General features: G+C 53.5%; 226 protein-coding genes and 6 pseudogenes. 129 read left to right on the top strand and 103 right to left on the bottom strand.

From position 1 onward, the window contains the following. Positions 1-19: 19 nt before the first annotated feature. A complete protein-coding gene (locus METLU_RS27975) occupies positions 20-238 on the bottom strand; it encodes a hypothetical protein (RefSeq protein WP_155920564.1) in 219 nt (72 codons plus the stop codon). A gap of 202 nt (positions 239-440) precedes the next feature. Here METLU_RS27975 and METLU_RS0114200 point away from each other — a divergent pair, with 202 nt between their 5' ends. Next, positions 441-1,568 carry a hypothetical protein gene (locus tag METLU_RS0114200; protein WP_027158796.1) on the top strand — a complete coding sequence of 376 codons (1,128 nt, stop codon included), beginning with the start codon at positions 441-443 and terminating at the stop codon, positions 1,566-1,568. A 72-nt stretch (positions 1,569-1,640) separates the two neighbouring features. Here the strand turns inward: METLU_RS0114200 and METLU_RS0114195 are convergent, their stop codons facing one another. Continuing rightward, positions 1,641-1,844: a hypothetical protein gene (locus METLU_RS0114195; RefSeq protein WP_027158795.1), complete on the bottom strand. Its 204-nt coding sequence runs from the start codon at positions 1,842-1,844 to the stop codon at positions 1,641-1,643. Positions 1,845-1,962: 118 nt separating this feature from the next. On the opposite strand from METLU_RS0114195, the gene METLU_RS0114190 reads away from it, so the two are divergent. Continuing rightward, positions 1,963-5,031 (top strand): TonB-dependent receptor, encoded by a 3,069-nt coding sequence (locus tag METLU_RS0114190; protein WP_027158794.1) that lies wholly within the window; start codon positions 1,963-1,965, stop codon positions 5,029-5,031. Positions 5,032-5,362: 331 nt separating this feature from the next. Here the strand turns inward: METLU_RS0114190 and METLU_RS25400 are convergent, their stop codons facing one another. The 3 genes from METLU_RS25400 to METLU_RS25390 form a co-directional block, all read right to left on the bottom strand. After that, on the bottom strand, positions 5,363-6,187 hold the full coding sequence (locus tag METLU_RS25400; RefSeq protein WP_036243136.1) for a hypothetical protein: 825 nt from the start codon (positions 6,185-6,187) through the stop codon (positions 5,363-5,365). 107 nt (positions 6,188-6,294) lie between these two features. Then, positions 6,295-7,461 carry a pentapeptide repeat-containing protein gene (locus tag METLU_RS26785; protein ID WP_051299916.1) on the bottom strand — a complete coding sequence of 389 codons (1,167 nt, stop codon included), beginning with the start codon at positions 7,459-7,461 and terminating at the stop codon, positions 6,295-6,297. A gap of 174 nt (positions 7,462-7,635) precedes the next feature. Beyond that, a complete protein-coding gene (locus tag METLU_RS25390; RefSeq protein WP_155920562.1) occupies positions 7,636-9,066 on the bottom strand; it encodes a hypothetical protein in 1,431 nt (476 codons plus the stop codon). A 63-nt stretch (positions 9,067-9,129) separates the two neighbouring features. Here METLU_RS25390 and METLU_RS27970 point away from each other — a divergent pair, with 63 nt between their 5' ends. Beyond that, positions 9,130-9,300, top strand: a complete 171-nt coding sequence (locus tag METLU_RS27970) for a hypothetical protein (RefSeq protein ID WP_155920560.1) — start codon at positions 9,130-9,132, stop codon at positions 9,298-9,300. A gap of 230 nt (positions 9,301-9,530) precedes the next feature. Here METLU_RS27970 and METLU_RS0114170 read toward each other — a convergent pair whose 3' ends face one another. Next, complete coding sequence (locus METLU_RS0114170) at positions 9,531-9,983, bottom strand: SRPBCC domain-containing protein (RefSeq protein ID WP_027158793.1); 453 nt, start codon at positions 9,981-9,983, stop codon at positions 9,531-9,533. Between the two features lie 353 nt (positions 9,984-10,336). On the opposite strand from METLU_RS0114170, the gene METLU_RS0114165 reads away from it, so the two are divergent. Further along, on the top strand, positions 10,337-12,493 hold the full coding sequence (locus METLU_RS0114165) for an amylo-alpha-1,6-glucosidase (RefSeq protein WP_081679105.1): 2,157 nt from the start codon (positions 10,337-10,339) through the stop codon (positions 12,491-12,493). A gap of 59 nt (positions 12,494-12,552) precedes the next feature. Here the strand turns inward: METLU_RS0114165 and METLU_RS0114160 are convergent, their stop codons facing one another. After that, positions 12,553-13,524 (bottom strand): DUF5996 family protein, encoded by a 972-nt coding sequence (locus METLU_RS0114160; RefSeq protein ID WP_027158791.1) that lies wholly within the window; start codon positions 13,522-13,524, stop codon positions 12,553-12,555. 220 nt (positions 13,525-13,744) lie between these two features. Next, the gene (locus METLU_RS0114155; protein WP_027158790.1) at positions 13,745-14,443 is read right to left on the bottom strand and encodes a pirin family protein; all 699 of its coding nucleotides are present in this window, start codon (positions 14,441-14,443) and stop codon (positions 13,745-13,747) included. A 750-nt stretch (positions 14,444-15,193) separates the two neighbouring features. On the opposite strand from METLU_RS0114155, the gene METLU_RS0114150 reads away from it, so the two are divergent. After that, entirely contained in the window at positions 15,194-15,751 is a 558-nt protein-coding gene (locus tag METLU_RS0114150; RefSeq protein ID WP_027158789.1) for a lipid-binding SYLF domain-containing protein, read from the top strand. Positions 15,752-15,867: 116 nt separating this feature from the next. On the opposite strand, the pseudogene METLU_RS27395 reads toward METLU_RS0114150, so the two are convergent. The 10 genes and pseudogenes from METLU_RS27395 to METLU_RS0114100 form a co-directional block, all read right to left on the bottom strand. Beyond that, a pseudogene (locus METLU_RS27395) lies at positions 15,868-16,065 on the bottom strand (DDE-type integrase/transposase/recombinase); the annotation flags it as partial. A gap of 336 nt (positions 16,066-16,401) precedes the next feature. Further along, entirely contained in the window at positions 16,402-16,791 is a 390-nt protein-coding gene (locus tag METLU_RS0114140) for a tautomerase family protein (RefSeq protein ID WP_027158788.1), read from the bottom strand. A 13-nt stretch (positions 16,792-16,804) separates the two neighbouring features. Then, a complete protein-coding gene (locus METLU_RS0114135; RefSeq protein ID WP_027158787.1) occupies positions 16,805-17,539 on the bottom strand; it encodes a class I SAM-dependent methyltransferase in 735 nt (244 codons plus the stop codon). Between the two features lie 222 nt (positions 17,540-17,761). After that, the gene (locus METLU_RS0114130) at positions 17,762-18,682 is read right to left on the bottom strand and encodes a LysR substrate-binding domain-containing protein (protein WP_027158786.1); all 921 of its coding nucleotides are present in this window, start codon (positions 18,680-18,682) and stop codon (positions 17,762-17,764) included. Between the two features lie 115 nt (positions 18,683-18,797). After that, positions 18,798-19,814 (bottom strand): sulfate/molybdate ABC transporter ATP-binding protein, encoded by a 1,017-nt coding sequence (locus METLU_RS0114125; RefSeq protein ID WP_027158785.1) that lies wholly within the window; start codon positions 19,812-19,814, stop codon positions 18,798-18,800. 113 nt (positions 19,815-19,927) lie between these two features. Next, on the bottom strand, positions 19,928-20,791 hold the full coding sequence (gene cysW, locus METLU_RS0114120) for a sulfate ABC transporter permease subunit CysW (protein WP_027158784.1): 864 nt from the start codon (positions 20,789-20,791) through the stop codon (positions 19,928-19,930). Between the two features lie 10 nt (positions 20,792-20,801). Then, complete coding sequence (gene cysT, locus METLU_RS0114115) at positions 20,802-21,629, bottom strand: sulfate ABC transporter permease subunit CysT (protein ID WP_027158783.1); 828 nt, start codon at positions 21,627-21,629, stop codon at positions 20,802-20,804. Positions 21,630-21,832: 203 nt separating this feature from the next. Next, the gene (locus METLU_RS0114110; RefSeq protein ID WP_027158782.1) at positions 21,833-22,837 is read right to left on the bottom strand and encodes a sulfate ABC transporter substrate-binding protein; all 1,005 of its coding nucleotides are present in this window, start codon (positions 22,835-22,837) and stop codon (positions 21,833-21,835) included. A gap of 197 nt (positions 22,838-23,034) precedes the next feature. After that, entirely contained in the window at positions 23,035-24,570 is a 1,536-nt protein-coding gene (locus METLU_RS25380; RefSeq protein ID WP_051299914.1) for an OprO/OprP family phosphate-selective porin, read from the bottom strand. A gap of 247 nt (positions 24,571-24,817) precedes the next feature. Further along, on the bottom strand, positions 24,818-24,997 hold the full coding sequence (locus tag METLU_RS0114100; protein WP_027158781.1) for a YezD family protein: 180 nt from the start codon (positions 24,995-24,997) through the stop codon (positions 24,818-24,820). A 200-nt stretch (positions 24,998-25,197) separates the two neighbouring features. On the opposite strand from METLU_RS0114100, the gene METLU_RS0114095 reads away from it, so the two are divergent. From METLU_RS0114095 to METLU_RS0114085, 3 genes are all read left to right on the top strand, one after another. Continuing rightward, positions 25,198-25,851, top strand: a complete 654-nt coding sequence (locus tag METLU_RS0114095; protein WP_027158780.1) for a potassium channel family protein — start codon at positions 25,198-25,200, stop codon at positions 25,849-25,851. A gap of 4 nt (positions 25,852-25,855) precedes the next feature. Then, entirely contained in the window at positions 25,856-27,223 is a 1,368-nt protein-coding gene (locus METLU_RS0114090; RefSeq protein WP_027158779.1) for a TrkH family potassium uptake protein, read from the top strand. A gap of 75 nt (positions 27,224-27,298) precedes the next feature. Next, positions 27,299-28,522: an HD-GYP domain-containing protein gene (locus METLU_RS0114085; protein WP_027158778.1), complete on the top strand. Its 1,224-nt coding sequence runs from the start codon at positions 27,299-27,301 to the stop codon at positions 28,520-28,522. A 4-nt stretch (positions 28,523-28,526) separates the two neighbouring features. Here METLU_RS0114085 and METLU_RS0114080 read toward each other — a convergent pair whose 3' ends face one another. After that, complete coding sequence (locus METLU_RS0114080) at positions 28,527-29,135, bottom strand: DUF938 domain-containing protein (protein ID WP_027158777.1); 609 nt, start codon at positions 29,133-29,135, stop codon at positions 28,527-28,529. A gap of 150 nt (positions 29,136-29,285) precedes the next feature. Here METLU_RS0114080 and corA point away from each other — a divergent pair, with 150 nt between their 5' ends. The 18 genes from corA to METLU_RS0113985 all read left to right on the top strand — a co-directional run bounded on the left by corA (position 29,286) and on the right by METLU_RS0113985 (position 46,869). Next, the gene (gene corA / locus METLU_RS0114075; protein WP_036243786.1) at positions 29,286-30,251 is read left to right on the top strand and encodes a magnesium/cobalt transporter CorA; all 966 of its coding nucleotides are present in this window, start codon (positions 29,286-29,288) and stop codon (positions 30,249-30,251) included. Between the two features lie 99 nt (positions 30,252-30,350). Continuing rightward, positions 30,351-31,484: a GNAT family N-acetyltransferase gene (locus METLU_RS0114070; RefSeq protein ID WP_027158775.1), complete on the top strand. Its 1,134-nt coding sequence runs from the start codon at positions 30,351-30,353 to the stop codon at positions 31,482-31,484. A gap of 67 nt (positions 31,485-31,551) precedes the next feature. Beyond that, positions 31,552-31,722, top strand: a complete 171-nt coding sequence (locus tag METLU_RS0114065; protein ID WP_027158774.1) for a rubredoxin — start codon at positions 31,552-31,554, stop codon at positions 31,720-31,722. A 14-nt stretch (positions 31,723-31,736) separates the two neighbouring features. Beyond that, positions 31,737-32,750: an NAD(P)/FAD-dependent oxidoreductase gene (locus tag METLU_RS0114060; RefSeq protein WP_027158773.1), complete on the top strand. Its 1,014-nt coding sequence runs from the start codon at positions 31,737-31,739 to the stop codon at positions 32,748-32,750. 306 nt (positions 32,751-33,056) lie between these two features. Further along, positions 33,057-33,710 (top strand): 5,6-dimethylbenzimidazole synthase, encoded by a 654-nt coding sequence (bluB, locus tag METLU_RS0114055; RefSeq protein WP_027158772.1) that lies wholly within the window; start codon positions 33,057-33,059, stop codon positions 33,708-33,710. Then, entirely contained in the window at positions 33,701-34,735 is a 1,035-nt protein-coding gene (cobT, locus tag METLU_RS0114050) for a nicotinate-nucleotide--dimethylbenzimidazole phosphoribosyltransferase (RefSeq protein WP_027158771.1), read from the top strand. The genes bluB and cobT overlap by 10 nt, the downstream gene beginning before the upstream one ends. A gap of 19 nt (positions 34,736-34,754) precedes the next feature. Then, on the top strand, positions 34,755-35,501 hold the full coding sequence (cobS, locus tag METLU_RS0114045) for an adenosylcobinamide-GDP ribazoletransferase (protein WP_027158770.1): 747 nt from the start codon (positions 34,755-34,757) through the stop codon (positions 35,499-35,501). Further along, positions 35,486-36,049, top strand: coding sequence for an alpha-ribazole phosphatase (gene cobC, locus METLU_RS0114040; RefSeq protein ID WP_027158769.1), 564 nt, complete (start codon positions 35,486-35,488; stop codon positions 36,047-36,049). The genes cobS and cobC overlap by 16 nt, the downstream gene beginning before the upstream one ends. A 147-nt stretch (positions 36,050-36,196) precedes the next feature. Then, the gene (locus METLU_RS0114035; RefSeq protein WP_036243130.1) at positions 36,197-37,222 is read left to right on the top strand and encodes an aminotransferase class I/II-fold pyridoxal phosphate-dependent enzyme; all 1,026 of its coding nucleotides are present in this window, start codon (positions 36,197-36,199) and stop codon (positions 37,220-37,222) included. A 121-nt stretch (positions 37,223-37,343) separates the two neighbouring features. Beyond that, positions 37,344-38,741, top strand: a complete 1,398-nt coding sequence (locus METLU_RS0114030; RefSeq protein ID WP_027158767.1) for a cobyric acid synthase — start codon at positions 37,344-37,346, stop codon at positions 38,739-38,741. Between the two features lie 77 nt (positions 38,742-38,818). After that, positions 38,819-39,757, top strand: a complete 939-nt coding sequence (cbiB, locus tag METLU_RS0114025) for an adenosylcobinamide-phosphate synthase CbiB (protein ID WP_231383612.1) — start codon at positions 38,819-38,821, stop codon at positions 39,755-39,757. Continuing rightward, positions 39,754-40,251 carry a bifunctional adenosylcobinamide kinase/adenosylcobinamide-phosphate guanylyltransferase gene (locus METLU_RS0114020; RefSeq protein ID WP_027158765.1) on the top strand — a complete coding sequence of 166 codons (498 nt, stop codon included), beginning with the start codon at positions 39,754-39,756 and terminating at the stop codon, positions 40,249-40,251. The genes cbiB and METLU_RS0114020 overlap by 4 nt, the downstream gene beginning before the upstream one ends. 141 nt (positions 40,252-40,392) lie before the next feature. Continuing rightward, positions 40,393-41,493 carry a lytic murein transglycosylase gene (locus tag METLU_RS0114015; protein ID WP_027158764.1) on the top strand — a complete coding sequence of 367 codons (1,101 nt, stop codon included), beginning with the start codon at positions 40,393-40,395 and terminating at the stop codon, positions 41,491-41,493. 196 nt (positions 41,494-41,689) lie between these two features. After that, a complete protein-coding gene (locus METLU_RS0114010) occupies positions 41,690-41,962 on the top strand; it encodes a hypothetical protein (protein ID WP_027158763.1) in 273 nt (90 codons plus the stop codon). A gap of 81 nt (positions 41,963-42,043) precedes the next feature. After that, positions 42,044-43,249, top strand: coding sequence for an ABC transporter permease (locus METLU_RS0114005; protein ID WP_027158762.1), 1,206 nt, complete (start codon positions 42,044-42,046; stop codon positions 43,247-43,249). A 2-nt stretch (positions 43,250-43,251) separates the two neighbouring features. Continuing rightward, positions 43,252-44,451 (top strand): ABC transporter permease, encoded by a 1,200-nt coding sequence (locus tag METLU_RS0114000; RefSeq protein WP_027158761.1) that lies wholly within the window; start codon positions 43,252-43,254, stop codon positions 44,449-44,451. 541 nt (positions 44,452-44,992) lie between these two features. Then, on the top strand, positions 44,993-46,513 hold the full coding sequence (gene adh / locus METLU_RS0113990) for an aldehyde dehydrogenase (protein WP_027158760.1): 1,521 nt from the start codon (positions 44,993-44,995) through the stop codon (positions 46,511-46,513). 2 nt (positions 46,514-46,515) lie between these two features. Continuing rightward, positions 46,516-46,869, top strand: a complete 354-nt coding sequence (locus tag METLU_RS0113985; RefSeq protein WP_036243127.1) for a DUF779 domain-containing protein — start codon at positions 46,516-46,518, stop codon at positions 46,867-46,869. 276 nt (positions 46,870-47,145) lie between these two features. On the opposite strand, the gene METLU_RS0113980 is transcribed toward METLU_RS0113985, so the two are convergent. Then, positions 47,146-48,348, bottom strand: a complete 1,203-nt coding sequence (locus METLU_RS0113980) for an NAD-dependent formate dehydrogenase (protein ID WP_027158758.1) — start codon at positions 48,346-48,348, stop codon at positions 47,146-47,148. 517 nt (positions 48,349-48,865) lie between these two features. Here METLU_RS0113980 and METLU_RS0113975 point away from each other — a divergent pair. Then, complete coding sequence (locus METLU_RS0113975; protein WP_027157521.1) at positions 48,866-50,137, top strand: IS110 family RNA-guided transposase; 1,272 nt, start codon at positions 48,866-48,868, stop codon at positions 50,135-50,137. Positions 50,138-50,212: 75 nt separating this feature from the next. Here METLU_RS0113975 and METLU_RS0113970 read toward each other — a convergent pair whose 3' ends face one another. Both METLU_RS0113970 and METLU_RS0113965 read right to left on the bottom strand, forming a co-directional pair. Beyond that, positions 50,213-50,590 (bottom strand): rhodanese-like domain-containing protein, encoded by a 378-nt coding sequence (locus METLU_RS0113970; RefSeq protein WP_036243124.1) that lies wholly within the window; start codon positions 50,588-50,590, stop codon positions 50,213-50,215. 295 nt (positions 50,591-50,885) lie between these two features. Beyond that, positions 50,886-51,275 (bottom strand): hypothetical protein, encoded by a 390-nt coding sequence (locus tag METLU_RS0113965; protein WP_027158756.1) that lies wholly within the window; start codon positions 51,273-51,275, stop codon positions 50,886-50,888. A gap of 349 nt (positions 51,276-51,624) precedes the next feature. Between METLU_RS0113965 and METLU_RS25375 the strand changes: the two genes are divergently transcribed. The 6 genes from METLU_RS25375 (at position 51,625) to METLU_RS27960 (ending at position 54,354) form a co-directional block, all read left to right on the top strand. Then, complete coding sequence (locus METLU_RS25375) at positions 51,625-52,146, top strand: MarR family winged helix-turn-helix transcriptional regulator (RefSeq protein ID WP_231383611.1); 522 nt, start codon at positions 51,625-51,627, stop codon at positions 52,144-52,146. A 5-nt stretch (positions 52,147-52,151) separates the two neighbouring features. Next, on the top strand, positions 52,152-52,619 hold the full coding sequence (locus METLU_RS28410) for an IS1/IS1595 family N-terminal zinc-binding domain-containing protein (protein WP_231383518.1): 468 nt from the start codon (positions 52,152-52,154) through the stop codon (positions 52,617-52,619). A gap of 31 nt (positions 52,620-52,650) precedes the next feature. Next, on the top strand, positions 52,651-53,079 hold the full coding sequence (locus tag METLU_RS28405) for an IS1595 family transposase (protein WP_231383524.1): 429 nt from the start codon (positions 52,651-52,653) through the stop codon (positions 53,077-53,079). A 16-nt stretch (positions 53,080-53,095) separates the two neighbouring features. Then, a complete protein-coding gene (locus METLU_RS28990; RefSeq protein ID WP_269209261.1) occupies positions 53,096-53,224 on the top strand; it encodes a hypothetical protein in 129 nt (42 codons plus the stop codon). A gap of 329 nt (positions 53,225-53,553) precedes the next feature. Continuing rightward, positions 53,554-54,189 carry a transcriptional repressor LexA gene (gene lexA, locus METLU_RS0113935; RefSeq protein ID WP_027158755.1) on the top strand — a complete coding sequence of 212 codons (636 nt, stop codon included), beginning with the start codon at positions 53,554-53,556 and terminating at the stop codon, positions 54,187-54,189. Positions 54,190-54,204: 15 nt separating this feature from the next. After that, positions 54,205-54,354: a hypothetical protein gene (locus METLU_RS27960; RefSeq protein WP_155920558.1), complete on the top strand. Its 150-nt coding sequence runs from the start codon at positions 54,205-54,207 to the stop codon at positions 54,352-54,354. Positions 54,355-54,800: 446 nt separating this feature from the next. On the opposite strand, the gene mmoC is transcribed toward METLU_RS27960, so the two are convergent. Both mmoC and hcp read right to left on the bottom strand, forming a co-directional pair. Further along, complete coding sequence (gene mmoC / locus METLU_RS0113925; RefSeq protein WP_027158754.1) at positions 54,801-55,832, bottom strand: aromatic/alkene monooxygenase hydroxylase FAD-binding subunit MmoC; 1,032 nt, start codon at positions 55,830-55,832, stop codon at positions 54,801-54,803. A gap of 67 nt (positions 55,833-55,899) precedes the next feature. Continuing rightward, complete coding sequence (gene hcp, locus METLU_RS0113920) at positions 55,900-57,570, bottom strand: hydroxylamine reductase (RefSeq protein WP_027158753.1); 1,671 nt, start codon at positions 57,568-57,570, stop codon at positions 55,900-55,902. Between the two features lie 187 nt (positions 57,571-57,757). Between hcp and norR the strand changes: the two genes are divergently transcribed. After that, a complete protein-coding gene (gene norR, locus METLU_RS0113915; protein ID WP_027158752.1) occupies positions 57,758-59,293 on the top strand; it encodes a nitric oxide reductase transcriptional regulator NorR in 1,536 nt (511 codons plus the stop codon). A gap of 37 nt (positions 59,294-59,330) precedes the next feature. On the opposite strand, the gene METLU_RS0113910 is transcribed toward norR, so the two are convergent. After that, a complete protein-coding gene (locus METLU_RS0113910) occupies positions 59,331-59,843 on the bottom strand; it encodes a hypothetical protein (protein WP_027158751.1) in 513 nt (170 codons plus the stop codon). Between the two features lie 399 nt (positions 59,844-60,242). Beyond that, positions 60,243-60,506: a hypothetical protein gene (locus METLU_RS0113905; protein WP_027158750.1), complete on the bottom strand. Its 264-nt coding sequence runs from the start codon at positions 60,504-60,506 to the stop codon at positions 60,243-60,245. 346 nt (positions 60,507-60,852) lie between these two features. Between METLU_RS0113905 and METLU_RS28985 the strand changes: the two genes are divergently transcribed. Beyond that, a complete protein-coding gene (locus METLU_RS28985; RefSeq protein WP_269209259.1) occupies positions 60,853-60,975 on the top strand; it encodes a hypothetical protein in 123 nt (40 codons plus the stop codon). A 237-nt stretch (positions 60,976-61,212) separates the two neighbouring features. Continuing rightward, positions 61,213-62,745, top strand: coding sequence for a hypothetical protein (locus METLU_RS0113890; RefSeq protein WP_027158749.1), 1,533 nt, complete (start codon positions 61,213-61,215; stop codon positions 62,743-62,745). A gap of 162 nt (positions 62,746-62,907) precedes the next feature. Here the strand turns inward: METLU_RS0113890 and METLU_RS0113885 are convergent, their stop codons facing one another. The 3 genes from METLU_RS0113885 to METLU_RS0113875 all read right to left on the bottom strand — a co-directional run bounded on the left by METLU_RS0113885 (position 62,908) and on the right by METLU_RS0113875 (position 65,976). After that, positions 62,908-63,771 carry a dioxygenase family protein gene (locus tag METLU_RS0113885; protein WP_027158748.1) on the bottom strand — a complete coding sequence of 288 codons (864 nt, stop codon included), beginning with the start codon at positions 63,769-63,771 and terminating at the stop codon, positions 62,908-62,910. Between the two features lie 133 nt (positions 63,772-63,904). Next, positions 63,905-64,492: a class I SAM-dependent methyltransferase gene (locus METLU_RS0113880; protein ID WP_027158747.1), complete on the bottom strand. Its 588-nt coding sequence runs from the start codon at positions 64,490-64,492 to the stop codon at positions 63,905-63,907. A gap of 518 nt (positions 64,493-65,010) precedes the next feature. Further along, complete coding sequence (locus tag METLU_RS0113875; protein WP_027158746.1) at positions 65,011-65,976, bottom strand: Tim44 domain-containing protein; 966 nt, start codon at positions 65,974-65,976, stop codon at positions 65,011-65,013. 105 nt (positions 65,977-66,081) lie between these two features. Here METLU_RS0113875 and METLU_RS0113870 point away from each other — a divergent pair, with 105 nt between their 5' ends. From METLU_RS0113870 to METLU_RS0113850, 5 genes are all read left to right on the top strand, one after another. Then, positions 66,082-66,492 carry a hypothetical protein gene (locus METLU_RS0113870; protein ID WP_231383610.1) on the top strand — a complete coding sequence of 137 codons (411 nt, stop codon included), beginning with the start codon at positions 66,082-66,084 and terminating at the stop codon, positions 66,490-66,492. A 92-nt stretch (positions 66,493-66,584) separates the two neighbouring features. After that, positions 66,585-67,835 carry a TolC family protein gene (locus METLU_RS0113865; protein ID WP_027158744.1) on the top strand — a complete coding sequence of 417 codons (1,251 nt, stop codon included), beginning with the start codon at positions 66,585-66,587 and terminating at the stop codon, positions 67,833-67,835. Next, positions 67,832-68,923, top strand: a complete 1,092-nt coding sequence (locus tag METLU_RS0113860) for an efflux RND transporter periplasmic adaptor subunit (RefSeq protein WP_027158743.1) — start codon at positions 67,832-67,834, stop codon at positions 68,921-68,923. The genes METLU_RS0113865 and METLU_RS0113860 overlap by 4 nt, the downstream gene beginning before the upstream one ends. Then, entirely contained in the window at positions 68,923-72,018 is a 3,096-nt protein-coding gene (locus METLU_RS0113855; RefSeq protein ID WP_027158742.1) for an efflux RND transporter permease subunit, read from the top strand. Before METLU_RS0113860 ends, METLU_RS0113855 begins: the two co-directional genes overlap by 1 nt. Further along, positions 72,015-72,320 (top strand): DUF3240 family protein, encoded by a 306-nt coding sequence (locus tag METLU_RS0113850; RefSeq protein WP_027158741.1) that lies wholly within the window; start codon positions 72,015-72,017, stop codon positions 72,318-72,320. The genes METLU_RS0113855 and METLU_RS0113850 overlap by 4 nt, the downstream gene beginning before the upstream one ends. Positions 72,321-72,452: 132 nt before the next feature. Here METLU_RS0113850 and gmk read toward each other — a convergent pair whose 3' ends face one another. Both gmk and METLU_RS0113840 read right to left on the bottom strand, forming a co-directional pair. After that, positions 72,453-73,070 (bottom strand): guanylate kinase, encoded by a 618-nt coding sequence (gmk, locus tag METLU_RS0113845; protein WP_027158740.1) that lies wholly within the window; start codon positions 73,068-73,070, stop codon positions 72,453-72,455. A gap of 60 nt (positions 73,071-73,130) precedes the next feature. Beyond that, the gene (locus tag METLU_RS0113840; protein ID WP_027158739.1) at positions 73,131-73,997 is read right to left on the bottom strand and encodes a YicC/YloC family endoribonuclease; all 867 of its coding nucleotides are present in this window, start codon (positions 73,995-73,997) and stop codon (positions 73,131-73,133) included. A 45-nt stretch (positions 73,998-74,042) separates the two neighbouring features. Here METLU_RS0113840 and METLU_RS0113835 point away from each other — a divergent pair, with 45 nt between their 5' ends. From METLU_RS0113835 to METLU_RS0113815, 5 genes are all read left to right on the top strand, one after another. Then, positions 74,043-74,945 carry a serine/threonine protein kinase gene (locus tag METLU_RS0113835; RefSeq protein WP_027158738.1) on the top strand — a complete coding sequence of 301 codons (903 nt, stop codon included), beginning with the start codon at positions 74,043-74,045 and terminating at the stop codon, positions 74,943-74,945. A gap of 82 nt (positions 74,946-75,027) precedes the next feature. Then, the gene (rph, locus tag METLU_RS0113830; protein WP_027158737.1) at positions 75,028-75,750 is read left to right on the top strand and encodes a ribonuclease PH; all 723 of its coding nucleotides are present in this window, start codon (positions 75,028-75,030) and stop codon (positions 75,748-75,750) included. After that, positions 75,747-76,364 (top strand): RdgB/HAM1 family non-canonical purine NTP pyrophosphatase, encoded by a 618-nt coding sequence (gene rdgB, locus METLU_RS0113825; RefSeq protein ID WP_027158736.1) that lies wholly within the window; start codon positions 75,747-75,749, stop codon positions 76,362-76,364. The genes rph and rdgB overlap by 4 nt, the downstream gene beginning before the upstream one ends. A 252-nt stretch (positions 76,365-76,616) precedes the next feature. Next, a complete protein-coding gene (locus METLU_RS0113820) occupies positions 76,617-77,693 on the top strand; it encodes a phosphotransferase enzyme family protein (RefSeq protein WP_027158735.1) in 1,077 nt (358 codons plus the stop codon). After that, entirely contained in the window at positions 77,693-78,607 is a 915-nt protein-coding gene (locus METLU_RS0113815; protein ID WP_027158734.1) for a DMT family transporter, read from the top strand. Before METLU_RS0113820 ends, METLU_RS0113815 begins: the two co-directional genes overlap by 1 nt. A 1-nt stretch (position 78,608) precedes the next feature. Here the strand turns inward: METLU_RS0113815 and amrA are convergent, their stop codons facing one another. Both amrA and amrB read right to left on the bottom strand, forming a co-directional pair. Next, positions 78,609-79,166: an AmmeMemoRadiSam system protein A gene (gene amrA, locus METLU_RS0113810; protein ID WP_027158733.1), complete on the bottom strand. Its 558-nt coding sequence runs from the start codon at positions 79,164-79,166 to the stop codon at positions 78,609-78,611. Continuing rightward, positions 79,153-79,932: an AmmeMemoRadiSam system protein B gene (amrB, locus tag METLU_RS0113805; RefSeq protein WP_027158732.1), complete on the bottom strand. Its 780-nt coding sequence runs from the start codon at positions 79,930-79,932 to the stop codon at positions 79,153-79,155. Before amrB ends, amrA begins: the two co-directional genes overlap by 14 nt. A 166-nt stretch (positions 79,933-80,098) precedes the next feature. On the opposite strand from amrB, the gene amrS reads away from it, so the two are divergent. From amrS to METLU_RS0113760, 9 genes are all read left to right on the top strand, one after another. After that, on the top strand, positions 80,099-81,202 hold the full coding sequence (gene amrS / locus METLU_RS0113800; RefSeq protein WP_027158731.1) for an AmmeMemoRadiSam system radical SAM enzyme: 1,104 nt from the start codon (positions 80,099-80,101) through the stop codon (positions 81,200-81,202). A 466-nt stretch (positions 81,203-81,668) separates the two neighbouring features. Then, a complete protein-coding gene (locus tag METLU_RS0113795; RefSeq protein WP_027158730.1) occupies positions 81,669-81,944 on the top strand; it encodes a hypothetical protein in 276 nt (91 codons plus the stop codon). 13 nt (positions 81,945-81,957) lie between these two features. Continuing rightward, positions 81,958-82,152 carry a hemin uptake protein HemP gene (gene hemP, locus METLU_RS0113790; protein ID WP_027158729.1) on the top strand — a complete coding sequence of 65 codons (195 nt, stop codon included), beginning with the start codon at positions 81,958-81,960 and terminating at the stop codon, positions 82,150-82,152. 91 nt (positions 82,153-82,243) lie between these two features. Next, positions 82,244-83,089 carry an energy transducer TonB gene (locus tag METLU_RS25365; protein ID WP_051299913.1) on the top strand — a complete coding sequence of 282 codons (846 nt, stop codon included), beginning with the start codon at positions 82,244-82,246 and terminating at the stop codon, positions 83,087-83,089. 4 nt (positions 83,090-83,093) lie between these two features. Next, a complete protein-coding gene (locus METLU_RS0113780; protein ID WP_027158728.1) occupies positions 83,094-83,825 on the top strand; it encodes a MotA/TolQ/ExbB proton channel family protein in 732 nt (243 codons plus the stop codon). After that, entirely contained in the window at positions 83,825-84,256 is a 432-nt protein-coding gene (locus tag METLU_RS0113775) for an ExbD/TolR family protein (RefSeq protein WP_027158727.1), read from the top strand. Before METLU_RS0113780 ends, METLU_RS0113775 begins: the two co-directional genes overlap by 1 nt. 69 nt (positions 84,257-84,325) lie before the next feature. Next, positions 84,326-86,506 (top strand): TonB-dependent receptor, encoded by a 2,181-nt coding sequence (locus METLU_RS0113770; protein WP_027158726.1) that lies wholly within the window; start codon positions 84,326-84,328, stop codon positions 86,504-86,506. 136 nt (positions 86,507-86,642) lie between these two features. Further along, the gene (locus tag METLU_RS0113765) at positions 86,643-87,347 is read left to right on the top strand and encodes a PepSY-associated TM helix domain-containing protein (protein ID WP_027158725.1); all 705 of its coding nucleotides are present in this window, start codon (positions 86,643-86,645) and stop codon (positions 87,345-87,347) included. A gap of 139 nt (positions 87,348-87,486) precedes the next feature. Then, entirely contained in the window at positions 87,487-88,170 is a 684-nt protein-coding gene (locus METLU_RS0113760; protein WP_027158724.1) for a Fe2+-dependent dioxygenase, read from the top strand. A 183-nt stretch (positions 88,171-88,353) separates the two neighbouring features. Here METLU_RS0113760 and glmS read toward each other — a convergent pair whose 3' ends face one another. From glmS to mnmG, 16 genes are all read right to left on the bottom strand, one after another. Continuing rightward, entirely contained in the window at positions 88,354-90,183 is a 1,830-nt protein-coding gene (glmS, locus tag METLU_RS0113755) for a glutamine--fructose-6-phosphate transaminase (isomerizing) (protein WP_027158723.1), read from the bottom strand. Between the two features lies 1 nt (position 90,184). Continuing rightward, positions 90,185-91,651 (bottom strand): bifunctional UDP-N-acetylglucosamine diphosphorylase/glucosamine-1-phosphate N-acetyltransferase GlmU, encoded by a 1,467-nt coding sequence (gene glmU / locus METLU_RS0113750; RefSeq protein ID WP_027158722.1) that lies wholly within the window; start codon positions 91,649-91,651, stop codon positions 90,185-90,187. Between the two features lie 255 nt (positions 91,652-91,906). Further along, positions 91,907-92,329 (bottom strand): F0F1 ATP synthase subunit epsilon, encoded by a 423-nt coding sequence (locus METLU_RS0113745; RefSeq protein ID WP_027158721.1) that lies wholly within the window; start codon positions 92,327-92,329, stop codon positions 91,907-91,909. 67 nt (positions 92,330-92,396) lie between these two features. Continuing rightward, positions 92,397-93,776, bottom strand: a complete 1,380-nt coding sequence (gene atpD / locus METLU_RS0113740; RefSeq protein ID WP_027158720.1) for a F0F1 ATP synthase subunit beta — start codon at positions 93,774-93,776, stop codon at positions 92,397-92,399. A 48-nt stretch (positions 93,777-93,824) separates the two neighbouring features. Beyond that, positions 93,825-94,688, bottom strand: a complete 864-nt coding sequence (gene atpG, locus METLU_RS0113735) for a F0F1 ATP synthase subunit gamma (protein ID WP_027158719.1) — start codon at positions 94,686-94,688, stop codon at positions 93,825-93,827. A gap of 12 nt (positions 94,689-94,700) precedes the next feature. Continuing rightward, positions 94,701-96,242: a F0F1 ATP synthase subunit alpha gene (gene atpA / locus METLU_RS0113730; RefSeq protein ID WP_027158718.1), complete on the bottom strand. Its 1,542-nt coding sequence runs from the start codon at positions 96,240-96,242 to the stop codon at positions 94,701-94,703. 21 nt (positions 96,243-96,263) lie between these two features. Next, positions 96,264-96,794, bottom strand: coding sequence for a F0F1 ATP synthase subunit delta (locus METLU_RS0113725; protein ID WP_027158717.1), 531 nt, complete (start codon positions 96,792-96,794; stop codon positions 96,264-96,266). A 5-nt stretch (positions 96,795-96,799) separates the two neighbouring features. Beyond that, entirely contained in the window at positions 96,800-97,273 is a 474-nt protein-coding gene (locus METLU_RS0113720) for a F0F1 ATP synthase subunit B (protein ID WP_027158716.1), read from the bottom strand. A gap of 41 nt (positions 97,274-97,314) precedes the next feature. Continuing rightward, positions 97,315-97,602 (bottom strand): F0F1 ATP synthase subunit C, encoded by a 288-nt coding sequence (gene atpE, locus METLU_RS0113715; protein ID WP_020158728.1) that lies wholly within the window; start codon positions 97,600-97,602, stop codon positions 97,315-97,317. Positions 97,603-97,644: 42 nt separating this feature from the next. Beyond that, entirely contained in the window at positions 97,645-98,421 is a 777-nt protein-coding gene (gene atpB / locus METLU_RS0113710) for a F0F1 ATP synthase subunit A (RefSeq protein WP_027158715.1), read from the bottom strand. A 30-nt stretch (positions 98,422-98,451) separates the two neighbouring features. Next, positions 98,452-98,811: an ATP synthase subunit I gene (locus METLU_RS0113705; RefSeq protein ID WP_027158714.1), complete on the bottom strand. Its 360-nt coding sequence runs from the start codon at positions 98,809-98,811 to the stop codon at positions 98,452-98,454. Between the two features lie 120 nt (positions 98,812-98,931). Further along, on the bottom strand, positions 98,932-99,777 hold the full coding sequence (locus METLU_RS0113700; RefSeq protein WP_027158713.1) for a ParB/RepB/Spo0J family partition protein: 846 nt from the start codon (positions 99,775-99,777) through the stop codon (positions 98,932-98,934). Between the two features lie 119 nt (positions 99,778-99,896). Beyond that, on the bottom strand, positions 99,897-100,331 hold the full coding sequence (locus METLU_RS0113695; protein WP_027158712.1) for a hypothetical protein: 435 nt from the start codon (positions 100,329-100,331) through the stop codon (positions 99,897-99,899). Further along, on the bottom strand, positions 100,328-101,101 hold the full coding sequence (locus METLU_RS0113690; protein ID WP_027158711.1) for a ParA family protein: 774 nt from the start codon (positions 101,099-101,101) through the stop codon (positions 100,328-100,330). The genes METLU_RS0113695 and METLU_RS0113690 overlap by 4 nt, the downstream gene beginning before the upstream one ends. A 17-nt stretch (positions 101,102-101,118) precedes the next feature. Further along, positions 101,119-101,739 carry a 16S rRNA (guanine(527)-N(7))-methyltransferase RsmG gene (rsmG, locus tag METLU_RS0113685; RefSeq protein WP_027158710.1) on the bottom strand — a complete coding sequence of 207 codons (621 nt, stop codon included), beginning with the start codon at positions 101,737-101,739 and terminating at the stop codon, positions 101,119-101,121. Then, positions 101,739-103,610 carry a tRNA uridine-5-carboxymethylaminomethyl(34) synthesis enzyme MnmG gene (gene mnmG, locus METLU_RS0113680; RefSeq protein WP_027158709.1) on the bottom strand — a complete coding sequence of 624 codons (1,872 nt, stop codon included), beginning with the start codon at positions 103,608-103,610 and terminating at the stop codon, positions 101,739-101,741. Before mnmG ends, rsmG begins: the two co-directional genes overlap by 1 nt. A gap of 82 nt (positions 103,611-103,692) precedes the next feature. Here mnmG and METLU_RS27390 point away from each other — a divergent pair, with 82 nt between their 5' ends. Next, positions 103,693-103,914 carry a DUF7230 family protein gene (locus tag METLU_RS27390; RefSeq protein WP_027158708.1) on the top strand — a complete coding sequence of 74 codons (222 nt, stop codon included), beginning with the start codon at positions 103,693-103,695 and terminating at the stop codon, positions 103,912-103,914. Here METLU_RS27390 and METLU_RS0113670 read toward each other — a convergent pair. Beyond that, positions 103,901-104,254, bottom strand: coding sequence for a TraR/DksA family transcriptional regulator (locus METLU_RS0113670; RefSeq protein WP_027158707.1), 354 nt, complete (start codon positions 104,252-104,254; stop codon positions 103,901-103,903). The genes METLU_RS27390 and METLU_RS0113670 overlap by 14 nt on opposite strands. Before the next feature lie 124 nt (positions 104,255-104,378). Here METLU_RS0113670 and METLU_RS0113665 point away from each other — a divergent pair, with 124 nt between their 5' ends. The 3 genes from METLU_RS0113665 to METLU_RS0113655 are packed head-to-tail and all read left to right on the top strand — an operon-like array spanning position 104,379 to position 108,201. Continuing rightward, positions 104,379-105,284, top strand: coding sequence for an AAA family ATPase (locus METLU_RS0113665; protein WP_027158706.1), 906 nt, complete (start codon positions 104,379-104,381; stop codon positions 105,282-105,284). Next, complete coding sequence (locus METLU_RS0113660; RefSeq protein WP_027158705.1) at positions 105,281-106,225, top strand: DUF58 domain-containing protein; 945 nt, start codon at positions 105,281-105,283, stop codon at positions 106,223-106,225. The genes METLU_RS0113665 and METLU_RS0113660 overlap by 4 nt, the downstream gene beginning before the upstream one ends. After that, on the top strand, positions 106,198-108,201 hold the full coding sequence (locus METLU_RS0113655) for a transglutaminase TgpA family protein (RefSeq protein ID WP_231383609.1): 2,004 nt from the start codon (positions 106,198-106,200) through the stop codon (positions 108,199-108,201). Before METLU_RS0113660 ends, METLU_RS0113655 begins: the two co-directional genes overlap by 28 nt. Before the next feature lie 22 nt (positions 108,202-108,223). On the opposite strand, the gene METLU_RS0113650 is transcribed toward METLU_RS0113655, so the two are convergent. Next, a complete protein-coding gene (locus tag METLU_RS0113650) occupies positions 108,224-108,667 on the bottom strand; it encodes an NfeD family protein (RefSeq protein WP_027158703.1) in 444 nt (147 codons plus the stop codon). 10 nt (positions 108,668-108,677) lie between these two features. After that, entirely contained in the window at positions 108,678-109,598 is a 921-nt protein-coding gene (locus tag METLU_RS0113645) for an SPFH domain-containing protein (RefSeq protein WP_027158702.1), read from the bottom strand. Positions 109,599-109,857: 259 nt separating this feature from the next. Between METLU_RS0113645 and METLU_RS0113640 the strand changes: the two genes are divergently transcribed. After that, a complete protein-coding gene (locus METLU_RS0113640; protein WP_231383608.1) occupies positions 109,858-110,130 on the top strand; it encodes a hypothetical protein in 273 nt (90 codons plus the stop codon). A 100-nt stretch (positions 110,131-110,230) separates the two neighbouring features. Here METLU_RS0113640 and METLU_RS0113635 read toward each other — a convergent pair whose 3' ends face one another. Both METLU_RS0113635 and METLU_RS0113630 read right to left on the bottom strand, forming a co-directional pair. Beyond that, positions 110,231-110,671, bottom strand: a complete 441-nt coding sequence (locus METLU_RS0113635) for a GlcG/HbpS family heme-binding protein (protein ID WP_407939093.1) — start codon at positions 110,669-110,671, stop codon at positions 110,231-110,233. Between the two features lie 195 nt (positions 110,672-110,866). Then, complete coding sequence (locus tag METLU_RS0113630) at positions 110,867-111,418, bottom strand: arylesterase (RefSeq protein WP_081679224.1); 552 nt, start codon at positions 111,416-111,418, stop codon at positions 110,867-110,869. A 52-nt stretch (positions 111,419-111,470) separates the two neighbouring features. On the opposite strand from METLU_RS0113630, the gene METLU_RS0113625 reads away from it, so the two are divergent. From METLU_RS0113625 to METLU_RS0113615, 3 genes are all read left to right on the top strand, one after another. Continuing rightward, the gene (locus METLU_RS0113625) at positions 111,471-112,160 is read left to right on the top strand and encodes an ABC transporter ATP-binding protein (RefSeq protein ID WP_027158698.1); all 690 of its coding nucleotides are present in this window, start codon (positions 111,471-111,473) and stop codon (positions 112,158-112,160) included. Next, positions 112,157-114,640 carry an ABC transporter permease gene (locus METLU_RS0113620; RefSeq protein ID WP_027158697.1) on the top strand — a complete coding sequence of 828 codons (2,484 nt, stop codon included), beginning with the start codon at positions 112,157-112,159 and terminating at the stop codon, positions 114,638-114,640. The genes METLU_RS0113625 and METLU_RS0113620 overlap by 4 nt, the downstream gene beginning before the upstream one ends. 96 nt (positions 114,641-114,736) lie before the next feature. Continuing rightward, positions 114,737-115,159 (top strand): glycine zipper family protein, encoded by a 423-nt coding sequence (locus METLU_RS0113615; protein ID WP_027158696.1) that lies wholly within the window; start codon positions 114,737-114,739, stop codon positions 115,157-115,159. 52 nt (positions 115,160-115,211) lie between these two features. Here METLU_RS0113615 and METLU_RS0113610 read toward each other — a convergent pair whose 3' ends face one another. From METLU_RS0113610 to METLU_RS28980, 6 genes are all read right to left on the bottom strand, one after another. Then, the gene (locus METLU_RS0113610) at positions 115,212-115,928 is read right to left on the bottom strand and encodes a tRNA1(Val) (adenine(37)-N6)-methyltransferase (RefSeq protein ID WP_027158695.1); all 717 of its coding nucleotides are present in this window, start codon (positions 115,926-115,928) and stop codon (positions 115,212-115,214) included. Between the two features lie 113 nt (positions 115,929-116,041). Next, positions 116,042-116,470, bottom strand: coding sequence for an IS1595 family transposase (locus METLU_RS28400; protein ID WP_231383524.1), 429 nt, complete (start codon positions 116,468-116,470; stop codon positions 116,042-116,044). A 31-nt stretch (positions 116,471-116,501) separates the two neighbouring features. Next, a complete protein-coding gene (locus METLU_RS28395; protein WP_231383518.1) occupies positions 116,502-116,969 on the bottom strand; it encodes an IS1/IS1595 family N-terminal zinc-binding domain-containing protein in 468 nt (155 codons plus the stop codon). A gap of 209 nt (positions 116,970-117,178) precedes the next feature. Continuing rightward, on the bottom strand, positions 117,179-121,192 hold the full coding sequence (locus tag METLU_RS0113595; RefSeq protein ID WP_036243116.1) for an oligosaccharide repeat unit polymerase: 4,014 nt from the start codon (positions 121,190-121,192) through the stop codon (positions 117,179-117,181). Positions 121,193-121,269: 77 nt separating this feature from the next. Next, a complete protein-coding gene (gene mpl / locus METLU_RS0113590) occupies positions 121,270-122,622 on the bottom strand; it encodes a UDP-N-acetylmuramate:L-alanyl-gamma-D-glutamyl-meso-diaminopimelate ligase (protein ID WP_027158693.1) in 1,353 nt (450 codons plus the stop codon). A gap of 20 nt (positions 122,623-122,642) precedes the next feature. Continuing rightward, entirely contained in the window at positions 122,643-122,777 is a 135-nt protein-coding gene (locus tag METLU_RS28980) for a hypothetical protein (protein WP_269209252.1), read from the bottom strand. Between the two features lie 195 nt (positions 122,778-122,972). On the opposite strand from METLU_RS28980, the gene apaG reads away from it, so the two are divergent. Next, complete coding sequence (apaG, locus tag METLU_RS0113575; protein ID WP_027158692.1) at positions 122,973-123,350, top strand: Co2+/Mg2+ efflux protein ApaG; 378 nt, start codon at positions 122,973-122,975, stop codon at positions 123,348-123,350. 4 nt (positions 123,351-123,354) lie between these two features. After that, on the top strand, positions 123,355-124,194 hold the full coding sequence (locus tag METLU_RS0113570; protein ID WP_027158691.1) for a symmetrical bis(5'-nucleosyl)-tetraphosphatase: 840 nt from the start codon (positions 123,355-123,357) through the stop codon (positions 124,192-124,194). A gap of 30 nt (positions 124,195-124,224) precedes the next feature. Here the strand turns inward: METLU_RS0113570 and METLU_RS0113565 are convergent, their stop codons facing one another. Further along, on the bottom strand, positions 124,225-125,955 hold the full coding sequence (locus tag METLU_RS0113565; RefSeq protein ID WP_027158690.1) for a multicopper oxidase family protein: 1,731 nt from the start codon (positions 125,953-125,955) through the stop codon (positions 124,225-124,227). Between the two features lie 94 nt (positions 125,956-126,049). Then, positions 126,050-126,541 (bottom strand): dihydrofolate reductase, encoded by a 492-nt coding sequence (locus tag METLU_RS0113560; protein WP_027158689.1) that lies wholly within the window; start codon positions 126,539-126,541, stop codon positions 126,050-126,052. Positions 126,542-126,603: 62 nt separating this feature from the next. Between METLU_RS0113560 and METLU_RS0113555 the strand changes: the two genes are divergently transcribed. After that, positions 126,604-127,620: an asparaginase gene (locus METLU_RS0113555; RefSeq protein ID WP_027158688.1), complete on the top strand. Its 1,017-nt coding sequence runs from the start codon at positions 126,604-126,606 to the stop codon at positions 127,618-127,620. 65 nt (positions 127,621-127,685) lie between these two features. Here METLU_RS0113555 and thyA read toward each other — a convergent pair whose 3' ends face one another. The 6 genes from thyA to dnaA all read right to left on the bottom strand — a co-directional run bounded on the left by thyA (position 127,686) and on the right by dnaA (position 135,496). Further along, a complete protein-coding gene (thyA, locus tag METLU_RS0113550) occupies positions 127,686-128,519 on the bottom strand; it encodes a thymidylate synthase (protein WP_027158687.1) in 834 nt (277 codons plus the stop codon). Then, entirely contained in the window at positions 128,503-129,297 is a 795-nt protein-coding gene (gene lgt, locus METLU_RS0113545; RefSeq protein ID WP_027158686.1) for a prolipoprotein diacylglyceryl transferase, read from the bottom strand. The genes thyA and lgt overlap by 17 nt, the downstream gene beginning before the upstream one ends. Before the next feature lie 2 nt (positions 129,298-129,299). Then, positions 129,300-131,714, bottom strand: a complete 2,415-nt coding sequence (gene gyrB, locus METLU_RS0113540) for a DNA topoisomerase (ATP-hydrolyzing) subunit B (protein ID WP_027158685.1) — start codon at positions 131,712-131,714, stop codon at positions 129,300-129,302. Between the two features lie 46 nt (positions 131,715-131,760). Further along, on the bottom strand, positions 131,761-132,837 hold the full coding sequence (gene recF, locus METLU_RS0113535) for a DNA replication/repair protein RecF (protein WP_027158684.1): 1,077 nt from the start codon (positions 132,835-132,837) through the stop codon (positions 131,761-131,763). An 8-nt stretch (positions 132,838-132,845) separates the two neighbouring features. Then, positions 132,846-133,997: a DNA polymerase III subunit beta gene (gene dnaN, locus METLU_RS0113530; protein WP_027158683.1), complete on the bottom strand. Its 1,152-nt coding sequence runs from the start codon at positions 133,995-133,997 to the stop codon at positions 132,846-132,848. A 182-nt stretch (positions 133,998-134,179) separates the two neighbouring features. Then, positions 134,180-135,496 carry a chromosomal replication initiator protein DnaA gene (gene dnaA, locus METLU_RS0113525; protein WP_027158682.1) on the bottom strand — a complete coding sequence of 439 codons (1,317 nt, stop codon included), beginning with the start codon at positions 135,494-135,496 and terminating at the stop codon, positions 134,180-134,182. Between the two features lie 170 nt (positions 135,497-135,666). Here dnaA and rpmH point away from each other — a divergent pair, with 170 nt between their 5' ends. From rpmH to mnmE, 5 genes are read left to right on the top strand one after another with little or no spacing between them, the layout of a single operon-like run. Next, entirely contained in the window at positions 135,667-135,801 is a 135-nt protein-coding gene (gene rpmH / locus METLU_RS27385) for a 50S ribosomal protein L34 (RefSeq protein WP_081679103.1), read from the top strand. An 11-nt stretch (positions 135,802-135,812) separates the two neighbouring features. Then, entirely contained in the window at positions 135,813-136,181 is a 369-nt protein-coding gene (gene rnpA, locus METLU_RS0113520) for a ribonuclease P protein component (protein ID WP_027158681.1), read from the top strand. Further along, the gene (yidD, locus tag METLU_RS27380; RefSeq protein ID WP_081679102.1) at positions 136,163-136,399 is read left to right on the top strand and encodes a membrane protein insertion efficiency factor YidD; all 237 of its coding nucleotides are present in this window, start codon (positions 136,163-136,165) and stop codon (positions 136,397-136,399) included. Before rnpA ends, yidD begins: the two co-directional genes overlap by 19 nt. Beyond that, positions 136,392-138,095, top strand: a complete 1,704-nt coding sequence (yidC, locus tag METLU_RS0113515; protein ID WP_027158680.1) for a membrane protein insertase YidC — start codon at positions 136,392-136,394, stop codon at positions 138,093-138,095. Before yidD ends, yidC begins: the two co-directional genes overlap by 8 nt. Positions 138,096-138,104: 9 nt before the next feature. Then, positions 138,105-139,454 carry a tRNA uridine-5-carboxymethylaminomethyl(34) synthesis GTPase MnmE gene (gene mnmE, locus METLU_RS0113510; RefSeq protein ID WP_027158679.1) on the top strand — a complete coding sequence of 450 codons (1,350 nt, stop codon included), beginning with the start codon at positions 138,105-138,107 and terminating at the stop codon, positions 139,452-139,454. 421 nt (positions 139,455-139,875) lie between these two features. Here mnmE and METLU_RS0113505 read toward each other — a convergent pair whose 3' ends face one another. Then, positions 139,876-141,018 carry an ExeA family protein gene (locus METLU_RS0113505; protein ID WP_231383607.1) on the bottom strand — a complete coding sequence of 381 codons (1,143 nt, stop codon included), beginning with the start codon at positions 141,016-141,018 and terminating at the stop codon, positions 139,876-139,878. 163 nt (positions 141,019-141,181) lie between these two features. Then, on the bottom strand, positions 141,182-141,982 hold the full coding sequence (locus METLU_RS26775) for an OmpA family protein (protein WP_027158677.1): 801 nt from the start codon (positions 141,980-141,982) through the stop codon (positions 141,182-141,184). A 319-nt stretch (positions 141,983-142,301) separates the two neighbouring features. On the opposite strand from METLU_RS26775, the gene METLU_RS27950 reads away from it, so the two are divergent. Then, positions 142,302-142,766, top strand: a complete 465-nt coding sequence (locus METLU_RS27950; protein WP_155920556.1) for a hypothetical protein — start codon at positions 142,302-142,304, stop codon at positions 142,764-142,766. A 420-nt stretch (positions 142,767-143,186) separates the two neighbouring features. On the opposite strand, the gene METLU_RS0113485 is transcribed toward METLU_RS27950, so the two are convergent. The 6 genes from METLU_RS0113485 to METLU_RS0113460 all read right to left on the bottom strand — a co-directional run bounded on the left by METLU_RS0113485 (position 143,187) and on the right by METLU_RS0113460 (position 147,361). Further along, entirely contained in the window at positions 143,187-143,573 is a 387-nt protein-coding gene (locus METLU_RS0113485; RefSeq protein ID WP_027158675.1) for a hypothetical protein, read from the bottom strand. Positions 143,574-143,816: 243 nt separating this feature from the next. Then, positions 143,817-144,200 (bottom strand): hypothetical protein, encoded by a 384-nt coding sequence (locus tag METLU_RS0113480; protein WP_027158674.1) that lies wholly within the window; start codon positions 144,198-144,200, stop codon positions 143,817-143,819. A gap of 156 nt (positions 144,201-144,356) precedes the next feature. After that, positions 144,357-144,548, bottom strand: coding sequence for a CPXCG motif-containing cysteine-rich protein (locus METLU_RS0113475; protein ID WP_027158673.1), 192 nt, complete (start codon positions 144,546-144,548; stop codon positions 144,357-144,359). A gap of 3 nt (positions 144,549-144,551) precedes the next feature. Continuing rightward, a complete protein-coding gene (locus tag METLU_RS0113470; RefSeq protein ID WP_027158672.1) occupies positions 144,552-145,382 on the bottom strand; it encodes an SDR family oxidoreductase in 831 nt (276 codons plus the stop codon). 7 nt (positions 145,383-145,389) lie between these two features. Then, positions 145,390-146,037 carry a DUF4124 domain-containing protein gene (locus METLU_RS0113465; RefSeq protein WP_331271271.1) on the bottom strand — a complete coding sequence of 216 codons (648 nt, stop codon included), beginning with the start codon at positions 146,035-146,037 and terminating at the stop codon, positions 145,390-145,392. Further along, a complete protein-coding gene (locus tag METLU_RS0113460) occupies positions 146,021-147,361 on the bottom strand; it encodes a POT family MFS transporter (RefSeq protein WP_027158670.1) in 1,341 nt (446 codons plus the stop codon). Before METLU_RS0113460 ends, METLU_RS0113465 begins: the two co-directional genes overlap by 17 nt. Positions 147,362-147,763: 402 nt before the next feature. Here METLU_RS0113460 and METLU_RS0113455 point away from each other — a divergent pair, with 402 nt between their 5' ends. The 6 genes from METLU_RS0113455 to METLU_RS0113430 are packed head-to-tail and all read left to right on the top strand — an operon-like array spanning position 147,764 to position 154,718. Further along, the gene (locus METLU_RS0113455; protein WP_027158669.1) at positions 147,764-148,756 is read left to right on the top strand and encodes an AAA family ATPase; all 993 of its coding nucleotides are present in this window, start codon (positions 147,764-147,766) and stop codon (positions 148,754-148,756) included. Then, positions 148,756-149,709, top strand: a complete 954-nt coding sequence (locus METLU_RS0113450) for a DUF58 domain-containing protein (RefSeq protein ID WP_027158668.1) — start codon at positions 148,756-148,758, stop codon at positions 149,707-149,709. Before METLU_RS0113455 ends, METLU_RS0113450 begins: the two co-directional genes overlap by 1 nt. Beyond that, the gene (locus tag METLU_RS0113445; RefSeq protein WP_027158667.1) at positions 149,710-150,180 is read left to right on the top strand and encodes a DUF4381 domain-containing protein; all 471 of its coding nucleotides are present in this window, start codon (positions 149,710-149,712) and stop codon (positions 150,178-150,180) included. Continuing rightward, on the top strand, positions 150,177-151,157 hold the full coding sequence (locus METLU_RS0113440) for a vWA domain-containing protein (protein ID WP_027158666.1): 981 nt from the start codon (positions 150,177-150,179) through the stop codon (positions 151,155-151,157). Before METLU_RS0113445 ends, METLU_RS0113440 begins: the two co-directional genes overlap by 4 nt. Continuing rightward, a complete protein-coding gene (locus tag METLU_RS0113435; RefSeq protein ID WP_027158665.1) occupies positions 151,154-152,959 on the top strand; it encodes a vWA domain-containing protein in 1,806 nt (601 codons plus the stop codon). Before METLU_RS0113440 ends, METLU_RS0113435 begins: the two co-directional genes overlap by 4 nt. A 55-nt stretch (positions 152,960-153,014) precedes the next feature. Beyond that, a complete protein-coding gene (locus tag METLU_RS0113430) occupies positions 153,015-154,718 on the top strand; it encodes a BatD family protein (RefSeq protein WP_051300275.1) in 1,704 nt (567 codons plus the stop codon). Here METLU_RS0113430 and nudE read toward each other — a convergent pair whose 3' ends face one another. Next, positions 154,719-155,267, bottom strand: a complete 549-nt coding sequence (gene nudE / locus METLU_RS0113425; protein ID WP_027158663.1) for an ADP compounds hydrolase NudE — start codon at positions 155,265-155,267, stop codon at positions 154,719-154,721. It abuts the gene before it with no gap. Between the two features lie 47 nt (positions 155,268-155,314). On the opposite strand from nudE, the gene yrfG reads away from it, so the two are divergent. Continuing rightward, positions 155,315-155,971: a GMP/IMP nucleotidase gene (gene yrfG / locus METLU_RS0113420; protein WP_027158662.1), complete on the top strand. Its 657-nt coding sequence runs from the start codon at positions 155,315-155,317 to the stop codon at positions 155,969-155,971. On the opposite strand, the gene rhlB is transcribed toward yrfG, so the two are convergent. Then, positions 155,934-157,217 carry an ATP-dependent RNA helicase RhlB gene (gene rhlB / locus METLU_RS0113415; RefSeq protein WP_027158661.1) on the bottom strand — a complete coding sequence of 428 codons (1,284 nt, stop codon included), beginning with the start codon at positions 157,215-157,217 and terminating at the stop codon, positions 155,934-155,936. The two genes, yrfG and rhlB, sit on opposite strands and share 38 nt — an antisense overlap. A 100-nt stretch (positions 157,218-157,317) precedes the next feature. Here rhlB and trxA point away from each other — a divergent pair, with 100 nt between their 5' ends. Further along, positions 157,318-157,644: a thioredoxin TrxA gene (gene trxA, locus METLU_RS0113410; protein ID WP_027158660.1), complete on the top strand. Its 327-nt coding sequence runs from the start codon at positions 157,318-157,320 to the stop codon at positions 157,642-157,644. Between the two features lie 179 nt (positions 157,645-157,823). Further along, positions 157,824-159,080: a transcription termination factor Rho gene (gene rho, locus METLU_RS0113405; protein WP_027158659.1), complete on the top strand. Its 1,257-nt coding sequence runs from the start codon at positions 157,824-157,826 to the stop codon at positions 159,078-159,080. Positions 159,081-159,146: 66 nt separating this feature from the next. On the opposite strand, the gene METLU_RS0113400 is transcribed toward rho, so the two are convergent. From METLU_RS0113400 to METLU_RS0113390, 3 genes are read right to left on the bottom strand one after another with little or no spacing between them, the layout of a single operon-like run. Beyond that, entirely contained in the window at positions 159,147-159,419 is a 273-nt protein-coding gene (locus METLU_RS0113400) for an oxidative damage protection protein (RefSeq protein ID WP_027158658.1), read from the bottom strand. Next, positions 159,412-160,470, bottom strand: a complete 1,059-nt coding sequence (mutY, locus tag METLU_RS0113395; protein WP_027158657.1) for an A/G-specific adenine glycosylase — start codon at positions 160,468-160,470, stop codon at positions 159,412-159,414. Before mutY ends, METLU_RS0113400 begins: the two co-directional genes overlap by 8 nt. A 1-nt stretch (position 160,471) precedes the next feature. Continuing rightward, the gene (locus METLU_RS0113390) at positions 160,472-162,583 is read right to left on the bottom strand and encodes an AsmA family protein (protein WP_027158656.1); all 2,112 of its coding nucleotides are present in this window, start codon (positions 162,581-162,583) and stop codon (positions 160,472-160,474) included. Between the two features lie 138 nt (positions 162,584-162,721). Here METLU_RS0113390 and METLU_RS0113385 point away from each other — a divergent pair, with 138 nt between their 5' ends. Then, positions 162,722-163,009: a hypothetical protein gene (locus tag METLU_RS0113385; protein WP_027158655.1), complete on the top strand. Its 288-nt coding sequence runs from the start codon at positions 162,722-162,724 to the stop codon at positions 163,007-163,009. Between the two features lie 62 nt (positions 163,010-163,071). On the opposite strand, the gene METLU_RS0113380 is transcribed toward METLU_RS0113385, so the two are convergent. After that, on the bottom strand, positions 163,072-163,674 hold the full coding sequence (locus METLU_RS0113380) for a peroxiredoxin (protein ID WP_027158654.1): 603 nt from the start codon (positions 163,672-163,674) through the stop codon (positions 163,072-163,074). A 272-nt stretch (positions 163,675-163,946) separates the two neighbouring features. Here METLU_RS0113380 and METLU_RS0113375 point away from each other — a divergent pair, with 272 nt between their 5' ends. Further along, entirely contained in the window at positions 163,947-164,459 is a 513-nt protein-coding gene (locus METLU_RS0113375) for a hypothetical protein (RefSeq protein ID WP_027158653.1), read from the top strand. Between the two features lie 120 nt (positions 164,460-164,579). Here METLU_RS0113375 and METLU_RS0113370 read toward each other — a convergent pair whose 3' ends face one another. Next, positions 164,580-164,798, bottom strand: coding sequence for a hypothetical protein (locus tag METLU_RS0113370; protein ID WP_027158652.1), 219 nt, complete (start codon positions 164,796-164,798; stop codon positions 164,580-164,582). Between the two features lie 105 nt (positions 164,799-164,903). On the opposite strand from METLU_RS0113370, the gene aroG reads away from it, so the two are divergent. The 3 genes from aroG to trmB are packed head-to-tail and all read left to right on the top strand — an operon-like array spanning position 164,904 to position 167,708. Continuing rightward, complete coding sequence (gene aroG, locus METLU_RS0113365; protein WP_027158651.1) at positions 164,904-165,974, top strand: 3-deoxy-7-phosphoheptulonate synthase AroG; 1,071 nt, start codon at positions 164,904-164,906, stop codon at positions 165,972-165,974. 14 nt (positions 165,975-165,988) lie between these two features. After that, entirely contained in the window at positions 165,989-166,966 is a 978-nt protein-coding gene (gene thiS, locus METLU_RS0113360; RefSeq protein WP_027158650.1) for a sulfur carrier protein ThiS, read from the top strand. Between the two features lie 52 nt (positions 166,967-167,018). Continuing rightward, positions 167,019-167,708, top strand: a complete 690-nt coding sequence (trmB, locus tag METLU_RS0113355; RefSeq protein WP_027158649.1) for a tRNA (guanosine(46)-N7)-methyltransferase TrmB — start codon at positions 167,019-167,021, stop codon at positions 167,706-167,708. A gap of 70 nt (positions 167,709-167,778) precedes the next feature. On the opposite strand, the gene METLU_RS0113350 is transcribed toward trmB, so the two are convergent. The 3 genes from METLU_RS0113350 to hemW all read right to left on the bottom strand — a co-directional run bounded on the left by METLU_RS0113350 (position 167,779) and on the right by hemW (position 171,893). After that, positions 167,779-169,725: a dynamin family protein gene (locus tag METLU_RS0113350; RefSeq protein WP_027158648.1), complete on the bottom strand. Its 1,947-nt coding sequence runs from the start codon at positions 169,723-169,725 to the stop codon at positions 167,779-167,781. Positions 169,726-169,859: 134 nt separating this feature from the next. Further along, positions 169,860-170,495, bottom strand: a complete 636-nt coding sequence (pyrE, locus tag METLU_RS0113345; RefSeq protein WP_027158647.1) for an orotate phosphoribosyltransferase — start codon at positions 170,493-170,495, stop codon at positions 169,860-169,862. Positions 170,496-170,750: 255 nt separating this feature from the next. Further along, positions 170,751-171,893, bottom strand: a complete 1,143-nt coding sequence (gene hemW, locus METLU_RS0113340) for a radical SAM family heme chaperone HemW (RefSeq protein ID WP_081679101.1) — start codon at positions 171,891-171,893, stop codon at positions 170,751-170,753. 351 nt (positions 171,894-172,244) lie between these two features. Here hemW and METLU_RS0113335 point away from each other — a divergent pair, with 351 nt between their 5' ends. After that, on the top strand, positions 172,245-172,910 hold the full coding sequence (locus METLU_RS0113335) for a response regulator (protein ID WP_027158645.1): 666 nt from the start codon (positions 172,245-172,247) through the stop codon (positions 172,908-172,910). Then, the gene (locus METLU_RS0113330; RefSeq protein WP_027158644.1) at positions 172,910-174,349 is read left to right on the top strand and encodes an ATP-binding protein; all 1,440 of its coding nucleotides are present in this window, start codon (positions 172,910-172,912) and stop codon (positions 174,347-174,349) included. The genes METLU_RS0113335 and METLU_RS0113330 overlap by 1 nt, the downstream gene beginning before the upstream one ends. Positions 174,350-174,385: 36 nt before the next feature. Here METLU_RS0113330 and METLU_RS0113325 read toward each other — a convergent pair whose 3' ends face one another. After that, positions 174,386-175,258: a fumarylacetoacetate hydrolase family protein gene (locus tag METLU_RS0113325; RefSeq protein WP_027158643.1), complete on the bottom strand. Its 873-nt coding sequence runs from the start codon at positions 175,256-175,258 to the stop codon at positions 174,386-174,388. A gap of 148 nt (positions 175,259-175,406) precedes the next feature. Between METLU_RS0113325 and METLU_RS0113320 the strand changes: the two genes are divergently transcribed. The 16 genes from METLU_RS0113320 (at position 175,407) to METLU_RS0113245 (ending at position 188,193) form a co-directional block, all read left to right on the top strand. Beyond that, positions 175,407-176,093 carry a phosphoglycolate phosphatase gene (locus METLU_RS0113320; RefSeq protein ID WP_027158642.1) on the top strand — a complete coding sequence of 229 codons (687 nt, stop codon included), beginning with the start codon at positions 175,407-175,409 and terminating at the stop codon, positions 176,091-176,093. An 11-nt stretch (positions 176,094-176,104) separates the two neighbouring features. Further along, on the top strand, positions 176,105-177,592 hold the full coding sequence (gene trpE / locus METLU_RS0113315) for an anthranilate synthase component I (RefSeq protein WP_027158641.1): 1,488 nt from the start codon (positions 176,105-176,107) through the stop codon (positions 177,590-177,592). After that, positions 177,589-178,179, top strand: coding sequence for an anthranilate synthase component II (locus METLU_RS0113310; RefSeq protein WP_027158640.1), 591 nt, complete (start codon positions 177,589-177,591; stop codon positions 178,177-178,179). Before trpE ends, METLU_RS0113310 begins: the two co-directional genes overlap by 4 nt. Before the next feature lie 100 nt (positions 178,180-178,279). Then, positions 178,280-178,519 (top strand): DUF4160 domain-containing protein, encoded by a 240-nt coding sequence (locus tag METLU_RS0113305; RefSeq protein ID WP_027158639.1) that lies wholly within the window; start codon positions 178,280-178,282, stop codon positions 178,517-178,519. After that, positions 178,479-178,781, top strand: coding sequence for a DUF2442 domain-containing protein (locus METLU_RS25350; RefSeq protein ID WP_027158638.1), 303 nt, complete (start codon positions 178,479-178,481; stop codon positions 178,779-178,781). Before METLU_RS0113305 ends, METLU_RS25350 begins: the two co-directional genes overlap by 41 nt. Continuing rightward, positions 178,744-179,766, top strand: coding sequence for an anthranilate phosphoribosyltransferase (gene trpD, locus METLU_RS0113295; RefSeq protein WP_027158637.1), 1,023 nt, complete (start codon positions 178,744-178,746; stop codon positions 179,764-179,766). The genes METLU_RS25350 and trpD overlap by 38 nt, the downstream gene beginning before the upstream one ends. Before the next feature lie 5 nt (positions 179,767-179,771). After that, positions 179,772-180,572 (top strand): indole-3-glycerol phosphate synthase TrpC, encoded by an 801-nt coding sequence (trpC, locus tag METLU_RS0113290; RefSeq protein ID WP_027158636.1) that lies wholly within the window; start codon positions 179,772-179,774, stop codon positions 180,570-180,572. Positions 180,573-180,696: 124 nt separating this feature from the next. After that, positions 180,697-181,428 (top strand): beta-ketoacyl synthase chain length factor, encoded by a 732-nt coding sequence (locus tag METLU_RS0113285; RefSeq protein ID WP_027158635.1) that lies wholly within the window; start codon positions 180,697-180,699, stop codon positions 181,426-181,428. After that, positions 181,425-182,207: a lysophospholipid acyltransferase family protein gene (locus METLU_RS0113280; RefSeq protein WP_027158634.1), complete on the top strand. Its 783-nt coding sequence runs from the start codon at positions 181,425-181,427 to the stop codon at positions 182,205-182,207. The genes METLU_RS0113285 and METLU_RS0113280 overlap by 4 nt, the downstream gene beginning before the upstream one ends. Next, a complete protein-coding gene (locus METLU_RS0113275; protein WP_027158633.1) occupies positions 182,197-182,445 on the top strand; it encodes a phosphopantetheine-binding protein in 249 nt (82 codons plus the stop codon). The genes METLU_RS0113280 and METLU_RS0113275 overlap by 11 nt, the downstream gene beginning before the upstream one ends. 7 nt (positions 182,446-182,452) lie before the next feature. Further along, entirely contained in the window at positions 182,453-182,701 is a 249-nt protein-coding gene (locus METLU_RS0113270; protein WP_027158632.1) for an acyl carrier protein, read from the top strand. Continuing rightward, positions 182,701-183,249, top strand: a complete 549-nt coding sequence (locus tag METLU_RS0113265; RefSeq protein WP_027158631.1) for a COG4648 family protein — start codon at positions 182,701-182,703, stop codon at positions 183,247-183,249. The genes METLU_RS0113270 and METLU_RS0113265 overlap by 1 nt, the downstream gene beginning before the upstream one ends. After that, positions 183,239-184,930 (top strand): AMP-binding protein, encoded by a 1,692-nt coding sequence (locus METLU_RS0113260; RefSeq protein WP_027158630.1) that lies wholly within the window; start codon positions 183,239-183,241, stop codon positions 184,928-184,930. The genes METLU_RS0113265 and METLU_RS0113260 overlap by 11 nt, the downstream gene beginning before the upstream one ends. Next, on the top strand, positions 184,927-185,661 hold the full coding sequence (locus tag METLU_RS0113255) for a glycosyltransferase family 2 protein (protein ID WP_027158629.1): 735 nt from the start codon (positions 184,927-184,929) through the stop codon (positions 185,659-185,661). Before METLU_RS0113260 ends, METLU_RS0113255 begins: the two co-directional genes overlap by 4 nt. Then, positions 185,658-186,569: an LpxL/LpxP family acyltransferase gene (locus METLU_RS0113250; RefSeq protein WP_027158628.1), complete on the top strand. Its 912-nt coding sequence runs from the start codon at positions 185,658-185,660 to the stop codon at positions 186,567-186,569. Before METLU_RS0113255 ends, METLU_RS0113250 begins: the two co-directional genes overlap by 4 nt. A gap of 79 nt (positions 186,570-186,648) precedes the next feature. After that, complete coding sequence (locus METLU_RS0113245; RefSeq protein ID WP_027158627.1) at positions 186,649-188,193, top strand: HAL/PAL/TAL family ammonia-lyase; 1,545 nt, start codon at positions 186,649-186,651, stop codon at positions 188,191-188,193. A gap of 5 nt (positions 188,194-188,198) precedes the next feature. Here the strand turns inward: METLU_RS0113245 and ilvE are convergent, their stop codons facing one another. Genes ilvE through METLU_RS28975 form a run of 3 tightly spaced genes read right to left on the bottom strand, consistent with a single transcriptional unit; the run spans position 188,199 to position 190,103 of the window. Next, positions 188,199-189,071, bottom strand: coding sequence for a branched-chain-amino-acid transaminase (gene ilvE / locus METLU_RS0113240; RefSeq protein WP_027158626.1), 873 nt, complete (start codon positions 189,069-189,071; stop codon positions 188,199-188,201). 11 nt (positions 189,072-189,082) lie between these two features. Continuing rightward, positions 189,083-189,985: a DMT family transporter gene (locus METLU_RS0113235; RefSeq protein WP_027158625.1), complete on the bottom strand. Its 903-nt coding sequence runs from the start codon at positions 189,983-189,985 to the stop codon at positions 189,083-189,085. Then, positions 189,978-190,103, bottom strand: coding sequence for a hypothetical protein (locus METLU_RS28975; RefSeq protein WP_269209247.1), 126 nt, complete (start codon positions 190,101-190,103; stop codon positions 189,978-189,980). The genes METLU_RS0113235 and METLU_RS28975 overlap by 8 nt, the downstream gene beginning before the upstream one ends. A 146-nt stretch (positions 190,104-190,249) precedes the next feature. Here METLU_RS28975 and METLU_RS0113225 point away from each other — a divergent pair, with 146 nt between their 5' ends. Continuing rightward, a complete protein-coding gene (locus tag METLU_RS0113225) occupies positions 190,250-191,656 on the top strand; it encodes an aminotransferase-like domain-containing protein (RefSeq protein ID WP_027158624.1) in 1,407 nt (468 codons plus the stop codon). Positions 191,657-191,697: 41 nt separating this feature from the next. Here the strand turns inward: METLU_RS0113225 and METLU_RS0113220 are convergent, their stop codons facing one another. From METLU_RS0113220 to METLU_RS0113205, 3 genes are all read right to left on the bottom strand, one after another. Then, positions 191,698-192,210: a hypothetical protein gene (locus METLU_RS0113220; protein ID WP_027158623.1), complete on the bottom strand. Its 513-nt coding sequence runs from the start codon at positions 192,208-192,210 to the stop codon at positions 191,698-191,700. 266 nt (positions 192,211-192,476) lie between these two features. After that, positions 192,477-193,250 (bottom strand): hypothetical protein, encoded by a 774-nt coding sequence (locus METLU_RS0113210; protein WP_027158621.1) that lies wholly within the window; start codon positions 193,248-193,250, stop codon positions 192,477-192,479. Positions 193,251-193,599: 349 nt separating this feature from the next. Continuing rightward, positions 193,600-196,119 carry a sigma-54-dependent Fis family transcriptional regulator gene (locus METLU_RS0113205; protein ID WP_036243107.1) on the bottom strand — a complete coding sequence of 840 codons (2,520 nt, stop codon included), beginning with the start codon at positions 196,117-196,119 and terminating at the stop codon, positions 193,600-193,602. A gap of 237 nt (positions 196,120-196,356) precedes the next feature. On the opposite strand from METLU_RS0113205, the gene METLU_RS0113200 reads away from it, so the two are divergent. After that, positions 196,357-196,632: a hypothetical protein gene (locus METLU_RS0113200; protein WP_027158619.1), complete on the top strand. Its 276-nt coding sequence runs from the start codon at positions 196,357-196,359 to the stop codon at positions 196,630-196,632. A gap of 74 nt (positions 196,633-196,706) precedes the next feature. Here the strand turns inward: METLU_RS0113200 and METLU_RS0113195 are convergent, their stop codons facing one another. Together METLU_RS0113195 and METLU_RS0113190 are read right to left on the bottom strand one after the other, a co-directional pair. After that, entirely contained in the window at positions 196,707-197,066 is a 360-nt protein-coding gene (locus tag METLU_RS0113195) for a hypothetical protein (protein ID WP_027158618.1), read from the bottom strand. 600 nt (positions 197,067-197,666) lie between these two features. Beyond that, complete coding sequence (locus METLU_RS0113190) at positions 197,667-198,197, bottom strand: REP-associated tyrosine transposase (RefSeq protein WP_027158617.1); 531 nt, start codon at positions 198,195-198,197, stop codon at positions 197,667-197,669. Positions 198,198-198,283: 86 nt separating this feature from the next. Here METLU_RS0113190 and METLU_RS25345 point away from each other — a divergent pair, with 86 nt between their 5' ends. From METLU_RS25345 to METLU_RS0113165, 5 genes are all read left to right on the top strand, one after another. Continuing rightward, positions 198,284-199,030 carry a DUF1294 domain-containing protein gene (locus METLU_RS25345; protein WP_051299911.1) on the top strand — a complete coding sequence of 249 codons (747 nt, stop codon included), beginning with the start codon at positions 198,284-198,286 and terminating at the stop codon, positions 199,028-199,030. 121 nt (positions 199,031-199,151) lie between these two features. Next, positions 199,152-199,574 (top strand): acyl-CoA thioesterase, encoded by a 423-nt coding sequence (locus tag METLU_RS0113180; RefSeq protein WP_027158616.1) that lies wholly within the window; start codon positions 199,152-199,154, stop codon positions 199,572-199,574. After that, positions 199,571-200,155 (top strand): outer membrane lipoprotein carrier protein LolA, encoded by a 585-nt coding sequence (locus METLU_RS0113175; protein ID WP_027158615.1) that lies wholly within the window; start codon positions 199,571-199,573, stop codon positions 200,153-200,155. The genes METLU_RS0113180 and METLU_RS0113175 overlap by 4 nt, the downstream gene beginning before the upstream one ends. After that, positions 200,136-202,463, top strand: coding sequence for an MMPL family transporter (locus METLU_RS0113170; RefSeq protein ID WP_036243105.1), 2,328 nt, complete (start codon positions 200,136-200,138; stop codon positions 202,461-202,463). The genes METLU_RS0113175 and METLU_RS0113170 overlap by 20 nt, the downstream gene beginning before the upstream one ends. 108 nt (positions 202,464-202,571) lie before the next feature. Beyond that, the gene (locus tag METLU_RS0113165) at positions 202,572-205,274 is read left to right on the top strand and encodes a cation-translocating P-type ATPase (protein ID WP_027158613.1); all 2,703 of its coding nucleotides are present in this window, start codon (positions 202,572-202,574) and stop codon (positions 205,272-205,274) included. Between the two features lie 474 nt (positions 205,275-205,748). Here the strand turns inward: METLU_RS0113165 and METLU_RS0113160 are convergent, their stop codons facing one another. Both METLU_RS0113160 and METLU_RS27945 read right to left on the bottom strand, forming a co-directional pair. Further along, positions 205,749-206,540 (bottom strand): sulfite exporter TauE/SafE family protein, encoded by a 792-nt coding sequence (locus tag METLU_RS0113160; RefSeq protein ID WP_027158612.1) that lies wholly within the window; start codon positions 206,538-206,540, stop codon positions 205,749-205,751. A gap of 92 nt (positions 206,541-206,632) precedes the next feature. Further along, positions 206,633-206,806 carry a hypothetical protein gene (locus METLU_RS27945; protein WP_155920555.1) on the bottom strand — a complete coding sequence of 58 codons (174 nt, stop codon included), beginning with the start codon at positions 206,804-206,806 and terminating at the stop codon, positions 206,633-206,635. 41 nt (positions 206,807-206,847) lie between these two features. Here METLU_RS27945 and METLU_RS0113150 point away from each other — a divergent pair, with 41 nt between their 5' ends. The 7 genes from METLU_RS0113150 to METLU_RS0113120 all read left to right on the top strand — a co-directional run bounded on the left by METLU_RS0113150 (position 206,848) and on the right by METLU_RS0113120 (position 212,851). After that, positions 206,848-208,128, top strand: coding sequence for an NAD(P)/FAD-dependent oxidoreductase (locus tag METLU_RS0113150; RefSeq protein ID WP_051299910.1), 1,281 nt, complete (start codon positions 206,848-206,850; stop codon positions 208,126-208,128). Beyond that, complete coding sequence (locus tag METLU_RS0113145) at positions 208,125-208,718, top strand: DUF3261 domain-containing protein (protein WP_027158610.1); 594 nt, start codon at positions 208,125-208,127, stop codon at positions 208,716-208,718. The genes METLU_RS0113150 and METLU_RS0113145 overlap by 4 nt, the downstream gene beginning before the upstream one ends. Continuing rightward, positions 208,699-209,877 (top strand): beta-ketoacyl-[acyl-carrier-protein] synthase family protein, encoded by a 1,179-nt coding sequence (locus METLU_RS0113140; protein ID WP_027158609.1) that lies wholly within the window; start codon positions 208,699-208,701, stop codon positions 209,875-209,877. The genes METLU_RS0113145 and METLU_RS0113140 overlap by 20 nt, the downstream gene beginning before the upstream one ends. 220 nt (positions 209,878-210,097) lie before the next feature. Next, on the top strand, positions 210,098-210,529 hold the full coding sequence (locus METLU_RS0113135) for an ApeP family dehydratase (RefSeq protein WP_027158608.1): 432 nt from the start codon (positions 210,098-210,100) through the stop codon (positions 210,527-210,529). After that, positions 210,526-211,251, top strand: a complete 726-nt coding sequence (gene fabG, locus METLU_RS0113130; protein WP_027158607.1) for a 3-oxoacyl-ACP reductase FabG — start codon at positions 210,526-210,528, stop codon at positions 211,249-211,251. Before METLU_RS0113135 ends, fabG begins: the two co-directional genes overlap by 4 nt. Beyond that, positions 211,251-212,483, top strand: coding sequence for a beta-ketoacyl-ACP synthase (locus METLU_RS0113125; protein ID WP_027158606.1), 1,233 nt, complete (start codon positions 211,251-211,253; stop codon positions 212,481-212,483). The genes fabG and METLU_RS0113125 overlap by 1 nt, the downstream gene beginning before the upstream one ends. Before the next feature lie 5 nt (positions 212,484-212,488). Further along, positions 212,489-212,851, top strand: a complete 363-nt coding sequence (locus tag METLU_RS0113120) for a hypothetical protein (RefSeq protein ID WP_027158605.1) — start codon at positions 212,489-212,491, stop codon at positions 212,849-212,851. Positions 212,852-212,878: 27 nt separating this feature from the next. On the opposite strand, the gene METLU_RS0113115 is transcribed toward METLU_RS0113120, so the two are convergent. Next, entirely contained in the window at positions 212,879-213,574 is a 696-nt protein-coding gene (locus tag METLU_RS0113115; protein WP_027158604.1) for a class I SAM-dependent methyltransferase, read from the bottom strand. A 199-nt stretch (positions 213,575-213,773) separates the two neighbouring features. Here METLU_RS0113115 and METLU_RS0113105 point away from each other — a divergent pair, with 199 nt between their 5' ends. The 3 genes from METLU_RS0113105 to METLU_RS0113095 all read left to right on the top strand — a co-directional run bounded on the left by METLU_RS0113105 (position 213,774) and on the right by METLU_RS0113095 (position 216,940). Continuing rightward, positions 213,774-214,943 carry an acyl-CoA dehydrogenase family protein gene (locus METLU_RS0113105; RefSeq protein ID WP_027158603.1) on the top strand — a complete coding sequence of 390 codons (1,170 nt, stop codon included), beginning with the start codon at positions 213,774-213,776 and terminating at the stop codon, positions 214,941-214,943. 111 nt (positions 214,944-215,054) lie between these two features. Beyond that, complete coding sequence (locus METLU_RS0113100) at positions 215,055-215,873, top strand: class I SAM-dependent methyltransferase (protein WP_027158602.1); 819 nt, start codon at positions 215,055-215,057, stop codon at positions 215,871-215,873. A 407-nt stretch (positions 215,874-216,280) separates the two neighbouring features. Beyond that, on the top strand, positions 216,281-216,940 hold the full coding sequence (locus tag METLU_RS0113095) for a hypothetical protein (RefSeq protein ID WP_231383606.1): 660 nt from the start codon (positions 216,281-216,283) through the stop codon (positions 216,938-216,940). Positions 216,941-217,509: 569 nt separating this feature from the next. Here the strand turns inward: METLU_RS0113095 and METLU_RS0113090 are convergent. Then, a complete protein-coding gene (locus tag METLU_RS0113090) occupies positions 217,510-217,767 on the bottom strand; it encodes a hypothetical protein (RefSeq protein ID WP_027158600.1) in 258 nt (85 codons plus the stop codon). Between the two features lie 243 nt (positions 217,768-218,010). Between METLU_RS0113090 and METLU_RS27375 the strand changes: the two are divergent. Both METLU_RS27375 and METLU_RS0113080 read left to right on the top strand, forming a co-directional pair. Beyond that, positions 218,011-218,195, top strand: a pseudogene (locus tag METLU_RS27375) (transposase); the annotation flags it as partial. Positions 218,196-218,639: 444 nt separating this feature from the next. Further along, positions 218,640-219,266 carry a hypothetical protein gene (locus METLU_RS0113080; RefSeq protein ID WP_027158599.1) on the top strand — a complete coding sequence of 209 codons (627 nt, stop codon included), beginning with the start codon at positions 218,640-218,642 and terminating at the stop codon, positions 219,264-219,266. Between the two features lie 482 nt (positions 219,267-219,748). On the opposite strand, the pseudogene METLU_RS27940 reads toward METLU_RS0113080, so the two are convergent. Then, a pseudogene (locus METLU_RS27940) lies at positions 219,749-219,904 on the bottom strand (IS5/IS1182 family transposase); the annotation flags it as partial. Between the two features lie 214 nt (positions 219,905-220,118). Here METLU_RS27940 and METLU_RS0113065 point away from each other — a divergent pair. From METLU_RS0113065 to METLU_RS0113045, 3 genes are all read left to right on the top strand, one after another. Further along, on the top strand, positions 220,119-220,562 hold the full coding sequence (locus METLU_RS0113065) for a toll/interleukin-1 receptor domain-containing protein (protein WP_196806542.1): 444 nt from the start codon (positions 220,119-220,121) through the stop codon (positions 220,560-220,562). 299 nt (positions 220,563-220,861) lie between these two features. Continuing rightward, positions 220,862-221,227 carry a hypothetical protein gene (locus tag METLU_RS0113055; protein ID WP_027158597.1) on the top strand — a complete coding sequence of 122 codons (366 nt, stop codon included), beginning with the start codon at positions 220,862-220,864 and terminating at the stop codon, positions 221,225-221,227. A 477-nt stretch (positions 221,228-221,704) separates the two neighbouring features. Beyond that, on the top strand, positions 221,705-222,076 hold the full coding sequence (locus METLU_RS0113045; protein WP_027158596.1) for a DUF1493 family protein: 372 nt from the start codon (positions 221,705-221,707) through the stop codon (positions 222,074-222,076). Between the two features lie 420 nt (positions 222,077-222,496). Here the strand turns inward: METLU_RS0113045 and METLU_RS0113035 are convergent, their stop codons facing one another. The 3 genes and pseudogenes from METLU_RS0113035 to METLU_RS25320 form a co-directional block, all read right to left on the bottom strand. Continuing rightward, on the bottom strand, positions 222,497-222,721 hold the full coding sequence (locus METLU_RS0113035) for a hypothetical protein (protein WP_027158595.1): 225 nt from the start codon (positions 222,719-222,721) through the stop codon (positions 222,497-222,499). A gap of 636 nt (positions 222,722-223,357) precedes the next feature. Continuing rightward, positions 223,358-223,741: pseudogene (locus METLU_RS27365) on the bottom strand (transposase); the annotation flags it as partial. 21 nt (positions 223,742-223,762) lie between these two features. Then, positions 223,763-225,889: an AAA family ATPase gene (locus tag METLU_RS25320; RefSeq protein ID WP_051299908.1), complete on the bottom strand. Its 2,127-nt coding sequence runs from the start codon at positions 225,887-225,889 to the stop codon at positions 223,763-223,765. A gap of 225 nt (positions 225,890-226,114) precedes the next feature. On the opposite strand from METLU_RS25320, the pseudogene METLU_RS27360 reads away from it, so the two are divergent. The 3 genes and pseudogenes from METLU_RS27360 to METLU_RS28680 form a co-directional block, all read left to right on the top strand. Further along, a pseudogene (locus tag METLU_RS27360) lies at positions 226,115-226,538 on the top strand (IS6 family transposase); the annotation flags it as partial. Positions 226,539-227,339: 801 nt separating this feature from the next. Further along, on the top strand, positions 227,340-227,651 hold the full coding sequence (locus tag METLU_RS0113015; protein WP_027158593.1) for a hypothetical protein: 312 nt from the start codon (positions 227,340-227,342) through the stop codon (positions 227,649-227,651). A gap of 252 nt (positions 227,652-227,903) precedes the next feature. Beyond that, a pseudogene (locus METLU_RS28680) lies at positions 227,904-228,102 on the top strand (IS982 family transposase); the annotation flags it as partial.

Below are 228,102 nucleotides of genomic sequence, written 5' to 3'. Positions count from 1 at the left end.
AGTAACTGATATTGCACAGTCAATCGGCACATTGATCAAATTGTGCGTCAGGACCGGATGCGCCAGGCGTACACAGGCCGTAGGGGCGAACCTGTGTGTTCGCCCTTGCCAATGGCCCGACCATGCCCATCGATTCATCCATAACCCGTCGTGCACCGGTAACAGGGCGGACACGCAGGTCCGCCGGGAACCCTGGAATGGAAACATGCCGCCTCACAAGCCTGCGTAAATCCTGCAAGGAATTTTTCCTATATTTGTATTTTCGACCGGATAAGGGAATTTTTCCCGTATTCGCGTTCTTGCCGGCCACATAAAATGCCCCGTTCGTTTATCGACGACAACCCAACAACTATTTCCACTGACAGTCATTAGCTATGACATTTGAATCCGATCGTGCGCAAATTTCAAAACCGCATGGCTAATCTACCAGGATATTAAGAATGAAAAGAATGAGAATAAAAAAGCTGGCGGTGCTTTTGCCCGCCCTGTTCGCAACGGCTATGGGTCAGGCGGCAAACACCACTTATGATTCCACGGCCGGCACGGCCACTATTCCGGAGGTGGTGGTTAACGGCATGGTTGCGTATGTCAATGTCAAATTGAAAGCCAATCCGGACGGCACGTTCAGCGTCCTGTCCACGGAAGCGCCTGTGATTTCCGCCAGTGCCGCCATTTATGACCCGGCGGCTGGCTCAGTCACCATTCCGGCGGTGGGGGTTAACGATAATGTTGAGTTTTTAAATGTCAGACTGGAATTCATTTCAGGAGACACGCTTCGCGTTCTTTCTTTTGATGAGCCTGCGGCACTTCAAACGCCCACTGCGGCAGACACCGCTTATGATCCGGCTACCGGCACGGCCACTATTCCGGAGGTAGTGATTGGCGGCAAGGTTGCGTTTGTCAATGTCAAATTGAAAGCCAATCAGGACGGCACATTCAGTGTTCTGTCCGCCGAGCAGCCTGAAATTTCCGCCGATGCCGCCACTTATGATCCTGCGACCGGCACAGTGACCATTCCAGCGGTGGAGGCTGACGGCAAGATTGCGTTTACCAATGTCAGGCTGGGATTGGATCAGGATCAGGCACTGCTGAGTGTAATTTCTTCCGAAGTGCCTGAAGAACCGACTACGCCTCCCGAGGAACCTACTACGCCGCCTGAGGAACCTACTACGCCTCCTGTGGTTTACCATAGTCAAAATTGCTCCGATTTTGTTGAAGCCACTTATACACAAGACAATGGCGAGACGGTTACAGGCATGTACTGCGTTCAGGGAGACAAGGAGCATGCCGGAGAGCAGTTTCCTGCCACCTGCACCCCTGACGATGCCGTAATGGCCACGATCCAGGTAGGAATGGACTATGATCAGGTGGTCGAGCTGGCAGGCTGTCATCCAATGCTGGGATCTGATCCCGGAAAACGGGTTAATTATTTCTGGGGTACTAAATGGGATCCGGAGTCATGGGAACCAACTCATACTGTGGGTTTTGTCGATGGCAAGATTGCTTCGCTTGAGCATGTCCTCTGTGAACTAACCGCTACGGCATGCTACAGAGCAGTACAACCATAAAAGGCTCATAAGCGTCGGCAGGGAGGCAACAGTGCAGTAACCGGAAAATCCGGCTACTGCGCTGTTGCCCTTTTAACTGTTGTCCGAAAATCCGGATCGTTTGGCTAATACGCTCAAACGATCCGGCCAGCGCTGAAAAACAGAAAGCCGTCGTTCAGGCGGTTTTTTAACAGCGCCGCGCAATCGGCCTGTTAATTCGGCGCCACCTGGTTCAGCGATCCGCGATGCGGTTTTACTGACTTGATCAACGCGACAGGGAATTTTTCCCGTATTCATGTCCTTTATCCAATAAGGGAATTTTTCCCATATTCATGTCCTTACCCGCCTAATTAAAATGCCCGGCTCGTTTACCGACGCCAATCTAATCGGGCTATTTCCATTTACAACCAGTCATATGTCCTTGAAATCCACACCCGGCTCATTCAGACCGGGCAAAAAATCGCGTTTGCTCCTGCTCGCAGCGACCTTGTCGGCAAGTCCGGGGCCGTGTCTGGCGGAGGACGCTTCTGCCGATGCCGTCGAACTCGACACCATCACTGTCAACGGCAAGCCGTCCGCCAAGCTCGGCCCCCTGGAAGGCCTGCAGCTCGAGAGGGAGCAGATTCCCGGCAACATCCAGTCCGTGACCAGCGAAGACATCCGGGAATCCATGGCGACCAGCCTCGGCGATCTGATGAACAGCCGCCTGCAGTCGGTCAACGTCAACGACTATCAAGGCAACCCGTTCCAGATGGATATCACCTATCGCGGCTTTTCCGCCTCGCCGCAGATCGGCACGCCGCAGGGCCTTTCGGTGTTTTTCGACGGCGTGCGCGTCAACGAGCCGTTCGGCGATGTCGTGAACTGGGATTTGATCCCGATGAATGCCCTGACGAGCATGGACGTTTTTCCCGGCTCCAATCCGCTGTTCGGCCTGAATACGCTGGGCGGCGCCCTGTCGCTGCGCACGAAAAACGGCTTTGACGATCCCGGCGGCGAACTGAGCTTTCAGGGCGGCTCCTGGGACCGCAAGAAAGGCGAACTGTCCGCGGGCTGGAACAACGGCACCCTGGGCAGTTTCATCGCGTTTACCGGCTTCGATGAAGAAGGCTGGCGCGTCAACTCGCCATCCCGGGTCATCCAGGGATTTGCCCGCTTCGATCTGCGCGGCGACGACTACGCGCTCCGTTTCAGCAGCCTGCTGGTCAGCAATAAGCTGCTGGGCAACGGCCTGATCCCGACCGATCTTTACCGGCAGAATCCGGCGTCGGTGTTCACCTCGCCGGACAGCACCGAGAACGAACTGCAGCAGTACACATTGGGCGGAGAATTCTTTTTTAACGACGAATGGAGCCTGACCGGCCAGATTTATCGCCGCGACAGCAGCCGCGAAGCCCTCGCCGGCGACATTTACGAGGATTTCTCGGAAATAGAGATCAGCGACCAGAGCAAGCCCATGGAGCCCAGGGACAACCCGGCCGGCACCCCTGTCTGCCGCTACCCGGACGCGAACCGGGACGGCATCCAGGACTATGGCCTGGACCGGGATGGCGATTTCCTCATCGATCCGGGCACCCTGAACCAGGAAAATCTAGCCTTTGAAGACGACAACTACCTGATACCGGCGCCGCCGATGGAAGAGCCCTGCACCAAGCTCAGATATAGATCAATCGCCGGACCCCGCAACGGCGCCGCCGGAGACAACACCCCGCCGATATCGACAGACCCGGAAGATTCCCCGGCCGGCTACATCGACGGCACGCCGATCGGCGTACTCAGCAAGACATCGATCGGGCAACTGACCGACGGCGGGTCTGTGCAGCTCAACTGGAACAACGATGTGCATAAATTCATGTTGGGCGGCTCCGTCGATTACGCGCGCACCGACTTTGACACGCGCCAGCGCCTGGGCCTGATCGACGCCTCGCATCGGGTATACAGCGATCCGGCCCATATCGATCCCATTTTTACCGCCGCGCGCGAAGATATCCGGAACAACTCGTTTGCCGGCAAATCCACGACCTTCAGCGGCTATTTCAGCGAAACCTTTTCGCCTCTCGACAATCTGCATCTGAGCGTTTCCGGCCGCTACAACTATACCCGCGTGAAAAACCGCATGCAGGCCCGCACCCGCGCCGGCGCCGCAAGCCTAGGCGACATTCAGGACCGCAATCATGCCCGGCCGAACACGATTCTCTGCAATGGCGCCGATCCGACCTCCTGTCCGGCCGAGCCCAACTATTCCGACAGAGACTTTCTCCAGACTGTCTACCTGTCCCAGGACCCTTATTTCGGCCTGGGCAAACACAGAGACACGCCAACCTCGGACGCCTTCGATTACACGGCGTTCAATCCCTCCGCCGGCATCAGTTACCTGCCGTTCAAGAACCAGGATGTGGCCTATGAAGACCTGAAACACCTGAACCTGTTCTTCAACTGGAGCCGGGGCACCCGCGTGCCCTCCAGCGTGGAGCTGGGCTGCGCCTATGACGGCACCCTGGTTCGCCAAAATCCCGGAAATCCGAACGACGATACGCTGGTGCCCAAAAGCCTGGCAACCATCGGCGGCTCCTGCACGCTGCCGACCAGTCTGTCCGGGGACCCGTATCTGCCGCAGATTTTTGCCAGTTCCTACGAGTTCGGGATGCGCGGCAAGCTGTTCGGCGACTGGGACTGGAATGCCGGCCTATACCGGACCGACCTCAAGGACGACATCTATCTGGTCGGCATTACCGCCGACCGAAGCTTCTTCGACACCATCGGCGATACCCGGCGGCAGGGCATCGAGTTCGGCTTTTCCGGCAAAGTCGGCATCGTCGACCTTCAGGTCAATTACGGTTATACCGATGCGACGTTCCAATCGCACCTGTTCATGGTGAGCCCGCACAACAGCAGCGCTGCCGTACTATCGCCGAACGATGCCAGACAGATTCCCTACGATTCGACCGGCCGGCCGCTGGAAGCCGCGCAGGACATGATCGAGATCAACCCGGGCGACCGCATGCCGGGCGTGCCGCTGCACAACATCAACACCAGCCTGAACGTCCATCTCACCCCGAAATGGATGCTGGGCGTGACCATGATTGCCCACTCGTCATCCTATGTGCGCGGCAACGAAAACAACGAGCATACGCAAGGCGACTACGACTATTTTTATGCCTGGAACAGCAGCAAAACCAGGCAGGTATTGACCCGAGGGCGCCAGTACAAGGACTCGGGCAGCATTGCCGGCTATGCGGTCTTCAATCTGAAAACCCGTTACGAAGTCGCCAAGGGCATCTCGTTTTTCGGCATGATCAACAACCTGTTCGACCGCGAGTACGCCACCGCCGGGCGGCTGGGCATCAATCCTTTTTCACCGTCCGAAAGAGGCGCCATAGGCCCCAGCGGCTGGAACTACAATTCCAATGACTGGCTGAACAGCACGTTCATCGGCCCCAGCGCGCCCCGGGCCTATTGGGTGGGACTGGAAGTAAGGTATTGAAAACGACTTTCACTTTTAAAACCTGAATGGGCGACTTTAGTCGCTCCCGCATACCTGCGCCTGCATAAATCCTGACTGATCCATTCCGGCTATTCCGTATAGAGCACTAACTGTATTCCTGGGGGAAAGGGCAGTATGAGTAGAGTCAAAAGAAGCATTTCATCTCATCACACATGCCCTTTGGCAACTGCGCTTGGCATCATCTCATCTGCCGGACATGTCCGGCAGATGAGATGATGCCAACCCAACCGGTATTCAGATTAACAAGTGATTGTTTTATCTAGCTATCAGGTTGGGTTGATGTTACTAATTGAACCGCCTTATTCAGAGGCTACAACGCATCAGCCCCAGCCGGCGCATAACCGGGAAGTGAAATTACGCGCACGGCCTGGCCTTCCTGACCCATTTCGCGGACTTTCAGGGCGCCGCTGAGTGCTGTCGGAGTAGCTGACGTGCAGCCGCTTTTGACGTAGAACCATGATGAATCGCGCATGGAGGAGCCGTCCGGATCGTTGTAGTTCACGTCTGACGTAAAATCCACCCAGTTGGTGTCGATTGACGCTACCGAGGTAAGCGGCTGGTCGTCGTCGCCCGGTTCATGCACCACCGCAGTTTTGGTAAGCCCGGCCCGGAACAGCACTTCGTCGGACTGGCCGGCGCCACGCGTCACGAAATTGTAGGCAATGGAAACCGGTCCCCGGTTTCTGAAGCCGGCGCGCTGGACATCATTGACTTCAAAATATTGTGTACCCGCGGTATTAGGGTCGGAATCGACGTTGTTCATGCGGATTTTGGCGCCGTAAACGCAGCTTGTACCGGCTGAGTTACGCCAGACCTGGTCGGTCAGCGTACCGACTGTGATGCCGCCAGTATTGAGGTTGCGTGTAGTCTCCGCCACTTTGGTATAACCGGTTAAAGGCGGGTTATTGCTGGATACGGCACAGGTATTGTTGGCGCCGCCATTGGGGGAGAATGTCGGCGGGACGGATTCATCCGATCCGAAGTCCCCGGTCGTGTTGCAGAGCGTATAGGCTGAAGTGCCGCCGGATACCGAAAAGCCCGTGGTCGGCAAGGTCACAAACCCCGTTGCCATTGCCGAAGTGGAGGCGATGGTCAAAGCGCCGAACATGGCGCTGAGGAGCGATGTTTTTTTCATGGTTTTTCCTTTTCCTAACTTTGTCAGTAAAATAACCGTCTGTCCCCGATCCGGAAAGTCCCGGGGACAGACATCAAGCGTTCTTCCTTGAAACTCGGACAATGGCGTCAGAAGCCATGTCCGACGCAGGTCGTAACCTGGGTCCCGTCCACACTGACGCCATCGGGGCAGATGGCGTCAGTGAAATCCGTTGCGCTGTCGATGATGGCGTTGTCGGCATTTTTGGCCGCCGTCAGGTTGGCGCCGCGCAGATCGGCGCCGGAAAGATCGGTTCCCGCCAGTTCTGTGCCCGCCAGATTCGCCTGTTGCAGATTGGCTCGCGAGAAATCGGCATCCGCCAGATTCGCGTCGGTCAGATCGGCTTCGCTCAGCGCCGCATCGGCCAATACGCCGGCTGACAGATTGGCAAAGGTCAAATTGGCCTTGCTCAGGGCGACGCCTTCAAGACGCGTTTCAGCCAGCTCCGCGCCGGTCAGGGTGGCGCCGGTCAGATCGGCGCCTGCCAGATCCGCGCCTGTCATTTTGGCGCCATAGAGGTTGGCTTCGGAAAAATTGGTGTTGCTCAGATTGGCCGATTCGGCTATCAGCGGATTGTTGCCATCGGATTGCAGTTTCGACAGGTCGGCGTGCTCGAGCCGGGTATCCGGACTGATCACCAGCGACCCGATCACGGCGGCGCCGCTCAAATTGGCGCCGCTTAGATCGGCACTGCCCAGTTCTCCGCCCAGTCGCGCTTCACTCAGAACCGCTCCATTCAGATTTCTGTCCTTCAGGCTGATTTCTTCGGTAAAGTCGCATTTGGTCAGATCGACGCCCTGTCCCGGCGTCAGGCAGGCTTCCGGATCGCTTTCCTTGAAGTTTTTCACCTTGCGCCAGAATGCCGGGCTAATGGAAGGCGGCTGATTCTGATTGCCATTCTCCAGACTTAAATAAGCGGCCTCTTCATAGTTGACCCGGTCATGGCGAGCGTAGATGAGCGTTTCGCCCCAGTCGCCACGGAATACCCCGGGCAATTCCCCGGAGCCGGGCCGAACCGGTTCGGCGACTTCGATATCCCAGTCCTCGGACGCGGGCATTTCGACTGATTCGTCGCCTGAAGGCTGAAATTTCGCGGCAGGTTTTGGCATCGACGGTTTTTTGAGACTTGTGGTCGTTTGCATTCTTTGAGCAACGAACGGCTGGGTGCTGTCTCCGCCGACAAAACCCATCCCCGCGCCGAAAGCCATCATGCCAGCCAATATGCTTAAGATAAAAAACGACTTCTGGATTTTCATGAACTGTCTCGACTGATCCGGTCTGATGCTACGGTGCCCGCGAAGCGCAAGGGCTAAAGCGATGCGAAATCTTACCGATTGTCGATCTGAGCGTATATGGGAAAAATTCCTCAAATATTGCCGAGGCTGAAGCCGTGCTCCTGCCCTTCTGAAAACCCGGCTGCGGATTGAGCGCTAATGCGTGCCGGTCTGCTTCAGGTAATTCTGTGCCTCCTGTATCTCCGGCAGACCTTGATCGGCCTGTTGCCATTGATGCAGGAACCTGGAATAGGCGGTCATGGCGATCTCGCGATTTCCCTGTCGCGCGGCGGCGCGCGCAGCGCCCAGTAATGAACGCGCCCGGCTCGTTTGCCGGAGCAGCGCGCGCTCAAACTGCTTTTCGGCTTCCGCCGGACGGCCTGCCTGTAAGAGCAATTCGCCGAGCAATTCGTGCGTGGGCTTGATCAATGGAGGCGGTCCCGGCAGTGGCGGCACTGAACCCTCTATGGCGGCGGCTCTCGCCATGCCCTTGACAGCCTCGTCCAGTTGGCCTTTTGACGCGCTGGCCACGGCGGCGATCTCCAGCCTTTGGATCTTCACTACCTTCGACAAAGGCAATCCGATGCCGGGCAGATCTTCGGTACCGGCTTGCCGCGCCATGGCCTGTAGCTCGTCAATGCGCTTTTGGGCATCAGGCGAATTTTTCTGTGCGGCCGCCATGCCTCGCGTGAATATCCATAGCGACCGGACATACTTGGCCAGCCCCTGGTACGGGCCGGGGCTGCTCTCGACAGCCTCAATGAATTGCCCGGCATCCTTCTGCAGCGGATCAAGCCACTGCGCCGCCCGATCCCAGTGCCCGGTTTCAACCACGAAGGCGGCGGCCATGCTGGTGTTGATAAAAGTGACGTAGCCCAGGAAAGCGGCGTCATCTTTAGGGAACGTTGCAAGGCTTTTCGGCATCAGCGTCAGCAAGGCCTGCGCCTCGCGGTAGCGGCCCTGCTGCAAGTAGGCATAAAGCAGCCAGTAAAGGTTGTGGTAGTCGCGCTCGCCAACGGGACTATTTTTCTGCTGTTCCCATAACGCTTCCTGCGTCGAAGCAGCTTCCGGCCACATCCCCAGTTGCAGGAAAATATGAGCAGGCATGTGCAGCGCATGGGGCGCCTCGGGAGCGATTTCGGCATAACGCCGCGCGGCAGGCAGGGCCAGAATGGCGTGGTCAGGATCATCAAACGCGTGAAGAATGTAATGCGTCGCGCCGGGGTGATCGGGGTCTTTTCGGGCCACCTCCAGCGCAATGGCGCCCGCCTGCATCCGGGTCCGCAGACCGGCCGGATCGCCCGAACGGACGCTCCCCAGCAGGGCCAGCGCATAAAAGGCCGCAGCCTCCAGGTCATCCGGGTAGTCGCGGCAGATCTTTTCCATAGCGATCGCATAGGTCTTATCGCGCGCGGCCTCATCGCCTTCGCCATACAACCGCTTCACCGCCTGCAAGTAAGCCCGCTCCCTTGGCGTCAGTCTCGGGCCGTCCTTGATATGCGCGAGCGCTTTGCGCGCGGCTTCGGTGTCCTGTTTTCCCCAGAGCGTCTGATTGTCAGCCATCGCCTCGCCCCAATAGCCCATCATGAAATCCGGTTCGATTTCCGTGGCTTTGCGGAACTCGTCGAGCGCCAGATCATACGAGAAGGAATGCAGCGCGATGACGCCGCGCTGGAAGCGGGCTTGCGCCTCTTCCGACCGGGCGGAGGTCGGGAAGCGAATGTCGCCGAGCCGGGCGCTCGCTGCAGCGCCGGCTCCGGATTGCGCCTGATGCGCGCGGACGCCGGCGGCGAGCAGCGTGGCCGTGAAAACGATCAATAAAAATGACGTTCTGTATGGAGAGCGGGTAAATGGCATAACTTCCCCCTCGGCGGAGAATGACCTGTGGGTATTTCCTGCTAGAACTAATCAAGCTACATCAGCAGGCAGGAAATTTATGTACGCCAGTGCACGCAAGCAGAGATTTAACTGATGTTACGCAGTTAACCGGATTTCGATCAATTAATGTAGGTGCTCGATAGCTGGCGGCAATAGGCGTTGGGTTTTGTTCCTCAGCCAGCCTGCGGCTTTGATTCGGCGCGCGCCTTCAGCGCCCGATTCATCTCTTCGAAGCCTCGCTTCGTATCCCGCTCAAGGCTGCCCTTAAATATCGGCACGAGCATGCCGCTGAATCGCTCGCTCTGCCGGAACAGCACCTTTCCGGAGGCAAGAGGCTCGATCACAAAACGGTGCTCGCCATCAAACACACCGGGGAGCAGAAAGCTGCCGAGCCAGCGAAGCTCCCGGCCGGCATCGGCCGCCAGAACCGCAGGCCGGAAAGTCATTCCCTTGGCGCCGCCGGGCTGAATACGCACTTCAAGCCGGTCGCCTTGCCGTGGAATTCCATGAATGTATTTGATGAAGGGATTCCACGCCGGATAGGCTGCAAAATCGGTAAGAATTGCCCAGATTTGGGCCGGTGTTGCATCAATTTCAATTTCGGTTTGTAGCAGATAACTGCTCATTGGCTTCCTTTAAATTTGAGAGAGTTAACTTTATTTTCGGATACACCGGGTCTAATGACAAGAGCACTCGTGTAAGGCTCCGCCGAGGTGAGGCTCATCATTTGCGATTGATGGGCCTGGTAACACCAATTCTGCTTTTTTGCTTTCACCCATAGTTGATTATTAGTCGTTCCTGAATTTATACACGTTTTAGAGATCCGACAACTCGATTGATTCATGAGCATCGAATAACCTGGCAATCACAACAAGTTCATAACACACTCTAGTAAAGAAAATTTCCAGGCGGGTGACATGAACCTGCCTGAATCCGCCAGGTCCAACAGACTGTTTTCCTCTCTGTGGAGGCAGTTTGCATGGCTCTGGATGTCACGGTCGGTCCTCCCGTCATTACCATCAATTATGGAAACACCTTCCTGGTCTCCGAATTCGACGGATCCATCACGAATGCTTCCGATCAGGGTTTCTATTCCCGGGATACTCGATACATCAGCCGCTATCAACTCTACATCGATGGTCAGCCCTGGACCCTCCTGAATTCCGCGGCAATTACCTATTACGCGTCGCGGACCTACCTGGCAAACCCCAGAGTCATCACGGAGCATGGCGAAATCGCGCCGGCAATCCTGGGACTCGTGTTGAGCCGTGTAGTCGCCGAAGGGCTGCATGAGGACATTGATCTCCGGAACTACAGTTGCCAGCCTTTGCACTTCAATCTTGAGATCCTGATTCGCTCCGATTTTGCCGATATCTTTGAAGTCAGGGCCAAAGAGTTTACGCGCAGAGGGCATATCGAAACCGAATGGGAGAGCGACTCCCAGCAGTTGATCACCAGCTATTCCCACGACGATTTTAGGAGATCTTTCATCGTGAGGATGGAGCGCTGTACCTCAAAGGCCATATACGGCAACGGCCGCCTCAATTTCGTGGTGGATCTCCCGCCCGGCGGCGACTGGCATACCTGCTGCAAATACGAGATCCTTGAAGACGACTTCCTCCATGGAGCGCCAAAGGAATGCGCCCATGCGCTTTATCGGTCCCAAACCGCCCACAGTCTCTCGCGCTGGAAGCAGGTCACCACTCAGATCACCACTTCGAACGAAGATTTTTATCGGCTGTATCGGCAATCCGTCGAAGACATGGCGGCGCTGCGCCTGCCCCGTGGTGGCGAGCATCGGCACGAGATACTGGCGGCGGCCGGAGTGCCCTGGTTTGTCAGCGTTTTCGGCCGTGACAGCCTGATCGTGAGCCTACAGAACCTGATCGTCTATCCGGATTTCGCTCGCGGTACATTGCGGCGCCTGGCGGATCTTCAAGCGACCGAAATCGACGATTACCGGGATGCCGAGCCCGGCAAGATGCCCCACGAGCTTCGCTCCGGCGAGTTGGCGCATTTCAGGCGCATTCCGCATACGCCCTATTACGGCACGGCCGACGCGACCATCCTGTATCTGATTGCGCTGCATGAAGCCTGGAAATGGCTGGGCGATGACCTGCTTTTCCCCCATTACGAGGACGTGGTATGGCGGTGCCTGGAGTGGATCGATCATTACGGCGATCGTGACGGTGACGGATTCCAGGAGTATCAGACCCGTTCCACGCGCGGCTACGAAAACATGGGCTGGAAGGACGCCGGCGATGCCGTGGTCTATCCGGACGGCTCGCTGGTCAAAGGGCCGAAAGCCTTGTGCGAGCTTCAAGGGTATGTCTTCGATGCCAAGCTTCGGATCGCGGATGGGGCCGAATACTTCGGCCATCCCGAGCGGGCTGCACGGCTGCGAAAAGAAGCCGCCGAGCTGCAGAGTCGCTTTGAGGAGCAGTTCTGGTGCGAGGATCTCGGCTACTACGCCTACGCCCTGGATGGCGACAAGCGACAGGTCAAGACGATCGCGTCCAATGCCGGCCATCTGCTCTGGAGCGGCATCGTGAGCCCGGACCGTGCCGAGCAGGTGGTCCGGCGGCTGCTCAAACCCGATCTGTGGAGCGGCTGGGGCATCCGCACGCTCTCCGAGAGAAACCCGGCATACAACCCGTTCTCCTATCAGAATGGTTCGGTGTGGCCGCACGACAACGGGATCATCGCCATGGGCTTCAAGCGCTACGGTTTTGCGAAAGAAGCGGGGATGATTGCCCGCGATATCAGCGAAGCCGCCAGTTACTTCAGGTTCCACCGCCTGCCGGAGCTGTATGCGGGCATCCGGCGGAGGTCCGGGACTTTCCCGGTCCAGTACCTCGGCGCGAATGTGCCCCAGGCCTGGGCCGCGGGCAGCGTGTTTCATCTGATTCGCGCCATCCTGGGGCTCGACGCCGACGCCCACAAGAAGACGCTCTACATCGATCCGGCGCTGCCCCGCTGGCTGCCGGACATCACCCTTCACCAGCTGCGGGTGGGCCAGGCAACCGTCGATATCCGCTTTTGGCGCGAGGGGGAAGCGACCCGGCATGAGGTGCTCGCCGTTACGGGTGAACTGAAGGTGGAAGCGCGTGAAACGCCCGGCGTGAGAGAAGTCTGAACACGCGCCAGGATCAATCGCCTTTCCTCTTGGCCGCCCGGATCAGCCGTCGGCAACTTTTAAGTTTTGGGAAAGGTAGGCTCTCGGCCTGCGATGTTGCGTTCCAGCGACGGCCGATCCCAATGCCCCAGATCGGCGGCTGCCTCATAGGTGCTTTGCAGAAACTCCAGCAGCAGCCGGTCGGGCGAATCCGCCTGCCGCACTGCATCGTAAGGCAGGATGAACTCCTTCAGATCAGGACTGTAGAAAGCCTGTTCGGGACGCACGGCGGCGTCCGGAAAACCGGGCGGTTCCGGATAGGCATAGGCGTAAAAGGCCGGAAACGGTATGGCCTCGTTGCCAGGCCAGAAGCCGCAACTGCTCACTTCGTGGGAATAAGCCTCCCGGACCACCCCGTCGGGAAGATTGGGCACGCCCCCGGGGTGCTCGGGCGCCCGCCGGCCGGAGAAGCGCGTGACGGCCAGATCGAAGCTGCCCCAGAAAAAATGCACCGGACTGCATTTGCCGATAAAGCCCGCGCGGAATGCCTTGAACACACGGTCCGCCTGAGCCAGCGCCTGCCAGCAGCGATGCGCGTACTCGGCATCGTAGGCGATGTGTTCCCGATCCCGGTCGAAGGGGATCGGATGGGCCACTTCGTTGGGTTTTTTGCAGATGGCGACCTCAATATCCAGCGCCCGAAGCGCGGCAAACACGTCCCGGTAAAAATCGGCCACTGTGCAAGGCTGAAGCGGGATCGTTTGCGCCGCGCCATCGCTGGTCCGGATCACGAGCCGATGCTCGATAAAATCGAAATCGATCTGGAAAGTCCGGTCTTGATAGGGAATCGGCGAGGTCGTCAGCCCAGAGGTCGTCAGATAGAGCACGACATGCCAGGAGTGGTTGACCCAGGGTGTCAGGGCCAGCCGGATTTTGCCAACGATCTGAGTCCACAGGTGCAAGGTCGCGTAAGTGTCTTGCCACGCCTTCAACGGCAGATCCGGCCAGGCCAAATGGCCGCCGGGTTCACCCGGAGCGTTTTGATTTGCCATGATAGCCTCCACATCGAATATGGGAATTTCGGCTTTACCGCTATCGATATCGGATTCTCGCTAAGAGGACGACGCCCTGCGCGCGGCCCCGAGGATAGCGAGCAGGTCTTCCGTGGCGGCGTCCCGGCCTGCGAAACCGTAAGGGCTCCACCTTTTCGTCAGTAATGCTTCGATCGGGTAGCCGGGATGGGCCTCTTTGACATGAGTCATCATCGTCGCCCTATCCAAGATCGAATACCAGCAGCTCGGCCGCACCGTCAGCCACTATTTCCGCCCGGGGCTCATCGCTGAGGGCGGCGCCATCCCCTTCCTGCAGGGAGAGGCCGTTCAGGCGAACGCGGCCTCGGGCTACCTGCACCCAGGCGTGGCGACCCTCGGCAAGCTCATGGATCACGGAATGACCATGCTCGAGTATGGTGGCGTACAACTCCGCGTCCTGATGCAGCCGCAAGGAGTCGTCCCGACCGTTTCGGGAGGCGACCCGCCGCAGGACGTTCCGTCGCGCATCGAGCGGGAAGTGGCGCTGCTCGTAGGCCGGCGCCAGCCCCTGCTCGTCGGGAAGAATCCAGATCTGGAGGAAATGGACGAAGTCTTCACTCGAGGGGTTGTACTCACTGTGCATGACCCCAGTGCCCGCGCGCATGAGCTGAACGTCCCCGGGGCGGATCACTGATCCGTTGTCCAGACTATCCCGATGCTCCAGTGCGCCATCCAGCACGTAGCTGATGATCTCCATGTCCCGGTGCGAGTGGGTGCCGAATCCCTGTCCCGGTTGGACCCGGTCCTCGTTGATGACCCGAAGCGTTCGAAAGCCCGGGTGCTGTGGGTCGTAATACGTGCCGAAAGAGAACGTGTGATAGCTTTCCAGCCATCTAAGTCGGGTGCGCCCTCGCTCGTCAGCCTTTCGGATTCGAATCATCGCTAACTCTCCGCCTGGTAACCTGTTAACTAATAGACTCCGGACGCGCAAAAATTATCCGTCGTGTATTTGGAGGCCGCTGTAGATAGTTACGGGCAAATAACGTTGGACCTCGAACGTTCGCTTTCTGAAAGGCGATCGAGCAATTTCGAAATACGGACACTTGGGCACGAAGCACTCGCTCCATTATTCATTATTAAGCAAGCGGTCGTTCGCAAATGGCTGGCAGGCATAAGCGAAAGACTAGTTTGGCCGAAACCTGCCGATCACCGTTAAATTATCGACAGACTGCTTTTGGCACAACTACGTCAGTCAATCGACAGGCAAAAAGCGACCCTTTTCGGAAGTTCGGATTCTCATTCTCTTGTGTCTGCTATTAGGTATGAAGCAGGCGTTCGATAGTACAAACTCCAATCTCAGCCTGCTGTTTGTACTCTACGCCCCTCGTATCACTATTGTCGAGTTCAAATGATCCGGTTCGTCCCCTACTGCATCCTACGGTACAAGCTTGGTAGTCATACCAATTGCCAAGTTAACGAAATTCAGTTCATGATTGTTTAACAATTCAAATGTAAGAAGGACAAGGTCATGACCACCAAAGAGAAAAAACAAAATAGTCCCAATACATATAATCCTTCCTCTAATCCTTCCTCATCAAAAAAATAAATTTATTAACGAAATACTGGAAATTAAAGCCGGACTATCGAATCGATAATATTTATGAAATTTTTTGCACGAAGGAGAAACAATATGAAATTTATTATAAAAGGCACGATACTGGCAGTGAGCATGCTGTTGACAGGACAGGCGCTGGCAGCTTTTACAGCCGCGGATGCAAAAAAACTGGAAACGGATGCATCAGCGGCTGTAGCACGGTTCCAGAGTGAGACCAAAGGAGCAGAGACGTTGTTTAATCACGCTAAGGGTATTCTCGTCTGCCCAGAGATTACCAAGGGCGGCTTCATTATAGGCGTTGAGGGCGGAAAATGCGTGATGCAGGTCGGGGGAAAGCCAGTTGAATATTACACCAACCGTGCCGGGAAGTTCGGTTTCCTAGCCGGTATACAGTGGTATTCACTGATTCTGGTCTTCAACGACCAAGCGACTCTTGACCTTTTCCGGACCGGCAAACGTGACTTTGAGATCGGCGCCGATGTTTCCGTAGCGGTGGGTAAAGTAGGAGCTGGCGGTTCACTGGATACCACCAATCTTCAAAGTCCTATTGTTTCATTCACCTTCGGTGAGAAGGGTCTGATGGGGGATGCATCGATAGAAGGGGCGTCCTTCAAGAAACTTGAGGTTGAATAAGAACCTATTAGCTATACATGGCCTCTCACTAAAAGGGGTTTGAAGTCCAGCGGTACGAAAACCGGTTCTGTTGCGTTAATTTTCTTCGAGCACAGTTCTGCTAGTTTCGCAGGGCTTTAGGCTACCAATGAATAGAATTGTCCTGCCGCAGACAGTTTCATCCCATTGCCATCGAGCATCTGGCCCTTCTTGATCATATGCATCAGCTCGATGCCACGTAAGGTGCAGCAGGCCGAGTCGAAGGTTTTGAAGCCGAGCATCGGCCTGACGATCCGTTTGATGGCCCGGTGGTCTTGTTCGATGAGACTGTTTAGCCCGGTAGGGTACGCACCGCGTACCTTTTCGGATTTAATTCAACGGAAAAATTTGAAAAGGTACGCGATGCGTACCCTACAAACAACGTAATAAAGCCGCGCAGCGCCGGTTAGCTCTACGTTGAGCGAACAATTTATGACTTATAGCCGCCATTCGAAAATGCTTATCGACAGGCTGGAAATGGCACTTATGCAAAGCTTTGCATAAGTGCCATTATGTGAAGCCCGTAGGCTGGGTTGATAAACCCAGCATTTCAAAGCCACCAAAGCTGGGTTTCCGCAAAGCTCCAACCCAGCCTACGAGCTGATGTCGGCAGGAGCACCGCGTTATGTGATTCACACATTGATCTTATAGTTGAGTTTGACTTCATCGCCGTGCATGCCCCTGAAGCCCCAATTGTGCGCCGGGCTCTCCTGAATGCACACCTCAATATCCTGATGCGCGATGCCGACTTCATCCCTGATTTTGTCGAAAAGCAGGCGGACGAGCATCTTCTTCGCTTCAATACTACGACCTTCAATTATTGCGATTTCAATGATGGTGTAGGCATCGGTGCGCCCTGATGGATAAAGCATATCCTCCTTCTCCATCATGAAAAAACGATGCGCTCGTTTGTCGGCCGGGAACTGCAAGGCTTCCATGACACACTGGTGGATGGTCTCTGACAAACGCTCGCGCACTGGAGCCAGTTTTTCCCGAATGCCATAAATTTTTACTTGAGCCATCAAATATGCCTTTTTATTGTGTAATGTTTTGGGCAACAAGGCGCACCATGCCTCTAACTCCGGCTTCACGACGGACGTTGAATCCGTTTGACTGGAGGCTGGTGATCAGATGTTGAGGTGACAACCGTAGCTTTCGATAGTGGCTGACCCGAGTTTGCCAGCCACCCGGTGCGCGTTCGTGAATAATGTCGTGTACGAGGACAGCCTCTGGTTCGTATTCCAAGAAGCAAGTGAGGATGCGGTTCTCGTCGCTCCTTACGGAGATAAAGCGCTGTTCCCCGATGAGAGGCTCAGAATAATCCCGGAATGAGATGATGAACATACCGCCGGGCGGCAATTCGGCGGAAACCCTTTCAATGAGAATCTCGACGGCGCCGAACTCGGGCAAGTGAGTGATCGTGTCGCCCATGCAGAGAATTGCAGACGGCGCTTCTGTAATGTGGTTTTGAAAGGCCAGCAAGTCATCGTTCACGGCCTGAATGGGCAGATCGCCGCGAAGTTCGGCGAGCGTTCGCAGTAGTTCGACCGATGAGTCGATTGCAGTCACTCGTGCGCCTCGGCGTGCGAGTGGAACGGCATGCATTCCGAAGCCAGCCCCCAGATCAAGGATGACGTCTCCCTGGGTGACAGGCAAATTCAACGCATCAATCTCAGCGCTTCCGGATTGCAGCGCGGCGTCGGCACCTCCAGCCATCCAAACGTAGATCGGGCCGAGGTGGTGCTCGTAGTGTTCTGCTGTGGTTGTCATGTGGCGGATATAGAAGTGTCTAAGAAGGGATTATAAAGCTTTTGCGTATCTTCCCTTTTTTGGACAGCCAAGGCAACAAAGTTGTGATGTTAGAACGGATAGGATGGGTTGACGAAGGAAGCCCATCCTATCGTGCTATCATCAATTAATGTCAGAATTAAACACGCTGAATTCAGTGGCGTAAATCGGATTAGCATCGCGTAGCCCAACTATCTCTGTTAGCTAAACATAAGCCAGCTGATCATTGCTAGGGCGAAGACGGGCCGCACTCAGCAGTTCCTCGATGAAATGCTGGCTGTACAGCGGCAGGTAGTTATGCCTCAGGTAAGCGATCTTGGTCGTCGAATGCGGAATCAGGTGCGACAGGTCGCGCGCCACGAGATCCTTGTCCGCCAGCGCGTCATAGGCCATGCCGGCGATCAGGCCGACGCCCAGCCCTAAGCGCACGTAGGTCTTGATCACATCCGTATCGGCCGCGGCCAGGATGATGTCGAGTTCTAGTCCCTCGCTCCTGAAGGCGTGTTCGATGTTCGACCGCCCCGTAAAACCGAAGCTGTAAGTCAGGATCGGAAAGGATGCCAGCCGCTCCAGCGTGATCTCGCCCGCGCTCAGCGGATGATCCTGCGGCATGACGGCCGCATGGTGCCATTCGTAACATTTCTTGAGCACCAGTTCGGCGTCTTCATCGACTTTCTCGGTACAGATCGCGACATCGGCCTTGTGCGCGTGCAACTGGTCGATCAACTGTTCGGGCGAGGCCTGGATCATGTAGATCCTGACGCCGGGGAATTTTTCGCGGAACCGCCGGATCGGCGTCGGCAGAAAATACTTGGCCTGGGTATGCGTGGTCGCGATATGCAGCGTGCCCTGATGGCTGTCCAGGTAATCGGCCGCGATGGTCTGGATGTTCTTTTTAGCCATGTTGATCGTCGACACTTCGTCCATGATGCGAAACCCCAGAGGCGTCAGTCCGGTCAGCTTTTTGCCTTTTCTTTCGAACAGAGGCGAGCCCAGCTCGCTTTCGAAAAGCTGCAGCTGCCGGCTGACGGCCGATTGCACGATGTGCATCCGGTCTGCCGCCTTGGACAGGTTTAAATCGGTTTCCTGCAGCACACGCAGGAGTTCCAGTTGGCTCAAGTTCACGGTTATAGTCCTTTATGTTGATTACGGTATTTGACAACATGTGTAGGCTGGGTTGGAGCTTTAGCGGAAACCCGGCATGGACGGCCTCAAATGCTGGGTTTATCAACCCAGCCTACTAGAACCAGTGTGCCTGGCGGATGCGCATGGATACCTTATCGCCTTTGCCAAGTTGCAGGCGCTTGAAGTGCTCATTAGGCATTTCGGCATAAAACCTGTCGTTTGAACCATTTTTGACCAGCTCGATGCGAATCAGCGCGCCCAGATGCTGCCAGTCTTTCAACGTGACCTGCGCATCCTGATCGGATGTCTTCTCGATATCGATGTCATGGGGCCGCACGTGCGCGGTTTTCCCAGGCTGTATCTCGTACGTGGACAGCCAGATGTCATCCTGCTGGTCCGGCGCGAACACATTGGTCTGGCCGATGAAGCGCGAGACGAAGGCATTGGCCGGATGGTCGTAAATGTCGCTGGGCGAGCCCTGCTGCTCGATGCGGCCCTGGTTGAGCACGACGACGCGGCTGGCGACTTCCATGGCTTCTTCCTGGTCATGCGTCACGAAAATGCTGGTGACGTTCAACTCGTGGTGGAGATTACGCAGCCACTGGCGCAAATCCTTGCGCACGCTGGCGTCGAGCGCGCCGAACGGCTCGTCCAGCAACAGCACCGACGGCTCCACGGCCAGGGCGCGCGCCAGGGCGATACGCTGGCGCTGGCCGCCGGACAGCTGATCCGGGTAACGGTCGTGCAGCCAGTCCAGTTGCACCAGCTCCAGCAAGGCATGGACTTTCCTGATGATCTCGTTTTCATGAGGCCGCTGGCTGCGCGGTTTGACCCGCAGGCCGAAAGCCACGTTGTCGAATACGGTCATGTGCCGGAACAGCGCGTAGTGCTGAAAGACGAAGCCGATGCCGCGATGGCTGACGTGTTGCTCGGTTTTGTCTTCGCCGTTCAAGAGCACGCGCCCCTGATCGGCCTGTTCTAGCCCTGCGATGATGCGCAGCAGCGTGGTCTTGCCGCAGCCCGATGGCCCGAGCAACGCAACCAGCTCGCCTTCGGGAATTTCCAGGTTGATATTGTTCAGCGCCGAAAACTGGCCAAATTTTTTACTGATGTTGGAAAGCAGAATACTCATAAGTCGTCTCAAAAATTTATTGAAGCTGTTGTAGGCTGGGTTGATAAACCCAGCATCGGCGGCACGGATTGCTGGGTTTATCAACCCAGCCTACCAGCCTACCAACGTCGGATTTATCGCCGGCCCTGTTGCCATTCCAGCACGCTCTTCAATACCAGCGTCACGATGGCGAGCCCCGCCAGTATCGAGGCGCTGGCGAAGGCGCCGACAAAGTCATATTCGTTATAGCTGACTTCGACATGCAGCGGCAGCGTATTGGTCAGACCGCGGATGTGGCCCGACACGACCGACACGGCGCCGAATTCGCCCATCGCGCGGGCATTGCACAGCAGCACGCCGTACAGCAGCGCCCATTTGATGTTCGGCAGCGTCACCAGGAAGAAGGTTTGCCAGCCGCTCGCGCCCAGCGACAGCGCCGCCTCTTCCTCTTCGCTGCCCATTTCCTGCATCAGGGGAATCAGCTCACGCGCCACGAACGGGAAGGTAATGAACAACGTGGCCAGCATGATGCCCGGCACCGCGAACATGACTTTCACGTCATGCGCCGACAGCCACTCGCCGAACCAGCCTTGTGCGCCGAACAACAGTACGAAAATCAAACCGGAAATGACGGGCGACACCGAAAACGGCAGGTCGATCAACGTCGTCAGCAGGCTTTTGCCGCGAAATTCAAAGCGTGTGATCGCCCAGGCCGCGGCCACGCCGAACACCGTGTTGAGCGGCACGGTCACCAGGGCCGTCAACAGCGTCAGTTGCATGGCCGATTGGGCGTCGGGCTGCGTCAGCGCCGACCAGTAGGTCTGCCAGCCTTTCGAGAAGGCTTCGACCATGACCAGACCTAAAGGCAGACATAAAAACAGACCGATAAAGCCGATGGCAATAGCGGTCAGACTCCATCTGACCCAGTCGGGATCGCGCAGCGCATGCGGTCGCTCAACGGCTTTGGCTTCATTGACAGGGAAAGCAATAGCACTCATGTCGGTTCTCCTAGAGTTGTCCGGAGCGCTTGCGCACCCACAATTGCAGCAGGTTGATCACCAGCAGCAGCAGAAATGAGATGACCAGCATGGTCAGTGCGATCGCCGTGGCGCCGGCGTATTCGTACTGCTCCAGCTTGGTGATGATCATCAGCGGCACGATTTCGGAGACATAGGGCAAATTGCCGGCGATAAAAATAACCGAGCCGTATTCGCCGACGCTGCGCGCGAAAGCCAGCGCGAAACCGGTCATTGAAGCGGGCAACAGATTGGGCAGGATAATGCGGACAAACACCTGTTGCCGGGTAGCGCCGAGGCTCGATGCCGCCTCTTCCATGGTCGAGTCGAACTCCTGCAGCACCGGTTCGACCGTGCGCACGACGAACGGCAGGCTGATGAAAATCAGGGCCACGACGATGCCCAGCGGTTTGTAGGCGACTTGCAGGCCGAAGACCTCGGTCAGCCATTGGCCGATAGTGCCGTTAGGCTGGTAAATCGTCGCCAGCACGATGCCCGCAACCGCCGTCGGCAGGGCGAACGGCAAATCGATCAGGGCATCGAACAGGCGCTTGCCCGGAAACGGGTAGCGTACGAGCACCCAGGCAATGATGAAACCGAACAGGCTGGCAACGGCAGCCGCCGCCAGCGAGGTCACGAAGCTGACGCGGAAAGAGGCGACCACGCGGTCATTGGTGATGACGGACAGATAATCATCCCAGCTCAACTGGAAACTTTTGAATACCAGCGTGCTTAAGGGGATCAGCACGACCAGCCCCAGATAAAACAGGGTGAAACCGAGAGTCGGGCGAAAGCCCGGCATGATATTACTTTGACTCATAGATTTTTACGCTTTTAGTGGTGGTGAGCATAAATTTTTACAGGTATCGCCCCAAAGGCCCGCCAATGGCAGGGTGGGCACAACCTATTCATGCCCACCGGCAACAGAATGATATAAGGGCCGCCTTGCAGGGTACGTACCGCGTACCTTCCAATCTTTTTATGAGCCCGAAAGGTACGCAATGCGTACCCTACAATATGCTTTTAAGGCGCATAAATCTGATCGAATATGGCTTTGTCATCGAAATGATCCTTTTGCACGTTGGCCCAGCCGCCGAAGGCCTGATCCACGGTCACGCGCTCCAGTTGCGGGAAGTTGGCGAGGTCTACCGCATCGACGACTTTGGTATCGGTCGGGCGGTAGAAATTTTTGGCCGCCAGTTTCTGGCCGGCCGGCGAATACAGATAGTTCAGATAGGCTTCCGCCAGATCGCGCGTGCCATGCTTATCGACGACCGTGTCGACGACAGCCACCGGCGTCTCGGCCAGGATGCTGAAAGGCGGGACAATGATTTCAACTTCGCCTTTGCCCAGTTCCTTGATGGCCAGGTAGGCTTCGTTTTCCCAGGTCAGCAGCACATCGCCGATGCCGCGCTGCAGGAAGGTCGTGGTGGAGCCACGGGCGCCAGAATCCAGCACCGGCACGTTCTTGTACAGTTTCTTCACGAAATCCTTGGCGGCCTCTTTGCTGCCGTAGGTTTTTTCGGCAAAAGCCCAGGCCGCCAGGTAGTTGTAGCGCGCGCCGCCGGAAGTTTTGGGGTTCGGCGTGACGACCGATACGCCTTCCTTCACCAGGTCATCCCAGTTCTTGATGCCTTTCGGGTTGCCTTTGCGCACCAGAAAAACCATGGTCGACGTGTACGGAACGCTGTTGTTGGGCAGGCGCTTTTGCCAGTCCGTAGGCAGCAGCTTGGCGTTCGCGGCGATTTTGTCGATATCGTAACTGATGGCCAGCGTCAGCACGTCGGCATCGAGGCCGTCGATAACAGCCCGTGCCTGTTTGCCCGCGCCGCCGTGCGATTGCTGGATCGTGACGGTCTCGCCGGTTTTTTCTTTCCAGTATTTGACGAATTCCTGATTGAATTGCTGATACAGTTCCCGGGTCGGATCGTAGGAGACATTCAGCAGGGTTCTGTCAGCGAATGCGGCGCCGCTGATCAGAAGACTCGCCGCCAGCAAACCGGTTTTCAGCCCTATTTTTGTTTTCATGGTATGTCCTGTCTTGCAAAGGTATAAGTAAGGTTTTTAAAGCGGCTTTCTGAGTGTTTGCCTTTATTGTTGAGGCAAATAGTACGGAAACCGGATTGATAATAGAAACGATATAATTAGAACCAATTATCGAATTATTCGATAAGAGTCGGCTTGTGGGGGCGACTTCAGTCGCCCCCACATCCTGCTGCACCGCGTTAAAAGACCAGCTGCAACCGCGTCGAGAACACATTTTCAGCCGGGCGATCTCCGCCATTTCTCGCGCCGCCGGTAAAATGCGTATTCTCATAATCCGCCATCAAACGCGTGTTCTGGTTCAGGAACCAGTTGGCGCCAAGCGCCCAGGAACTGGCTTCCCTGATCGAATTGGACGGATTCAGCAGCTGTACGCCGTTGACCGGTTTAAACGTGTCCTCATCGATGGACAATTCAGTCCAGCGCGCCGCCAGCTGCAGGGCGCCCCAGTGGCCGTTGAACGGATCGAACGCCGAGCGCGGCTTGACGCTCTGGAAGGTGTTGTTTTCGCCGGTCACGACATAGGACGCCTGGATTTGCCAGGCCGTATTGTCCTGCTGGATGTGGGTATTGCCGCCATCGCCGGTCAATTGCTGCGACGACAGCACATATTCGCCCAGTAAGCCATAAGGGCCGTAATACCAGTAGGCTTGCGGGTAAATGCGGTAGTGCTCGCCGTCGGCGGCCACTTCCGTTGCGCCTGTACCGACCTTGGTATAGTCAACCAACGTGTTCTGGCCCAGCGCGCTTTTCAGGTTTTTGACGCTGGTCTTATTGTTGTTGGGCACTTCCCAGCTGCCGGCGACGCCGACGCCGAGGCCGTCCAGCACCTTGTTGCCGGAATTCTGGAACGGATGCGCCCACAGACGGGCCGCCACTTCCTTGTTGTCCTCGTTTTCCTTGTCGGAGTCGGACGCACCGTTATCGCCGCCGCCGTTGAATACGCCCACTTCATAGGTGAAGAAGTTTTTGAAATCGATGGGGCCCGCGTACTGAACCTTGTCTCCGGGCCGGGCGAAACTGCCGTGCAGCTTGACGCCCACGTCACGGTTGCTGGCCAGGTAAGTCGGATAGGCACGCTCCATGAAAGTACCGTCGGAGTCGCCCTGGAGGCGCTCCAGACTGATCGGCGTTTTCTGCTTGCCGATATTCAGGCTGGCGTAAGGAAAATAATGCACATCGACATAGGCATCGGCCAGTATGGTCTGGTTGGAGCCGAAATCGGGCATGAGCTTATAGTCGAAATATTTCCAGAACCGCCCTTCCAGCCAGATACGCGCCTGCTTGAGCTCGAACCTGTCCTTCACCTTCGATTCATTGTCGACAAAGAAGCGGCCATCGGCTTGTATGGAACTGCGCAGACGCACCGAGTTGTTGCCGTCGGCCGACGAAAAGCTCACGCCTTTCGGGCCGGCTTCAAATACGGGTGCCGTTTTAGCGTTTTCTATGGCGATTTCCTTGTCGACTTCGTTTTTCCGTTCCAGAATTTTCACTTTCTGGTCTAGCGCTTGCAGTTTATCGTCAGGAGCCGGAGCCGGAGCTTTAACACTACGCTCGGCGGCTTCCAGACGCTGTTCCAGCAAAAGCAGGCGGCGTTCCAGTAATTCAATTTTTTCATCTTTCTCTTTGGCAGTAGCGGCGGTTGCCGGCTGAATACTGCTGACAGCTAGCAAGCCGTTAATGGCGGCCGTTAACAGTAAAACGTTGTTGGTCCTCATGCGTCCCCCTGGGGACAGCCCTTTCCGGTTGTCCGGCACCTGCTGTCTTCTTTAACTTTTTTAATTTAATCTCCGGCTTATCCGGTAGATTATTTATGGTTCCCATTTGCGTGGGAATTGTCCTCGGGATACTCCGGTGTCCCGTCCCGCACAGCTGGAGCGCTACGGAATGCGTTCCCGCGCGGAGCGTGGGAAGGATAGGTTGCGTAACTTTTGAATCCCCGGTTATCCGGTGGATCTTGCCAGTCTAATTACTGAACACTTCCGGCCTGAGCTTCTCGCGGCGCTCGATCTGCACCACCTTGCCGTCGTGAATGACAATTTCAATCGAACCAAAGCGGATATCCTCAAGCATCTGGCCAATCCGGCTAGCAATTTCAGCCGCACGCTGTTTTTTCAGGTTAATATTTTCAACGTTAGCCGCCATGTCTATGCCTCTTGTATTGTTTCGTAATTTGAATGAACGATTGAACGGTGTGTCTGAATAAATAGTAATGGACGCTGTTGTTTCTTAAAAACGATAAAATCAGATGTGTATATCTGTTTTTTAGAAGTAAAAATAACAGGCCGAACCCTTCGGCCACTTTTCGCCGATAAAGCGGATTTTGATAATTGATAGGGTTGTTTATGGCTCAGTATGCAGTGGTAGGACTGGGGCGTTTCGGCGCTACCCTGGCGCTTCAGTTGATGAGGATGGGACATGACGTCGTCGGCATCGACAGCGACAGGCATGTGATCGAGACGCTGGCCGATACGCTGACCTACACGGCCATTGCCGACGTGACGGATGAACGTGCGCTGAGAGAGCTCAACCCGACGGCTTTCGATGCCGTGATCATAGCGATCGGCGAAAACCTGCAGGCGAGCCTGCTCTGCGTGGTGCATCTGAAAAACATGGGCATCGACAACATCTGGGTCAAGGCCACGACGCAGGCGCATCACCTGATTTTAAGCCGGCTGGGCGTCAGCCGCATCATTCATCCCGAAGAGGAAATGGGCGCGCGCACTGCCCAGGCGCTGGCTTATCCGATGATGCGCGAATACATGGCGCTGGGCGGCAGGCAGTATATCGTCGAGATCCAGGTCACAGAGCAGATGACCGGCATTACCCTGGCCGAGCTGTTGTCGAGCGCCAAAGGCGAGGTGTTCGGCATTCTGGTGAAACGGCGCGAACAACTGTTTCCGTGCCCCTCCGGGCAGTTCCTGATCGAGCCGGATGACACCGTGGTTCTGGCCGGGGCCAGAAAGTCACTGATGACACTTGCCGCCAGGTTCATGTAAGGCGATGATGGAACCTCTCGTCAACCGCTTCGAAGGCGGTCAATCCTCATTAAAAAACAGGGTTTTAAAAGCCAGCCCGCCGGCCGTTCTGACGTCCGGCTATCTGGTGCTGATCATTTTCGGCGCATCCATTCTTAAACTGCCGCTGTCCACGACTCAATCAATCACTTGGCTGGAAGCGCTGTTCACATCCACCTCGGCCGTCACGGTGACCGGCCTGGTCGTGGTCGATACCGGTACGCGCTACACGGTGTTCGGACAAACCGTGATCGCCTTGCTGATTCAGGCCGGCGGCCTGGGATTCATGACTTTTTCGGTGCTGACCATCCTGAGCATGGGCAAAAGAATCGGCGTCAGGCATCAGATTCTGGCGCTGGAGGCGTTCAACCAGACCAGCCTGGACAAAGTTCGCCTGGTGGCGCGCGCCGTGGTTTATTTTGCGCTCGCGATCGAAAGCATCGCCTTCGTGCTGTTGACTTTGATCTGGAGCGGCGAAATGGATTGGCATCATGCCGCTTTCCATGCCTTTTTCTATTCGCTTTCGGCCTTCAATAATGCCGGGTTTGGACTGTCCGCAGACAATTTATCGCCCTACGTCGGGCATGTGCCGGTCAATCTGATCATCAGTTCCCTGTTCATCATCGGCGGGCTCGGGTTCGCCGTGCTGCTGGACCTGTGGCAGACGCGCCGCCGCTGGAGGCGATTGCAGCCGTACACGAAGCTGATGCTTGGCGCGACCGTCATTATCAACCTGGGCGCCTGGCTGCTGATCTGGCTGTTTGAACACCATAATGCCGCAACGATTGCGAACCTGCCGCTGGCCGGGCAATTGACGGCATCCTGGTTTCAGGCCGTCACACCGCGCACGGCCGGTTTCAACACGCTGCCTATCGAATCCCTGACCGACCCGACGGCGCTATTGATGATCGTGCTGATGTTCATCGGCGGCGGTTCGATGAGCACGGCCGGCGGCATCAAACTGGGCACTTTTGTCGTCATGTTCATGACCACTTATGCCTTTCTCAGCCGAAGCGACGACGTCACGATGATGCGCCGGTCGGTGCAGCGCAATGTAGTCATGAAGGCATTCTCGGTCAGCGTCATCTACATGATGCTGGTGATTGTCGGCACGATGGCCTTGTCGGCGCTGGAAGGCGCGCCGCTGCTCGACATCCTGTTTGAAGTCGTGTCGGCGCTCAGCACGGTCGGCCTGTCCAGAGCCCTGACTACAGAGCTTTCGATAGCCGGCCAATGGCTGATCATGATACTGATGTTTGTCGGGCGTTTGGGACCATTGACGGCGGCCTATGTGATCGCCACGCCCCAAAAACGCCGGGTCCGTTATCCGAGCGTGGATATTCAGGTGGGATGACGGCCCGTTCATGAATGATTTCCGCTTTCAGCTGTCAAAAAATTGTTTACCACACCGACCCTAGCGAGTATCGCCATGGAATATCTGAAAATCGATCTACACAGCGTAGTGACGGCTTTAAGCAGCTCGCTGGACCTGGTCGGCATCGACGAAGTCAAGCACGGCAAACGCGTTGCGATCATGGCCAAGAACGTGGCCCGGGAACTGGGCTGGAGCAGGACCGATTGCCTGACCCTGATGCATGCCGGCATGCTGCACGATTGCGGCGTCTCCAGGGTGCAGGAGCATCGCAATTTATCCGAAACCCTGGAGTGGGACGGCGCGGAGGCGCATTGCATCCGCGGCGAAGCCTACCTGCGTGCCTGCGCGCCGCTGGCCCATCTGGCAACCGATATCCGCTACCACCATACGCTTTGGGAAACGCTGGTGGACCTGCCTCTGGAGGCATCCACGCGACTGCGCGCGAACCTGATTTATCTTGCCGACCGCGTCGATACGTTGCAATTGCCTTTTATCGGCACCGAACAGATCCTGCTGGAATACCCGGCCATCCTCGACTATGCCAGAAAACAGGCCGGCCGCATGTTTGCTCCCGAACTGGTCGAAGCCTTCGCCCAGGCCGCCGACGAGGAAGCCTTCTGGCTGTCCATGGACCCGGAATATCTGGACGAGGAACTGGGCGAGTTCAGCAGTCATCAGACTCAGGTTACGCTGAATCTGAATGATCTGCGCGCGTTGGCGCTACTGTTCTCCCGTGTCGTCGATGCCAAAAGCCACTATACCGAAGAGCACTCGCAGCGCGTCGCCAAAATCGCGCGCTACCTGGCCGGGCATCTGGGCAAGACAGGGCCGGAGCTGGACCTGATCGAGATCGCGGGCCTGCTGCACGATATCGGCAAGCTGCGCGTCGACGAAGCCATCATTGAAAAGCCGGACAAACTGACCGAGCGGGAATACGCCTGCATCCGCCGGCACAGCTACGACACCTACCGGATACTGCGGCGCGTGTTCGGTCACACGCCGATACCGGTCTGGGCCGGTTATCATCATGAAAATCTGCTCGGCCTGGGCTATCCTTTCAAACGCGCACCCAAAGAGATCGGTCTTGAAGCACGCATCATCTGCGTCGCCGATGTCTTTCAGGCTTTGGCGCAGAATCGCTCGTACCGCGGCAGAATGCCACAGGATGAAATCATCAAGCACCTGAAGGAGCGCGTGGAGCAAGGCACTCTCGATGGACATGTCGTTTCGGTGCTTATCGATCAGGCCGACGAATGCTACCGGCTGGCGACGGCATAGACGTTCAGCCGGGAGTCGGCCGCTTGCTCAGCACCAGCAGGCGGTTGTTGGCCGGCATCGCGACATCGTCCACCAGCGCAATGCCCATCGAGGCCGCCAGGGCCGTGACCGCTTCGAAATCCCTGATGCCGCTGAGCGGATTTCTGTCTTTCAGCCATTGGTCGAAACGGGCATTGCTGTCGCTGGTGTAACGGCCATCATAGTTGAAAGGCCCGTAAATGCAGACCGGCGCATCCGGGATCAGGTACTGGCCCAAGCGGTCAAAGAAAACCTGAACCTGCCGCCAGCTCATGATGTGCAGCGTATTGGCCGTGAACAACGCCTCGATGCGGGTGCACGGCCATAGGGCATCAGTCACGTCGATAGCTAACGGCGGCCTCAAATTCGCCAGCCCTGCCTCCTGCCGCCACAGGCTGATGCCGGCGATATGTTCGGGCCGGTCGGTCGGCTGCCAGTCGAGATGTGGCAGTTGCCCGGCAAAATAGCAGGCATGCTGCCCCGTGCCGCTGCCGATCTCCCAGACCGTGGCCGGCCGGCTGAAAACAGTGCCGATAACCTGCAGAATGGGGTCTTTATTGTTCTCGCAGGCCTGCGAGAAAGGCTTGTTGGTCATTACGGTTTAAAAGTGTTGTTTATCAGCCAATGATAAGCTTTTTTGACGGCATGCCGAAATCAGGATAATAACCGGCAATTATCAGAGCATGCGCCGGTCATCATTGAATAATCAAGGAGACGTTTTTTGACAGATACCATCAACAACAGCATGATCGTAAACTGCGCGGCCTATCAAAATGGCGTCAGTATCGGCGAGGTGACGATCGAAAACATCAGCGAAGTGCTGAAGCTGGAAAATACATTTGTCTGGCTGGGCTTGCGTGAAGCGAACAGCGAACTGCTGGCCAAAATCCAGCAGGAATTCGGTCTGCATGAATTGACTATCGAAGACGCCTGTACAGCGCATCAGCGTCCGAAAATCGAGGATTACGGCGACTCGCTGTTCATGGTGCTGCATACCGCCCTGCTTGTGGATAATGAGCTCGAGTTCGGGGAAACTCATTTTTTCCTGGGGCCGCGCTTTCTGGTCACGGTCAGGCACGGCGCTTCGCAGAGCCTCATTAAGGTCAGAGAGCGTTGCGAAGCCATGCCGCAGCAATTGGCTAAAGGGCCCGGATTCGCGTTGTATTCGATCATGGATTTTATCGTCGATAACTATATGCCCGTCATTGACGGCTTGCAGGCGCGGTTCGATGTGCTGGAGTCGGCGATTTTTCAATACCGGCCCAACCGGCAGACCATGGAAGGACTTTACGAGCTGAAGCGCGAATTGTTGCTGCTGGAAGGCGCCATTACGCCGGGCATCGATATCTGCAACGAGCTGATACACTTTCATAACGAAGTTATTCCCAAGGACGTAAGCATTTATTTCCGCGATGTTGCCGACCACATCAAGCGCATCGACCGGGCGATTCACAGCATGCGCGAAATGTTGATCGCGGCGATGCAGGTCCATCTGAACTTTGAAACGGTGCGGCAGAACGAAGTCGTCAAACGGCTGGCCGGCTGGGGGGCGATCCTGGCGATACCCACCATGGTATTCAGCTGGTACGGCATGAATTTCAGGCACATGCCGGAGCTGGATTGGCAATACAGCTATCCGATAGTGATCGGCGGCGTGGCCCTGGTCAGCCTGCTGCTGTATCTGCGCCTGAAAAGGATAGGCTGGCTGTAGCCAGACCGGCATCGAACGTGAAAAATCACCTGGATACTTGATGCCGGCGTTCCTGTCTTCATTTATATTCAGACAAAAACATAAATCGACCGCCATCACATGAAAGTAAAACCGATCACGAGTATCACGCAAATCGATGCCGGCGCCTGGAACCGTCTGGTCAAGGACAGTTACCCTTTCCTGCGCCACGAGTTTCTGCTGGCGCTGGAGCAAAGCGGCTGCGCTTCGGCACAGGCAGGCTGGTCGCCGCATCATTTGCTCGTCGCACAGGACCATGAATTGCTGGCCTTCATGCCGCTGTACCTGAAAGCGCACTCGCGCGGCGAATATGTGTTCGACCAGCAATGGGCGCAAGCCTATCAGCAGTACGGTTTCCATTATTACCCGAAATGGCTGACCGCGATCCCGTTCACGCCCTGCCAGGGGCCGCGCATTGCCGTCGATGAATCCGCCGATGCGCCGGCGGTCATGCGCCTGCTGCTCGATTTTATCAAGGAGCAGGCAGAACAGAACGATATCTCCTCCTGGCACTGCCTGTTTCCCGATTCCGGGCAGGCGGAATGGCTGCGTAATCTGGGATTGGGCCTGCGCGAAAGCGTGCAGTTTCACTGGTTCAACAAAGGCTACCGCGACTTCGACGATTTTCTGCAAACTTTCAGCGCCGGCAAACGCAAGATGATCAAGCGCGAGCGCCGGCGCGTCAGCGAACAGGACATCGAATTGCGGCGGCTGAACGGCCGGGAAGTCAGTCCGGCGCAGTGGCAGGCGTTTTTTCAGTTCTACACGGTGACCTATCTGAAAAACGGCATGTCGCCTTACCTGAACCCGGCCTTTTTCGAGCAGCTGGCGGCCACGATGGGCGAGCGGTTGCTGCTGGTGCTGGCGACCAAAGGCGGCAAATACGTCGGCGCGGCGCTGAGCGTGATCGGCAGTGACACGCTCTACGGCCGCTACTGGGGCTGTTATGAGGAATTCAGCGGCCTGCATTTTGAAGCCTGCTACTATCAGGGGCTGGAGTATTGCATTGAGCACGGCCTCAAGCGCTTTGATTCCGGCGCGCAGGGCGAGCATAAGATTGCGCGCGGTTTCGAGCCGGTCACGACCTGGTCGGCGCACTGGCTTCAGGACGCCGCCTTTGCCGAGGCCGTGGAACACTTTCTGGCCGAAGAGCGGGAATCCATGGCGCTTTACAAACAGGATGCGGCGATGTATCTGCCGTTTAAAAAAAGCTAAACTAAAAAACATCTGTTACAGTCAGAGCTGTGACAGATCTTTTTCAACAGGTGAATGAGGAGTAGCTATGTCTGACTTTAAAAAATACCAGTGCAGCGTTTGCGGCCATATTTATGATGAAGCCGAGGGCGATCCCGACACGGGCGTTCAGCCGGGCACGCGCTTCGAGGATATTCCCGACGACTGGCGCTGCCCTGAATGCGGCGCCGAGAAAAGCGCTTACAATTTAATGGTTTAATTAAGGGGATCGGCATGCGTATCGTGATCATCGGCTCCGGCGTGGGCGGCGTCAGCTTCGCCGAAAAATACCGGTCCTTACAGGCCGAAGCGCGGATCACGCTGATCACGCGCGAAGACGACGGCTATTATTCGCGGCCGCTGCTGTCGCGGGGCTTCAGCACCGATAATATCGAACAGAGCATCATCCTGAAGCCCTTCGACAAGCTGCGCGCCGAGAACATCGAGATTATCAGCGCCGCCGAGGTCACGGGCATCAACCGGGCCGACCGGACCGTCTCTGTCAGCGGACCGGACCGGCAACACGTACTGCCGTACGAAAAACTGATACTGGCGCAGGGTTCGGAGGCCTTCATCCCGCCGCCTTTCAGGCCATACAGTGACTTGTTTTTCCGCTTGAACAATCTGGTCGATCTGAAAAAACTGCGCCGGTTCCGGCAGGGCTTCCTGGACCGGAACCGGCGGCCTGCCTGGGCCATCATCGGCGGCGGCCTGATCGGCTGCGAAGTGGCTTCCGATCTGGCCGTCTCGGGCGATCCCGTGACGCTGTACCATGCCGCGGACCGGCTCATGGAACGCCAGCTGGTTGCGGAAGATTCGGTCACGCTGCTGGATGTCATGCAGGGCTCGGGCGTGGAGGTGCTGCTCAATCAGGCCGTGCAGGGCTTTTCAAGGCAAGGCGACAAGGTCTGCGTCGAAACCGGCGTATCGGCCGCATTCGACGCCGTGCTCGTGGCCACCGGCTTCAAGCCGCGCACAGAACTGGCCGAGAAGGCGGGCCTGGAAACGGGTCGCGGCATCAAGGTCAACCAACGGCTGCAAACCTCGGACGATCATATCCACGCGCTCGGCGATGTCGCCGAATTGCCGAACGGCAAGCTGTACGCGTTCATTCTGCCGATCCGCAACCAGGCCCTGTGGCTGGCCGGATTCCTGGCCGGCCAGGAAAACAAGGACTGGCAGCCGCCGGCTTTCAATCCGAAAGCCAAAGTGCACGGTTTCGAAGCGGCTCATCCTTATCTTTTTTAGCGTGTGTAGGCTGGGTTGATAAACCCGGCATGGGCGGCCAAAATGCTGGGTTTATCAACCCAGCCTACCGCCGCTAAAAACTCCGGTGCTCGGCGCTTTAAACGGGAAATAAAGCATTGTAGGGTCGAATTCATTCGACCCGGAACGCTTTTCACTGCCATTTAGTGCGAATGAATTCGCACCTACGCTGGCATATCTATTAGTTATTTAGACTCATCTTTGCGTTCTAAGCGATAATAGCTGACCAAGACCGCCTACGCATGCGCGGGGCGCGTCTTAAGATGTGCTCAATAGTTAATCAATATAATGACCCGACACCGTTACACCGACGACGAAATCGCCGCCGTCTATCGCGCCATTTATGAGCGCCGCGATATGCGCCACTTTCTGCCCGACCCGGTCGATCCCGAAGTCCTGAAGCGCCTGCTGCAGGCCGCGCACCATGCGCCCAGCGTCGGTTTCATGCAGCCGTGGCGGTTTGTCCGCATCAGCAGCCCCGATCTGCGTAAGGCGCTCCATGCGCTGGTCGAGCAGGAACGCATCCATACGGCCCGGGCTTTGGGCGAGCGCGAAGACGAGTTCATGAAACTGAAGGTGGAAGGCATACGCGAATGCGCGGTCCTGTTGGTGGCCGCCTTGTGCGAGCGGCGCGAGCAATACGTCTTCGGCCGGCGCACGCTGCCGGACATGGATCTGGCATCACTGGCCTGCGCAATACAAAACCTGTGGCTGGCGGCCAGGACGGAAGGACTGGGGCTGGGCTGGGTGTCCATGTTCGAGCCCGAGCCTGTCAAAGACCTGCTGAAGATGCCCGAAGACAGTCAGCCCGTGGCGATCCTGTGCCTGGGGCACGTCGCCGAATTTTACGACAAGCCGATGCTGGAACAGGCGCGATGGGCCGACCGCAAAGACCTTGACACCTTATTGTTTGAAAATACCTGGAATACACCGTGCCGCTAGATTTCTCCATTGCCCCGCTCTCGTCAGCGCTTCGTTCCGCCCTGCAGCATAAAATCGATCAGAAGACCAAGCCGCTGGGCGCACTGGGCCAGCTCGAAGCGCTGGCGCTGCAGATCGGCCTAATCCAGAACAGCCTCACGCCCAGCCTGGACAAACCCTGCCTCATCGTTTTCGCGGGCGATCACGGCATCGCCGAAGCCGGCGTCAGCGCCTATCCGCAAGCCGTGACCGCGCAGATGGTGGCCAACTTCCTGGCCGGCGGCGCCGCGATCAGCGTGTTTGCGCGCCAGCACGGCATGGAACTGCGGGTCGTCGATGCCGGCGTCAATGCCGATCTGGACAGTCATCCGTCGCTGGTCGGCGCCAAGATCGCCAGAGGCACGCGCAACTTTCTGATAGAGCCCGCCATGACCGACAGGCAATGCCTGCAAGCGCTGCAAACGGGCGCCGAAATGGTGTCAAGGCAGCACAAACTCGGCTGCAACTGCATCGGCTTCGGTGAAATGGGCATCGGCAACACCTCGTCCGCCGCCTTGCTCATGCACGCATTGACGGCCCTGCCGTTGGAGCAATGCGTAGGCCGCGGCACCGGCCTGAACGATGACCAATTGCGCAATAAGGCCGCCGTGCTGCAGCAGGCGCTGAATCGGCACCCAAACACCATCGAACCGTTAGCCGTGCTGGCGACATTCGGCGGTTTTGAAATCGCCATGATGACAGGCGCCTACCTGAAAGCGGCCGAACTGGGCATGGTGATCCCGGTCGACGGTTTTATCGCCAGCAGCGCCCTGCTCGTAGCCAACCGGCTGCATCCGCCCGTGCTCGACTATTGCGTGTTCAGCCATGTCTCGCGCGAGCAGGGGCACCAGGCGCTGCTGAAGCACTTCAATGCCCGAGCCCTTATCAATCTGGACCTGCGCCTCGGCGAAGGCTCCGGCATTGCCCTGGCCTATCCCCTGCTGCAATCGGCCGTGCTAATGCTGAATGAGATGGCGTCGTTTGATGAGGCCGGGGTTGATCATTAAGCGCCGTTAAAAAACACCCATGCCCCATCCAAGACTCTTCCTGCTGGCCCTCGGTTTCTACACGCGCCTGCCCGTACCTCAGGCTCCGGATTACAGGCAATTGCCCGAAGCCGCGGTTTATCTGCCGCTGGTCGGCTGGCTGGTCGGCGGCCTGTCCGCACTGAGTTTTTACCTGGCTGATGGGCTATGGCCACAGCCTACGGCTGTCATCGTAGCGCTTGTTGCGGGCATTCTTGTCACAGGCGCCTTCCATGAAGACGGCTTCGCTGATGTCTGTGACGGTTTCGGCGCGGGCTTCGACAAGCAGCGCATCCTGGAGATCATGAAAGACCCGAGGACCGGCACCTATGGCGTGCTCGGCCTGTTGCTGCTCCTGTCGCTGAAGATCAGCGTGCTCGGCGCGCTGCCAGCGGCCGCCGTGCCTTTGTTATTGCTGTCCGGGCACAGTTTCAGCCGGTTGCCGCCCTTGCTGATCATGCGCCGTTATGATTACGCGCGCATCGACCACAGCAAAGCCGGAGCCGCCGTTTTCAGGCCCGGCGGCACCGATCTTTTATTCGCAGCGAGCCTGGCTTTATTGCCTCTGCTGTTGCTGCCGGCCCTCTGCTGGCTGGCGATCCTGCCCGTGCTGGCCGTCAACTGGCTGTCGGGCCGCTATTTTTTCCGCCGTATCGGCGGCTACACGGGCGATTGCCTCGGCGCCAGCCAGCAGATCGCCGAAACTATTTTTTATCTGAGTGTGAGTACCTTATGGACATTTATCTGATTCGCCATACCAACACAGCCGCGGACCCGGGGCTTTGCTACGGGCACAGCGATGTGGGACTGGCCGACAGTTTTGCCGACGAAGCCCAGGATCTGCATGACAAACTGCCCGAGTTCGATGCCGATTGCAAAGTATTCAGCAGCCCACTGACGCGCTGCCTGGAACTGGCCAGGACTTTTTCGGAAACGGTGACCACCGATGCGCGCCTGAAGGAGCTGCATTTCGGCGACTGGGAAGGGCTGCGCTTCGACGATATCGATGCCGATGCCGTTCAGCGCTGGACCAGCGATTTTGTGAAGGCCGCGCCGCCGAACGGCGAGAATTTCGAGGACCTGTACCTGCGCGCAGGCAGCTTCTGGCAGGATCTGTCAACTGTTAAGGCAGAGCAGGTGCTTGTCATCACGCACGCGGGCGTGATTCGTGCTCTGCTGGCGCGCGCCTTGAACCTGCCCCTGGCCAATTCGTTTCAATTGCGCATCGATGCCGGTTCCGTGCACAAACTGCGGCACAGCGTTGACTACATCTATGTTGACTATATCAACTTATAGACAGGCTATGACGCCATGAAGCTTGTAGGGTACGCATCGCGTACCATTTTTGATGAACTACCCCCCCAAAAGGTACGCGATGCGTACCCTACGCTTCGTGACCTTCATGGTAAAACTTTTTAACCCTTGCATGACATCAGTTTATTCATGAAACACGGCGGCAATATTTACCGGTTTGCCCAAAGTCTGGGCTGTCTGCCCGGGCAGGTGCTGGATTTCTCGGCCAATATCAACCCGCGGCAGGCAGTAGATTTGAACTGTCTGCAACAGGTTCAGCTCGGCCCTTACGCCGACCCGCATTACGGCCTGCTGAAACAGGCGCTGCAGGAACGCTACCCCGGCCCGCCCGGCGCCGATATTGAAGTCTTCAACGGCGCCAGCGCGGCCATTTTCGCCCTGCTGCGCTTTCTGCAGCCCGACGACCTGGTGTTGTACGCGCCGCTGTATGGCGAATATGCGCACATCGCCGGCGAACTCGGCTGCCGGCTGCATATTGTTGATCGATTTAACGAACTGGCGGCCGATATCCCCAGGCGCAGCACGATCATTTTCGTGAATCCTTCCACGCCGGATGGCCGGCTTTATGACCTGAAGGACTGGCTGGCCAAATGGCAGTCGGCCGACTGCACGATCATCATCGACGAGTCGTTTCTGGACTTTTGCCAAACTGAATCGATCGCCGACGACATCGCGCGTTACGACAAGCTCTACCTGATCAAATCGCTGAGCAAGTTCTACGGCTGCGCGGGCATCCGCATCGGCTTTGTCATGGCGGCAAGCCCGGCGATCAAAGCGCTGAAACGCCTGGAGCCGGCCTGGAAACTGTCCAGCTTCGATATGGCTTACATGCAGCAGGCGCTGGCCAACACAGCCTTTATCGAACAGACCCGTCGGCAGACGCACGACCTGCGTGGGCAGTTGCACCAAGCCCTGTCAAGTTGCGGTCTGTTCAGGCGGATTTATGCGGGACAGGCCAATTTCCTGCTGGCGGAACTGGCCGGCATGGACGGCTATCAGTTGCAGGAAAAGCTCGCGCCGTCGCGCATTCTGATCCGCGTCTGCGATAATTTTGCCGGACTGACCCGCCGTCATGTGCGCTTCGCCGTCAAGGACGAACGGGCGATTGCCGAGCTTGCTCGCTGCTTGAACGCTTTGTCTTGCCCAACCGGCTAAAACACGTGTAGGCTGGGTTGGAGCTTTAGCGGAAACCCGGCTGGGCGGCCCCCGAAATGCTGGGTTTATCAACCCAGCCTACCGCTGTTGCGTTGAACTTTAATATTAGGCGATTATTGACATGAAACCCTTAGCTGTTTTCGGCACCAGTTCGGATGCCGGCAAAACCACGCTGGTCACGGCCCTGTGCCGTATTTTTGCCGACCGCGGCCTGCGCGTCGCACCGTTCAAGGCGCAGAATGTCTCGAACAATTCGGCCGTCACGCACGAAGGAGGCGAGATTTCGCGCGCGCAATGCCTGCAAGCCGAGGCCGCGCGCGTCGAGCCCAGCGTGCTGTTCAATCCGGTGCTGCTCAAATCGCACGGCAACGGCTCCGTGCAGGTCATCGTCAACGGCAAGATTTACAAAAACCAGTCGATCGCCGCTTATTACGATGAGATCGGCAATCTGAAACAGCAGGTTCGGCAAGCGTTTTCAACATTGCAGCAGTCCTATGATCTGATCATCGCCGAAGGCGCGGGCTCGCCCGTGGAGCTGAATCTGCTGCACAAGGATCTCTCGAATACCTTCATCGCTCAGACCTTCAATACCCAAAACATCCTGGTTGCGGACATCGAGCGCGGCGGCGTTTTCGCGTCGATTTACGGCACGCTGGAGTTGATGGACCCGGTCATGCGCGCCAACCTGATCGGCGTCGTCGTCAACAAATTCCGCGGCGACCGGCGCTTTTTCGACGAGGGCGAGAAGATCATCCGCGAGCGTTTCGGCGTGCCCGTGCTCGGCGTTCTGCCGTATCGGCCGCTGAATATCGACATGGAAGACTCGCAGTCCCTGCAGAATTACCGGCAGCGCCTGAACGATGTCAAAATCCGCGTCGCCGTGATCGCCTACCCGGGCCTCGCTAATTACAACGATCTCGATGCGCTGATGGCCGATGCCGAGCTGCATGTGGAGCTGATCCAGTCCTACCGTCCGCTGACTGAATTCGACATGGTGCTGCTGCCGGGCAGCAAAACCGTGATCCGCGATCTGCAATGGCTGAAAACCCAGGGTCTGTTCGATGAGGTCCAGCGGCTTGAAAAGCCCGTATTCGGCATCTGCGGCGGCTATCAGATGTTCTGCACGGCGTTGCACGATCCAGACGCGCTCGAACATGAAACCGCCGGCAGCGAGCCAGGTCTGGGGCTGATTGACGATACGGTAGTCTATCAGACGCCGAAAATCCTCAAGCGCGGGCAGTACGAGCTGTTCTCGTGCCCGGCCATCAAAGGCTACGAGATTCATTGCGGCCGCATGGCCAATTATCCCTTATCTCATCAGCACGAACACGTCGCCGGCACGCATGTGCACGGCATTTTCGATAATGACGGCTTTCGCACTGCTTATTTCAAGGCCATCAATCCCGCCTACCGGGGCTACGACTATGGGGCCTACCGCGAGGCCGAAATACAGGGCTTTGCCGACATGGTCGCGCAGCAGCTGGATATCGCGGCGATTCTGAAAGCGTTACAGGAGTGATATGGATATAAACATCCGCTGTGTAGGGTACGCATTTATGCCCTATAGGGTATCGCGTACCTTTTGGGACTTTAAAAATGGTACGCAATGCGTACCCTACGTTTATGCAGGGCTGGCCGATGTATTTTGAACTGGCATTGCTGGCCTATCTGCTCGACTTGATCATCGGCGAGTTGCCCGGCAAGCATCCGGTGATGTGGATGGGCGATTTCATTTCGGCCTTCGAGCGGCGGTTTTACCGCGACCGCATCTTAACCGGCGCGCTGCTCGTCATCAGCCTGCTGGCGCTGACGCTGCTGATAGCCGTCACGCTGGCTTATCTGGCCGGCTGGCTGCCGGCCTGGCTGTCTTTGCCGGTGCTGGCCGTGCTGGCCTCGACCGGGCTGGCCATGCACATGCTGCACGCCAGCGTTGCCGGACTGCTGACGGCCGAAAACCCCAGGCAGGCACTGAGCTATCTGGTCAGCCGCGATACGCAGGCCATGACCGAAACCGACGTCCATAAAGCCGCGCTGGAAACCTGGGCCGAGAACCTCAGCGACGGTGTCATCGCGCCGCTGTTTTATCTGGTCCTGTTCGGACTGCCCGGCATCGCCGTCTATAAGGCTGTCAATACCATGGATTCGATGATCGGCTACAAGATCGAGCGCTATTTTTATTTCGGCAAGGTTGCAGCCAGGCTGGACGATATCGCCAATTACCTGCCGGCCCGGCTGACGGCGCTGCTGATCATTGCGCTGGCCGATGACAGACGACGGGCCTGGCAGTGCTGCCGGCGCGACGGCGGCAAGCTCGAAAGCCCCAATGCCGGTTTCCCGATCGCGGCCATGGCCGGCGCGTTAGGCGTGGCGCTAGGGGGAGATGCCAGCTACCACGGCCGCATCAAGCGCAAGCCGGTATTGGGCCTGGCTGTCAATGCGGTCAATTCAACCATACTGAAACAGGCATTAAACATGAAAACGGGCATTAATCTTATCGTGCTGGGCATTCTGGCAATCGGAGCTTTGCTGACATGAAAACACTGTTCATAGGCGGGATCAAAAGCGGCAAGTCGCGCCTGGCCGAAACCTATATATTGGCACAGACCAAGGGCCTCAAGCCCTACTATCTGGCCACGACCGAGTTTTTCGACTACGAGATGCAGGCGCGCATCGCCGCTCACAAACAGCGACGCCAGGATTTTTTTGACACATTGGAAGAACCCGTGAAGCTGTTCGAGGCATTAAAGGATTGCCACAAGTCCGTGCTGATCGAATGCGTGTCAATGTGGCTTAACAACATGCTGTATCACGGCCATTCCGAAACCGTTATCCTGGACGAACTGCAAGCAGTGCTGAAACTGCCATGCGATATGGTGCTGGTTCACAATGAAGTCGGGCTCGGCATCATTCCCGACAATCCCTTGGCGCGGCGGTTTGCGGACCTGTCCGGCAAGGCCTCGCAATTAATCGGACAGCATTGCGATCGGGTGTTTTTTTGCAGCGCGGGCTTAACAATACCGATGAAATAACCAATAATAGCCAAAGGGATCAAGCTGCGTTAGCGCAGACCTATCTCTGTTAATTGGAGCGCGGGACGGGTTTTTCCGTACCGTATGGATGTAATGGTGCTCTTTTAATGGGGACCGCTAATCAATAAGAAGACAAGAAGCATGTTAATAATCAATGTAGTTTATAAACGGGCAGCCAAACTGGCCTTAGTCCTGCTGCTTGCCGGCTGTGCCAGTGATACGGAGAACCGCCATTCCGATACCATGGCCGCCGTGAAGCCGCAGAATCAGGTTTCATCCTTGCCGAAAACGACCGGCAAAAACACACTCCCGCCACCTCAGTCATACCGCAAGCTCGCGCCAGTCTATTCGACCGGCCTGTTGACCGGCATTTACGCCAATTCGCCCCGCGTGCATAACTTTATCCGGCACATGGTGCAAAAACACGGTTTCTCGGAAAGTTACCTGAACGGCCTGTTCTCACAGGCTACGCGCCTGGATTCCGTGATCCGCCTCGAAACCGCGCAGGGAGCCCCCAGTTCCGGCCCCAGCATCCCGAGACCGGGCAGCTGGACGCGCTACCGCAGCAAGTTCCTGACCGATGAACATATCAGCCATGGCGCCGAGTTCTGGGCCGAGAATGCCGACGTGATCCAGAGAGCCAGCGCCACCTATGGCGTCGATCCCGAGTATATCGTCGCCATCATCGGCGTCGAGACTTACTTCGGCCGCAACATCGGCAAAACCGGCACGTTCAATGCCCTGGCGACCCTGGCGTTCGATACCGAAAGGCGCGCCACCTTTTTTACCTCGGAACTGGAAAACTTCCTGCTCATGACGCGCGAGGAAGGCTTCGAGCCTTTAGAACCAGTCGGCTCCTGGGCCGGCGCCATGGGCCTGGGGCAGTTCATGCCAAGCAGTTTCCGCCGCCTGGCCGTCGATTTCGACCACAACGGCGTGCGCGATCTGTGGGATCAGCGCGATGCGATCGGCAGCGTCGCGCATTATTTCTCGCGCAGCGGGTGGCAGCGCAGCAGACCCGTCGCGCACCATGCCAATGGCCGCAACGGCTCCTCGACCATTTCCCTGAGCACCTATAACGGCAATGAATTCTGGCAGGTTTACCCCAATTTCAAGGTGATCAAGCGCTACAACAACAGCGACAAATACGCCATGGCCGTGCACCAGCTGGCGCAGGCCATCAAGCAGCGCTACGCAGCCACCCGGGGGCCGGCGCTGGTCATGGGACGCGACCGCATGTAATCCCTGCCCTGTTTTTGCAGGGACATCCATGGGATCAACTGAGGCATATGCCACACTAAAACTGTGGCATATGCCTTATTTTTTCAGAGCAAGGTTATACTCAATCTCTAGAGCACTGTTTTTATTAATATAACGGCTCAGGCATATTTATTGCCCTATTTGTAATTTTATAATTACAAAAAAAGGAAGGATAAGAATGCTGAAAAAGCTCGGTTTAACTGTTTTATTGTTGCTCGGGCACAGCGCGGCCGATGCAGCCGTGCGTGATTTTACGCTGCATATCGATGACGGCGATCTGACCATTACCGGCGCAGGCGGCACGACCCTGTCGGTATGGGGTTACGGCGAAACGGCCGGCCTGCTGTTTACGCTGCCTTCGACGTCAGGCACGTGGTATCCGCAGGTGGTCTATAAAAAGCTGCGCGACAACGCGCCTTACGCGACCGTTTACGGCAAAATCACTTTTTAAACGCGCGCGGTTCGGTTAGGCTAGCTTCCGATTGGCCGTTCATGCTGGTGCGTGAACGGCTAAGGCCACTGGAGCTAGCCCATGTTTTTCAAAGATACCTTAACTCAAGCTTTCGGCGCGATCAGGGCCCAGCGCCTGCGCGCCCTGCTGATCATTCTGGCCATGAGCATCGGCGTGGCTTCCGTGACCGTGCTGACGGCCCTGGGCGAAAGCGCCCGCCTCTATATCATCAATGAGTTTGAATCGCTGGGCACGCATCTGGTCATCGTCCTGCCGGGACGTACCGAAACGACGGGCGGCGCGCCGCCGATGTTCGGCGAGACGCCCCGGGACCTGACGCTGGACGATGCTTATGCCTTGCTTAGAAGCCCCCATGTGGCCGCCATCGCGCCGGTAACGGTCGGTTCCGCGCCGGTTTCGGCGGAAGGCCTGGAGCGCGAAACCAATATCCTCGGTTCGACGCATGCCCTGATACGCGTGCGCCATCTGACCATGGCGCAGGGGCGCTTTCTGCCGGAAGCGGAACCCGACAAGGCCATACCGGTCTGCGTAATCGGCCAGACCATACGCGAACAGCTGTTCCCCAACAGACCGGCGGTCGGCGAGTGGCTGCGCATCAATGACCGGCGTTTCCGCGTGATCGGCGTGCTGGAGTCGGAAGGCCAGTCCGTCGGCACGGATTTCGACGAAATCGTCATCATTCCTGTCGCTTCCGCGCAGGCGCTGTTCGATACCAACTCGCTGTTTCGGATTCTGATCGAGACCAAATCCAAAGAGGCCATGATTCAGGCCGTCGAGGATGTCAAAAACATCGTCAAGGCCCGGCACGAAGGCGAGGACGATATCACGGTGATCACGCAGGACAGCGTCGTCAACACGTTCGACAAGATATTGACCGCGCTGACCCTGACCGTGGCCAGCATCGCCGGCATCAGCCTGGCCGTGGCCGGTGTGCTGGTCATGAACGTCATGCTGGTCAGCGTTACGCAGCGCACGGCCGAAATCGGCCTGCTGAAAGCCCTGGGCGCGACCAGGCGCCAGCTGCACGCGCTGTTTCTGACCGAAGCGGCGCTGTTGTCGCTGGCCGGCGCGGTGCTGGGCGTCGTGCTGGGGCAAGTCACGCTGTGGGGGCTGCAAGCGCTGTATCCGAACTTCCCGTTCATCCTGCCGGTCTGGGCGCTGCTGGCGGCGCTGGCCGTTTCCCTGTTCACGGGGCTCGTGTTCGGCGTATTGCCGGCCAGAAAAGCCGCGCGCCTCGACCCCGTGTCCGCCCTGGCCAGGAGGTAACGATGCGCGCCGCCGACCTGATCGCCTTGTCATACCGGACCGTCATCAGCCATAAGCTGCGCTCGGGCCTGACTGCGCTGGGACTCATCATCGGCATCGCCGCGGTCGTGATACTGACCTCGATCGGCCGCGGCATTCATGCCTTTGTGCTGAGCGAGTTTACGCAGTTCGGCACCAACCTGATCGCGGTCTTCCCCGGCAAGACCACGACCTTCGGCATGTCCGGCGCCACGATCAGCACCGTGCGCCCCTTGTCGCTGGCCGATGCCGACAGCCTGAGCCGGCTGGACAATGTGATTGCCGCTTCGCCGCTCGTGCAGGGCAATGCCCGCGTTGAAGCCGGCAACAAGCAGCGGCGCACGAACGTGCTGGGCGTCGGCTCGGCCGTGCCGGAGATCTGGAAAATCAAGGTCGTCTCGGGCAGCTTCCTGCCGGCCGGCGAGCAGGACAATCCGCGCGCGCTGGCCGTCCTGGGCCATAAGCTGGCGCGCGAGCTGTTCGGCACGGGCAGTCCGCTGGGCCAGCGCATCCGCATCGGCACCGACCGCTATCTCGTGGTCGGCGTCATGGAAAGCAAGGGCCAGATGCTGGGCTTTGACATGGACGACACGCTTTACATCCCGGCCGCCAAGGCGCTGGCGCTATTCGACCGTGAAAGCCTCATGGAGATCGATATTCTTTATGAAAGCAATGCGCCGGTCGCGCGTCTGGAAAAAGCCATCAAAAGGCGCCTGATCGCGCGGCACGGCATGGAGGATTTCACGATCGTGACGCAGAACCAGATGCTGGAAAAGATGGATTCGATCCTGAATATCCTGACGTTGGCCGTGGCGGCGCTGGGCAGCATCTCGCTGCTGGTCGGCTCGGTCGGCATCCTGACCATCATGACCATCGCGGTGTCGGAACGGATCTCGGAGATCGGCCTGTTGCGGGCTATCGGCGCGGAACGGCGCACGATCTTCCGGCTGTTTCTGGCCGAGGCGCTGGCTTTGAGCGCGACGGGCGGCCTGGTCGGCGTGCTGACCGGCATCGTCGCGGTACGGCTTATCGCGGCCGCCCTGCCCGCGCTGCCGGTGCAGCTGGCCTGGACCTATATCGCGGCGGCTTTTCTGGTCTCATTGCTGATCGGCATCGCCACCGGCGTGGCCCCGGCCATGAAAGCGGCCCGGCTGGAGCCGCTGGAGGCGCTGCGGACCGAGTGATCAAAGAAACTGAAACCTCCACGGCTGTTTGATTTGTTCCGCGCCCTGGGTGATGCGGCGGCCCGCCGGTAAATTGTTTTTGACCACTATTTCATGGTAATTCAAAGGTTGATGATGGTAGATAACAGCATTGTTCAACAACTGCCTGGCTGGACACAGATTTTTTCTAATAGCCTGTGTAGGCTGGGTTGAAGCGTTGCGGAAACCCAGCTTGGGCGGCTTCGAATGCTGGGTTTATCAACCCAGCCTACGCGCTGCAAATGCGGCGCTATGCCTTGGGTGATGCGGCGCCCGGCGCGGCAAACGGGATAAGCCCTCCCTGCGCAACATCAGATAATCAGTTGATGTTTTGCTAAATAAATATGAAGAACAGGCAAAATTGAATAATTAAACCTTCGGTGATATGGTAAGAGTGCAGTTTTTAATTCCCTTCACAATGACATCCGAATTACCAGATTCGTCTTATTCATGGTGATGACGGCTGCGGTTTATCAACGGCATTGTAGATGGGACACTCATCTATCTACTTTCGGAGACCCGCATGCGTTACCTTGATCCCAACCAAACCGGCAGCAAAGTCCAGTTCAAATCCCGCTACGATAACTACATCGGCGGCGCCTGGGTAGCGCCCGTCAAGGGGCTTTATTTCGAGAATCCGAGCCCGATCAATGGCAAGCCCTTCTGCGAAATTGCCCGTTCATCGGCGGAAGATATCGAAAAGGCGCTGGATGCCGCCCATGCCGCCAAAGACGCCTGGGCCCGCACGGCGCCGGCGGAGCGCTCGAACATTCTGCTGAAAATCGCCGACCGCATGGAAGCCAGCCTGGAAATGCTGGCGGTGGCGGAGACCTGGGACAACGGCAAGCCGGTCCGTGAAACCCTGGCCGCCGATATACCGCTAGCCGTCGACCATTTTCGCTATTTCGCCGCCTGCATCCGCGCCCAGGAAGGCGGGTTGAGCGAAATAGACCCTGACACCGTCGCCTACCATTTCCACGAGCCTTTGGGCGTGGTCGGTCAGATCATCCCGTGGAACTTCCCGATCCTGATGGCCGCCTGGAAACTCGCGCCGGCCCTGGCCGCAGGCAATTGCATCGTGCTGAAGCCGGCTGAGCAGACCCCCGCCAGCATCATGGTACTGATGGAACTGATCGGCGATCTGCTGCCGCCCGGCGTGCTGAACGTGGTGAACGGCTTCGGCGTGGAAGCCGGCAAGCCTTTGGCCAAAAACAGGCGCATCGCCAAGATCGCCTTCACCGGCGAGACCACCACGGGCCGCCTGATCATGCAATATGCCTCGGAAAACCTCATTCCGGTGACGCTGGAACTGGGCGGCAAATCGCCCAACATCTTCTTCGAGGACGTGCTGTCCCATGACGACGATTTCGCCGACAAGGCGCTGGAAGGCTTCGCGATGTTCGCGCTCAATCAAGGCGAGGTTTGCACCTGTCCGTCCCGCGCACTGGTACAGGCATCGATCTACGACGACTTCATGGCGCGGGCCGTCGCGCGCTTGCAGCACATCCGGCGCGGCCATCCTTTGGACACCGATACCATGATCGGCGCACAGGCATCCAACGACCAGCTGGAGAAAATCCTCGCCTACATCGACATCGGCCGGCAGGAAGGCGCCAAACTGCTCGCCGGCGGCAAGCGCTGCGAGCTGGAAGGCGAGCTGGCCGGCGGCTATTATGTGGAGCCGACTGTCTTCGCCGGCAACAACCGGATGCGGATTTTCCAGGAGGAAATCTTTGGCCCGGTTGTCTCGGTGACCTCGTTCAAGGACCAGGCCGACGCGCTGGCCATCGCCAACGAAACCCTGTACGGCCTCGGCGCGGGCGTCTGGAGCCGCGACATTAATACCGCCTATCACATGGGGCGCGGCATTCAGGCGGGACGGGTGTGGACCAATTGTTATCACCTCTATCCGGCCCACGCCACTTTCGGCGGTTACAAGCAATCGGGCATCGGTCGGGAAAACCACAGAATGATGCTCGACCATTATCAGCAGACCAAGAACCTGCTGGTGAGCTATAGCCCGAAGGCGCTGGGATTTTTCTGAGCATGACACGCGTTTCCTGCACCCCGGCCGCCGCGGAGCTGATCGCCAGGCTCAAGCAATTGCACGGCTGCGAACTGCTGTTCCATCAATCGGGCGGCTGCTGCGACGGCAGCGCGCCCATGTGCTACCCGCTGGGCGAATTCCGGGTCGGCGAGTCCGACGTAAAGCTGGGTGAAATCGAGGGCTGCCCTTTCTATATGGGCGCCGACCAGTTCGAGTATTGGCGGCATACCTATCTCATCATCGACGTGGTGCCCGGCAGGGGCGGCGGTTTCTCGCTGGAAGCGCCCGAAGGCGTGCGGTTTATCACCCGTTCAAGGCTGTTGACCGGGGAGGAGGAAGCGGATCTTGGTTAAAAACTGATGTTATGCACGGGCAGCTTTTTATGCCGTTTGCCGCTCCCGAGCACTACAGTGGTGTAGGTGCGAATTCATTCGCACTCAATGACTAACAAGGCGTCCCAGGTCGAATACCCATGGGGCACAAGTGAATTCGACCCTACAGGTGCTTGGCGTAGGGGCAAATTGTCTGCGTAACATCAGTTAAAAATATTCGCGGTTTCCCTGCCCGACATTGAGACCGGAAGGCATCGCTTTTCGATGCCTTCCTTTGTCGATTGAGGCCTGAATCATTCAGCCCTTTTTGAACTTGGCGGCTTCTTCCGAACCGCCCGTGGCGTCGCCCTCGCTGTAAGAGTGGGCGCCGACCCCGGCCAAATGGCCGCCTTGAACCACCAGATACTCATTACGGATGGGACGGCCCTCGAACCAGCATTCCAGCACTTCGCGCACGCCGGCGGCATAACGCGCCTGGGCCGAGAGGCTGGTGCCGGAGATATGCGGTGTCATGCCATGGTGCGGCATGGTGCGCCAGGGATGGTCCTGCGGCGCGGGCTGGGGGAACCAGACGTCGCCCGCATAGCCCGCCAATTGACCGCTTTCCAGGGCTCGGGCGATGGCATCGCGATCGCACAGCTTGCCGCGCGCCGTGTTGATCAGGTAAGCGCCGCGCTTGAAGTTCTTCAGCGTCTGCTCATTGATCATGTGCTCGGTTTCCGGGTGCAGCGGACAGTTGAGGGTCATCACGTCGCAAACACGGACCAGCGATTCAACGTCGGGATGCCAGGTAAGATTCAACTCTTTCTCGACTTCCGACGCCAGGCGATGGCGGTCGGTGTAATGCAGTTTGACATCGAACGGTTTTAGCCGGCGCAGTACCGCCAGGCCGATGCGGCCTGCGGCAACGGTGCCCACCTCCATGCCCTCCAGATCGTAAGAGCGGGCCACGCAATCGGCGATGTTCCAGCCGCCTTTCACCACCCATTGATAGGATGGGATGTAATTGCGCACCAGACTCAGGATCATCATCACGACATGTTCCGCCACGCTGATGCTGTTGCAGTAGGTGATTTCCGCCACCGTGATGTTTCTCTCGATGGCGGCTTGCAGGTCGACGTGGTCGGAGCCGATGCCCGCCGTCAGCGCCAGTTTCAGTTTCGGCGCCTTGGCGATGCGTTCGGCCGTCAGATAAGCCGGCCAGAAAGGCTGTGAGATGACGATTTCGGCATCGGGCAATTCCTGGTCCAGCCGGGAGTTTTCGCCATCCTTGTCGGAAGTGACCACCAGTGTATGCCCCAGACCTTCCAAATAGCTGCGCAGGCCCAGTTCGCCCGATACGCTGCCCAGCATCTGGCCAGGGATGAAGTCGATCGCCTTCGGGGTCGGTGTGGTCTGGCCATCGGGGTAAACCTTGATCTCGGGTATCGAGTCGCGGGCGTAGGATTTCGGATGACCGTCGATGGGATCATCGTAAAGAACACAAACAATTTTTGCCATGTTGCCACCTCCATGATGAATAAAATGTTGAGGAGCGGTCCTAATCTTCGACCGATTAGCCTCCGGTTTTATCCTGGCCGGGGAAAGATTTGCTTGTCGGGCGTATTCCGCCACTCAGTTTCGATGGGATGAGGTTCGCCAATGGACCCTCAGCGCAGGGGGGCGAATTCACTTGTGCCCGTCAGGGTATTTGCACTGACAACCCTATAGCCTTTTGCAAAGCAGCGTGTTTCGGGTCGAATGAATTCGACCCTATATAGTCCTTCCGTCCTGTTTTAGGTGATACTCAGCACAGCTGGCAGGTAGCTGCCAGTAAAGCAGGACATGCACCTGCGGGCTACGAATAATTCGACCCCAACATTTAGATGTTCACCGGTTTGGTTTCGAGCCCACGGGTGCGCTTGGGATCACTAACGAATACTCAGGGCTTGCCGCGGCATCGGCTCACCTATATTGCTTTCGCAGATCTCAGGCAGGCATGTTTCTCTTGGTTAATCGACCCCGCCGGAGATCAGGTATGAATAGCCTTAACAAGCCATCGTTTACAGCTTTTGTCGGTATTGACTGGGCCGACAGAAAGCATGACGTTTGCCTTCAAGCGGCAGACAGCCCGAAGCGGGAGTTTTCAGTGATTCCCCATCAAGTTGAATCGATCAACGATTGGGCGCAAGCCTTAATTCAACGGTTTGGCTCACCTATTGCGGTCGCCGTGGAACTGTCGAAAGGTCCGATTGTATATGCACTGCAGAAATTTGATAGCTTTGTCATTTATCCGATCAATCCTGGAACGCTGGCCAAGTATCGGGAAGCCTTTACGCCGAGCAGGGCAAAGGATGATCCGACGGATGCGGAATTCGCTGTGGATCTACTGTTACGTCATCCCGAGCGTTTTAAACCCCTTCAGCCTCAAAGCCTGGAAATGCGAGCCTTGTCATCCCTGGTTGAGCAAAGAAGGAGTTTGGTTAACGATAAAATCCGTCTCACCAACCGTCTGCGTTCGGCCTTAAAGCAGTATTATCCGCAAGTCCTGGACTGGTTTGATCATATTGATACCCCGTTATTCTGTGCTTTCATTCGCCAATGGCCAACGCTGGCCCAAGTCAAACGGGCCCGAAAAAATACGCTGGCCACCTTTTTTCATCAACATAACATGCGTTTTCCTCAGGTGTTGGAAGAGCGGCTGGCAGCGATCAAAACTGCAACGCCGTTAACTTTAGATGAGGCTATTATCATTCCCTATCGCCTACAGGCACAGGTATTGATCGAACAGTTAAGCGTTACTCTGGAAGGGATTAAACAATTTGACCAGGCCATTGAGCAAATCGCCTGTCAGCATCCTGATTATGCCTTGTTTAGCGCATTGCCAGGCGCAGGTTCATCGCTCGCGCCGAGGCTATTGGTGGCGTTTGGCGAGCAGCGAGATCGATACCCGAGTGCGGCAGATTTACAAAAATATGCGGGCGTTGCGCCAGTAACGGAGCGCAGTGGTAAGAAACATTGGGTGCATTGGCGGTGGGAGTGCCCGACCTTTCTTCGACAAACCTTCACCGAGTGGGCGGCACAGACCATTAATAAATCATTCTGGGCGGGCCAATATTACCGACAGCAGCGCGCAAAGGGCTCAACCTATCAAGCCGCTGTGCGTTCCCTGGCGTTTAAATGGATACGTATCCTCTACCGGTGCTGGCAGACCGGTAAGCCCTATGATGAATCCACTTACCTCAAAGCGCTGGAACAACGGGGCTCCTCGTTGCTAAAACCAGGCGGCGAAATCAGTGAAAAAGCTTGACGGACTAACTCAGGGCGTGAACAGGCTGTGGCGTCAGTGTCGCAAACGGGAAAAGACAGCCATCCGTAACATCAGTTATTCAAACTCAAAACCAGCCTTTTTCCAGGCCTTTGCGCCGCCTTCAAGATTGCTTAAGTTACGGTAACCCAAATCATGAAGCGACCTTGCCGCCGCATTGCCCATAGGGCCGCCCTCGCAATAGAGATAGATAGCTGAATTTTTGTCCTTGGGCAGTTTGTCTTTGTATCTCTCGATTTCGTTGTAAGGAATAAACAGGTCAGTGCCTTTTATATGCCGCTGTTCGGGCGTGTGAACGTCGACAAGGAAAATATCCTCTTGCTGCATGATCCGGTTTAATTCAGGCGCGGTTATAACGTTCAGATAATCCGGCTTTTGAAACGAACAGCCAGTCACAAGGAAAATAAAAGCGATGACGGGGTAAAGTTTTTTCATAGGAATAGTTTTGCAGTTCATAAAGACAGGCAACTCATTCATGCCGGGCAACCGGTGATTCGGCTATTGATTTAATAACGAAAATCACAGGAAATTGAAGAAATAATCATGGCTATATGGAGTCAGTATATTGGCTTTAACAAGGGCTAACAACTTTATCTAAACTGAACAGAGATTCTCATTTTGGTCAGTGATCTCAATAGTGGGCACAAAAAAACCCTTGCCCGGCAATGCCGGACAAGGGTTTTGCTTCTGGTTGCGCATGCGGCCGGACTGCCGTCGCAGCGGCTTCAGCTTAGTGCGTGGAGGCGTAGAGCTGCTGGATTTCCTTGTAGCGGTTGGCCGCATCGGTCAATGTTTCCTTGGCCGATGCCAATTCGTTATTCTTGAGTTCGGTACGCGCTTTTTTCAAAACATTGCTGGCCTGGTTGCGTTTTACGTCCAGCACATTATTGGCGATGTCTTTCTGCAATTGACGGGCATCGCTGACCATATCGACCAGCTTCTCGTTGTCCGTGCCATTGTCTAGTGCCGTAATCGTCTCTTCGACTTTCGCCAGCGTGTTCTCGATCGCCGCTTTAACATCTTCATATGAAGGATTCGCAATGGCGGATGCGGTGAATGATGTGGCAGCCATTGATGCGGCCATAACAGAAGAAACCAGAAATTTGTTGAATGCGTTCATGGGGTAAGCCTCATAGTGGATAAACAATTTATTTTCACCTGGCGATGAACAGAAGGCTTAGGGCAAGGCCGATTCATGTTGATCTTCAGGCATGGTGAGATTCTAGCAGGTTTTGTTCTAATTAGAACTATTTTCGTTCTAATGCGGACTATTTTTTTGAATGCCATGCTTTTTACGCCCTGGCTTTTCTTGATAATTAATTTAATGAGACTTAATTATCAATAGCTTATATGATTTTCAAAGGTCCGGTTTCAGGCGTTTGCTGGGCTGCGGAAGTCGTTCGATTTGGCCGTCCGACCGGCAAGTCTTGCCGAAAAACGGCCGGATTTCCTTATCAAAAGATAGATTAATGCCAAATTACATTAAAAAACTTGAGGTTATTACCGATCAGGATTACCATTTAGTTCTAATTGCAACTATTAATTTTGAAGTTATGAATTCGCCATCGACATTTCCGAGCGTGCTGCGCGAGCTGACGCGGACACATCAAGTTTTTTTAGCCTATGCGGCCTGTCATGTGCACACGCTGGATCTGACGCTGCCCCAATTCGATATTATCCTGACCCTGGGCAATACGGCCGGCATGACCTTCAAGCAGCTGGGCGAGAAAACCATCATTACCAAAGGCACTTTGACGGGCGTCATCAACCGCCTGGAAGATAAAGGGCTGGTTCAGCGCATGGCTTCGAAGACCGACGGCCGCAGTCAGATCGTGCGGCTGACGGCGGCGGGCGCAGCCCTGTTCAAACGCGCTTATCCCGAGCATCTGGAATTCATCTATCGGATATTTAATGATGGCTCTTATTGGATTCCAGGGAGATACCCAACCATTGCTGAAAGCTTGAATTTGAGGTTCAGTATCCCCAGATAGGACGGATGATTACCTTACCTCAACTATTAGACAATGCCAAATGCTTTGAAACGATTCGCGTCCTGCGCTGGCCGGATAAAGTCTCTTGTCCCCATTGCGGCTCAGAAGCCATAATCAAGCAGGGCAAGGATGATACCCAGTCTGAAAGGCAGCGTTACAGCTGCAAGGCCTGTCAGCGCAAATTCGACGATTTAACCGGTACGATTTTCGCGGGTCACCATCAACCCTTGAAGATCTGGGTGCTGTGCTTGTATTTTATGGGCTTGAACTTATCGAACGCGCAGATTGCCCGTGAGCTGGATTTAAATGAAACGGACGTTCAGCCAATGACCCAGCAGTTGCGGTCAGGGATCGTCAGCAAAAGACCAGTGGTGGTGCTGGAAGGCGAAGTCGAATGCGACGAAGTTTATGTGGTAGCCGGGCATAAAGGCCAACCGGAAGCCGTAAAAAAAAGGCCGAAAAGGTCGGCGTAACCGCTTAAAAGGTGCGCGTGGACGCGGTACGCTGGCCAAGGAAAAGCCGCCGATATTGGGCATGATTCAACGCGGCGGACCAGTGGTCATTCAGATGCTGGACAATGTTCAGCAAACGACCATCCAGCCTGTGATTCAAAGCACCATAGCGCCGGGTACGCTCATTTACACCGATGAATATGCGATTTATGACCGCCTGGAGTCATGGGGATACGCGCGAAAAAGCGTTTGCCATGGTGCCGGGGAATATGCGCGCGATGAGGACGGTGATGGGTTTTATGAAGTGCATGTGAACACAATGGAAGGGTTTTGGTCGCTGCTGCGTTCCTGGTTACGCCCGCATCGCGGGATTTCTCAAGCGCATCTGCCCATTTATTTAGGCTTTTTCGAGTTTGTCCATAACGCCAGAAAACGCGGTAAAGCGTTATTAAGTTCTCTGTTGGAGCTGATTATCAGCTAACTCCCTGGAATCCATTATGAGCCTTAATGATTATTCACCGGAAGATATTGAGACACTTGAATCGGCTCTGCGGCGGCTGCGCGAAGCTGTCACCGCAGCGCGCGGCGACATGCATGAAGAACCGGCTGTTGAAGCCGGCGAATAGAAGGCTGCGCTTCCTGTCCAGCCTGTTTTTTAACAGCAGCACACATTCATCAAAATGGGTCCGTCGGTTATCGGCTCGGACTCTCTTCAATATTTACAGCTAATCGCCTCTCTTGAATTACGCCGGGGTTTGATCAAAACCGGCGGCAAGAACACATGGCACTGCGTGCGGGCCAAATGCCATCGAGCCGTCGGCAGCATACCGATAAGTGTTTGATCCATAATGCACTCAAAGAAAGACCGCTCATTTTGTTCTCTTTTTGTTCTCTTTCTCTGGCATTTCAGGCCGTTTTTGATAAGCTGACAAAAAATACAAAAACAGGAGCGACGATGAATCAATTAACCCGACGACAGCGGCAAATCCTTGATTTCCTGCGCGACACCCCCGACAAATTCCCGTATCCGCCGACACTGGACGAACTCTGCGCAGCGCTCGGCATGGCCTCTCGGGGCTCCCTGCACAAGCACATATCGGCCTTGATCGAGGCGGGACTGGTGGAGCCGTTCGCGGGCCAAAAGCAGGGCGGCATCCGCCTGACCGCCCTGGCGCAGCGCGATGAGGCCGATCGCGAACAAGGTTTGCCGTTTGTCGGCAGGATCGCCGCCGGCAGGCCGATCGAGGCCGTCGAAACTGTCCGCTACATGGTCGTGCCCGAAGTCCTGAAAAGCGACAAGCCCTGTTACGTGCTGCAGGTCAAAGGCGACTCGATGATCGAGGCCGGCATTTTCGACGGCGACTGGGTAGTCATCGAGCAGCGCAGCTACGCGCACAATGGCGAGATCGTCGTGGCGCTGGTCGAAAAGACCGAAGCGACCTTGAAATACATCGAGCAGGAACCGGACAAGGTGCTGCTGATCCCGGCCAACGCCAGCCTGGCGGCGATGGCCTATCGACCTGAGCAGGTCGAGATCCAGGGCGTGCTGGTCGGGCAAATGCGCAGTTATCGTTCATCACTGACTAAATAATGGGGGAGAACCATCATGACAAGAAGAATTCACATGCAGGACCAGGTCGGAGCCAACAAAATCGAGGAAATCATGCACCATGACTACGGCCAGTGCTCGATCGAACAATGGACCGTGAAGTTTGCGGTAGTCGGAGCGTTTCTGTTGCTGGGGGTATATTGGTAATTCCGGGTTTGGCTTATCCGGCGTTTCCTACAGGGCCGGGTAAGGATTTGGTCAAAAATAGTTTCCCGGTGTGCGGATGACATTAACACTTGTGTAAGGGCGAATTTACTTGTGCCCCAGAGGGCATTCGCCCAAGGCGACTTAAGTCGCCCCCGCAAAGGTATTTATTGGTCAAATGCGCCACTTGACCCAGACGCCGCGAAAACGTTAAGGACGGAGCTGCAAACACCGTCCCGCCGGAAAAAGCCATGCCCTGTGCGCCCCACTTATAACAGCCTGTGTAGGCCGGGTTGAAGCTTTAGCGGAAACCCGGCCTGGGCGGCTTTGAAAATGCCGGGTTTATCAATCCGGCCTGCCGCCGTTGCAAGCCTCGGCGCACGGCGCGGCAAACGGGGCAAAAACCGTCTGTGCGTAACATCAGTTACGTTAAGGCAGATGTCAGAGCATCAGGCCGGCAGGAATCTTTCACTGAACACCTGTTCGACCGGCACGCCTTGAGAGCGGGCAGCCGCTTCGGCGGCGTCAATCAGAGCGGGCGGTCCGCAGAGGTAAATGTCGGGCCGGGCATTCAGGTCGTCCAGGTCCTGAGCCAGCGCATCCGCCGGCGTGCCGCAGAAGCCCTGCCAGTCCTGGTTCGGCTTCCACACGCACAAAATCACCTGGAGCTGGGGCAGTTCCGCCTTTAACGCTTCCAGCTCCGTCAGGCAGAACAACTCTTCGACCCGGTTGACGCCGAAATAGAGCCGGACCGGGTGCGGTTCCTGAAACTCGGCCATACGTCTGAGCATGGACAGCATGGGCGCCAGTCCCGTGCCGCCGGCCACGAACCAGCGCGGCCTCAGGCCGTTTTCGCTCAGGCCGAAGGCGCCTTGAGGGCCGTGCACGATCAGCGTCTGACCGGCATGGGCCTGTTCCCGCAGCCAGGTGGAGAAAAGCCCGCCGGGCTGGAGGCGGATCAGGAATTCCAGCCGTCCTTCCCAGTTGCCCGTGTTGGCGAGCGAGTAAGCGCGCCTGATGGCCTGCCCCGGCACTTCCAGTTCCACAAACTGGCCGGGCTCGAATTCCGCCACGCTTCCGCCGTCGTCCGGCGCGAGGTGCAACGTCAGGCGCACGGTGTTTTCGCCGACCGGCTCGATGGCGGCGATATCGGCATTTCGGCGCCGGATTTCGCCCAGCAGGATGCGGTCATGGTCGAAAGGCAGGGAAACGCTCAGATCGCTGAGGGGAAAGGTGCGGCAGAGCAGGATGCCGCCCTTCTCTGCCGCGCCGGCCGGCAATGCGGCGGGATTGTGCTCGCCCAGGATATAGTCGCCGCGTGTGGCGTCGGCGTAGCAGGCGCCGCAGCTGCCCTGACGGCATTGGGAAGGCAGCACGATGTGCGCGTCGGCGGCGGCCTCCAGCAGGCTCTGGTCGGCGTCGCAATCGAAACGGAGCAGCTCTCCGTCGCGGGTAGTGAGTTCAATGGTATGAGTGCTCATGTTTTCTTAGGCTCCAAATAGGGATGATGCGGCCGGGAACGCGCAAGCTTCCCGGCCGCATAGGCAATCAGGCGGCTTTGGGCGCCAGCGCGGCATCGATGTCGGCCTGGGCCGTGGTGATGGGCTGGAGTCCATACCTGTCCACCAGCGCCTGCACGAGGTTCGGCGTCAGGAAAGCGGGCAGCGTGGGGCCGAGGCGAATGTTGCGGATGCCCAGTGCCAGCAGGGTCAGCAGCACGGCGGCGGCTTTCTGCTCGAACCAGGACACCACCAGCGACAAAGGCAGGTCATTCACGTCGCAGTCGAAGGCTTCGGCCAGCGCGACGGCAACCTTGATGGCGGAGTAAGTATCGTTGCACTGCCCCATGTCGAGCAGGCGCGGAATGCCGCCGATGTCGCCGAAGTCGTGCTGGTTGAAACGGTATTTGTTGCAGCCCAGGGTCAGCACGACGGTGTCCATCGGCGCCTTCTCGGCGAACTCGGTGTAGTAGTTCCGTCCGGGCGCGGCGCCGTCGCAGCCGCCGATCAGGAAGAAGTGCCGGATGGCACCGGACTTCACCGCGTCGATGACCTGGTCCGCGACGCCGAGCACGGCATCGCGTCCGAAACCGATGGTGATGGTTTTTTCAGTCTCGGCTGTTTCCTTGAAGCCGGGCAATGCTCGCGCGGCCTGGATCAAGGGCGCGAAATTCTTGTCGCTGATATGGCGCACGCCGGGCCAGCCTACCGGGCCGGCGGTAAAGATGCGCTGACGGTACTGGGGCTGCGGCTCGATGATGCAGTTGGAGGTCATCAGGATGGGGCCGGGGAAGTCGGCAAAGTCCTTCTGCTGATCCTGCCAGGCGCCGCCGTAATTGCCCGCCAGATGCGGATAGGCCTTGAGTTTGGGATAGGCATGGGCGGGCAGCATCTCTCCGTGCGTGTAGATATTGATGCCGGTATCCCTGGTTTGCTCCAGCAGCGCCGCCAGGTCGCCCAGATCGTGGCCGGATACCAGGATGGCCTTGCCCGGAATCGGGGTCACGCGCACCTGGGTCGGCTGTTGCGCGCCGAAGGTGCCGGTATTGGCCGCATCCAGCAATTCCATCACGGACAGGTTCAGAAAGCCCAGGGCCAGGGACTGGTTGAGCAGGGCATCCGCGTCTGTGGGCTCCGAGCTCAGGAAATCCAGCGCATCTTCGATCCCGGCGTAAACGGCCTCGCTTTCTTTGCCCAGCACATGGGCATGATGCGCATAGGCGCAGACGCCCTTCAGGCCATAGAGCACCAGCGAACGCAGGCCGATGATGTCGGGGCCCACCTGCTCGAGTCCGGCATTGATACCCACCTCGGCGGCTTGCCCGAGCAGGCCCTCCATGTCCGCGGCTGGCTGCCAGGCAGCAGGGCCGGTGAGGCTTTCAGGCACTTTGCCCGCTGCCAGCGCGGCGGCTTCATAACGCGCCTTGACCCGATCCCGTATCGAGGCGGTTTGCTGCAACAGCACGGTAAAGCGGGTGGCATTGAAGTTGACGTTGGTCAGCGTGGTGAACAGCGCATACAGTATGAAGCCGCCGGCTTCGTTATCGGGGGCATTCAGGGCTCGGGCGCGCTTGGCGTACTGGGCAATGCCCTTGGCGCCGTGGATCAGCAAGTCCTGCAAGTCGGAAGTGGTGGCATCCTTGCCGCACATGCCTTTGGTGGACGCGCAGCCGCTGGCGGTTTCGGAGCGGTAGGTCTGTTCGCATTGGTAACAAAACATCGGATGTTCTCCTTGGGTTGGTTGTTTGGATGAAAACAATGTTCACGTCAGCTTTTGCACTAACTATGCCAAGAAAAAAATACCCATGCCGGGCTTACAAAACCTTACACTTTATGCCTGATTTCAATGTATAGTTGTCTTATTAACATCACCGAAAAGTTGTTTGTTTAACAACCGGGTTATCACTATGACGACGAATACCTTTTTCACCTCGCTGATTTCAGTGGTCGCGGACCTTTCCATGCACATGCCGCCGGAACAGCGTTATCAGCGTCTGTTGCAGCATTTGCGCCAGACTTTCCCGTGCGATGCATCGGCGTTGCTGAAACTGGAAGGTCGTCATCTGGTCCCGCTGGCGGTTAATGGATTGTCGGAAGATACGCTGGGTCGGCGCTTTATCGTTGCCGAGCATCCGCGGTTGGCGCGGATTGTGGCATCCGATCAAGCCGTGCGCTTTGCTGCCGATTCCGATTTGCCCGATCCCTACGACGGGCTGATCGAGGCTGAAGACACCCGGCTGCTGGTCCATGACTGCATGGGAGTTACGCTGTTTATCGATGGCGAACCTTGGGGCGTTTTAACGCTGGATGCGCTGAGCTCGGGCACTTTTGACGACATCGACCCGGTGCAATTCAATGCCTTCATCAGCCTGACCGCCGCATCGGTCAAAGCCGCCAGGCTGATTTCGTCCCTGGAACAGCGAGTCAGTTATGCCACCCGCACCCTGATCAAGAAGAATGCCGATCACGGCCTGATCGGTGAAAGCGAGTGCATGCGAACGCTGCGCAATGAAATCTCCATCGTGGCGCCCTCGGAACTGGCGGTCTTGATTTTGGGCGAAACGGGCGTTGGCAAGGAACTGGTGGCCCAGCGCATTCATCTGGAATCGAAGCGCGCCGACCAGGTCATGGTGTACGTCAATTGCGCGGCGCTGCCGGAAAGTATTGCCGAGAGCGAGCTGTTCGGCCACAGCAAGGGCGCGTTTTCCGGCGCCATCAGCGAGCGCGCGGGTAAATTCGAATTGGCCGACGGCGGTACGATTTTTCTGGATGAGATCGGCGAGCTGCCGCTTTCAATCCAGGCGAAACTGCTGCGGACTTTGCAAAACGGCGATATACAGCGCGTCGGCAGCGACCGGCAAATCAAGGTCAATGTCCGCGTCATTGCCGCAACCAACCGCAACTTGCAAGAGGAAGTCGCCAATGGCCTGTTCCGTTCCGATCTTTATCACCGCCTGGCGGTTTATCCCATGCACGTTCCGCCCTTGCGGTGCAGGGAAAAAGACGTGTTGTTGCTCGCCGGCGCCTTCCTGGAAAAAAATCAGCAACACTTGGGCCTTAAGAAACTGCGTCTGGACACGGGCGCTAAAAAAGCCCTGCTGGACTATCACTGGCCCGGCAACGTTCGCGAACTGGAGCATTTGCTGAGCCGTGCCGCGCTTAAAGCATCGACCCAGGCAAACCGTCAGTCGGGCATTATCACCATATCCCCCGCATATCTGGACATCACCCCGGCTTCACAGGACGGGACAAGCGGCACGGTAACAGATGTATCGACAATCCCGTCCATACCGATGGATTTTAAAGACGCCGTGGACGAATTTCAGCGCCAGCTTGTCCAGCAGCAAATCGCCCTGCATCAGGGCAATCGGGCGGCGGCCGCACGTGCGCTTGGGCTGGATCGAGGCAATTTTCATCGCCTGCTGAAGCGCTTGGCCATTTAATGATTGGGCGATAGTCAAGCGCGGCTTACAGGACGGCTTATATATCCATGAACAGCATCGGTAGGCCGTAAGTCAGAACAAAATAGCTGAACGCAGTAACGATGCTGCTGCTCATTTTGAACGAAAGCATCTGCCGAAAAATGTAACTGACAATGGCGATATACCATACGACCAGAAACACCGCCAAACCGATGGAGACCTCTTCTCGGTTTTCGTAGTGTTCCATTACCATCACTAAATCCAGCGCTTCGGCGCCGATCGCCAGCGTCATGATAAAGTTTTCGCAGATGAAAATAGCGGTGAATAACTGGCCAAAATAGTCCCATTTTCTCATGATCAGCAATAATGTGATGATGGTCGAAAAGGCCATGACGGTTCGCAGCAATACTTCCAGCGTGCCATCGGCGGGGTCGGCGATCAGGCTTTCGACGATAATGCCCGACACCAGGTAGAAAGCCACGGCTTTCCACATGAACGATTTGGAAGGATGTAAATCAGCGGGGTTGTTTGTGAACCAGCAAAGCGAAAGATATTGAAGTAACAAATTCATGGTAAAAGAGCTGTTTGGATAGACCTGCAATGCACAACGGTAAATTCAAAGAGGTATTCTTGACGCATTGCGGGGTAACAAAATACAAAATAGGGTAATGGTTGAATCACAACCACCTTAATTATAAGCGGGGCTCATGATAACAGAAACTCATAGGCGTTGTAGGATTGCTCTGCTCGTGGAAATGGTAAAACTGTCAGGACTTGCGTGTTTTGCTCTTCTCCCGCCGTGAAAAAGTGGGAATGAGGCGATCAAAAAGCGTTCAGGCTCGCCATGGGAACAAGCCAGACACATCAAGGAAATGGATCGTGCGCTTGAGAGACACGGGCGGGAAATGTTGCGCGGGTACTGAAACAAAAACCGACCGCATGCCTGATCGATAACCGCAGCTCTATTCTATCAGGCCGGTTCGACGCCGGTAATGTCCCCCTGGTCATTCAATAACAGCCGCAAACGGCCATAACAGGATTTCTGATCGCCCTGGCAGCCGGAGCCTTCCATGATGCTTTCGAGAAAAGTCACATAGATCAATAGGCTCCCGGGCTGGCGTTCGATGATTTCATAGTGGATCGACTCGTTGATGATCCAGCCGTTTTGGCTGCAAAAGGCGCTCAATTCCTTACAATTTTGCAGTAGATGGGTAATCGCTAGAGCTTCAGACATGGATTTGCACCTCTCTTTTATATCTTACTAGGTCAGGATTGCGGATTTTTCGAATGGCTGAAACGCTGGCTTTAAGAGCGGCCGGCCAAAGAGGAACTTTACCCTGTCAAGACGGCCGTGAATAGAAAAACAAGCGCCTTGAGCGATTGCAAAGGCATTGCCTTTTTTACAGTCATCCACAGGCATGAAGGGCAGCTTCCCCTTTTCCCTGTTCCTGCCGCCGCTTATGCAGACAAATTTAGCCACTCTAAAATTTCAACGTTTTTTGAGTAAAACGGGGTAGTTGACTGCATCGGATTTTTGCTATTTTATTTGCCTGAGCCACCATTTGATTAAGGAGCGGGTGATGAAACAATCAGCACTAATGCTTTTCATACTGGCAATACTTTGGGGCTGTGAAAATACCAAAGGGCAAAATCGACATGACCCTAATCATCATGAAAATATCATGCAGAATAATCGCGAATAAATCAGAAGGGGCATGGGTATCCTGCCGGTTTAAACGGGTTTCCGGTGAAAAACAGCACAGCCTGAATATCAAATGTAAGAACTGACCCCGTTATGCTGCATCATGACACTCCAGATATTGTAGAACTGGCGTAAAATACGACCGGGATTGTTTAATAAGCGCGTCTGTTATCGGGCGAGACTTAACATTTTTCCTAAACTCGATACCTTATAAAAAGTATGAAGGAACAGACGCACGATGACTGTCGAACTCTTGATTAACCTTGCAGTGCAGCTTCTTGGAACCGGGGCCGTATTATTTCTCGCTTATCGGTCCTTCCAAAAACGCCGGATTCAGTTAGGCGCTGAACCGACGCTCCCTCAATATTTTATCCGCAGAAGCACCTACTGGCTGGGGATCGCATCGTACTGCACGTTGATGGCAGCGCTTTACTGGTTGCTTACCTGGCAGTGGCTGCCCCTGGAACCGCTTGTGACGCTGGTCGTGAAGAGTCTCCGCTCCGGGGAACTGGTGAATCTTCTGAATGGCCTGGACGGAAACACGATCATGCCTTTGATCGCCGCCGGGCTTTTTCTTTTTCTTATCGCCTGGGAAAGCAAGTTCAATCCCTTGCTTATTTTGAGGGACAGCATCCATGACGCTTTCACAATTCCGACAAAGGCGGTAGAAGTCTATAACGCTCTGATTACGTCGAGATTGTCGGCGGTCGACGATAGCCTTAAAGCACAAATTGCCAATCGCCTGCTGGTGTCGAGCATCGACCCCGGCGATTTTGAAAAATCCAGCGCCACGGTCGAGTATAAATGGGCTCATAATTGCCTGCTTTTTGACCAGATACAGGATTACGCCAATCAATCGTCTTTTCGTCGTTTGTTCACCGAACCGTCTCTGAAATGGGGGGAAATCTGTATCTCCTATAACGCGATGTCGGAAAAAGTGGCCGTCTGGAAGAAAGCGGAACCACACTATACCAAGACGATCAATCTGATAAAGGAACTGGACCACCTCACCGGCCTGCTCTGCCGCTTACTCGCCTCGCTGGTCGTGTTCGGGAGCGCAAGCGAGAATGATATATGGGCAACCGTGAAGCAGCTCGGCGGCAACGTCCACGAGGCCCGCCTGAAACATACCTATAAATATGTTCTGCTTTTCATGGCCGCCACCGCTATCGGGGTCATGTTGGGCCGGGAGATTTCGGTCCTGCTGCATAATGTTTTCCTGTTTCCGAATAAACCCCTGCCGCACTTTAGCTACACTACGCTCCGGTGGATCGCCTATGCCATTGCGATGTATGTCCTTCCGATAGCACTCGTCTTTATTTCACGGTCACTCACCTTCAGGCGCCAACGGGAGCAGTCCGATCGATACGGGTTCTATATGGCAATGATGATAACAGGGTTCATTGTCAGCACTATCGTATCGGTACTTGTTCTCGAACTGACCTTCTACCGCCGGGATCACTTCAGTTTTCTGGAAAGCTTCCTGGACCATATGCGCTGGGGAATTCTGCCGGCGCTCATGTGCGGTTTTGTGGCTTATCGATTGGACACGCCGGTAAGCGATTCGGAAACGCTGGGTAAGCTGATTATAGCCGCTGCGTTGCGTTTTCTTGGGTGGGGCTCGGTTGCCGTCATTATCATGCTTTATGCTACCGACGATTTGACCATCCAGGAGTCGAATCTGCGTTTTACCCTTGTGGGCACGGCTTTCTTCGTGGTCGGCCTCCTGGGGGCGACCGCCCGTTTCAAGACGGCGGGGCCGGAAGATTAGCTGCTCTATCCGGTGTAATTAACCGGAGTTTGGGATAAGAAAAGAGAATAGGTTTTTTGTTGTAGGGTCGAATTCATTCGACCCGAAGCGCCCGAACGCGAGATCTCGAATGATGCGGTTCGTGCCTCACCGCATCCTACCGCGCTGATCCCCAAGGTGACGCTAAGCGGGAATCGGTGCTTTCGGCATGGTCGAAATGCCTCGCTTAAGCGAAAAATCATAGGTGAGACGAAAGACACCCCCTTCCTGCTTGAAATCGCCGACCATGTTCTGGCTCGCCGTAAAAACGACATCGTCTTCAATGTCCGGATCCCCTTTGACGAAGATTTGCGTGACGAGCGTTTCATAGCCAGGCGCCGACACGATAACATGGATGTGCGCCGGCCTGACGGGTGGCCGTTTGGCGATCTTCAAGAATTCGCCTACCGGGCCATCGTCCGGGATGTGATAGGCGGTCGGCATCAGCGCGATCAGCTCGAAAGTCCCGTTTTTATCCGTTCTGAAACGGCCGCGCAGATGGTAGTCCGGCTGTTGCTCATCCTGGTTCTCATACAGGCCATTGGCCGCGGCTTGCCAGATATCGAGGATCGCCCCTTCGATGGGAGCGTTATTCTCAAATTCGAATACCCGCCCTGAGATTCTGGCGCGAGCGCCCGGCGTATCATCGCTGGCAATGGAAGCGCCTCGTTCGCGGAAAGGGGCGTCAGCACGAAAAAAAGGCCCCAGCAGCGCAACCCCCACTGGTTGTTCCTGTTCCCCATGATTGAGTATTTCAATCAACTGACTCAGGCCCATGACGTCGGCAAAAAAGAGGAATTCATTTCCGAGAGGGCTGGTTTTCTCGGCCATTCTTTTCATGAAGTCCCAGGCAAATTCCCATTCCTTGTCGGTCACCTTCATCTCTTTAACACAGGCGTGCAGGTGTTTGATCAGGATCGAGATGACGGATTTGAGCCTTGGGTTGTCGATATCCGAGTAAGCCTTCAGCACTTTCTCAGTGAATTCTTGATTAGGCGAGGTGCTCATGATTCACTCCCTCTACAGCTAATGCAGTTTTGATTTCAGACAGGGAAGTGACGATATAATTCCTTATATCCAGGGCCATAGGATATGCCGAGGCACAAAGCGCATCCTATGGTCATTTATATAAATCAATCAATTATCTTTTTTCGTGTACAGAGGCCGATGAGTGAATAGAAATCCAACTAAAATCATTCGGTATTGTTTCTACAAAACCTTGTTCTATTAACTGCGATTCGCTCCATAAAGACCTATGATTTTCAAAAGGATTGGCTTCAACTTCCTGATGTATAAATGTTTTCGGCGTACTAATTAATATTTTATTTTTCGAAACACGTTTTATTTGATTTAAAAAAATAATACCCTGTTCCGTTGTAAAGTGTTCTAGAACATCAATGGCTAAAACTAATTCGTATTCATTATCGTTTATTTTAGGCAGAGCATCTAAAGCATCATCCCAATAAATATGATCATACGCGTAATCATGTATTGGGGTACGGTATGTCTTGAAAGCTTCAATTCCGTCAATCCGTATCTTCCATTCACCTTTAGGACGCTGGATAGCATTCGCACCATTGACTATAAAAAGATGTTCGTTTTCAAGATTCGTGCGTGCGAGAAATCCATATTGCCCCATACCAACACCTATATCTAAGATAGAGGTCGGTTGTAACATTTCTAAAAAACCTACAATTGATGAAAGCTGCGAACTTTGACTAAATGGCATAAAAAATCTTTTTTAAAAAAAGTTGAAATATTTCTTAATTTTTGAATTAAGGGTAATTTGATCCTACTATAATATTAAGCCAGCGACAGACCTGCTTAATGGGCTTGAGGCATTGACACGGACAACCAAATTAAGCGCTCATGACGGAACGGCCAAGCGAGTGAAAGCCATTGTTATTGCGTGTGTTGCTCTCAAATGCGTCCCCAGCCTGAAACTATCGGCCCTTAGTCTGGGCCGGTATCAAGCTGAGCTTAAGTTTCACTTGAGCTTGGAATGTTAGATACGTATAACAACTTACTCAATACGTTATATTACGTAAGAGAATACTTACCTGTAATAGCCAGAGCGCGGCAGGATGCGGTGAGGTACGAACCGCATCTTATACTTGGATAATTGGTAAGACGCGGCATAGAACCAGGCAAGAGCCGCTAAAGAAAGGGAATAGCAACAAGAAGGGATAATATAAAACCGCTCCAGCAGAACGCTGGAGCGACAGGATTTACTGGCTATGCCGGCAATCAATCTTCCAATTGCTGAATGCCGTCCAGATACCAGGTGGGCTGGATGCTGTTTTTGGGCTTGACGAAATGCCAGACTTCGCGGACCTGATCGGGCTGCACATTGCTGTCTTCGCGCATGATCACGTCGAACAGGACTGTCGCTTGCAGTTCCGAGCCGATTTCGCGCACTTCCAGCAGTTCCGCTTCCAGTTTCAGGACATCGGTGCGGTTTTGTTCACCGGAGGCTTTAAGCTGATCCTGAATCTCGGCGAATACCTTGTCGGTCGTCAGCCCTCTGATTTCGGCCAGGTCGCGGTCATCCCAGGCTTTTTGCAGCGTCTTGAAGGCGGTTTTGGCGCCGGACAGAAACGCCGGCGTGTCGAAACCGGCCGGCACGGCGACGTCCTGGCCGAAGTCGGCGTCCTGCTGAAAATTCTGCACAGCCGGTTCAGCGCCTGGCTTGTCTTTGTTAAACAGGATATCGGTATCGAATCCGGCCGGGTTCGATGAACCGGATTGCGGCGTATGGGCCGACTCGCTGTTGTCATAGTGACCGGCAGTCCGGTTGTAAACGGGTTGTTGTTCACGCGCTTTTTTAGCCGCGAAGAACTTATACAGCAGGAATGCCAGAGCGCCCAGCACCAGGATATCGAGGAAGTTGATGCCCTGGAAAGCGCCGCCGGCCAGCAATGAGCCTAGCAAACCGCCCAGCGCCAGACCGCCCAGCATGCCCATCAGTCCGCTGCGGTTAGCCATGCCCGGTCTGGCCGTCTGGTTTTGTTGGGTGGCTTGCTGCTGTTGCTGTTGTTGACTGGCCGAACGGGCCGGTGCGTCGGCGGAACGCTTGTAAGGCTGGCTGAAGGAGGATCGGCCGCCGAAAGAACTGCCGCCGCCGAAGCGTTTGGCCTCGGCGTCTGAAATACTGCCCAGCGACAACGACAGGCCGATTAATAAAGTGGCTATTATGCCGGTATATCTGTTCATGATTTTTTAGAAGGTATGTTAAATAACATCGAATTGAGGTGTAATCGATATAAGGATGAATTAACAAATTACAAGTTGTTAATTCTTTTTTATTAGCATAGCATTATGGACATGTTTTCAGCCCTACGCGTCTATCTTGTTTTCTTTCTGGCCCTGCTGCAATTGATTGCACCGCTGGTGCATGCGCATGCCGGTGAAAACCTGTCGAATAAGGGTCTGCATGTCCCCGGTCTTGAGATGTATACTGCGGAACAGCATGCATTTCTGTCTCAGCCGACAAACCATATCTCAGGTTCCGAAGCGGCCATCATCGGCGTCGATGCCGGCATCAAGCACAACCAGATACACGCCGATGCCGATACGACTGCCGATCACAGCTATTATTTGCATCAGGAGATAGGCATCTCCAACGCGCCTGTCTCGGCATTCGATATCAACTTTTCTCCGCAACCGTCGCCGTTTGTCTGCCGGTTATTTATTCCCTCGCTCTCGCCACGCGCGCCTCCCGTCTCCTGATTCCCTCTGTTTTTTAAGTTCTGCTGCAGAACTTTTCCTTATATTTACTAAAAATCTATAAGCGGTATTAAGCCGCTACCGGAGCTTTTACTATGTTTGCCCTTAATCTTATTAGAGGGTGCTTGTCTGTGTATGTGCTGGCCACTTCGCTGGGCTTGGCGGATACACTGCCCATTGTGGCCCATCGCGATCCGATTGAAATCGACGCCGGCATGAGCCTGGCTCAAGCCATTGATTTAACACTGGAAAAACATCCTGACAACGCCTGGCTCAAAGCGCTGGAAGAAGAATCCGCTGCGCTCGATCAACGCAGTAAGAGCTGGCTGGCCGGTGCACCCAGTCTCGGACTGTTCTTTCAGGAGGCCACCAGCGGCACGCTGCATTATGGCGACGCCAGCGTTAAAGCGCCGCTGTGGAACTTCGGCCAGCGCGATGCTGAACAGGCCGTCGCGAGACAGGCCGAAAGCAGCGCGCAGTCGCAATCGGCCGCCGTTAAATTACGCGTGGCGGGACTGGTCAGGGCGGCCTTGTGGGACATGGAACTGCAGCAAATCCGCTATGACCAGGCACAAAACGAAGTCGGCGTGTTTGAACAATTGCTGGCCAAGGTTGAGCGCCGCGTCGAGCTGGGCGATCTGCCGCGCGCCGACTTGTTGCTGGCGAAGACCGAGCTGCTGCAGAAGCGCGCCGTACTGACGCAGGCCGAGGCCGAAGTCATGCATGCGCGCAAGCGCTATGCCAGCATCACGCAGATGACGAAAGTGCCCGGCAACTACCGTGAGACCTTGGCCGACATAGCCGAAATCCAGCAGAATCACCCGGCCCTGGTCGCCATTAATAACCAAATCACGCGCAAGCAGGCCGAAGTCGAGGCCATCAGGGCGGTAGGCTCGGGTCAGCCCGATGTCGCGGTCGGCATCAACACCGATCATGGACCTGACGAACGCAGTAACAAGACCGAAAGCTTTAATATCGCCGTGTCCGTGCCATTCGGCGGCAGCGCGCACCTGGCGCCCAGGGTGGCCGCCGCCAATGTCGAACTGAACAGGCTGGTTGCCGATCGAGGGCAGCTCAGCAGGGATCTCGAGCAGGCCCACCACGAAGCCGAGCATAACCTGGAAGTCAACCGGGCCGAACTGGTCATTGCCGAGCAGTTAAAGCAGGCGGCCGAAGAGCATCTGAAAATGACGGAGCTGAGTTTTTCGCTGGGCGAAATCAACCTGCTTGATCTGCTGAGGATCCAGTCCAGAGCTCAGCAGGCCATCCTTAATGCCAAAGAACGTTCAGTCATACTGGAGCGCGATAAAGCGCTGTACAACCAAGCCGTCGGAGTTACCCCATGAACATTATTTTATTATTACTGCTGAGTCTGGCCGGCGCCGGCGTTCAGGCGGCTGACAATGTCATTCAGATAGCCCAGGAACATATCGACAATCTGGGCGTGAAACTGGGCAAGCCCGAGCCCGCCAGCCAGGTGCCGGTCCTGTATGCGCCGGCCAGAATCGCGATCCCGCCCGCGCGCGAGCATATCGTCAGCACCGCACAGGCAGGCCTGATCACGAAACTGTATGTAGCCGTCGGCGATAAAGTCGAGAAAGGCCAGGCGCTGGCCGAGATCAACAGCCCGGACCTCCTGGCCCTGCAGCAGCAATATCTTAAAGCCGTCAATGAACTGGAACTGGGCCGCGCGGTTTATAACCGCGATAAAAAACTGCTGGAAGAAGGCGTGATTTCCGGCCGGCGCTCTCAGGAAACGCGCAGCCAGTACCAGCTTTATCAGACCGAAGCGCACGAAGCTCGGCAATTGCTGGAAATGGCCGGCATGTCGGTCGGGGAAATCAATCGTTTGGCTAAAACCCAGCGTTTGACCAGCCTGCTGACGCTGCGCGCGCCCATGTCGGGCGTCGTGCTCGAGCGCATGGCCGCCGCCGGCCAGCGCATAGACAATCTGGCGCCGCTGTACCGCATCGCCGACCTGAGCGAACTCTGGCTGGAAATCAATATCCCGCAGGAGCGCATCGGCGATATTCATATTGGCGATCAGGTGCTGATCGACAATACCGAGGTCACGGCGCGCATCAGCCTGCTCGGCCAGAGCGTCAATCCGGAAAACCAGACACTGCTGGCCCGAGCCGTCATCAAGGAAACACCGGCAGCCGTGCGCGCCGGGCAAAAAGTCAACACGCGGATCATTCAGGGCAGTGATAAGGTCGCTTTCAAAGTGCCGAACGCGGCCATCGCCCAGAACGAAGGCCGGGCCTATATCTTTATCCGCACGGACCAGGGCTTTCGGGTCCAACCGGTCACTGTCATCGGCAGGCAGGATACTGATTCGATCATTACCGGCGAATTGACCGGCGCCGAAGACATCGCGGTCACGGGTTCGGTTGCGCTGAAAGCCAACTGGCTGGGGCTCGGGGGCGATGAATAATGGGTGGTCTGATTCGTTTTGCGCTGAGCCAGCGCATATTGATGCTGCTTGTAGTAGCGCTGCTCGCGGGCGGCGGCTATTACGCGTTTAAAAATATCCCGATCGATGCGTTTCCGGAAGTCTCGCCGACCCAGGTCAAAGTCATCGTGAAAGCGGCCGGCATGACGCCGGAAGAGGTCGAAGCGCGCATTACCGCGCCGATAGAAGTCGAACTGCTGGGCATTCCGCATCAGACCATGCTGCGCTCGATTGCCAAATACGCGTTGACCGATATCACGGTTGATTTCGAGGAAGGCACCGATATCTATTGGGCGCGCCAGCAGATCGCTGAACGCCTGAACACCCTGTGGAGCGATCTGCCCGAGGGCGTCGAGGGCGGCATCGCGCCGATGACGACGCCGCTCGGCGAAATGTTCATGTTCTCGATCGAGGGCGGCGATCTGAGCCTGATGGAACGGCGCACCCTGCTGGACTGGGTCATCCGCCCTGCCCTGCGCACCGTGCCCGGCGTGGCCGACGTCAACTCGCTGGGCGGGCTGGTCAGAAGCTTCGAGGTGGTGCCGGACAATATGCGCATGGCCGCGCGCGGTATTAATATCGCCGAACTGGTGGAGGCGCTGCAAAGCAATAACCGCAATGATGGCGCGGGCCGCCTCACCGAAGGTGAAGAAGCGCTGATCGTGCGTGCCGAGGGCCGCATCAAAACCCAGGACGATGTCGCAGCCATCGTTGTCGATAATAAGAACGGCGCGCCGATCAAGGTCAGCGATGTCGCCGATATCAGAATCGGTTCATTGACCCGCTACGGTGCGGTCAGCAAAAACGGCAAGGGCGAATCGGTTACCGGCCTGGTGCTGAGTTTGCGCGGCGCCAATGCGCGTCAGACCATCGAAGGCATACAGGCAAAAATGGACGAGCTTAAAGCCGGCTTCCCGCCCGGCGTCAAAGCGACCGTGTTCTATAACCGCGGCAATCTGGTCGACAAGGCCGTCGACACGGTTCAGCATGCCTTGCTGGAAGCGATCGTGCTGGTCGTGATTTTGCTGATTCTGTTCCTCGGCAACCTGCGCGCCGCGCTGACCGTTGCCCTGGCCTTGCCGCTGGCGGCTCTCGTGACGTTCATCCTGATGCAGCAGATGGGCATGTCGGCCAACCTGATGAGCCTGGGCGGATTGGCCATCGCGATCGGCATGCTCGTCGATGCGGCCGTGGTCGTGGTCGAAAACATCATCACGCACATGGCGCACACTGAAAAAGCCCAACGCCTGCCGCGCCTGCACGTGATCTACCGCGCCACGCGCGAAGTGGCCGTGCCCGTGACGTCGGGCATCCTGATCATCATCATCGTATTCCTGCCGCTGCTGACCCTGCAGGGCCTGGAAGGCAAACTGTTCACGCCGGTGGCGTTGACGATCGTGTTCGCGCTCAGCGGTTCGCTGCTGTTGTCCCTGTCGGTGATTCCGGTGCTGTCTTCGTATCTGCTGAAAGAAGTGTCCCACGAGGAGCCCTGGCTGCCCCGGCAGTTGCTGAAGCTGTACCAGCCGGCCTTGTTGTGGTGCATCGCCAACAGCAAGAAAGTCTTTATCGGCGCCGGCGTCTTGCTAGTCGCCACGGCGGCGGCCTTCACGCAGATCGGCAGCACGTTCATGCCGACCATGGATGAAGGCGACATCATCGTGCAGCTGGAAAAACTGCCGTCGATCACGCTGGCGGACTCGGTGGCTCTGGACGTGCAGGTGCAGAAAAACCTGCTCAAAAGCATTCCTGAAATAACCGATGTGGTCGCGAGGGTCGGCACCGATGAGCTGGGCCTGGACCCGATGAGCCTGAACGACACGGATACCTTCCTGATCCTGAAGCCTAAGGAGGAATGGCGCATGGGCAGCAAGGAAGAACTGATCGAGGAAATCCGGACCGTCATGGGCACCACGCCGGGCATCGCCTTTAAATTCACGCAGCCAATCGAGATGCGTGTGTCGGAGATGCTGACCGGCACGCGCGGCGATGTTGCGGTCAAGCTGTTCGGCCCGGACCTGAACGTGTTGAATGAGAAAGCGGCGCGGATCGCCGAAGTCCTGAGAGCCATCAAAGGGTCCAGCGATGTGTTCACGAAGCAGAACGAAGGCATGCAGTTTCTGCAGCTGACGATCGACAAAACGGCGGCCGGACGCCTGGGTCTGGACAGCGACAGCATCGAGACAATGCTGCGCGCGCAGATCGAAGGACTGAAACTGGGCATCGTGCAGGAAGGCATCAAGCGCACGCCATTGCTCCTTCGTGGCGCCAGCAACACGGCCAGCTTTGAAAATCTGCAAGTGACCCTGCCCGATGGCGGCCATGTGCCGATCACGACCGTCGCTCGCCTGGAAAAAGTCGAAGGCGTGGTGTCGGTAGAGCGCGAGCGCGGCCAGCGTTTTGTCGTGATCAGCAGCAACGTGCAGGACCGCGACCTGGTCGGTTTTGTCGATGAAGCGCGTCAGGCCGTCAGGGACAAGGTGGATCTGCCGACCGGTTATTTCGTCGAATTCGGCGGCCAGTTCGAGAATCAGCAGCGCGCGGCCGCGACGCTCTCGCTCGTGATCCCGGTATCGCTGGGCCTGATCTTTCTGCTGCTGTTCTCGACATTCGGCTCGGTGCGTCAGGCCACACTGGTCTTGTCGAACATTCCGCTGGCCATGGTCGGCGGCGTCTTCGCCTTGTGGCTGTCGGGCGAATACCTGTCGGTGCCGGCCTCGGTCGGCTTTATCGCCCTGCTCGGCATCGCGGTGCTGAACGGCGTGGTCATGGTCAGCTATTTCAACCAGTTGCGCGCGGCCGGCATGGCCACGGCGCAGGTCGTGGTCGTCGGCTCCATGCGGCGCTTGCGGCCCGTGCTGATGACAGCCAGCATCGCGGCTTTCGGCCTGATTCCGCTGCTGTTTGCGACCGGTCCGGGCTCCGAGATTCAGCGTCCGCTGGCTATCGTCGTGATCGGCGGCCTGGTTTCGTCCACGTTCCTGACGCTGTTTCTGTTGCCTATTTTGTTTAAATTATTCGGTCAATCGCCTGCGCTGCAAGCAGAGATGAACTCGATGACTGATGGAGTCAAATCATGAACGGTAAAGAATACCTGGTTACCCTGAACGTCCCGCCCGGCCTTGAAGAAGCGGTCGTCGATAATTTGCTGATTCTGGAATCGGAGCACGGTTTCAGCAGTTTCCTGGTCAATTCGCATGACCATAAAAACGAGGGCTTGTCGCTGCTTGAGCAGGTCACGGGCCGGCAGAAAAAAGTCCGCTTTCAAATGTATGTGCCGGAGCAGGGATTGCCGGTGTTATTGGCGCAGTTAAGGCAGGAGTTTTCCGGCGCGGGCATCCATTACTGGGTCATGCCGGTCATTGAAAACGGCTTTATCTAAAAAGCCGGCGTATCATTAAGTTTTGTAGGCTGGGTTGGAGCTTCGCGGAAACCCAGCTTTGGCGGCTTCGAAATGCCGGGTTTACCAACCCAGCCTACCTGCTGATTGAGCCTTATCCTAGGCTTGCGGCCTTTATTGGGAAAGGAGGGCTTTCAACAACAGATCCAGATTATGCTGTTGCCGTTGTCTCGTTAACCGATTGGCGATCAGGATGCTTTTTAACTCGGTCAGCGCCTGTTCAAATACGTCATTGACGATCAGATAATCGAATTCGTCATAATGGCTTATTTCGGTGACGGCATCGCGCATACGGCGGGCAATGATCTGCTCGTCGTCCTGGCCGCGATTTCGGAGGCGCTGCTGCAAAATGGCGGTCGAAGGCGGCAGAATGAAAATGGACAGGCTGTCCGGCAGTAGTTTTTTTATTTGCTGGGCGCCCTGCCAGTCGATTTCCAGAATCACATCCAGGCCCTTGCTCAGGTTTTCCTCCACGGTCTGCTGCGCGGTGCCGTAGAAATTATCGAACACCTGGGCATGCTCAAGAAATGCCTGCCGCTCCAGCATGGCCTGAAAATCCGCCACCGGGACAAAGTAATAATCCCGGCCATGTACCTCGCCGGGGCGCATCGGACGAGTCGTATGAGAGACCGATACGGTCAGGCTGTCGAGATCGGCGACCAGTTGTCTGACCAAACTGGTTTTACCGGCTCCGGACGGGGCGGAAATAATGTAAAGTTTGCCGTGGTTCATAGAGTTCTGTATCAGTAGGGGCATTTGGCTGGGGTGCTAGAATCAGGTGCGGTCAGCGCCTTACTCAACATTCTGTATCTGTTCGCGCATCTGCTCAATCAGCACTTTCAGCTCAATGGAGATCTGCGTCATTTCCTTATCGGCCGATTTCGAGCCCAGGGTGTTGGCCTCGCGGTTTAATTCCTGCATTAAAAAATCCAGCCGCCTGCCGACCGGATCTTTTTGCTTGAGCACCCTTAACACTTCGGTAATATGAGTTTCCAGCCGGTCCAGTTCCTCGGAGATATCCAGTTTTTGAGCCAGAAAAACCAGTTCCTGCTCCAGGCGGTCGAAGTCGGGCTCGGCGACCAGTTCGGTGATTCTGTCTTTCAATTTGCTGCGAAGCTGAAGCAGGACTTCCGGCATGCGCTTGCCGGCCGAGGTCACGAATTCCTGCATTTTCAGGCAGCGCTCCGCGATCAGTTCGCCGAGCTGGGCGCCTTCCCGTTCCCTGACTTCCAGCAACTGGCCCAGCGTTTGACCGACCAGTGCCGATACACCGGACTTAAGCTGTTCCCTGTCATTATCGGATTCCTGCTGTATGCCAGGAAAAGCCAGCACCTCCAGTGCCGAAAATGACAGCGGGGCCAGCATCTGCTGTTCGATTTCATTGGCCGCTGCCAGTAATGCCGCGACGGCATCATGGTTAACGACAAGACTTTGCCCATCGTTAGCCTGTTTCTTGCTGTTTATAATGCATTCCACTTTGCCGCGTTTAATTTTGGCCGCGATAAGGGCGCGCAGATCAGACTCCATAAAACGCAAGCGATCCGGCAATTTGAATGAGATATCGCAGTAGCGGTGGTTGACCGTGCGCAATTCACAGCTGAGGGTCAGGTTGCCGATTTCTGCTTCATTACCGGCAAAAGCGGTCATACTTCTTATCATTTTTCACCTATACTTGTAGAGTCTTAGTCCGACAGAATTTTTGCAATGGCCGAATACTACGACCCCGACACCTATCCGAAGCAGTGGAACTATCTTCAAACCGGCACTATTATAGACCAGTATATAATCGAGCGGGAATTGGCGCACGGCGGATTCAGCTCAGTCTATCTCGCCCGGCAAATGAGCGATCAGGTTCAGGTTGCGATTAAGGAATATTTGCCGCGCAAGCTGGCCCATAGAACCTGGAACAACATGGTCGTCGCCAACAGCGATGAAACCCAGCCCCTGTTTCGACGCGGCAGAGCCTTGTTTTTTGAGGAGGCCAAGGTTCTGGCGAAGCTGAAACACCCCAATATCGTCGAGGTTATCAATTTTTTTGAAGCCAACGCGACGGTTTATATGGTCATGACTTATGACTATGGCGTGACGCTCAATAAACTTCTGAAAAACAAAGCCCTGCCTGTCACCGAAGAATTTCTGCTGGCCGTATTCAATTCGCTGCTGAACGGCATCAGCCATATGCATGAACATCATTTTCTTCACCTGGACGTCAAACCCGCCAATATTCTTGTACGCCCCGGCAATGACGCGTTATTGCTCGATTTCGGCGCCATCCAGCGTTTTCCGCACGGACGGTTGACCAAGCAAGGCAAGATACTGACTAAAGGCTTCTCTCCCATAGAGCAGCATGACTTCAGAACGCCGTTAGGCCCCTGGACGGATATTTATGCCGTTGGCGCCAGCATGCGCGCCTGTATCGAATATAAACCGCTGATTCCCGCGCCGGACAGGGTGCAGCAGGATACCCTCGTGCCCGCCGTTAAAGCCTTTAGAAACAGATTTCCGGAATTCTTGTTGAAAGCCATAGACTGGGCCATGGAACTGCGGCCGGAAAAGCGCCCGCAATCGGTCGCCCAGTTGCAGCAGGCGCTTGCCGCCAGAAAATAAACACTTGCCTCATGCCTTTAAATTGAGCCTGTACACCCCGCAATCAGGTATACTGTGCCGTTTTATTTTGGCGGAACAGATAATGAGACCTAGCGGACGTAACCCGGATCAACTGCGAGACATAAAATTTACCTGCGGCTTTACAAAACATGCGGAAGGATCTGTTCTGGTTGAATTTGGCGACACGCGCGTGCTGTGCACGGCCAGTGTCGAGAACCATGTGCCGCGTTTTCTGAAAGGCAAGGGCGAAGGCTGGATTACCGCGGAATACGGTATGCTGCCGCGCTCGACGCACAGCCGCATAGGACGGGAAGCCAGCAGCGGCAGACAGGGCGGCCGCACACTGGAAATTCAGCGCCTGATCGGCCGATCGTTGCGTGCCGCAGTGGATTTGAAAGCCTTGGGCGAAAACACCATCACGATAGACTGCGATGTGCTGCAGGCGGACGGCGGCACGCGCACGGCGTCGATCACGGGCGGCTTCGTCGCCTTGTCGCTGGCCGTGCAAAAAATGCTCAAACGCAGACAAATCAGAACCAACCCGCTGCACGGGCAGGTCGCCTCCGTGTCCGTCGGTATATACAACGGCGTGCCGGTGCTGGATCTGGACTATGCCGAGGACAGCAATGCCGAAACCGATATGAATGTGGTCATGAATGACGCAGCCGCTTTCATCGAGGTCCAGGGCACGGCCGAAGGCCATGCATTCAGAAAGGAAGAACTGGACGCGATGCTGGAACTGGCCGGTTGCGGCATCAAGCAGCTGCTGAGAAAACAGCGCGAAGCGATGGAAAACTTTAAATGAGTTTGAGCCAGTCGCAACAAATCGTGCTGGCCAGCGGCAATGCCGGCAAGATCAGGGAAATCCAGGCCCTGCTTGCCGGTCACACGATTGTTCCGCAGTCCGCGTTCAATGTCGCCGAATGCGAGGAAACAGGCATCACGTTTGTAGAAAATGCGATCCTGAAAGCCAGAAATGCGGCGCGCCAGTGCAAACTGCCGTCTATTGCCGACGATTCCGGTCTGGTCGTCGACGCTCTGGACGGCGCGCCCGGCGTATTCTCGGCCAGATATGCAGGCGTCGGCGTCGGCGCCAGCGATCAGGACAACATCGAAAAACTGCTGCGCGAATTGCAAGGCGTGCCCGATCAGCAGCGCAGCGCGCGCTTTATTTGCGTCATGGTGTTCATGGCGCATGCCGGCGATCCCTGCCCGGTGATCGCCCAGGGCGTCTGGGAAGGCCGCATTCTGGCTCAGGCCGCTGGTGAAAACGGCTTCGGCTATGATCCGGTGTTCTGGGTGCCGGAGCATAACTGCGCCTCAGCCGAACTGACGCCGGCCGTTAAAAATTCGCTGAGCCACAGAGGCAAGGCATTAAGGGATTTAGTAACCTTGATCCGGGCCAAGGGAAGCTTTTAGGCCTCCGGCATCGGAACGCGCGTTTGCTGCGCCAAACTGCGGCGCGCGTAGGTGCGAATTCATTCGCACAATAAGGGGTCGGGCCGAATACCCTGTAGAGCATAACTGAATTCGACGCTACAGCTGTGCCACATCAGCTTGGCAAGAACAGTTATCCGTGTTTGGGAAAAATGTCCATAATAAAAATTTAAACTCGTGGCAGACTTGATAAAAAACCGGCCATGAGCCGCTACACCGGATTCAAAAAACGCCATGCCAGCCTTTGATTCATTATTTCCCATCGCCCGCCAATTCACCCAAAGCCAAGCCGTCATCGACATACAACCGCTGGGCAATGGCCTGATCAATGATACGTTTCTGGTCCTGACGAACTCATCGCCGTTTGTCCTGCAACGCATCAACACGACGGTTTTCCCACAGCCGGCCCTGATCATGGAGAATCTGCTCACGTTAAACCGGCATCTCCGACAGAAAAACGCCGACTCGGTTAAATTGCGGGTCCCGGACATTTTATCGACGGCTGAAAGCAACAGTTATTATGAAAAAGAGGGCAATTACTGGCGGGCACTGAGCTTTATCGACAACACCGAAAGCCTGGAAGTCATCGGCAACGCGCATGAGGCGGCGCAGGCAGGATTCGCGCTGGGCCATTTCCATCGCCTGCTCAGCGACCTTGATCCCGCCACCCTGCACGATACCCTGCCCGGTTTTCATATCACGCCGAACTACCTGAGCCGTTATGATCAGGTTTCAGCAGGCACCCGGATTTCATCACCTGAAAGCCGCTATTGCGCCGACTTCATCGATCGGCTCCGGCGCATCGCCGATGACCTGGAAACGGCAAAACAGCAGGGCCTGCTGACCCTGCGCGTCATGCACGGCGATCCCAAGCTCAATAACTTCCTGTTCGACAGGCACAGTAAAACCGTTGCCGGCATTGTTGACCTGGATACCGTCAAGCCGGGACTGGTGCATTATGACATCGGCGATTGCCTGCGCTCCTGCTGCCAGACGACAGATCCTGTCGGGTTCGATACGGATCGCTGCGCCGTTATCCTGGAAAGCTATCTGGCCGAGACCAGCGCGTTTTTTTCCGCATCCGATTACGATTATCTGTACCCGGCCATACGGTTGATTCCTTTTGAACTGGGCCTCCGGTTTTTTACCGATCATCTGGATGGCGATCGCTATTTCAAAGTGACGGAGCCAGGGCAAAACCTGCGGCGCGCGGTCGAGCAATTCCGGCTCTGCGACAGCATCATACGGCAGGAATCGGCCATCAGGCGATTGATAGCGCGCCTGAAAAAGCAGACGATGGGAACGCGATAGTGAGCGCCGCTTCATCCGAGCAGCGCAATCTGCTCATCGGCTGCGGCCTGGTGCTGCTCGGCGCCCTGGGTTTTTCGGCCAAGGCCATCTTCATCAAGCTGGCTTACGCGGTCGAAGGGCAAATAGACGCGATCAGCCTGATGGCTTTGCGCATGTTTTTTTCGCTGCCGTTTTTTCTGGTGGTCGCGCTCTGGCATAACAGGAAATCGCCGGCCGAGGCACTAACTAAAAGGCAGTGGGGCGGGGTTGCCGTCCTGGGCCTGATGGGCTATTACATAGCCAGCTATCTGGATTTTATCGGCCTGCTGTACATTTCGGCCGGGCTGGAGCGGATCATCCTGTTTTTGTATCCGACCTTCGTCGTGCTGTTTTCGGCGCTGGCTCACAAACGGGGCATTTCATTGCGTGAAATGGTCGCGCTGGCTTTGAGTTACGCCGGCATGATACTGGTTTTTATCGAACAGCTGTCCATGGAATCATCGGGCATCTGGCTGGGATCGTCACTGGTGCTGGCCGGCGCCGTGGTCTTTGCCTTTTTCACCATGGGCAGCGGCGTCATGGGCCGGCGCATAGGCTCCGCGCGTTTCACGGCTTACACGATGACCATTGCCAGTATCGCCACCCTCATGCATTTTGCCGTCAATCATGGCGTGGCGCTGACCGGTTTCCCTGCCGAAGTTTATAAACAGGCCTTGTTGATGGCGGTCTTTTCCACCGTATTGCCGTCGTTTTTCATGAATGCGGGCATCAGAAGAATCGGCGCCGGCCCGGCTTCCATTATCAGCATGATCGGCCCGATCGCGACACTGGCGCTGGCTTTCTTATTTCTAGGCGAAGCCGTCACGATCATACAGTTGTCCGGCACGGTTTTTGTACTGGCCGGCGTTTATGTGGTCAGCCGCGCCAAATCCTGACTCAGGCCACCATTTCGGCGCGGTAGCGGTAAACCTTGAGCGTATCGGACCAGTAGTCGGGCGCGAGCCCTGCCTTCTGTTTCAGATGCCGCAGAAACTGCTCGGGCTCCGGCAGTGATTCCCATACCGAGGGCAGAAATGTGCCGCGCCGGCCCCCCTCCATCAGAATCAAGCCATCGATACCTGCCTGCAACTGCTTCAGCAAATCCTGTTCCGAGGTAAACGCGATCGGCTCGGCCGGTGTCAGAATGGAGAGATGGATGTCCAGATCACTCAGTTCATGGGCTTGCAGTGGCGGAAACCGCGGGTCCCTGAAAGCCGCTGAAAAGGCGTTTTCGGCGATATCCACGGCCAGCGGCCTGACGGCGTCCAGCGTGCCGATACAGCCGCGCAGCTGATGCTGCTTTTGCAGCGTCACAAAAGTGGCGCGCTGTTCCGCCAGTTCGGCCGGGCATTCGGCCAGATCGATGATCAACGGCTTGCCTGTTTGCAGGCCATGCCGAATGGAACTGCTTGCCAGCTCCGTCAGCCAGCGGTGGTGTTCTTTATTCAATGACATAAGCTCCGTAACCTACAACTCTGTCTTTTTCTCCCGCGGTATCGCCGGAGTTGCGTAAATCAATGGTTTTAATCGAGAGCGAGTTTTCCCGCGCCAGCTTCAGCAGTCCGCTGACCGGCACTTTGCCGCAGGCGGACTCGTAGACGAGCTGCTCATACTGCAAATGTTCTATCGCTTCGCTGGTTGATCTGTCCAACTGTTGAGCGGTCGTATAATCATGGTAATGACTCAGGTCGGAGCTGACCACGATCAGCGTTTCGCTCCCCCCCCATAACATCTGTATAACCTGGCTGACCTGTTCCGGTGTGGCGTCGCCTGCTACGATGGGGATCAGTTTGAAGTCGTCGAGCATCTCCTGCAGAAAGGGCAGGTGCACTTCCAGACTATGTTCATAAGTGTGTGCCTGTTCAATGTATTCGACAAAAGGCAGCTTGACCAAGGCCTTCACGGCTTCCTCATCGATAGAGATATCACCCAGCGGCGTGGAAAAAGTTTGTGCACGACTCACGGCCAGCCCTCTGAAAGCCACACGGTGAGACGGGCCGATCAACACCACTCTGCTGATCTGATGACGCGCGTTTTTTAAACGTGCATAAGCGGTCGCCGCGACAGGTCCTGAATAAATATAGCCGGCATGCGGCGCAATGATGGCTTTAGGAACTTTCGCATCGGATTTGGCCTCATTTAAATACCGATCCAGCATTTGATGGAGTTGTTGCGGATTGGCCGGGTAAAACGTACCGGCCACAGCGGGTTGTCTATTCATGAGATGTCCTGTTATTTTCCGGGAGAAGATTTAGTTAGCGCGAAAACCTTTGAAATTTATAGTTATTGTGCTGGAAATTAATCAACCCAACTAGCCTAAATGTTAGAAACCAATTATTACCCAAATGTGACCATGCGATTTATTACATGGTTCCAGGAGACTATTCATGACTGTTTTTGTTACGCCTGATACGGTGAAAACGCGACATTGGCATCGCCTGGACGATGGCCGTGTCCAATGCGATATCTGCCCGCGATTTTGCAAGCTGCATGCGGGGCAGCGCGGCCTCTGCTTTATCAGACAAAATCTGAACGATGAAATTGTCATGACCAGTTACGGCCGCTCCAGCGGTTTTGCGATCGATCCGATTGAAAAAAAACCGCTGAATCACTTCCTGCCCGGCACGCCGGTCCTGTCGTTCGGCACGGCCGGCTGCAATCTGGCCTGCAAGTTCTGCCAGAACTGGGATATCAGCAAATCGCGCGAACTGGATACGCTGATGAGTCAGGCCTCGCCGGATGCGATCGCGCAGGCGGCGCTCGAACATGGCTGTACCAGCGTCGCATACACCTACAATGATCCGGTGATCTTCCACGAGTACGCGATAGATACCGCCCAGGCTTGCCGAAATCTGGGCATAAAATCGGTGGCGGTGTCGGCCGGCTATGTCTGCGCGGAGCCCCGCGCCGAGTTTTATCAATGGATGGATGCCGCCAACATCGACCTGAAAGCGTTTACGGAACATTTTTACCATCAGATTACCGGCGGCCATCTGGAGCCGGTACTGGAAACGCTCAAATACATCAAGCATGAAACATCGGTCTGGCTGGAACTGACGACATTGGTCATCCCTGATGAGAATGATTCGGAAGCCGAACTGGAAAAGATGACGCAATGGGTCGTCGAAAACCTGGGACCGGATGTGCCGATGCATTTCTCGGCCTTCCATCCTGACTGGAAGATGCGTGACAAACCCCATACGCCGGTAGCATCGCTGTTGCTGGCGCGGAACATAGCGCTAAAGAACGGCGTGCGTTATGCCTATGTCGGCAATGTGCACGATAAACAAGCCAGCAGCACCTATTGCCACAATTGCGGATCATTATTGATAGGCCGCGACTGGTATGACCTGGACGAATGGAATCTGGACCCATCGGGCAGTTGCCGTTTCTGCGGCGAACGCTGCGCCGGCGTCTTCAATGAAAAACCCGGCGGCTGGGGCGGCAAGCGCAGGGCTGTCGCCATGCCCCATGCGGAGCAAGGCTTATAACGAACCGGCTCGGAAGCCATGCCTGCGGGGGCGGATAAATCTGTCCCCGCACTGAATGCACCACCATTTTTTCAATAACCGATGTTATGCATGGAGCGTTTTTATCCTGTTTGCTGTGCTAGCGACGGTTGATAAACCGGTCTTCATTCAATCTCATCACCCGAATAGTCACGCACGCGCAGGTGCGAATTCATTCGCACTAAATAACTTGGATTCAAATAGCCTTCGCGCCAGCCATATTTTGTTAAAGCAGTCGCAATTCAACTGATGCGCAACATCAGTCAATAATTGCTTTAGCAAAGACGCTAACTCACCAAGCAACAAAATAGCTTGCTATGCCAAATGATAATCATTATCATTTAGACAAGGCGATGATTTGACCTCTCGCTGCTTTCGTTTAACGCGCCTGTTACACAATAGGGCGCGTTAAACACTTTTTTCAATCGACTACAAACCGAGGAGTTTTATGCCTGAGCAACAATCTACTCCCGCACGCACCGAAATATCGCAATTGCACGCGACCACTTGTCTGTCGATGACGCAGTTCATCAATGGCCGCCACTGCCCGAAACTGGCTCACTCGATCGTGCACCAGCTGGGCCTTTTGCTGGCGCATCCGGATCTGGCGCCTGTCTCGGCCAGCCGCGAGCTGTATCAGCAATTGCTGGAACATTGGCAAAAAGTCACCGCGCACTTGCTGGAGCAAAGCACCAAGCGCGAGCCGCGGCCGGTTTATCATTAATAACCGCATTTTTATGAAAAACAAAAATTATAACCGGAACTTCCACCGTCAAAGCGTCGTGATCGTGGAACAGGAATCAGTTCCTGAACGCCGCCGGGTCAACAGCAGCGAACTGTTCGGCGCGCAAAACGAAATCGTCATCGATCACCACGACGACGAATACCGCCTGCGCATCACCAGCAACGGCAAGCTGATTTTGACGAAATAACTTTACCCGCTCCAAGCAGCGGCATAGCCAGCCACCCAGCCCCGCCGGGCCAGGAAGCCAGCCAGCCTTTTTACGAAACGCGAGGCACGCTATGTCAGCACACGCTACAAAAATTATCAATTTCCCGGAATCCGCGGCCAGGGCTGAGGTATCGGTTTGCGCCAAGGCATCGCATTACGATTCATTACGCGTCGGCAATAATCCTATGCCGCTAAATAATCCATTCAAGCAACGCCTGCCGGAATTACCGGCATGTGGAAGGGGCGAAGCCGTGATCGGCCTGGGCGCTGCATTCGCGTTTCATCTGTTCTGGCTCGCCGTAGCGCCACTTTCCGAGCAACAAGCACCTGTTACGCTGCCCATGCCTATTCAGGTTGCATGGATTTCATCGCCGCAGCCTCGCGCCGAGCCGCCGAAACCCGCACCGCCAAAACCACAAAAAAAGCCAAAACCAATCGTCAAGCCCAAGGCCAAACCGCGCAAGCCGACGCCGGCTAAGCCGAAACCGCTGATTTCCTCATCGAACAGCGCATCGGAAATAACCGTTGCGGAAAAGGCGGAAACACCTAAAACACCGATTGCGGCCAGTCCGTCACCGGCTCCCGCCGTGGCATCGACGCCCGCCAAGAGCGCACCGGCGGAAGCGGCGCCGTTAATCCAGCCGCACCTCAACGCCGATTACCTCGACAATCCCCCTCCTGCCTATCCCCGGATCTCGCGCCGACTGGGTGAACAGGGCAAAGTGCTGTTGCGCGCCATGATCAACACCGACGGCACCGTGGCCCAACTGGTCGTTCGTAAAACCAGCGGTTTCAGCCGCCTGGACCAGGCCGCGCTGGAAACGGTCAAGGACTGGCGCTTCGTGCCCGCGCGTCGCGGCGACCAGATTGTGCCGGCCTGGGTCGTGGTTCCTGTTTCATTTTCTCTTGAAGGATAAACTCATGGATTTCAAAGACAATCTCACTCATTTCCTGTCCCAAAGCGACGGCGTCGGACAATCGCTTCTTGGCTTGCTGATCGCAATGTCGATTGCCAGCTGGTATTTTATTGTCGTCAAAACCTGGCAGGGCGCCATGATGCGCCGGCGCTCGGCGCGATTTCTGAAAACATTCTGGGACGCCGCCTCGCTCGACGAGGTCGCCCGTTATCTGAGTCAGCATGCGCCGAGCGAGTCGTTCGCCTATTTGACCTGGCATGCCATCACCGCGGCACGACATCACGCCACTCATGGCGCGCATCGCCTGCATGAGGCCGGCTCCGCCACGGAGTTTCTGACGCGCTCGATGCGCCGGGCGATCGACGAGGAAACCGCGCGCCTGGAATGGGGCCTGACGGCGCTGGCCTCGATCGCCAGCACCGCGCCATTCGTCGGCCTGTTCGGCACGGTCTGGGGCGTCTACCATGCCCTGCTCGGCATCGGGCAAGGCGGGGCCGCCACGCTCGACCAGATTGCAGGCCCCGTGGGCGAAGCGCTGATCATGACCGGCCTGGGCCTGGCTGTGGCGATTCCGGCCGTACTGGCCTACAACGCTTGCGCGCGCTCCAACCGCCTGGTGCTGGCCCGACTCGATGCCTACGCGCATGACCTGTTCGCTTTCCTGGCCACCGGCGCACCCATCGCCGGGCAGTCAGCCGCCAACCCAACAGCGGCAATCGTTTTAGGAGGTGTGTAATGGCCTTCGGCAGCTTCGACCAAAACAAGGGCGGACAGCATCCGGTTTCGGAAATCAACATGGTGCCGTTGATCGACGTGATGCTGGTATTGCTGATTATTTTCATGATTACCGCGCCGTTGATGACCCACGCGGTCAAGATCGACTTGCCGAAAGCCAGCAGCGAACCGCAGGTGACGGAAACGGAACATATCGCGCTGTCCATCAACGGCGACGGGCAGTTATTTTGGGATGAAACGACCGTCTCGCGCGAACAGTTCAACGAACGACTGGCGCAGATCGCGCAGCAGTCGCCGCAGCCGGAACTGCATGTGCGCGCCGACCAGGCCGTGCCGTACCGCTTTGTCGCCGAAGCCCTGGCCGACGCGGCCAAGGCCGGCGTCACGCGCATCGGTTTCGTGTCCGAGCCCGATCCATCCAGTACACACTAATGAACCAGCCACCCAGCTTTCCCCGCCAGGCAGCCATACTCTATTTAAAAAGCTATAACGGGGGGAAATATGACCTTAAAGAAAGCAACGCCCGGCGCCAAATGGCGACTAGGTGCACTACTGCCGCTGGGGGCGGCGCTGAATGGCATGGCGGTGGCCGCCGAGCCGGCCGTTGAAGCGCGCGCTGGCGCGGATAAGGAAGTCACGCTGCCGGCCGTCAAAGTCAAGGCGGCCCGCGATCGGCAATCCGACGGCTACAAGGCCGACACGTCGACCACGGGCAGCAAGACCGAGATGGCGCTGCGCGACATCCCGCAATCGGTCAGCGTGGTCAAGAAGGAACTGATCGAATCTCAGAACGCCTTCAACCTGCGCGATGCGCTCAAGAACGTCAGCGGCCTGACCATCGCCGCCGGCGAAGGCGGCCGCACCGGCGACTCGATCACCCTGCGCGGCTTCTCGGCCAGTTCCGACACCTACCTCGACGGAGTCAAGGAAAACGGCCAGTATGCGCGCGACACGTTTTTCATCGACAGGGCCGAAGTGCTGAAGGGCGCGTCCTCCATCCTGTTCGGGCGCGGCGCCACCGGCGGCGTGATCAACCAGGTGACCAAGAAGCCGACCGGAGGCACGCATGCCACGGGCGATTTCACGTACGGCCTGTACGACTTCAAGCGGTCCACGATCGATGCCGAAACGTCCTATAAAAACCTTTCGGCCCGGCTCAACGTGCTTTACCAGGATGCAGGCTCCTTCCGTGATTACAACTACACCGACCGCTGGGGCATAGCGCCGTCATTCATGGCCAAACTCACGCCGGATACCGATCTGTCCCTGAATCTGCTGCATCAGGAAGAAGACGGCGTTTTTGACTATGGTGTGCCGATTTACCGGGGCAAACCGGCCGACATGCCTATCGAGACGTTCTACGGTTTCACGAACGACCGCTTGCAGAAAACCGATGTCAACGTCAGCACGGTCGCGCTGACGCACCGCTTCACCCCGGATTTCTCGGTGAAAAACAGCGTCCGCTACGGCGACTACGAGCGCAAGTACCGGACGCATCTGTTTGGAGCGGTCACCGACAATGGTCTGGATTCCACGGTCGCGCGTACCCAGGCGCTGCGCCAGAACACGCAGGAAAACATCTACAACCAGACCGACTTCGTCTACAAAAAGCCGCTGTTCGGCTTCAATAACACGTTGATGTTCGGCGCCGAATTCGGCTGGGAGGATTATGACTTCAAATCGAAAAACTCGAGCGAGGTGGCATCCGTTTCGGTCTTCAACCCGGTGCTGACCTCGACGGTAGGCTCGGGGCGTGCCGATGACTTCAGCGGTACGCTCGCCACCAACCGCTTGACTCAAACCCAGACTTACGCGGGCTATGTGCTGGACCAGTTTGAATTGTCGCCGCAATGGAAATTGCTGGCCGGCGCGCGCTACGACGTGTTCGAGGCGGAACAGGACGACCTCCTCAATGACGACAATGACCTCAGCCGCACCGACCGCCAATGGAGTCCGCGCGGCGGCATCGTCTGGCAACCGACCGAATCCCAGTCTTATTACTTCAGCTATGGCACGTCCTTCAACCCGTCGGCGGAAAGCTACAGCCTCAGCGCCGCGACGGCCAACCTGCCGCCCGAGAAGAACCGCAATTTCGAGATCGGCGGCAAGTTCGACCTGTTCGATGGCCGCCTGTCCGCGACGGCCGCGCTGTTTCGGCTGGAAAAGACCAACGCGCGCACGGCCGACGCCAATGATCCCAATCTGACCGTGCTGGCCGGCGAGCAGCGCACCGACGGCTTCGAGCTGGGCCTGGCCGGCGAAATCCTGCCGCGCTGGGATGTGTCGCTGACTTACGCGTATCTGGATGCCGAGATGGCGAAATCCAACAGCACCGCCGTCGGCTCCGTCAGCGGTCAGCGAAAATCACTTGAGGGCATGACGCCGGTCAATGTCCCCAAGCATAGCGGCGTCGCCTGGACCAGCTACCACCTGACCGATAACTGGGAGATCGGCGGCGGCGTGTTTTACGCCACGAAACGCTTCACCGACAGCGTCAATGAAGTCGAACTGCCCGGCTACGCGCGGCTCGATGCCGTGCTGGCCTATCATCAAAAGCATTACGACGTGCAGCTGAACGTGTTCAACCTGACCGACAAGGTGTACTACGAATCCGGCCAGGCGCGTTCGGCCTTGCCCGGCGTGCCGGTTTCGGGGCAATTGTCGGTGCGTTTTAAATATTAATCCTTAAAAGTCGGTTGTAGGGGCGATTTCAATCGCCCTGGGCGAATCAATTCGCCCCTACATAAACGCTGATTTCGTGAGCAAATCGAGAAGCTATTTTTTAACCAACTCCTAGAGAATTCAGAGGTGAAAAAACATGCATGCCCCATCCGATGCCCTGCCGCCGTTGACCGCTGGCAGAAACCGCAAACCCAATGGCGGCTATCTTTTTTTGCCGCGACGGCTGTCGCGCGGCGCCTTCCTCAAATGGCTGCGCCGCGCGCATGCCTGGATCGGTCTGTGGGGCGCGGCGCTCGGGCTCTTGTTCGGGGTAACGGGCATTCTGCTCAATCACCGCACCGTCATGAAAATTCCAGCCGCTAAACTCGAGCAGCAGCAGATCCAGCTGACCTTGCCCGATCCGCGGCCGGCCACCCCGGAAGCACTGGCCGAATGGCTAGGACAGCAACTCCGGTTCGAGCCTCAATCGGCGCGAATCATGCGCGAACCCGGCAATAGTGTTATCTGGAACGGTAACGAAGTGCGGCAACCGCCGCGCTGGCAAATTTCGGTACGCAGCCCGCAACGTTTCCTGCAGGCTGAATACTGGCAAGGCAATGCTTTCGTCACGGTAAAACGCGGCGAAGGCAATCTGTTCTCCGTGCTCATCAACCTGCACAAAGGCGCCGGCATGGGCGTCGGCTGGGTCTTGCTCACCGACACCCTGGCCGGCGGACTCATCGTCCTGTGCCTGACCGGCACGCTGCTGTGGACCCGGCTGCATGGCCGCCGTCTTGCCGCCGCCGGATTGGCATTAGGCTCCTTGAGCCTGGCCATGGGATTTGCCTGGCAGGCGCTTTAGGACTGGTTTAAAAGATTTGCAAATGAAAAACAACGCTTATGCGGAGGGCGGCCTTAGTCTCCCTATGAATGCCATTGCCAAAATTTAGGAAAGTGATTTTTCACCGTATTGTTAATTAGGACTTCTTGGGAGATTCCTCATGCTAATCCACATCCCCGACGTACTGACTGCCGAAGCATTGGCGGACTGCCGCGCGATCCTGAACACCGCGCCCTGGGCCGATGGCCGCATCACGGCCGGCACACAATCAGCCAAGGTGAAAAACAACCTGCAATTGCCGGAAAACGCGCCCGCGAGCGAGGCGCTCCGCGTCATTGTACTGGAGCATTTGAACAAGAACGCGCTGTTCCTGTCGGCGGCGCTGCCCAGGCGCATTTTTCCGCCGTTATTCAACCGCTACGAAGACGCGGCCAACACCTTCGGCAATCATATCGACAATGCCGTACGCACCTGCGCTGCGACCGGCGAGCGCGTGCGCACCGATCTATCGGCGACATTGTTTCTAAGCGATCCGGACGATTACGACGGCGGCGAACTGGTCATCGAGGACACTTACGGCACGCATGCCGTGAAACTGCCCGCCGGCGACATGGTACTTTACCCCGGCTCCAGCCTGCACCGCGTCGAACCGGTCACGCGCGGCGCGCGAGTGGCCTCGTTCTTCTGGATGGAAAGCATGGTGCGCGAAACGGAACGTCGGCGACTGCTGTTTGAAATGGACATGGCTATACTCGAACTACGCGAAACGCAAGGCGATAGCACGCCGACAGTCAATTTAACCGGTTGCTACCATAATCTGCTGCGCATGTGGGCCGAGGTTTAGGCTGTCGAAGCGTCCTGCCCACAGAAATACATGGATGGATTTGTCATCCATTGAAGGAATTCGTCTCCCCCGTAACAGCTACAGGGAAGACGCTTGGGATATAAATGAAGTCAAATGAACAGGCAGCTGTAAGCGGGCACTTTATTGTTCGCCCACACCACACGATTCTAGCTGCCCAAACACCTATTCCACAGTCACCGATTTTGCCAGATTTCTGGGCTGATCGACATCGGTGCCTTTCAAAACAGCGACATGATAGGCCAGTAACTGTAGCGGTATGGCGTAGACAATAGGCGCCGTTTCATTTTCGACTTGCGGCACTTTTATGATCTGTACACTCTCGCTGCCTTCAGATGCCAATGTTTCGTCCATGAAAACGATCAGTTGGCCTCCCCGCGCGCTGACTTCCTGCATATTGGATTTCAGTTTTTCCAGCAGGCTGTTGTTCGGCGCTACGGTAATGACCGGCATGTCCGCGTCTATCAATGCCAGCGGTCCGTGTTTCAGTTCGCCTGCCGGATAAGCCTCGGCATGGATATAGGAAATCTCCTTGAGTTTTAGTGAACCCTCCATCGCTATCGGATAATGCGTGCCTCTGCCGAGAAATAGCGCGTGCTGTTTTTCGGCGAATTGTTCCGATAAGGTCTTGATTTCCTCATTCAGCTGCAAGACCTGTTCAATTTTTTCTGGCAGGCTGAATAATTCCGACGTTATTTTCTGCTCCAGTTTCTCCGTCAGCCCAAATCGTCTGCCGATAGCGATGACCAGCAGCATCAGTGTCACTAATTGTGTTGTGAAGGCTTTTGTCGATGCCACGCCAATTTCAGCGCCGGCCCGTGTCATTAACACCAGGTCGGACTCTCTGATCAACGAGCTTTCCGGCACATTGCAAACAGCCAAGGAATATTTCGCGCCCAGTTTTTTCGTCTCCTGCAACGCAGCCAGCGTATCGGCTGTCTCGCCCGATTGCGAGATCGTGACAACCAGGGTGTCCTCCGATAATACAGGATGCCTGTAGCGGAATTCGCTGGCGACCTCGATATTGCAAGGCACGCGTGCCAGTTTCTCAAACCAGTAGCGCGCCACTAATCCCGCATGGTAACTGGTTCCGCAGGCCAGAATTTGCACGGATTTTACCTTGTCGAAAATAGCCGCGGCATTATGCCCGATTGAACTCTCCTGTAGCCGATTGTTTACGAACCGGCCTTCCAGCGTTTCTGAAACGGCCCAGGGCTGCTCATAAATCTCTTTCAGCATGTAATGGCGATATTCGCCCTTATCGACAGAGTCTATTTTCAGCTGGCTGGTTTTTACAGGGCGAGTGACGATATTTTCATTGGCATCGTAAATAACGACCTCATCTATCGTTATCGCCGCTATGTCGCCGTCTTCCAGAAAAATAAACCGTTGCGTGACCGGCAACAAGGCAGCAACATCCGACGCGATGAAATACTCGCCGATACCGACTCCAATCACCAAAGGACTGCCTTTTCTGCAAGCGATCAGCGTATCGGGATAATCGACACTCATGATGCCTAAAGCATAAGCGCCCTCGAACTTTTTCACGGTCTTTTGAACGGCGTTCAATAATCCAGTCGAAGTCTCCATGGCATGATAAATTTCATGCACGACGACTTCGGTATCGGTTTCCGACGTAAACTTATAGCCGTTCTCCAACTGAATCCCGCGTAATTGCTCATGGTTTTCAATAATGCCGTTATGAACCACGGCCACTTTATTCTTACAGATATGCGGATGCGCATTAGCCGTGCTCGGTTTGCCATGAGTTGCCCATCGGGTATGGGCTATGCCGAGATTGCCGGCGATAGGATCGGCCTGAAGCAAAGCTTCCAGGCCTTTTACCTTGCCCAGTTCCCGTTTTCGGTATATTTCCCGCCCGTTTATGACCGCCAGCCCTGCCGAGTCGTAACCGCGGTATTCCAACCGTTTCAGCCCCTCCAATAAGATGGGGACTACGTTTCGCTGCGCTATACCACCTACAATTCCACACATATTATTTTTCCTCGACAATTGTTCCTGACATTGTTCTAACTCCTGCATCCATGCAGTCGTCGGCTGACGTTCCCGACACTGCTCTACCTCCTGCATCCATGCAGTCGTGTTTAATGGGGCGTTGCCATCCGTCTATAGTCGTTTGTTTCGCCCTGCTCAAGGTTAATTGATCCTCAGGGGTGTCTCTAGTGATCGTGGAACCGGCACCTATAGTGGCGTTCTTGCCAACCGTTACCGGAGCAATCAGCTGGGTATCGGAGCCGATAAAAGCGCCATCTTCAATGATCGTTCTGAACTTATTCACACCATCATAATTGCAGGTAATGGTCCCGGCACCGATATTTACCTTGCTGCCTACGGTCGTATCGCCGATATAGCTTAAATGGTTGATTTTGCTGCCTGCTGCCACCGATGATTTTTTGATTTCCACGAAATTACCGATATGTACATCTTCGGCCAGGACACTTTCCGGCCTCAATCTGGCGTAGGGGCCGATTCTGCTGCCATTGCCTATGACGGCATTTTCTATGACGCATAAATCAAGAATCTCAACATTATCGCCGATTATGGAGTTCTTTATATGCGTATTGGCACCTATTTTCACGTTACTGCCGATGCTGTTGCTACCTTCCAGAATCACGTTGACATCAATTTCGATATCCTGGCCCAGCATTTCTATCGAGCCCCGAAGATCGAACCGGGCCGGGTCTCTTAAAGTAACGCCTTGTTCCATGAGTTTACTGGCTTGCTCCTGTTGATAGACACGTTCCAAATGACTGAGCTGTATGCGGTTATTGACGCCCAGAACTTCATCGACTGTTTCCGGCTGACTCGTGACGATAGTGACGCCATCAGTGACTGCCATTTCAATGATATCCGTTAAATAGTATTCGCCTTGCGCATTGCTGTTGTTCAATTGGCTCAGCCATTTTTTCAGCTTATTGCCTGGCATGGCCATAATGCCGGTATTGACTTCATTGATCAGTTTTTCGAGATCGTTGGCATCTTTTTCTTCGACAATTCTTATAACTTGGCCCATTTCATTTCTGACTATTCTGCCGTAACCAGTTGAATTTTCAAGATTGACGGTCAACAAGGCGAGCGCTTGATCATTGACATTTGAGATCAGCTGTTTGACTGATGACAATTTCAGTAAAGGCACATCACCATAAAGAATCAGCACATCATCCGTGTCTGATATCAGATCACTGACTTGCTGCACAGCATGCCCTGTGCCCAATTGCTCTTTTTGTTCTATCCAGACGACGTCTAAATCGCTTAATGTTTCTCTTACCAGTTCAGCGCCATGGCCATAGACAATTTTGATGCTGTTGTCTTCCAACTGCCTGCTCATGTCGTAAACATGTTTTAATAAAGGCTTATTGGCGATTTTATGCAATATTTTAGGCAACTCTGAGCGCATACGCGTCCCTTTTCCCGCTGCCAGAATGATAGTCTTAATTTTCATGTTTATATTCCTTTGAATAAAAAACCGAACAACGGTCTCGTTACAGGGCTTTTCAGACAGGTAGAACCCTTGTTAATCTATCCGCCGCGCTTTCTAAGCCTATCCCAATATTCTTAATTTCATCATAACTTCAGGCGATTGCGCCTGAAACTGTGGCTTGCAGAATTATAATCGTAAAAAATTTTTAAAATAAAAAAAAACCCGATAACGTGAACACGTTAACGGGTTTTTTATTAGGCCTAAGCCAATATGTTTTTATCCGCCGCGCTTTCTAAGCCTATCCAGTGTTCTTAATTGCATCATAGCTTCAAGCAATTGCGCCTGGGCTGTCGCATAATCAATCTTGCTGGACTTGTCCGCCAGTGCTTCTTCAGCTCTGTGTTTGGCTTCCAGGGCGGCCGCTTCATCAATATCTTTCGCTCTAATAGCCGTATCAGCCAGAATGGTAACCACATGAGGCTGCACTTCCAGAATGCCGCCTGATACATAGAACGGATAACTTTCCTTATCGTTCACTTTTACCCGCACTTCACCGGGCTTCAGTCTTGATATTAATGGAGCATGACGTGGAGAAATACCTACTTCGCCAAGTTCAGCCGGAGCAAATACCATTTCCGCTAAGCCGGAAAATATCTCCTTTTCTGCACTTACGATGTCTACATGTATGGTCATGGTCATTGTCGGTTACCTGTTTCAATCTTCTCCCGGCAGTTTAGCCGGGAGACACACCTAAAAGTATGGCGGCTTACTTCATGCCTTTTGCTTTTTCAAGCGCTTCGTCAATGGTGCCGACCATGTAGAAAGCTTGTTCAGGAACATTGTCGTATTCACCGTCAATAATGCCTTTAAAGCCCGCGATAGTATCTTTCAGTGAAACATACTTGCCTGGTGAGCCGGTAAATACCTCGGCAACGAAGAAAGGCTGAGACAGGAACCGCTGAATCTTACGCGCTCTAGCCACAGTCAGCTTGTCTTCTTCTGACAGCTCATCCATACCCAGGATCGCGATAATATCTCTTAACTCTTTATAGCGTTGCAGAGTACCCTGAACTTTACGCGCCACGTCATAATGTTCTTGGCCGATAACCAGCGGATCAAGCTGACGGCTGGTTGAATCCAGAGGATCGATCGCAGGATAAATACCCAGCTCAGCAATTTGACGAGACAATACAACGGTCGCATCCAAGTGCGCGAAAGTAGTTGCAGGTGATGGATCAGTCAAATCATCCGCAGGTACATAAACGGCCTGGATAGAGGTAATAGAGCCGGTTTTTGTTGAGGTAATACGCTCCTGCAACACACCCATCTCTTCCGCCAGAGTCGGCTGATAACCTACCGCGGAAGGCATACGGCCTAACAATGCCGATACCTCAGTACCCGCCAGGGTGTAACGGTAAATATTGTCGACGAAGAACAGAACATCACGGCCTTCATCACGGAAATACTCGGCCATGGTCAAACCAGTCAACGCCACGCGCAATCTGTTGCCGGGCGGCTCGTTCATCTGGCCGTAAACCAGCGATACTTTGTCGATAACGTTTGAATCGGTCATTTCGTGATAGAAGTCGTTTCCTTCACGAGTACGCTCACCTACACCAGCAAACACGGAGTAACCACTGTGCTCGATCGCGATGTTACGGATCAATTCCATCATGTTAACGGTCTTGCCTACACCGGCACCGCCGAACAATCCGACTTTACCACCTTTGCTGAATGGGCAGACCAGGTCGATAACCTTGATGCCGGTCTCCAGTAATTCGTTGGCAGCCGCCTGTTGATCGTAAGAAGGCGCGCTACGGTGGATACCCCATTTTTGTTTTTCACCGATAGGGCCTTTTTCATCGATAGGCTGACCCAGAACGTTCATAATACGACCTAGGGTTTCCTGTCCGACCGGCACTGAAATAGGCGCACTAGTGTTATTAACGGTCAAGCCTCTGCTTAAGCCATCGGTGCTACCCATTGCAATCGATCTGACTACACCGTCACCCAATTGCTGTTGCACTTCCAATACAAGGTCTTTTCCTTCTACATTTAATGCATCATATACTTTGGGCAGCTTTTCACGTGGAAATTCCACGTCAACAACCGCACCAATAATCTGAACGATTTTACCCGAACTCATTGAGTTGTCCTCTTATAATTTGTGTCGTTTTTGCTTGGGCTTAAAGGCTTAAACAGCTGCGGCACCGGCAACAATTTCTGAAATTTCCTGAGTGATAGCGGCCTGCCTGGCTTTGTTGTAGACCAATTGCAACTCACCGATAAGATTTCCGGCATTATCCGAAGCGCTTTTCATGGCAACCATTCTGGCGGCCTGTTCACAGGCATTGTTTTCAACCAGACCTTGGTAGACGATAGACTCGATATAACGGGTCAGCAGGTGATCCAGAACTTCCTTGGCATCGGGTTCATAAATATAATCCCAATGACCACCCAGGCTTTCTTCGATCTCTTCCGCTACTACAGGAATCAACTTTTCAACAGTAGGTCTTTGAGTCATGGTATTCACGAATTCGTTGTATACGACATACAACTCATCGATAGTACCCTGCTCATAAGCATCCAACATAATTTTAATGATGCCGACGATATCCTGCAGGTGCGGAGTGTCACCCAATTTGGAAACTTGGCCAACCATGTTCGTTTTCAGAGTACCAAAAAAACCGCCGGCCTTTGAGCCAATCGTACAAACGTCTACATCAATATTTGCTTTGTCCCATTGCGATAGCTGCGTCAGCGTTTTTCTGAACAAGTTTGAATTCAGACCGCCGCACAAGCCCCTGTCAGAGCTTATTACAATGATTCCTACCCGTTTAACCTCACGTTTAATGAGAAAAGGGTGTTTATATTCCGGATTGGCATGGGCCAGATGTTTAATAATCCGGCCAATTTTTTGGGAATATGGACGTGTTGCCTGCATTCTGTCTTTTGTTTTACGCATTTTACTCGCCGCAACCATCTCCATTGCTCGAGTGATCTTTTGAGTATTCTTGATACTCGAGATCTTTGTGCGTATTTCTTTACCAACAGCCATTTGAAGACCCTTTTACCAACTATGAGTTTTGATGAAAGTTTGAATAGCAGTCAGCATACCCTGCCTGATTTCATCGTTAAAATCGCCAGTTGCATTAATGTTGTTCATTAATTCAGCATGTTCTGACTTCATGTACGACTGCAAAGCGGCTTCAAAATCAAGGACTTTGTTAACTTCTACGTTATCAAGGAAACCTTCATTGGCAGCAAACAGCGAAACCGCCATTTGTGCGACTGACATTGGTGAATATTGATTTTGCTTCATCAATTCAGTCACTCGTTGACCACGTTCAATCTGCTTACGTGTACTTTCATCCAGATCCGATGCGAACTGAGCAAAAGCCGCCAACTCACGGTATTGAGCCAAGTCAAGACGCGTACCGCCGCCTAATTTCTTGATGATCTTGGTTTGTGCCGCACCGCCTACACGTGATACCGATAAACCGGCGTTTACCGCAGGACGGATACCTGAGTTAAACAAATCAGTTTCGAGGAAGATCTGGCCGTCCGTAATAGAGATTACGTTGGTTGGTACGAAAGCCGATACGTCACCGCCTTGCGTTTCAATAATAGGCAACGCCGTTAATGAACCGGTTTTACCTTTTACTTTGCCGCCAGTCAGTTTCTCAACTTCATCTGCATTGATACGAGCCGCTCTTTCCAGCAAACGGGAGTGCAAGTAGAACACGTCGCCAGGATACGCTTCGCGTCCGGGTGGACGACGCAGCAACAAAGATACCTGACGATAAGCCCATGCTTGTTTGGTCAAGTCGTCATAAATAATCAGTGCATCTTCGCCGCGGTCTCTGAAGTATTCCCCCATTGAACAGCCGGTGTAAGGCGCAATGAACTGTAACGCTGCCGATTCAGAAGCAGATGCCGCAACAATAATGGTGTGTTCCATCGCGCCATGCTCTTCCAATTTGCGCACAACGTTAGCGATGGATGAACGTTTTTGGCCAATAGCGACATAGATACATTTAATGCCGGTGCCTTTTTGATTGATGATCGCATCAATCGCGATGGCGGTTTTACCTGTTTGTCTGTCGCCGATGATCAGCTCCCGCTGTCCTCGGCCGACGGGAATCATCGCATCGATCGACTTCAAGCCTAATTGAACGGGTTGATCGACAGATTGGCGAGCAATAACGCCAGGGGCGATTTTTTCAATAGGAGATGCTTCAGTCGTTTCAATGGCGCCTTTGCCGTCGATAGGATTGCCGAGCGCATCAACAACGCGGCCCAGCAGAGCTTCACCAACCGGCACTTCCAGAATTTTGCCGGTACATTTTACGGTGTCGCCTTCAGAGATGTGCTGGTATGAACCTAATACCACCGCACCGACTGAATCTCTTTCAAGGTTAAGCGCCATCCCGAAGGTATTGCCCGGGAACTCCAGCATCTCGCCCTGCATAGCTTCGGAAAGACCATGTACTCTTACAATACCGTCAGTCACGCTGACTACAGTACCTTCTGTATGAGCTTCGGCGCTCAGGTCGAAGTTTTCGATCTTCTTTTTAATCAGATCACTTATTTCAGATGGGTTTAATTGCATGTTCTTTTACTCACTCTAGACTTAGAGCCTTTTTGCTAATTGTTGAAGCTGGCCTTTGATGGATCCGTCAATTACTCTGTCGCCTGCTCGCACCAGAACGCCGCCGATCAAGGATTTATCCACGGTTGCGTTCATATGAACTTTCTTGCTCAGTGTCTTTTCCAGTTTTGAAGCAAACTTCTGCTTTTCTTCTTTGGAGAATGCATAAGCAGTCACTACTTCAACATCGATATAACCTTCATCGTCCGCTTTATATGCTTCAAAAATTTCTGCAATGTAAGGCAGTAAAGTCAATCGGTTGTTTTGAACAAGCAACTTCAGAAAATTCGCATTTTCTTCATCAACTTGTCCCTGGCAGATATCAAGCATCAGCGCTGATAACCTTTCTTTAGTCACTTTGGGGTTATCTACTACAACAGAAATTTCTTTATCACTCAGGACAGCCGACATAAATGCCAAACTTTGCGACCATTTAGCCGTCGTATCGGTTTCTTTGGCTCTTTTAAATACTGCCGCTGCGTAAGGCCTTGCCAATGTTGCCAGTTCGCTCATTATGCTTAACCTAGTTGATTAGAGACTTTGCTTATGATGTCTTGGTGTTTGGCTTTATCGATTTCCGCATTCAGAATCTGTTCTGCTACGCTCACAGCCAAAGCAGCCACTTCTTGACGCAAACCTTCTTTAGCCTGCTGCATTTCTTGCTCAATTTGCGCCTTAGCTGCTTGAATCATACGTTCGCCTTCTTTTTTAGCGATGTCTTTTGATTCTTCGACAATTTCATTGGCGCGTTTCTGAGCGAGATTAACAATCTCTGAGGATTGTTCTTTAGCTTCTTTCAAAACGCTCTTGGCTTTTTTCTCAGCCAGTTGCATTTCTTCGTGACCTTTTTCGGCTGCAGCCAAACCGTCAGCGATTTTCTTTTTACGTTCTTCTAAAGAGTCAAATAAAGGTGGCCATATGTACTTCATGGTAAACCATACCAGAAGTGCAAATGTAATCATTTGCCCAATCAGAGTAGCATTGATACTCACGATGCGTTCCTCTTGTTGCGATTAAATTTAGACAGCTTTAATTAACCAGCTGCGGCAGCTTGTACAGCAGACAGGAATGGGTTAGCGAATGTGAAGAACAACGCCAAACCAACACCGATCATTGTTACCGCGTCTAACAGACCCGCAACGATGAACATTTTAACTTGCAGCATAGGAACCATTTCCGGTTGACGAGCTGCGCCTTCCAGGAATTTTCCACCCAACAGACCGAAACCGATAGCAGTTCCCAAAGCACCCAGACCTAGAACCAGACCAACTGCAACAGCAGTCATACCTTGTACATCAGCAATTAAAGATGCAATTTCCATGATACCTCCAAACGTAGTATTGATATAAAAAAGTTGTAAAAATTAGTGGTCTTCGTGCGCCATGCTCAGGTAAACGATTGTCAATACCATGAATATGAATGCTTGAAGCGTAATAATCAGAATATGAAACACCGCCCATGGGAAACTCAACACTGGCTGAATAAACCAAGGCAACAATGCAATCAAAATAAAAATCAATTCACCGGCATATAAGTTACCGAACAAACGAAGTGCCAGAGAGATGGGTTTTGCTATTTCTTCGACTACTTTCAATAGCAGGTTAAACGGCAGCATCCATGGCCCAAAAGGTTGAAACATCAATTCCTTGGCAAAGCCCCACGGGCCTTTTATTTTGATACTGTAGAAAATAATTAAACAGAAAACTGATATTGACATGGCAAATGTCGCATTCAGATCCGTACTAGGAACAACACGCAGATATTCAATGCCCATCAATGAACCGATCAACGGCAGAATATCAACCGGGAATAAATCCATGAAGTTCCATAGAAATACCCAGCAAAATATCGTTAATGCCAGTGGCGCGATCAATTTGCTATGCCCGTGAAAGCTATCTTTAACCTGGCTGTCTACAAATTCAATCAGCAGTTCTGCAAAATTTTGCATCAGGCCTGGCACGCCGGCTGTCGCTTTTTCGGCGGCCATCTTGAAAAACCAGACGAACAAACCACCCAATACTGCAGAGAAAAATAAGGTATCAAGATGCAATGTCCAAAAACCCTCGCCTACTTTTAGCGGAGTCAAATGGTGAATAATATATCCGGTTGCACCTTCAGCGGCATGAGCTTCGGTAGCCATCGTTCCTCTCTAAATTAAAAAAATGATTGTTCAGCGCATGATGAGCGCAAACCAAAAAGCTGATAAAGCTGATACATAGCCAGCTAGCAGCGGTAATATTTCTATGTTTGGGATTTGAAAAATCATGATGAACAGCGCAGCTGTTAACAATAACTTTCCCGATTCTCCAGCATAAAAAGACCTTACGATCTTTTTAGGCTCCTGCCCTGCGGCTCTTCGAATCCGCAATGCAAAATAAAGGTTAGGAATAAAAGCTGCCACTCCGCCCAAGGCAGGCGATAAGGCTTTTTGCCATCCCCCAAAAATTGCAAACCCGGCTGTTATTATTATTATTATCAGTATTTGATAACTTAAGATTTTACCGACAGTCTCTTCATTTGTAGCTGTCATGCTTAAGCTCCAGATACAATAGCGGCATGATTATAGCTATCGACCCTCATTAAAGCAAGGAAGATTGAAATACCCACCAAAAATAATGGTTATCTATTTTTCGCATTTTTACTTGTCGAGTTATCTGATCTGCTCGAGAATCCCATCAAGCTCTTCAAGGCTGGAATAAGTAATGACCAGTTTACCGGTGCCGTTTTCTTTATGATTAATCAATACTTTCGCACCCAGTTTCGCCGTCAGGTCTTCCTGTAAGCGCAGTGTATCTTTATCGATAACTTTGACTTTCTGTATTTTCGGTTCAGCTTGAGCGTCTTTAACCAGTCGCTCCGTCGCTCTCACAGTCAGGCCTTCATTGACAATTTTATGGGCCGCAGCGACTTGCTTGATACCATCCAATGACAACAGCGCTCTTGCATGACCCATTTCCAGTTGTCCATTGATTAATAGCTTTTTTACTTCGGGATGCAGTTCCATCAATCTCAACAGATTGGTGATAGTAGTCCGCGACTTGCCGACCGCATCGGCAATTTGCTGATGCGTCATGGCAAATTCATCCAGCAGTCTTTTTAAAGCGTCCGCCTCTTCCAGAGGATTCAGGTCTTCTCTTTGAATATTTTCAATCAGCGCAATCGCCATGGCGGCACGATCATCTATTTCCTTGACAACCACAGGCACCTGCTGCAAGCCTGCCAGCTGCGCAGCACGCCAGCGACGCTCGCCGGCAATGATTTCGTATTTTTCCAGCGCAATTTTTCGCACAACAACAGGCTGTATTATGCCTTGCGCCTTGATAGAATCGGCCAATTCCTGTAGCTTTTCAGGATTGATATCTTTTCTCGGTTGATATTTGCCCCGCTGCATATATTCTATCGGCAGTGTCTGAATCTGATGTTTTTCCTCTTTAGCGGAAACATCGCCTAATAAGGCATCAAGCCCCCGACCTAATCCACGTTTTTTTAAAGTCATGCCTTCTTCTTTTCTAATTTTTGGTCGCTGGCTCAATGCCTGGCCCAGCCACTCGCAATATTTGATCTTTAAACCAGCTGACTGAAACAATCTTGGCCAGATGCTCTTTTTATCCTTGCTCAGTCTATTTCGAAACGACGGACCATTAATTCAAACTCATCTAGCAAGCTTATTAAAGACTCAGCCTCTTCCAAAAGATGACTACTTTCCCGTTGAATATTTTTAATCAATGCTGCTGCCATGACCGCCTGACCGTCCATTTCTTCAATAGTTACCGGCATCTGCTGTTTTTCAGCGGCAATGGATGTTTGTTTTGCTCTTGGCAACCGCTCCTTGCGTTGCTCTACCTCCTGCATCCTTGTAGTCGTCGGCAACTGCTCCCTGCGTTGCTCTATCGCCTGCGTTCTTGCAGTCGTCGACAACTGCGTATTGAGCCGTTCCACCTCCTGCATCCTTGTGACAGCATCAGCTACATCCTCACGATCGTCTTTAGCAGGAACATCAACCAGCAAGGCTTCCAACCCTCTACCTAGTCCACGTTTTTTTGAAGTCATGATTTATTTTTTTCTTTTTTAATCATTTCGCTTGCCAATGCCATATAGGCCTTGGCGCCCCGTGATGTCTTATCATAAGTTAAGACCGGCACGCCGTGGCTCGGCGCTTCGGCCAAGCGAATATTCCTTGGTATACAGGTCCTGAATACCTGATCGCCAAAATATCGGATCAGTTGCTCTGAAACATCCTTAGTCAGGCGGTTTCTATCATCAAACATCGTGCGCACTATGCCTTCCAGATGCAATTCCGGATTAACGGTTTCCTGAATGTTTTTCAACGTGCTCATCAATGCAGACAAGCCTTCCAGAGCATAATATTCGCACTGCATCGGAATCAACAGACTGTTTGCTGCGACCATTGCATTTAACGTCAGCATATTCAACGACGGCGGACAATCGACCAAAATATAATCGTATTGCCCTTTAATTTGCATTAACGCATCGGCAAGACGCAATTCCTTGCGTTCCGCCTTCATCAACTGCACTTCGGCGGCAGTCAGGTCGGCATTTCCGGGAATAATCGAAAAACCGATAGACGGCATCTCAATAATCGTTTCCGCTACCGGCACGTCTTCCATCAATAAATCGTAGCTGGAATAATTAACTTCCTGCTTGTCAACGCCGCAGCCCATGGCTGCATTACCCTGGGGATCAAGATCAACCAATAACACGCGCCGCTTATAGGCTGCTAATGACGCAGCCAGATTGACGCTACTGGTTGTTTTACCCACGCCGCCTTTTTGATTGGTTACGGCTATTATTTTTGCCACTACTTCTTTACCTCAGTCTATTCAAGAGATTCTATTCGAACCAGACATCTTTCGGCTTCTATTCCCGGAACTTGTATAGGTATCACCGTTATTTTTTGCGGCATGTGCTCCAGTTCAGCATCCGGGCTTTGGCCTTTCATTGCCAGCACGATACCGCCCTTGCCGAGCAAATGTTCCGTTAGTTCGACAATGGTTGGCAAGCTGGCAAACGCTCGTGTGATCACGGTATTGAATGCGTTATCGGGATAATACTGTTCCACGCGGCTGTGACAGACGGTTACGTTTTTTAGCTTTAATTCCAAAATCGCCTGCTGCACGAACCTGGTTTTTTTTGCATTGCTGTCAAGCAAGACAAACTCGGTTTCAGGCAGGCAGATTGCCAGCGGGATACCTGGCAGTCCCGCCCCGGTTCCTATGTCGATAACGCGTCGACCTTTAATAAAGCCAAGAACAGCCAGGCTGTCAAGCAAATGCAGCCGAACCATCTCTTCCCTGTCACGAATCGCGGTCAGATTATAGGCTTTATTCCATTTTTCAATCAGTTTTATAAAGCCAATCAGACGCTCGACCTGGTCTTCATCAACAGACAGACGCAGGGACTCCACCCCGGCAATCAGGATTTTACGGCAGGCATCCATCAGGCGCTTTTCTTCTTCAGATAAACCAGCAGCAGCGAGATGGCAGCCGGCGTGATACCGGGAATGCGCGATGCCTGACCTAAGGTCTCGGGCCGCTGAGTCTTGAGTTTTTCACTAACTTCATTGGAAAGGCCCGGCACGCCTTTATAGTCGATCGTCTCGGGAAGCCGCAGGTGATCATAGCGTAGCGCTTTGTCTATCTCCGTTTGCTGCCTGTCTATATAACCCGCATATTTGGCCTGGATTTCTACCTGTTCGGTAACCTGTTCCGGAATGGGCTCATCAGTGCCTAAAAAGGACAACAGCCGGTTGATGTCGACTTCCGGCCGACGCAATAAGTCCATCAAATTGCTTTCGCGCCCTAAAAGTTTGCCCCAGTATTCGGCAACCTGATCAGCTTCCTCTGTTTCAACCCTGACCCATTTCTTTTTCAGATCGCCCTGCAACCTGGCAATGGCTTCACGCTTGCTCTCGAAAGCCAGCCAGCGTTCATCATCGACCAGACCCAATTCGCGACCTTTTTCAGTCAAGCGCAGATCGGCATTGTCTTCCCGTAACAATAACCGGTATTCGGCCCGACTGGTGAACATGCGGTACGGCTCTTGCGTGCCGCGCGTAATCAAGTCGTCGATCATAACGCCGATATAAGCCTCATCGCGGCCAGGGCACCAGCTTTCCAGCCCCTGCACCAGACGCGCCGCATTCAGGCCGGCAATCAGACCTTGCGCGGCCGCTTCTTCGTAACCGGTCGTGCCGTTGATCTGCCCCGCGAAGAACAATGCCTGCATATGCTTGGTTTCCAGTGAGAATTTCAGATCCCTGGGATCAAAAAAGTCATATTCGATAGCATAGCCGGGACGCACGATTTCGGCATTCTCAAAGCCCAGCATCGAACGCACGAATTCATACTGGACATCGAAAGGCAGACTGGTGGAGATGCCGTTCGGATAGATTTCATGCGTGTCCAACCCTTCAGGCTCGACGAAAATCTGATGCGAATCCCTATCGGCAAAACGCACAATTTTATCTTCAATGGACGGACAATAACGCGGACCGATGCCCTCTATGATGCCCGAATACAGCGGCGATCTATCCAGACCGGAGCGGATGATATCGTGAGTTTTACCGTTAGTACGTGTTATGTGACATGGTATTTGCCGCGGATGCTGTTCGCGCTTGCCGAGAAAGGAAAAAACCGGCACCGGGTCGTCGCCGTGCTGCACGTCCAGTTTACTGAAATCAATCGTGCGGCCATCGATACGCGGCGGCGTGCCGGTTTTCAAGCGATCGATACGGAAAGGCAGTTCGCGCAAGCGCTCGGCCAAAGCAATCGAGGCCGCATCGCCGGCACGGCCGCCGCTATAATTTTCCAGGCCGATATGGATTTTACCGCCCAGGAAAGTGCCGGTCGTTAATACCACGGCTCTGGCTATAAAGCTCAAACCCATTTGGGTTTTAACGCCGACCACTCTGTCAGCTTCAACCATCAGGTCCGATACGGTTTGCTGAAATATGGACAGGTTGGGCTGATTTTCAAGCGCACTTCTAACCGCCTGCTTATACAATTTACGATCAGCCTGAGCGCGTGTGGCTCTAACCGCCGGGCCTTTACTGGCGTTCAGGGTGCGAAACTGAATGCCGCCGTGATCAATGGCGCGCGCCATAATCCCGCCTAACGCGTCCACTTCTTTAACCAGATGACCTTTACCAATGCCGCCGATGGCAGGGTTGCAGCTCATTTGCCCCAGGGTGTCGATATTTTGCGTCAACAACAGTGTTTTTGCGCCACATCGGGCCGCCGCCAACGCAGCTTCTGTACCCGCATGACCACCGCCGACAACAATGACATCAAAATCTTTTTTAAATTTCACAAGCGTTAAGTACTCTAAAAAATGCTATATTAATGCGTTGTATAGTGTTATACAAACTCTGCTCTATTATAAGGGGAAAATCATGAAAAATCGTAAAAATCAGCGCGAACTTGTAACGGTCCCGTTGCAGAATCCTGTCGCGAAGTACGCTCATCAGTTTAACAAAGCGCAAACCTTTCGTGATAAAAGCAAATACAGCCGTAAAGCAAAGCATGCAAGACAGGAGGTTTTTCCGATACCACTGCTCGGTGGTATCGGAAAAACCTCCTGTTTCAATTCATCAGCCGCATCTAACGTCTTCTAGATTGATCCGCTTTCTGACTGGCGCATTTGATACACATATTCGAATAAGGCAGAGCCTTCAGCCGCTCCTTGTTGATCGGTTCCCCGCAGACAACGCATGTACCGTATTCACCACTGTCTATTCTGGCAATGGCCTGCTTTACCTTTTCTATTTCCGCCCGGGTCGCGTTGCCCAGATAATCCAACACTTCATCATTTTCCTTCTGTGTCACCTGTTCGGCAAAATCCTTTTCCAAAGGTTCATCCGTATGTTTGACATGGTCGGTAATTTTAGCCAGACGCTCATCCAGATCTTCCAGCATTTCTATCAGACTGCTGCGTATTTCTTCATATTCTTTCATATAAATCCTTGCTTCTTAGCCTTGAATCCTGCTTAAATCAGAAGCTTGCTCTATACTGCAAAACAGGCTTTACCGTACTTGAGTTATATAAGACCTCATTCAACCTAGCATGCTATCACCCCTTATGCAAAATGCAATTAATCAGCTACTGGACTCGGCCAATCAGATTATTCTCGGCAAACAGCATCAAATTCGTCTTGCATTGTGTTGTCTGCTATCACGCGGCCATTTGTTGATAGAAGACATGCCCGGCGTCGGCAAGACCACGCTGGCGCATACACTGGCGACACTGCTCGGGTTGAACTATCAACGCATACAATTTACCAGTGATATATTACCGGCCGATATTCTCGGCAGCTCAGTCTTTGATACCCAAAACCACGCGTTTAAGTTTCATGCCGGCCCGATTTTTAATCGGATGATACTGGCCGATGAAATTAATCGCTCCACGCCAAAAGCGCAAAGCGCGCTGTTGGAGGCGATGGAGGAGCGCCAGGTTACGATTGAAGGCAAGACCTATGAATTACCGCAACCTTTCTTCGTTATTGCCACACAAAACCCGTCGCATCAAATAGGCACCTTTCCGCTGCCTGAATCGCAATTGGACCGATTTCTGATGCGACTAGAGCTCGGCTATCCCGATCCTGATGCCGAAAGGGCCTTACTGACCGGTCAAAGCCGGCATAGCCTGATTGAATCGCTCGAGGTTCGATTGCCTCCCGAACAACTGCTGCGAATGCAACAGGCTGTCACACAAGTTTATGCATCTCCTGCCTTGCTGGATTATTTACAGGCCATCATCGCCTACACGCGCGAATCACCGGATTATCACTGCGGGCTATCCCCTCGTGCCGGGCTAGCGCTGCTTACCGCAGCTAAAGCCTGGGCTTTTATGGACAGCCGTGATGCGGTTATTCCGGAAGATATCCAAGCCGTGCTGGCCGCCGTAGCCGGACATCGTTTGAGATCCGGCCATAGCCATTCGGAAGCCATCGTCGCGCCTTTATTAGAAAAAGTGGCAATCCATTGAGTTCAATAACATTGAATGAACGCTGGCGCCGCAGCCGGTTTATCGCCGGTGAAAAAGCCACTGATAAACCTGTGGTGCTGAGTCACCGGCGCATCTTTATTCTACCAACAAAGCGCGGTCTGGGTTTTCTCGTACTGAATTTGTTGTTATTGCTTGTCGCCTTTATCTATAACAACAACCTGGCCTATTTGCTGACTTTTTTACTGTCCAGTGTCTTTTTTATCGCTATCTTGCACAGCTTTAATTCACTGTCCGGCCTGACTCTTTATAAAGGCCACGGCAAATCCGTGTTTGCGGAGGAAGCGGCAGGGTTTGAAATTCACATCAATAACCCGACCCCGATCGAGCGCTATAATCTACAACTGACGCTGCAAAAAACCGAAAACCTGACGCTGGCGGCAGACAGCAGGCGCTTGATTACTCTATATTCAACGACACAAAAAAGAGGCTGGCATGAAGCCGGCACCGTCACGATCTCAAGCACCTATCCTCTGGGCTTGTTTCGTGCATGGTCTCCGGTTCAGTTAAATCTCAAGGTGTTGGTTTATCCAAAGCCCGCCAGCGCCGATGCCCCCTTGCCGGAATCATCATCAGTACAATCCGGGCAAGGATACAACAAAAAAGGGATGGACGATTTTTACGGCATACACGAATATCAGGCCGGCGACCCGATCAAACAGATACACTGGAAAGCTTTCGCCAAAGGACAAGGCCTGTTCAGCAAGCAATACGGCGGAGAAGAACCGACCGAAATCTGGCTCGATTATGATGCAACTGCGGGCCATCATGTCGAAGAGCGCTTAAGCCAGTTATGCCGCTGGATAATCGATGCCGACAAAGCCGGCATCGATTATGGCTTATCGCTGCCCGGTCATAAGGTGGCACCCGGCCACGGTCCCACTCAAGCTCAAAAATGCCTGGAAGCATTGGCCCTGTTTTGAACATCATGCGCGGCGAATTTAACAGATTTAATAAAAACGTCCTGATCTTTTTACTGTCGTCCATAGGACTGATCGTTTTTCCGCATGTTTATCATCTGCCGGCTGCTGTTCTGGGTTTTTTCTTCCTGCTTTTGGGCTGGCGCTTTATCGGCATCTGGAAGCCAGACTGGCTGCCCGCTAGCTGGTTTGTTCTGTTACTGACGGTCCTCGGTGTAGGGCTGCTGTACAGCCAGCATCAAAGCCTGTTCGGGCGTGATCCGGGAACCAGCCTGTTCGTTATCGGTTTGGCGCTCAAATTACTGGAGATCAAGACGGAACGCGATATCTATTTGATCACTTACCTGGCATTCATTGTCGCCGCCTCGCAGTTCTTATATGAACAAAACATCCTCGTGGGCGTTTACATCCTTGCCGTCTGCTGCACACTGTTTGCGACGCTGGTCTGTATTAACAGTCTGCAGCCGCGGACACTGCCGGCATTAAAAACGGCGGCCGTTATCATTGCTCAAGCCATGCCCATTGCTGGCGTGCTATTCATTCTGTTCCCCCGCGTTGAAGCGCCGCGTTTAATGCTGCTTAGCGAAAATCATCAGGCCAAAACAGGCTTGAGCGACAGTATGGAACCGGGTTCCATCAGCAACCTCGGCTTATCGGACGAACTGGTTTTCCGGGTTAAATTCAAAGGCGCCATCCCGCCGTCAGATCAACGTTACTGGCGCGGGCCGGTCTTGACGCATACGGATGGCCGACTCTGGACGCAGTCAGTACACAAGGATTTTAATAGATTTCTCGATACGCCTAAATTTACCGGCGCACCCTATCGGTACACCTTGTTAATGGAGCCGCAAGATAACCCTTGGGTTTTTGCACTGGATATGCCGGCCGAATACCAGCCGCCATTAAGACTGAACGCTAACAATCAGCTCATCAGCACGGAATTGCCTGGTAAACGCGCCGAATATAAAGTGACGTCGTATCCGCGATACAACACCGGCTATATCACGAAAACTGAATATCAGGACGCAACGCAGCTGCCAGGCAAACCGTCCGATAAAATCAGCCAGTTGGTCCGGCAACTGCACGGCTTTGACAGCCCGCCCGAAACCTATATTCAGCAGTTGCTGACGCATTTCAGAAACGAGAACTTTTATTACACGTTAACGCCGCCGTTAATGGAGGAAAATCCGATTGAAACGTTTTTATTTGAAACGCGCTACGGATTTTGCAGCCATTATGCAGCGGCATTCGTCTATTTAATGCGTGTCGCCGACATTCCATCGCGCATTGTGTCCGGTTATCAAGGCGGCGAACTGAACAAGATCGGCAATTTTCTGGAAATAAGACAAGCCCACGCCCATGCCTGGGCCGAAGTCTGGCTGCAGGACAAAGGCTGGGTTCGGGTTGATCCGACGGCAGCCGTTGCGCCGGAAAGAATCGAGCAGGATGTCAATGTCGATCAGCAAATCGCCAGCGGCATCGTCACATTCGTCAGCCCCACCCCCCAAACCCTGGTCGCCTTCGATTGGCTGAAACAGACCCGCCAGCTTTGGAACAGTGCCGATTACAACTGGCAGCGCTGGGTTATCAACTATAATAGCATGAGTCAATTGCAGCTTTTGTCTTCATGGGGCATACAAAACATCAAGACCATGCTTTACAGCATGATCGGCCTGATCGGCTTGATAATAGCGGTACTGAGCTGGTTTCTGTTATATCGGAAACAAAAATCGACCGACCGGACTTTGCGCCTCTATAACCGTTTCTGCAAAAAGCTTGCTCGCAAAGGAGTCGTAAGAAGCGAAAGCGAAGGCGCAAAGGATTTTGCCGAACGCGTGAAAGTAAGGCTGCCCGAACAGTCAGCGCAGATTGATCAGATCACGGATGTGTTCATCAGGCTGCGCTACGGCCAGAGTTCAGGCCAGAAAGACCTGAAACAGCTGCATAAACTGGTCACGCGGTTTAAAACCGAAGATTAGCTTCGTGACCGGGCTTTAAGAGCTATTCGACTTTTTCGACATCGAAGACAATACCGCGAATAGCCGTGATTCTTACCTTGGTATGGATATCGCAGTCTTCCCCATGCACCTTCCAGATCGAGTCATCGACTTTTATCTTGCCCTGCCCATTCACAATCGGCTCATACAGGCTGAATACCCTGCCGATATACTGAGCGCCTCTCCTGTTCAACAAGGGCTGATCCGATACTATAGGGTGTTTTTTTGCATAATATTGCCCGGCGACGATGGCCAATACCGACAATACCGAGAATACACCCAGCTGAATGTCCAGGCTGATGGACGGCATCAACAACAGCAGACAGCCCGTTATAAATCCCGCAGCCGCCATCCATAGGAAAAAAAAGCCGGGCGCCAATACTTCTATGATCAGCAACATCAGCGCCGCTATCCACCAATACCAAAAAACAATTTCCAGTTCCGCCATGCTGCAACCTCTAGGCCGGAGGATTGGCTTTCGCCATCGCTTCTTTCGCCAGCTCCGAAATGCCGCCGATAGCACCGATCACGCTCGATGACTCCAGCGGCATGAAAATCAGTTTGCTGTTATCGGCCGCGGCGATACGCTGTAAGGATTCGATGTATTTTTGCGCGATGAAATAATTAACAGCCTGGATATCGCCCTTGCTGATCGCTTCCGACACCATCAAGGTCGCTTTCGCTTCCGCCTGAGCCAGACGCTCCCTGGCCTCGGCATCGCGGTACGAGGCTTCCTTGCGGCCTTCGGCTTCCAGAATGGCGGCCTGCTTCTCGCCTTCGGCTCGCAGAATTTCTGATTGCCGCGCGCCTTCCGCCTCAAGGATGGATGCGCGTTTCAAGCGCTCGGCTTTCATCTGCCGGCCCATCGCCTCAACCAGATCCTTGGGCGGCGCGATATCCTTGATTTCAATGCGCGTGACCTTGATGCCCCAAGGGGTCGTGGCATCGTCAACCACGGCCAATAATCGCGCATTGATATCATCGCGACGCGACAGCAATTCATCCAGGTCCATCGATCCCATGACCGTACGGATATTGGTCATAACCAGATTCAAGACAGCCCAGTCCAGCTTGCTGACTTCATAAGCGGCTTTCGCGGCATCCATGACCTGAAAAAAAACCACGCCGTCGACCGTGACCATGGCGTTATCCTTGGTGATGACTTCCTGCGAAGGCACGTCCATGACCTGTTCCATCATGATCATCTTATTGCCGATACGATCTATGACCGGCATGATGATATTCAACCCCGGCGTCAGCGTGCTGGTGTATCTGCCGAAGCGCTCGACCGTATATTCCATGCCCTGAGGCACGGATTTAACGCTCATGAACACCAGCACCACGGCAAAAACCAGTAACGCTAGAAAAAAACCACTCATACACCCCCCTTATTTTTATTTGCGAAAAACCTTTCCCGGCGCTCTATTTGACATCTCTGTGTCATTTCATGAACACTTGACCACCTTGATGGCATGGTCTGATACCGGATTTTGAAATACGGCATCTTTTTGAATGAGACCACAGTAAATTTTCGGAATCAAATCAATGAAACCTTTAAAATAGCCCGCTGTGGTGAAATAACCGCTTGATTAATAATAATGCAACTTCATCCAAATGTAAGTTAATGGGTAAATACCAATGATGATATACGCCGCTTTTAACATCGGAATCCTGACTGTACTCTTTTTCGTTGTCGGCATGATTAAGCCGCAATGGCCTTTATTCTTTATGAAGAAACCGGATCGTTTCTGGATTCTCATAATCTCGACCATTTTATTTATGGTAGCCATGACTCTTTATGGCGAAGGCAACCGACGGGCACAATTGGAACAGCCTTCTAAGCACTCCCTGTCTCAAGACGCCGCGCCGGTTCCAGTACCCGAACCAGCACCCGCCAAACCGGCCAAATAAAACTAAAATAAATCCAGCCAGTTTTTAAGAACACAGAGTTTTACTCTGTGTTCTTTGTAAACAAACACATTCTCTTAAGACAGCTCAACGTCTGGACAGCCTAAACGCCGGCAATAAATCCTGCCGCCTCTATTCCGGCAATCGCACAACGCTCATCCTGATCTGAAACGTCGCCGCTGATGCCGACGGCGCCTATCAGGTTATTGCCCTCATCGCGGATCAGAACGCCGCCCGGAACCGGCATTATTTTGCCATCGGTCATGCCGACCAGAGCACTCATAAACTCCGGCCGCTGTTCCGCCACAGCTTCCAGGCTTCGCGATGAAATACCCATATTGACCGCACCCCAGGCTTTTGCCGTTGCAATCTGCTGCCTGATCACGGTAGCACCGTCTTCTCTTTGCATGGCCTTTAAATGGCCGGCTTTATCCAAAACGACCACGGTCAGCGGCGCAAGCTTCAATTGCCGGGCCTTACGAGTAGCTCCTTGTATGATTTGGTTGGCTTTTTCCAGCGTCAGTTTCATGGGCGAATCTCTCATTGAATACCTGTTATAGTGATACGTAACCACCTTGCCGTCGGCTCGGCTCTACATGAGCCATTGGCAAGCCGGATAATCAGTAATATAGCGCGATTATTTCGTCTCAGCCAATGATTGGGATCAGCGTTGCCCGGGGCTTGATAAGGGCATCGCTATTAATATTGGTAAAGACAGCGACTTGCGCTTTATCCTGGGCTACTTCAATAACGGCTGCAAGTTTACCCAGACTTTGTCCGCAATCATCGGCTGCGCCTTGGCGTTGGGATGCAAGCCATCCGGCTGCATCAGTTCCTTTACCAGCGCAACGTCCTCGAGAATGAAAGGCATATACGGTACGCCCAACTCCTTCAACAATTGCGGGTAGACATCATAAAACATTTCCGTATAGCGCTTGCCGTAATTCGGCGGGATTCTCATGCTCAATAGCAGGACTTTTGCACCGGCTTTTTGGGCGCGCCGCGTAATTTCGGCCAGATTATCTTTCACCAGCCTGGGCAGCAGGCCGCGCAAGCCGTCATTGGCGCCCAGCTCCACGAGCACAACATCGGGTTTATGCGTGTCCAGGAGTTTGTCAATGCGCGCCAGACCACCGGCCGTCGTATCGCCGCTGATACTGGCGTTAATGATCACATAATGGCTGTTTGCCTGAGCCAGTTTTTCCTGCAACAAAGCCACCCAGCCTTGTTTGACTTCAATTCCGTAGCCGGCACTGATACTATCTCCGAGTACGACAATCGATTTGGCCATGGCCGTTATGGGCATTAGCGAAACTATCAAGGCAAATAAAAACCTAATCATCATGTATCCTCAAGCTGACAAAACATCCACGCATCTTATAGTAACGAAAAAGCTCGGTAAATCGGTTCCGACTTCCGGCGGCACGCTACAGATCCTGTCCTCGATCGATTTGACCATCAACGCCGGCGAAAGCATCGCCATTATCGGCGAATCCGGTTCAGGCAAATCCACATTGATCAGCCTGCTGGCCGGATTGGATACACCCAGCGAAGGCTCTATTACACTGAACGGCAAGATCATCACAATCATGAACGAAGACGGCAGGGCGGCCATACGCAACGAGTTGATCGGCTTTGTCTTCCAGTCGTTTCAATTGCTGCCCGGCTTGACCGCGCTCGAAAACGTCATGCTGCCGCTGGAACTCAGCGGCGACAAAAACGCCAAAGTCTCGGCTACGGCCTTGCTGGGCAGAGTCGGCCTGTCGCATCGGTTGTCGCACACGCCCAAGCAACTGTCGGGCGGCGAGCAGCAGCGCGTGGCCCTGGCCCGGGCGTTCGTGACCGAGCCGGCCATTCTGTTCGCCGACGAGCCGACCGGCAATCTGGACAGCAAAACCGGTGAGCACATCATTGATTTGCTGTTCGAGCTGAACCAGGAAAACCGGACCACGTTGATCCTGGTCACGCATGACCCGGCACTGGCTGTGCGCTGCCAGCGCAGCATCAAACTGGAAGCGGGACGTATCGTATGACCCGGTTTAATTTGGCACTGCGATTGTTATGGCGGGACAGCCGGTCTGGCGAACTGACCATACTGGTGCTGGCCCTGATCATTGCGGTCACGAGTTCAACAGCCATTTCGCTGTTCGCCGACCGCCTGCAACGCACCATGACCACGCAAGCGGCCGAGTTTCTGGCGGCCGATCTGGTCATTTCAAGCACGGCCCCGATTCCTGAACTCTGGCTCGCCAAGGCCAGCCAGCTCAAACTGGACCAGGCTCAAACGGTCGAGTTCTCGAGCGTATTGATGGAAAAAGACGAACTGCTGCTGGCCGGCATCAAGTCCGTCAGCGCCTTGTACCCGCTGCGCGGCTATCTGAAGACCACGACCTCGGATTATTCGGCCGAAACGAGCGTCGATAAAGGCCCGGAGCCCGGCACGGCCTGGGTGGACAAACGCATTCTGTCTGCGCTCAAACTGAACCTGGGCGATGCCCTGACCGTCGGCGAGAAAAAACTGACCGTCAGCCGCATCATTACCTATGAGCCCGACAAGCGCGGCGATTTTTACAGCTTCTCGCCGCGCGTCATGATCAATCAGCAGGACCTCGAAGCCACCGGAGTCATACAGCCCGGCAGTCATGTGCATTATTTCTTTCAGTTCAGCGGCGACAGCAAGTCCCTATCCGCATTTAACCGCTGGGTCAAACCGCAGCTGAATCCGTCGCAACGGCTGATGGACATTCATGAAGACCGTCCGGAGCTGGGCTCGGCATTGAGCCGCGCCGAACGTTATCTGGGCCTGTCGAGCATCGTCGTGATTCTGATCGCGGGCGTCGCCATCGCCATGGCGACGCGCCGTTATACGGAACGGCACTTCAATACGACGGCCATACTGCGCTGCCTGGGCTGCAAACAGCGCGAAATCCTCTGGCTGTATAGTTGCCAGTTTGTCGTCCTGGGCCTATTGGCCAGCGCCGCCGGCTGTCTATTGGGCTGGTTTGCCCAGGAAGCACTGTTCCATCTGTTAAGAAACCTGCTGCCTGCGCAAGTCGCCAATCCCGGCCTGCTGGCGATTTTTTTCGGCTTCATTACCGGCATGGTCATTTTGCTGGGCTTCGCGCTGCCGCCCATCCTGCGTCTGAAACAAGTTTCGGCGCTGCGCGTGCTGCGCCGCGATCTGGAGCCTTTGCCGAGCAGCGCATGGCTGATCTACGGGCTGGCCATCGGCCTGGTGTCGGTGTTGATCTGGCGCTATACCGACGACATCAAAATGACCGCGACGATTATCGGCGTCGGCTTGCTGGCGCTACTGCTCTTGGGACTTATGGTTTATGGCGTGCTGACAGTGTCCCGCCGGTTGCTGCCGCATATGAGTCTGATCTGGCGCTTCGGCCTGCAGGGCCTGTTCAGGAACAGCCGGGCCAGCGTCAGCCAGATACTGGCTTTCAGCATGACGCTGGTGGCCATGGTGCTCAGTTTCACCGTGCGCACCGACTTGCTCGACAACTGGCACAAGCAACTGCCCGAACACGCGCCCAATCATTTCGCGCTGAACATTTTTCCGGACCAGCAACAGGCGTTTCAGCAAGAGCTCGATCAGTGGCAAGTCACCGGCAGCCGTTTTTATCCTGTCGTCAGGGGGCGTCTGGTCGAGATCAACCATACGCCGGTCCAGCAAGTCGTCAGCAAGGATACGCAGGGCGAAAACGCCACGCACAGGGAATTAAGCCTGACCTGGTCGAAAGAGCTGCCCGAGGACAATAAGATCACGGCCGGCCGCTGGTGGCAATCGGATAAAACCGGGCTGGTTTCCGTCGAGCAAAAGCTGGCCAAGAGCCTGAAAATCAAGTTGGGAGACCAGCTGACCTTTACTGTCGGCAGCGAGCAGTTTGAGGCGACCGTATCCAGCCTGCGCGATCTGCAGTGGGACACGATGAAACCCAACTTTTACATGATTTTCTCGCCCGGCACGTTGGAAAGCTATCCGAGCACTTTCATCACCAGTTTTTACCTGCCTGAAGCCCAAAAAAACTTTTTAAACGATCTGGTCAAAAAATTTCCCAGCACCACCCTGCTGGAAGTCGATTTGATTCTGCAGCAGTTCAAAACCATTCTGACCCAGCTGACGGCGGCCATCAATTACCTGCTGTACTTCGCCTTGCTGGCCGGTTTCACGGTTCTGTTCGCGGCCGTTTATACGACGCTGGATGACCGGGTTTACGACGGCGCTTTAATGCGCACGCTGGGCGCAAACCGTGCATTCCTGAGAAAAACCCACCTGATTGAATTTACCTTGCTGGGTTTGATATCCGGCTTGCTCGCCGTGTTGATTTCGGAAATTATCCTCTATACTTTATATACACAGGTCATGCATATGGAATATGTGCCCAATATCTACTTGTGGGTTATTATGCCGTTGATAGGCGCGCTATTCGTGGGCTTGGCCGGATACTGGGGCGTGCGGGATGTGGTTAATAAATCACCGCTTCTGGTTTTAAGGGAACTCTAATAACTTTAGTTTAAATTACGGCGCCTGCATTCATGCGCTATTCAGAAATAATTAACTAAACTTCAAGCGAACAATCACTCAATACAAGGTACTACAATGAAAAAATTAAATACCGTCGGCATCGTTTTCATGGCCAGCACGCTCATTACTGCTTGCGCCGGTCAAGGCGGCATGATGAACAGCCTCGGCGGTGGATGGACACCGACTGTCGACACGTATAATGATCCTAACGCTTACCGGCTCAATCAAGACATGGCGGAATGTGGTCAAATCGCGGACCAAAGCGCCGGCGGCACATTGACTGAAGGTGCTAAAGGGGCCGCAGTAGGTGGCCTGATCGGCGGCGCCGGCGGCGCGGCTTTAGGCGCGATCACGGGCGATCCCGGCAAAGGCGCGGCTATCGGCGCGGCGGCGCTGGGCCTCAGCGGCGGCGCATATCAAGGCTACCAAGCAAGAGAAGCTTACAAAAGAGCCTATTCCAGCTGTCTGAGACAACGTGGACACCGCGTCATCAACTAATCCCATTTCCGCCATCAATCAGATACACAGGGATGTGTGTTCTGTCGCTATCCTACCGATCCTTTGAAAATCGCAGCAGAAACGGCGACAAGTACTGTTCGCTGGTCCGCGTATAAACACCTGTCGATTCATAGATAGTCAGCCTCTCCTTCACAAAATCAGCGTCCATCCGGCTGAAAATCAGCGCGGCAACTTTGGCCCCGTTATGTGCATAGCCATGGTAATCAGTCTGCCTGACCAGATAGAAACCAGATGCCAGTGCGATAGCGGCAAGCTTTGCTACGGCATGAACGGGCATCAGCAGACACAACAAACCCTGCGGCGAAACCAGACGATCAGCAATCTCGATCAAATCGGCATAGCAAAGCCGGTCGTTGTGCCGGGCGATGTTTCTGAACGGATCGCCCGACCTGAAATGATTTTCGAAAAACGGCGGATTGCTGATAACCAGATCGTATGATTGTCCAGCCTTCAGGTGAAAGCTTTGAATATCCTGATGCACCGCCTCGAGGCGATCTGCCCACGGGCTTGCTCCAAAATTGATGCCGCATTCCCGATAAGCCTCTTCAGCCAGTTCCACGGCCGTCACGCTTGCGGCGCCCAGTTGCGCGGCCATCAGTGACAGCAGCCCCGTGCCCGCGCCGATATCGAGTACCCGATCGCCTTCGTTAACAGGCGCCATGGCGCCGAATAAAACGCTGTCGGTGCAGACTTTCATGGCCGATTGCTGTTGCTGAACCGAGAACTGCTGGAAGTTAAAAACCGACATGCCTAATTACTCATCGTCTTGAATAACCGTTATTAAGCCGATACATAAAACCACGAAGGGCACTAAGAACACGAAGATTGTATTGTTTTTGGCTCATAATGGATTCCAGGGAGTTAGCTGATAATCAGCTCCAACAGAGAACTTAATAACGCTTTACCGCGTTTTCTGGCGTTATGGACAAACTCGAAAAAGCCTAAATAAATGGGCAGATGCGCTTGAGAAATCCCGCGATGCGGGCGTAACCAGGAACGCAGCAGCGACCAAAACCCTTCCATTGTGTTCACATGCACTTCATAAAACCCATCACCGTCCTCATCGCGCGCATATTCCCCGGCACCATGGCAAACGCTTTTTCGCGCGTATCCCCATGACTCCAGGCGGTCATAAATCGCATATTCATCGGTGTAAATGAGCGTACCCGGCGCTATGGTGCTTTGAATCACAGGCTGGATGGTCGTTTGCTGAACATTGTCCAGCATCTGAATGACCACTGGTCCGCCGCGTTGAATCATGCCCAATATCGGCGGCTTTTCCTTGGCCAGCGTACCGCGTCCACGCGCACCTTTTAAGCGGTTACGCCGACCTTTTCGGCCTTTTTTTTACGGCTTCCGGTTGGCCTTTATGCCCGGCTACCACATAAACTTCGTCGCATTCGACTTCGCCTTCCAGCACCACCACTGGTCTTTTGCTGACGATCCCTGACCGCAACTGCTGGGTCATTGGCTGAACGTCCGTTTCATTTAAATCCAGCTCACGGGCAATCTGCGCGTTCGATAAGTTCAAGCCCATAAAATACAAGCACAGCACCCAGATCTTCAAGGGTTGATGGTGACCCGCGAAAATCGTACCGGTTAAATCGTCGAATTTGCGCTGACAGGCCTTGCAGCTGTAACGCTGCCTTTCAGACTGGGTATCATCCTTGCCCTGCTTGATTATGGCTTCTGAGCCGCAATGGGGACAAGAGACTTTATCCGGCCAGCGCAGGACGCGAATCGTTTCAAAGCATTTGGCATTGTCTAATAGTTGAGGTAAGGTAATCATCCGTCCTATCTGGGGATACTGAACCTCAAATTCAAGCTTTCAGCAATGGTTGGGTATCTCCCTGGAATCCAATAAGAGCCTTGTTTTTTTGTCTTCGTGAACTTCGTGTTCTTCGTGGTAAATAATTCATAGCATCCTGGAAATTACTTCTCCGGCTCAAAATCACGGCCTCTTCTTGCTTAGCAGTAGGGTATGCGTACCCTACAAAGCTATTTCTCCGGCTCAACCACTTCCTCTTCCTGCCTGGCCGGTTTTTTCTTCCAGAGACCGCCGCGCGAGTAACATCCCCAGCCCCATTTGAGCCAGTTCAGCAGCGACACGGCCAACCATAACGACCAGGCGAGCATGAGCAACCGGTATACGATCAGCGGCACCGAAACCAGCGTCGCGGTCGGCAGGGTCGACGGGCTTCTATCCTGGTACCAGTTCAGATTGAAAGCCGAGGACTGATTGCCGGTAATCTGCATATCGGGCGATCCCAGCAGACCCTGTTCGACGGCCGCGAACAGCAGGCCCAGCGATACCAGTGTCATTAAGCCGATAGCAACCTGCAGTATATTGAAATAATCGGCTTGAGCGATCGGTCTGCTTGACCGCCAGCCCAGGATGATTAACCAGGCAACCACGACCACGGCTGATACAATCGGTATCTGGCTGAGCCCGACCAGCAATAAAAACCAGTGCCAGCTTCTTAACGGCGTCAAGCGGATTTTGCCCAGGCCCAGCGATATAATCACGATCACGATCAGAACGCCCCAGAACAAAACGGCCGGCCCGAATTTGGGCCCCATGGTAAACAACACCCAGCGGTCCTGGCCCAGGCCCATATTCAGGCTGGCATTGACACTGTCCTGGCCCAGATCCACTTGTGGCGTAGTAATGACGGTCGCCATTTCGAGCGCCTGCTGCCAGTTCAGCGTGATATCCTGCCTGCCGGGATGAATCGGCACGGTCAACGTGCGGCCTTTTTGCCGCAGGGGCTGAATCGCGCCGTCGATAATGACCGATTGCAACACGGCATTTTCGGGCAGGGTCAGCGTATGCTGCGCGCCTTGGGAACTGCGCAAACTGATTTTCAGTTCGGCTTCCTGAAGGCGCTTGCTGGGTTTAATGCTGAGCCGGCTGTTATCAATCGTCAGGGTTTGGCCTTCCACTGGCTGCGGCCGCGTGATTTTCAGTGTTACCTTCTCGCCAGGCCACGGACGCCATATTGGCGACCAGCCTCCATCATGGTTTTGATGGATCATGGCAATGCCCGAGGCTTCGATATGCCAGATCGGGCTGACATCGGCTGTCCAGATTTCCTGCCAGCGGTCCGTTGGCGCTGCCGTCAAATCGATTTGTGCGGATTTTTTCAGTACCGATTGCCATTCCATGAAGGTCTGCTGCGGCGGCATATTGACCTCGACCTTGCCGTCCTTAACGCGCACGCCCGCCGTCGTGACCGATTCGCCCGGCAGCAGCGGCACGGCGATGACCACGGCCGAATCGGCCGGTGAAATCCGATTGATCTGTGTGATGACGCGCCAGTCCAAACCCAACTGCAAGGTGCGCTTGATGCTGACAAACGGCGGCAGAACGCCGGGTTCCAGCGTAGTCTTGCTGGCTGCCTGCGCCTGGCTGATGCGGGTGAATTGCAGCTGATCGTCGACACGGCCGTCTTCCTGCGTGCCGCTGACCTGCCAGCCGGCCGCTTCGATAGTGACGTGATGAGGCTTCAGAGGCAGCGGCAGCGTGAACCGGTTCAGCACCGGCTCAGCGCTCAGCACCACCTGATGCTCGCCTTCACTCAGATTGATCCATAAACCGTTGCCGCTGCGGTAAAGCCCCTGGGCGGCTTCGCCGTCAACCGAGACCTGGCTTGGAAACCATTGCTCGTATTCGGCAGGCAACGGCACGGCCACGGATTGCCGGACATGAATTTTTAACGTCAGCGTCAAGGCCTTGTCCGTGATGGCCAGGTGCATCTGCGGAATCTGCGCGCAGCCCGGCAAACAATCGGGCGCTTCCAGCAATCTGCCCCGCAGTTCATCGAGCATGGCCTGATCGGGGAAATCGGCATAGGCCGGTTGTGGCGACAGCATCGGCAGCAGTAAAAATCCCAGCAGCATCGGCGTCGCCGTTTTCAGGTTGAATTTGAATTTTTCGGCGACACCGAACATCAGCAGGGCCAAAACGGTGATCAACGCTACACGCAGAAAATTGAGCAGCATGGTCATGACCGGGGACAGATACCATAAATGCAGTTCCTGCCCACTATCCACGGCGCCATTCCAGGACAGATGAATCTTGGTCCACTGCCATTGCGGCAGGCCCGGACCGGTCTGGATTTTGGCGTTGGGATCGATGCGCTCGAAGCTGACCGCCTCGTCTTTATCAACGGCGGCACCCGATGCGGTCTGCTCCGGCATCGATTTCCTCATCATCTGTTCCTGCATGATCATCGCTTCCGGCTGCGGGGCCATCGCGGCCGTGGCCGGATATTCCTGGGGCATGATCGTTTGCCAGGGCCTTTCCAGTTGCGGATAAAGCCCCGTGCGTACCTGATCAACCATGAAAGGGATCGCGATCACGATCAAAGCCAGCCAGGCAGCGGCGCGGTACCAGTTCATAAAGTTAAGGAACTTACCCGGCGGCAGGACCTTGATCAGCGCCGTCGCAGCCAGAATATTAAGCCAGACGAAATGGGGCGCGCCGGGCTCATGCCAGATGAGCGCCAGCGTCAGCAGGGCAAACAGTCCCCAGATCGGATTCCACAGGCGCCCTGTCGCCAGCGCCGCGATCAGCACCAGGAACAAATCCAGCAATGTCCAGCGCGCCATCCAGCTGTCCGGCACATTGTCGACGCCGCCGGCCGCCAGCAGGCGCCAGCCCGGCGGCAGGTTCAGTTCGGCGCTGACGTTATGAAAGTCCTGCGCCCAGCCGACCGCACTGAAAGTGCTAATGCCGCCTGAGATGCGGCTGTCGGCTTCCAGTGTCAGGCGCCCCCGTCTGACTTCCACGCCTTGCCTGTCGCCATCGCGGGTGATGAGCTGGCTTTGGCCGTCCAGCATGACCTGGCCCAGCTGCGTCCGAGGCAAGGCATTGAGCCGCCAGCCGCGGGTCATGCGGCCGGTGATCAGATCATTGACCGTATAGCCTGCGCCGTCAAAATCCAGCCACAGCTTCCGCGTCAAGTTGAGCTGGTTCGGCTCGGGTTCCGGATCGCCCCGGCGTATCAGCTTGAAATGCATGGCTTGTCCCTGATTGATGCGATAAGCGGGCAGGCTTCTCCAATCCTCGGGCAGATTGGTCTGGCTCGGGTCGACCGCGCTTAAGTTTTCAATTTCAACCACGCGCAGTTGCGGAACCGCATTGAAAACCCAAACTTCCTCTTTCGGCCAGTCTTTCTGTGCCGTTAACGGTATCGCGTTCAGCTCGCCCGTGCTTCTTGCCAGCAGTTCGATCTGCCAGCGGCCGGGCCTCACCTGGACCAGTAATTGCCCGTCAGGCTCCAGACGGGCCGGCAGCTGGCTTTGCAACTGTAGCGGGATAAAGCCTTCCAGCAGCGGCAGCGCCAGTTTGATTTCGCGTTGCGTGCCGGAGACTTCCAGATCCATGCGCGTCAGAATCCGTAACGGCACGTCATCAATGATTTTACGGAACACCTGCAGATCGAGGCTGTTCTGCTGGTCTTCGGGCTTTTTCCGGCCACTGTCGCTGTCCTTCAGCCACAGCTGTCCGTTTTTAACGATGGGCGTCTGTATGGCGTTGCCGTTGATATGCAGGCTGATCAGCCCGGTGTCTTCGGGGATCGTCAGATTGTCCGGCAGCGACTCCCATAGAAACTGACCCTTGATCTCGTAAGCGCCGGTTTCCAGTTTGATCGACGGCCTGCCGTCTTTGTCCATAATCAGCGCAGGCTTGTTATTAGCCGTTACGTTAAGCGGCCAATAGTCATGATTGCCCGGCAGGCTGATCCAGCTTTCCTGATAGACTTTCCAGCTGATCGTGAAAACGCCTTTTTCCGGCATGATGTCGAGGCTTAGCTGAGTCGGCCAGCTGCAGCGCTTTTGCTCGTAGCTGTTGTAAAGGAAAGGACAGGTACGGTCCCGATCATGCTGCAGCACCCAGTTGACCCAGGGTTTGAGAGGCTCCGGCACCTGTTCCGGCGTTAACGGCTTTGCCGGCGCGGTCGGGGAAAAAAACAACATAATTAGTAACAGCCAGATGATACGACTCATGATGCGCTCCCGGGTTAATCCATTTATTTTTTTTATTCACCGCGAAGATCATAAATAAAGCTCCGCGGTATTTATAGCTAACTCAATTCATTTTGCAGGCGCTGATAGATGCCGCCGAAGCTGCCATTGCTCATCAGCACGAAATGGCCCCCATAGCGCGCCTCGAATTTAAGTTTAGTGATGATTTCATCCAGCGAGTGGCAAATTTCAATATTATCGGCGTATTTCTTCAGCTCGCTCAAATCCCAGCCCATGCCGGGCGGTTGGTAGATCAGGGCCTGATCGGCGCCGTTCAGGGATTGCGCCAGCGTTTGCGTATGCACGCCCATGCGCATGGTGTTGGAGCGGGGCTCCACGATGGCGATGATGCGCTCGTGCCCGACCTGTTTGCGCAGGCCGTCCAGCGTCGTCGCTATCGCGGTAGGGTGATGGGCAAAGTCATCATAGAGCGTGATATTGTTGATGCGGGCGATGACTTCCATGCGCCGCTTGACGTTCTGGAACTGCGCCAGCGCCGTTATGGCATCGGCGGCCAGGATGCCGACATGCCGGGCCGCCGCGATCGCAGACAGGGCATTGTAGACGTTATGACGGCCGGTCAGGGTCCATTCGACCGTACCTTGCTCCTTGCCGTCCAGCAACACCTTGAACTGGCTGCCATCGGCTTTGATCAACCGGGCATTCCACGGCGCATCGGCATCGATCGAGGTGTGGGTGACCGGCGTCCAGCAACCCATGGCCAGAACGTCATTGATATTGGCTTCGCTCTTGGGGCTGATGATCAGGCCTTCGCCCGGCACGGTCCGCACCAGATGGTGAAACTGGCGCTTGATAGCATCAAGATCGGGGAAGATATCGGCATGGTCGTATTCCAGGTTGTTCAGTATGGCCGTGCGCGGACGGTAGTGCACGAACTTGGAGCGCTTGTCGAAAAAGGCGCTGTCGTATTCATCGGCCTCGATGACGAAAAACGAGGAGTCGCCGAGCCTGGCCGAAATACCGAAATTCAGCGGGATGCCGCCGATCAGAAAGCCGGGCTTGAAGCCCTGATGCTCGAGTATCCAGCTCAGCATACTGGTCGTGGTGGTCTTGCCGTGCGTGCCGGCCACGCCCAGCACCCATTTGTCCTGCAATACATGCTCCGACAGCCACTGCGGGCCGGATACGTATTTAAGGCCCCGGTTCAGTACCGCTTCGACTTCCGGATTACCGCGCGACAGGGAGTTGCCGATAATGACCAGATCGGGCTTGCCATCGAGGTTTTCGGCGCGATAACCTTCCATCAATTGTATGCCTTGTTGTTCGAGCTGGGTGCTCATGGGCGGATACACATTCTGGTCCGACCCGCTGACCTGATAGCCCAGCTGCCTTGCAATCAGCGCAAGGCCGCCCATGAATGTTCCGCAAATGCCTAAGATGTGAATATGCAATGTCTTATCCTGATCGGTGTTTATAACGAATTATTTTTTCTGTTGCGGCTTCCCGGCATTTTGGACAGGATGTCCTCAATCGGCGGATTGCCCTCTTCCCTGGCGCCGGCTTTTTCGAGAAGCTTGATGATGGTTGTGCGAGTGTTTTTGATCATGATCGAGGTATTTGCTTACAGCCGCATTAATACCGCCGACACGGACAGATCTTTGCTATCTTCCGCGTAAGACATGCCTGACAATGCAAATAACAAAATAAAAAAGCCGGCTTTGTGTTTCATGCGGAATAGGTGCTTGCGTTTGCTGGTAAGTTACGATCAAATAACCACATTATCAATCTATATCATCTAATAATGAGCGAAAAAAACAAAATATTAGTTGAAGCCAAGCCGCAATTCGTAGAAGCGCAATCTTCTCCTGATGAGAACCGCTATGTTTTCGCCTATACGATTACGATTACCAATGCCGGCGAAGTCCCGGCCAAGCTGCTGACGCGCCACTGGCTGATCACCGACGCCAACGGCAAGGTCCAGGAAGTCAGCGGCGACGGCGTGGTCGGCGAGCAGCCTTATATCAAACCCGGCGAAACTTACAGCTACACCAGCGGAGCCATGATAGCGACACCGGTCGGCACGATGCAGGGCAATTACACGATGCATTCCGATGATGGCGATGATTTCAATGCGTTTATCCCACGATTCACGCTGTCAATCCCCAGAATCCTGCATTAGTTAAATGTCTATCTATGCCATTGGCGATCTTCAGGGCTGCTATGATGAGTTGCTACGACTGCTGGATGCCATCGCCTTCAATGAAAGCACGGATCAGCTTTGGTTCGCGGGCGACCTGGTCAATCGTGGGCCGAAGTCGCTGGAAACTCTACGTTTTGTCAAAGCCCTCGGCGATGCCGCCGTGACCGTGCTCGGCAACCACGATCTGCATTTGCTGGCCGCCTCCTGTTCGCCAAGATTGGCTAATAAGCACGGTACGCTGACTCAGGTGCTGGAGGCGCCGGATCGCGATGAATTACTCGATTGGCTCAGGCACCGCCCGCTGTTTCATTATAACGACGCGTTCTGCCTGCTGCATGCCGGTCTGCCGCCGCAATGGGATTTCAACAAGACCCGTAAAATGGCCTTATTTGCCGAGAGAGCGCTAAGAAGCCCCGATTATCAGCGGTTGTTAACGCACATGTACGGCAACAAACCCGATATCTGGTCGCCTACGCTGACAGGCATGGCCAAATTACGGTTTATCATCAATTGCTTCACGCGCATGCGTTATTGCGATGCTTACGGCCGGCTCGATTTCATCAATAGCGGGCCTCTAGGCTCACAACCTGAAAAACTGATGCCCTGGTTCCAGACACCCAAACGCAAAAGCGCCAACATGCGCATCATCTTCGGCCACTGGTCCTCGTTGGGCTATTACGAAGGCGATAACTGCTACGCCATCGATACCGGCTGTCTTTGGGGCGGCCAGCTGACCGCATTGAAGCTGGGCGAAAACGTGCAGCGTTTCAGTATTGACTGCCCTGGCGCCAGAAAACCCGATAAGATTTCCTCGGCCTGTTAAAAGCGGAGACTTGAGTCTCCGCTACGGCTGTCAGTACACGTAAAAGTTCCTCATCATGCCCAGGTCTTCATGTTCCAGATTATGGCAATGATATAGGAACAGGCCTTTAAAGTCCTGGAACGGCTTGATGATTTCGACTTCTTCCCCGGGCATGACAAGCACCGTGTCTTTCCTGCCAACGTCGATAAAGCCGTGTCTGACGGTCTCGTAATCTTCCCGGTTGACATGCCCCTCCTTGCGCGACAACACTTGGAACTGCTGGCCATGCAGATGGATTGGGTGCGCCATGGCCATCATCATGCCTCCCATCATGCCGCCGCCCATCTCATCCATCATGCCCATGCCGCTACCTCTGCCGCCCATGCTGTCGTGGCCCATGCCCTCCATGTCATGGTTGTTTGATTGCGAAGACATTTCATGCTGCTGATGCTCTGCATGAGAATGATAAATCTTGATTTTCTTGATCGAACCCAGCTTGACCTTCTCGATCTCCATAACTTCATCCAGTGAGAAGGGTCTGCCATTCACCAGCGGCCGCATGTGTCTTTCGGTAATCGCAATCGGCAACGGGCTATCGGCGTTGTCGACATCTTTTTCAGTCAGCCGTTTCAGACGTGCCAATTGCACCGGTAGTTTTGGAGAGTCACTGACTTTCTCGGTAACATTGAATGTCGCGATCGGGAATTTATCGCCTTGCCCCAGATCACTGGTCATCATGTCCATCCTGCCCATCATGCCCATACCGCCCTGTCTGCCTCTTCCTCTGTGCATGCGCTCAAACATGGGCGGCATGGCGCCACTAAAAGGCAAACTGTACAAGACCAGCTTCGAACCGACTGGACGGCCGCTGAAATCCAGCCATAAATCGAACCGTTCGCTCGGTCCTAGCATAATATAGGGCTTGGTCTCGGGCTTTTCCAACAAACTGAGAGCGGACCCAATCGCTGTCAGCGGCGTACCGTCATCCCAGCCCAGCTTATAGATGCGCGATGACGAGCCATTCAATACCCGAAACCGGTATGCGCGCGATTTAACGGAGAATTCGGCATTGGGTTTGCCATTGACCAGAATCGTATCACCCAGAAAGCCCATCATACGGTCATGCATGCCATGCACATACTGCAGCTGGCTGTGACTATTGAAGCGCTTATCCTGAATGACCAGCGGCAGATCATATTCACCGGTGGGTAGGCCCAGCGCTTTTTCTTCCTCGTCAGTGACTTTCAACAAACCAGCCAGTCCGAAATAAACTTGCGAGCCTGTCAATTCGTGCGCATGTGAGTGGTAAAAACTGGTGCCGGCATTGTTCAGGACTTCATACTCATACACAAAACGCTCGCCGGGCTCAATTGAGTACATCGGATGACCATCGCTTTTTTGCGGCACATGCATACCATGCCAGTGCATGATCGAATGTTCAGATAGATTATTGTCAAAGTAAATTCTGACTTTTTGGCCTTTAGCAAGTGTGAGGGTCGGGCCCAAATAATTGTCTTCTATTGACTGTACAGTATTTTCAGGGCCTTTCAGTAATTTGGCGAAGTATTTCTGTACTTTGGTTTTAGAGCCATTGTTCAAAATAGGCACGAATACCTCGCGCGCCGAAAATTCAATTTCCACATCGGGCTTAAAACTCGGCGTCGGACTGCTTCTTGCCGACTTCGGATTGGCCAGCAGTAGTTCAGGAAAAAGCGCGGCCGCTGCACCGAAAGCGGAATATTGTAAAAACTGACGTCTGCCGTAATTGAGTGAGTGAGTCATTCTTACCCTTCCTTATGCTTGATAGTATTGGTTAACAGACCGGCCTATGCCCTTCAATCCCGCGTTACAGTCAAAATTTACATAACATATTGTTTTAATTAGTTTTTTCGTACTTTATAAAACTATAACTGAATCCGGCGTCAGGATCGTTGTCAACATCCTCGCGCGCCACCTCGGCCCAATGCTGGGTATCAATTTCCGGGAAAAAAGCATCGCCTGAAAATTCTTTATTGATTAAGGTCACATAAAGCGTATCGGCTCTCGGCAGCATCGATTTATAAAGCTCCGAGCCGCCAATCACAAAAACCTCCTGGAACTTTTGACAGCAACTTTCTATCGCTGTTTCAATATCATTAAAAACCAGGCAGCCTTCCTGTTTGTAGGCCGGGTCCCTGCTGATAATCACGTTCGTGCGGCCGGGCAAGGGCCTGCCTATCGACTCATAGGTTTTTCTGCCCATTAGAATAGGCGAACCCATGGTGATTTGCCTGAAGCGTTTAAGATCGGCCGATAAATGCCACGGTAATTGATTATTGATGCCGATAGCCCGATTGCTCGCCATCGCGACGATAAGTGATATTTTCATTTTAATGCGCAAATTGCTTTGATATTCTTTAAGGTATTATTAATAAAACACTGCATCATACTATGAAAAATATTCTGGTTGTATTCACAGGCGGAACCATCGGCTCTACAGCGATCGGAGGCACAATCAACACGTCCGAGGCGGCGCCGTACAAATTGATTCAGTTGTTTCAGCAGCACCATGCCAGCCATGAGCAGATCAGCTTTCACAGCGTACAGCCCATTCAGATCCTGAGCGAGAATCTCGCGCCGGTCGTCTGGGAAAAGCTGATTGCCGTCATTGAGGATCAGGATCTTGGTCTTTATGACGGCATCATCGTCACACACGGTACCGATACGCTGGCTTTCACCGCGTCGGCGCTCGGTTTGTACTTTAATGCGCTGGATATTCCGATTCTGCTCGTTTCCAGCGATAGTCCACTGGATGATCCCGACGCCAACGGCCTGCCCAATTTTATCTGCGCCGTTGAGTTTATCCTGCAGCGACGTGAAGCCGGTGTCTTTGTCCCCTACACCAACCGCAACCAGACCACGCAACTGCACCGGGGCACGCGCCTGGCGTCATCGCTGCAACTGGGTGGCGATTTCATGAGCGTGCAGGGCAAAAGCCATTGCCGGTTCGTCAATGGCGCCTTTACTCGGAACGGCTTTATAGACACGCAGAAATTACGCCAGCCCATACCGTTGAAGGCCGATTTCTCCAAACGCGTTCTGCTGATCAAGCCGTATCCGGGGCTGGATTATAGTTATATTAATCTGGATGCGGTCGATGCGGTGCTGCACGATTTATATCATTCCGGCACGGCCTGTTCCTCGACGCAATGGGGCGATCAGTTTTCACTGCTGGTCTTTATCAAGCAATGCCGGGAACGCGGCATCAAAGTCTATCTGGCTCCGTCCATCAAATCCGATAACGCTTACGAAAGCACGCGCGAATTACTGCAAGAAGGCGCGAAAATGCTCTGGAACATGTCGCTGGAGGCGGCTTATGTGAAGCTGTTGCTGGCTTATGGCAATTTCAGCGACGAGCGGCAAATTATGGACTTCATCAATCGGGATATTGCTTGCGAGCATGTGTAGGCCGGGTTGGACCTTTAGTAAACCCGGCATAGGCGGCTTCGAAATGCCGGGTTTATCAACCCAGCCTACACGGAAATAGGCGCTCTGATAGATTCGTGCGCCTGATAATCGATAATCTCGAAATCGTCATACTGATAATCGAATATCGATGCCGGCCTGCGCTTTATTTTTAGCCTCGGCAGCGCATAGGGCTGACGCGTCAATTGCAGCCTGGCCTGTTCCTGATGGTTCAGATACAAATGCACATCACCGCCGGTCCAGATAAAATCGCCGACTGCCAAATCGCTCTGCTGAGCCACCATATGCGTCAATAACGCATAACTGGCGATATTGAACGGCCCCCCCAGAAACGTGTCGCAGCTGCGCTGGTAGAGCTGGCAGGATAGCTTGCCGCCGGCCACATAGAACTGAAAAAACGCATGGCAGGGCGCCAGGGCCATTTTGCCCTGCGCAACATTCTGCTGCGGGCTGACGCCTTCATCAGGCAAATCGGCCACGTTCCAGGCCGAAACGATAATGCGCCGGCTGTTCGGCGTCGATTTGAGCTGTTCTATAACCTGCAGGATCTGGTCTATATGCCTGTCATCGGGCGCAGGCCATGAGCGCCACTGCCGCCCGTACACAGGCCCCAAATCACCCTGTTCATCGGCCCATTCGTCCCAGATACTCACCTGATGCTGATGCAGATAAGCCAGATTCGTATCGCCTTTCAGAAACCACAACAATTCGTGGATGATCGATTTCAGATGGACTTTTTTGGTCGTGACCAGCGGAAAACCCTGATCCAGGGCAAAGCGCATCTGATGGCCAAAAATCGACAACGTGCCACTGCCGGTTCTGTCGCCTTTCAGGTTTCCTTCCTTAAAAATTTTATCAAGCAGATCAAGATACTGTTGCATGTACTTTTTTATGGGCAAAATAAAATATCAGGGCGCCAATGATAATCATGGGCGTAGACAGTATCTGCCCCATCGTGACCCAATCCAGCGCCAGATAACCCAGATGCGCATCGGGCATTCTGAAGAACTCGACAAAAAACCGGAAACAGCCGTACAGCATGACCGCCAGGCCCGTCGCGGCCATGGTCGGCCGGGGTTTGCTGGTATAAATCCAGAGAATCGCGAATAACACGACGCCTTCCAGAAACGCTTCATACAGTTGCGAAGGATGCCGTGGCAGCGGTCCGCCATTCGGAAACACCATGGCCCAGGGCACATCGGTCGTCCGACCCCATAGTTCCGAATTGATGAAATTGCCGATACGGCCGGCGCCCAGGCCGATAGGCGCCAGCGGCGCAATGATATCGGTCAGCTGCAGCATCGTGCACCGCTGTTTCTTCGCGAACAGCCACATCGCGATAAATACGCCCAGCATGCCGCCGTGAAATGACATGCCGCCCTGCCATATCTTGAACAGGACAAGCGGATTGTTCAGGAACTCGCCAAAGTTGTAAAACAGAATATAGCCGATCCTGCCGCCCAGAATGACGCCCAAGGCACCGTAGGTCACCAGATCTTCTATCGCTTCGGGTTTAACAGGCGACCACGGCTGTTCGGCTCTTTTTTTGCCAAGCACCCATACGGCGGCAAAGCCTATCAGATACATCAGGCCATACCAGTGGACTTTCAGCGGTCCCAGGCTGATGGCAATCGGATCAATATTCGGATAAGTCAGCATGATTACACGTCCAGGTTAGTGACATCCAGAGCATTTTTAACGATGAAGTCTCTGCGTGGCTCCACCACATCGCCCATCAATGTCGTGAAAATCTCATCAGCGGCAATTACATCCTCGATTCTGACCTGCAGCAATCTGCGGTTATTGGCATCGAGCGTGGTTTCCCAGAGTTGTTCCGGATTCATTTCGCCCAAGCCTTTGTAACGCTGAATATGCTGACCTTTTTTGACTTCCCGCATCATCCACTCAAACGCTTCCTTGAAGCTGTCGACATGCTGCTGACGTTCGCCCATCTGAATAAAGGAGTTCTCGCTGAACATTCCGGTCGTGTCCTGCGCATATTGCGCGATTTGCTTGTAATCCTTGCCGGCAAAAAACACCGCCTGCACAATAAAGGTTTTCGTGATGCCATGCTGGCGCTTGTTGATGACTACGGAGAAATCATTACCGGTTTTGTAGTCGAGTTCTATCGAGAACACCGCTTCGCCAGCATTTTGATTCAGTCTGTTTTCCATGTTCGCAAACCAGGCCGCAAGCTTTTCGCGGTCCTGTTTGATCTCATCATCCAGCACACCCATAACGGATAGCTGTTCCAGGAAGTTTTCATCATAGCGTCTGAATAAACGATTAATGGTAGCAACGACGCCGGTATACTCTCTGGCCAGTTTCTCCAGGCCCTGGCCTTGAATCGGCGGCGCCGAGGCATCGGTGAACAGTTGCGCCTTATCGAGCGCCAGCTGAATCAGGTATTCGTTTAATTGCGCATCGTCTTTAACGTAATGTTCCTGCTTGCCTTTTTTGACTTTATATAACGGCGGCTGGGCGATATAGATATAGCCTTTCTCGACGATTTCAGGCAGTTGCCGGTAAAAAAACGTCAATAGCAGGGTGCGGATGTGCGAACCGTCGACATCGGCATCGGTCATGATGATAATGCGGTGGTAACGCAGCTTGTCCAGATTGTACTCGTCCTTGCCTATGCCGCAGCCTAGAGCCGTGATTAGCGTGCCGACCTCCTCGGACGAAATCATTTTATCGAAACGCGCTTTCTCGACATTCAAAATCTTGCCTTTCAGCGGCAAAATGGCCTGCGTTCTACGATCCCTGCCCTGCTTGGCCGAACCGCCGGCCGAGTCCCCTTCCACGATGAACAGTTCAGATAGGGCTGGGTCTTTTTCCTGGCAGTCGGCCAGTTTGCCCGGCAAACCGGCGATGTCCAGCGTGGTTTTGCGCCGTGTCATTTCACGCGCCTTGCGGGCGGCTTCCCTGGCTCGGGCTGCATCGACGATTTTGCCGGCGATGGCTTTGGCGATTTGCGGTCGTTCCAGCAAAAATTCCTGCAATTTCTCATTCATGGTCGATTCGACCAGCGGTTTGACTTCCGATGAAACCAGCTTGTCCTTGGTTTGCGAGGAAAACTTCGGATCCGGCACCTTGACCGACAGCACGGCCGTCAAGCCCTCCCTGGCGTCGTCGCCGGTAGTCGCAACTTTCTCTTTTTTCGCCAGGCCGCTGGATTCGATGTATTGATTGATCGTACGCGTCAACGCGCCTCTGAAACCGGCCAGATGCGTGCCGCCGTCGCGTTGCGGGATGTTGTTGGTATAGCAGAACACGTTTTCCTGATAGGAATCATTCCACTGCATCGCCACCTCAACGGTAACGCCTTCTTTTTCGGCGACAAAATGAAACACTTCCGGAAACAGCGGCGTCTTGTTCTTGTTCAGATGCTCGACAAAGGCGCTGATGCCGCCTTCAAACTCGAAAACATCACTCTTGTCGGTACGTTCGTCCTCCAGACTGATACGCACGCCTGAATTCAGGAATGACAGTTCTCTGAGCCTTTTCGCCAGAATATCGTAGTGAAACTCCACATCGCTGAACGTCTGGGTGCTGGGCTTGAAGTTGATCAAGGTACCGGTGCCTTCGGCGGGACCTATGACCTCCAGAGGAGCCGCCGGTTCGCCCATGATGTACTTTTGTTTGTGCAGCAGCCCGTTTTTGCGTATTTCCAGATTCAGCTCTTCCGACAAGGCATTCACAACCGAAACACCGACGCCGTGCAAGCCGCCCGATACCTTGTAAGCATTGTCATCGAATTTACCGCCGGCATGCAGCACGGTCATGATCACTTCCGCTGCGGATCTTCCCTCTTCCTCGTGGATATCGACCGGAATGCCGCGGCCGTCGTCAGCCACCGAAACCGAACCGTTATTATGAATAATCACTCTGACTTCCTTGCAGTAACCGGCCAAGGCTTCATCGATGGAATTGTCGACCACCTCAAAAACCATGTGATGCAAACCGGAGCCGTCATCGGTGTCGCCAATATACATGCCCGGCCGCTTTCTTACTGCATCCAGCCCTTTCAGAACTTGAATATTAGTACTGTCGTATTGATCGTTATGATTACTCATGTAGTTGTCCGCTTTCTATTGTTGCCGTAATGTTCCACGTGAAACATTACATTGATTTTATATGTCCATGTTCCACGTGGAACATTTTATATTCTTTTAACTGGTTCAAATCCCCAAGATCAGCCTGTTCGGTTGCTGTGATAAATACCTGGCATTGTAATTCAGCCAGATAAGCCAGCAGTTTGGCACGGTTAGCCACATCCAGCTCGGCGGCAAAGTCATCAATCAAAATGCAGCCGATATTGCCGCGCTCATCAGCCAGCAACTGAACCTGCGCAAGCTTCAGGCTCAATACCAATAACTTCAACTGACCACGTGAAACAAAATCCTTAGCCAACCTGTCATTAACCATCAGTTGAAAATCAGCACGATGCGGCCCGCTGTGAGTAAATCCATAACGCAGATCTTTATCCATATCCTCGGTTAGAATCTGCTGAAATGCCTTTGCGCAATCCCAGCCCGATAAAAGCTTGATGTCTATATGACCAATGTCGAGAAATCGACTGAGAATTTCAATAAAGACAGGCTTGAACTTCTGCAGGTACTGTTGGCGGCAGTTATTGACTATTGTACCGTAATAAACCAATTCTTTATCCCAAACATTGATTTGTTCGAGATGCTTCGTTTTTAACAAGGAATTGCGTTGCGCCAGTGCTTTCTTGAATTTGCGCCAGGCCGGTAAAAAATTTTTTTGATCGTTGAAAACACCCCAGTCTATGAATTCGCGTCTGACTTGAGGGCCGGCATCGAGTAATTCATAACTCTTTGGATGAATCAATTGCAGTGGCAGAGCATAGGCTAAGTCAGACCTTTTTTGCGTGGACTGCTGATTGATCCGAACTTCAAAATCTTTCCCGTCCAGCCGAATGCCCAAATGGCGATGACTGCCATCTGATTGTAAAGTTTGTGCTGAAACTATTAAATACTGATGATCAAAGCTGATAACGGACTTAATTGATACGGAACGAAAAGACCTGGCCCGGCCTAGAATGAAAATAGCCTCTATCAGCGAGCTTTTGCCACTGGCATTTTCTCCAACAATAAAGTTGATTGTTGGAGAAGGCCTGATAGATTCCTGTTGGATATTTCTGATATGGTAAATATCCAGTTTCAGCAAGCTCATCCTTAATATTAGAGCCTCATCGGCATGACAATAAATTTGTACGAAACATCATTGGGTTCATCGATGAAGCACGTGCTCGCATTGCTGGCAATGGTCAGTACGGCCAATTCGGAATCCAGATTTGAAACGGCGTCCAGTAAATATTGCGCATTGAAGGCGATTGATAAAGGCTCGCCGATGTATTCGATAAAAAGTTCTTCCTCGGCCTCATCATGCTCAGGATTGTGTGTGCTGATTCTTAAACTGTCCGGCGCAATATCGAGCGTAACGCCTTTAAATTTTTCATTCGACAGGATCGCAACCCGGGTCAAGGCTTCTTTCAGCAGCTGCTTCTGGATATGGATCTGATTAAAAAACGTCTGCTGGAAAACCTTGCTGAAATCGGGATACTTTGAATCGACCAGTTTGGCCGAAAACACCAGATTCTTGATAAAAATTCTGATGTTGTTGCTGGAAAATTCAACTCTGAGTTCAGCATCAGGATCATCGAGCAACCGGCTCAGCTCCAAAACGCCTTTTCTGGGCAGAATGATCCTCGCTTCATAGCCTGTTGCCTGATCCAACTGATCTTCATAAATGGATAAGCGATGGCCGTCAGAAGCCACCAGTTTTAATTTGCTGTTGGAAATATGGAGTAACAAACCATTCAAGTAATAACGGACATCCTGATTAGCCATGCAGAAGATGGTTTTTTCCAGCGCTCTTTTAAATTTGCCGGCATTGATAAAGAATTGATGCTCGAAATCCGATTCGGAAAATTCGGGATAATTATCCGCGGGCAGACAGCTTAAGGAAAAGCGGCTGCGGTTGGATAAAATTTTGACTTTCTCCGCGCCCGTTCCCGACGGGCTTGCGGCATACGCACCATCCCTGGCGGTATCATCATCCTGCTCGAACTTGATTTCAGCTCCGCTCGGCAGCAATCGGCAGATATCCAGGAATTTTCTGGCCGGAACCGTGATGGCTCCGGAGGTCGCCGTGCCGATCTCGATTTTAGCCACGATCTGAATTTCAAGATCGGTACCGGTTAATATCAGCCGATTATCTTCAATCACCAGCAAGACATTCGAAAGAATCGGCATGGTTTGCCTTTTTTCTATAACGCTGACTATTTGCTGCAGGGGCGTTAAAAGTTCTTCTCTATTAATAATAAAGTTCATATAAAGAATTTTTTTGTTATTACTAGCTGGCATAAAACTGTTGAAAACTCGATTTTTACCTTAATAATCAATAAGCTAGCTTGTTAAAAATAATGTGGTTAAAGTTGTAACTGCATGTGTCTTGACTGTAGCTAAACCTGGGCTGTTAATAACAGGCGTTTTTATCCACAGCTTTCTCACGGTTAATGCGATAGCGTTCTCAACAGATTGGAATAGTCTTCGGCAACCTTGCTATCGGCTTCCTTGAGCTCACTAATGCGTTTGCAAGCATTCATGACGGTCGTGTGATCTCGGCCACCGAAAGCTTCGCCGATTTCGGGGAAACTGTGCGAGGTCAATTCCCGAGCCAGGCACATGGCCATTTGCCGCGGCCGGGTAATGGACTGCCGTCTGTTTTTGGACGACAAATCGGCTACGCGGATTTTGAAGTACTCTGCGACAGTCTTTTGAATGTTGTCTATATTGACCAATTTATCCTGCAGGGAGATCAGATCATGCAACGCCTCCTTGGTGAATTCGGTCGTGATCTCGCGGCCCGTGAACTGCGCATTGGCAATCACGCGTCTTAATGCGCCTTCCAGATCACGCACATTGGACGGAATTCTTTTCGCGATAAAAAATGCGACTTCCTGAGGCAGATCCACATTCGCCAGATGCGCTTTCTTCATCAAAATAGCGGCCCGCGTTTCCATGTCCGGCGGTTCAATTGAAACAGGAAGTCCCCAGCCGAACCGCGATTTCAAACGGTCTTCAAGCCCGATAATCTCTTTCGGATATTTATCGCAGGTCAACACGACCTGGTGTTTCTTTTCCAGCAAGGTATTGAAGGTATGAAAAAACTCTTCCTGCGAGCGTTCCTTGCCGGCGAAAAATTGAATGTCGTCGATCAGCAGTACGTCAACGCCGCGATAATATTCCTTAAAGGTATTGATGGAATTTTGTTGCAGTGCCTTGACCATATCCTGTACGAATTTTTCCGAATGCAGATAAACAATCGTGGCCGATGGATTCTTTTGTAAAACGGCATTGCCTATCGCATGCATCATATGGGTCTTACCCAACCCGGAACTGCCGTAAATCAGCAGCGGGTTATAAGCCTTGCCGATGTTTTCGGAAACCTGGATCGATGCTGCCTTGGCCAATTGATTGGATTTGCCTTCGACAAAATTATCAAAAGTAAATGCTTTATTAAGAAAGTTGGGGCTGGCCTTTTTGGTTTCGGCCGGTTTGGCAATCGTTGCGGCGACAGGCGCGGTCGATTTTTTAGAACCGATTTCAAGAATCAGGTTTAACGTGCCATTGGAAAACTCATGGATGGTTTCTTCAATTTTGGCAAAATGATGTTGCTTGACCCAATCCAACACAAATCGATTAGGCGCCAGCAGTTTAATGTGTCCGTCGCTTTCTATGGCCTGAAGCGGCCGTATCCAAGTACTGAAATCGGAACTGGAGATTTCATTTTCAAGCTTAGAAAGGCAGTTATTCCAGATTGAGCTCATCGAAGTATATTAAGATATTGATTTTTAAATGTAAGGAATTTTGCTTGGTTGCCACTATACAACAATAAAACAATGCACTACAGAATTGACAGGGCTATATTCTTTATTTTATCATCCAACGTCTTTTTTATCCGTTTTTGTTAACACTTATCTGATCAGGTCTTAAGTCAATGAAAAGAACATACCAACCTAGTAAAATCAAACGCGTCAGAACTCACGGTTTCCGTGCAAGAATGGCGACACGCGGTGGTCGTAAAGTTTTGAACGCACGTAGAGCGAAAGGTCGCGCCAAATTAGCGGTTTAATTGACCGGTGCGTGACTGAGAAAGTTTTCAGTTTTCCCCCGCAGTTACGGTTAAAGAAACCGGCTGAATATAAAAAGGTTTTTGCTAAGCCTGTAAAATCAAGCGACCAATATTTCACGCTGTTAGCCATCAGGAATGATTTCGATCATCCAAGGCTAGGCTTGGCAATTGCCAAAAAAAATATAAAAAAGGCAGTACAACGGAATGTAATTAAACGTATTGTCCGGGAAAGCTATCGATTAAAGCAACAAGACCTAGGGAATATAGACATTGTTGTTTTGGCTCGCAGGGATGCTGCAGATGCTCCGCCGGACTTGTTAAGAAAGTCTTTGGAAAGGCATTGGCTTAAGTTGGTAACCCGATGCGATTCATACTCATAACACTCATAAAGTTTTACAAGTACTTTATTAGCCCCTTGCTTGGCAATAACTGTCGCTTCTACCCCAGCTGTTCCGCCTATGCCTTGGAAGCGCTTCAGCTCCATGGCGCCATAATCGGCTCCTATCTCACGCTCAGAAGATTATCAAAATGCCACCCTTTTCATGAAGGTGGCATTGATCCCGTTCCAGAAAAAATTGGTAATAATAAGAATGGATAATATTAGATTTATATTGATCGTTGTTTTTGCAATGCTCGTTTTTATGCTGTGGCAGGCGTGGCAAGTGGATTATGGTCCCAAACCACCCGTAGCTACAGTGACAGATCCCAATACCACAAACGCTAAGGAAGATCTGCCTTCCGCAACCGGCACCCCTGCACCAACAGAAACCGCCAAGCAGGAGACCTCGGCCGTACCGTCCGTAGCCCTGCCTTCAGCAAAAATCATTAAAGTAAAAACCGATGTACTGGCCTTGGAAATAGATACCCAGGGCGGCACTGTGCGTAACTTGGATCTGCTGACTTATCCGGTAGAAAAAGAAAATACAGTCGTTATTCGTTTGCGCGACATGCTTGGCTTGCCGGCTTCGGAAAAAAATCTTGCACCGACTCGCTTGTTCGATAGCAACCCGGACAAATTATTTGTGGCGCAAAGCGGTTTGATAACCGAAGGCGGTTCAACAGGCGCGGCTTCGCACCATACCATTTTCACCAATGAAAAAGACAGCTACGTGCTGGAACCCGGCCAGGAGTCATTGACGGTGCCGTTGACCTGGACCGACAGCAGTGGTCTGGTCGTGACCAAATTATTTACGTTTAAACGCGGCAGTTACCAAATCGGCCTGGAACAGAAAGTACAGAATAATTCCGCGCAACCTTGGACCGGCAGACAGTACAGCCAGTTGATGCGTGTGCCTTATCAGGATGACAAAGGCAATACCTTTATCAGAACCTACTCTGGCGGCGTGCTTTATACCGAGGAAGAAAAATATCAGAAAGTAGACTTTGATGATATGGCCGAGGAGAATCTGAACGTCACGACTAAAGGTGGCTGGACGGCCATGATTCAGCATTATTTCGCTGCCGCATGGATTCCGCCTGCCGATCAGGAAAACCATTTCTATACTAAAGAGCTACAGAATGAGCATTATGTGATTGGCGCCTATTCCGCACCCGTCACCGTGCCCAGCAATTCCAATGTCCAGTTTGCCACGCAGTTATTTGCCGGCCCTAAAATTCAACCGATGATGGAAAACATCGCCAATGGTCTGGAACTGACCGTTGATTATGGCTGGCTAACTATTATCGGCAAGCCTATTTACTGGTTACTGAATCAAATATACAACGTGGTTGGTAACTGGGGATGGGCGATTATTGGCGTAACTTTATGTATTAAGCTGCTGTTCTTCCCGCTGTCACAAGCCAGTTACCGATCAATGGCGAAGATGCGTAAGATTCAGCCGCGCCTTAAAGAAATGCAGGAACGCTTCGCCGATGACAGACCGCGTTTCAATAAAGAAATGATGGATTTGTACAAACGTGAAAAGGTCAATCCTTTAGGCGGCTGTCTACCGATTCTGATTCAGATCCCGGTTTTCATTTCCTTATACTGGGTACTGGTTGAAACGGTTGAAATCCGTCAGGCGCCCTTCCTGTTGTGGATACAGGATTTATCGGCCATGGATCCTTTTTATGTGTTACCCGTGTTGATGGGTATTACCATGAAAATCCAGCAAAGTCTGAATCCGGCGCCGATTGACCCGATTCAGGCCAAGATAATGAAAATGTTCCCTATCGTGTTCACCATTTTCTTCCTGTTCTTCCCGGCTGGTCTGGTTCTGTACTGGGTAGTCAATAATACCTTGTCTATCATTCAACAGTGGTATATTACTAAACAGATCAACGAAGCAAAATAACGTGTATTAGTGGACATCGAAAACTTTGATACCATTGCAGCGATTGCAACACCGCCAGGGAATGGTGGTGTCGGTATTATCCGCATTTCAGGCTCTAGCGTTCCGGCTATAGCCAAACAGCTTCTTACCAAACCTCTGCAACCCAGGCTAGCGCTGTTTTCCTCTTTTCTCGACGAGAACGGCTCGGCGATTGATTCCGGCATTGCGCTCTATTTTCCTGCGCCCGCCTCTTACACCGGTGAAGACGTGCTTGAACTTCAAGGGCACGGCGGCTCTGTGGTAATGGATATGTTGTTGCGGCGCGTCCTGTCGCTGGGCGTTCGATTGGCCAATCCCGGCGAATTTACCGAGCGCGCTTTCCTGAATAACAAACTCGACTTGGCGCAGGCCGAAGCCGTTGCGGATTTGATAGAAAGCAGCACTGAACAGTCCGTGCGCTCCGCCCAGAAATCCATGCAGGGTCTTTTTTCGGAACAGGTCAACGCGCTGGTTGCCGAGCTGACTGAACTTCGCACCTATGTCGAAGCCGCTATTGACTTCGTCGATGAAGAAATCGACTTTCTAAGCGACGGGGTCGTAGAAAACCGTATCACCAGCTTGCTGGAGCGAATCGAACAGATTCAAGCAACCGCCCAGCAAGGCCGCCTGTTACGCGACGGCATGACAGTCGTGCTGGCAGGCAAGCCCAATGCCGGCAAATCCAGTCTGCTCAATGCCCTGGCCGGACATGACGCTGCCATTGTCACCGATATCGCCGGCACCACGCGTGATGTTTTAAGAGAACGTATTCAACTCGATGGCATGCCTTTGCATGTGATCGACACGGCCGGTTTGAGAGAAAGCGAAAACGCTGTAGAAAAAGAAGGCATACGCCGAGCCCAGGAAGAAATAAAACAGGCTGACAGAATCTTATTGCTGCTGGACAGTCGCGAAAACGAAGATGAGCAACAACTGCTGCCTTATTTGCCGGACAACGTCAGCATCACTAAAATTTATAACAAAATAGACTTAGTCGATAGGGAACCTGAAATTCGGCAGATGGCGGCAAGCTGTGAAATTCACCTGTCCGTTAAAACAGGCGCCGGCATGGAATTGCTCAGGCAGCATCTGAAGCAATGCATGGGCTACCATGAGCAAACCGATAATGTGTTTATCGCCCGAAGGCGCCATATCGAAGCCTTGAGAAAAGGCCATGAATTTGTCCTGAGCGCATTACACCAACTCCAGGATAGCCAAGCCGGAGAACTGGTGGCAGAAGATTTAAGACAAGCCCAGAACAGTCTGGGGGAAATTACCGGCAAATTTACGCCGGACGATTTGTTGGGTAAGATATTTTCTAGTTTCTGTATCGGAAAGTGATCGTTGTGTCACGCCATTCCAACTCGTTTCATAATCCATTAAATTACAATTGCAATAATTTGCAATCTAATTGTCGCAATTTAATTCAAAGATTTAGTCAACCTGTCAATGACAGTAAAATAATGTTTTTCAAGTCAATATAGAGTTAGTTGGCGCTGCTTTTATCCATTACGACTCATTCAAGCAGCCCATTTACACTACAATTGTTTGAAAAAGGCTTGTAGCCGCTACATTTATATTATTCGATGCTCGGAGTGCATAAAATCAATAGTGGCATCGAATTATCAACGACACGATAGTAATCCCTCTATTCATTCGTTAGCTGAACGTCCCTGATAGCGAGAGCTAGGTTTGGGACTCCACGCAATGAGCGAACTACAACTGCCACAAGATTTCAGAAGTTAAAATGTCGAGTTTCCGCTCACGTGTGTACTATGTAAAACCAAAGACTCGCCGCAAACAATACAATAGAGCCACACAGCAGCAATATCGGAATCGTCCACGAGGAATTATCCTGATGTGTACGTGCTGCTGACCGGGGTTTGTCAACAGGAGCTGTTTCTCTTCTTCTTGGATTGGATGCAGCCGCGTTGGATTTGTCCTTTAAGGATGGAGCTTGCGGTGCACCATTTTGCGCCGTTTTCTCTCCCCGACGGTTCGTCAGCCATAAATAAACTTCGCTCCCCAACCCTATTTCATCGGCCGCCCGTCTCACACTATCCAGATCAACTATAGTTTTGTTGGATTCATAGCTGACACGAAGGGCTCTATCGCAAAACGTATTAACTAAGCGAGGAGTGCCTCGAGCAGCGCCTACGACAGTTTCAATAGCATCATCAGTAAAAATTTTTGACTGACTCCCCGCTACTTTCAATCGATGCTTAATATATTCATGTGTTTGCAAAGGAGTCATTCTGCCAATAGCCTCTAGCCAGGCAATGCGCTGTTTAAACGACTCCAGATCAGGCCGGGACAGTTTATCGAGGAATTCCTCCTGCCCAATCAGGAGCATTTGGATAAGTTTAATACTACCATATTCAAGATTATTCAAGAGCCGGATGCACTCCAGTACATCATCTGAAATCTTATGCACCTCATCTATAATCAACAGGCAGCGATTGCCCTCGTTATTGAGTTTGAGCAAATACTCCTTAATATCTCTTAAAACAAAAATTCTGCCGGACGATTCAGGGGTGATGTGCAATTCCTGTGTGAGAAAAAGCAACAACTCTTCACTGGTATCCGGCGGCTCACCCAACCAAATGATTCTGGTTTTCTCAGGGATAGACACTATGAGTTTTTGGCTCAAGGTGGTTTTTCCTGTGCCAATTGGCCCCACCACCACCATTAAGCCTCTTCCCGCCCATAAGCTATCGATGATGCGGCTGAGCACACGGCTATAATCGCCTTGTTCGAAAAAACATGCTGGATCAGAAACGTTTTCAAACGGCAGGCTTTGTAATGAAAAATGATTTGTATACATACTACCTTGTTCCATATTATTCAAAAGATGGATACGCTTCAGTACAGCGTCTGAAATCTTATGCACTTCATCTATAATCAACAGGCAACGACTGCCCTTGTTGAGAAAATACTTCTTAATATCCCTTTAAACAAAAATTCTGCCGGACGATTCAGAGGTGATGTGCAATTCTGTGTGAGAAAAAGCAAAAGCCCATCACTGGCATCCAGCGGCTCACTGACCAGACTATCCTGGTTTTTAAATATTACTCTCGAGTAGGAGTGAGTATTATCTCTACTCGACGATTCTTCGACCGCCCTTCTCTAGTAAGGTTGGAAGCAAGCGGAACAGTATCGCCAAGGCCCTTAATAATGATTCTGTCGCTGGCGACTCCTTTTTGCTTCAGCACTAGGGCGATTGCCTTTGCACGCTGCATTGAGATGATTTTATTCCATTTAAAAGCTTGAATAGGGCTAAAGCCATCCGGTATCGATTTGTCGGCATGTCCCTCAACGATGACCTTATCCAAGGACCGCCCTTTGATAAGTGGAATAATTCCATCGATTGCTTTTTGTGCGTTTGCATCAGGTTTTATCTGCCCCGGAGAAAACGAGCCTCCGCCGAGAACGAGTAGGCGCATCGGTTTGTGCTGAGAAGAGCGTTTTTCCTCTGTGTCCATTGGATTTACCGGTTCTGGCGATTTCTCACGGATTCGTGAAATAGTTGTTTCAGGAGAGGTTTGTAGTGATTGTATAGCACTCAAATCCTTCCGGTTATTATCAACTTCGTTATTATTTGACGTAGCAGACGATGGAAGACCGACAACGCCCTTAAACTGTTTTATGGATGATTCTGTTTTATTAGTGACAGCGGGGCTCTGCGTTTGTTCCAGTTTCGGTTTTTCGATAGTTTTCTTAAGGGAGCTGGACGATTTATAGACATCTGTTTTGCTATTCTCCCTCTGTGGAGCCGATTCTCTCAGTATAGGAATTAATAGCGCTGAAATAAAAATCAGTACTGATGCTCCAGACAACGTAAATGAAATCGCGGTAATGGCTCTGCGCATTATGAAATACTCCAGTTGTTCCGTAGAATTCACTTCGGCTAGCGTAAATCCTCTTTTCCTCGACTTGGACCCGAGCCGAGAGAGAAATCTCAATATCGGTCACGGTTTCATGCGAAGTATATAAGCTATACTGATATAAAATGATTTTTAGATTTTGCCACTTCAAGCTCTAAAAAACATTATTTTATTCTTGATCCTGTTGCACCTTATTTAAACCATGCCTGGAATTATGATTGTATATTTACTATCTTGCGGTGTGTTAACTGGAGCCTTGCATCTCGCTAACAGATATAAGAGGCCATTTAGAATCCGGCAATGCTTGACAATATCAGCTTTGGCCCTGGTAAGTCTGCAATGCCATCCCCTTATTGCCTCAGGAGAAGAATATGGTAGATACTCTTATAGAGACTACGCTAGTACACCAGCGTTCGATGAACCTCACACTTTAGCTGGCACAAGTGAGTTTGAAAAGGAACTTGTGCAATCAATTTATGCGAGTTGTTATCACAGTCAACGAGTTTCCATCCAAAATTACGGTGTGCCAGAAAATTTAATCATGGCCTACTGTAGCTGTGCCAGTAAGCATATGTACGGCCGTCTGAGTTATGAAGATTTTAAGCTGCTTCAGAAAGTTCAAAGCACGGGCACACTTCCACCCCATGAGATTCAACAAAAAATGGAGTTTGTCGCCAAGATGTGCAGGAAGAGTTCAATTGATAAAACGTCACCGACTGATTTAGAAGCAATGGATCAGATTTCTAATCAAAACACAGAAGAAAGATAGATTTTCTATCCACATAAACTGTTCAGGATAGCATGGGGTTATCCAGTAACCTGCCTAAGCTATGACATGGACATGGCATGCCTATTAACTGATGCTTCGAGGCATTCGGCTGTATCCGTTCAAAAATAAATGGCTGAAGTCTGATTTGGTTAAGCAGCAACTTGAATTTAGCAACCGCTATCAGACGAAATCACTACAGCTGCAATTGGCCGGTTATTAATGGTGATAAAATTTGTTTTTGAAAATGAAATAGAGGCTTTTACACCATTTTTACATTTTCAATAACTTAATTTATTGATGTGGTTGATATTTTTACTTTCCCTAACGCGGGGAAAATAATCAGAAATTAAGGAAGTATGTCGGGGAAAAGGAGCAGCTATATCAGGACTCTGAAAGTTGTCCTGATATAGCTTGATGTTCTTACAGCAATCCTTTCAGATCGTTGAAAGCTTTTTCAGCATTTTGCAATTCTTGCTCTGCTTCTTGCAAAGAATTGTTTTTAGCATGATTGCGTGCACTTTTCAGCTTGTTGTTCGCTTTTGAGCGTGCTACGTCTACTTTATCATTAGCATTGATTTCTTTGCTTGTATCTGATGCTTCTTTAATCAATTCAGCAACAGCCGCGCCTTCTGAGCCGTTTTTGATTGCATCAATTGCAGCTTTGATTTTATCCAGAGTCATATTAATCGCGTCAGCAGGCGCGTACACGATTCTGCCTTTATCTCCTTCCGCAACAGCTGAAGTTGAAACAGCTCCCATTGAGGCTGCAATCAATAAAGACAGTAAGACTTTTTTTAAGATTTTCATATTGCACTAATCCCACAAGTTGTAGTTATTTCGAGTTATATCGGCAGTATAACTAGCGATTTGCATGGTTAAGAGTTATCTACCGGCGATAATTCTAACACATTTTGGAGATTTTCAATCGTTAAGGCGACCGAAAAAGATTAGATTAGGTGGGGAAATTTAGAGCCTTAAAAAAATAAAGCTGCTGCTAATTATAGAAAGGCCAGATTCAATTATAAATAATCAAATCCGACCTGATAGGCATTAGTGAGTTTTAGCGTATATTTCCTTTATTTCTTGAAAGCCGGCTAAAGCTTCTTTCAACAACTGTTCAGAGGCCTGCATTTCATTTTTGCTGGCTTCAATACGTGCTGCTTTTAATTTGGAACTGGCTTTATTGCGTTTTAAATCCAGTTCATTGTTGGAAATATTTTTTTGCAGTTGGCGCGCGTCATTAATCAATGACATAACGGCTTCGTTGTCGGCGCCTTTTTCGATGGCGGCAATAGATTCTTCTACTTTAGCAACAGTGTCATCGATAGCCACTTTCACTTCTTCGCCTGTAGGATTTTTAGCAAAAGCTGTGGAAGCTGAAGCCAGGGAAATGGCTACAAATAAAGAAACCGCGATTTTTTTTAATGCTTTCATTTGGCTAGTAAACCTCAGATATTGTTATTTATAGTGTTCAGACATAACGATTAAAATGAGAGTTTATGCGGGAAAGCAAGAATTCAAATTAATAATGGCTACGCAGAGCGCGGCATTTTAGCACAGAAAAAATTTAAAACTGAATGAGAATGAATATTACTCATCATCCCTTTTAAGATCGAGATAGATTTCTCCGGTTTCATCGACAGACAATAAAAATAAAATAGGCGCGCAACAAACTGGGCAATCCTCGTAATATTCCTGTGCGTCCAAAGTAGTATCCACAATAATATCAATGGATTGACCGCAATAAGGACAGATCACGTCGACTTCTTTCAAGCCGTGCATATTTCACGCCTTTCGCAGCAGCCCATCCATCCATGACACGGGCAGCATGCGTTTAAGAAAACCGAACAAATAAGTCGGGAAAGTGACGTAATAACGCAGTTTAGGCCGCTTGGCTTCCAGCGCATGAACGACTTTTTCGGCGACGGCCTCAGGGGGCAAAGTAAATGGCGCGGCAGCGCCCTCTTTCTGCAGGCGTACTTCCATACTTTTGTAGATTTCCTTATGGACACTGCGAGTCGGATCAATATTTTTCTTGTATAGCTCGAATGCGTTTTTTCTGAAATCGCTCAAGATCGGACCGGGCTCAATCAGCGAAATATGAATATTGCTGCCATGGAGTTCGAGCCGTAATGTATCGGCCAGGCCTTCCAGCGCGAATTTGCTGGCGTTGTAAGCGCCGCGGTAAGTCATTGCGACGAATCCCAACACTGAGCTATTGTAAATAATGCGGCCATGGCCCTGCTGGCGCATAACGGGAATCAGCAGACTAGTCAGCTCATGGGTGCCGAACAGATTGGTTTCAAACTGGAAGCGCAGCACATCGCGGCTTAAATCCTCAACAGCGCCGGGCTGTCCGAATGCCCCGTTATTAAACAGCGCATCAATGTTTCCATCCGTTAATGCAACCACTTGTCGAACCGCCTGGCGGATGCTGTCGCTGTCGGCCAGATCCAGCTGTACGGCGGTAAATCCTTCCCTGCTTAATCTGGCGACATCTTCAGGCTTTCTTGCCGAAGCTATGACGTTATGACCGCGCTTTCTTAATTCGATGGCCGTGACATAACCGATGCCGCTAGAGCAGCCCGTGATCAATATGGTTTTTGATGGATTCATAGGGCAGTTATCTGGTTAATTCCTGTTCGGTAAAATAAAAACTTTTGCCGCTGCTGCAATTGATCAAAAAGACCAGCGCATCCTGGGTGCTTCTTGCATTGAGTTCCGATGCTTCAACGCGGCTGCACGTCCCGGTCGCTAGAGCCTGCTCTGCCGCCTGCCTTCTGAAACGCTCAATATCCGGCAAACGATTCTGGTGATTTTTAACCACATCAGGCAGTTGATCAAGCTGATAAGGGGGAATTGCATAAGCTGAAAACTTCTTTGGATTATTCTTGATTAGAAACTGATTTTTGGCACTTTCATTGGCGGCTGCCAGTTTTAACTGCGCCTGTCTTTGTTTCAACCTCTCTTGTTCAAGCTTGTCTTGATCAAGTTTTTTCTGCTGTTCCAGCTGTTGTTTTTGTTGTTCATCCAAATCAGTTGAGCCGCCGGTTTTAACATTCAGCTCGATATTACGTTGTCCTTCTACACATGGCTTTGATTGATAAGCCGTTTTACCATCGGCACCCGTACATTTATAAACGCCGGCAGACGCATGGGCGGAAAAAAGGATTCCCAGAAAAACCAGTGTAAATCGCATCGCACTCCCCAATATGTTTATGTATAAAAGTAAGATTGAAAGATTATAGGTGATATCAGGAACTTTGCTCATCCTGCCAATAGGACTGCTCAGTGTAGTAACGGCTCGAAAACAAAAACAGCACAGCAGTAACCAACATTAAGCCGGCAAAAAACCAGAAATAATCCGCACCGGCCAGTTTGCTGGAACCATCGGCATTTTGGATCAAAAAATTGACGGCGCTGGTCAACAGATTGCCGGCAGCTACCGACAGAAAATAAAACGCCATGATAAATGACTTCATAGTCTTGGGCGCTTGAGTGTAAGAGAACTCAAGACAGGTCACCGAAACCATGACTTCGGCTGACGTCAGCAGCAAATATGCCGGCAGTTGCCAGATAATAGACGGAGCCAAACCATTATCGATATCAATTTGTATGAAACCGGCAATGGCGAAAGCCAGCGCGGTCAGGAACAAACCGATCACCATTTTTCTCAGTGCCGTCAATTCAATAAACCGGTTTATAAACGGGTAAATCCCATACGAAAACAACGGCGTCAGCACCATGATCAGTAGCGGATTGGCTGCCTGAATTTGCGATGGCAACAGTTCAACTCCAAAAACTATCAGGTCCATTTTTTGCGCCTGCAATATCCAGGATGAGCCGATCTGTTCGAATAAAGCCCAGAATATAGCAATAAAAGCGTAAACAGACGCCAACTTTTTTAGCGTCGTCAAGCCGACAGTGCTGAACATCTCTCTGATAAATGCCATGCCGGCCGGCGGCACATGCACATAGCGGTAACGGCCCGACCAGAACGTAAGCGTGGCCAGCAGCATTAAAAAACCGGGAGCGGCAAAGGCCACCGAGGAACCATAATGATGCAGCAGCCATGGAATAACCAGCATAGCAGCGAACGCGCCCAGGTTGATGGAAAAATAAAACCAGCTGAAGACCTTACCGACTAAATGCCGGTTATTCACACCAAACTGATCGCCGACATTTGCGGAAACACAAGGTTTTATGCCCCCTGCACCAATAGCGATCAGCCCCTGCCCGATCAGCAAACCGATGCGTGTATCGTCAACCGCCAGGGCAAAATGCCCCAGGCAATAAATCAGCGATAAATAAATAATCGTGCGGTATTTGCCTAGCAAGCTGTCAGCCAGTAAAGCTCCGAACAGCGGCATTAAATACACAGCCGAGACAAATAAATGGAAATAGCCCTGGGCTTCATTTTCAGACATGACATCGGGCCGACCCGCTGAGTCCACCAGATACTGAGTCATAAAAATTACCAGAATGGCCCGCATCCCATAATAGCTGAAGCGTTCGGCCGCTTCATTGCCGACGATGTAAGGGATGCCGGTTGGCAGCGTATCAGATGAACCCGGTTTGGTTTTATAGATATCCATGACGATGACCGTTTATTTTCTCGACTGTAATCATAACAAAATAAAATATTTAAAAACCTATTGTTACTATTACGCCGACAAGACCTGTTGATAAGTGTTATTTATTATTTAATATCAACAGCTTGAAGTAGATACTAATTTGCGGTTAATGTTATCCACATTCTGTGCGCAGCTTGTGGATAACTTGGCTGTTGAGATTGTGCACACCGTAATCCACAGGTAACTCATCGTTATATACAGAAGTTACTCTATGCCGCCAGTCGAAATATCTGTATAAAATAATAAGGAACTTTTTCACAAAAAGATTGTTTATAAGGGGATAACCTTCAGCTTCGGTTATTAATTTTTGTTGGCGCGGCTTAATGCCCTCCAAGCCATGGATCTAAAACATACAATTGGACTATGTCGGAACAAAACAGCAATAAAAGTACCAGTCAATCGTCGTTATTAAGACTGAAAACCTATATTAATCAAGAAATTATCGGCCAGAATGTGCTTGTTGAAAGAATGCTGATCGGCTTGTTGGCTGATGGCCATATTCTGGTTGAAGGAGCGCCGGGCCTTGCCAAAACGAGAGCAATCAATATCTTGAGCAAAGGCATTCAAGGTGACTTTCATCGCGTGCAGTTCACACCGGACCTGCTGCCGGCCGACTTAACCGGTACCGAAATCTATCGTCCCCAGCAGGGCAGTTTCGAGTTTCAAAAAGGGCCTTTATTTCATAACCTGATCCTGGCCGATGAAATCAACCGTTCGCCGGCCAAAGTGCAGGCTGCGCTACTGGAAGCCATGGCCGAGCGCCAGATAACAGTCGGCCAAGCGACTTATCCCCTGCCGCAACTGTTCATGGTCATGGCAACGCAAAATCCTATCGAACAGGAAGGCACTTATCCGTTGCCCGAAGCGCAACTGGATCGTTTTTTACTGCATGTCAAAATCGATTATCCGAAACCGGAGCACGAAAAAAGCATCCTGCAGCTGGCCCGAACCGAAGCAAGGCTGACTTCAGTAAAAGACGGCGCCAAATTTGAACCTGTCGACCAAAAGACCTTATTCGATGCCCGCAACGAAGTGCTGGATCTCTATATGGCTGACAGCCTTGAAGACTATTTGCTGCAAATCGTGCTGGCGACGCGCAATCCCGGCGCTTACGGCAAGGATCTGGCCGGATGGCTGCAATACGGCGCGAGCCCCAGAGCCAGCATTGCGCTGGACCGTTGTGCCAGGGCCAAAGCCTGGCTGGTGCAGCGCGACTTTGTCAGCCCCGAAGACATTCAGGACATGGCATTCGATGTCCTGCGCCATCGCCTGATACTGTCTTACGAAGCCGAGGCCGAAGGCATCACGACCGATCATTTCATCAGAGAGCTCATTGCCAGAATTGCCGTACCTTGATGTTTTTCAGTAAACGGGCAAACAATGCCCGACAATCATCCGACGAGCTGGTTTCAGTATCGCTCAAAACCTTGATCGATCTTGCCAAACCCGCGGCCAGCTTGAACCTGCAACATGCCGCGATACGCTCGGCACAGAGCGGCGGCTATGTCTCGCGCTTCAAGGGCCGGGGCATGGAATTTGACGAAGCGAGGCTTTACCAGCCCGGCGACGATATTCGCAGCATCGACTGGCGCGTGACGGCCCGCACCGGCAAGCCCCATACCAAGCTGTTCCGCGAGGAACGCGAGCGGCCGATATTCATTTCCGTCGATAACCGGGCCGCCATGCATTTCGCGACGCGCGGCGTCTTCAAGTCGGTCCTGGCAGCCAAGCTGGCAGGCCTGCTGGCCTGGACGGCGCAGCATCAAGGCGACCGGATCGGTGGCCAGATATTTTCCGATACGGCCTGCCGCGAATTGAAGCCGCAAAACGGCAAGCATGCGGTTTTGCGGTTTCTCAATGCCATCGTCTGCGGGGGCGACTTCAGTCGCCCAGTCAATGAGGCGGATACTGTCGCCTCTACCAGTACGCTGGAACACGTGCTGGCGCGCTTGACGCAACATGCCCGTCCCGGCAGTCGCGTTTACATCATCAGCGATTTTCGCGGGTTGAATGACAAAGCCGAAACGCACCTGTTAAAACTGTCGCAACACTGCGACGTGGTCCTGGTCATGGTCCATGACCCGCTGGAAAGCGCGCTGCCCGCCAAAGGCCGCTACCGGTTTACCGATGATGTGCGCGATGTAATCGTGGACGCCGATTCCAGCGCGGCTTTGCAGTATCAGCAACGCTTCGCCCTGCGCCAGCAGCGCCTGGCTCAGCTGGCCCGAAGCAGAAGGCTGGCTTTCATGCAATGCAGTACCGATGATGATCCGGTGCATCGTTTAAGATATTTGTTGGGGCATAGATAAATGGAACCGGCTCAACTTCCCTTAAAAGACATCCATATGCCGGAAGCCATCGGCTGGTGGCCCCCGGCTATCGGCTGGTGGCTCATAGCCATATCGGCGCCCTTACTGATCGTTTTGCTTGTCTGGCTATACAAGCGTCTGACTCGCAAGACCGCCATCAAAACCGCGAAAAAAATACTGGCGCAAATCAAACAGGACAAGAGGCTCGACAACCACGGAAAAGTGACCGAGCTTTCCGTACTGATCCGGCGCGTCGCGATCAGCGTATCGCCCAGAACGCAAGCGGCCGGCCTGACAGGCCAGGCATGGCTGGCTTATCTGGACTGCTCGGTCACAGGTTCGCCTTTCAGCGAAGGGATTGGCCGGCATTTGAGCGATGCGCCTTACCGAAAAACGCAGCTGGCCGATGAGGAAATTCCACCATTAATCAGTCTGTGCGAAGACTGGCTTAAAGCCCAGGCAAAAAAATGATTCACTTCGAATGGCCCTGGCTGCTCAGCCTTTTACCATTGCCTTTACTGATCCGCTGGCTGCTGCCTGCGCATAAACCCGTCGAACAGGCCGCTTTAAAAGTCCCTTTTCTGGACGATTTTTCCGAGGGCGATACGCACATTGTTTCCCAAACCAGGCGATGGCCGTTCCTGGCGGCGGCCATCGCTTGGATTTTACTGATCGCAGCCTGCACCCGGCCGCAATGGCTGGGCGATCCGATCGAGCAGGCTGTCAGCGGCCGTGATCTGATGCTGGCCGTGGATTTATCGGGCAGCATGGAAGTCGAGGATTTTGTCATCAACAAGCAGGCCGTGGACCGGTTGACGGCGACCAAATGGGTGGCCGGCGATTTCATCAACCGGCGCGTGGGCGACCGGCTGGGATTGATTCTGTTCGGCACGCAGGCCTATCTGCAGACGCCCTTGACTTTCGACAGAAAAACGGTCATGACCTTGCTGGATGAGTCGGCGATCGGCCTGGCCGGCGACAATACCGCGATCGGCGATGCAATCGGTCTGGCTGTCAAACGCCTCAAGAATCAAGAGGTCAACAGCCGGGTTCTGATCCTGATGACGGACGGCGCGAACACCGCCGGCGAAGTATCGCCGCTGAAAGCGGCCGAACTGGCTGCCGAAAACCAGTTAAAAATCTACACGATCGGCATCGGCGCCGATGAAATGCTCGTGCGCAGCTTTTTCGGCGCCCAGAAAGTCAATCCGTCCCAGGATCTCGATGAGAAAACCCTGACGGCCATCGCTGAAAAAACCGGTGGCGTTTATTTTCGGGCCAGAAATACCGATGAGCTCAACAACATCTATCAGTTGCTGGATCAACTGGAGCCGGCGGAAAAAGACAAACAATACTTCAGGCCCAGAAGCGAACTGTACTATTGGCCGCTGGCGGGCGCGCTGTTGCTGGCGGCCGTGATTGCACTGTCCCGCGTGAGGTTGTCATGAATCTAGCTGAATTTCACTTCATCAGACCCTATTGGCTGCTGGCCTTGATACCGTATGGCGTGCTGCTGGTTTTAATGCTGAGGAGCAAACTCAGGCAAGGCAACTGGTCGGCAGTCTGCGACGCGGCCCTTTTGCCTTATCTCCTACAGGAAAAGGCAGTCGGGCAAAGCCGCTGGCCGCTGACGGCAGGTGCCGTTGCCGCTTTTCTGGCGATCATCGCGCTGACAGGCCCGACCTGGGAACGACAACCGGCGCCGGTCTTTCGTAATGACTCGGCACTGGTCATCGCTCTGGACCTTTCCTTGTCCATGGATGCGGCCGATATCAAACCGAGCCGCCTGACGCGCGCGCGCTATAAAATTGCCGATATTCTGAAACAGCGAAAAGACGGCCAGACTGCGTTGCTGGTTTATGCCGGCGATGCCTTTACGGTAACGCCGCTGACCGATGATACCGAAACCATAGCCAGCCAACTCGAAGCGTTAAACACCAACATCATGCCCAGCCAGGGCAGCAATACGGCCGTGGTTCTGGAAAAAGCACTGGAGCTGTTCAAACAGGCCGGTCTTCAGAAAGGCCAGTTATTGCTCGTGACCGATGGCGTCGATGTCGATGAAACCCTGCCGACGGTAAAATCACTGGGCAGTTATCAACTGTCGATATTGGGCGTCGGAACCGCCGAGGGGGCGCCGATCGCGCTGCCGGACGGCGGCTTTTTAAAAGACGAACAGGATGATATCGTGGTCACCAAACTAAATGCCGATGAATTGACAAAACTGGCGCAGACAGGGCACGGCATATTCCAATCGATAACCGCCGACGACAGCGACATTGATGCCTTGCTGGCGGCTTTGGACAAGCCCGTACGGCAACAGGGAGCCGAGAAAAAGGATGGCTTACTGAATCAGTGGCAGGACACAGGCCCCTGGATTTTATTGCTGGTTTTGCCGCTGGCGGCGCTGACGTTCAGAAAAGGTTTGCTATGCGCGGCCTTGTTGCTGTTATTGCCGCTGCCGAAAAACAGCTATGCTCTGGATTGGCAGGATTTATGGCGCACAAAAGACCAGCGGGCGCAGCAGGCGTTTCAACAAGGCGACTATGGAAAAGCCGCGCAACTGTTTGAAAATCAGGACTGGAAAGCGGCGGCTCACTATAAGGCCGGTCAGTATAACGAAGCGCTGGCGAGCCTGGACAATACCGGCACGGCCGACAGTTTTTACAATCAGGGCAACGCACTAGCGAAGGCAGGGAAGTTGGCAGAGGCTTTAAAAGCTTACGATCAGGCGTTGAAAATCAATCCCAACGATAAAGACGCTCAATATAACAAGGAGATCGTCGAAAAAGCTCTGGAAAAACAGAAACAGGATCAACAGCAGCAAAAAGACGATAATCAGCAGCAGTCCAAGGATAATTCGCAGCAGCAAAAAGATGGCGATCAATCGGATCAATCCGGCGATCAGCAAAAACAGAATAATGAATCCGATCAACAACCGTCGGACAAACAGCAGCAGCCGAAAGATCAGCAACAACAAAGCAAGTCCGAGCAAGAAAAACAGGACGCCGAAAAGAGCCAGCAGCCAGGTCAACAGCACAAGGATGATGCGCAGCAACAAGCCGCTCAACAGGCAGAGCAGCCTCCGGCTGAAACCAAGGACGAAACGACACAGGCCAATGAACAATGGCTCAATCGGATTCCTGACGACCCGGCAGGACTTTTGAAACGCAAATTTTTGTACCAATACGGCCAGAGGGAACAGCAATCAGACAGCAAGGCCCGGTCGGGTTCGGATGCCGCCTGGTAAACAGCATGACCGGAGCAATTGTACCGCCACACCCTTCAAATACGTGATAATGAACATGAGATTACTGAAATTGTTAACAGCCACTTCATGCCAAGCGACGCTGCTTTTTCTATTGCTCTTGAATGCGCCGTGGCTTTCGGCGGCAGAAATCAATGTTGCGGTAGACCGCAGTTCGGTCAATCTTAATGAATCCTTTCAGATCACGTATACGGCCACCGACTCGCCGGATGATGATCCTGATTTCACGCCGCTCGAACAGGATTTCGAGATATTGGGACAGAGTCAGAGCACCCACTCGTCATGGATCAACGGCACATCCAGCAAAACCATTCAGTGGGTGCTGCAAGTCATGGCCAAACATGCCGGTAATCTGACCGTGCCGGCCGTACAATTTGGCGATGATGTGAGTCAGACAGCAACTGTGCAGGTAACCGAAGTCGCGGCCAATAAGGATCTGCCTGTCGATAGCGACTTATTTATGGAAGTTGAGGCGTCTCCTGAAGACCCTTATGTGCAATCCCAGGTTCTCTATACCATGCGTTTGTATCGCAAGGTCGAAATTTCGCAGGCCAGTTTGAATGAGCCGGAACTGGCCGATGCCGTCATTGAAAAACTCGGCGATGATAGCAATTACAGCATGCAGATCAATGGCGCGGATTATTGGGTGACCGAACGCAAGTATGCGATTTTTCCGCAAAAAAGCGGCCGCATGACCATCAAGCCTCTGGAATTGACGGCGCAGGTCGTGACAGCGACTCGCCCGAGCTTCGGTGGTTTCTTTAATCCCCGTATGACCAAAACCCGGCGCGTCGCTTCCCGAACCGTAGCGCTGGATGTAAAGCCGGCCGCATCGTCTTTTACGGGACAGCATTGGCTGCCGGCCGAACAACTGCAATTAAATCAGGAATGGTCGGGCGATATCGAACACATGAAAGTCGGGGAACCGCTGACGCGAACCTTGAAGCTATTGGCAAAAGGCACCACAGTCAGCCAGTTGCCTGAGCTAAGCACCGCCAAAACGCAGGATCAGTTAAAAAGCTATCCTGACCAGCCGGTGCTTAAGGAACAGAAAAATGGTGACGGCGTGATTGCCCTCAGAGAAGAAAAAATAGCCTTGATTCCGTCGAAGGAGGGCGGCTATAAACTGCCGGCCATCGAAGTGCCCTGGTTTAATACCGGGACTCAGCAAATGGAAATCGCCACGATTCCGGAAACAACGATTCATGCTGTCGCAGCGGCAGGCGAGGCAGCCGCTCCGGTCCCGGCCAAGGCGCCGGTTGATGCAGCGGCAAGGCCTGAAACGGTTGAATTGTCACTGCCCGGACAGGCTCGGCAAACCAATATCTGGCTAGGGGTTTCAGGATTTTTGGCGGTGGGCTGGCTGGCGACGCTGATTTATTTTCTTTCCAGGCGGCGAGCCCAGAAGCCCGTACCGCAAGCGGCCGCTGCTGAAGTAAATTTGAATGACAGCATTAAAAGATTAAAGCAGGCCTGTAGCGATGATGATGCCGTGGCCGCCAAGGAGGCCCTGCTGGATTGGGGGCGGCAAAAATTTGATGCCACGAATCTCGGCGCTATCGCATTCTGTTGTGATGCCCGGTTAAGGGATGAAATTCAGCTGTTGAATCAGGTGCTGTATGGCAGGGATGCCCGTCAGTGGCAAGGGAAAAGACTGTTCCAGGCGTTCAGTGAAAATAAAGCCCGGGAGAGAATCGCACAAACGTCGGATTCCGGTTTGGAACCGCTATATCGCTTGTGATTACTGCGCTTTGAAATATTCCAGCGCCATGAATAAGGCTGCAATTGAGCGCGCCTCCGTGCATTCGCCTGTAGCCAACAAAGCATTGATGTCCTTCAACTTCCAGGGAATGACTTCCAGCTCTTCAGGTTCGTCGCCGGGCAGTTTTTCGGCGTACAAGTCCTGGGCGATGATGATTTCGGTCATATGTTCCAGATAAGAAGGGGCGACAGAAAAAGAGCTTAAATGGTGCAGATTTCTGGCGCCGAAGCCGACTTCCTCCTTAAGCTCCCGGTTGGCTGCCTCGAGAAACGATTCGCCGGCATCGGTTTTGCCTTTCGGCAAGCCCAGCTCGTAACGGTCGACGCCAGCCAGGTATTCCCGGATCAATAATACGGTGTCGGCATCGAGCATGGGCACGATCAGCACGGCACCGCCGGATTTGCCCCGGGCCAGACGTTCATAATTGCGCTGCACGCCGTTGCTGAATTGAAGATCCAGTGATTCAATACGAAATAAACGGCTTTTCGCGATAATGGTCTTATTGAGAATGGTTGGTTTTTGGGCCATTTTTGTATGTTTAACTGAAATGATTTTTGTAAATATAACGCACTCTTATGATCGATTGGAACAAAATTGACACGGTACTGCTGGATATGGACGGCACGTTGCTGGATTTGAATTTCGATAATCATTTCTGGAAGGAATTCGTGCCGCTGAAATTCGCTGAAAAGCAGGGTATAGCAATTGTGGAGGCTAAGCAGTTGCTGGAGCCGCGTTTCAAAAGTATGGAAGGTCGGTTGGAGTGGTATTGCCTTGATTACTGGAGCGAGGCGCTAGAACTCAATATCGCCGGATTGAAAGCCGAAATAGCGGGGCTGATCGCGGTATTGCCGCATGTCGTCGAATTTCTGGAAAAAGTACATCAGTCTCCGCGCAAGGTCTTACTGGTCACGAATGCGCACAAGGACAGCTTGGGTCTTAAAATGGAAAAAACCTGCCTGCACCGGTTTTTCGATGACATCATCAGTTCCCATACGCTGGGCTTCCCCAAGGAACATGCCGAATTCTGGCACCTGCTGCAGAGGCTGCAACCGTTTGAAAAACACAATACGCTGTTGATAGATGACAGCCTGGCGGTTTTGAACTCAGCCAGGCAGTTCGGGATAGAACACCTGATTTCGGTCAGCAGGCCCGATACGCAACTGCCTAAAAAGGAAATAATCGATTTTCCTGCTATTGAGGATTTTCGGGAGCTGATGGCCGGGCTTTAGGCCGACGCGGGCGCGGCCGTTTTTGATCGGGACGTTTTTCCTGCGCCGGCGCTCTGCTTTTTCGCTCGGGTTTAATGACCTCGGCAGCTAACAGGTCGGCAGTAATCGGTTTGATTGGCACTTTCTGGCCTATATAAGCTTCGATATCGGGCATGGAATAGGCGTATTCCTCGCAAATAAAGCTGATTGCCTCACCGCTGGCGCCAAAGCGTGCGGTCCGGCCGATCCGGTGCACATAATCCTCGACATCCTGCGGCAGATCGTAATTGAAAACGTGCGAGACATCTGCAATATGCAGGCCCCGGGCTGCGACGTCGGTCGCAATCAGCAGCGTGATTCTGTTTTCCTGAAAATCATTGAGCAGACGCTGGCGTTTTTCCTGAGGTACATCGCCGCTTAGGGCTGCGGTTTTGTAGCCGTTGGCATTAAGGTAATCATTCAGCTGCTCGGCGCAGCGCTTGGTATTGACGAAAATAATGCTGCGTTGCGGCTGATGTTTGTTCAAAATGCCCAGCAACAGCGGGATTTTTTGCTCATTGGACGGACAAAACGCGCTTTGCTGTATGGCCTTGGATGTGACTTCCTCGGTCTCAATGCGTATCAGGATCGGATTGTTCATATGCTCGTAAGCGAGCTCAGTCACTTTATACGATAAAGTCGCCGAAAACAGCATGTTCAAGCGCTTCTCGGGTGCCGGCATGCGCCGCAGCAGGTAGCGTATGTCTTTAATAAAGCCCAGATCGAACATGCGGTCGGCCTCGTCCATGACGGAAACCTGCACATTGTCCAGCGTAAAGGCATTTTGCTTGTAAAAATCGATGATGCGGCCGGGCGTGCCGATAATAATATCGACACTCGCCTTCAGGCTATCGAGCTGTTTCTGATAATCGGTGCCGCCATAGATGAGCGCCAGCTTGAGATTGAGATGTCTGCCCAACAGTTGCGCATCTTTATGAATCTGAATGGCCAGTTCGCGTGTCGGCGCCAGAATGATGGCTCTGGGATTTTTGATTTTTTCACTGGCGTCATTGATCAGGCGCTGAAAGGTGGCCAGCAAGAATGTGGCGGTTTTGCCGGTTCCGGTTTGCGCCTGGCCTGCGATATCCTTGTCTCGCAGCAGTAAAGGCAGAGCTTTGTCCTGTATTGGCGTGCAGTGATTGAAGCCGGCCTCTTTCAGACCTTGCAAAATGGAGTCAGATAATTCCAGATTGCTGAAGCGGGTATTTGTTAAATGTGTCTTGTTCATAGAACAATAGCATAACGTAAAAAACCTGTCGGCTGAAATTGATTGACAAAATAACGCCATCCCTCCTATAGTCTTAACTTTTAAATTTTGGAGAAATAGTGTGAGCGACTTAGTCCTTCATGTAAATGATAGTGATTTTAACGAAACTGTTATTAAAGCGGACGGTCCTGTGCTGGTTGATTATTGGGCTGAATGGTGCGGGCCATGTAAAATGATAGCACCGATTCTGGATGAAATTGCCAAGGATTACCAAGATAAGTTAGCAGTTGTTAAACTGAATATCGACGAAAACCCATTAACTCCGCAACACTATGGCGTACGCGGTATTCCAACATTGATGCTGTTTAAAAAAGGCGAAGTGGAAGCCACTAAAGTAGGCGCATTGACAAAATCGCAACTTGCCGCCTTTATTGACAGCAATATATAAAGAAGAAACCTTGGCTCAGCCCGTCACAAAAAGCTTGGACGGGTCTGGGTATTTAAGTTATACTTATCGGGTGCCGCATCAGGCGCTCTCAGACATATCGCCCGATAAACTACATCCCTAAAATCTAATCCTATCTTGCTTAGTTACGGTCCACACCGTATACCCTTGAGTCATCTTTTATGAATCTAACCGAGTTAAAACTAAAACAAATCAGTGAAGTTATTGAAATAGCCGAGTCGCTGGGAATTGAAAACGTTGCCAGAACCCGTAAACAGGATTTGATATTTGCTATCCTGAAAAAGCAGGCAAAAGGCGGTGAGGATATCTATGGCGATGGCGTTCTGGAGATTCTGCAGGATGGTTTTGGTTTTTTACGTACTCCGGGATGTTCCTATTTAGCGGGTCCCGACGATATTTATGTCTCGCCCAGCCAAATCAGGCGCTTTGCATTAAAGACAGGCGATACGATCAGCGGTAAGATCAGGCCGCCTAAAGACAATGAGCGTTATTTTGCAATGCTCAAAGTCGAACAGATCAATTTTGAATCCCCCGAAAACACCAAAAACAAAATCCACTTCTCCAACCTGACCCCTTTATTTGCCAATCAACGGTTTGTTCTGGAAAAAGGCAATGGCACTAGTGAAGACTTAACCGGACGCATTATCGATTTAATCGCGCCTATCGGCAAAGGCCAGCGTGGTCTGATCGTATCACCGCCGAAAGCCGGCAAGACCATGATCCTGCAAAGTCTGGCGCAATCCATCGCTGAAAAGAATCCCGAGTGCTATCTGATCGTATTGCTGATCGATGAACGTCCTGAAGAGGTCACGGAAATGGAGCGTTGCGTGCGCGGTGAAGTTATTTCGAGCACCTTCGATGAACCGGCAACCCGCCACGTACAGGTCGCGGAGATGGTGATCGAGAAAGCGCGCCGTCTGGTCGAGCATAAATACGATGTAGTCATTTTGTTAGACTCGATTACGCGGCTGGCCAGAGCTTATAACACCGTGGTTCCGTCTTCTGGAAAGATATTGACCGGTGGTGTCGATGCGAACGCGTTGGAAAAACCAAAACGCTTTTTCGGTGCGGCGCGCAACATCGAGGAAGGCGGCAGTTTGACGATTATAGCCACGGCGCTGGTTGATACCGGCTCCCGAATGGACGAGGTGATCTATGAGGAGTTCAAAGGCACCGGCAACATGGAACTGCACCTGGACCGCAAGATCGCGGAAAAACGTATTTATCCGGCCATCAATATCAACCGTTCAGGCACGCGTCGTGAAGAATATCTGGTTGACCCGGAAAGCTTGCAGAAAACCTGGATCCTGCGCAAAATCCTGCAGCCGATGGATGAAACAGCTGCTTCGGAATTTCTGGTAGGCAAACTGAAGGATTTCAAGACTAACGCTGAATTTTTTGAATCAATGAAGCGTTGATTCAGGCGGGAACAGATACATCAAATGTGCAACATTGTTCGTGTTACACATTTGATAGGCTCTTAATCAGGACTTGGGCGGCACGTAGCCTTCAGGCATGTCGGTATTGCCCTCAAACAGAAACTTCCTTCTTTCTTCTGCTAAAAAGGCTCTGGCTTTCGGGTCGAAGCTGGCCAGTTTATATTCGTTGATCAGCATGGTTTGTTTACTTAACCATTGCTGCCAGGCCTGTTTAGATACTTTTTCAAATATTTCCTGACCTTTAGGCCCTGGAAAAGGTGGCGCATCTAAACCTTCGGCTTCTATTCCCAATTTAACGCACTTAACCAGTCTAGTCATCGTTGTCCTCGATAGTGGATTGCTGTTGCAATAGCAGCTTGATCGGCGCCGCTATCCCCAAGTTGTGAATTTGTTCCGCTTTATACCAGACAGTTTGATTGGCTTCCATCACAATATTGATAGGGTTATTGGTTTGAATAATAAGCGGTGTGAAATCCAGATGATAATGGGAAAAGGTGTGACGCCGCATTGTCATTAGTTTTTGGCTAATGATGGGCATGTTTCTCGCCAAACACCAGGCGGTTGCCATATCAATACTGTCAAATTCAGGCAAACTCCACAAGCCTCCCCAGATACCGGCAGGCGGTCTTTTCTCCAGCAATACCTGGTTAAGGTTATTACGCAGCAATAAAAACACCCGTTGTTTGACCGGCAAGGATTTGGCGGGTTTCGGTGCCGGGAAGGCGGCGATATTATCGGTCATTCTGGCCAGGCAATTGTCCTTAAGCGGGCAGGCATGACAAGCGGGCTTGCTGCGCGTACAAATGGTAGCACCCAGATCCATCATGGCCTGTGTGTAGTCCGCGGCCTGGGCTGTGGGCGTATAATGAGCGCTGAGCAGCCACAGTTCCTTATTGACGTTGCTGTTGCCGGGCCAGCCGGGCACGGCTTTGAATCGTGCCAATACTCTTTTTACATTGCCGTCCAGGATAGGATGGCTTTTTTTGAAAGCGATGCTCAGTATGGCGCCGGCTGTCGATAAGCCTATGCCGGGCAGTGCGACAAGCTCATCTAGCGTATCAGGAAAACGGCCTTTCTCAACAATCAGCTGTGCCGTTTTATGCAGGTTGCGGGCGCGAGCGTAATAGCCCAATCCAGACCAGAGATGCAGCACGTCATCGATAGATGCTTGCGCCAGACTTTCTATGTCAGGGAATTTTTCGGTAAAGACGTTGAAATAGGCGATCACGGTCGCAACCTGAGTCTGTTGCAGCATCGTTTCGGAAAGCCAGACGCGATAAGGCGTAATGTCTTTCTGCCAGGGCAGATCTTTTCGCCCGTGCTGGTCAAACCAGTCGAGGATATTTTGTTGGAAAACTGATGGGGTCATATCAGAAAATGCGCTTTAACAGATCGCTGGCGCCGGGGCCTAATTTTTTGTCGAGTTTGTCCAGTAGCTTCTGCTTTTTCTCTTCGATTTTGGCCTTGTTTTTTTCAGTCAATAAAGATGAAGGATCGATTGTGTAAGAGGGCTTGCTGAACGTGCCGCCAACATTAATGGCGACCGTCATTTTCTCGGCTTGCTGTCCGGTATTGGCATCGGGCGACTTCAGCAGCATGGCGTTGATTTTATAATCCAGTGTCTCGGTATTAAGATTGGCATTGCCCTTGCCGTTGACACGCAATTTCGAGGATTGAGCGACAAGGTCATTGTTGCTAAGCACGCCGTTGTTGACGATTGCCGTGCCGGTGATTTCCGAAAACAGCGTTTGGTCATGCTTGTTGTCAGTCGGTAAAGGCGCGCCCTTGATCAGGGCTTTGCTGTTGTCGATGATTTTCTGCAAATTAAAACCTAGGATGACGCTATCTTTGAACAGGAAGCTCAATTGACCATTAAGCGAGGATTTAATTTCGTCCTTGTTATTGCCTTGCGCCTTCAGTTGGGCCGAAGCATTGACGACGCCGCGCATTCGGGCTTCGCCTTTGTAATCTTTTAACAAGGGCTCAACTTGAACGCGGTTGATTTTTTCATTTACGGCCAGCACAGGCTGACTATTGCGTACATCCATGTTCAGGTTACCGGAATAGCTGCCTTGATAGAACTGATTCACGTTCTGTTGCGTGGTCACAATGCCGTTTTTGGCGCTGAGTTTTAGATGGATGTCCTGCATGTTCAGGTTGTTGATCTTCATTTTATGCAATGTCAGCTCACCGTTGGCGTTCAGTTTCCGCAAGGTTTCAACAGGTAATAAGGAAGCGGCGGCCGCCGTGGTGACTGCCGGGCTGGCTATGGGTTTGGATTTTTTATCGGTTTCTTTTTCAGGCGCCAGATAGCGATCGATATCGACCGCATCGGCAGTCAAATTGAAAGCGATCGCCGGTTGACTGAAGTTGTTGACGCCGGCCGAGCCTTTTATAGTCGTATCATCCAGTTTAATAACCAGATTTTGCAGGTCGGCCGAGTCGTCAGTGGCCTGCAGGCTGAAATTCATGGCTAGGCGGGTGAGGGCATTGACATCGCGCATGGTCGGCGGCGTTATCGCCAGTTGCTTCATGACCTGTACCGGATTGAACTGGGCGACCGTAACAGGCCCCTGGAATAAGGGCTGGTCTTTAATCCGGGTGCCGGTTATGTCGGCGGCAACTTTTAAAGCGCCTGATTCAACCCGTAATGTTGAGATCTTGAGGTCCTGCTTGGCCAAGTTAAGCAACACATCGGTTGCCGTTAAGGCCGCTGTCAGGGATTTGCCCGGAACTTTTTCGCCCGCCGTCGTGGTCTGTAGATTGACGTCAGCTAATCGGAAGTTATCGAGTTTATCGTTAACAGTTAAATCGGTGGTCAGTTTGATCGATTCAGTCAGGTTAGCCTGGGCATTTAAAACGGTCAGAGCCAGATTAACAGAGAAAGGCTTGTCAAAAACAATCTTATCCGTATTAAGATCGACGTCTTTTATTTCCAGGTGTTTTCCGCTTTTTTGGTTGTCCCAGTCAACGCGGGCATTTTCTATGGTAATGCCGCCAATAGACAACAGCGTTTGTGCTTCGTCCGTTGGTTGAGTATCTTGTGCACCGCTGTCAGCGGCAGGAGGCTCAGGTTTTGTATCGGTCAGGTCATGCCAGTTGTTGACTCCCTGTTTGTTCTTGGCCAAGTTGACGGTCAGTCCTTTTAAAACGATGCGATCGACTTCGATCTCTTTCGATAACAGCGGCAGCAATTTGACGTTGATATCGCTTTCTTCAATTTCGGCAAAGGGTTTGGGTTGGAAGCCTTTTGCATTACTCAGCGTCATTTTGCCCGTTGAAATACCCAGCCACGGGAAAACCGATAATTTTAAATCACCTTCCAGCGTAAGTTCCCGACCGATCTTGTCTTTAACAGCGGCCTGTATTTCAGGTTTGAAATCATTGGGATCAATAAAAATGAATAAAGCGCTTATGACAACTATGATCAGTAAAGCCAGTGCTGCAAGTATCGAAAGGATGATTTTAAGCGGCTTTCCCACAATTTTCTCCTGTATTAAAAAGATGTAATGATGATCTATTATGGAATATGATTGTCAGATTGAGTGCGGCTATGGGTTAAATTCTAGCCGCATCAGATATGATCATGTTAGTCATAATAACTAAATTGAGGTGGGAAGATGTTACTATTAGCTAAATTAGCCGGAATTGCGGTACTTGTTTGGTTTTTTTTAACGGCCAGAGAAAATGGTGAGCAGCCTGTCAAATGGGCTGTCATAGGACTGATGGGGTACTGGATTGCCTGGTGGGTCGTTAAATTGTCCGTCGTTAATCTGCTGTCAGGGCTGGTTGCCAAAAGCGCGACGGGTACGTTTCTGCTGACACAGATACCGGCCATTGTAGGCGTCTTCGCTGCATTTCTAATTAGAAAAAAATTATTGGCCGATGCGGCGACTCAAAAAAACTAACAGGCACAAAAAAGGCGCATTGTGTTTATACAATGCGCCGATATAAGACGAATTAGCCGTTCTTACAGTTTTTCAGCATTTTTATCCAGATATTCCGCAACGCCGGTCGGGCTTGCATTCATACCTGTGTCGCCTTTGTTCCAGCCTGCCGGACAAACTTCGCCGTGTTCTTCATGGAATTGAAGGGCGTCAACCATACGCAGCAATTCATCCATGTTACGGCCTAAAGGCAGATCGTTCACAACCTGATGGCGAACGATGCCGTTGCGGTCGATCAGGAATGTACCACGGTAAGCAACAGCGCCGTCAGCTTCCACGTCATAGTCTTTAACGATGGCATGAGACAAATCAGCCGCCATAGTGTAACGGACAGGACCGATACCGCCTTTGTTGACTGGTGTGTTGCGCCATGCGTTGTGAGTAAAATGGGAATCAATAGAGACGGCGATCACTTCCACACCGCGACTTTTAAACTCATCAATACGATGGTCTAAAGCGATCAGTTCACTTGGACAAACAAATGTAAAATCCAATGGATAGAAAACTAATACAGCATATTTACCCTTAGTGGCTTCTGAAAAGCTGAATGAATCAACTATTTGGCCATCACCTAAAACAGCGGGAACTGTAAAATCGGGTGCTTGTTTACCTACTAGTACGCTCATCGATTATCTCCAAAAAAACAATGAAAAACAAAAGGTTATTAACTCGTCATTAACCACCGAAAGAGTGGAATAAATTTATTCTACACTAAATTAGTCGGGAATTGTCTATATTGTTATGATTTTTACTTGCTTTTATTTGAACTTTAGCGATAATTTGTAATCATCAGCTTACAAAAAAATAAGAAAAGCTTGATACTTCAAAGAGACAAAAATTTGGCTGCCTAGTTTGGCTGTTAAATTTAATTAGCAATTCGTTTGACGAGTTTAAATCCATGGCAAAACATAAACATATTACTGAGCCAGATGTGTTTGGTTTTCAGGTACGTATAGTAAGGCGCGGTAAAGAGAGCAGCCGTTATTTTTCGCATAAATTGTGGGGAAACAAAGGTAAATCTTTAAAGGCCGCCATCACCTGGCGCGACCAAATGCTGGTGGTATTAAAGGGCAGCAAGACCCGCTTTCTCAAACCGCCTAAAAATAAAACCACGACCGGTGTTACCGGCGTATCCAGAACCATCAAATATGACCACAGAAAAGATAAAAGTTATCTGTGCTATACCGTTTTTTGGGTCAGCAACGGCAAATCCAGGAACAAGACTTTTCAGGTTGGCAATATAGAAAAAGTGACAGCCGATGATGAATTGCATGCATTTCGGACAGCACGGCTGTTTAGAAGCTGTTATGAATATGCCATCGATAACGATCTGACTTTTTATGACAGCAAATTCAATGGCTGGAAAAAAACACGCTTGTATGATGACGAGAATCTGAGCGTTGTTCTATAAGTATATTTTGAGTGATTTTTTGCAGTTAATGCGGGCGGCTGATTTCAATCCGCTCGCATGTCTTGAACCTTTTGCAAATAAGCAATGTTGAGCCAGAGCCTGCCTGTTTGAGCTGCAGCCTCAGCTATTTCTTATAATATAAACTGTAGTACCCGCAACGATACGCTGTCTCTGCCGGTACTCCGTCAATTGTTTTTTGAATTTCCATTCATTGATAGCATTCAGTGCGCCAGTATTTCCGCAAACGCTGTCTGATTTGCTACCCCGCACTCGCTTGAGAATATTATTTCTATCCGTGTTTTTCATTACAATGGGGCTGATCCAGCCTGACTTAGCCATATCCCATCATTCTAATAGCAAAAACTAACAAAAAGATGATAAAAACGGTTAAAATGAAAAAGTTACAATATTTTATCCAGTTATAAAGCCCTGGTTACAGCTCCCATGCAAACGAAATACAATACTGACGACTTGAGAATTTGTGCCACTCAAGAAGTCATTGCGCCTGTTCAGGTGCATGATGAAATGCCTATTACCGAAGCGGCGGCACAAACGACTCTGCGAGCAAGGGAAGATATTCACAAGATACTGACCGGTCAGGATGACAGACTGCTGGTGGTGGTGGGGCCCTGCTCCATTCATGACACGGATGCCGCCAAGGAGTATGCGCGACGGTTGAAAGCGGTTAAGGATGAATTAAAAGATGACTTGTCGATCGTGATGCGGGTTTATTTTGAAAAACCTCGCACGACCGTGGGTTGGAAGGGCCTGATCAACGATCCGGATCTTAATTCCAGCTTTAACATCAATAAAGGTTTGCGCGTCGCCAGGCAATTATTACTCGATTTGAATACTGCTGGCATACCGGCGGCGACCGAGTACCTGGATCTGATTACGCCGCAATATGTTTCAGATTTGATTGCCTGGGGCGCCATCGGCGCTCGAACCACCGAAAGCCAGGTTCACCGCGAGCTGGCTTCAGGCCTGTCCTGCCCAGTCGGATTCAAGAATGCCACAGACGGTACGATCAAGATCGCCATTGATGCGATAGGTGCGGCCATGAGTCCGCATCATTTCCTGTCGCTGACCAAGGCCGGGCATTCGGCCATCTTTTCAACCACCGGCAATGAGGACGTGCATATCATTCTCAGAGGCGGAAATGATGCTCCCAATTACGATGCCGTCAGTGTCGAGAAGGTAGCGGAAGGGTTGAAAAAAGCTAATCTCAGACCGAATATCATGATCGACTTCAGTCATGCCAACAGCTTAAGGCAATGCCAGCGCCAGCTTATTGTAGGCGAGGATGTGGCCGGGCAAATAGCGAACGGCGATCGCCGGATCATGGGCGTTATGATAGAAAGCCATCTTAAGCCGGGCCGGCAGGATGTGTTTGAGGGGCGGCCATTAATATACGGGCAAAGCATCACCGATGCCTGCCTGGGCTGGGAAGATACGGTGCAGCTGTTGGAAGATCTTGCCATCGCGGTACAGAAACGCAGAACTATAGAGAATTAAGCCGGAGTTTATACATGATTGTTTATGTAAATGGCGAAATCCGTGAGGTTGCTGAAAACTCGCATGTAGCCGATGTAATAGCTGACATGGGTTTAACAGGCAAAAGAATCGCCGTTGAATTGAATAAAGAAATTTTGCCGTTTGATCAACACGGCACGCAGGCGTTGCAGGCTGACGACCGCCTGGAAATCGTCCATGCCATTGGCGGCGGCCAGGATGACTCATTTGTTATCGCGGGAAGGGCGTATCAGTCAAGACTGCTGGTCGGTACCGGCAAGTATAAGGACCTTGAAGAAACCCGACTGGCCATTGAAGCCAGCGGCGCTCAAATTGTGACAGTCGCCATTCGCCGCACCAATATCGGCCAGCACCCTGGCGAGCCGAATTTGCTGGACGTCATTTCGCCGGATAAATACACGATTTTGCCCAACACGGCCGGCTGTTATACGGCCGAAGACGCGGTAAGAACCTGTCGCCTGGGCCGGGAATTGTTGGGTGGGCACAAGCTGGTTAAACTGGAGGTTCTGGCCGATCAGAAAACCCTGTTTCCCGATGTGGCCGAAACGTATATCGCCGCCGAATTACTGGTTAAGGACGGCTTCGACGTCATGGTCTATACCAACGATGATCCGATTGCGGCCAAAAGACTTGAAGAGATCGGCTGCGTGGCGGTCATGCCGCTGGCGGCTCCGATCGGGTCGGGACTGGGCGTGCGCAATCCCTATAATATTCTGACTATTGTCGAAAACGCCAAGGTGCCTATTCTGGTCGATGCCGGCGTTGGCACGGCGTCAGATGCTGCCATAGCCATGGAGTTGGGCTGTGACGGCGTTTTGATGAATACGGCCATCGCCGCGGCAAAAAATCCGGTACTGATGGCTTCAGCCATGAAGAAAGGTATCGAGGCCGGCCGGGAAGCTTTTCTGGCCGGGCGTATGCCCAGAAAGCGGTTTGCTTCTGCCTCATCGCCTATCGACGGTTTGTTTTTCTGATTTGCCGGGGCGGCAAAGTTCGCCCCGGACGGTATTTCCGCATTATCCTGATATGATTTTTCCTGAACAAAATTTCCCGCAGCGCATTCGCAGTTTTATTCGTCGGCAAGGCCGCATCACGCCAGGGCAGCAGCTCGCGTTGGACAATTACTGGGCCGTTTACGGGCTGGACCCGCAAGCCGATTATGACTTTGCCGAGGTTTTCGGACGTGATGCGCCTCTCTGTGTCGAGATTGGTTTCGGCAATGGCGAGAGTCTGGCCAAGATGGCGGCTGCCAATCCCGGGATCAATTATATCGGCATCGAGGTTCACCGGCCCGGTGTCGGGCATTTGATGCTGCAACTTGCGCAGCAGGGCATCGGCAATGTCAGGGTTTACTGCCATGACGCCATAGAAGTTATGGAGAATAAAATTGCCGATCACAGTCTGGCCGGCGTGCACTTGTTTTTTCCCGATCCCTGGCCGAAAAAAAAGCACCATAAAAGACGCATCGTAAGGCCCGGTTTTGTCGATTTGCTGGCCAAGAAATTAAAGTCCGGCGGCTACTTCCATGCGGCAACGGACTGGCAGAATTATGCCGAGCATATGCTGGAAGTCTTATCGGCAGAAAGCCGGCTGGTCAATGCCGGCAACGGGGCGGATTATTGCGAGCGCCCTGACTATCGCCCATTAACCAAATTTGAGCAGCGCGGCCTGCGGTTGGGCCACGGAGTCTGGGACCTGATTTTCAGGCGAGCTTAAGGCCCGGCTTGATTTTGCTCGTCAATGCTTTCAGGCGATAACGGGCAAAATCGTTTAAAAGAGCAAGTTATCAGTGTTCGGTTTTCGCTAATGAGTGAGCATCCAGCTGCATTGATTTAATGATGATAGCCAGTTCATCGCGTTGCCGTTTCAAGGGCGCCAGTTCTGCTTCAAGGCTTGCGATGCTTTCAGCAACGTTACCCTTTGATTCGTTAATTTTTCTGAGCATTTGCAGACGGCTTTCGATCTGCCTTTTATGATCTTTGATCTGATGCATAAGTGGCGTTAAAACACTGTTGCTCCAGACCGCCGCATCGGTATGCGCCTGAGCCAGGATGTTTCTGGCCTTGGCGATGAGCGTGTTATAAAGCTTGTTGATGACAATGCTTTGCTCGGTCATGGTCGTTTTGGTGCTGGTGCGGAATGCTTCGCCTTCTTCAAAGATCTGTTCCAGTTCAAACTGATATTGCTTGATGGAGAATAGTTGCGGCTCGATCTCCTGAAAGCCGTATTCGTCCTTGAATTTTTTATGGATGGCTTTCACCAGACGGCGCGTTTCATTGGTAATGTCCACGGAATCCTGCAGCAGATCGCGCAATTCATCGAACAGTTTCCGGATGTTTTGCTTCATGCCATAAGTCGTCAGGCTCTTGGACATGTCGTTCTTGGTCCTTTTGATAACGGCATCGATTTTTTCCTTGCCGAATGAATCAACCAGCATCTTGGCCTGCACGCTGAAAACCCGACGGCTGGCCTGGAAGTTCTCGATATTGGCCAGATAGACGTTTTGCCTGTCTCGCGTTTCGGCCATCAACTTGCCCGTCATATCCTGATTTTGAAAGTCAATTTTCTTGAATTCCTCAAGTTGGCTGACGGCGTTGGTGTAGGAAGAGTTCGTTAAATTGGATGATTCACTGATCAAAAAGCCCATGTCTCGAACAATAGTATCCATCAGGATGCTGCGCCGCTGCCTCAAAATATTATTGGCAAGATAGTTTTCCAATACGGCCAAACGGCTTTTCTCGAGTAATGCCGCATCATTTTTGACTTTGGCCAGCAAGGCTTGTTTGGCGGAGACCGGGAAAATGACCTCTTCGTTTATTTTTAAAATAGACGCCGAGTTTTTGACTTGCGATTGAATGGATGTTTCATAGCCATTTTCTCCGGCCAGGTCATCCCACATGGCGTCGATTTTATTCATAACCACGGCCAGTCCTTGTTTGCTGGAGCCGCGTGTGCTGCAAACATGGCTGCGCCACATTTCCATATCGCTCTTTGTGACGCCTGTATCGGCAGCAAGCACGAAAACAATGGCTTGCGCCCTGGGCAGCATGCTCAGGGTTAATTCAGGCTCCGTACCCAAGGCATTTAAGCCCGGTGTATCGAGAATTGCCAAGCCCTCTTGCAACAGAGGGTGGGGAAAGCTGATCAAGGCATGGCGCCAGCAGGGTATTTCGACTTTTTCAGGGTTGATGATGCCTTGTTCCGCTGCTTCGCGCTCGTTCCATAACCCCAGTTTGTCCGCAAGCTCACGGTCTACCAGTTTAGTCGCGACCAGTTCTTTAAAAGCTTCCTGCATTTGGGTCGGCGAGTTGCAGTCCAGATCGATATGGTGCCAGCATTCGGGCTTCTTTTTAAACTCGGCCAGGGAAAGATCTTCAAGCCGGCTTTCAATATTCAATAAGCGGATGTAACTGCCGCCTTTTTCATCATGAAACAGTTCCGTTGGCGACATAGTGGTGCGGCCAGGCGAAGATGGCAGTAATCTGAGCCCGGTCTCGGCAAAGAACAGCGAGTTGATCAGTTCCGTTTTGCCGCGCGAAAATTCAGCAACAAAGGCCAGAGTAATGCGGTCCGACTCCAGACCCGTCAGGATATTCAAAATAATATCCGTACTATGGGCGTCATTCATGCCATAGCGATTACGCCACTGATGATACATTTCTATAGCCTGTATCAGTTTTGCACGCCATTGCGAATATTCGTGCATTTGCTCTTTAAATTCCAGATTACTCATGGCAAGCCTTTTACTAATGCGATTCTTCTTGTTATTGAAACATCAGATTAAAAATAGATTTTGACTAAGTGTAGTCGATATCTCGGGAACTGTTAGGTTCGGATATCTTTTTTCTAGAGCAGATGTCTCATGAGTTAAATGCCGTAAAGCCGCTGATATTCTTTTATCGCATCGAGTTGATTGCCGGCATTGGCGGTTAAATATTCAATAATATTATCCAGAGTGATGATTGATATAACAGGCATATTGAATTGTTCGCTGACTTCCTGGATGGCTGAAATTTCATTTTGTCCTTTTTCCTGTCTGTCCAAGGCGATCAATACGCCAGCCGGCGTTGCTCCGGCTTGCCTGATAATTTCCACGGACTCTCTGACCGAGGTGCCGGCCGTAATGACATCATCAAGAATGAGGACCCGGCCTTGCAGCGGCGCGCCTACGAGCATGCCGCCTTCGCCGTGATCCTTTGCTTCCTTGCGGTTGAAGGCGAAAGGGATATCGTTGGCTGTTAACGCGGCATAGGCGATAGAGGTCGCGCTGACCAAGGGAATGCCTTTGTAGGCGGGACCATAAAGAATATCCGGTTTAAGGCCGGATTGAAGCAAGGCCTGCGCGTAAAATTGGCCCAGCTTGCCCAGTTGGGCGCCGGTATTAAACAATCCGGTATTGAAAAAATAAGGACTGATGCGGCCTGATTTCAATTGAAATTCGCCGAATCTGAGTACGCCGCAATCCAGCGCATAGGAAATAAAGTCTTTTTGATAATCAAGCATATACTTTTATGGGATGAAGAGTTTGCGGTTTGTTATTAAGCTCAGTTAAGGAAGATATAATATTGAGCCGTTATAGTCATTAAGCATAGGTTAGATGATAAATTGTTTCTTTTTAAGGAATAGTGAGTGATTTTATTACGAATTATAAAACAAAATTAATATTAATTTTCTCAAACGGCAATTAAGTAAAAAGCTGATCATGTTTCCGGCATGAACTTGGTGTGCCTGCCGGGGGCGAGACGGGGCGCTGGTTTATCAGTCTGGCAGTGAACAGAACTTTTCCAAAACACTGTCCAGAAAATTCCATCCTTTTTCCGAGCAATAATAGCGATCATTGCGGTTGATGACCAAGTGTTGCTTCAAGCACGCCGATAAGGCGGGTTCAAGCGTATCAATGGCAAGACCCGTAGTTGCTTCATAGCTCGCCACAGTAAATCCCTGTTTAAGACGCAGATGGTTCATGATGAATTCCAAAGGCAAATCCGCTCTGGCAATTATGTCGGTACCGCCGTTTTTATGGGTATCGCGCAGGTACTGCTCCGGACTTCTTGGCTTGAACGTGCGCATGATCCGATCAGGCAACGCCAGTGATAGCTTGCCATGAGCACCGGCGCCTATGCCCAGATAATCGCCAAATTGCCAGTAATTCAAATTATGCCGGCATTGAAAGCTGGACCGACTGTAGGCTGAAACTTCATATTGCTGATAGCCATGATCGGCCAATAAGGCCTGACAGACTTGTTGCGTACCAAAGATAACCTCATCATTGGGCAGTTTGGGCGGAAATTTATGAAAGTAAGTGTTAGGTTCCAGCGTTAACTGATAAAAGGAAATATGCGTAGGATTCAGGTTTATAGCGGTTTCAATATCGGCTTTGCTGCTGTCGGGGCCGGCATCCGGCAAGCCGAACATCAGGTCAAGATTAAAATTATCGAATCCGGCCTGATGGGCGCATTCAGCTGCCCGCATGGCTTCCTTGCCCGAATGAACCCGTCCCAGTTTTTGTAGTAGCGTATCGTTAAAGCTTTGTATGCCGATCGACAAGCGATTAATACCCAGTGACCGGAATTCGGCGAATTTGTTGATTTCAAAAGTACCGGGATTCGCTTCCAGGGTGATTTCAAGGTTATCGGTCGATGCAACTTGTTGTGTTATGCCTGTCAACAAGCGATGGAAGGATTCCGGTGAAAAAAGGCTCGGCGTTCCGCCGCCGATAAAAATGCTGCTGACAGGCCGGCTGATGCCGTACAGCTGTAGATCCAGGGCCAGATCGTTCAGTAGCGCATCAATATATTCGATTTCAGGCGTGTCGGCTTTAACTGCATGTGAATTAAAATCACAATAAGGACACTTTTTGATACACCAGGGAATGTGAATGTATAAGCTGAGTGGTGGCAAGGCAATCGTTAAATTCAGTTTGAAAGCAATCAGTTTAACATAATACGATTGTCGATGAACGGAGCCGGATTTTATGAAAAGAATACCGATGCTTTTACAGCCGCAGCGCTGAATGAATGCGCGCTTCTATTGAATAGAGGGAACTTTTATTAGTTTTCGGGGACTTATATATTTCATACTCGGCAGCATCTTGTGAACCGGACAGTTTAATTCTTAAATGCTGGGGTAATTGTTGTGATTGTGAGTCCAATGACTGGACTCCTGTAAACTTGTAGTGTCGGTCGTAATCTCGGTGGGTTTTCTGTATGAGCATTACCGGCAGACGTTTAACTATTCTGAAATGTAGAGTATATGCGACTTTTATTAGTTGAAGATGATGAAATATTGGGCGACGGCCTGACAGCCGGTTTAAAAATGGAAGGCTATGCCGTTGATTGGCTGACTAACGGAAAACTTGCCGATGAGGCTCTGAAAGTTAACGCGTATGAGCTGATCGTGTTGGATCTGAATTTGCCCGATATGGATGGCCTGGAGATTTTGAGGGCTTTGAGAAGCCGTAAAGACGAAACACCGGTGCTGGTTTTGACGGCTAAAGATACGATTCCTGACCGAATATTGGGCCTCGACAGCGGTGCCGATGATTTCGTGATCAAACCGTTTGACTTAAACGAAGTCTGCGCACGCCTGAGAGCTCTGGCCAGACGCAATGAAGGTCGGGGTGCGCCCAAGATTGAACATCGGGGCATCGTGCTGGACCCTGCATCGCATCTGGTCACTTTTAATGACGAAAAGGTGGATCTGTCGCAAAAAGAATTCGAGATACTGAGTTTCCTGATGGGCAATATAGGCCGGGTTGTGTCTCGCGCCAGGCTCGAGGAAAGTCTGTATTCCTGGGATTCCGATATAGAAAGCAATACCGTCGAGGTTCACATTCATTACCTGAGAAAAAAATTGGGATCGTCGATTATCCGTACTGTCAGAGGTGTCGGCTATATTATTGACATTGATGAAGATTAATGAGTTATTCGCTTCGAAAATTGTTGTTGTTCACGCTGCTTTCCGCGTTATTGCTGATTTGGGGCATTGCCGCCTATAAAGGTTACAAGCAAATTCGCACTGAAGTGGCGGAGCTTTTTGATGCGGATTTGGCGCAATCCGCACGGGCCCTGAATTCATTTGTCGGCCATCTGTTGTATGCCGGTTCTTTGTATGAATTGTGGGATCTGGACAAGTCGGAAATGTTTGAGCCGACCAAGGTGTTCAATCATCGCTATGAACGGAAACTGGCTTTTCAGCTTATCTATAAGGACGAAGGTTTGATTCTTCGCTCCGAAAGCGCGCCGCCCCTGCCTTTATCGATCTCGCAGAATGGCTATAGCAAAACCCTTATCAACAACCACCTATGGCATGTCTTCAGCATTTCCGAAGACAAAAATGAATACATCATCCATGTCGGACAACGCGATGATATCCGCACGGAGTTGATGGATGACATTTCCCGGCATCTGATCAAGCCGTTTCTGATCGGTTTGCCGTTTCTGGGATTGGCTATCTGGCTTATCGTCGGACGAGCCTTGAAGCCGTTTGGTCAATTAACGCAGCAGCTCGCCAGACGCGAAGCCAGTTATTTAAAACCTTTATCGGTCAAGAAACTGCCCATAGAAATCGTGCCCGTGGTTAATGAGCTGAATAATCTGTTTGTACAGCTTGAACGGGCTTTTGAGCATGAACGCCGATTTACGGCCGATGCTTCTCATGAGCTGAGAACTCCCCTGGCGGGCTTGTTGACCCAGGCGCAGGTCGCGCTGAAAACCGACGATGAATTAACGCGCCGCCAGGCGCTAGGGCGCATAGAGCAAGGCGTACTTCGCATGACCGATATGGTGCAGCAATTACTGATATTCTCGCGCATTGAATCCGGAACCGAATTTTTATCCAAAGAGACGACCGTGCTCGGCTGTGAGATTGTGCGAATTGTCACAGACCTGGAGCCGGAAGCGCATAAAAAACGCATTCGCATGGAATTTATCGAGGATAACGCCGTACCGATTATCGGCAATGCGCAGCTGATCAATATTCTGGTCAAAAATCTGATCGATAACGCCATCAAATACACGCCGGCTCACGGTCTGATCAGGATCGGCGTGTCGGGGCAGGAAAGGCATTTGTTGCTGTGTGTCGAGGATTCAGGGCCCGGGATTGCGCCTGATCAGTATGAAGTCGCGCTAAAACGGTTTCATCGGTGCATCGAAACGGCCAATCATGCGAAAGGCAGCGGCCTCGGATTTTCCATTGCCCAGCGAATCGCCCTGATTCACGGTGCCGAGCTGAGTCTCGGAGAATCTCAATTTGGCGGGCTCAAAGTCACCGTGCTGTTTCCTCTGCCGCGAAAACCGGTCGAACGCAGGCGAGCCAGGAAATTGGGTTTTTTCAATACCAGAAAAAGCCCGGGTTAAGGCATTGGCGGCCTAACGGCCGCCAATGCCTTAACTTTAATAGACAGCCAGATTGTCCGGTTCTTCGATGATTGGATTGATTAGCGTACCGATACCTTCGATTTCGATTCTGGCCGTTTGTCCCGGTTTCATGTAACCGCGCGGCTTCATTTTTACGCCGACGCCGCTAGGTGTGCCTGTGGCAATGACATCGCCGGGTTCCAGCGTCATGGCCTGCGACAAATAAGCGACCATTTCGTAGCAGTTGAAAATCATGTGCCGGGTATTGGAATCCTGCCGCAATTCATCGTCAATCCAGGTTTTCAGGTTCAGATTATGCGGATCGCCGATTTCATCGGACGTGACGATCCACGGACCTAAAGGGCCTGCCGTGTCGAACGATTTGCCCAAGGTCCAGGTCGGCGAGCGGATCTGCCAGTCACGCACCGAGACATCGTTGGCGATGGTGAACCCCGCGATGACCTGATGAGCCTTATCGACGGGCACATGACGGCAGCGCTTGCCGATGACGAGAGCCAGCTCGCCTTCATAATCGAGTTTATCGGAAACCCTGGGCCGGTAAATGGCGTCGTTATGGGCAATGACACAGCTGCCTTGCTTCGTGAAGAACGTCGGATATTCGGGTTTCTCGAAACCGGTTTCTTCGATATGATCGGCATAGTTCAGGCTGACCGCCAGATATTTACCGGGCCGTGGCACCGGCGCCTGCAGCTTGACTTCACTCAGTGGAATCCGGTGATTGCCGCTGGCTATCAGCTGCTGCATGGCCGCCAGACCGGCCGCGCCTGACGCCAGGAATTCAATCATGGTTGTTGGAATTGAGCTGTCGCCTCGGCTGTCAACGACGGCCTGATCAATGACCGCGCCTACTCGGGTTTCGTTTTTGTGAGTGAAGGTCACCAGTTTCATTGGTATAGCTTTCCTGTATGATTTTGAGGGGGGCTATTGTATAACGAAGAGTTGGCGGCAAAAAAAAGATATAATGAATCATTTTAATATATTGTTTCCAGAACATAACCGGCAGCGGATTGGCCGGACGGGCTAAAGAAGATTGCCAATGACACCGATGCGACTGATAGCGCTGGATCTGGACGGTACGCTGATTGATTCCGCGCCCGACTTGTCCGATGCGATCAATAAAATGCTGGCCGGGTTGGGCATGCGGCAACACCCCCAAGCCGCAATTGAGCAATGGGTCGGCAACGGCGTAGTCATGCTGATCAAAAGAGCCTTGACGGGACAGATGGAGCCCGCGGCCGACCCTGAAAATCTGGCCGGGGCGCTGGCTTTGTTCGCCGATCTGTATGAAGCCCATGTTTATGAGCGCAGCATTATCTATCCGGGCGTCATGGATGGCCTTGAGCAATTGAAAGAAAAAGGTTTCAAACTGGCCTGCATTACTAATAAAATTAAGCGTTTTACGCAGCCGTTGATGGTAAAAACCGGCATGACCGAGTATTTTGATTTCATCGCTTGTGGCGATTCGTTCGCAAGAATGAAACCGGATCCGTTGCCGTTGCTGAAGACAGCGGAACACTTTGACATTGAACCGGCCAAAGCTGTCATGGTCGGCGATTCGATCAATGATATGCGGGCAGGACGGTCGGCGGGTTTTAAGACCGCCTCAGTGTCATACGGATATGCAGGAAAATACAGTATCGAGGATTTGAATGCCGATTATCAAATCCAGACCATTGTCGAGCTTGTCGATTTATTTTATAGCGAATGCGCAGGGCGCAGTTAAACAGACCAATAATGACCCCAGAACAATTCAATCACTATACGCGGCAGGGCTATAACCGTATTCCCGTTAGTCGGGAGGTTCTGGCTGACTTGGATACACCCTTGAGTGCCTATCTGAAATTAGCCGATGGCCCTTATTCCTATCTATTCGAATCCGTGCACGGCGGCGAACAATGGGGTCGTTATTCGATCATCGGACTGCCTTGCAAAACCATCGTCAAAGTCACCGGCAACCGGATCACGCTGGAGAACAACGGCGAACTGCTGGAAACGCTGACGCACGATAATCCGTTGGTCTGGATAGAGCAGTTCAAGGCGCGCTATAAAGTGCCTGACCTGGCCGATCTGCCGCGCTTTAACGGCGGCCTGGTCGGATATTTCGGCTACGAGACCATCGGCTATATCGAGCCCCGCCTGCGCAGGCCAGCCAAAAGCGACCCGCTGGGCAATCCCGATATTCTGCTGATGGTCTCGGAAGACATGCTCGTGTTCGATAACCTGTCCGGCAAAATGCTGCTGCTGACGCATGCCAATCCCGAGGAACACGACGCCTATGACCGCGCCGTATCTCGCCTGAACGATCTGGCCGTCAAACTGCGCGAGCTGAAAGCCAAGCCTGAAAACCACCGAGCGCCCAGAAAAGTCGATGAGGCGGACTTTGTCTCCGGTTTCACGCAGCAGGGCTTTGAAGACGCCGTGCTGAAAGCCAAGGAATACATCACCGACGGCGACATCATGCAGGTCGTATTGTCGCAGCGCCTGTCCATTCCCTACACGGCCTCGCCGCTGAACCTGTACCGGGCTCTGCGCTGCCTGAATCCGTCGCCTTACATGTATTACCTGAACCTGGGCGATTTCCATATCGTCGGTTCATCGCCGGAGATTTTGGTGCGGCTCGAAGACAATACCGTGACCGTGCGCCCGATCGCCGGCACACGTCGGCGCGGCGCGACGGCGGAACAGGATCTGGCGCTGGAACAGGAACTGCTGGCCGACCCGAAGGAGCTGGCCGAGCATTTGATGCTGATCGATCTGGGCCGCAACGACACCGGCCGCATCGCCGAAATCGGCAGCGTCAAGCTGACCGATAAAATGATCGTCGAACGCTATTCGCACGTCATGCATATCGTATCCAACGTGACCGGGCAACTACAGCCGGGCAAAAACGCCTTCGACGTGCTGGCGGCGACCTTCCCGGCCGGAACCGTCAGCGGCGCGCCGAAAATCCGCGCCATGGAAATCATTGATGAGCTGGAGCCGGTCAAGCGCGGCATTTATTCGGGCGCCGTCGGCTATATCGCCTGGTCCGGCAATCTCGACACCGCTATTGCAATCAGAACCGCTGTGATAAAAGATCAAACCTTACATATACAAGCCGGCGCCGGTATTGTTTACGACTCTATCCCCCGCAACGAGTGGGATGAAACCATGAATAAAGGCCGCGCCATCTTCCGCGCCGTCAGCATGGCCGAAGCCGGTCTGGAAGGAGAGCAGTCATGAGCGCAGTCAAAGTCGTCATGGTCGATAACTACGACTCGTTCACCTACAATCTGGTGCAGTACTTCGGCGAACTCGGGGCCGATGTCACGGTCGTGCGCAACGACCAGGTGAGCGTGGCCGACATCGACAAACTGGCACCCGACAAGATCGTTATCTCGCCGGGACCGTGCACGCCCAAGGAAGCCGGCGTCTCGGTCGAAGCTATTTTGAAGCTGGCCGGCAAATATCCGATCCTGGGCGTCTGCCTGGGCCACCAAAGCATCGGCTATGCGTTCGGCGGCAACATCATTCACGCCAAAAGCATCATGCACGGCAAGACCTCGCCGATTTACCATCACGATGTCGGCGTCTTCAAAGGGCTCAACAATCCCTTCACGGCGACACGCTATCACTCACTGGTGATAGAGCAGGCGACCTTGCCTGACTGTCTGGAAATTACGGCTTGGACCCGGGACGAAGCCGGCAATATCGACGAAATCATGGGAGTGCGGCACAAACAGTTCGATATCGAAGGCGTGCAGTTCCATCCCGAGTCGATTCTGACCGAGCATGGGCATGATATGTTGAGGAATTTTCTGGAGCGGTGATTGTTCGTTTCCATGTGCCGGTGTGAGAGCGTCGTAAATAGCTCCAATCGCAGTTTAAGGAAATTGAAGAAACCAGTATTACACGATATTACTTTTAACGATGAGTCCAACCATATTCAAAGAGGCCGGTTACCGATTCTTTTTCTTTTCCAGAGAAGAACCGAGAATGCATGTCCATATTGTTTCAGGCGACGGAGAGGCTAAATTTTGGTTGGAGCCGGAAATTGAATTGGCAAAGAACTATCATTATTCAAGGCAGCAGTTGAAAGAAATCGAATCACTTGTCGAAGGTCACTACAATGAACTCATTAACGCCTGGCAACAACATTTCGGCAGTTGAAATTACGCATATTTCCAGCAATGGCATATGGATGCTCACGCATCATGAAGAATTATTCATGCCTTACGATGATTTTCCCTGGTTTAAGGATCAAAACATTAAGGCCATACTCAATGTTGAGGAGCCCAGGCCCGGTCATTTTTACTGGCCGGATATCGATGTTGATTTAGATCTGGAAATTATCCGGCATCCGGAACGTTTTCCTTTGCAAGCAAAAAAACATAATGCAAATCCAGAAAGCCCTGCAGATACTGCTCGATAAACAAGACCTGAGCGCCGATCAGATGCGCGCCGTCATGCGCCTGATTATGAGCGGTGGCGCGACCGATGCGCAGATCGGCGGTTTTTTGATCGCCTTGCGCTGCAAGGGCGAAAGCATCGATGAAATTGCGGCCGCGGCGGAAGTTATGCGCGAACTGGCCGGCAAAGTCCCTGTCAGGTGTGAGCATCTCATCGATACCTGCGGCACGGGCGGCGACGGCGCGAATACTTTCAATATATCCACGACCTGTGCGTTCGTCGTCGCTGCGGCCGGCGGGCGGGTGGCTAAGCACGGCAACCGTTCCGTTTCGAGCAGCTGCGGCAGCGCCGACGTATTGGAAGCGGCCGGCGTCAATCTCGATTTGACGGCCGAGCAGGTCGCCAGCTGCGTCAACGAAATCGGCGTCGGCTTTCTGTTCGCGCCAAAACATCATGGCGCCATGAAATACACGATAGGCCCGCGCCGGGAAATGGGCGTCAGGACGCTGTTCAACCTGCTGGGCCCGCTGTCGAACCCGGCCGGCGCGCCGAATCAGCTCATCGGCGTCTTCGCCAAAGACTGGCTGGAGCCCTTGGCGCAGGTCCTGAAGAAACTCGGCAGCCGGCATGTGCTGGTCGTCAATGCCGATGACGGGCTCGATGAAATCAGCATCGCCTCCGCTACCAGCGTTGCCGAACTGAAAAACGGCCAGGTCACGACCTATACGGTGACGCCCGAACAATTCGGCTTGCAGCGCGCCAGTCTCGCCGAATTGGCCGTCGATGGCACGGCATCCAGTCTGGCCATGGTTGAATCGGTGCTGGACAACCGGCCAGGACCTGCCCGCGATATCGTGGCGCTGAATGCCGGCGCGGCGATTTACGCGGCCGATATCGCCGATTCGCTGGCAGCCGGCGTGGAAAAAGCCGAACAGATCATTGCCGGCGGCGCGGCGCGCGCGAAATGGGATGCGTTGATCGCCTATTCAAAAACATTAACCAACTGAAAACCATGACCGATACGCCCGATATTCTGAAAAAAATCCTTGATAAGAAACAGGAAGAGGTAGCTCATCGCAAATTGCGCATGCCTGTCGCCGATCTCGAAGACATTGCCGGCGGCATGGAAAGACCGCGCGGATTCTATAACGCCCTGCAGAGCAGGGTGCTGGCCAGAAAGCCGGCTATTATCGCCGAGATCAAAAAGGCCTCGCCCAGCAAGGGCGTGATCCGCGAGGATTTCCAGCCGGTCGCGATCGGCCAGGACTACGCCATGAATGGCGCGGCCTGCCTGTCGGTGCTGACCGACAAGGAATTCTTCCAGGGTTCGGAAGTGTATCTGCAAATGGTCAGGGAGCGCTGCCCGCTGCCGGTGCTGAGAAAAGACTTCATGATCGATCCGTATCAGATTTACGAAGCCCGCGCGCTGGGCGCGGACTGCATTCTGCTGATCGTGGCGGCGCTGGCCGATAGCCAGATGCAGGAATTGTCGGACACGGCCACGAAGCTGGGCATGGACGTGCTGGTCGAAGTGCATGATGCGGTCGAAATGGCGCGCGCGTTGCAACTCGATACCAAACTGATCGGCATTAACAACCGCAACCTGCGCACGTTCGAGACGACATTGCAAACGACTCTGGAATTGAAAGCCCAGGTACCGACGGACCGCATGATCATTACCGAGAGCGGCATCCATACGCAGGACGATGTGCGCCTGATGCTCGACAACGATATTTATGCCTTTTTGGTCGGCGAAGCGTTTATGCGCGCCGAAAGTCCCGGACAGAAAATGCGCGAGTTGTTTTCCTTATAAGTGCTGTAAATCCTGAAGCCGCGCTTCGGCGCCGGATCTTATCGTGGTTTATGTCAAACAGAGCATGGGGCGGCTCCTGGCGCCGCCCCGCTATCTTAGTTGAATAATTGCATGCAGGTTTAAGTTGATCGTTTCTGATTTTGTTTTGCGCGACTGGGGCGCCTGGGCGCCGGGGTTGAGCAGTTCCGATGACTGGCAGGCATGGAGTGCGGGACAGAAATCGATGTCAGCGGAATTGCCCGGAGCGCCGGCCTCGGTGCCGAAAATGTTGCAGCGCCGGCTGAACCTGCTGGCGAAAGCCGTGTTTCATGCCGCCGACCACTGCATCAAGGCCGGTGAGCAGGTGCCGACGGTATTCAGTTCCACGCACGGCGAAATCGGCAAATCGTTCCGGATGCTCAAGACCATAGACGCGGGCGAGGAACTGTCGCCGACAGCCTTCAGCCTGTCCGTCCATAATGCCATTTCGGGGCTGTTTTCGATCGTTTACGACAATCAGCAGGAAAGCACAGTTCTGGCGCCGGGCATGGAAGGCATTGCCGCGGCTTTTATTGAGGCAGCCGGCATGCTGAGCGAGGGCAGGGACGAGGTTTTGCTGGTTTTGTACGATGAGCCGCTGCCCGATTTTTTTCCGTTTGAACCGTTCAAGCTGAACATCGATGTGCCTTGCGCGCTGGCCTTGAAGATCGCGGCGGCAGGGCCTGGCCTGGCGATGCAGTTCTATCGGTCGCCCGAAGTGCGCGACGATGGCGAACAGCCAGTGCAGTTGCTGGCGTTTGCGAAGTTTCTGGCCTCCGGTCAGAAGTCGCTGACCCTGGGAAACCAAAAACATAGTTGGAGCTGGCATAAGCGATGACGGCAAAAATCCGGTATGGCTGGCGTCTTTTTGCCACAGGCTTCAGCTTTTTCAGTTTCGGCCTGGGCGGCCTGCTGTTATGGCTGCTGGTGTTTCCGATGCTGTCGGCATTGCCGGGCACGCGGCGGCGGAAAACCAGCCGCGGGCAACGTGTGGTGCATTACAGCTTTTATGCCTTCATCGGCCTGATGCACCGGCTCGGCATCATGACCTATGAAATCGTCGGCCTGGAAAAACTGAACCGGCCGGGGCAATTGATCATTGCCAACCATCCGACTCTGGTCGATATCGTGTTCCTGATCAGCCGGATTAGGGAAGCCAGCTGCATCGTCAAAGGTTCGTTATGGCGCAACCCGTTTATGCGCGGGCCTATCGTCAATGCCGGCTATATCAGCAACGGCGATCCCGAAAAAATGATCGCCGAGTGCATCGAGTGGCTTAAGGCGGGCGGGTCGATGATTATTTTCCCGGAAGGCACGCGGTCGGCGCCGGATAAGGCCTACCGGTTTCAGCGCGGCGCGGCCGCAATCGCGATACAGGCCGGCAGGATCCTCACGCCGGTAACGATTTCGTGTTACCCCAGCACGCTGACAAAAGCCGAACCCTGGTACCGGATTCCTTACCGGCGCTTTCATCTGGCCATGCATGTCGGCGATGATATAGCGCTGGACGAATTTACCGGCGCGAGTTCGAAATCCATCGCCGTGCGCCGGTTGAATCACTATCTGCAAGACTATTTTACGCAACAGAGAGAAGTCTATAAATACTATGGAAAATGAATTAAAACAGTTGATCATCGATGCACTGGATCTGGAGGATATCAGCATCGACGACATCGACAGTCATGAGCCGCTGTTTAACAACGGTCTGGGTCTGGATTCAATCGATGCCCTGGAATTGGGGCTGGCGATCCGAAAGAAGTATGATGTAAAAATCGATGCCGAAAAAGACGATGTCGCGAAGATTTTTTCTTCGGTTTCGGCACTGGCAGACTATATTGAATCGGTGCGCCGTTGAGGTTGTTATGAATAAACGTGAAGAGATTTTAGCGTCCATTAGATCGATCATGGTCGAACTGTTTGAAATTGATGAAGACAGCATCACCCTGGAAGCCCGGTTATACGAGGATCTCGATTTCGACAGCATCGATGCCGTCGACATGATCGTCAAGCTGAAGGAAATGACCGGCAAAGCCGTCAAGCCCGAAGACTTCAAGTCGGCCCGCACCATCGGCGACGTGGTCGAGGCCGTTTATAACCTGGTGGAAGATTGATGAGGATTGCCATAAACGGCCTGATCGGCTTGCTGACGCTCGCCTATCCGTTGGCTGTTTATTTCGGCATTCAATATGTCGAGCCTAGAATGATTGCCGTTATCCTGCTGGCCCTGTTGGCCCTTCGCCTGGCCAGCAGGGCGGGCGGGCAGTGGATGCGGCCCTTGCTGATAACCGGCATGCTCTACTGCGGCTTCGCGATCTGGGCCAATAACCTCATTTCCCTGCGCTTTTATCCGGCGCTCGTCAGTGCCGGCATGCTGTTGATTTTTGCCTGGAGCCTGTGGTCGCCGCAACCCCTGATCGAGCGTCTGGCGCGTCTGCAGCATCCGGACCTGCCGCCCGAAGGCGTCGTTTATACGCGTCGCGTCACGCAAGTCTGGTGCGTGTTTTTTGCCATGAATGGATTGATCGCGCTGGCGACGGCCCTGTGGGGCAGTTTCGAGCAGTGGAGTTTATACAACGGCCTGATCTCCTATCTGCTGACAGGCGTTTTGCTGGGCGGCGAGTATATCGTCAGGCTGCGAACCCAAAAACATGTCCGCTAGATTCATCGCGCTGTCCGAGTGCCTGACGGCAAAAAGGCCGGCCGATACGCCGGTTTCCTGGCATGCCGGGCGTTATTATTGCGCCGGCGAGTTTCACGCGGCTGTCTGCCGGTGGACGGATAAACTAAAGGGGCAGCCGGAACAGCGCTATGCCTTATATACCGAGGATGCCTATCCTTTCGCCGTGCTGTTGTTCGCGCTGCTATATGCCGGTAAGGAAGTCTGGATACCCGGCAATAACCGCCCCGGCACGGCTCAGCAGCTTACGGAGCAGGGCTGCCGGCTGATCGGCGACTGGCATGCAGCGGCAATTCAGGACTATTTGCTGGATGCCGCGCCATGCCCCGATCGGCAATTGGCGCCGCTTGATTCCTCAAGCGCGCAGCTGGTCATGTTCACCTCGGGCTCCACGGGCGAGGCCAAACCGGTTCCCAAACGCCTGATACAGCTCCAGCGCGAAGCCGAAATGCTGGAAAAGCAATGGGGCAGACAGTTAGCCGGTGCGGCCGCCCTGGCAACGGTCAGCCATCAGCATATTTATGGCTTATTGTTCCGCATCCTGTGGCCTTTGTCGGCAGGCCGCTGTTTTCACAGCCGCATTTATTTCAATGCCGAAGCAATAGCCCATCAGGACTGCCCCGCTTACTGGGTTGCCAGTCCGGCGCACCTGAAACGCCTGGACCAGCCGTTGGCGACGAAGTTCGCGGCAATCTTCAGCTCCGGCGGCCCGCTGTCGCATGAGGCGGCCTTGCAGGTTTCAGCCCGCTGCGGACAGGCAGCGCTCGAAATCTTCGGCAGTACCGAAACCGGCGGCATCGCCTGGCGCCGGCAGGGGGCTGAGCCGGTGACGGCCTGGGCACTGTTTGACGGCATGAAATTAGACTATGAGCGGGGCCGGTGGCGGCTACAGTCGCCCTACTTACTGAATGGCGAACGGCTGGAACTGGCCGACCGGATCGAACTGCTCGATGACGGCCGATTCATACTGTCAGGAAGGCTGGACCGCATCGTCAAGGTCGAGGAAAAACGCCTGTCCCTGAGCGAGATGGAAAAACGCCTGGCGGAATTGCCCTGGATCTCCGACGCCGTCACGCTGATGATTGCCAAAAGCCGCGATACGGTCGGCGCGTGCGTCGTGCTGAACCAGGACGGCAGGCAACTGCTGGCGGAGCAGGGCAGGCCGGGCCTGATCAGGCAGATACGCGAGGCGCTCTGCCACTGGTTCGACGCCGTCGTTTTGCCGAGGAAATGGCTGATCCTGGACAGCATCCCGTTGACGGCCCAGGGCAAGATCGACACGCGCCTGCTGAATGAACTGCTGACTCCGGACAGCCGCCAACTGCCTCAGGTGCTGGGCCTGGAGTTGGTGCCCAGACGTGCCGAACTGAAATTACTGATTCCGCACGAGCTGGCTTATTTCGCGGACCACTTCCGGAATTATCCGATCCTGCCGGGTGTCGTGCAGATCGCCTGGGCCGAGCATTACGGCAAGGTGTTCTTTGATATAAACCAGCCGTTCTCGCATATGGACGTCATCAAATTCGTCAGGCGCATCAAGCCCGGCGATGCGCTGACCTTGTCGCTGGAATGGAATGCCCAGGCCGGCAAACTGTATTTCACGATGAGCTCGGAGCAGGGGCCGCACAGCTCGGGCCGTCTGGTCTATGGAAAAACGCCATGAAAACCTGCGTCATTGTGCCGGTTTATAACCATGAACAGGCCATTCCTGAGGTCGTCGCGAAATTAAAGGAGCAGGGCCTGTTCTGCCTGCTGGTCAACGACGGCAGCTCGGACGCCTGCTCAAGAGTGCTGGACGCGATCGCCGAACAGGAAGCCGGCTGGCTTGCCCTGATAAATCGGCCGGAAAACGGCGGCAAGGGCGCGGCCGTGATCGACGGCTTCAACGAGGCCATCCGGCTGGGTTTTACCCATGCGATACAGATCGACGCCGACGGGCAGCACGACGTCAACGATATCCCCGAATTCCTGGCGGCGAGCCGGCGCAAACCGAACGCCATGATTCTGGGCCAGCCCGTGTTTGACGATTCCGTGCCTAAAGGGCGGCTTTATGGCCGGCAGTTCACGAATCTGTGGATAGCGATCAACACGCTGTCATCGGCGATTGCCGACGGCATGTGCGGTTTCCGTCTGTATCCCCTGGCCGCCGTGGCGCGGTTGATCGGAACCACGCGCATCGGCCGGCGCATGGATTTCGATATCGACATCATCGTGCGCCTGTTCTGGCAGGGCACGGACGTTGTCAACCTGCCCACGCGCGTGCGCTATCCTTACGACGGCGTCTCGCACTTTCAGCTTTGGCGCGACAATGCCATGATCTCGACCATCCATGCCCGGCTGTGTCTGGGCATGCTGATGCGCTTCCCGCGCTTGCTGATCAGGCATTGGCGATGAACCAGACCCGGCATTGGGCCGAGATGCAGGAAAGCGGCATCGTCTGGGGCATGCGCCTGCTGCTGAAAATCTACCTGCTGTGCGGCCGCCGCATTTTGCAGGTGTTCCTGTACCCGGTCGTCAGCTATTACTGGCTGGTCAATCAACAGGGCAGGCGGGCCAGCCGGGCCTACCTGGATCGCGTGGCCGGCTGTTCGCCTTCACTGAAGCCGGGCGGCAGTTACCGGCACTTCATCTGTTTCGCCAATGCCTTGATCGACAAACTGGCGGCCTGGTCCGGCGCCTTGTCGCATTCCGATGTCGAGTACCATGGAAGAGATGCCTTGATGGCCCAGATCGCCAGCGGGCGTGGTGCGGTACTGCTGGGATCGCATCTGGGCAACCTGGACGTATGCCGCGTGCTCGCCTATCTGGACAAGGACATCCGCATCAACGTGCTCGTGCATACCAAACACGCCGAGAAATTCAACCGGCTGCTGGGCCAGTACAACGAAGCCAGCAGCATGAACCTGATACAGGTCACCGAAATCACGGCGGCCACGTCGATACTGCTGAACGACAAAATCGACAACGGCGAACTGGTCATCATTACCGCCGACAGAACGCCGGTCAGCGAACAGCCGCGCGTTCTCATGGCCCGATTTCTGGGAGACGAAGCCCCGTTTCCGCAAGGCCCGTTTATCCTGGCGGCACTGCTCAAATGCCCCGTTTATACACTGTTCTGCCTGAAGCAGCGGGGCAAGCACGTGATTTATTTCGACCATTTCAGCGACGGGCTCAAATTCCCGCGCAAAACCCGCGAACAGGCCATGCAGGAAACCATACAGCGCTATGCCGGGCGCCTGCAGGCTTATTGCCTGAAAGAGCCTCTGCAATGGTTCAACTTCTTCGATTTCTGGCATGGCTGATTGCCCGAATATTTGATATGTCTATGAATAAAAACAGAATTGATGTAGGTGCGAATTTATTCGCACTCAGCGACGCCACATGAAAAATCAATCACTTCTAAAAGATAAAGTCATTTTCGACGGTCAGCCCCTGACTATCGAGGACGTGTGCCGGTTGGCGCGACGGCAGGCGGTCTGCGAGTTAAGCAAAGACGCCCATTTCATGCAGCGCATCGACAAAGGCGCGCAGTTTGTCGACACCTTGCTGAAGGAAGAAGGCTTCGTTTACGGCGTCACGACCGGCTACGGCGATTCCTGCACCGTGTCCGTGCCGCTGCATCTGGTCGAAGCGCTGCCCCGGCATCTCTACACATTCCACGGCTGCGGCCTGGGCAGCCATTTCGACGCCGAGCAGACACGGGCCATACTGGCCGCACGCCTGAACAGCCTCGCGCAGGGCTTCTCGGGCGTGCGCTACCGGTTGCTGCAGCAGCTGGCCTCGCTGCTGAGGCACGATATCCTGCCGTTGATCCCGCAGGAAGGCTCGGTCGGCGCCAGCGGCGACCTGACGCCGCTGTCCTATGTCGCGGCCGTGCTGGCCGGTGAACGGGAGGTCCTGTACCAGGGTCAGCACCAGCCCGCGCAGGCGGTTCTGACCCGGCTCGATATCGAACCTTTGACCCTGAAGCCCAAGGAAGGGCTCGCGATCATGAACGGCACGGCCGCCATGACCGGGCTTGCCTGCCTGGCTTACCGGCGCGCCGAATACCTGTCGCAGCTGGCTACGCGCATCACCAGCCTGGCGTCGGTCGCCCTGAAAGGCAACGCCTACCACTTCGATGAACAATTGTTCTCGGTCAAGCCGCATCCGGGCCAGAACCGCATCGCTGAACGCCTGCGCGCGGATCTGCAATTGTCGACCGGCGCGCCCCGGCACGACACGCGCCTGCAGGACCGCTATTCGCTGCGCTGCGCGCCGCATGTGATCGGCGTGCTGGAAGACTCGTTGCCCTGGCTGCGCCAGTTCATCGAAAACGAACTGAACAGCGCCAACGACAACCCGATCATCGACGCCGAAGGCGAGCGCGTGCTGCACGGCGGCCACTTTTACGGCGGCCATATCGCCTTCGCCATGGATTCGCTGAAGACGGCCGTGGCCAACCTGGCCGATCTGATGGACCGGCAGATGGCGCAGCTGATGGACCCCAAATTCAACCAGGGCCTGCCCGCCAACCTGTCCGGCGCCGGGGCCGGACAGGCCATGATCAACCACGGTTTCAAGGCCGTGCAGATAGGCGTCTCGGCCTGGACCGCCGAAGCGCTGAAGCTGACCATGCCGGCCAGCGTATTCTCGCGCTCGACCGAATGCCATAATCAGGACAAGGTCAGCATGGGCACGATCGCGGCGCGCGACTGCCTGCGCGTGCTGGAACTCACCGAACAGGTCGCATCAGCCATGCTGCTGGCGGCCGTTCAGGGCGTGGAACTGCGCGGCAGCAGGGAGGCGTTAAGCCCGGCGCTGCAAAACACCTGCGCCCAGTTGCGGGAGCAGGTGGCGTTTTTAGGCACGGACCGGGCCATGGAGCAGGAACTGCGGCTTTGCATTGAACTGATCCGCAGCCGGCATTGGATGCTTTACGAATAAAGCGGCTATTGCCTGGATTCTGTTTCGATGCGCTCGAAAAACAGCCGGTTCAGCTGTTTGAAAACCGGCCCCGGGCATTTCGTCAATCCTCTTCCGTCGATGTCCTTGACCGGAATCATCTCCGCGCCGGTGCCGGTCAGAAAGCATTCATCGGCCGTATAGAGATCATAAGGCGCCAGCGGCGCAATCCGCACAGGCATGCCCGCCTCGGCGGCCAGTTCCAGGATCAGTTCGCGGGTAATGCCTTCCAGCGCGCCTTCCGCGCAGGGCGGCGTGACCAGCGTTCCATCCCGCACGATAAAGATATTATCGGCCGTGCCCTCAGTCACCCGCCCCTGGCTGTTCAATAACACGGCTTCATCGACACCGGCGTGATTGGCTTCGATCTTGGCCAGGATATGGTTCAGATAGTTGAGGCTTTTGATCCTCGGGTCCAGGCCGTCAAACGGCAGCCGCCGGGTTGATGCGATAATCAGGCGGGCGCCCTGCTCGCGGCTCTGGCTGGCTACGAGAGTCAGCTGATCGACAATGATGATCACGTTGGGCCGGTGGCAGCCGGCAGGATTCAGGCTCAGCGCGCCGGGCCCTCTTGTCACCATCAGCCGGATATAGCCCGACTCGCAGCCGAAAACCGCCACGATTTCCTCGACGGCTGCCGTCAGCTCGGCAAGGCTGTAAGGGATGTCGAGCGCAATCGCCCTGGCCGACAACGCGAGGCGGTCAAGGTGCCGTTGCAGGCGGAACGCCCGCTTATGGTAGATGCGAATCCCTTCGAAAACGCCATCGCCGTACAGCAAGCCGTGATCGTTAACCGGAACGGTCGCTTCCGCCAGCGGTAACAGCTGGCCGTTCAGCCAGCACAAAGCGTATTCAGACATATCAATCCTCGTTAATGTTTTTGGATAACCGCTGTGGCGACTGCCAGAGACTTTCTTCCGGCCGCGACACAACAAAGCACAATGACGGCGGCAATGATCTGGGAAGCCTCGATGGATTCACCCAGAATGATCGCCGCGCCGGCAAGCGTTAGAAACGGTTGCAGCAGCTGAAGCTGTCCTACCCGGGCGATGCCGCCCATGGACAGGCCTTTGTACCAGGCAAAAAAGGCCAGGTACATGCTCACGATGCTGACGTAAGCAAACCCGAGCAGGCTTGCCCAACTCACCGCGAGCATATTCGCCGGTGCCAGCATGACAACGGGCGGAAGCAATACCGGCGCCGACAGCAGCAAGGCCCAGCTGATGGTTTGCCAGGCGCCTATTTCTTTAGACAGCCGCGCGCCTTCCGCATAGCCGAATCCGGCCGCGATGACAGAACCGAGTAATAATAAATCGGCAGTCTGAAACGTCCCCGCCCCGGCCTCAAAAGAAAACGCGATGATGGCAGCACTGCCAACAAGCGTCGATAGCCAGTAGATAAGACCGGGGCGTTCTCTCGCGAGCCAGGCGCCAAACAGAGCCGTGAACAGCGGAATCAGGCCGACAATGATCGCGCCATGCGCAGCCGGCACGCTTTTCATGGCCAGCGCCGACAATAACGGAAAGCCAATGACGACGCCGAGCGCCGTGGTTCCCAGCCTGAGCCATTGCTTTCCGGCCGGTATGGGGGCTTTTGCCGACCAAAGCGCGAGAGCGGCCAGGCTCCCGGCGACAACGGCCCGCCCCAGGCCCACGAAAGCCGGGTCCAGATCGATCACAGCCAGACGGGTCGCCGGCAGCGTCAGGCTGAAACAAAATACGCCCAACAGGCCCAGGGCCAGACTTTGACGATTTGCCGGTCCATGTTCAGGCATAAAGCTCACCTTTTAAGATTGTTCCGGCTTGGCCGATCAAATGCGCCTGGCCGCCGGCCAGCCTGACGCCGGCTTTTCCGCTGAACGGCTGTTCGATGATATAGAGGGACTTGGTCATAATAAACTCCTTGTTGTTGACGCCGTTATCGTAGCTCACTATGCTTGGGCCGATACAGAAGCAAAATTATTTAATTAAACCGGTACAGATGGCATGCATTGCCTACTGTACCGCTGTCCAGACGCCTTATCTGTAACGGTAAAATCATGGCATTACTCTATGAAGTCATCGCGGGGCATTTATTGGCGGCCATCGACCAGGGCGTTTACCGCCAGGGCGATCGCCTGCCCAGTGTCCGCAAGTTGAGCGAGCAGCATAAGATCAGCGCGGCCACGGCTGTCGCGGCGCTGCACCAGCTGGAGGACCAGGGCTGCATCGAAGCCCGGCAGCGTTCCGGCTATTATGTGCGCTCCCGCCCCGGCGCCAGGTTTCAGGAGCCGGCCGTGTCCAGACCGTCCATCCGGCCGACGCCCGTGACCGGGCAGGACATGGTGCTGCGCCTGGCCCAGGCGACCAACGATCCGTCCATGGTGCAGCTGGGCGCGGCGGTGCCGGCGCCGTCGTTTCTGCCTACGCAAGGCGTGGAGCGGACCCTGGCCGGCTGTTCAGGGCGCTATCGCAACCGCGTTGCCGGTTACGAATTTCCGCCCGGCAGTCCGGAGCTGAGACGGCAGATCGCCCGGCGCATGTCCGAGGCCGGCTGTCAGGTCAGCCCCGACGACATCGTCATCACCAACGGCTGTCAGGAAGCGCTCACGCTGGCCTTGCGCGCGGTCACCCAGCCCGGCGACATTGTCGCGATAGAATCCCCGACCTTCTACGGCCTGCTGCAGGTCATCGAATCGCTGGCCCTGAAAGCCATCGAGATTCCCACGCACCCACGCGACGGCATGGCGCTGGACGCCCTGCAGCTGGCCTGCGAACAGTGGCCGATCAAGGCCTGCATCGCTGTGCCCAATTACAGCAACCCGCTGGGCTACTGCATGAGCGACGAACGCAAGCGCGATCTGGTCAAACTCATGAACCGCTACCGCATCGCGCTGATTGAAGACGATGTCTACGGCGACCTGGGCTTCGGCCTGCAGCGGCCTTCGGTTGCGAAAGCCTGGGATACCGAAGGCCGGGTCCTGCACTGCTCGTCATTTTCCAAATCGCTGTCGTCCGGCTTGCGCATCGGCTGGATCGTGCCGGGGCAGTATTTTGAAAAAGTGGAATACCTGAAATACGTGACCAATCTGGCCTCGCCGACTCTCGCCCAGCTGACCGTGGCGCAAATGCTGGAAGGCGGCAGCCACGACCGTTATCTGCGTCAGGTCAGAAACCGGTACGCCCGCGCCATCGGGCGCATGACCGAAGCCATCAGCCTGCATTTTCCCAAGGAAACCCGCGTGACCCAGCCGGCGGGCGGCTTTGTGCTGTGGGTGGAACTGCCCGGCGACGCCGATGCCGTCGAACTGGCGCAGCAGGCGCTGGCGGCAGGCATCAGCATAGCGCCCGGGCCGATCTTTTCAGCGACGCAGAAGTACCGGAATTTCATTCGCCTGAACTGCGCCTGCGATTGGGATGAGCGGGTCGAGCGGGCCCTGGCGACCTTGGGGCGGTTTATTGGTTAGCGATTTATCGTTCCCATGCTCTGCGCGGCAACGATGAAAAGTCAGAACGCGATAGGCACTTCACTCATGGAAGAGCGCTGGAGCATATGCGTGATCGTCTGATGCAGATCTGTCCCCGCCAACAAGCTTGCGCTATCGCTTTTAAAAAACTGATACAGCGCCGCAAGCTCTGGCTGGCCAAGATTTAACAGCCGGTCAATCTCATTCGACTCGATTGTATCCATCAACACGCGGTAATTGGCCTCGATGGCCGGCAATTCGATCGCGGCTAACAGGCTCTGGAGCGATTGCTGACAACACTGCCGCCATTGTTGATCGGACCAGTGCCGTTGCCGCGCATAGTAAACCAGCAGCAGAAACAACAGCGGGTGCTGTTGCCAGAGGTCTTGCTGATAATAACGGGTCAGCCAGTGCTCGCTGAAGGCAAACGCATTGTCTTCACTACTGTTTTCTGAACCGCTCATGGTTGGTCCTCCCAATGCTTCTGATGAAGGGATGGCGTATTGGGTGAGGTAGGGATCTGCCGGGACGGTGGCGATAAAAGCCTTGCTCATGAAAAGCTCCTCTTTGACGCTTTGCGCTTGGAAATCAAATATAAGGAATTAAAAAAAGGAAGAACCTGAAAAAAACAAATGATCGATGTGAAGTATTGCAGAAGGCGGCTTATGACGAAGGAGACAGCATTCGCTCTCCCCGAATGTAAGTTAACTGAGCCTAAGGTTTGGTTCGCCTATATTCTTGTTGCCGTTCTTCATGGATTCCGCCGGACGAGGGCGAAGCGGTGTGGGGTTGCGGCTAACCGCAACCCCACTTACGCCGCTTAATTCAGCGGGCAGTTCTCTACACGTTCATCCCCTGACTCGAAATCCACATCGGGATGCGCTTCACTCAGCAGATCGCCCACATTGTTGGCAGCATCGCCACCGTACCATTGTGGATTCTCCACGACTTCTGACAGAGTTGGATTGGTAGGGGCTCCATCTGACCTGCCTTTAGGGCTCCGTGTAGGGGCGCCAAAGTAATCACTATACAATGCGGTCGGGCTGATGCCGGTAGCCGCCCAGGCGTCTGGGTGATTCTTCCAGTAGCCGGGCGAACACCACTCGCCAACCTCCTCGGCCACATCCTTGTTCCAGCAGAAGGTCACGTGGCTGATTCCCTTATTCTCGGGCCCATAAAGACCGGTGTCGCCCATCACCTGTGGGTTATAGGTATATACATTATAACCCGTGCCAGCCTTGACCAGCACGGCGCCAATGCCATTCGGAGAAGAGCTCCAGTCGAACATGACGCCTTCGCCGTCATCGTCTAGCATGGAGTTTGAGATCGTGATGTTATTGGTGTGATCCACGCTGCCGTCCGCGTTGTAGAAGGTGGCAGTCTCAGCGCCATTCGGCGCGCCTTCACCGTTTCCCTCATTCCATTTATGCGCGTACGCGAATGTCCCGATAGAGGCGCACTCGGAAGCGGCATTGCCGGTTGGGATCTGGTCGTTTGAATAGTAGATGGGGCCCGCGGCCAGTGCAACGCTGCTGATAGCCAGAGTCAGCGCTGACGCCATCGATAACACGATTGCAAACTGTCTTATTTTCATTTTTGATTCCTCAAAATTTACAGGGATGATAGGGATGACCCGTCGATGATGGCCGGGAATGGCTCGATGATTCTCCGGGTCTCTGAGGTCTATACAGCAACCTCCGTGCCAATCTGGTAAAAAATGAAAAAACAATATAAATAACAAATAGATATATGATCATGGAGACGGGCTGGGGAATAACTTCGCCAGAGGGGTGAGACAGTCCGGGTGTCTCACGACTGTCTCATGAGACGAATGTGAGACAGCTATAAGACAGTGCCAAGGAAAAGCTGGGGATTATGAGATTTTGCGGGCCGGACATGGGCGGTTAATGGCTTGAAAAACTGTCCGGCACGTCCAGGCCGGCTTATTGATTTGGAGAAATGTCCAGTTCAGTTAAACGGCGGTAGAAAGTGGCACGACTGATGCCGAGCAGTTTTGCGGCTTGTTGACGGTTGCCGCGACTTTTTTTCAGGGCGGCCAGAATACGGCCCCGCTCGTCTCCCTCGGAGGTCATGGGTTCTGGCTCGACAACAGTGGATGCTGCGGCCCGGCTGAATTCGGGCGGCAGGTCCTGGGGATTGATGCGCTCACCTTTGCTGTGGATGACCGCATAGTCCACACAGGCTTTCAGCTCCCGCACATTGCCCGGCCAGTCATAATTCACCAGGCTTTGCATGGCTTCGGCGCCGAACCGGGGCTGGGCCCGGCTGGAAAAGTGATAGCTCTGGCAGAGGAAGGCCTCGACCAGCAGCGGGATGTCCGCCTTGCGTTCGCGCAGAGCCGGCACATAAAGCCGCGCTACGCGCAGCCGATAAAGCAGGTCTTCACGGAAGCGGCCCTCGTTGACCTCGTTGGCCAGATCCTTGTGCGTCGCGGCCAGGATGCGCACATCGACCTTGCGTATCCGGGTTTCACCAAGGCGGGTGATCTCCTTTTCCTGCAGCACGCGCAGCAGGCTGGCCTGCATGCTCAAAGGCAGGTCGCCGATCTCGTCCAGAAACAGAGTACCTCCGTGAGCGGCCTCGAAAAAGCCTTCCTGGTCCGCGACGGCGCCCGTAAACGCGCCCTTGCGGTGCCCGAAGAGCTGACTGGCCAGCAGCGACTCGCTAAGGCCGGCCGAGTTGACGGCGATGAAGGGCCCGTCCTTGCGCGGACTGGCGGCATGGATGCTGTGGGCGACCAGTTCCTTGCCGACCCCGGTTTCGCCTTCGATCAGCACGGTCCAGTCGCCGCGCGCCACATCTTCGATGAACTGGTAAAGCTCCTGCATGGTTTCGCAGTTGCCGAGCATCCGGCCGTAACGGCTCTCATCGATGGTCTGCCGCAGCTTATGGATTTCGGTGACATCGTAGAGCAATAGAATGTGGCGGTCGGGTGCCTGCGGATCGTCGCGCACATCGCATTCCACCCAATTGGCTTTCCGGCCCGCTCCCTGCCAGTGCAGAGTGATGCGATAGCGTTCGTCGGGCGGAAGGTCCAGCAGTCTCTGCAATTGCAATTTCGACTCTATCCCGAAAGGCAGCACCTGATCCCAGGGCCGGCCCACGGCGGTGTTGTCGATGTCGGCAAACTGCTCGCAGGATTCGCTGACGAATTCCACGCGATGGTCGGCGTCCAGCATCAGCGTGCCCACCCGGAATTGATTGAGGAGGACCAACAGGTTTTCCTGGCTTTTCTTGAGGTCGGCCAAGGTATGGGCGGCCAGTGCCTCGGCTTCCTTGCGTTTGGAGATGTCGCGCACGATGCCCTTGAACAGGCTCCCTTGGGGGAGTTTCACCTCGGTGACGGTGAGATCGATGGGGAATACGGTGCCGTCTTTCCTTAGCGCCGAGATTTCCCGGGCCGCCCCGATCATTTTGGCCCGGCCGGTTTTCAGGTAGTTATCAAGGTAGCGGTCATGCCGGTTGCGATGCGGCTCCGGCATCAGCAATCTGACGTTATGGCCCAGCAGTTCATCCGGGCGGTAGCCGAAGATGCGCTCCGTCGCGGGGTTGACGGATTGGATGATGCCGGACGTGTCGATGGTGATGATGGCGTCCAAGGAGCTGTTCAGAAGGGTGCGATGGCGGGCTTCTTCATTTTTCAGCAGGTTTTCCTTTTCCCGGATCTCGGAAATATCGGCGAAAACCGCAACCGCGTGGCTGATGTCGCCTTGCTGGTTATGTATCGGGGAGGCGCTGACATGGAGAGGGATACAGCGGCCGTCGCGCCGGATCTCTATGTCGCTCACGGCCAGCGTTTCCCCCGCCAGGGCTCGCGTGGTCGGCAAGGCTTCAAGCGGATAAGGCTTATCGGTGCCGGCTAGGGTCACCTGGAAATAGTCCACCAGATTTTCAATTATGCTGCCCGGCTCGAGCGCTTTTCCGGTAATGTCGCTGGCCGCCCGGTTGGCAAAGAAGACCCGGCTTTGTGCATCCAGAACCACGATACCGGAAGGGATGGCTTCGAGGAATTTGTGAAATTGCCGGGCTTGCCTTTGCACTTCGGCTTGGGCTTCTCTTTGCGCCGTAACATCGGTTTGAACGCCTATATAATGGGTCAGCTGGTCCTGGTCGTCGAAAACCGGTGCCAAGCGCAGTTCGTTCCAGAAGAACGTGCCGTCCTTGCGGTAATTCCTGAGCACGACCGTCGTTTCCCGGCCCTCGTCAATCGCCTTGCGCAGGATGTCCAGATCGGGCTGGTCATGGTCCTCGCCCCGCAGGAACCGGCAGTTTCGTTCCAGGATTTCGTCTCTCGAGTATCCGGTCATGGCTTCAAATGCCCGGTTCACATAGATGAGAGGCGTATCGGCCTGTCTCGCGTCGGCCACGGTGATGCCGCAGCTGGCGGAGTCCAGCGCTTTGATGATCCAGTCCGGCACGTTTTGGGGATTAGTCAGGGGCACAATGATTCTCTTTTTTTCATCGACTCGGGTTGGCAAAAAGAAACTATATTTCGTCTTTTGAATGGGTATCCGAGTTCCCGGAAAGCTTGGAAAAATAGGCCGGATTGTATCGTTTGATTATCGTTCCCACGCGCTGCGTGGGAATGTCGCCAGCGACGCTCCAGCGCCACGCTTGAGCAGAAGAGGGCAATTTGGTACTGTGGCGCAATCATCAACCTCAACTTACGGGATTTCATTATGGCAGGCACGATTACCGCTTTACTCATCACCTACTGGTTTTACAGAAGCGCCGAAGCGACTGGCAAAAATCCCCTGTCCTCGGCCGCATTGGGTTTCTTGTCTTTTTTGATTCCCTGCATTGTCTGGACCGTCGCGGTAACCCCTGGCCTGCGCGATGCGGTCGAACACAACCCCGGCACCCTGTCCGGCATATTTGTCAATTACGCCTATATCGTGGTGGGTGCGGCTTGCGCGGCCTGGGTCAAATACATGCATTTCAAGCAGGCCGAATGAACTTTCATCGGCCCTATTCAGCCAGGCATTGAACATCCACCACGACTATCCTTAGATTGGCATCAGATAGATTATTATTGGACTTCCTTAGCCAGTTGTCGGTGTGTGTTCGCCATTTCCTGATTGGCCTCAACAACTTGCCGGTAAGAACGTATTAGCGCTTCGCAGTGCGCCTGGAGTGTTGAAGCCTGTCTTCCATACAAATAACTTTTTGCCTTGTACCGTTCGAGAAGTTTTTTATGTTCTTCGATTTTAGTCTCCGCATCCTGAACTGCTTGTTCATAATGCACAGCCAGTGCTTCGTGATCAGCGCTGGTTTTAGCATTTTCTACAGCGGCGCTCATATCCATGGGATGGAGCCTTGGTTGGGTACAGGCTACCAACAGTCCGAGTAAAAGGATAATGGGCAGCAATACTCTGATGATGTTGTTCATGGTATACACCTCTTTAATGTTGGATTGGATACCGCGTTCTCACTGCGAAAAAATAACTGTGGATTTCCTACTGTCGGCAATATGGTTTAAAAGGCATTTTTTACTGTTATTAAGGTAGCAAAAGCATTGCCCCCTAATGTCCATTATCAGACCTATCTGTACATTAGATAATCCAAGCAGTTTTGCTGTGATATCTTAGAAATAAGTAAATTTGCTATGATATTTTTGGCATTTCCTCCAGGATCAGACAAGGTTGCTTATATAATGTTGCTTATATGATTTAATCTAGCAACTTAAAGCTATTAACAACGAATCACTAAATTTTCCGCAAAAATGTTTGCTGAAAGCATTATTCCATTCATACCGAATGAATTTACTGAAAACGACGATGATTGATACTCATGTTTTATAAGAATGGCCACGGCATTGTTAGTCCGCTGCATCCTCTGGGGTTGTATGACTAAATCCCTCCACCAAACCGCTATCGACCTGAAAATCCCCTTCCACGACGTCGACATGATGGAAATAGTCTGGCACGGCCATGTATCGTTCCCACGCTCCCGCGTGGGAATGCCGCCTAAGGCGCTCCAGCGTCGCGTTTCACCACTGATCAATGTCGATCAAGCCAGCTAGTCCCATATAGTTTCTAGCGCTGGAATAGCGCCAGTGCTCCGGCAGTTCCACATAGCCGCGTTTAACAGGATTGGCATGGATATACTCAAGCTTTTCCCTCATCATAGCCTCGCTGAAAATGAGCTCGGCATGAACGCCTTCCTGCCAGAACTGGTAATCGCGGTCAATCTTGTGCGCCCGTTTGGAAAAGCTCAACCGTGTCAGCAACGGTTTGACTTGATGGGCTTTCAAATGGTCAATGATGCGCCGCGCCGTGTAGGATTTAAAGCTGCTGACGCACTTATCCAGCCGCTTCGCTTGCGCAATAAAATGCAGATGGTTTTCCAGAACGACATAGCCGTATAGCCGCAAGCCTTGATGTTCCTGTTGATAGCGCCAGCAGTCGAACACGATTTGCACGGTTTCCGGGCGGGTAAAAACCGGCAGCCATTCCATCACCGTACAGGTTAAAAAATGCGGCTTATCGGGTTCTGTAATAACGTAACGGCTTCGGCCCATGGCTGAACGGTTGTGCTTTTATTTGGTTGACGCTGGAGCGCCTTAGGCGGCATTCCCACGCCGGAGCGTGGGAACGATGTAAAAAATTGAGTACAATAGATTTAAAAATTGCATCGCATAAAACTCAAAAATACACAAAAATATTCATGCAAACTTACGAAGGCATCATTAAGTCCTGGAAGCAGGACAGAGGTTTCGGCTTTATTAAATCTGCCTCCGTCGAGAATGATATTTTCATTCATATTCGGGATATCAAGCATTCCGGTTATGAACCTAAAGTTGGCGATAGCGTTAACTACAAACTCATGTCTGATAAGGATGGTAGAATCAGAGCTTACGATGCTTACGTCAAAGGACAGCCCGTCATTCAGCCAGTCCATCCTAAAGCTATTCAGCGTAATAGGGCAGATGGAAAGCGTAAACCACGTCTGGGAATAATGTCTATTCTTATCGCGCTGACGCCTTTTGTATTTTCAGCGCGGCTCATCATAGAACAGCGCAATATCCTTCCTTTTGCTGCCTACCTGGTCATGAGCTTACTGACATTTTTGGTGTATGCCAGGGATAAGTCAAAAGCCCATAAAAACGAATGGCGAACATCGGAATCGACATTGCACCTGTTTGAATTGCTAGGCGGATGGCCTGGCGCGTTAATAACGCAAAAATGGATTCGGCATAAAAATAAAAAAACCTCATTCCAAGTGACTTTCTGGATTATTGTGATAATGCATTTGGCGTGCTGGATCAGTTTTATGTTTTTTCCAATAGCGAGTTTTCAGGAAATCGGTTACGGATTTAGCCATATCTCTGCTCGGTTATTTTTTTACAGATAGAAGCTGGAAGTATTGATGTTGCCGGCAGATGATGATTACATTGCCGCCCTGGCAGAACAAGTAAAAACGAAAGCAACAAATGACTGAATATAAACTGCGCTTGTGGATTGGATAGACTGATATGACTAAATCCCTCCACCAAACCGCTATTGACCTGAAAATCCCCTTCCACGACGTCGACATGATGGAAATAGTCTGGCACGGCCATTACGTCCGGTATTTTGAAATTGCGCGCTGCGCCCTGCTCGACAAGATCGGCTACAACTACCGGCAGATGCTTGATTCGGGGTATTCGTGGCCCGTGATCGATCTGCGCATGCGCTATATCAAACCGGCCGTGTTCGGCCAGGTCATTAATGTGCAGGCCGTGGTCGCCGAGTGGGAAAACCGGCTGAAGATCAACTATCTGATCGTCGACAAGGAGACCGGCGCCAGGCTGACCAAGGGCTACAGCATTCAGGTGGCCGTCGATCTGGCTACGGATGAACTTTGTTTTGAATCGCCGGGCATTCTGCTCGAAAAACTGGGCGTGGAGGTCGCGTGATTTATTTGAAGGCACTGATGCTGTTTCTGCTGACCGCCAACGTCTGCATGGCCGATGAACTGCTTGACCAGATCCATGCCCGCCTGACCAAGGCCGCGATCACGCGCGGCGCGTTCGAGCAGACCAAGCAGCTGAAAGTATTGCGCAAGCCGCTCATTTCGACCGGCACATTTATCTATGACAAAAGCCGGGGCGTCGCCTGGAAAACGCTGTCGCCCGTGCCGTCGCTGCTGCTGATCAGCGACACGCGCCTGTGGACGGCGCAGGGCGAGCAGCCCGTGCCGGCGGCGTTCGGCAAGGTGTTCCAGGCCATGCTGGGCGCGGATCTGGCGCAGCTGGCCACGGCGTTCGACATCACCGGGTCGGCCAGAAAAACGTCCTGGCAGGTCAGACTTGTGCCCAAGGACGAGATGCTGAAGAAAGTCATCAGCCGCATGCAATTGTCCGGCGATCAGGAACTGCGCGTGCTGGAAATTTTTGAAACTAACGGCAACAGCAGCATGCTGCACTTTCAAAACATTTCCCATCCCGACCGGTTAACCGCCGGAGAAGAAGCCGATTTTGCGCATTTATCACCCTAGAATCGCCGCATTCGTCTGGCTGGCCGGTCTGCTGGCGCTGGGCATTGCCGGCAGCCGCATGCTGACGGCGGACTGGCTGGAAACGGGATTTCTGGCACTGTTGCCGGCTACCGAACAGCAACCCGAAATCGCCAAGGCCGTGCGCCAGCACAACGAGCTCATCAACGGCAAGGTCATCTGCCTGACCGGCGCGGGCTCCGCATCGCAAGCGATCGCTTACGCCCATCAACTCAGGCAGCGGTTCGAGCAAAGTGGCCTGTTCACCGACATTCGGCTACAGGTGGATCAGCAGGATTTCGCCGAACGCTACCAGCAACTGTTCGCCTACCGTTACCAGCTGCTCGACGCGCAGACGCGCGGCATTCTGCTGGCTCAGCCCGAGGCGCTGATCGGCCGCAATCTGGAAATGCTTTACAGCCCGGTCGGGCAACTGGAGGCGGCGAATCTCGAACGTGACCCGCTGCTGTTGTTCAGCCGCTATTTCAACGCCCAGAATCCGGGCCGGTTCACGCTGGAGCAGGGCGTGGTAGTCGTGCAGGACGACGGCCGTTTCTGGGCGCTGTTGATCGCAGGTCTGGCCGACAACAAGCTGCATCTGGACAATCTGGATGGGCTGCGGGAGCTTTTGAATGACGCGAAAGGCCAGATCGAGGCGGCCGACGGCGAACTGCTCGCGACCGGCATGCCGCTGTTCACGGCCGAGGGTTCGCACAGCGCCCAGCGCGAGATCGCCATTGTCAGCATCGGCTCCACGATCGGCATCCTGCTGTTGCTGCTGACCTTCCGCAGCGCCCGGCCGTTGCTGCTCTCCTGTTTAGGCATCGCGGCCAGCACGTTTGCGGCGTTAATCGTCAGCATCATGGTCTTCGGCAAGATCCACATCCTGACGCTGGTGTTCGGCGCCAGCCTGATCGGCGTCGGCATCGACTATGCGCTACATTATTTCTGCAACAGCTTCAGCTCGGCGGACTGGACGCCCGCCAAGGGCCTGCAATACATCCTGCTGGGCATCACGCTGGATCTGGCGACCAGCCTGATCAGTTATGCGAGCCTGGGCGTGCCGCCGTTTCCGCTCCTGCGCGAGATCGCGTTTTTCTCGGTGGTCGGCCTGGTCAGCGCCTGGGCCACGGTGGTCCTGCTATTCCCCTTGCTGCTGACGGGCTTCAAGCCAACACACAAGCCGGCCATGCTGGGGCTGACGAACTACTGGCAACAGCACTGGCCGGCCTGGCTGCTCAGGAACCGGATTTGGCTCGCGCCGATTGCGGTTACGGGGATCACGGTCGGGCTTTTGCAACTGACGCCGCGTGACGACGTGCGTCTGTTGCAGTCGGCCTCTGCCGAGCGATTGGCGGCCGATCAGAAGATCCGGCAATTGCTGCCTGTCAAAGCGGACAGCCAGTTTTTTCTGGTGGCCGGAAAAGACCCGCAGGACTGGCACCGAAACGAGCAAGCGTTACTGATGCGTCTCGAAACCTTGAAACAGCAGGGCGCAATGGAAGCTTACGACGGACTCAGCCGCTACTGGCCCGATCCGGACACGCAGCGCGACAATTACAATCTGCTGAAGCGGGCGGTTTATGAGGCCGGCCTGCTGAAACGCTACATGGCGGAACTGGGCTTTGACGAGCAGGCCATTGCCGAGGAACAGCAGCGGTTTAATGCCGCCGAAAACAGCAGCATCAGTCTGGCCGAATGGCTGGACAGCGCCGACGAAGCCCGGAAAATGCACTGGCTGGGCTGTGACGCCGACCGCTGTGTGAGCACGGTCTCGCTGAACGGCATCAAGGATCTGGCGGCCCTGGCCCAACTGCAAGATTTGCAGGGCGTGCGCTGGGTGGACCAGGCGACCCAGCTTTCGTCGCTGTTCGAACGCTACCGCGCCAGCGCCAGCCTCCTGTTGATTGCCGCCTACGGCATCGTGCTGATAGGCCTGGGGCTCAAGTTCGGCTGGCGCAACGCGCTGACGATCATTTCGGTGCCCGTCTTCGCCACGGCCGTCTCCCTGTCCATGCTGGGCTGGTTCGACCAGCTGTTCAGCCTGTTCAACCTGTTCGCGCTGCTGCTGGTGCTGGGCATAGGCGTGGACTACGGCATCTTTTTCTTTCTCGCCGAGGATAAGCGGTCCAGCACCGCGCTGGCCGTCACCCTGTCGGCTATTACGACGCTGCTGTCTTTCGGCCTGCTGGCCGTCAGCTCCACGGCCATCGTCCATGCTTTCGGCTTTACCGTCGCGGCGGGCATTCTGACGGCCTTGCTGCTGGCGCCGCTGGTGGGCAGGCACGGCGCCGGCAAACAGACAGAGTAAGGCGACCCGCCAATCGCCCTGTGCTATGCTGGGCGCATGATCATGTAACAAGCGCCGGAAACGGTAATAAGCCCGCGCTCGATCTGGCACAGCTATTCGGGAGTCGTCATGAAAATCCATCAGTTCAGTGTCGATGAAGCACTCGCCAGCCTTCACAGCCGCCATGAGGGGCTTTCGGCGGCGGAAGTTGAACACCGCCTGCGCGAGTACGGCGCCAATCGCGTCGAGCAGGTGCAGGGAGAGGCGCTGTGGTTGAGTTTCATTCGGGAATTCGTACATTTCTTTGCACTGATTCTCTGGATCGCGGCGGGTCTGGCGTTTTTCGCCGAATCCCGGCATCCGGGCGAGGGCATGGCCACGCTGGGCTATGCCATATTGGGCGTTATTGTCGTCAACGGCCTGTTCTCGTTCTGGCAGCAGTACCGGGCCGAACGCGCCATCCTGGCGTTGCAGAAACTGCTGCCCCAACATGTCAAGGTGCTCAGGGACGGCAAAGTCGGACTGATTTTCGCGGCCGACCTGGTGCCGGGCGACGTCATTTTATTACAGGAAGGCGATAATGTGCCGGCGGACTGCCGCCTGCTGGAAGCTTTCTCGTTGCGCGTCAATAACGCCACCGTGACCGGCGAGTCATTGCCGCAGGCGCGCGATGCGGTGCCCTCTATCGAGGAAAATCTGGAGCACAGCCGCAATACATTGCTGGCCGGCACCTCGATTGTGTCGGGCGAGGGCCGGGCCGTGGTGTTCGCAACGGGCATGCATACGGAATTCGGCAAGATCGCCCATCTGACCCAGACGGCAGGCAAGACCCGTTCGCCGCTGCAACGCGAGATCGTGCGTTTGAGCCGCCTGATCGCGATTCTGGCGGTCACGCTGGGTCTGGCGTTTTTCCTGATCGGTAGCCGCCTGCATATGTCGTTCTGGGATAACTTCATTTTCGCAATCGGCATTATCGTCGCTAACGTGCCTGAGGGGTTGCTGCCGACAGTCACGTTGTCGCTGGCCATGGCCACGCAGCGCATGGCCAGGCGCAATGCCCTGATCCGGCACCTGCCCTCGGTGGAGGCGCTGGGTTCGGCGACCGTGATCTGCACGGACAAGACCGGCACGTTGACCGAGAACCGCATGGCCGTCAGCGCGCTTTACCTGGGCGGGCAACTGCTGACGCCGACGGCGGTACATCGGCAGCCTGAACTGGCGCACGCGCACCGCCGCTTCTTCGAGGATGCGCTGCTGTGCCATAACCTGAAAGAAACCCTGCTCGACGGCAAGTGGCAGTCATTGGGCGATCCCATGGAAATCGCGCTGGTGCGCATGGCCAAGACTTGCCTGGGCGAGGTTCACGGCTATCCCAAGATCAACGAAGTACCGTTCGATACCGATCGCAAGCGCCTGTCCACGATCCATCAGACGCCGACGGGTGTCGTGCTGTATTGCAAGGGCGCTCTGGAAGCGCTGCTGCCGTTGTGTACGCAGATACAGACGGCAACAGGGACAGTGCCACTGACGCCGGACGCCCGGCAGGACTATCTGAATGCGCAGGAGGACATGGCGGGCAGGGGGCTGCGCGTGCTGGCGTTCGCATGGCGGATGCTGGAGAACAGCCACAACGCCTCGGCACAGGAACGGGACCTGGTCCTGTCTGGCTTGGTCGGTCTGGAAGATCCGCCAAGGCCCGAGGTGCCGGAAGCCATCCGCAAGTGCCGGGCAGCCGGCATCAAGGTCATCATGGTAACGGGCGATCATCCGCATACGGCGCAGGCGATAGGCCGGCAGATCGGGCAGGTTCAAACCGACAGCCCGGTCGTGATCACCGGCGCGCAGTTGCGCAGATTGTCCGAAATCCAGCTGCGTTTTGTTCTGGATGCGCCGGACATCATCTTCGCGCGGGTCGGGGCCGACCAGAAAATGCGCATCGTCACGGCCCTAAAGAAAAAAAAACATGTCGTCGCGGTCACGGGCGATGGCGTCAACGATGCGCCGGCCTTGAAAATTGCTGACATCGGCATCGCGATGGGCGTGGCCGGCACGGACGTGGCCAAGGAAGCCGCCGACATGATCCTGCTCGACGACAATTTCGCCAGCATCGTCGCGGCCATCGAGGAAGGGCGCGCCGTTTATGAGAATATCCGCAAATTCCTCACCTATATCCTGACCTCCAACATTCCCGAGATTGTGCCCTATCTGGCCTTCGCGCTGCTTAAAATCCCGCTGCCTCTGACCATCATCCAGATTCTGGCCGTTGACTTGGGAACGGACATGCTGCCGGCTCTGGGCCTGGGTGCTGCCAGGCCCGAGCCAGGCAACATGGCCAGGCCGCCGCGCCCTCGCAAGGAAAGGCTGCTGGACTGGCGCCTGCTGACACGCGCCTATCTTTTTTTAGGCGTGATGGAGGCCATTGTCGCCATGGCGGCTTATTTTTATGTGCTGTACAGCGGCGGCTGGCACTGGGGCGAGCGCCTGACAGGCCCGGAGCCATTGTATCTTCAGGCCACGACAGCCTGCTTCAGCGCCATCATCGTCACGCAGATCGTCAATGTGTTTCTGTGCAAGACGCCGGAGCGCAGCGTGTTTGGCGCGCCGGCTTTCGACAACCGGATCATCCTGTGGGGCATCTTGCTGGAAATCGTGCTGGTCATCGTCATCGACTACACAGCCTGGGGCAATCTGGTGTTCGGCACGATGCCGCTGGCGCCCGACGTGTGGCTGTTCATCCTGCCGTTCGCGCTGGCGATGCTGCTGCTAGAGGAGTTGCGCAAGTTCGCGGTTGCTAAATGGAAACGCTGGACCGGAACCCTAAACGCTGGCTGATCTTTTTTAAAACCTTGCACTGACTGTGCACTCAAGGATTAAAAACATGAATGGAGCAATTATTGGCTGATGTTACGCAGACAATTTGCCCATACGTTGCGCCTGTAGGGTCGAATTAACTTGTGCCCCATGTGGGTATTCGACCCGAGACGCCCGCAAAGCTCTCCAGAAAGCATTATGGCTCTTGTTGAGTGCGAATGAATTCGCACCTACGCGCGCATTGGGTTGCTTTCGTTTCGGTAAAGGAGACTCAAGAGCTGTAGTGCTCGGGAGCAACAAACGCCATAAAAAGCTGCCCGTGCGTAACATCAGTTATTAACTCATGGGCACTGATCGGTTGTAGGGGACGCATTTAAGCCCTATAGGGTATCGCGTACCCTCTCCAAATTTTCTGATAAGCCAGACTTCCAGGAAGGTACGCAGTGCGTGTCCTGCAAAGCCATAGCCGACTGAGGTCGCCCCACCCCCACCCGGTTATAAGACAAATTTCACGCCAATCAAGATCAAAAGGCTTGCCAACATCGGCCTTAACACGCTTTCCGGAATTTTGGCGCTGAAGTAGCTGCCGACGTAAATGCCGGGCAGGGAGCCGACCAGCAGGCTGCCCAGCAATACCAGATCCACATTGCCCATGTGCATGTGGCCGAGCCCCGCGACGGCCGTCAGCGGAATCGCGTGCGCCAGATCGGTCCCGACAATGCGCACGGTCGCCAGGCGCGGATACAGGAACAACAAAACCACAGTGCCCAGCGCGCCGGCACCGACCGAGGTCAGCGTGACCAGCGCGCCCAGAACGATGCCGGTCAGGACCGTGAGGAGATTCTGCCAGCGCCCGAAGCGCTCATGGTGCGTCTTGCGCTGCAATGCAATTTCATGGCTTTTGCGGGTAAAGACGCTACGGTAAATCAGGGACAGGGCCGTTAAAATCAGCGTCACTCCCAATGTCGTGGTCATCAGTTGCGTGACGCCGTCATTTTTTTCCATCACATAGGTCAGCAGATAAACAACCGCCAACGAGGCAGGCAAACTGCCCAGCGCCAGGAACCCGACGATTTTCCATTCGACCGATTGATGCTTGTTATGGTGAACCAGCACGCCGCCGGTTTTAGTAATGGCCGCGAACAACAAATCCGTGCCGATCGCCGTTTTCGGGGCAAAATCAAACAGAAAAACCAGCAATGGTGTCATGAGTGAGCCGCCTCCGACGCCGGTTAAACCGACTAAAGTACCGACCAGCAGTCCCGAAATGATATACGCTAAATCCATATTAAAGAGCCTTAATTCATAAAGTAATAACTGTAACCGGCCATTATATAATCAATGACCGGCCAGCGTCATAAAGCGGCTTTGAATCAACGTCAGTTTTTTTTCTTGCCCATGTCAGCATAAATTCGGTTTTTATCGATGAAAGCCAGGGTCCGCGCCGCATCAAAGCCGCATAGGGCCGGAGCTTTGCTGCAGATTGGAAAAAAACGATGACGAATGAAGCCGGAAAAGTGGGCGATAACGCTGATTTCAAAGAACTTATTCATGCTATTATTAGCACTTTTTATTAAGCCGTAAGCAGTTAATCATGTCGTCAATAGCCGGTCAGCAAGAAGGCGCCAGTATTCAAAACAACAACCATCGCCACGTCATCATCATCGGCGCCGGGCCTTCAGGCAGCATCGCCGGAGCCCTGCTGAAGAACCAGGGCTATCGCGTTACGATTCTGGAGCGCAACCTGTTTCCGCGCTTCAGCATCGGCGAAAGCCTGTTGCCGCAATGCATGGAATTCATCAAGGAGGCCGGCATGCTGGAAGCCGTCGCCAATGCCGGTTTTCAGTATAAGGACGGCGCCTCGTTCGTGCGCGGCTGCAAATACACCGATTTTTCCTTCGAGGACAAGTTCACTGCCGGCATCGGCACGACCTTCCAGGTGCAGCGCGGAGTATTCGATAAGCTGCTGGCGCAGGAAGCCGAGCGCATGGGCGTCGAGATACGCTGGCAGCAGGAAGTCCTCTCGGCCGATTTCTCGGCGGACAGGCCGAAACTGACCGTGCGCGATGCGGCGGGCGAATTGCTGGCCTATGAAGCCGATTTCGTGCTCGACGCCAGCGGCTTCGGACGCATCCTGCCGAAACTGCTGGATCTGGAGTCGCCTTCGGGTTTCCCGGTCCGGCAGGCCCTGTTCACACATATCGAAGACCGCATCGATGAGAATGCGCGCTTTGACCGGAACAAGATCCGCATTACCGTGCATCCCGACCATGAAGACGTCTGGTACTGGCTGATACCGTTCAGCAACGGCCGCAGCAGTCTGGGCATCGTGGCCAGAGAGGAATTTTATGAATCGCTGCCCGGTGACAACAAGGCGGCGCTGCAGCAGGTCGTGGGCCAGGACCCGAGCCTGACGGTGTTGTTGAACAAGGCCGAATTCGACAGCCCCGTGAACACCATTACCGGCTATTCGGCCAATGTCAAAAGCCTGTACGGCAAGGGCTACGCCTTGCTGGGCAATGCCGGTGAATTCCTGGATCCGGTCTTTTCGTCCGGCGTCACGATCGCCATGAAGTCGGCCAGTCTGGCCGCTGATGTGCTGAACCGCCAGTTCAGCGGTGAAGCGGTCGACTGGCAGGCCGATTACGCCAGGCCCCTGCAGCGCGGCGTCGATACCTTCCGCGTATTCGTCGATGCCTGGTACGACGGCCGGTTTCAGGATGTGATCTTCCACGACAAACAGCGGCCTGAAGTCAAGGCGATGATCAGCTCGATACTGGCCGGTTATGCCTGGGATGAAAATAACCCGTACGTCAAAAACGCCCGTTCAAGGCTCGATACGTTGGCGGCATTTTGTCGCGGCGACAAGGAATGACCGGATTGACCGTAGCCGCGGCCCGAAGGTCGCTTGTGGCTGTTTTTATGATGCTGGCTTTGTTGGCGGGATGCTCGGCGGTACAGCATAAGGAAATTGCCGGGCAACCGGTCGCGATGCCGATTGCGCCGCCGACAGGGCCGGCGCGGCGCGTCGTGCAGCAGTTGACGGCTACCTGGACGGACCGGCAGGAATCCCTGGTCTGCGTGCTGGAACTGGACAGCCGCCACATCGCCATGGCCGGTTTGACGAATGAAGGCCTGAGCCTGTTCAATTTAAGTTATGACGGGCACACCCTGACGTCCGACAAAAGCCCGCTGTTGCCCGATGCCGTGGCGCCGGAATTTATGATCGCCGATCTGCAACTGGCTTACTGGCCCGTCGCCGAGCTGGAAAAAATACTGCCGGCCGGCTGGCGGCTGGAGACCGGGCCGGATCATCGTCTGCTGTATCAGCAGAATGACAGGAAAGTTGAAGTCCGCTATTTGTCGCCCGATGCCGCTTGGCCCAGAGCCGTCGAGCTGACCAACCATCAATACCATTATCGCCTGAACATCAAGACTCTCAGTTATGACGCTTTACCTGAATGATTTAGGCCTCTTGTGCGCGCTCGGCAGCTCCAGGGCCGAGGTCAGCAAGCAGCTCATGGCGGGCGACCGGTCGGGGCTAGTGATTACCGACCGGTTCAGTGCCGGGCGCGAGGCCATCGTCGGCCGCATCGACAGCGAATTGCCCGAAATCACGCCGCAATACGGCGTTTACCGCTGCCGCAACAACCAGCTGCTGCTGGCCGCTCTGGACCAGATCAGGCCGACCGTCGATGCGATGATCGCATCGTTCGGCGCCGACCGTATCGGCGTCGTCGTCGGCACCAGCACGTCGGGTGTGCTAAGCACGGAGCAGGCACTGGCTTCGGTGGCGCAAACCGGCGCCTTGCCCGAGCTGTTCCACTATAAACAGCAGCAAATGGGCACCGGTGCCGATTTTCTGGCCACTTATCTGGGGCTGACCGGTCCCGCCTATACGATCTCCACAGCCTGCTCGTCCAGCGGCAAGGCGTTCGCTTCGGCGCGCCGGCTGCTTAATCTGGGGCTTTGCGACGCAGTCATCGTCGGCGGCGCGGACACCCTGTGCGGCTTGACCATCAACGGCTTTGCCGCGCTTGAATCGATCAGCGCCGGTTACTGCAAGCCATTCGGCCGGCACCGCGACGGCATCAACATCGGCGAGGCGGCCAGCCTGTTCGTGCTGAGCCGGCAGCCCGGCCCCGTCACTTTGCTGGGCATCGGCGCGACCAGTGATGCCTACCATTTTTCGGCGCCGGACCCGGCCGGCACGGCCGTGATCAGGGCCATGCAGCTGGCCTTGGCCGATGCCGGCAAAACGCCCGATGAAATCGATTACCTGAACCTGCACGGCACAGCGACGGTATTGAATGACGCGATGGAAAGCGCGGCCGTCAACGCCGTGTTCGGGCCCGATCTGGCTGTCAGTTCCAGCAAGGGCATGACCGGCCATACCTTGGGCGCGGCGGCCTCGCTGGAGCTGGGTTTCTGCTGGCTGCTATTGACCGGCGACAGTGAAGGCGCCCTGATACCGAATGTCAGCGACGATGAGCCCGATCCCGAACTGGCGCCGCTGCATCTGGTGAAGAAAGGCGAACGTCTGGGCCGGCGCATCGGGACCTGCCAGAGCAACTCGTTCGCGTTCGGCGGCAATAACTTATCGATAGTGGTGGGTAGAGCATGAGCAGTTTCCCTCCAATTGCTGAACTGATCCCGCACAGCTTTGTAGGGTATGCATTGCATGCCTTTTTCAATATTTGCCAATCCGTTATGACTCCGAGAAGGTACGCGCTGCGCACCCTACAACTTTATAGGGTATGCATTGCATACCTTTTTCGAAATTTGCCGATTCACCATGACTCTGAGAAGGTACGCACTGCGTACCCTACAACTTTAAACGTCTCATGAATGCGTTCCCCGCTATTGCCGAACTGATCCCGCACACGGGCTCCATGATCCTGCTGGACCGCGTGATCGCCTTTGACGATGACAGTCTGTCGGCCGAACTGGTCGTGCGCGCCGGTTTGTTCGGCGACGACAAAACCGTGCCGGCCTGGGTCGGCATCGAATACATGGCGCAGACTGTCGGCGCCTATGCCGGCATGAAAGCCAGGCTCGCCGGTGAGCCGATCAGGCTCGGATTTCTGCTGGGCACGCGGCACTACAGAGGTAACGTCGCCGAATTCAAGATCGGCACGGCACTGACGGTGCGGGTCGAAAAGATCATGCAGGACGACAGGCTGGGCGCTTTCGAGTGCCGGATTCTGGGCGAAGGCATCGAGATCAGCGCCAATCTGAATGTTTACCAACCTCCGCTTAATGACACACCGTTATGAATAAAACGATTCTAGTAACAGGCTCCAGCCGTGGCATCGGCAAAGCCATTGCCTTGTATCTGGCCGAGCGCGGCTTCGATCTGGCGCTGCACTGCCGCAGCCGGCGCGCCGAGGCCGAAGCCGTAGCAAGCGACATCGAACGGCTGGGTCGGACTGCCCGCATTCTGCAATTCGATATCGCCGACCGGGCGCAGTGCGCCGAACGGATCAACGCCGATATCGAAGCCTTCGGCGCTTACTACGGCGTGGTCTGCAATGCCGGCATCACGGCCGACAACGCCTTTCCGTCGCTGACCGGCGAGGAGTGGGACAGCGTCGTGCATACCAACCTGGACGGCTTCTATAATGTCCTGCAGCCTGTGATCATGCCCATGGTCAGACGGCGCAAGTCGGGCCGCATCGTGACGCTGTCGTCGGTGTCAGGGCTGATCGGCAACCGCGGCCAGGTCAACTACAGCGCGGCCAAGGCCGGCATCATCGGCGCCACGAAAGCGCTGGCGCTGGAACTGGCCAAGCGCGACATTACCGTCAACTGCGTGGCGCCGGGACTGATCGATACCGAAATGGTCAGCGAGCTGCCGCTCGATGAGATCAAGAAAATGATTCCGGCGCGGCGCGTCGGCAATCCGCGCGAAGTAGCCGCGGCAGTGGCTTTCCTGATGTCGGACGATGCCGGCTACATCACGCGCCAGGTCATCTCCGTGAACGGAGGGCTGTGCTGATGAGGCGAGTCGTTGTGACCGGCATGGCCGGTATCTCGCCGATAGGCAATGACTGGCCACAGGTAGCGGCACGGCTGAAAGCCCGGTCGACGGGCATCCGCCATATGCCTGACTGGGGACAATACCGGGGGCTGAATACGCGGCTCGGCGCGCCGGCCGAGTTTACGAAGCCGGCGCATTATTCGCGGAAGCAGACGCGCAGCATGGGTCGCATCGCCCAGATGTCCGTTTATGCGACCGAGCTGGCGCTGACCGATGCGGGCCTGCTGGGCGACCCGTGCCTGAGCAACGGACAGACCGGCATCGCTTACGGCAGTTCGGCCGGCAGCCTCGAGGCCGTGGCCGAATTCGGCAACATGCTGCTCAATCATGCCGTCGACGGCCTCAATGCCACCTCCTATATCCGCATGATGGCGCATACGGCACCGGTCAATATCGGCCTGTTTTTCGGCATCAACGGCCGCGTTTATACAACTTCCAGCGCCTGCACCTCGGGCAGCCAGGGCATAGGCTATGCCTACGAGGCGATCAGGCACGGCTACCAGACCGTGATGGTGGCCGGCGGCGCCGAGGAGCTTTCGGCTGCGGAAGCGGCCGTGTTCGACACGCTGTTCGCGACCAGCATCCGCAATGACGAGCCACATAAAAGCCCGAGGCCTTTCGACCGCGACCGCGACGGTCTGGTCATCGGCGAGGGGGCCGGCACGCTGATTCTGGAAGAGTACGAGCATGCGCTGGTGCGCGGCGCGCACATTTATGCCGAACTGGTCGGCTTCGGCACCAATTCGGACGGCCTGCACGTCACGCAGCCCAACAGCGAAAACATGCAGGTCGCCATGCGTCTGGCGCTGCAGGATGCCCGGCTCAAGGCGGCCGATATCGGCTACATCAGCGCGCACGGCACGGCGACCGACCATGGCGACATCGCCGAAAGCCATGCCACGGCGGCCGTGTTCGGCTCGCGTACGCCGATCAGTTCCATGAAAAGCTATACGGGCCATACGCTGGGCGCCTGCGGCGCGCTGGAAGCCTGGACGGCCATCCGGATGATGAACGAGGGCTGGTTCCATCCCACCGCCAATCTGGATAATATCGACCCTCAATGCGCGGAGCTTGATTATATAAAAGGCGAGATCCGGTTCCTGGAATGCGATTATGTCATGAGCAATAATTTCGCTTTTGGTGGTATAAATACGTCTCTTATTTTTAAACGCGTAACAAAAAGGGAGTAATAAGAATGATAAAAAAAGTTTGTGGAGTTTTAGTATTAGCGGCGGCCATGACGGGGTGTACGACGACGGGTCATTTCAAGGTGCCGGAAGGATCGCAACTGTATGTTTATAAACGGCCGGAGCCGGTAGATATCAAGGCCAACGGCGAAGTCACAACCAAGCCTTTCTTCTGGACTGCAGCAGGGATGCCGCCCGGCGGCGGTATCCCCTACCGCCTGGAACAGGACGGCCAGACCATCAAAGAAGGCAAGTTGAGAGCCAAATTCCGCACCGTTTCCATCTTCTGGCCACCGGCAGCCCTCATCTACTGGCCGATGGGCTTCAATCCGAATATTACCTACGATCTGATTAGCGACACGCAGGAATAACCGGCAGAGAAGGGGTTTTAGCCTAGGCTAAAACCCCTTCATCGCAACCAGATTCAACAGCGTCTCTTCGCGGTTTTCAGGCACACCGAAACCGAACCACTCCAAAGCGCCCACGTCGGGCCGGCTCCACCATAAATACGGTGTCGATATCGCCTTCGGATCAACCTCAAAACCGCTCTGCCGGATCAGCGCGACATACTCATCGGCTGTTTTCTGCACGTGCATCGGATGCCGGAACAACAGGCGTATCAAAAAAGAATGGATGAACTTCTGGCACGATTCGGCAAACAGCAGAACGCCGCCGGTCTTGAGCACGCGGTAGAACTCCTGCATGGCTTTCTCATGCTGCACGATATGGTGAAAGCTCTGATGGCAGAAAACCATGTCGAAGGATTGATCTGCATAAGGCAGGGCTTCAGCATTGCCGGCTGTGACGGTCACGGGGCATCTGCAGCGTTCAGCCTGCCGGACGGCATCGCCGATCAGCGCGTCATCGATTTCAATGGCGCTGATATGGGCCGGATGGAAGCGCTGATCGAGCATCCTGAGCGCATGGCCGCGCCCGCAGCCGATATCCAGTATGGCGGAATAGGCGGGCCGGTTGTCGGGCAATAAAGTGTCCAGATCATCGAGAGCACGTTTCAGCACGCGCTGCTGCCACATGTCCGTATTGAGAAACCAGATCCCGAACGCGCTTTCTTTTACCCAGTGTGTTGATGCCATATTGAATCGATCCTGAATGTCGGTTTTGGAGCAGGCATTGTAAGGCACCGGGTATGAACAGTCATTCGGGATACAAGCCTGTCATTGATTTTATAGTATTTCCATAAATTATTTATGGTTTTATATATTATAATCCGGTTTCGGCAGGCGATGAGTTTTGCGCCTGAATTCGATAATGATGTAGATATAGGAGACTTTCATGTCCACAACCGATACCCTTCTAAGAGCCGTCCGAGAAATCGAGCCGATTATCCGGCAGCACGCCCCTGAGGCCGAGCGCGAGCGAAGGCTGGCTGCGCCCGTGGCCAGGGCGATGCACCAGGCGGGGCTTTACCGGTTGTGGCGGCCTAAGGCGTTCGGCGGCTTCGAGCTCGACCCGATATCTGGCTTACGTATCATCGAGGAAGTCTCGCGCATCGACAGCGCGGCGGGCTGGAACCTGCAGATCGCCGTCGCCCATGATATGTTCGCGCCGTGGTTTTGCGATCAGGCCGCGCAGGAGATTTTCAATGCCGACGCGATTCCGGTCGGCGCTTTCAACCCGGCGCGCAAGGCCGTTCAGGTCGCGGGCGGCTATCGCATCTCGGGGCGCACGTCGTTCGTGAGCGGCGCGCACCATGCCACGGCTTTTATCGGCTTCGCCCATATCCATGACGATGGTAAGTTACGCGTGGATGCCAATGGCATGCCCGAGACGCGGCTGATCGCCGTTCCCGCGTCCGAGGCCGAGATCGTCGACAACTGGAACACGATGGGCATGCGCGGCAGCGGCAGCCATGACGTCGATATGCAGGACGTGTTTATCCCCGAGCACTGGGCCGCGCCGTGGGGACCGCTAGTGAAACCGGGCAGCGCCTATGAAGGGCCGCTTTACCGGCTGACGGTCTGGCCGGCGATCGCGGCCCTCGTGGCGCCGGCGCTCGGCATTACGCGCGCGGCCATCGATGAAGCGATAGAGCTTATCAACAACAAGACGCCGGCTTTTGGGACCAAAACACTCAAGAACAATGCTGTCGTGCAATCGCAACTCGCCGAGGCCGAGGCCAAGCTCGGCGCCAGCCGCGCGTTTTTCTTCGGCGCGTTCGAGGAAGCCTGGCAGGAAGCCGTCGCCGGCAGACCCATCACGGTCGCGCTGAAAGGCCGGATGCAACTGGCCATGACGCATGCCACGCTTGAATGCGCCAAGGCCGTGAGCCTCATCCACGAGATCGCCGGCGCTTCGGGCATTCGCGAGGAGTATTCCTTTGAGCGGCATTTCCGTGATGTTCATGTCATCACGCAGCACGGCTTTCTGAGTGCCAGCAAGCTGGAGTCGATCGGGCAAATCCTGCTCGGGCTCGATCCCGAGTGGCCGTTTTTCCAATTTTAAAGTTGAGATATGGGCTGCATTCTGAAGCTGTTCGGGATGCGGTCCATCTGTTATATTAGAAAATACTGATTTAGAAACCAACGGGGGCAAAAGGCAAGTATGGAACAGAGCATGAATGAACTGATGAACCACACGGCCGACATGGGTCAGGCGGAGATGTTTTCCAAGGCCTGGTATAACGAATATTTCCGGCGCGCGGCCGAAAGCCCGACGCATTCGCGCTTCTGCGAGGCGGTTTATGGCAGGGACCTGTGCCAGCACGGCATGATGGACGTCGACGAAATGAATTTTTTGACCACATTGCTCAGGCCCGGCGAGAAAGTGCTGGAAGTCGGCTGTTCGAACGGCCATATCACGGAGCACCTCCACGAAAAAACCGCCTGCGATATCCTGGGCCTCGATTATGCGGATGTCGCCATTGCCCAGGCGCAGGGCAGAACGCGGGATAAAGCCGCCACGCTGAATTTCCGGTGCGTGGACCTGATTCAGGACGAGCTGCCCGGCGGCGGGTACGATGTCATCCTGGCTATCGATTCGATTTACTTCATGGGCGATTACAGCAAAACACTGGCCAAGCTCAACGCCAGGCTCCGACCCGGCGGCCGCATGATCATCGCGGCGTTTCAGGCCAAGGAAGAGGGCGATCCCGACACGATCCTGCTGCCCGGCCATACGCGCATGGATGAGGCTTTACAGTCTCTGTCGTTCCGCTACGTTCAGCATGACTTCACGGCTAACATACGCAACCATTGGCTGAAGAACTATGAATACTCCCGTAAGCTCCAGTCCGAGTTTGCGGCCGAAGGCAACGCCTTTCTGTGCGAAGCCCGCATGGCCGAGAATGGCTGGTTCAAGGACCATGCCGAGTGCGAGACGCTGGTTCGGTTCATGTATGTTATCGAGCATAATGTGGATCTGATGCAGGGTTAGCGGATTGATTCATCACGAACGACTCAGCGAGGCGGATTTATTCAATCCGCCTCAAACGTTTGATTGAACTTCCAATCTAGTCGAATTATCTGGGCCAAAAGCCGACTGTCGTTGATGTAAATTGATGACCTGTCTACTGCGCGAAGCTGTCATTCCAAGACGATTTTCATAGTGCTGAAGAAGAGAGCGTTATGGCTTGTAGTTTTAGCAGTCAGGTGGCGGAATGCAGAGCCAGTCGATCTCCTGAATCGCTTCATTCGCCAAAGTATGGAGCCACTGGCAAATTAACATATTTTTAATGTGGTTATGTTATGTTAATCGTTGACCGGTAAGGTCAACATAACAATAAGGGGCTAACTATGAAAAGCAAAAAAGTCTTATCCTCGGGCGTAGCTGCATTTGTGGGTATGGCGGCGCTAAGTACGCCGGTTTGGGCGGCTACTACCGTACAAGTCGGCGCAAGCGGCAAGACATACGCATCCAGCGTGGTGCAATGTGCCGCCAATCCAGACACCGGAGAGCAATCGCCGGTAATAGAAGCCGGTCTATTCAACCCAAAACAGGGAGCGAGCGCCATTGTGTCACTGAATGGCGTTTCTGTGGCAACTGCCACAGCCGATAAGCCGGCCAATGTTTGGCTCGCCGATGGTAATAACAAGGTAGTTGTGGCGCTCAGTAAAAAGACCGCCGATAGCTATGCGTTTACCGTACAGGCAGGCATGTGCACACTCCCAGACACCTCTGGTAATACTTTCAGCGCCGACGGCATGCTGGAATACGGCGCCAGCGGTAAATCTTACGCTACGGTGACGCCCGGTTGCGCATTAAACCCAAGCACCGGCATGGGGCAACCGTATGTAAACCTGTTTGATAATGGCACTTATCTCCTCAATATTTCCGTCAATGGCGTACCGCTGACACAGCTAAGTGGAACCCATCTCCATACGCCCATCTTTCTGAGTGCCGGCCAGAATGTTATCTCAGCCGCCAACGGCTACGTATCCACCGACTATTATGTTCGCGACGGTGGTGACGGTACCTGTGGACCTGCCTTAGCAGCGCAATGAACCATACAGGGGCATGACATCCACCTATTTTGGTATAAACGCGGGCAACAAAAAGAAATCCAGAGGTGCGGAATTACCGTACCTCTCTGGTCGTTGGCGTCAGTTGTTAAACGAAGATAGAAGGTCTGCTGCCTGTTAAGTATATTGCCAGACGGGAAATTCAAGTAAGCGGCTCTTTTGGGTCCAGACTGATGATATATGGGAAGAAATTGACTGTCGGCTATTGTGGCCGGATTTCGTCAGTCAGTCCGCAGGCTAAAATCGACCCTTAGCGGTTTGCCGGCAATCGCTGAAACGGCTGGTTTATGCTTAATAGCGGACAGCTCTTAAAAAATAAATCGTCTTTCAAGGAATGCTATGGTGTTTGCCTGTTAGCAAGCCAAGTGCGCCCAAAATGCGCGAAATCATGCATTTTGGGCCAAAAACATAAATCGGATATGAAAAACATTGGGCTTTCCTTAGGAGAAGGCCGTTTTGGAGTTTTTCAGTCCAAAAGCACAGTTTTTTCGAGGTTCCCTTAGGTTTATACCCGTTTTTATGATTTATTGGGTTGAATATGACTCAGCCTATTATTTCATGATTTCTGTGGCAGCAGCTTTTAATTTAGCTTCATCGGCTTGGGCAGATTTCATCATGGGGTTTTGAGAATTTTTAGCACCTGCTACTAATTCATCAACGGTTTTGAATTTACTTTTTAAGGTGTCAACGCTTGGAGCAACCGAACCATTGTGACAACCTTTACAACTATCTGATTCGCCAGCGATTGATAGGGATGGCATTAAGGCAACTAAAGCCAATGTAGTCATTGCTAACAGAAGTTTTTTCATTCTAAGTCTCCTCAGTTTTATATAAGTTATTAATCTTAGAGATAAAGTTTGAACATTTTTTCGATGTGGTTTTTGAATGTTCAAGCAATTAGACTTAGACGTAGATGATTTTATTCATCTACAATAAATTTTCTATCACACCTTCAATTTCAAAGGAGGCCTAGAATGATCGGTACATTCTCAGCCGCTGACAGTGCCCCCTTGCTCATTGACCATCAACTGGGGACGATGAAGCCCGGTAGGGTACAGGCTGCTGAACGTCATGAGCTTCATGCCTTGCCGTCATGCCCCAACGCTGGGTCGTCAAACGATCGTTCGCTTGGCTGGAAAAGTGCCGGCGACTTTGGAAAAATACCGAACGCTTGCTCAATACCAGTTTGCAATTCGTCAATCTGGCTTTCTTGGCCCTGTTGCTGCGGAGATATTGAACAGGCTCTTAGAGCAACGCAGGGTAGAAAAATGCTCCTGCATTTTCTGCATTCATTACTTCCCAGTAATTCAGCAGTTGCCGAGGCGACGCAAAAGAAAGCAACTTGCCTTCGGGTGCGACAAATCGGCAGGATTGCCGATTTGCACGATATAGTCGCCTGTTAAGGCGAAAAACAGGGATGTTTTTCGTGAAACCCGATTAAGCCAAACCGTCGCGCTAGCGACACTTTGCTAAAGCAACCTGAATTCAACTTACTGCGTAACATCAGCTATATATGATTTATTCAGGGTTTAATTGATCATTTTTTGATGTTTTTCACGGAGATTTAGGATGCAATTTGAGATATTGAAGCTGAAGTTAGCTGTTAGCTCATCAATGGGACGAGTTAAATGGTTATTCTTTATTTCAACTTCATCAGATCTCTAGTTTAGGAAAAATAATAATGAATACGATCATCAAATCAACTATAGCTGTTTGTGGATTTCTAGCCGTTGCATCCGCACCATTAACCGTAGGGGCAGAAACATCCGTCTTCTCCGGCAGGGGGGCATTTGGAGAGATGTTCAACTCAAGCGGCAATCTACAGATTTATGTTAGAGCTTTCGAAAAAACAACTCAGAGCAAATCGAAAAAATCTGGCTCGTCTGGTGCTTATATTCAGGCTATGTATTTTACGTTCGGACAAGAGAGAGGACAGGAATGCTGGGTTGGTGATGGTTCTACTGACACCGTCCAATTCAAGGCGACGGGTACCCTGCCAAATAAAGTGACTGCATCTGGAACGATTTCGATAACGTGGTATGACATGTGCTCCATCGACGATGCTTTTGTAGTAGACACAATAACATTTTATGAGGATTTGACCGCAATGAGCGATCAATCATACTCCAACTGGGGCACCACTCATCAGGAATTCGGAAATATTAAAATAGATAATCATTTCGATTACAGTTATACACCTGCATCGGTCAACGCCTCATTCATCTCAAGTGAAGCATTTGGTACCTTTACTCTAGAGGGTGGGAAGATAGGCCGGAGCAGATCGCATGATATGGAAATTATGCAATAGCTCTCTGTCTATCCGATGGATGGATTCTCGATAGGTTAGACGGGTTGATTTCCTTAAGGAGATTTCTCGCAACTTATCCGATCCATGCTGTGCATCACCGCGCGTGGCTGACCCGAAGTTGGGCGGCACTTTTAAAGATGGTTTTGGATTTCATTCGCGGGATTTCGATCGGTTCCGATGAGCTTATTAATGGGCGTCCTTAGCTTAACTTTGATTAGATATTTCGATATTGTTTTTCTAATGTTTGGATTGTCCGTCTCCGCATAATCGTTATCTCATTATTTAAATAACAATTTTGACTGTCTGCTTAAGGACAAATTCAGGCAGTCAATGTCAGATTCAATTCAGACTAATATTTAAAGATTTTCACTTTAATGTATTGGCTGGTTATCAACTTTGTAGCCCGGTAGGGTACGCACCGCGTACCTTTTCGGATTTAATTCAACGGAAAAATTTGAAAAGGTACGCGATGCGTACCCTACAAACTGGCAGCCGCTCTTGAGCAAATAAAGAATGGCACAGAACACCTCATACAAGTCCACTGTCCGCGGGCGGGTTTTCTTGCGGGCATTTTCCAGCAGGACTCTGACCGGTTCAAACTGTTCGCGACTGATGTCGCTGGCGTACACTTTTCTCATGCCCCTCATTATCGCTCATCCTCAGCAGATATTGAACAGGCTCTTAGATGCGATAAAGCAAAGTTTCGCCCAGCTAGGCTTTGCGGCAGGATTTGCTGCTGCAGGAACTTTCCCTGCGGACAGCCATACAGAGGAAGCCAAAGCCTAAAAAGCTGCTGCTGGAGAAGCGGTGGCTAAGCTAATTCAGAATTGGGCACAAGCAAGGAGACGTGACGTGGAGAATTCCAGTATTTTCCTGAGCCATAAAGGCATCAACAAACCACTGGTCGAAAAGATAGATCGTGCGTTGCGACTGTTGAATCTGAAGACTTGGTTTGACCGCGATGACTTAGCGGCGAGTGATACGCTGGTCAGGGGCATTGACAACGCATTTGCAGGCTGTGCTGCCGCAGTGTTTTTTATCTCAGGCGAGTATGTAGATGCCGGCGTGATCAGAAAAGAAATCGACCGCGCTATTCATGAAGCCGCCATGCGGAGCGATTCATTCCGCGTCATCCCACTTGTGCTTGCTCAACATGGGGGTAGCGATGCCCATGTACCTGCTCCACTCCAGACGCTGGTGTGGAAAACTATAGATGATGTTGAGATTGTGCCGACTATCTTGAGGGCGCTACCGGCTACCGGACAGGGATTAATTCAATACGCACCACCAAAATAAGCTGACTGCTAGCGAGGTAGGATGCGGTGAGGTACGAACCGCATCGTTCGCGATCGATGCGCATCACTGTGTTCAGCGCATCCTACGAGCTGAGCTTATTGCCTAAAATCTGGTTATCAGGGAAGATAGAGTTACTTTTGGATTTTCGGTTGAATGTCGTATTTATCCACACGACCTGGGGCGTTGAATACGGCGACGGCTATCAATCAATTGCTTAAACATAAACAACTGGAGTGATACGACAAATGCATTGGATTATTAGACACCTGATGTCGTATATATTACGTTAGGCATTAGAAATGAGCGCAAAGCACATCCAGGGAGTTGGAGCCTTTCATCAAGGTCCAGACTACTGGGAATCTGAGCCAGAAGCCCTTCATGGGGCAACGTTGAGCATCGAAGCAGACGCTATTTCACATGAGGCAGAGGTGCGCGCTAAGATAATTTGCGACGAGTGGCAAAACTTCCTACAAACATCTATCTCGTTTATTGAACAAAATCGAGAAAAGTATCAACTGTGTGCGAAGGAATTCTCTAACCCTAATGTCTTCATAGAGAGCGGTACCACTTGGAGCATATATTTTGATATGGAGTTAGAGCATGAGTCTGTAATAGGCGTTGAGTTCAGCGCCAATGAACCATTTCAGCTTATTATCGGGGATTGAACAAAATGCCTACCAAGTCGTTCAAAGCCGACAAGTCACCGCTACGAGGCGCCTTGCAGTCTTAGCTCCAACGTTATGCACTAGACAGATGAAAAAATTAATCACGAAATCCTTCGCATGTGTTAAGTGCAGAAAGGCTTTTAAGAGAGTTCGATTTCTTCAGCTGAAGGATGGCTCATGGGAGCCCATTGAGTACGCCGTTGTGTGCCCGCAATGCGGTGGAAAGGTATTTGATGCTGGCCCGGCATTTAAGGCGCCAAAGCAGAGTGATATCAAGGCATGGGAGAGACTAGAGCCTCTTTTCAAAAGTGGATATAGGTTTTGCCCAGGATTCGGCAGCCAATTGGCAGTGCCAAAACTCACGAAAGGGCCCTATTCTGAGTTTCGCAAGCCAGCTCGGAAGCGAGCAAGGGCATAATAAGTCATTCCATAGGACGCCTAACGGCGCCGCTGAATTCCAAGCGTTAGCCACCAAATATGCCTCGCGATATTTCACTCGCAAACTTGGTCAAGGTCATACAGGAGTGTCAGGGTTTTTCACAAAGTGCGGACATTTCCGAACGCATGCTCCTTGAGAAGGATCTCGGCATAACGGGAGATGATGGGGATGACTTGTTCGATGAAATTGAACGTCAATTCTCGATATCGGTATTTTGCGAAAATTACTCTATTAGGGACGCGTTTGGGATGACTGATAACCAATGCTTCTTTCATAGTGAAGGGTACGATCCCTTCCTCAACTGGCTACGTTCCCTATTTGGCGAAACCCAATATGAAGTGAAGGACATTACCGTAGGCCAGCTGTACGAGGCGATAGTAAAAATCAAGGAGAGACAGAATCATGGCTAGCAAGGCGCTTGAAGTGATGCCGGATAGCTTTGCGGCTTCTTCAAGCTGCGGCAGGGGCATGCTTCAGCTTGGCCGTTGAACGACAGCTTTCTGTATTGCAACCGCCATTTGGCTGAAATTCTTGAATGTCTCTGATTGGCACATTTGAGTCAGTCGGGGCTGCTTCAAGCCGCCTCATTCCGGCCATAGTTACCCAGTCTTGATAATTACTCGGTCTTCTAGCTTTTATCGCAGCCCAACGGAATCATCCGGGACTGATCGGGTTTGCCGTATTTGGCATAATCAGCTACCGGTATTTTTTCACCCGTTTTATATTCCAGTTCGGATACGCTCACTAATATTGATCCAAGCTATCCCGCATGGCTGATTCCGCAAGGAGGTAACAAAGGGGGATAATCGTGGGCACATTTTATGTGACAATCAATGGCGATCGAACCAAACACGCTTGGCATGTCCATCTATATGTTTACAAAGTAACTCTAAATAATCACCGTGAATGAGACCAACTTCATACCGATGATCAGGATTTAAATCGTAATGGCTCAAATCATGAACAATGAGAGGCAGATCTTCACTATCGATATAACCCGTGCTTACAATTTCGTTTCTTTCTAGATCTTTAATTTCTACTTTGTGAGTTTCCATAACGTTCGCTCTTTAAACTCAATAAGAAAAATGACAGTATTTATGACTGGAAACCAGCCTTGCCTAACTGTTAGAAAAGAAACCTTTGTTACGGTTCAAACTTGCAAGTGTAGACTTTCGTTGTCGCACGCTTTATTGGTTTTTTCAGTCTTGCAGTCATTACTGTATATGGGAGAACGCAGAAAAAGGAAAAAACTGTACATTAGCGCCTATTCTGCCGCGTATTGCTGTGTATTCCAATCACCGCAGTTACTGTGGAATTACTTGAAAGCGGTTATTAGCAACTTTAATCCGAAGCATGCGGTAATCGCAAGGACTCGATAGACGCTGACCTCTCTGGTATTAAGCTGGCAGGCAATCTGAGTTCTTGCCATGCCGCCGACTTTCGCTTTGTCGATGACTTTGCGCTATAAACCGGCCGTTCATAGATGCTCTTTGTCTGGCAGGAATTGGCCCAGACCGTGTCAAAACGCATAAAAATTTTCAGCACTTTCACCAGACCGCCAGGATAAAGTCATTAGACGGAGTCATCATGATTTTTGGCTTGCCTCAAAAATTGGGGTCATTGCTGAAGACTGCTTCAGCCCCCCTATTGGGAGGGTAAACATTGCTTTATATCAAGATATAAAAAGGGTTTCAGGCCCTGATGGCCTCAAGCAAGGCTGGGGTGTCGAGCATATTCATGACCCGTTTCATATTGTAGGCCAGCACATGCAGGCTCATTTCCGTACTGACGTTTTTTAAGGTCCGGGTCAGAAAGTGCGTTGCTCCCATCCAGACTTTGAGCGTGCCAAAGGGATGCTCCACGGTCTGGCGCCGGATGCTCATGCTGTCAGACGCTTGATCCAGACGAGTCTGCATGGCTTCCAGCACGTCTTCATGTTCCCAACGAGTCACTCGCCTTTCGGTACTTGGCGCGCACTTTGTCTTGATGGCGCACTGTTGGCAGGATGAACTCCAGTAACGGTGCTGATTCAATCCATACCCAGTTCTTGAGGAACGCCAAGTCAGACGCTGGCCCCATCAACAAGTTGCCCCTGATTATAGTAAGGTCAGCGTTTTGGCACATTCTGGGCCGTGAGCGGTCAGTTTGTAATCCGGCCCGAGGTCAGCGTAGGCCGCCTCGAAGTTGCGGATCTCGAGCAGCGCCTCACTCAGGCTCATTTCGTCGGCTTCCAGGAGCTTGCCGACCAGATGCTCGGTCAGCGGCTTGAGCCGGGCCAGCACGGCCTTGGTTTCGCCATACATGCGCTCGCTCTGCGCTTCCATGATGCTGCGCGTTTCCTCGTCCACTTCACGGCTCTCGCTGGAGAGCGCACCGAAGTTCAGGCGGGTCTTGCGGTACATGCCCATCTCGCCCACGGCGTGGTGCAGCAAGCGTGTCACGCGGGTGATGTCGTTGTGCGCACCGTTGGTCGTGCCTTCCTCGCCAAAGAACAGTTCCTCATTGGCCATGCCTCCCAGCAGCACGCGCACGTCGTGTTCGATGTCGCCCTTGGTCTTGAGCAGATTGGTCCCCTGCTTGTGGAAGACAAAGCCCAATGCGTTGGTGCGCGGGTTGGCCTTGAGCGAAATCTTGATGGTCTTCATGTCGTCCAGGATCTGCTCCCAGTTGTCGTTGGTCAGCTGGCGTTCGTGCTCGAGATCCACCAGGAAGTGGCCCCATTCGTGCACGGCGATGATGCGGCGGTCGCGCTCGCGTTCCTTCGTGGTGTTGGTGTTGACGTTGCCCACCAGTACGCGCTCGGCGGCCTGCATCAGGGTATCGGCGCCGATCATCACGCCCGTCTGCACGGCCGTGATGCCCGCCTGGTTGACGATAGTCTCCAGGTCGGCCGGGCTACGGCCTTCGGTCACTTCCGCCAGATGGCGCAGGTCCAGGTCGGGCAGCACCTTGTCGGCCCGCTGGCCCAGATAGTGGCCGAAGATAGCCAGCCGCTCTGCCCGATTGGGCATGCGAAAGTCCACCTTCATCTGAAAGCGGCGCAGCATGGCTTCGTCCATCTCCATGGTTTCGCTATTGAAGTTGCTGGCCACGATCCAGATGATTTCAGCTTCGTTCTTGCTGCGCACGCCATCCAGCACAGACAGAAACGTGTTCGCGGTGTCGTCGTCAAACTTGCGGCGGCCGCCGCGCTTCATGAACAGATCCTGCGCCTCGTCCAGGAAGATGATGCAGCGCTTGCGCCGCTTGGCCATGTCCACGATGCGGCTGAGTGTATTCGAGCCGCCGGACACGAAGCCCGTTTCCAGGTTGGCTGCGGAGTGGAACAGGATGGGCAGGTGCAGTTCCTTGGCCAGGTAGCTGGCCAGCTTGGTCTTGCCGGTACCCGCGGGGCCGCTGAACATTACATTGAAGGGCTTGAATATGCCGTACTCGGCATATTCCGCGCGGCGCTCATACTGATCCTTGATCTGCGCCACCTCGGCCTTGATGTCATCCATGCCTGCCAGGTCATCGATGGAGCCGTGCACCTGTGCCGGTTCGATGAACTTGAGCGACTTGTGTTGGCTCTTGAGCTGGTAGTACAGGAAGCCCAGCACGCCGAGCGTCAGTACGACCGATAGCGCACCGCTGACGCCAGCCTTCCAGTTGTCCTTCTCGGACTGCGGGCGGGCACTGGCAAAGCGTTGGTCCAGGAGTTCGAACAATTCAAGGCTGCCGGGATTGAGTTCCCCGCGCGGGATGAAGGCAAGCTTGCTGCCCCACGGCGCAGTGACGGCTTTGTCGGCGAAGATTTTGGCCTCCATGTCGCTGGGGTAATATGCATGCAGTTTGCCCTGCGATTCGACCAGGATGATGCGCTCCGACACGTTCCACAACAACGGTTCATAGACCACTGTGATGCGCTCGATCGGGTGCGTTTCCAGGAAGCTCAGCACCGAGCCGGTACCGAACACCACGGGCAGCTTGTCGTTGAGCGACCACGCCGCCTCGTCCGCCACCATGGTCTTGACCTGCTCAGCCAGGGCGGCCTGCTTCTGGATGAGCATGAACGAATAGATGCCGGTGGCCGGGATCAGGAGGGCAACGGCCAGCACCGTCAGCCTGACAGCCGCCGATTGGATCACAAACCAGTCCTGTAGCCGGCTGGCAGCCTTCTTGATAACGAGCCTAAGACGCGTTTTGGCCGGAGCCGCATCGCTGGGTTTCGACAAATTCGACATGAAAGTTCCTCAAAGCGGGCGCTAGTCATGTTCCGAAGCCGGAGCACGATCACGCTAAGCAAAAGTCCTTTGGACCTTGATTTAAGCCCGAGGTTCCGTTGCGTTAATAAAGAGCATCGGTTTAGGTAAACTATACGCTCAACCAATACCGCTTGGATTAACCGCATGATCGACTTCAAAGGCCACCGCGTCGAAAAAGACATCATTCTGACGGGTGTCCGCTGATACCTGGCTTACCCCTCTGAGCTCCGGAACCTGGAAGAAATGATGGAAGAACGGGGTCTATTCATTGATCACACCCATGTCTACCGTTGGGTTCAGAAGTTCACGCCGAAACTGGAGGGAGTATTCCGGAAAATGAAGAAGCGCCCAGTCGGCAGGAGCTGGCGAAAGGGAAATGGAAATACTTGTACCGCGCTGTCGATAAGGCGGGTCAAACTATTGATTTCCTTTTGCCCGCTCATCGCGACAAGCAAGCCGTTCTGCACTTTTTCAGGAAAGCGGTTGGGAGCATGGCCTACCGGACAAGGCCACGATAGACAAAAATGGCGCCAATGCGACGGCTATCGATGCCCTCCAGGAGGAAGCCGGTCACGATATCGAAATCAGCCAGATCAAATACCTGAATAATCTCGTCGAGCAAGATCACTTTATGCTTTCCGGGCATCGAGATGAAGCGGCGGCTACCACTTTCTTCAAATAAGCGATCAATGCCAACGGCCTGCCTGAAAAAGTGTTGATGGATAAAAGCGGTGCCAACAACTATGCTGGATGGGATAACATTAACTTATTGTTTTTGCCTCGCTTTCGTATATAAAAAAAACCAGACTATAAGGCATACAATAATTATCAGTGCAATAAAAACAGGATCTACGGTAAGTGTTAGTAGATAAAAGGCAACAATTAACAGAAAAACATATCCTAAAACTTGACCCATTTGAACCTCAAAAGCTGGATAGAAATCATTGGTCTAACCTCGGCTACGGCTCAAAAATACAACATTTCGACTGAGATACAATTCGACTAAATACCTATAGACGCTGTTGCGTTAAATTGATTTTTTTAACTGGGCTTCTATGCGTACCATTACTGATAACATAGAGCTTGAGGAGATGTTGTTATGTTAATGGCGAATTTAACGCTAAAAGTACGCTGTATTTTCATCAGGAATGTAATTGCAAAAAACTGAGCTTACAGTCCGCTTCTGGCCGAACTAGATCAGTCAATCGATGGGCAAACGACCCAAATCGGCCCTCTATCGCAGTTGTTTGATTGGCCGCTTATTGCCGGATAATAGACAGTCGACAGGATAAAAAGAAACCGTATATCATCCGATCCGAGAAGCTATACCGTTAGCATTCTGAGGAAATTTGCTGAGTTTGTTGTCTAGAGTGAGATAATTAGGGATGATAGACAGAAACAATATAATTACTTGTTAGGAGGCCATGGTATGACTCGGCTAGAAGGCCTGCCGTTACATGACGCAATAGTTCGGCGTATTGTTATTCTGTGGGAGGAGCGCATCGTTGAATTTGATCTTCTAGCATTTGCCGAGTGTGGCGAGGATGCATCTCCACACAGTTTGAGGTTCATGGACGTACGCAACTTTAATTGTCCACGTTTAGATCCTTGGGGCGAATCGTCCTTTATAAATGAAGCTACTGGTAGTGACGGAAACTTCTCTATTCAAATGCAGAGCGGGGATGAAATTACAATAGAGGCCATCGGCTGCAGCTTCGAACGCGAACGCGCAACCTCCTAACAGCCCAATCAATCGGATACGCTAAAGCGCACCAGTTATTTCCAGCGTTGAATGACTGTTTTCAAAAGTTCACCTGACATTGAACTGAAATTATTGATAGACCTCTTCTGGCACATAGTGAGCGGCTAGTATTGAAAGGGTAAAATCGACCCTATATAACCTGAGTTCGGGATAAAAAAGGGAGCAGGTTCTTGTTATAAAAGAGAAAATAAGTTTTCGACGCTAACTTTCTCCGAACAAAAACCTGCCTTTATGAAATTAACACACTTATTCTGCGATGTGGACGATTTTTGCCAAACCTTTATAGCGGACTGGCAAAAAAATCAATTAACCCAAGGTAAGAAGAAACGCCATCGTCTCCATCGGATGAGTGATAGCGAGATGATCACGATTTTAGTGGCTTACCATCAAGCCGGTTTTCGAACCTTCAAATGGTTTTATCTGAGGCATG

The sequence above is a fragment of the Methylobacter luteus IMV-B-3098 genome (assembly GCF_000427625.1).
Classification (GTDB): Bacteria; Pseudomonadota; Gammaproteobacteria; order Methylococcales; family Methylomonadaceae; genus Methylobacter; species Methylobacter luteus.
This window is presented reverse-complemented; position numbering and strand designations above follow the sequence as displayed.

Coding starts and splice junctions, on each gene's coding strand:
- METLU_RS0113265 (WP_027158631.1), top strand. CDS start 182,701: ATGAGGATTGCCATAAACGGCCTGATCGGCTTGCTGACGCTCGCCTAT.
- METLU_RS0114110 (WP_027158782.1), bottom strand. CDS start 22,837: ATGAAAACAAAAATAGGGCTGAAAACCGGTTTGCTGGCGGCGAGTCTT.
- METLU_RS0114010 (WP_027158763.1), top strand. CDS start 41,690: ATGCTGAAAAAGCTCGGTTTAACTGTTTTATTGTTGCTCGGGCACAGC.
- METLU_RS0113745 (WP_027158721.1), bottom strand. CDS start 92,329: ATGACCATGACCATACATGTAGACATCGTAAGTGCAGAAAAGGAGATA.
- METLU_RS0113480 (WP_027158674.1), bottom strand. CDS start 144,200: ATGAAAGCATTAAAAAAAATCGCGGTTTCTTTATTTGTAGCCATTTCC.
- METLU_RS0113095 (WP_231383606.1), top strand. CDS start 216,281: ATGGCGGCGCTAAGTACGCCGGTTTGGGCGGCTACTACCGTACAAGTC.
- METLU_RS0113860 (WP_027158743.1), top strand. CDS start 67,832: ATGAACATTATTTTATTATTACTGCTGAGTCTGGCCGGCGCCGGCGTT.
- METLU_RS27970 (WP_155920560.1), top strand. CDS start 9,130: ATGCAGCGCGATGACGCCGCGCTGGAAGCGGGCTTGCGCCTCTTCCGA.
- cysW (WP_027158784.1), bottom strand. CDS start 20,791: ATGAGTGCTATTGCTTTCCCTGTCAATGAAGCCAAAGCCGTTGAGCGA.
- METLU_RS28410 (WP_231383518.1), top strand. CDS start 52,152: ATGATTACCTTACCTCAACTATTAGACAATGCCAAATGCTTTGAAACG.
- METLU_RS0113330 (WP_027158644.1), top strand. CDS start 172,910: ATGAGTTATTCGCTTCGAAAATTGTTGTTGTTCACGCTGCTTTCCGCG.
- atpG (WP_027158719.1), bottom strand. CDS start 94,688: ATGGCTGTTGGTAAAGAAATACGCACAAAGATCTCGAGTATCAAGAAT.
- glmU (WP_027158722.1), bottom strand. CDS start 91,651: ATGAAAATTAAGACTATCATTCTGGCAGCGGGAAAAGGGACGCGTATG.
- METLU_RS0114155 (WP_027158790.1), bottom strand. CDS start 14,443: ATGATTCGAATCCGAAAGGCTGACGAGCGAGGGCGCACCCGACTTAGA.
- recF (WP_027158684.1), bottom strand. CDS start 132,837: ATGAGCTTGCTGAAACTGGATATTTACCATATCAGAAATATCCAACAG.
- rhlB (WP_027158661.1), bottom strand. CDS start 157,217: ATGAACAAGACACATTTAACAAATACCCGCTTCAGCAATCTGGAATTA.
- METLU_RS0113375 (WP_027158653.1), top strand. CDS start 163,947: ATGGCAAAACATAAACATATTACTGAGCCAGATGTGTTTGGTTTTCAG.
- METLU_RS0113780 (WP_027158728.1), top strand. CDS start 83,094: ATGGATTTCAAAGACAATCTCACTCATTTCCTGTCCCAAAGCGACGGC.
- METLU_RS0113770 (WP_027158726.1), top strand. CDS start 84,326: ATGACCTTAAAGAAAGCAACGCCCGGCGCCAAATGGCGACTAGGTGCA.
- METLU_RS0113795 (WP_027158730.1), top strand. CDS start 81,669: ATGCCTGAGCAACAATCTACTCCCGCACGCACCGAAATATCGCAATTG.
- corA (WP_036243786.1), top strand. CDS start 29,286: ATGATCGTAAACTGCGCGGCCTATCAAAATGGCGTCAGTATCGGCGAG.
- glmS (WP_027158723.1), bottom strand. CDS start 90,183: ATGTGTGGAATTGTAGGTGGTATAGCGCAGCGAAACGTAGTCCCCATC.
- hcp (WP_027158753.1), bottom strand. CDS start 57,570: ATGTTTTGTTACCAATGCGAACAGACCTACCGCTCCGAAACCGCCAGC.
- METLU_RS0114165 (WP_081679105.1), top strand. CDS start 10,337: ATGGCTCTGGATGTCACGGTCGGTCCTCCCGTCATTACCATCAATTAT.
- METLU_RS0113645 (WP_027158702.1), bottom strand. CDS start 109,598: ATGAGTGGTTTTTTTCTAGCGTTACTGGTTTTTGCCGTGGTGCTGGTG.
- METLU_RS28975 (WP_269209247.1), bottom strand. CDS start 190,103: ATGACCAAGTCCCTCTATATCATCGAACAGCCGTTCAGCGGAAAAGCC.
- amrS (WP_027158731.1), top strand. CDS start 80,099: ATGACTGTTTTTGTTACGCCTGATACGGTGAAAACGCGACATTGGCAT.
- METLU_RS0113210 (WP_027158621.1), bottom strand. CDS start 193,250: ATGAAAATAAGACAGTTTGCAATCGTGTTATCGATGGCGTCAGCGCTG.
- METLU_RS25375 (WP_231383611.1), top strand. CDS start 51,625: ATGCCAAATTACATTAAAAAACTTGAGGTTATTACCGATCAGGATTAC.
- METLU_RS25390 (WP_155920562.1), bottom strand. CDS start 9,066: ATGATGGGCTATTGGGGCGAGGCGATGGCTGACAATCAGACGCTCTGG.
- METLU_RS0114030 (WP_027158767.1), top strand. CDS start 37,344: ATGAAACCCTTAGCTGTTTTCGGCACCAGTTCGGATGCCGGCAAAACC.
- METLU_RS0114140 (WP_027158788.1), bottom strand. CDS start 16,791: ATGGCTCAAGTAAAAATTTATGGCATTCGGGAAAAACTGGCTCCAGTG.
- ilvE (WP_027158626.1), bottom strand. CDS start 189,071: ATGTCTGAATACGCTTTGTGCTGGCTGAACGGCCAGCTGTTACCGCTG.
- METLU_RS0113320 (WP_027158642.1), top strand. CDS start 175,407: ATGACACCGATGCGACTGATAGCGCTGGATCTGGACGGTACGCTGATT.
- METLU_RS0113965 (WP_027158756.1), bottom strand. CDS start 51,275: ATGAACGCATTCAACAAATTTCTGGTTTCTTCTGTTATGGCCGCATCA.
- METLU_RS0113280 (WP_027158634.1), top strand. CDS start 181,425: ATGACGGCAAAAATCCGGTATGGCTGGCGTCTTTTTGCCACAGGCTTC.
- METLU_RS0113655 (WP_231383609.1), top strand. CDS start 106,198: ATGCCTGGAAGCATTGGCCCTGTTTTGAACATCATGCGCGGCGAATTT.
- METLU_RS0114190 (WP_027158794.1), top strand. CDS start 1,963: ATGTCCTTGAAATCCACACCCGGCTCATTCAGACCGGGCAAAAAATCG.
- METLU_RS0113470 (WP_027158672.1), bottom strand. CDS start 145,382: ATGAATCCATCAAAAACCATATTGATCACGGGCTGCTCTAGCGGCATC.
- METLU_RS0113140 (WP_027158609.1), top strand. CDS start 208,699: ATGACGCTTTACCTGAATGATTTAGGCCTCTTGTGCGCGCTCGGCAGC.
- METLU_RS0113725 (WP_027158717.1), bottom strand. CDS start 96,794: ATGAGCGAACTGGCAACATTGGCAAGGCCTTACGCAGCGGCAGTATTT.
- METLU_RS0114060 (WP_027158773.1), top strand. CDS start 31,737: ATGCGTATCGTGATCATCGGCTCCGGCGTGGGCGGCGTCAGCTTCGCC.
- METLU_RS0114005 (WP_027158762.1), top strand. CDS start 42,044: ATGTTTTTCAAAGATACCTTAACTCAAGCTTTCGGCGCGATCAGGGCC.
- METLU_RS26775 (WP_027158677.1), bottom strand. CDS start 141,982: ATGCGCAGAGCCATTACCGCGATTTCATTTACGTTGTCTGGAGCATCA.
- METLU_RS0113225 (WP_027158624.1), top strand. CDS start 190,250: ATGGCATTACTCTATGAAGTCATCGCGGGGCATTTATTGGCGGCCATC.
- hemP (WP_027158729.1), top strand. CDS start 81,958: ATGAAAAACAAAAATTATAACCGGAACTTCCACCGTCAAAGCGTCGTG.
- METLU_RS0114095 (WP_027158780.1), top strand. CDS start 25,198: ATGGCTCAGTATGCAGTGGTAGGACTGGGGCGTTTCGGCGCTACCCTG.
- METLU_RS0113705 (WP_027158714.1), bottom strand. CDS start 98,811: ATGACAGCTACAAATGAAGAGACTGTCGGTAAAATCTTAAGTTATCAA.
- atpA (WP_027158718.1), bottom strand. CDS start 96,242: ATGCAATTAAACCCATCTGAAATAAGTGATCTGATTAAAAAGAAGATC.
- METLU_RS0113625 (WP_027158698.1), top strand. CDS start 111,471: ATGTATCCTCAAGCTGACAAAACATCCACGCATCTTATAGTAACGAAA.
- METLU_RS0113865 (WP_027158744.1), top strand. CDS start 66,585: ATGTTTGCCCTTAATCTTATTAGAGGGTGCTTGTCTGTGTATGTGCTG.
- METLU_RS0113450 (WP_027158668.1), top strand. CDS start 148,756: ATGTTTTTCAGTAAACGGGCAAACAATGCCCGACAATCATCCGACGAG.
- METLU_RS0113475 (WP_027158673.1), bottom strand. CDS start 144,548: ATGCACGGCTTGAAAGAAGTCGACGTGATCTGTCCTTATTGCGGTCAA.
- METLU_RS0113435 (WP_027158665.1), top strand. CDS start 151,154: ATGAATCTAGCTGAATTTCACTTCATCAGACCCTATTGGCTGCTGGCC.
- METLU_RS0113370 (WP_027158652.1), bottom strand. CDS start 164,798: ATGGCTAAGTCAGGCTGGATCAGCCCCATTGTAATGAAAAACACGGAT.
- METLU_RS0113620 (WP_027158697.1), top strand. CDS start 112,157: ATGACCCGGTTTAATTTGGCACTGCGATTGTTATGGCGGGACAGCCGG.
- mutY (WP_027158657.1), bottom strand. CDS start 160,470: ATGACCCCATCAGTTTTCCAACAAAATATCCTCGACTGGTTTGACCAG.
- METLU_RS0113275 (WP_027158633.1), top strand. CDS start 182,197: ATGGAAAATGAATTAAAACAGTTGATCATCGATGCACTGGATCTGGAG.
- METLU_RS0114000 (WP_027158761.1), top strand. CDS start 43,252: ATGCGCGCCGCCGACCTGATCGCCTTGTCATACCGGACCGTCATCAGC.
- METLU_RS0113635 (WP_407939093.1), bottom strand. CDS start 110,671: ATGAGAGATTCGCCCATGAAACTGACGCTGGAAAAAGCCAACCAAATC.
- METLU_RS0113985 (WP_036243127.1), top strand. CDS start 46,516: ATGACACGCGTTTCCTGCACCCCGGCCGCCGCGGAGCTGATCGCCAGG.
- METLU_RS0113250 (WP_027158628.1), top strand. CDS start 185,658: ATGAACCAGACCCGGCATTGGGCCGAGATGCAGGAAAGCGGCATCGTC.
- METLU_RS0113650 (WP_027158703.1), bottom strand. CDS start 108,667: ATGGCGGAACTGGAAATTGTTTTTTGGTATTGGTGGATAGCGGCGCTG.
- lgt (WP_027158686.1), bottom strand. CDS start 129,297: ATGCTGACTTATCCGAATATTGATCCGATTGCCATCAGCCTGGGACCG.
- METLU_RS0113975 (WP_027157521.1), top strand. CDS start 48,866: ATGAATAGCCTTAACAAGCCATCGTTTACAGCTTTTGTCGGTATTGAC.
- METLU_RS0113035 (WP_027158595.1), bottom strand. CDS start 222,721: ATGGAAACTCACAAAGTAGAAATTAAAGATCTAGAAAGAAACGAAATT.
- METLU_RS0113630 (WP_081679224.1), bottom strand. CDS start 111,418: ATGGCCAAATCGATTGTCGTACTCGGAGATAGTATCAGTGCCGGCTAC.
- METLU_RS0113105 (WP_027158603.1), top strand. CDS start 213,774: ATGTCCACAACCGATACCCTTCTAAGAGCCGTCCGAGAAATCGAGCCG.
- rho (WP_027158659.1), top strand. CDS start 157,824: ATGAATCTAACCGAGTTAAAACTAAAACAAATCAGTGAAGTTATTGAA.
- METLU_RS0113670 (WP_027158707.1), bottom strand. CDS start 104,254: ATGAAAGAATATGAAGAAATACGCAGCAGTCTGATAGAAATGCTGGAA.
- METLU_RS0114125 (WP_027158785.1), bottom strand. CDS start 19,814: ATGAGTATTCTGCTTTCCAACATCAGTAAAAAATTTGGCCAGTTTTCG.
- METLU_RS0113855 (WP_027158742.1), top strand. CDS start 68,923: ATGGGTGGTCTGATTCGTTTTGCGCTGAGCCAGCGCATATTGATGCTG.
- METLU_RS0113910 (WP_027158751.1), bottom strand. CDS start 59,843: ATGAATTTGTTACTTCAATATCTTTCGCTTTGCTGGTTCACAAACAAC.
- mmoC (WP_027158754.1), bottom strand. CDS start 55,832: ATGAGCACTCATACCATTGAACTCACTACCCGCGACGGAGAGCTGCTC.
- METLU_RS0113255 (WP_027158629.1), top strand. CDS start 184,927: ATGAAAACCTGCGTCATTGTGCCGGTTTATAACCATGAACAGGCCATT.
- METLU_RS25365 (WP_051299913.1), top strand. CDS start 82,244: ATGTCAGCACACGCTACAAAAATTATCAATTTCCCGGAATCCGCGGCC.
- METLU_RS28985 (WP_269209259.1), top strand. CDS start 60,853: ATGAAACAATCAGCACTAATGCTTTTCATACTGGCAATACTTTGGGGC.
- METLU_RS0113125 (WP_027158606.1), top strand. CDS start 211,251: ATGAGGCGAGTCGTTGTGACCGGCATGGCCGGTATCTCGCCGATAGGC.
- rsmG (WP_027158710.1), bottom strand. CDS start 101,739: ATGGATGCCTGCCGTAAAATCCTGATTGCCGGGGTGGAGTCCCTGCGT.
- METLU_RS0113165 (WP_027158613.1), top strand. CDS start 202,572: ATGAAAATCCATCAGTTCAGTGTCGATGAAGCACTCGCCAGCCTTCAC.
- METLU_RS0114160 (WP_027158791.1), bottom strand. CDS start 13,524: ATGGCAAATCAAAACGCTCCGGGTGAACCCGGCGGCCATTTGGCCTGG.
- METLU_RS26785 (WP_051299916.1), bottom strand. CDS start 7,461: ATGAAAATCCAGAAGTCGTTTTTTATCTTAAGCATATTGGCTGGCATG.
- METLU_RS0113045 (WP_027158596.1), top strand. CDS start 221,705: ATGCCTCGCGATATTTCACTCGCAAACTTGGTCAAGGTCATACAGGAG.
- METLU_RS0113615 (WP_027158696.1), top strand. CDS start 114,737: ATGAAAAAATTAAATACCGTCGGCATCGTTTTCATGGCCAGCACGCTC.
- cobC (WP_027158769.1), top strand. CDS start 35,486: ATGGACATTTATCTGATTCGCCATACCAACACAGCCGCGGACCCGGGG.
- trmB (WP_027158649.1), top strand. CDS start 167,019: ATGATTTTTCCTGAACAAAATTTCCCGCAGCGCATTCGCAGTTTTATT.
- lexA (WP_027158755.1), top strand. CDS start 53,554: ATGAATCAATTAACCCGACGACAGCGGCAAATCCTTGATTTCCTGCGC.
- yrfG (WP_027158662.1), top strand. CDS start 155,315: ATGATCGATTGGAACAAAATTGACACGGTACTGCTGGATATGGACGGC.
- METLU_RS0113565 (WP_027158690.1), bottom strand. CDS start 125,955: ATGACTCACTCACTCAATTACGGCAGACGTCAGTTTTTACAATATTCC.
- METLU_RS0113310 (WP_027158640.1), top strand. CDS start 177,589: ATGAGCGCAGTCAAAGTCGTCATGGTCGATAACTACGACTCGTTCACC.
- METLU_RS0113260 (WP_027158630.1), top strand. CDS start 183,239: ATGTCCGCTAGATTCATCGCGCTGTCCGAGTGCCTGACGGCAAAAAGG.
- METLU_RS0113120 (WP_027158605.1), top strand. CDS start 212,489: ATGATAAAAAAAGTTTGTGGAGTTTTAGTATTAGCGGCGGCCATGACG.
- apaG (WP_027158692.1), top strand. CDS start 122,973: ATGAGCGAAAAAAACAAAATATTAGTTGAAGCCAAGCCGCAATTCGTA.
- thiS (WP_027158650.1), top strand. CDS start 165,989: ATGATTGTTTATGTAAATGGCGAAATCCGTGAGGTTGCTGAAAACTCG.
- METLU_RS0113700 (WP_027158713.1), bottom strand. CDS start 99,777: ATGACTTTAAAAAAACGTGGATTAGGTCGGGGGCTTGATGCCTTATTA.
- METLU_RS25400 (WP_036243136.1), bottom strand. CDS start 6,187: ATGAAAAAAACATCGCTCCTCAGCGCCATGTTCGGCGCTTTGACCATC.
- METLU_RS0113150 (WP_051299910.1), top strand. CDS start 206,848: ATGTCGTCAATAGCCGGTCAGCAAGAAGGCGCCAGTATTCAAAACAAC.
- METLU_RS0113970 (WP_036243124.1), bottom strand. CDS start 50,590: ATGAAAAAACTTTACCCCGTCATCGCTTTTATTTTCCTTGTGACTGGC.
- METLU_RS0113835 (WP_027158738.1), top strand. CDS start 74,043: ATGGCCGAATACTACGACCCCGACACCTATCCGAAGCAGTGGAACTAT.
- METLU_RS0113445 (WP_027158667.1), top strand. CDS start 149,710: ATGGAACCGGCTCAACTTCCCTTAAAAGACATCCATATGCCGGAAGCC.
- METLU_RS0114020 (WP_027158765.1), top strand. CDS start 39,754: ATGAAAACACTGTTCATAGGCGGGATCAAAAGCGGCAAGTCGCGCCTG.
- METLU_RS0114170 (WP_027158793.1), bottom strand. CDS start 9,983: ATGAGCAGTTATCTGCTACAAACCGAAATTGAAATTGATGCAACACCG.
- METLU_RS28395 (WP_231383518.1), bottom strand. CDS start 116,969: ATGATTACCTTACCTCAACTATTAGACAATGCCAAATGCTTTGAAACG.
- METLU_RS0113160 (WP_027158612.1), bottom strand. CDS start 206,540: ATGGATTTAGCGTATATCATTTCGGGACTGCTGGTCGGTACTTTAGTC.
- adh (WP_027158760.1), top strand. CDS start 44,993: ATGCGTTACCTTGATCCCAACCAAACCGGCAGCAAAGTCCAGTTCAAA.
- METLU_RS0114090 (WP_027158779.1), top strand. CDS start 25,856: ATGATGGAACCTCTCGTCAACCGCTTCGAAGGCGGTCAATCCTCATTA.
- METLU_RS0113850 (WP_027158741.1), top strand. CDS start 72,015: ATGAACGGTAAAGAATACCTGGTTACCCTGAACGTCCCGCCCGGCCTT.
- METLU_RS27960 (WP_155920558.1), top strand. CDS start 54,205: ATGACAAGAAGAATTCACATGCAGGACCAGGTCGGAGCCAACAAAATC.
- METLU_RS0113890 (WP_027158749.1), top strand. CDS start 61,213: ATGACTGTCGAACTCTTGATTAACCTTGCAGTGCAGCTTCTTGGAACC.
- METLU_RS27945 (WP_155920555.1), bottom strand. CDS start 206,806: ATGAATAAGTTCTTTGAAATCAGCGTTATCGCCCACTTTTCCGGCTTC.
- yidC (WP_027158680.1), top strand. CDS start 136,392: ATGGATAATATTAGATTTATATTGATCGTTGTTTTTGCAATGCTCGTT.
- METLU_RS0113765 (WP_027158725.1), top strand. CDS start 86,643: ATGCATGCCCCATCCGATGCCCTGCCGCCGTTGACCGCTGGCAGAAAC.
- METLU_RS0114195 (WP_027158795.1), bottom strand. CDS start 1,844: ATGAATACGGGAAAAATTCCCTGTCGCGTTGATCAAGTCAGTAAAACC.
- METLU_RS0113980 (WP_027158758.1), bottom strand. CDS start 48,348: ATGGCAAAAATTGTTTGTGTTCTTTACGATGATCCCATCGACGGTCAT.
- METLU_RS0113610 (WP_027158695.1), bottom strand. CDS start 115,928: ATGTCGGTTTTTAACTTCCAGCAGTTCTCGGTTCAGCAACAGCAATCG.
- METLU_RS0114015 (WP_027158764.1), top strand. CDS start 40,393: ATGTTAATAATCAATGTAGTTTATAAACGGGCAGCCAAACTGGCCTTA.
- METLU_RS0113455 (WP_027158669.1), top strand. CDS start 147,764: ATGTCGGAACAAAACAGCAATAAAAGTACCAGTCAATCGTCGTTATTA.
- METLU_RS28990 (WP_269209261.1), top strand. CDS start 53,096: ATGAGCCTTAATGATTATTCACCGGAAGATATTGAGACACTTGAATCG.
- METLU_RS0113460 (WP_027158670.1), bottom strand. CDS start 147,361: ATGGATATCTATAAAACCAAACCGGGTTCATCTGATACGCTGCCAACC.
- METLU_RS0113820 (WP_027158735.1), top strand. CDS start 76,617: ATGCCAGCCTTTGATTCATTATTTCCCATCGCCCGCCAATTCACCCAA.
- METLU_RS0113305 (WP_027158639.1), top strand. CDS start 178,280: ATGAGTCCAACCATATTCAAAGAGGCCGGTTACCGATTCTTTTTCTTT.
- METLU_RS0113090 (WP_027158600.1), bottom strand. CDS start 217,767: ATGAAAAAACTTCTGTTAGCAATGACTACATTGGCTTTAGTTGCCTTA.
- METLU_RS0113235 (WP_027158625.1), bottom strand. CDS start 189,985: ATGCCTGAACATGGACCGGCAAATCGTCAAAGTCTGGCCCTGGGCCTG.
- thyA (WP_027158687.1), bottom strand. CDS start 128,519: ATGCAACAGTATCTTGATCTGCTTGATAAAATTTTTAAGGAAGGAAAC.
- METLU_RS0114135 (WP_027158787.1), bottom strand. CDS start 17,539: ATGACAACCACAGCAGAACACTACGAGCACCACCTCGGCCCGATCTAC.
- rph (WP_027158737.1), top strand. CDS start 75,028: ATGAGACCTAGCGGACGTAACCCGGATCAACTGCGAGACATAAAATTT.
- METLU_RS0113840 (WP_027158739.1), bottom strand. CDS start 73,997: ATGATAAGAAGTATGACCGCTTTTGCCGGTAATGAAGCAGAAATCGGC.
- METLU_RS0113905 (WP_027158750.1), bottom strand. CDS start 60,506: ATGTCTGAAGCTCTAGCGATTACCCATCTACTGCAAAATTGTAAGGAA.
- cobS (WP_027158770.1), top strand. CDS start 34,755: ATGCCCCATCCAAGACTCTTCCTGCTGGCCCTCGGTTTCTACACGCGC.
- METLU_RS0113665 (WP_027158706.1), top strand. CDS start 104,379: ATGCAAAATGCAATTAATCAGCTACTGGACTCGGCCAATCAGATTATT.
- METLU_RS0113870 (WP_231383610.1), top strand. CDS start 66,082: ATGGACATGTTTTCAGCCCTACGCGTCTATCTTGTTTTCTTTCTGGCC.
- METLU_RS0113100 (WP_027158602.1), top strand. CDS start 215,055: ATGAATGAACTGATGAACCACACGGCCGACATGGGTCAGGCGGAGATG.
- METLU_RS0113760 (WP_027158724.1), top strand. CDS start 87,487: ATGCTAATCCACATCCCCGACGTACTGACTGCCGAAGCATTGGCGGAC.
- METLU_RS0113430 (WP_051300275.1), top strand. CDS start 153,015: ATGAGATTACTGAAATTGTTAACAGCCACTTCATGCCAAGCGACGCTG.
- METLU_RS0113200 (WP_027158619.1), top strand. CDS start 196,357: ATGGCAGGCACGATTACCGCTTTACTCATCACCTACTGGTTTTACAGA.
- METLU_RS0113195 (WP_027158618.1), bottom strand. CDS start 197,066: ATGAACAACATCATCAGAGTATTGCTGCCCATTATCCTTTTACTCGGA.
- METLU_RS0113270 (WP_027158632.1), top strand. CDS start 182,453: ATGAATAAACGTGAAGAGATTTTAGCGTCCATTAGATCGATCATGGTC.
- METLU_RS0113880 (WP_027158747.1), bottom strand. CDS start 64,492: ATGCCATTTAGTCAAAGTTCGCAGCTTTCATCAATTGTAGGTTTTTTA.
- trpD (WP_027158637.1), top strand. CDS start 178,744: ATGCAAATCCAGAAAGCCCTGCAGATACTGCTCGATAAACAAGACCTG.
- METLU_RS0114200 (WP_027158796.1), top strand. CDS start 441: ATGAAAAGAATGAGAATAAAAAAGCTGGCGGTGCTTTTGCCCGCCCTG.
- METLU_RS0113335 (WP_027158645.1), top strand. CDS start 172,245: ATGCGACTTTTATTAGTTGAAGATGATGAAATATTGGGCGACGGCCTG.
- METLU_RS0113325 (WP_027158643.1), bottom strand. CDS start 175,258: ATGAAACTGGTGACCTTCACTCACAAAAACGAAACCCGAGTAGGCGCG.
- METLU_RS0114065 (WP_027158774.1), top strand. CDS start 31,552: ATGTCTGACTTTAAAAAATACCAGTGCAGCGTTTGCGGCCATATTTAT.
- METLU_RS0113440 (WP_027158666.1), top strand. CDS start 150,177: ATGATTCACTTCGAATGGCCCTGGCTGCTCAGCCTTTTACCATTGCCT.
- dnaA (WP_027158682.1), bottom strand. CDS start 135,496: ATGAGCTCAATCTGGAATAACTGCCTTTCTAAGCTTGAAAATGAAATC.
- METLU_RS25320 (WP_051299908.1), bottom strand. CDS start 225,889: ATGTCGAATTTGTCGAAACCCAGCGATGCGGCTCCGGCCAAAACGCGT.
- METLU_RS0113145 (WP_027158610.1), top strand. CDS start 208,125: ATGACCGGATTGACCGTAGCCGCGGCCCGAAGGTCGCTTGTGGCTGTT.
- METLU_RS0113245 (WP_027158627.1), top strand. CDS start 186,649: ATGAAAAATCAATCACTTCTAAAAGATAAAGTCATTTTCGACGGTCAG.
- METLU_RS0113695 (WP_027158712.1), bottom strand. CDS start 100,331: ATGACTTCAAAAAAACGTGGACTAGGTAGAGGGTTGGAAGCCTTGCTG.
- METLU_RS0114070 (WP_027158775.1), top strand. CDS start 30,351: ATGAAAGTAAAACCGATCACGAGTATCACGCAAATCGATGCCGGCGCC.
- atpD (WP_027158720.1), bottom strand. CDS start 93,776: ATGAGTTCGGGTAAAATCGTTCAGATTATTGGTGCGGTTGTTGACGTG.
- METLU_RS0113555 (WP_027158688.1), top strand. CDS start 126,604: ATGAAAAATATTCTGGTTGTATTCACAGGCGGAACCATCGGCTCTACA.
- METLU_RS0114150 (WP_027158789.1), top strand. CDS start 15,194: ATGAAATTTATTATAAAAGGCACGATACTGGCAGTGAGCATGCTGTTG.
- rdgB (WP_027158736.1), top strand. CDS start 75,747: ATGAGTTTGAGCCAGTCGCAACAAATCGTGCTGGCCAGCGGCAATGCC.
- trpC (WP_027158636.1), top strand. CDS start 179,772: ATGACCGATACGCCCGATATTCTGAAAAAAATCCTTGATAAGAAACAG.
- METLU_RS0113180 (WP_027158616.1), top strand. CDS start 199,152: ATGACTAAATCCCTCCACCAAACCGCTATTGACCTGAAAATCCCCTTC.
- METLU_RS0113015 (WP_027158593.1), top strand. CDS start 227,340: ATGACTCGGCTAGAAGGCCTGCCGTTACATGACGCAATAGTTCGGCGT.
- METLU_RS0113560 (WP_027158689.1), bottom strand. CDS start 126,541: ATGAAAATATCACTTATCGTCGCGATGGCGAGCAATCGGGCTATCGGC.
- bluB (WP_027158772.1), top strand. CDS start 33,057: ATGACCCGACACCGTTACACCGACGACGAAATCGCCGCCGTCTATCGC.
- amrA (WP_027158733.1), bottom strand. CDS start 79,166: ATGTCATTGAATAAAGAACACCACCGCTGGCTGACGGAGCTGGCAAGC.
- METLU_RS0113775 (WP_027158727.1), top strand. CDS start 83,825: ATGGCCTTCGGCAGCTTCGACCAAAACAAGGGCGGACAGCATCCGGTT.
- METLU_RS25380 (WP_051299914.1), bottom strand. CDS start 24,570: ATGAGGACCAACAACGTTTTACTGTTAACGGCCGCCATTAACGGCTTG.
- nudE (WP_027158663.1), bottom strand. CDS start 155,267: ATGGCCCAAAAACCAACCATTCTCAATAAGACCATTATCGCGAAAAGC.
- amrB (WP_027158732.1), bottom strand. CDS start 79,932: ATGAATAGACAACCCGCTGTGGCCGGTACGTTTTACCCGGCCAATCCG.
- METLU_RS0113485 (WP_027158675.1), bottom strand. CDS start 143,573: ATGAAAATCTTAAAAAAAGTCTTACTGTCTTTATTGATTGCAGCCTCA.
- METLU_RS27390 (WP_027158708.1), top strand. CDS start 103,693: ATGAAAAATCGTAAAAATCAGCGCGAACTTGTAACGGTCCCGTTGCAG.
- cysT (WP_027158783.1), bottom strand. CDS start 21,629: ATGAGTCAAAGTAATATCATGCCGGGCTTTCGCCCGACTCTCGGTTTC.
- cbiB (WP_231383612.1), top strand. CDS start 38,819: ATGGTACGCAATGCGTACCCTACGTTTATGCAGGGCTGGCCGATGTAT.
- aroG (WP_027158651.1), top strand. CDS start 164,904: ATGCAAACGAAATACAATACTGACGACTTGAGAATTTGTGCCACTCAA.
- rpmH (WP_081679103.1), top strand. CDS start 135,667: ATGAAAAGAACATACCAACCTAGTAAAATCAAACGCGTCAGAACTCAC.
- pyrE (WP_027158647.1), bottom strand. CDS start 170,495: ATGCTTGATTATCAAAAAGACTTTATTTCCTATGCGCTGGATTGCGGC.
- METLU_RS0113385 (WP_027158655.1), top strand. CDS start 162,722: ATGTTACTATTAGCTAAATTAGCCGGAATTGCGGTACTTGTTTGGTTT.
- METLU_RS0113875 (WP_027158746.1), bottom strand. CDS start 65,976: ATGAACAGATATACCGGCATAATAGCCACTTTATTAATCGGCCTGTCG.
- yidD (WP_081679102.1), top strand. CDS start 136,163: ATGCGATTCATACTCATAACACTCATAAAGTTTTACAAGTACTTTATT.
- dnaN (WP_027158683.1), bottom strand. CDS start 133,997: ATGAACTTTATTATTAATAGAGAAGAACTTTTAACGCCCCTGCAGCAA.
- METLU_RS28980 (WP_269209252.1), bottom strand. CDS start 122,777: ATGATCAAAAACACTCGCACAACCATCATCAAGCTTCTCGAAAAAGCC.
- gmk (WP_027158740.1), bottom strand. CDS start 73,070: ATGAACCACGGCAAACTTTACATTATTTCCGCCCCGTCCGGAGCCGGT.
- trpE (WP_027158641.1), top strand. CDS start 176,105: ATGACCCCAGAACAATTCAATCACTATACGCGGCAGGGCTATAACCGT.
- METLU_RS0114100 (WP_027158781.1), bottom strand. CDS start 24,997: ATGGCGGCTAACGTTGAAAATATTAACCTGAAAAAACAGCGTGCGGCT.
- METLU_RS0113400 (WP_027158658.1), bottom strand. CDS start 159,419: ATGACTAGACTGGTTAAGTGCGTTAAATTGGGAATAGAAGCCGAAGGT.
- fabG (WP_027158607.1), top strand. CDS start 210,526: ATGAATAAAACGATTCTAGTAACAGGCTCCAGCCGTGGCATCGGCAAA.
- METLU_RS0113190 (WP_027158617.1), bottom strand. CDS start 198,197: ATGGGCCGAAGCCGTTACGTTATTACAGAACCCGATAAGCCGCATTTT.
- METLU_RS0113350 (WP_027158648.1), bottom strand. CDS start 169,725: ATGAGTAATCTGGAATTTAAAGAGCAAATGCACGAATATTCGCAATGG.
- METLU_RS0114080 (WP_027158777.1), bottom strand. CDS start 29,135: ATGACCAACAAGCCTTTCTCGCAGGCCTGCGAGAACAATAAAGACCCC.
- METLU_RS0113640 (WP_231383608.1), top strand. CDS start 109,858: ATGATGATATACGCCGCTTTTAACATCGGAATCCTGACTGTACTCTTT.
- METLU_RS0113115 (WP_027158604.1), bottom strand. CDS start 213,574: ATGGCATCAACACACTGGGTAAAAGAAAGCGCGTTCGGGATCTGGTTT.
- METLU_RS25350 (WP_027158638.1), top strand. CDS start 178,479: ATGAACTCATTAACGCCTGGCAACAACATTTCGGCAGTTGAAATTACG.
- METLU_RS0113595 (WP_036243116.1), bottom strand. CDS start 121,192: ATGAGTCGTATCATCTGGCTGTTACTAATTATGTTGTTTTTTTCCCCG.
- atpE (WP_020158728.1), bottom strand. CDS start 97,602: ATGGAAATTGCATCTTTAATTGCTGATGTACAAGGTATGACTGCTGTT.
- METLU_RS0114035 (WP_036243130.1), top strand. CDS start 36,197: ATGAAACACGGCGGCAATATTTACCGGTTTGCCCAAAGTCTGGGCTGT.
- METLU_RS0113885 (WP_027158748.1), bottom strand. CDS start 63,771: ATGAGCACCTCGCCTAATCAAGAATTCACTGAGAAAGTGCTGAAGGCT.
- METLU_RS0114085 (WP_027158778.1), top strand. CDS start 27,299: ATGGAATATCTGAAAATCGATCTACACAGCGTAGTGACGGCTTTAAGC.
- METLU_RS0113570 (WP_027158691.1), top strand. CDS start 123,355: ATGTCTATCTATGCCATTGGCGATCTTCAGGGCTGCTATGATGAGTTG.
- gyrB (WP_027158685.1), bottom strand. CDS start 131,714: ATGAGTAATCATAACGATCAATACGACAGTACTAATATTCAAGTTCTG.
- METLU_RS0113380 (WP_027158654.1), bottom strand. CDS start 163,674: ATGAGCGTACTAGTAGGTAAACAAGCACCCGATTTTACAGTTCCCGCT.
- norR (WP_027158752.1), top strand. CDS start 57,758: ATGACGACGAATACCTTTTTCACCTCGCTGATTTCAGTGGTCGCGGAC.
- METLU_RS0113465 (WP_331271271.1), bottom strand. CDS start 146,037: ATGAGCAAAGTTCCTGATATCACCTATAATCTTTCAATCTTACTTTTA.
- METLU_RS0113055 (WP_027158597.1), top strand. CDS start 220,862: ATGAGCGCAAAGCACATCCAGGGAGTTGGAGCCTTTCATCAAGGTCCA.
- METLU_RS0113135 (WP_027158608.1), top strand. CDS start 210,098: ATGAATGCGTTCCCCGCTATTGCCGAACTGATCCCGCACACGGGCTCC.
- atpB (WP_027158715.1), bottom strand. CDS start 98,421: ATGGCTACCGAAGCTCATGCCGCTGAAGGTGCAACCGGATATATTATT.
- METLU_RS0113220 (WP_027158623.1), bottom strand. CDS start 192,210: ATGAGCAAGGCTTTTATCGCCACCGTCCCGGCAGATCCCTACCTCACC.
- METLU_RS0113080 (WP_027158599.1), top strand. CDS start 218,640: ATGAATACGATCATCAAATCAACTATAGCTGTTTGTGGATTTCTAGCC.